The 225218-nt window shown below is 65.7% G+C and carries 212 protein-coding genes, 2 tRNA genes and 2 pseudogenes (2 of these 216 cut by a window edge); 100 read left to right on the top strand and 116 right to left on the bottom strand.

What is annotated here, in order from left to right:
- The 8 genes from AAFM92_03125 to AAFM92_03090 form a co-directional block, all read right to left on the bottom strand.
- Positions 1-232: the 5' portion of a hypothetical protein gene (locus AAFM92_03125; protein ID MEL7299353.1), read on the bottom strand. The gene continues 218 nt to the left of window position 1, outside the view; the window shows 232 of its 450 coding nt (coding positions 1-232); it begins with the start codon at positions 230-232; the stop codon falls past the left edge of the window.
- 43 nt (positions 233-275) lie between these two features.
- Positions 276-1151, bottom strand: coding sequence for a DUF1376 domain-containing protein (locus AAFM92_03120; protein MEL7299352.1), 876 nt, complete (start codon positions 1149-1151; stop codon positions 276-278).
- Positions 1148-1588 carry a RusA family crossover junction endodeoxyribonuclease gene (locus AAFM92_03115; GenBank protein MEL7299351.1) on the bottom strand — a complete coding sequence of 147 codons (441 nt, stop codon included), beginning with the start codon at positions 1586-1588 and terminating at the stop codon, positions 1148-1150. Before AAFM92_03115 ends, AAFM92_03120 begins: the two co-directional genes overlap by 4 nt.
- A gap of 169 nt (positions 1589-1757) precedes the next feature.
- Complete coding sequence (locus tag AAFM92_03110) at positions 1758-2297, bottom strand: hypothetical protein (GenBank protein MEL7299350.1); 540 nt, start codon at positions 2295-2297, stop codon at positions 1758-1760.
- A gap of 3 nt (positions 2298-2300) precedes the next feature.
- Complete coding sequence (locus AAFM92_03105; GenBank protein ID MEL7299349.1) at positions 2301-2591, bottom strand: DUF2312 domain-containing protein; 291 nt, start codon at positions 2589-2591, stop codon at positions 2301-2303.
- A gap of 593 nt (positions 2592-3184) precedes the next feature.
- The gene (locus AAFM92_03100; protein MEL7299348.1) at positions 3185-3715 is read right to left on the bottom strand and encodes a helix-turn-helix domain-containing protein; all 531 of its coding nucleotides are present in this window, start codon (positions 3713-3715) and stop codon (positions 3185-3187) included.
- Between the two features lie 22 nt (positions 3716-3737).
- Positions 3738-4181: a hypothetical protein gene (locus AAFM92_03095; protein ID MEL7299347.1), complete on the bottom strand. Its 444-nt coding sequence runs from the start codon at positions 4179-4181 to the stop codon at positions 3738-3740.
- Positions 4178-4363: a hypothetical protein gene (locus AAFM92_03090; protein ID MEL7299346.1), complete on the bottom strand. Its 186-nt coding sequence runs from the start codon at positions 4361-4363 to the stop codon at positions 4178-4180. Before AAFM92_03090 ends, AAFM92_03095 begins: the two co-directional genes overlap by 4 nt.
- Before the next feature lie 86 nt (positions 4364-4449).
- Between AAFM92_03090 and AAFM92_03085 the strand changes: the two genes are divergently transcribed.
- From AAFM92_03085 to AAFM92_03040, 10 genes are all read left to right on the top strand, one after another.
- Positions 4450-4797, top strand: a complete 348-nt coding sequence (locus AAFM92_03085) for a helix-turn-helix domain-containing protein (protein MEL7299345.1) — start codon at positions 4450-4452, stop codon at positions 4795-4797.
- 212 nt (positions 4798-5009) lie between these two features.
- The gene (locus tag AAFM92_03080) at positions 5010-5240 is read left to right on the top strand and encodes a hypothetical protein (GenBank protein MEL7299344.1); all 231 of its coding nucleotides are present in this window, start codon (positions 5010-5012) and stop codon (positions 5238-5240) included.
- Complete coding sequence (locus AAFM92_03075; protein ID MEL7299343.1) at positions 5240-5587, top strand: hypothetical protein; 348 nt, start codon at positions 5240-5242, stop codon at positions 5585-5587. Before AAFM92_03080 ends, AAFM92_03075 begins: the two co-directional genes overlap by 1 nt.
- Positions 5587-5793, top strand: a complete 207-nt coding sequence (locus AAFM92_03070; GenBank protein ID MEL7299342.1) for a hypothetical protein — start codon at positions 5587-5589, stop codon at positions 5791-5793. Before AAFM92_03075 ends, AAFM92_03070 begins: the two co-directional genes overlap by 1 nt.
- Before the next feature lie 11 nt (positions 5794-5804).
- Positions 5805-6560 carry a YqaJ viral recombinase family protein gene (locus AAFM92_03065; protein ID MEL7299341.1) on the top strand — a complete coding sequence of 252 codons (756 nt, stop codon included), beginning with the start codon at positions 5805-5807 and terminating at the stop codon, positions 6558-6560.
- Entirely contained in the window at positions 6560-7270 is a 711-nt protein-coding gene (locus tag AAFM92_03060; GenBank protein MEL7299340.1) for a hypothetical protein, read from the top strand. The genes AAFM92_03065 and AAFM92_03060 overlap by 1 nt, the downstream gene beginning before the upstream one ends.
- The gene (locus tag AAFM92_03055; protein ID MEL7299339.1) at positions 7270-7512 is read left to right on the top strand and encodes a hypothetical protein; all 243 of its coding nucleotides are present in this window, start codon (positions 7270-7272) and stop codon (positions 7510-7512) included. The genes AAFM92_03060 and AAFM92_03055 overlap by 1 nt, the downstream gene beginning before the upstream one ends.
- Positions 7509-7871 (top strand): hypothetical protein, encoded by a 363-nt coding sequence (locus AAFM92_03050; GenBank protein MEL7299338.1) that lies wholly within the window; start codon positions 7509-7511, stop codon positions 7869-7871. Before AAFM92_03055 ends, AAFM92_03050 begins: the two co-directional genes overlap by 4 nt.
- A 9-nt stretch (positions 7872-7880) precedes the next feature.
- Positions 7881-8429: a DNA N-6-adenine-methyltransferase gene (locus tag AAFM92_03045; GenBank protein MEL7299337.1), complete on the top strand. Its 549-nt coding sequence runs from the start codon at positions 7881-7883 to the stop codon at positions 8427-8429.
- Positions 8416-8667, top strand: a complete 252-nt coding sequence (locus AAFM92_03040) for a hypothetical protein (GenBank protein MEL7299336.1) — start codon at positions 8416-8418, stop codon at positions 8665-8667. Before AAFM92_03045 ends, AAFM92_03040 begins: the two co-directional genes overlap by 14 nt.
- On the opposite strand, the gene AAFM92_03035 is transcribed toward AAFM92_03040, so the two are convergent.
- Positions 8651-9598: a site-specific integrase gene (locus AAFM92_03035; protein MEL7299335.1), complete on the bottom strand. Its 948-nt coding sequence runs from the start codon at positions 9596-9598 to the stop codon at positions 8651-8653. The two genes, AAFM92_03040 and AAFM92_03035, sit on opposite strands and share 17 nt — an antisense overlap.
- 137 nt (positions 9599-9735) lie before the next feature.
- A tRNA-Leu gene (locus AAFM92_03030) sits at positions 9736-9820 on the bottom strand.
- 193 nt (positions 9821-10013) lie between these two features.
- Here AAFM92_03030 and AAFM92_03025 point away from each other — a divergent pair.
- Complete coding sequence (locus AAFM92_03025) at positions 10014-10454, top strand: Hint domain-containing protein (protein MEL7299334.1); 441 nt, start codon at positions 10014-10016, stop codon at positions 10452-10454.
- On the opposite strand, the gene AAFM92_03020 is transcribed toward AAFM92_03025, so the two are convergent.
- Positions 10448-12220, bottom strand: coding sequence for an NAD(P)H-hydrate epimerase (locus AAFM92_03020; GenBank protein MEL7299333.1), 1773 nt, complete (start codon positions 12218-12220; stop codon positions 10448-10450). The two genes, AAFM92_03025 and AAFM92_03020, sit on opposite strands and share 7 nt — an antisense overlap.
- A 172-nt stretch (positions 12221-12392) precedes the next feature.
- On the opposite strand from AAFM92_03020, the gene AAFM92_03015 reads away from it, so the two are divergent.
- From AAFM92_03015 to AAFM92_03000, 4 genes are all read left to right on the top strand, one after another.
- Entirely contained in the window at positions 12393-12731 is a 339-nt protein-coding gene (locus AAFM92_03015; GenBank protein MEL7299332.1) for a P-II family nitrogen regulator, read from the top strand.
- A 111-nt stretch (positions 12732-12842) separates the two neighbouring features.
- Positions 12843-14249: a type I glutamate--ammonia ligase gene (gene glnA / locus AAFM92_03010; protein ID MEL7299331.1), complete on the top strand. Its 1407-nt coding sequence runs from the start codon at positions 12843-12845 to the stop codon at positions 14247-14249.
- Between the two features lie 242 nt (positions 14250-14491).
- Positions 14492-15289: a hypothetical protein gene (locus tag AAFM92_03005; protein MEL7299330.1), complete on the top strand. Its 798-nt coding sequence runs from the start codon at positions 14492-14494 to the stop codon at positions 15287-15289.
- Positions 15290-15354: 65 nt separating this feature from the next.
- Positions 15355-16560, top strand: a complete 1206-nt coding sequence (locus AAFM92_03000) for a lytic murein transglycosylase (protein ID MEL7299329.1) — start codon at positions 15355-15357, stop codon at positions 16558-16560.
- Here AAFM92_03000 and fosX read toward each other — a convergent pair.
- The 6 genes and pseudogenes from fosX to AAFM92_02970 all read right to left on the bottom strand — a co-directional run bounded on the left by fosX (position 16557) and on the right by AAFM92_02970 (position 21447).
- A pseudogene (gene fosX / locus AAFM92_02995) lies at positions 16557-16972 on the bottom strand (FosX/FosE/FosI family fosfomycin resistance hydrolase). The gene AAFM92_03000 and the pseudogene fosX sit on opposite strands and share 4 nt — an antisense overlap.
- Before the next feature lie 86 nt (positions 16973-17058).
- Entirely contained in the window at positions 17059-17475 is a 417-nt protein-coding gene (locus AAFM92_02990; protein MEL7299328.1) for a DUF779 domain-containing protein, read from the bottom strand.
- Between the two features lie 96 nt (positions 17476-17571).
- Entirely contained in the window at positions 17572-17790 is a 219-nt protein-coding gene (locus AAFM92_02985) for a hypothetical protein (GenBank protein MEL7299327.1), read from the bottom strand.
- Between the two features lie 88 nt (positions 17791-17878).
- A complete protein-coding gene (adh, locus tag AAFM92_02980) occupies positions 17879-19393 on the bottom strand; it encodes an aldehyde dehydrogenase (GenBank protein ID MEL7299326.1) in 1515 nt (504 codons plus the stop codon).
- A gap of 160 nt (positions 19394-19553) precedes the next feature.
- Positions 19554-20501, bottom strand: a complete 948-nt coding sequence (locus AAFM92_02975) for a GAF domain-containing protein (protein MEL7299325.1) — start codon at positions 20499-20501, stop codon at positions 19554-19556.
- 109 nt (positions 20502-20610) lie between these two features.
- Positions 20611-21447, bottom strand: a complete 837-nt coding sequence (locus AAFM92_02970; protein ID MEL7299324.1) for an SDR family NAD(P)-dependent oxidoreductase — start codon at positions 21445-21447, stop codon at positions 20611-20613.
- Positions 21448-21617: 170 nt separating this feature from the next.
- On the opposite strand from AAFM92_02970, the gene AAFM92_02965 reads away from it, so the two are divergent.
- Both AAFM92_02965 and AAFM92_02960 read left to right on the top strand, forming a co-directional pair.
- A complete protein-coding gene (locus tag AAFM92_02965; GenBank protein ID MEL7299323.1) occupies positions 21618-22361 on the top strand; it encodes an enoyl-CoA hydratase/isomerase family protein in 744 nt (247 codons plus the stop codon).
- Between the two features lie 77 nt (positions 22362-22438).
- On the top strand, positions 22439-23350 hold the full coding sequence (locus AAFM92_02960) for a calcium/sodium antiporter (protein ID MEL7299322.1): 912 nt from the start codon (positions 22439-22441) through the stop codon (positions 23348-23350).
- A gap of 82 nt (positions 23351-23432) precedes the next feature.
- On the opposite strand, the gene AAFM92_02955 is transcribed toward AAFM92_02960, so the two are convergent.
- A complete protein-coding gene (locus tag AAFM92_02955) occupies positions 23433-24110 on the bottom strand; it encodes a heme-dependent oxidative N-demethylase subunit alpha family protein (protein MEL7299321.1) in 678 nt (225 codons plus the stop codon).
- A 67-nt stretch (positions 24111-24177) separates the two neighbouring features.
- Here AAFM92_02955 and dddP point away from each other — a divergent pair, with 67 nt between their 5' ends.
- The 3 genes from dddP (at position 24178) to AAFM92_02940 (ending at position 27764) form a co-directional block, all read left to right on the top strand.
- The gene (gene dddP / locus AAFM92_02950; protein MEL7299320.1) at positions 24178-25521 is read left to right on the top strand and encodes a dimethylsulfonioproprionate lyase DddP; all 1344 of its coding nucleotides are present in this window, start codon (positions 24178-24180) and stop codon (positions 25519-25521) included.
- A 116-nt stretch (positions 25522-25637) separates the two neighbouring features.
- On the top strand, positions 25638-26873 hold the full coding sequence (locus AAFM92_02945) for an alpha/beta fold hydrolase (protein MEL7299319.1): 1236 nt from the start codon (positions 25638-25640) through the stop codon (positions 26871-26873).
- Between the two features lie 39 nt (positions 26874-26912).
- Positions 26913-27764 (top strand): endonuclease/exonuclease/phosphatase family protein, encoded by an 852-nt coding sequence (locus tag AAFM92_02940; protein MEL7299318.1) that lies wholly within the window; start codon positions 26913-26915, stop codon positions 27762-27764.
- 55 nt (positions 27765-27819) lie between these two features.
- Here AAFM92_02940 and AAFM92_02935 read toward each other — a convergent pair whose 3' ends face one another.
- The 3 genes from AAFM92_02935 to AAFM92_02925 form a co-directional block, all read right to left on the bottom strand.
- Complete coding sequence (locus AAFM92_02935) at positions 27820-28416, bottom strand: biotin transporter BioY (protein ID MEL7299317.1); 597 nt, start codon at positions 28414-28416, stop codon at positions 27820-27822.
- Positions 28417-28480: 64 nt separating this feature from the next.
- The gene (locus tag AAFM92_02930) at positions 28481-28903 is read right to left on the bottom strand and encodes a DUF6314 family protein (GenBank protein ID MEL7299316.1); all 423 of its coding nucleotides are present in this window, start codon (positions 28901-28903) and stop codon (positions 28481-28483) included.
- Complete coding sequence (locus tag AAFM92_02925; protein MEL7299315.1) at positions 28900-29229, bottom strand: hypothetical protein; 330 nt, start codon at positions 29227-29229, stop codon at positions 28900-28902. Before AAFM92_02925 ends, AAFM92_02930 begins: the two co-directional genes overlap by 4 nt.
- Before the next feature lie 70 nt (positions 29230-29299).
- On the opposite strand from AAFM92_02925, the gene purB reads away from it, so the two are divergent.
- The 4 genes from purB (at position 29300) to AAFM92_02905 (ending at position 32702) form a co-directional block, all read left to right on the top strand.
- A complete protein-coding gene (gene purB, locus AAFM92_02920; protein ID MEL7299314.1) occupies positions 29300-30607 on the top strand; it encodes an adenylosuccinate lyase in 1308 nt (435 codons plus the stop codon).
- Between the two features lie 103 nt (positions 30608-30710).
- The gene (locus tag AAFM92_02915) at positions 30711-31046 is read left to right on the top strand and encodes an acyl-CoA thioesterase (GenBank protein MEL7299313.1); all 336 of its coding nucleotides are present in this window, start codon (positions 30711-30713) and stop codon (positions 31044-31046) included.
- 143 nt (positions 31047-31189) lie between these two features.
- Positions 31190-31744, top strand: coding sequence for a hypothetical protein (locus AAFM92_02910; protein MEL7299312.1), 555 nt, complete (start codon positions 31190-31192; stop codon positions 31742-31744).
- A gap of 64 nt (positions 31745-31808) precedes the next feature.
- A complete protein-coding gene (locus tag AAFM92_02905) occupies positions 31809-32702 on the top strand; it encodes a lysophospholipid acyltransferase family protein (protein ID MEL7299311.1) in 894 nt (297 codons plus the stop codon).
- Here the strand turns inward: AAFM92_02905 and AAFM92_02900 are convergent.
- The gene (locus AAFM92_02900; protein ID MEL7299310.1) at positions 32699-33394 is read right to left on the bottom strand and encodes a DUF1223 domain-containing protein; all 696 of its coding nucleotides are present in this window, start codon (positions 33392-33394) and stop codon (positions 32699-32701) included. The genes AAFM92_02905 and AAFM92_02900 overlap by 4 nt on opposite strands.
- A 416-nt stretch (positions 33395-33810) precedes the next feature.
- Here AAFM92_02900 and acnA point away from each other — a divergent pair, with 416 nt between their 5' ends.
- Positions 33811-36573, top strand: coding sequence for an aconitate hydratase AcnA (gene acnA, locus AAFM92_02895; GenBank protein MEL7299309.1), 2763 nt, complete (start codon positions 33811-33813; stop codon positions 36571-36573).
- Positions 36574-36660: 87 nt separating this feature from the next.
- Here the strand turns inward: acnA and AAFM92_02890 are convergent, their stop codons facing one another.
- From AAFM92_02890 to yajC, 8 genes are all read right to left on the bottom strand, one after another.
- Positions 36661-37188: a DsbE family thiol:disulfide interchange protein gene (locus AAFM92_02890; protein ID MEL7299308.1), complete on the bottom strand. Its 528-nt coding sequence runs from the start codon at positions 37186-37188 to the stop codon at positions 36661-36663.
- Positions 37181-37327, bottom strand: coding sequence for a heme exporter protein CcmD (locus AAFM92_02885; GenBank protein MEL7299307.1), 147 nt, complete (start codon positions 37325-37327; stop codon positions 37181-37183). Before AAFM92_02885 ends, AAFM92_02890 begins: the two co-directional genes overlap by 8 nt.
- Positions 37324-38055, bottom strand: coding sequence for a heme ABC transporter permease CcmC (gene ccmC, locus AAFM92_02880; protein ID MEL7299306.1), 732 nt, complete (start codon positions 38053-38055; stop codon positions 37324-37326). The genes AAFM92_02885 and ccmC overlap by 4 nt, the downstream gene beginning before the upstream one ends.
- 39 nt (positions 38056-38094) lie before the next feature.
- Positions 38095-38748 carry a heme exporter protein CcmB gene (gene ccmB, locus AAFM92_02875; protein MEL7299305.1) on the bottom strand — a complete coding sequence of 218 codons (654 nt, stop codon included), beginning with the start codon at positions 38746-38748 and terminating at the stop codon, positions 38095-38097.
- Entirely contained in the window at positions 38745-39398 is a 654-nt protein-coding gene (ccmA, locus tag AAFM92_02870) for a heme ABC exporter ATP-binding protein CcmA (GenBank protein ID MEL7299304.1), read from the bottom strand. The genes ccmB and ccmA overlap by 4 nt, the downstream gene beginning before the upstream one ends.
- Positions 39399-39444: 46 nt before the next feature.
- Positions 39445-40452 (bottom strand): protein translocase subunit SecF, encoded by a 1008-nt coding sequence (gene secF, locus AAFM92_02865; GenBank protein ID MEL7299303.1) that lies wholly within the window; start codon positions 40450-40452, stop codon positions 39445-39447.
- 124 nt (positions 40453-40576) lie between these two features.
- Positions 40577-42238 (bottom strand): protein translocase subunit SecD, encoded by a 1662-nt coding sequence (gene secD, locus AAFM92_02860; GenBank protein MEL7299302.1) that lies wholly within the window; start codon positions 42236-42238, stop codon positions 40577-40579.
- Between the two features lies 1 nt (position 42239).
- Positions 42240-42521, bottom strand: coding sequence for a preprotein translocase subunit YajC (gene yajC, locus AAFM92_02855; GenBank protein MEL7299301.1), 282 nt, complete (start codon positions 42519-42521; stop codon positions 42240-42242).
- 275 nt (positions 42522-42796) lie between these two features.
- Between yajC and AAFM92_02850 the strand changes: the two genes are divergently transcribed.
- Positions 42797-43816, top strand: a complete 1020-nt coding sequence (locus AAFM92_02850) for a D-alanine--D-alanine ligase (protein ID MEL7299300.1) — start codon at positions 42797-42799, stop codon at positions 43814-43816.
- 46 nt (positions 43817-43862) lie between these two features.
- Here the strand turns inward: AAFM92_02850 and AAFM92_02845 are convergent, their stop codons facing one another.
- Together AAFM92_02845 and leuD are read right to left on the bottom strand one after the other, a co-directional pair.
- Positions 43863-44642 (bottom strand): Sua5/YciO/YrdC/YwlC family protein, encoded by a 780-nt coding sequence (locus tag AAFM92_02845; protein ID MEL7299299.1) that lies wholly within the window; start codon positions 44640-44642, stop codon positions 43863-43865.
- Between the two features lie 66 nt (positions 44643-44708).
- Positions 44709-45314, bottom strand: coding sequence for a 3-isopropylmalate dehydratase small subunit (gene leuD, locus AAFM92_02840; protein MEL7299298.1), 606 nt, complete (start codon positions 45312-45314; stop codon positions 44709-44711).
- Positions 45315-45444: 130 nt separating this feature from the next.
- On the opposite strand from leuD, the gene AAFM92_02835 reads away from it, so the two are divergent.
- The 3 genes from AAFM92_02835 to AAFM92_02825 all read left to right on the top strand — a co-directional run bounded on the left by AAFM92_02835 (position 45445) and on the right by AAFM92_02825 (position 48968).
- Positions 45445-46812 (top strand): DUF3179 domain-containing (seleno)protein, encoded by a 1368-nt coding sequence (locus AAFM92_02835; protein ID MEL7299297.1) that lies wholly within the window; start codon positions 45445-45447, stop codon positions 46810-46812.
- A gap of 159 nt (positions 46813-46971) precedes the next feature.
- The gene (serS, locus tag AAFM92_02830; protein MEL7299296.1) at positions 46972-48261 is read left to right on the top strand and encodes a serine--tRNA ligase; all 1290 of its coding nucleotides are present in this window, start codon (positions 46972-46974) and stop codon (positions 48259-48261) included.
- 5 nt (positions 48262-48266) lie between these two features.
- The gene (locus AAFM92_02825; GenBank protein MEL7299295.1) at positions 48267-48968 is read left to right on the top strand and encodes a hypothetical protein; all 702 of its coding nucleotides are present in this window, start codon (positions 48267-48269) and stop codon (positions 48966-48968) included.
- On the opposite strand, the gene AAFM92_02820 is transcribed toward AAFM92_02825, so the two are convergent.
- From AAFM92_02820 to AAFM92_02805, 4 genes are all read right to left on the bottom strand, one after another.
- Positions 48947-50089, bottom strand: a complete 1143-nt coding sequence (locus tag AAFM92_02820; protein ID MEL7299294.1) for a DUF2235 domain-containing protein — start codon at positions 50087-50089, stop codon at positions 48947-48949. The genes AAFM92_02825 and AAFM92_02820 overlap by 22 nt on opposite strands.
- Before the next feature lie 29 nt (positions 50090-50118).
- Positions 50119-51546 (bottom strand): ribosome biogenesis GTPase Der, encoded by a 1428-nt coding sequence (gene der, locus AAFM92_02815; GenBank protein MEL7299293.1) that lies wholly within the window; start codon positions 51544-51546, stop codon positions 50119-50121.
- A gap of 65 nt (positions 51547-51611) precedes the next feature.
- On the bottom strand, positions 51612-52877 hold the full coding sequence (locus AAFM92_02810) for a PQQ-binding-like beta-propeller repeat protein (protein MEL7299292.1): 1266 nt from the start codon (positions 52875-52877) through the stop codon (positions 51612-51614).
- Positions 52878-52990: 113 nt separating this feature from the next.
- Positions 52991-53665 (bottom strand): hypothetical protein, encoded by a 675-nt coding sequence (locus AAFM92_02805; GenBank protein ID MEL7299291.1) that lies wholly within the window; start codon positions 53663-53665, stop codon positions 52991-52993.
- Between the two features lie 234 nt (positions 53666-53899).
- Between AAFM92_02805 and AAFM92_02800 the strand changes: the two genes are divergently transcribed.
- Both AAFM92_02800 and AAFM92_02795 read left to right on the top strand, forming a co-directional pair.
- Positions 53900-55132: an efflux RND transporter periplasmic adaptor subunit gene (locus AAFM92_02800; protein MEL7299290.1), complete on the top strand. Its 1233-nt coding sequence runs from the start codon at positions 53900-53902 to the stop codon at positions 55130-55132.
- Positions 55133-58828, top strand: coding sequence for an efflux RND transporter permease subunit (locus AAFM92_02795; GenBank protein MEL7299289.1), 3696 nt, complete (start codon positions 55133-55135; stop codon positions 58826-58828). It begins immediately after the preceding gene.
- 105 nt (positions 58829-58933) lie between these two features.
- On the opposite strand, the gene AAFM92_02790 is transcribed toward AAFM92_02795, so the two are convergent.
- The gene (locus AAFM92_02790) at positions 58934-60700 is read right to left on the bottom strand and encodes an ABC transporter ATP-binding protein/permease (protein MEL7299288.1); all 1767 of its coding nucleotides are present in this window, start codon (positions 60698-60700) and stop codon (positions 58934-58936) included.
- A 63-nt stretch (positions 60701-60763) separates the two neighbouring features.
- A complete protein-coding gene (locus tag AAFM92_02785) occupies positions 60764-62170 on the bottom strand; it encodes a LysM peptidoglycan-binding domain-containing protein (protein MEL7299287.1) in 1407 nt (468 codons plus the stop codon).
- 125 nt (positions 62171-62295) lie between these two features.
- On the opposite strand from AAFM92_02785, the gene AAFM92_02780 reads away from it, so the two are divergent.
- On the top strand, positions 62296-62853 hold the full coding sequence (locus AAFM92_02780) for a TIGR00730 family Rossman fold protein (protein MEL7299286.1): 558 nt from the start codon (positions 62296-62298) through the stop codon (positions 62851-62853).
- Here the strand turns inward: AAFM92_02780 and AAFM92_02775 are convergent.
- The 7 genes from AAFM92_02775 to AAFM92_02745 all read right to left on the bottom strand — a co-directional run bounded on the left by AAFM92_02775 (position 62850) and on the right by AAFM92_02745 (position 69769).
- A complete protein-coding gene (locus AAFM92_02775; GenBank protein ID MEL7299285.1) occupies positions 62850-63725 on the bottom strand; it encodes a metallophosphoesterase in 876 nt (291 codons plus the stop codon). The genes AAFM92_02780 and AAFM92_02775 overlap by 4 nt on opposite strands.
- An 11-nt stretch (positions 63726-63736) precedes the next feature.
- On the bottom strand, positions 63737-64336 hold the full coding sequence (locus AAFM92_02770; protein ID MEL7299284.1) for a superoxide dismutase: 600 nt from the start codon (positions 64334-64336) through the stop codon (positions 63737-63739).
- A gap of 122 nt (positions 64337-64458) precedes the next feature.
- Positions 64459-64992, bottom strand: a complete 534-nt coding sequence (locus tag AAFM92_02765) for a sarcosine oxidase subunit gamma family protein (GenBank protein MEL7299283.1) — start codon at positions 64990-64992, stop codon at positions 64459-64461.
- Positions 64985-67963, bottom strand: coding sequence for a sarcosine oxidase subunit alpha family protein (locus tag AAFM92_02760; protein MEL7299282.1), 2979 nt, complete (start codon positions 67961-67963; stop codon positions 64985-64987). Before AAFM92_02760 ends, AAFM92_02765 begins: the two co-directional genes overlap by 8 nt.
- Positions 67960-68283, bottom strand: coding sequence for a sarcosine oxidase subunit delta (locus AAFM92_02755; GenBank protein ID MEL7299281.1), 324 nt, complete (start codon positions 68281-68283; stop codon positions 67960-67962). The genes AAFM92_02760 and AAFM92_02755 overlap by 4 nt, the downstream gene beginning before the upstream one ends.
- A 33-nt stretch (positions 68284-68316) precedes the next feature.
- Entirely contained in the window at positions 68317-68472 is a 156-nt protein-coding gene (locus AAFM92_02750; GenBank protein MEL7299280.1) for a hypothetical protein, read from the bottom strand.
- 52 nt (positions 68473-68524) lie between these two features.
- The gene (locus AAFM92_02745) at positions 68525-69769 is read right to left on the bottom strand and encodes a sarcosine oxidase subunit beta family protein (GenBank protein MEL7299279.1); all 1245 of its coding nucleotides are present in this window, start codon (positions 69767-69769) and stop codon (positions 68525-68527) included.
- A 162-nt stretch (positions 69770-69931) separates the two neighbouring features.
- Between AAFM92_02745 and ccmI the strand changes: the two genes are divergently transcribed.
- Genes ccmI through AAFM92_02730 form a run of 3 tightly spaced genes read left to right on the top strand, consistent with a single transcriptional unit; the run spans position 69932 to position 71855 of the window.
- Entirely contained in the window at positions 69932-71134 is a 1203-nt protein-coding gene (gene ccmI / locus AAFM92_02740; GenBank protein ID MEL7299278.1) for a c-type cytochrome biogenesis protein CcmI, read from the top strand.
- Positions 71131-71610 (top strand): Holliday junction resolvase RuvX, encoded by a 480-nt coding sequence (ruvX, locus tag AAFM92_02735; GenBank protein MEL7299277.1) that lies wholly within the window; start codon positions 71131-71133, stop codon positions 71608-71610. Before ccmI ends, ruvX begins: the two co-directional genes overlap by 4 nt.
- The gene (locus tag AAFM92_02730; protein MEL7299276.1) at positions 71607-71855 is read left to right on the top strand and encodes a DUF1289 domain-containing protein; all 249 of its coding nucleotides are present in this window, start codon (positions 71607-71609) and stop codon (positions 71853-71855) included. The genes ruvX and AAFM92_02730 overlap by 4 nt, the downstream gene beginning before the upstream one ends.
- 3 nt (positions 71856-71858) lie before the next feature.
- On the opposite strand, the gene AAFM92_02725 is transcribed toward AAFM92_02730, so the two are convergent.
- Genes AAFM92_02725 through AAFM92_02705 form a run of 5 tightly spaced genes read right to left on the bottom strand, consistent with a single transcriptional unit; the run spans position 71859 to position 76263 of the window.
- Entirely contained in the window at positions 71859-72593 is a 735-nt protein-coding gene (locus AAFM92_02725) for a hypothetical protein (GenBank protein ID MEL7299275.1), read from the bottom strand.
- The gene (locus AAFM92_02720; protein ID MEL7299274.1) at positions 72590-73408 is read right to left on the bottom strand and encodes a sulfite exporter TauE/SafE family protein; all 819 of its coding nucleotides are present in this window, start codon (positions 73406-73408) and stop codon (positions 72590-72592) included. Before AAFM92_02720 ends, AAFM92_02725 begins: the two co-directional genes overlap by 4 nt.
- A 3-nt stretch (positions 73409-73411) precedes the next feature.
- Positions 73412-74431: a tRNA dihydrouridine(20/20a) synthase DusA gene (dusA, locus tag AAFM92_02715; protein MEL7299273.1), complete on the bottom strand. Its 1020-nt coding sequence runs from the start codon at positions 74429-74431 to the stop codon at positions 73412-73414.
- 48 nt (positions 74432-74479) lie between these two features.
- Positions 74480-75595 (bottom strand): Gfo/Idh/MocA family oxidoreductase, encoded by a 1116-nt coding sequence (locus AAFM92_02710; protein MEL7299272.1) that lies wholly within the window; start codon positions 75593-75595, stop codon positions 74480-74482.
- A 5-nt stretch (positions 75596-75600) separates the two neighbouring features.
- A complete protein-coding gene (locus tag AAFM92_02705) occupies positions 75601-76263 on the bottom strand; it encodes a GntR family transcriptional regulator (protein MEL7299271.1) in 663 nt (220 codons plus the stop codon).
- A gap of 121 nt (positions 76264-76384) precedes the next feature.
- Between AAFM92_02705 and AAFM92_02700 the strand changes: the two genes are divergently transcribed.
- From AAFM92_02700 to AAFM92_02670, 7 genes are all read left to right on the top strand, one after another.
- Positions 76385-77539 carry an LLM class flavin-dependent oxidoreductase gene (locus AAFM92_02700; GenBank protein ID MEL7299270.1) on the top strand — a complete coding sequence of 385 codons (1155 nt, stop codon included), beginning with the start codon at positions 76385-76387 and terminating at the stop codon, positions 77537-77539.
- Between the two features lies 1 nt (position 77540).
- Complete coding sequence (locus tag AAFM92_02695) at positions 77541-78440, top strand: aldo/keto reductase (GenBank protein MEL7299269.1); 900 nt, start codon at positions 77541-77543, stop codon at positions 78438-78440.
- A 23-nt stretch (positions 78441-78463) separates the two neighbouring features.
- Positions 78464-78964 (top strand): flavin reductase family protein, encoded by a 501-nt coding sequence (locus AAFM92_02690; protein ID MEL7299268.1) that lies wholly within the window; start codon positions 78464-78466, stop codon positions 78962-78964.
- Positions 78965-79031: 67 nt separating this feature from the next.
- A complete protein-coding gene (locus AAFM92_02685; GenBank protein MEL7299267.1) occupies positions 79032-79613 on the top strand; it encodes a TRAP transporter small permease in 582 nt (193 codons plus the stop codon).
- A 79-nt stretch (positions 79614-79692) separates the two neighbouring features.
- The gene (locus AAFM92_02680; GenBank protein MEL7299266.1) at positions 79693-81246 is read left to right on the top strand and encodes a TRAP transporter large permease; all 1554 of its coding nucleotides are present in this window, start codon (positions 79693-79695) and stop codon (positions 81244-81246) included.
- A 64-nt stretch (positions 81247-81310) separates the two neighbouring features.
- Positions 81311-82381, top strand: coding sequence for a TRAP transporter substrate-binding protein DctP (dctP, locus tag AAFM92_02675; protein ID MEL7299265.1), 1071 nt, complete (start codon positions 81311-81313; stop codon positions 82379-82381).
- A gap of 217 nt (positions 82382-82598) precedes the next feature.
- Positions 82599-83801 (top strand): aminotransferase class I/II-fold pyridoxal phosphate-dependent enzyme, encoded by a 1203-nt coding sequence (locus tag AAFM92_02670; GenBank protein MEL7299264.1) that lies wholly within the window; start codon positions 82599-82601, stop codon positions 83799-83801.
- A 168-nt stretch (positions 83802-83969) separates the two neighbouring features.
- Here AAFM92_02670 and AAFM92_02665 read toward each other — a convergent pair whose 3' ends face one another.
- Entirely contained in the window at positions 83970-84446 is a 477-nt protein-coding gene (locus AAFM92_02665; GenBank protein ID MEL7299263.1) for a tetratricopeptide repeat protein, read from the bottom strand.
- Between the two features lie 33 nt (positions 84447-84479).
- Here AAFM92_02665 and AAFM92_02660 point away from each other — a divergent pair, with 33 nt between their 5' ends.
- On the top strand, positions 84480-85736 hold the full coding sequence (locus AAFM92_02660; protein ID MEL7299262.1) for a cytochrome c peroxidase: 1257 nt from the start codon (positions 84480-84482) through the stop codon (positions 85734-85736).
- 29 nt (positions 85737-85765) lie between these two features.
- Here the strand turns inward: AAFM92_02660 and AAFM92_02655 are convergent, their stop codons facing one another.
- From AAFM92_02655 to AAFM92_02640, 4 genes are read right to left on the bottom strand one after another with little or no spacing between them, the layout of a single operon-like run.
- The gene (locus AAFM92_02655) at positions 85766-86977 is read right to left on the bottom strand and encodes a DUF4147 domain-containing protein (protein ID MEL7299261.1); all 1212 of its coding nucleotides are present in this window, start codon (positions 86975-86977) and stop codon (positions 85766-85768) included.
- Positions 86974-87633, bottom strand: coding sequence for a GntR family transcriptional regulator (locus tag AAFM92_02650; protein ID MEL7299260.1), 660 nt, complete (start codon positions 87631-87633; stop codon positions 86974-86976). Before AAFM92_02650 ends, AAFM92_02655 begins: the two co-directional genes overlap by 4 nt.
- The gene (locus AAFM92_02645; protein ID MEL7299259.1) at positions 87630-88613 is read right to left on the bottom strand and encodes a Gfo/Idh/MocA family oxidoreductase; all 984 of its coding nucleotides are present in this window, start codon (positions 88611-88613) and stop codon (positions 87630-87632) included. Before AAFM92_02645 ends, AAFM92_02650 begins: the two co-directional genes overlap by 4 nt.
- A 2-nt stretch (positions 88614-88615) precedes the next feature.
- A complete protein-coding gene (locus AAFM92_02640) occupies positions 88616-89689 on the bottom strand; it encodes an isocitrate/isopropylmalate family dehydrogenase (GenBank protein MEL7299258.1) in 1074 nt (357 codons plus the stop codon).
- A gap of 75 nt (positions 89690-89764) precedes the next feature.
- Here AAFM92_02640 and AAFM92_02635 point away from each other — a divergent pair, with 75 nt between their 5' ends.
- The 4 genes from AAFM92_02635 (at position 89765) to AAFM92_02620 (ending at position 92069) form a co-directional block, all read left to right on the top strand.
- Positions 89765-90055 carry a putative quinol monooxygenase gene (locus AAFM92_02635; protein MEL7299257.1) on the top strand — a complete coding sequence of 97 codons (291 nt, stop codon included), beginning with the start codon at positions 89765-89767 and terminating at the stop codon, positions 90053-90055.
- Positions 90052-90840, top strand: coding sequence for an N-acyl homoserine lactonase family protein (locus AAFM92_02630; protein MEL7299256.1), 789 nt, complete (start codon positions 90052-90054; stop codon positions 90838-90840). Before AAFM92_02635 ends, AAFM92_02630 begins: the two co-directional genes overlap by 4 nt.
- A 52-nt stretch (positions 90841-90892) precedes the next feature.
- Entirely contained in the window at positions 90893-91564 is a 672-nt protein-coding gene (locus AAFM92_02625; GenBank protein MEL7299255.1) for a DUF1045 domain-containing protein, read from the top strand.
- A 67-nt stretch (positions 91565-91631) separates the two neighbouring features.
- The gene (locus AAFM92_02620; GenBank protein MEL7299254.1) at positions 91632-92069 is read left to right on the top strand and encodes a hypothetical protein; all 438 of its coding nucleotides are present in this window, start codon (positions 91632-91634) and stop codon (positions 92067-92069) included.
- On the opposite strand, the gene AAFM92_02615 is transcribed toward AAFM92_02620, so the two are convergent.
- The 5 genes from AAFM92_02615 to AAFM92_02595 all read right to left on the bottom strand — a co-directional run bounded on the left by AAFM92_02615 (position 92066) and on the right by AAFM92_02595 (position 99164).
- On the bottom strand, positions 92066-93781 hold the full coding sequence (locus AAFM92_02615) for an ABC transporter ATP-binding protein (GenBank protein MEL7299253.1): 1716 nt from the start codon (positions 93779-93781) through the stop codon (positions 92066-92068). The two genes, AAFM92_02620 and AAFM92_02615, sit on opposite strands and share 4 nt — an antisense overlap.
- Before the next feature lie 202 nt (positions 93782-93983).
- On the bottom strand, positions 93984-94889 hold the full coding sequence (locus AAFM92_02610; protein MEL7299252.1) for an ABC transporter permease: 906 nt from the start codon (positions 94887-94889) through the stop codon (positions 93984-93986).
- Entirely contained in the window at positions 94886-95854 is a 969-nt protein-coding gene (locus AAFM92_02605) for an ABC transporter permease (GenBank protein ID MEL7299251.1), read from the bottom strand. The genes AAFM92_02610 and AAFM92_02605 overlap by 4 nt, the downstream gene beginning before the upstream one ends.
- A 115-nt stretch (positions 95855-95969) precedes the next feature.
- Positions 95970-97508, bottom strand: a complete 1539-nt coding sequence (locus AAFM92_02600; protein MEL7299250.1) for an ABC transporter substrate-binding protein — start codon at positions 97506-97508, stop codon at positions 95970-95972.
- A gap of 66 nt (positions 97509-97574) precedes the next feature.
- Positions 97575-99164, bottom strand: coding sequence for an ABC transporter substrate-binding protein (locus tag AAFM92_02595; protein MEL7299249.1), 1590 nt, complete (start codon positions 99162-99164; stop codon positions 97575-97577).
- 270 nt (positions 99165-99434) lie between these two features.
- Between AAFM92_02595 and AAFM92_02590 the strand changes: the two genes are divergently transcribed.
- From AAFM92_02590 to AAFM92_02560, 7 genes are all read left to right on the top strand, one after another.
- The gene (locus AAFM92_02590; protein MEL7299248.1) at positions 99435-100460 is read left to right on the top strand and encodes a LacI family DNA-binding transcriptional regulator; all 1026 of its coding nucleotides are present in this window, start codon (positions 99435-99437) and stop codon (positions 100458-100460) included.
- A 94-nt stretch (positions 100461-100554) separates the two neighbouring features.
- A complete protein-coding gene (locus AAFM92_02585) occupies positions 100555-101868 on the top strand; it encodes a sugar ABC transporter substrate-binding protein (protein ID MEL7299247.1) in 1314 nt (437 codons plus the stop codon).
- A gap of 145 nt (positions 101869-102013) precedes the next feature.
- The gene (locus AAFM92_02580; protein MEL7299246.1) at positions 102014-102892 is read left to right on the top strand and encodes a sugar ABC transporter permease; all 879 of its coding nucleotides are present in this window, start codon (positions 102014-102016) and stop codon (positions 102890-102892) included.
- An 83-nt stretch (positions 102893-102975) separates the two neighbouring features.
- Positions 102976-103806 (top strand): carbohydrate ABC transporter permease, encoded by an 831-nt coding sequence (locus AAFM92_02575; protein ID MEL7299245.1) that lies wholly within the window; start codon positions 102976-102978, stop codon positions 103804-103806.
- Between the two features lie 39 nt (positions 103807-103845).
- The gene (locus AAFM92_02570; GenBank protein MEL7299244.1) at positions 103846-104850 is read left to right on the top strand and encodes an ABC transporter ATP-binding protein; all 1005 of its coding nucleotides are present in this window, start codon (positions 103846-103848) and stop codon (positions 104848-104850) included.
- A gap of 1 nt (position 104851) precedes the next feature.
- Positions 104852-105622 (top strand): L-iditol 2-dehydrogenase, encoded by a 771-nt coding sequence (locus AAFM92_02565; GenBank protein ID MEL7299243.1) that lies wholly within the window; start codon positions 104852-104854, stop codon positions 105620-105622.
- Positions 105622-107109, top strand: a complete 1488-nt coding sequence (locus AAFM92_02560) for a mannitol dehydrogenase family protein (GenBank protein ID MEL7299242.1) — start codon at positions 105622-105624, stop codon at positions 107107-107109. The genes AAFM92_02565 and AAFM92_02560 overlap by 1 nt, the downstream gene beginning before the upstream one ends.
- 20 nt (positions 107110-107129) lie before the next feature.
- Here AAFM92_02560 and AAFM92_02555 read toward each other — a convergent pair.
- Positions 107130-107205 (bottom strand) — tRNA-Thr (locus AAFM92_02555).
- Positions 107206-107347: 142 nt separating this feature from the next.
- Between AAFM92_02555 and AAFM92_02550 the strand changes: the two genes are divergently transcribed.
- The gene (locus tag AAFM92_02550; GenBank protein MEL7299241.1) at positions 107348-108223 is read left to right on the top strand and encodes a hypothetical protein; all 876 of its coding nucleotides are present in this window, start codon (positions 107348-107350) and stop codon (positions 108221-108223) included.
- A gap of 13 nt (positions 108224-108236) precedes the next feature.
- On the opposite strand, the gene AAFM92_02545 is transcribed toward AAFM92_02550, so the two are convergent.
- Positions 108237-108515, bottom strand: a complete 279-nt coding sequence (locus AAFM92_02545; GenBank protein MEL7299240.1) for a DUF2312 domain-containing protein — start codon at positions 108513-108515, stop codon at positions 108237-108239.
- Between the two features lie 128 nt (positions 108516-108643).
- Between AAFM92_02545 and AAFM92_02540 the strand changes: the two genes are divergently transcribed.
- Positions 108644-108865, top strand: coding sequence for a hypothetical protein (locus AAFM92_02540; protein ID MEL7299239.1), 222 nt, complete (start codon positions 108644-108646; stop codon positions 108863-108865).
- A gap of 4 nt (positions 108866-108869) precedes the next feature.
- On the opposite strand, the gene AAFM92_02535 is transcribed toward AAFM92_02540, so the two are convergent.
- Positions 108870-110948, bottom strand: coding sequence for a 3-hydroxyacyl-CoA dehydrogenase NAD-binding domain-containing protein (locus AAFM92_02535; protein MEL7299238.1), 2079 nt, complete (start codon positions 110946-110948; stop codon positions 108870-108872).
- Between the two features lie 129 nt (positions 110949-111077).
- On the opposite strand from AAFM92_02535, the gene AAFM92_02530 reads away from it, so the two are divergent.
- A complete protein-coding gene (locus AAFM92_02530; protein MEL7299237.1) occupies positions 111078-111503 on the top strand; it encodes a TIGR01244 family sulfur transferase in 426 nt (141 codons plus the stop codon).
- 4 nt (positions 111504-111507) lie between these two features.
- Here the strand turns inward: AAFM92_02530 and AAFM92_02525 are convergent, their stop codons facing one another.
- The 4 genes from AAFM92_02525 to AAFM92_02510 all read right to left on the bottom strand — a co-directional run bounded on the left by AAFM92_02525 (position 111508) and on the right by AAFM92_02510 (position 116072).
- Entirely contained in the window at positions 111508-114177 is a 2670-nt protein-coding gene (locus AAFM92_02525; protein MEL7299236.1) for a sensor histidine kinase, read from the bottom strand.
- Positions 114178-114181: 4 nt separating this feature from the next.
- Positions 114182-114430: a hypothetical protein gene (locus tag AAFM92_02520; GenBank protein ID MEL7299235.1), complete on the bottom strand. Its 249-nt coding sequence runs from the start codon at positions 114428-114430 to the stop codon at positions 114182-114184.
- 2 nt (positions 114431-114432) lie between these two features.
- Entirely contained in the window at positions 114433-114807 is a 375-nt protein-coding gene (locus tag AAFM92_02515) for a response regulator (protein ID MEL7299234.1), read from the bottom strand.
- Between the two features lie 80 nt (positions 114808-114887).
- Positions 114888-116072, bottom strand: a complete 1185-nt coding sequence (locus tag AAFM92_02510) for a helix-turn-helix domain-containing protein (protein MEL7299233.1) — start codon at positions 116070-116072, stop codon at positions 114888-114890.
- A 222-nt stretch (positions 116073-116294) separates the two neighbouring features.
- Between AAFM92_02510 and AAFM92_02505 the strand changes: the two genes are divergently transcribed.
- The 9 genes from AAFM92_02505 (at position 116295) to aat (ending at position 126338) form a co-directional block, all read left to right on the top strand.
- Positions 116295-117632 carry a substrate-binding protein gene (locus AAFM92_02505; GenBank protein MEL7299232.1) on the top strand — a complete coding sequence of 446 codons (1338 nt, stop codon included), beginning with the start codon at positions 116295-116297 and terminating at the stop codon, positions 117630-117632.
- A gap of 101 nt (positions 117633-117733) precedes the next feature.
- Positions 117734-118765 carry a branched-chain amino acid ABC transporter permease gene (locus tag AAFM92_02500; GenBank protein ID MEL7299231.1) on the top strand — a complete coding sequence of 344 codons (1032 nt, stop codon included), beginning with the start codon at positions 117734-117736 and terminating at the stop codon, positions 118763-118765.
- Positions 118766-118768: 3 nt separating this feature from the next.
- The gene (locus AAFM92_02495; GenBank protein MEL7299230.1) at positions 118769-119986 is read left to right on the top strand and encodes a branched-chain amino acid ABC transporter permease; all 1218 of its coding nucleotides are present in this window, start codon (positions 118769-118771) and stop codon (positions 119984-119986) included.
- Between the two features lie 11 nt (positions 119987-119997).
- On the top strand, positions 119998-120756 hold the full coding sequence (locus AAFM92_02490; protein ID MEL7299229.1) for an ABC transporter ATP-binding protein: 759 nt from the start codon (positions 119998-120000) through the stop codon (positions 120754-120756).
- An 11-nt stretch (positions 120757-120767) separates the two neighbouring features.
- Positions 120768-121517 (top strand): ABC transporter ATP-binding protein, encoded by a 750-nt coding sequence (locus AAFM92_02485; protein ID MEL7299228.1) that lies wholly within the window; start codon positions 120768-120770, stop codon positions 121515-121517.
- Positions 121518-121570: 53 nt separating this feature from the next.
- Positions 121571-123523: an acetate--CoA ligase gene (gene acs, locus AAFM92_02480; protein MEL7299227.1), complete on the top strand. Its 1953-nt coding sequence runs from the start codon at positions 121571-121573 to the stop codon at positions 123521-123523.
- 208 nt (positions 123524-123731) lie between these two features.
- Entirely contained in the window at positions 123732-124277 is a 546-nt protein-coding gene (gene accB / locus AAFM92_02475; GenBank protein ID MEL7299226.1) for an acetyl-CoA carboxylase biotin carboxyl carrier protein, read from the top strand.
- On the top strand, positions 124277-125620 hold the full coding sequence (gene accC, locus AAFM92_02470; GenBank protein MEL7299225.1) for an acetyl-CoA carboxylase biotin carboxylase subunit: 1344 nt from the start codon (positions 124277-124279) through the stop codon (positions 125618-125620). Before accB ends, accC begins: the two co-directional genes overlap by 1 nt.
- A 70-nt stretch (positions 125621-125690) precedes the next feature.
- Entirely contained in the window at positions 125691-126338 is a 648-nt protein-coding gene (gene aat, locus AAFM92_02465; protein MEL7299224.1) for a leucyl/phenylalanyl-tRNA--protein transferase, read from the top strand.
- Here the strand turns inward: aat and AAFM92_02460 are convergent.
- From AAFM92_02460 to AAFM92_02450, 3 genes are all read right to left on the bottom strand, one after another.
- Positions 126302-126685: a DUF2155 domain-containing protein gene (locus tag AAFM92_02460; GenBank protein MEL7299223.1), complete on the bottom strand. Its 384-nt coding sequence runs from the start codon at positions 126683-126685 to the stop codon at positions 126302-126304. The genes aat and AAFM92_02460 overlap by 37 nt on opposite strands.
- A 40-nt stretch (positions 126686-126725) precedes the next feature.
- Positions 126726-127985, bottom strand: coding sequence for an ATP-dependent Clp protease ATP-binding subunit ClpX (gene clpX / locus AAFM92_02455; GenBank protein ID MEL7299222.1), 1260 nt, complete (start codon positions 127983-127985; stop codon positions 126726-126728).
- 109 nt (positions 127986-128094) lie between these two features.
- Positions 128095-128718: an ATP-dependent Clp protease proteolytic subunit gene (locus AAFM92_02450; GenBank protein MEL7299221.1), complete on the bottom strand. Its 624-nt coding sequence runs from the start codon at positions 128716-128718 to the stop codon at positions 128095-128097.
- A gap of 168 nt (positions 128719-128886) precedes the next feature.
- Here AAFM92_02450 and AAFM92_02445 point away from each other — a divergent pair, with 168 nt between their 5' ends.
- From AAFM92_02445 to AAFM92_02425, 5 genes are read left to right on the top strand one after another with little or no spacing between them, the layout of a single operon-like run.
- Positions 128887-129672, top strand: a complete 786-nt coding sequence (locus AAFM92_02445) for a metalloregulator ArsR/SmtB family transcription factor (protein ID MEL7299220.1) — start codon at positions 128887-128889, stop codon at positions 129670-129672.
- A 48-nt stretch (positions 129673-129720) separates the two neighbouring features.
- Positions 129721-130914: an FAD-binding domain-containing protein gene (locus AAFM92_02440; protein ID MEL7299219.1), complete on the top strand. Its 1194-nt coding sequence runs from the start codon at positions 129721-129723 to the stop codon at positions 130912-130914.
- A 46-nt stretch (positions 130915-130960) separates the two neighbouring features.
- Positions 130961-132076 carry a CaiB/BaiF CoA-transferase family protein gene (locus AAFM92_02435; GenBank protein MEL7299218.1) on the top strand — a complete coding sequence of 372 codons (1116 nt, stop codon included), beginning with the start codon at positions 130961-130963 and terminating at the stop codon, positions 132074-132076.
- Positions 132077-132099: 23 nt separating this feature from the next.
- Positions 132100-132774: an SDR family oxidoreductase gene (locus AAFM92_02430; GenBank protein MEL7299217.1), complete on the top strand. Its 675-nt coding sequence runs from the start codon at positions 132100-132102 to the stop codon at positions 132772-132774.
- Positions 132771-133508 carry an SDR family NAD(P)-dependent oxidoreductase gene (locus tag AAFM92_02425; protein ID MEL7299216.1) on the top strand — a complete coding sequence of 246 codons (738 nt, stop codon included), beginning with the start codon at positions 132771-132773 and terminating at the stop codon, positions 133506-133508. The genes AAFM92_02430 and AAFM92_02425 overlap by 4 nt, the downstream gene beginning before the upstream one ends.
- Positions 133509-133534: 26 nt before the next feature.
- Here the strand turns inward: AAFM92_02425 and AAFM92_02420 are convergent, their stop codons facing one another.
- The 5 genes from AAFM92_02420 to AAFM92_02400 form a co-directional block, all read right to left on the bottom strand.
- Positions 133535-133831 carry a nitrile hydratase accessory protein gene (locus tag AAFM92_02420; GenBank protein MEL7299215.1) on the bottom strand — a complete coding sequence of 99 codons (297 nt, stop codon included), beginning with the start codon at positions 133829-133831 and terminating at the stop codon, positions 133535-133537.
- On the bottom strand, positions 133824-134486 hold the full coding sequence (gene nthB, locus AAFM92_02415) for a nitrile hydratase subunit beta (GenBank protein MEL7299214.1): 663 nt from the start codon (positions 134484-134486) through the stop codon (positions 133824-133826). The genes AAFM92_02420 and nthB overlap by 8 nt, the downstream gene beginning before the upstream one ends.
- Positions 134483-135091, bottom strand: a complete 609-nt coding sequence (gene nthA, locus AAFM92_02410; GenBank protein ID MEL7299213.1) for a nitrile hydratase subunit alpha — start codon at positions 135089-135091, stop codon at positions 134483-134485. Before nthA ends, nthB begins: the two co-directional genes overlap by 4 nt.
- Before the next feature lie 43 nt (positions 135092-135134).
- A complete protein-coding gene (locus tag AAFM92_02405; GenBank protein ID MEL7299212.1) occupies positions 135135-135896 on the bottom strand; it encodes an SDR family oxidoreductase in 762 nt (253 codons plus the stop codon).
- Between the two features lie 91 nt (positions 135897-135987).
- Positions 135988-136647: a Crp/Fnr family transcriptional regulator gene (locus AAFM92_02400; protein MEL7299211.1), complete on the bottom strand. Its 660-nt coding sequence runs from the start codon at positions 136645-136647 to the stop codon at positions 135988-135990.
- 166 nt (positions 136648-136813) lie between these two features.
- On the opposite strand from AAFM92_02400, the gene AAFM92_02395 reads away from it, so the two are divergent.
- Together AAFM92_02395 and AAFM92_02390 are read left to right on the top strand one after the other, a co-directional pair.
- Positions 136814-137212 carry a hypothetical protein gene (locus AAFM92_02395; GenBank protein MEL7299210.1) on the top strand — a complete coding sequence of 133 codons (399 nt, stop codon included), beginning with the start codon at positions 136814-136816 and terminating at the stop codon, positions 137210-137212.
- 367 nt (positions 137213-137579) lie between these two features.
- Positions 137580-138743 carry a GAF domain-containing protein gene (locus tag AAFM92_02390; GenBank protein ID MEL7299209.1) on the top strand — a complete coding sequence of 388 codons (1164 nt, stop codon included), beginning with the start codon at positions 137580-137582 and terminating at the stop codon, positions 138741-138743.
- Here the strand turns inward: AAFM92_02390 and AAFM92_02385 are convergent.
- Positions 138740-139549 carry a response regulator gene (locus tag AAFM92_02385; protein ID MEL7299208.1) on the bottom strand — a complete coding sequence of 270 codons (810 nt, stop codon included), beginning with the start codon at positions 139547-139549 and terminating at the stop codon, positions 138740-138742. The two genes, AAFM92_02390 and AAFM92_02385, sit on opposite strands and share 4 nt — an antisense overlap.
- Positions 139550-139641: 92 nt before the next feature.
- Between AAFM92_02385 and AAFM92_02380 the strand changes: the two genes are divergently transcribed.
- From AAFM92_02380 to AAFM92_02360, 5 genes are all read left to right on the top strand, one after another.
- Complete coding sequence (locus AAFM92_02380) at positions 139642-139863, top strand: NepR family anti-sigma factor (GenBank protein MEL7299207.1); 222 nt, start codon at positions 139642-139644, stop codon at positions 139861-139863.
- Positions 139850-140404 (top strand): RNA polymerase sigma factor, encoded by a 555-nt coding sequence (locus AAFM92_02375; protein ID MEL7299206.1) that lies wholly within the window; start codon positions 139850-139852, stop codon positions 140402-140404. The genes AAFM92_02380 and AAFM92_02375 overlap by 14 nt, the downstream gene beginning before the upstream one ends.
- 18 nt (positions 140405-140422) lie before the next feature.
- Positions 140423-142165, top strand: a complete 1743-nt coding sequence (locus AAFM92_02370; protein ID MEL7299205.1) for a sensor histidine kinase — start codon at positions 140423-140425, stop codon at positions 142163-142165.
- A 212-nt stretch (positions 142166-142377) separates the two neighbouring features.
- Positions 142378-143757, top strand: a complete 1380-nt coding sequence (locus AAFM92_02365; protein MEL7299204.1) for a pyridoxal-dependent decarboxylase — start codon at positions 142378-142380, stop codon at positions 143755-143757.
- Between the two features lie 61 nt (positions 143758-143818).
- Complete coding sequence (locus tag AAFM92_02360; protein ID MEL7299203.1) at positions 143819-144547, top strand: endonuclease/exonuclease/phosphatase family protein; 729 nt, start codon at positions 143819-143821, stop codon at positions 144545-144547.
- On the opposite strand, the gene AAFM92_02355 is transcribed toward AAFM92_02360, so the two are convergent.
- Genes AAFM92_02355 through AAFM92_02345 form a run of 3 tightly spaced genes read right to left on the bottom strand, consistent with a single transcriptional unit; the run spans position 144544 to position 148243 of the window.
- Positions 144544-146058: a glucan biosynthesis protein gene (locus tag AAFM92_02355; GenBank protein MEL7299202.1), complete on the bottom strand. Its 1515-nt coding sequence runs from the start codon at positions 146056-146058 to the stop codon at positions 144544-144546. The genes AAFM92_02360 and AAFM92_02355 overlap by 4 nt on opposite strands.
- Entirely contained in the window at positions 146058-147683 is a 1626-nt protein-coding gene (mdoH, locus tag AAFM92_02350; GenBank protein ID MEL7299201.1) for a glucans biosynthesis glucosyltransferase MdoH, read from the bottom strand. The genes AAFM92_02355 and mdoH overlap by 1 nt, the downstream gene beginning before the upstream one ends.
- On the bottom strand, positions 147680-148243 hold the full coding sequence (locus AAFM92_02345; protein MEL7299200.1) for a cytochrome b: 564 nt from the start codon (positions 148241-148243) through the stop codon (positions 147680-147682). Before AAFM92_02345 ends, mdoH begins: the two co-directional genes overlap by 4 nt.
- 98 nt (positions 148244-148341) lie before the next feature.
- On the opposite strand from AAFM92_02345, the gene AAFM92_02340 reads away from it, so the two are divergent.
- Complete coding sequence (locus AAFM92_02340; protein ID MEL7299199.1) at positions 148342-149100, top strand: CDP-alcohol phosphatidyltransferase family protein; 759 nt, start codon at positions 148342-148344, stop codon at positions 149098-149100.
- Positions 149097-150755 (top strand): sulfatase, encoded by a 1659-nt coding sequence (locus AAFM92_02335; GenBank protein MEL7299198.1) that lies wholly within the window; start codon positions 149097-149099, stop codon positions 150753-150755. Before AAFM92_02340 ends, AAFM92_02335 begins: the two co-directional genes overlap by 4 nt.
- Here the strand turns inward: AAFM92_02335 and AAFM92_02330 are convergent.
- The 4 genes from AAFM92_02330 to ugpC form a co-directional block, all read right to left on the bottom strand.
- A complete protein-coding gene (locus tag AAFM92_02330) occupies positions 150745-151587 on the bottom strand; it encodes a carbohydrate ABC transporter permease (GenBank protein ID MEL7299197.1) in 843 nt (280 codons plus the stop codon). The genes AAFM92_02335 and AAFM92_02330 overlap by 11 nt on opposite strands.
- The gene (locus AAFM92_02325; GenBank protein MEL7299196.1) at positions 151584-152435 is read right to left on the bottom strand and encodes a sugar ABC transporter permease; all 852 of its coding nucleotides are present in this window, start codon (positions 152433-152435) and stop codon (positions 151584-151586) included. The genes AAFM92_02330 and AAFM92_02325 overlap by 4 nt, the downstream gene beginning before the upstream one ends.
- A 71-nt stretch (positions 152436-152506) precedes the next feature.
- Entirely contained in the window at positions 152507-153814 is a 1308-nt protein-coding gene (locus AAFM92_02320; protein MEL7299195.1) for an extracellular solute-binding protein, read from the bottom strand.
- 38 nt (positions 153815-153852) lie between these two features.
- Positions 153853-154932: a sn-glycerol-3-phosphate ABC transporter ATP-binding protein UgpC gene (gene ugpC / locus AAFM92_02315; GenBank protein ID MEL7299194.1), complete on the bottom strand. Its 1080-nt coding sequence runs from the start codon at positions 154930-154932 to the stop codon at positions 153853-153855.
- Positions 154933-155038: 106 nt separating this feature from the next.
- On the opposite strand from ugpC, the gene AAFM92_02310 reads away from it, so the two are divergent.
- The 4 genes from AAFM92_02310 (at position 155039) to gghA (ending at position 161533) form a co-directional block, all read left to right on the top strand.
- Positions 155039-156025: a lysylphosphatidylglycerol synthase transmembrane domain-containing protein gene (locus tag AAFM92_02310; protein MEL7299193.1), complete on the top strand. Its 987-nt coding sequence runs from the start codon at positions 155039-155041 to the stop codon at positions 156023-156025.
- Positions 156022-156816, top strand: a complete 795-nt coding sequence (locus AAFM92_02305) for an FkbM family methyltransferase (protein ID MEL7299192.1) — start codon at positions 156022-156024, stop codon at positions 156814-156816. The genes AAFM92_02310 and AAFM92_02305 overlap by 4 nt, the downstream gene beginning before the upstream one ends.
- Before the next feature lie 66 nt (positions 156817-156882).
- The gene (gene glgB / locus AAFM92_02300; protein MEL7299191.1) at positions 156883-159090 is read left to right on the top strand and encodes a 1,4-alpha-glucan branching protein GlgB; all 2208 of its coding nucleotides are present in this window, start codon (positions 156883-156885) and stop codon (positions 159088-159090) included.
- Positions 159091-159166: 76 nt separating this feature from the next.
- Entirely contained in the window at positions 159167-161533 is a 2367-nt protein-coding gene (gghA, locus tag AAFM92_02295; protein ID MEL7299190.1) for a glucosylglycerol hydrolase, read from the top strand.
- Between the two features lie 10 nt (positions 161534-161543).
- On the opposite strand, the gene AAFM92_02290 is transcribed toward gghA, so the two are convergent.
- Positions 161544-163466: a nucleoside-diphosphate sugar epimerase/dehydratase gene (locus AAFM92_02290; protein MEL7299189.1), complete on the bottom strand. Its 1923-nt coding sequence runs from the start codon at positions 163464-163466 to the stop codon at positions 161544-161546.
- Positions 163467-163993: 527 nt separating this feature from the next.
- Here AAFM92_02290 and AAFM92_02285 point away from each other — a divergent pair.
- Together AAFM92_02285 and AAFM92_02280 are read left to right on the top strand one after the other, a co-directional pair.
- Complete coding sequence (locus AAFM92_02285; protein MEL7299188.1) at positions 163994-165661, top strand: AMP-binding protein; 1668 nt, start codon at positions 163994-163996, stop codon at positions 165659-165661.
- A gap of 21 nt (positions 165662-165682) precedes the next feature.
- Positions 165683-166459: pseudogene (locus AAFM92_02280) on the top strand (crotonase/enoyl-CoA hydratase family protein).
- Between the two features lie 71 nt (positions 166460-166530).
- On the opposite strand, the gene AAFM92_02275 reads toward AAFM92_02280, so the two are convergent.
- Positions 166531-170982 carry an Ig-like domain-containing protein gene (locus tag AAFM92_02275; GenBank protein ID MEL7299187.1) on the bottom strand — a complete coding sequence of 1484 codons (4452 nt, stop codon included), beginning with the start codon at positions 170980-170982 and terminating at the stop codon, positions 166531-166533.
- Positions 170983-171193: 211 nt separating this feature from the next.
- On the opposite strand from AAFM92_02275, the gene AAFM92_02270 reads away from it, so the two are divergent.
- Complete coding sequence (locus tag AAFM92_02270; GenBank protein ID MEL7299186.1) at positions 171194-173425, top strand: adenylate/guanylate cyclase domain-containing protein; 2232 nt, start codon at positions 171194-171196, stop codon at positions 173423-173425.
- A 2-nt stretch (positions 173426-173427) separates the two neighbouring features.
- On the opposite strand, the gene AAFM92_02265 is transcribed toward AAFM92_02270, so the two are convergent.
- Genes AAFM92_02265 through AAFM92_02255 form a run of 3 tightly spaced genes read right to left on the bottom strand, consistent with a single transcriptional unit; the run spans position 173428 to position 178285 of the window.
- Positions 173428-174747, bottom strand: coding sequence for an HlyD family type I secretion periplasmic adaptor subunit (locus AAFM92_02265; GenBank protein ID MEL7299185.1), 1320 nt, complete (start codon positions 174745-174747; stop codon positions 173428-173430).
- The gene (locus AAFM92_02260; GenBank protein MEL7299184.1) at positions 174747-176894 is read right to left on the bottom strand and encodes a type I secretion system permease/ATPase; all 2148 of its coding nucleotides are present in this window, start codon (positions 176892-176894) and stop codon (positions 174747-174749) included. Before AAFM92_02260 ends, AAFM92_02265 begins: the two co-directional genes overlap by 1 nt.
- Entirely contained in the window at positions 176891-178285 is a 1395-nt protein-coding gene (locus tag AAFM92_02255; GenBank protein MEL7299183.1) for a TolC family protein, read from the bottom strand. Before AAFM92_02255 ends, AAFM92_02260 begins: the two co-directional genes overlap by 4 nt.
- Positions 178286-178629: 344 nt before the next feature.
- Between AAFM92_02255 and AAFM92_02250 the strand changes: the two genes are divergently transcribed.
- The 3 genes from AAFM92_02250 (at position 178630) to AAFM92_02240 (ending at position 183077) form a co-directional block, all read left to right on the top strand.
- On the top strand, positions 178630-180801 hold the full coding sequence (locus AAFM92_02250; protein ID MEL7299182.1) for a cyclic nucleotide-binding domain-containing protein: 2172 nt from the start codon (positions 178630-178632) through the stop codon (positions 180799-180801).
- Positions 180801-181181: a DUF3307 domain-containing protein gene (locus tag AAFM92_02245; protein MEL7299181.1), complete on the top strand. Its 381-nt coding sequence runs from the start codon at positions 180801-180803 to the stop codon at positions 181179-181181. Before AAFM92_02250 ends, AAFM92_02245 begins: the two co-directional genes overlap by 1 nt.
- Positions 181182-181280: 99 nt before the next feature.
- The gene (locus tag AAFM92_02240) at positions 181281-183077 is read left to right on the top strand and encodes a patatin-like phospholipase family protein (protein MEL7299180.1); all 1797 of its coding nucleotides are present in this window, start codon (positions 181281-181283) and stop codon (positions 183075-183077) included.
- 19 nt (positions 183078-183096) lie between these two features.
- Here the strand turns inward: AAFM92_02240 and bhcD are convergent, their stop codons facing one another.
- From bhcD to bhcA, 4 genes are read right to left on the bottom strand one after another with little or no spacing between them, the layout of a single operon-like run.
- Positions 183097-184062: an iminosuccinate reductase BhcD gene (bhcD, locus tag AAFM92_02235; GenBank protein ID MEL7299179.1), complete on the bottom strand. Its 966-nt coding sequence runs from the start codon at positions 184060-184062 to the stop codon at positions 183097-183099.
- A gap of 29 nt (positions 184063-184091) precedes the next feature.
- The gene (gene bhcC / locus AAFM92_02230) at positions 184092-185255 is read right to left on the bottom strand and encodes a 3-hydroxy-D-aspartate aldolase BhcC (protein MEL7299178.1); all 1164 of its coding nucleotides are present in this window, start codon (positions 185253-185255) and stop codon (positions 184092-184094) included.
- A 15-nt stretch (positions 185256-185270) separates the two neighbouring features.
- Positions 185271-186236: a beta-hydroxyaspartate dehydratase BhcB gene (bhcB, locus tag AAFM92_02225; protein MEL7299177.1), complete on the bottom strand. Its 966-nt coding sequence runs from the start codon at positions 186234-186236 to the stop codon at positions 185271-185273.
- Entirely contained in the window at positions 186236-187426 is a 1191-nt protein-coding gene (bhcA, locus tag AAFM92_02220) for an L-aspartate--glyoxylate aminotransferase BhcA (protein ID MEL7299176.1), read from the bottom strand. The genes bhcB and bhcA overlap by 1 nt, the downstream gene beginning before the upstream one ends.
- Positions 187427-187596: 170 nt before the next feature.
- Between bhcA and bhcR the strand changes: the two genes are divergently transcribed.
- Entirely contained in the window at positions 187597-188454 is an 858-nt protein-coding gene (gene bhcR, locus AAFM92_02215) for an HTH-type transcriptional regulator BhcR (protein MEL7299175.1), read from the top strand.
- Positions 188455-188476: 22 nt separating this feature from the next.
- Here bhcR and AAFM92_02210 read toward each other — a convergent pair whose 3' ends face one another.
- From AAFM92_02210 to AAFM92_02175, 8 genes are all read right to left on the bottom strand, one after another.
- Positions 188477-189397 carry an intradiol ring-cleavage dioxygenase gene (locus AAFM92_02210; GenBank protein MEL7299174.1) on the bottom strand — a complete coding sequence of 307 codons (921 nt, stop codon included), beginning with the start codon at positions 189395-189397 and terminating at the stop codon, positions 188477-188479.
- Entirely contained in the window at positions 189397-191181 is a 1785-nt protein-coding gene (locus tag AAFM92_02205) for an FAD-dependent monooxygenase (GenBank protein MEL7299173.1), read from the bottom strand. Before AAFM92_02205 ends, AAFM92_02210 begins: the two co-directional genes overlap by 1 nt.
- On the bottom strand, positions 191162-192235 hold the full coding sequence (locus tag AAFM92_02200; GenBank protein MEL7299172.1) for a branched-chain amino acid ABC transporter permease: 1074 nt from the start codon (positions 192233-192235) through the stop codon (positions 191162-191164). Before AAFM92_02200 ends, AAFM92_02205 begins: the two co-directional genes overlap by 20 nt.
- Positions 192235-193098, bottom strand: a complete 864-nt coding sequence (locus AAFM92_02195; protein ID MEL7299171.1) for a branched-chain amino acid ABC transporter permease — start codon at positions 193096-193098, stop codon at positions 192235-192237. The genes AAFM92_02200 and AAFM92_02195 overlap by 1 nt, the downstream gene beginning before the upstream one ends.
- A gap of 88 nt (positions 193099-193186) precedes the next feature.
- Positions 193187-193897: an ABC transporter ATP-binding protein gene (locus AAFM92_02190; protein ID MEL7299170.1), complete on the bottom strand. Its 711-nt coding sequence runs from the start codon at positions 193895-193897 to the stop codon at positions 193187-193189.
- Positions 193894-194613, bottom strand: coding sequence for an ABC transporter ATP-binding protein (locus AAFM92_02185; protein ID MEL7299169.1), 720 nt, complete (start codon positions 194611-194613; stop codon positions 193894-193896). The genes AAFM92_02190 and AAFM92_02185 overlap by 4 nt, the downstream gene beginning before the upstream one ends.
- A gap of 48 nt (positions 194614-194661) precedes the next feature.
- Complete coding sequence (locus AAFM92_02180) at positions 194662-195927, bottom strand: ABC transporter substrate-binding protein (protein MEL7299168.1); 1266 nt, start codon at positions 195925-195927, stop codon at positions 194662-194664.
- Positions 195928-195950: 23 nt separating this feature from the next.
- Positions 195951-197018, bottom strand: coding sequence for a maleylacetate reductase (locus AAFM92_02175; protein MEL7299167.1), 1068 nt, complete (start codon positions 197016-197018; stop codon positions 195951-195953).
- Between the two features lie 98 nt (positions 197019-197116).
- On the opposite strand from AAFM92_02175, the gene AAFM92_02170 reads away from it, so the two are divergent.
- Positions 197117-198067, top strand: coding sequence for a LysR family transcriptional regulator (locus AAFM92_02170; protein ID MEL7299166.1), 951 nt, complete (start codon positions 197117-197119; stop codon positions 198065-198067).
- 31 nt (positions 198068-198098) lie between these two features.
- Here the strand turns inward: AAFM92_02170 and AAFM92_02165 are convergent, their stop codons facing one another.
- From AAFM92_02165 to AAFM92_02145, 5 genes are read right to left on the bottom strand one after another with little or no spacing between them, the layout of a single operon-like run.
- Positions 198099-199436 (bottom strand): FAD-binding oxidoreductase, encoded by a 1338-nt coding sequence (locus tag AAFM92_02165; protein ID MEL7299165.1) that lies wholly within the window; start codon positions 199434-199436, stop codon positions 198099-198101.
- Entirely contained in the window at positions 199436-200986 is a 1551-nt protein-coding gene (locus AAFM92_02160) for a trimethylamine methyltransferase family protein (GenBank protein MEL7299164.1), read from the bottom strand. The genes AAFM92_02165 and AAFM92_02160 overlap by 1 nt, the downstream gene beginning before the upstream one ends.
- Positions 200983-202455 (bottom strand): aldehyde dehydrogenase, encoded by a 1473-nt coding sequence (locus AAFM92_02155; GenBank protein ID MEL7299163.1) that lies wholly within the window; start codon positions 202453-202455, stop codon positions 200983-200985. Before AAFM92_02155 ends, AAFM92_02160 begins: the two co-directional genes overlap by 4 nt.
- The gene (locus tag AAFM92_02150) at positions 202452-203360 is read right to left on the bottom strand and encodes a dihydrodipicolinate synthase family protein (GenBank protein ID MEL7299162.1); all 909 of its coding nucleotides are present in this window, start codon (positions 203358-203360) and stop codon (positions 202452-202454) included. Before AAFM92_02150 ends, AAFM92_02155 begins: the two co-directional genes overlap by 4 nt.
- The gene (locus AAFM92_02145; GenBank protein ID MEL7299161.1) at positions 203350-204054 is read right to left on the bottom strand and encodes a GntR family transcriptional regulator; all 705 of its coding nucleotides are present in this window, start codon (positions 204052-204054) and stop codon (positions 203350-203352) included. Before AAFM92_02145 ends, AAFM92_02150 begins: the two co-directional genes overlap by 11 nt.
- Before the next feature lie 325 nt (positions 204055-204379).
- Here AAFM92_02145 and AAFM92_02140 point away from each other — a divergent pair, with 325 nt between their 5' ends.
- Entirely contained in the window at positions 204380-205735 is a 1356-nt protein-coding gene (locus AAFM92_02140; protein MEL7299160.1) for a hypothetical protein, read from the top strand.
- A 50-nt stretch (positions 205736-205785) separates the two neighbouring features.
- Here the strand turns inward: AAFM92_02140 and AAFM92_02135 are convergent, their stop codons facing one another.
- The 3 genes from AAFM92_02135 to AAFM92_02125 are packed head-to-tail and all read right to left on the bottom strand — an operon-like array spanning position 205786 to position 209272.
- A complete protein-coding gene (locus tag AAFM92_02135) occupies positions 205786-207192 on the bottom strand; it encodes a peptidoglycan-binding protein (GenBank protein MEL7299159.1) in 1407 nt (468 codons plus the stop codon).
- 48 nt (positions 207193-207240) lie between these two features.
- Positions 207241-208464 (bottom strand): hypothetical protein, encoded by a 1224-nt coding sequence (locus AAFM92_02130; GenBank protein ID MEL7299158.1) that lies wholly within the window; start codon positions 208462-208464, stop codon positions 207241-207243.
- Between the two features lie 16 nt (positions 208465-208480).
- Complete coding sequence (locus AAFM92_02125; GenBank protein ID MEL7299157.1) at positions 208481-209272, bottom strand: hypothetical protein; 792 nt, start codon at positions 209270-209272, stop codon at positions 208481-208483.
- 85 nt (positions 209273-209357) lie between these two features.
- Between AAFM92_02125 and AAFM92_02120 the strand changes: the two genes are divergently transcribed.
- Positions 209358-210383: a hypothetical protein gene (locus AAFM92_02120; GenBank protein MEL7299156.1), complete on the top strand. Its 1026-nt coding sequence runs from the start codon at positions 209358-209360 to the stop codon at positions 210381-210383.
- Here AAFM92_02120 and AAFM92_02115 read toward each other — a convergent pair whose 3' ends face one another.
- Positions 210384-210986 carry a hypothetical protein gene (locus tag AAFM92_02115; GenBank protein ID MEL7299155.1) on the bottom strand — a complete coding sequence of 201 codons (603 nt, stop codon included), beginning with the start codon at positions 210984-210986 and terminating at the stop codon, positions 210384-210386.
- Positions 210987-211186: 200 nt separating this feature from the next.
- Positions 211187-212554 (bottom strand): homogentisate 1,2-dioxygenase, encoded by a 1368-nt coding sequence (gene hmgA / locus AAFM92_02110; GenBank protein MEL7299154.1) that lies wholly within the window; start codon positions 212552-212554, stop codon positions 211187-211189.
- A 323-nt stretch (positions 212555-212877) separates the two neighbouring features.
- Between hmgA and AAFM92_02105 the strand changes: the two genes are divergently transcribed.
- Complete coding sequence (locus AAFM92_02105) at positions 212878-213735, top strand: MBL fold metallo-hydrolase (protein MEL7299153.1); 858 nt, start codon at positions 212878-212880, stop codon at positions 213733-213735.
- Here AAFM92_02105 and AAFM92_02100 read toward each other — a convergent pair.
- The gene (locus AAFM92_02100) at positions 213732-214898 is read right to left on the bottom strand and encodes a peptidase S41 (GenBank protein MEL7299152.1); all 1167 of its coding nucleotides are present in this window, start codon (positions 214896-214898) and stop codon (positions 213732-213734) included. The two genes, AAFM92_02105 and AAFM92_02100, sit on opposite strands and share 4 nt — an antisense overlap.
- A gap of 138 nt (positions 214899-215036) precedes the next feature.
- Between AAFM92_02100 and AAFM92_02095 the strand changes: the two genes are divergently transcribed.
- The 5 genes from AAFM92_02095 to AAFM92_02075 all read left to right on the top strand — a co-directional run bounded on the left by AAFM92_02095 (position 215037) and on the right by AAFM92_02075 (position 221200).
- Positions 215037-216380, top strand: coding sequence for an extracellular solute-binding protein (locus tag AAFM92_02095; GenBank protein ID MEL7299151.1), 1344 nt, complete (start codon positions 215037-215039; stop codon positions 216378-216380).
- Positions 216381-216454: 74 nt separating this feature from the next.
- Positions 216455-217696 carry a sugar ABC transporter permease gene (locus AAFM92_02090; protein MEL7299150.1) on the top strand — a complete coding sequence of 414 codons (1242 nt, stop codon included), beginning with the start codon at positions 216455-216457 and terminating at the stop codon, positions 217694-217696.
- Complete coding sequence (locus AAFM92_02085; protein MEL7299149.1) at positions 217693-218901, top strand: carbohydrate ABC transporter permease; 1209 nt, start codon at positions 217693-217695, stop codon at positions 218899-218901. Before AAFM92_02090 ends, AAFM92_02085 begins: the two co-directional genes overlap by 4 nt.
- A 4-nt stretch (positions 218902-218905) precedes the next feature.
- The gene (locus AAFM92_02080) at positions 218906-220150 is read left to right on the top strand and encodes a hypothetical protein (protein ID MEL7299148.1); all 1245 of its coding nucleotides are present in this window, start codon (positions 218906-218908) and stop codon (positions 220148-220150) included.
- 3 nt (positions 220151-220153) lie between these two features.
- Positions 220154-221200: an ABC transporter ATP-binding protein gene (locus AAFM92_02075; GenBank protein ID MEL7299147.1), complete on the top strand. Its 1047-nt coding sequence runs from the start codon at positions 220154-220156 to the stop codon at positions 221198-221200.
- Between the two features lie 45 nt (positions 221201-221245).
- Here AAFM92_02075 and AAFM92_02070 read toward each other — a convergent pair whose 3' ends face one another.
- From AAFM92_02070 to AAFM92_02050, 5 genes are all read right to left on the bottom strand, one after another.
- Positions 221246-221917: a class II aldolase/adducin family protein gene (locus AAFM92_02070; GenBank protein ID MEL7299146.1), complete on the bottom strand. Its 672-nt coding sequence runs from the start codon at positions 221915-221917 to the stop codon at positions 221246-221248.
- Positions 221910-223115 (bottom strand): Tm-1-like ATP-binding domain-containing protein, encoded by a 1206-nt coding sequence (locus AAFM92_02065; GenBank protein MEL7299145.1) that lies wholly within the window; start codon positions 223113-223115, stop codon positions 221910-221912. The genes AAFM92_02070 and AAFM92_02065 overlap by 8 nt, the downstream gene beginning before the upstream one ends.
- Positions 223112-224047, bottom strand: a complete 936-nt coding sequence (locus tag AAFM92_02060) for a carbohydrate ABC transporter permease (GenBank protein ID MEL7299144.1) — start codon at positions 224045-224047, stop codon at positions 223112-223114. The genes AAFM92_02065 and AAFM92_02060 overlap by 4 nt, the downstream gene beginning before the upstream one ends.
- Positions 224047-224922 carry a sugar ABC transporter permease gene (locus AAFM92_02055; protein ID MEL7299143.1) on the bottom strand — a complete coding sequence of 292 codons (876 nt, stop codon included), beginning with the start codon at positions 224920-224922 and terminating at the stop codon, positions 224047-224049. The genes AAFM92_02060 and AAFM92_02055 overlap by 1 nt, the downstream gene beginning before the upstream one ends.
- Positions 224923-225103: 181 nt before the next feature.
- Positions 225104-225218 carry the 3' end of an extracellular solute-binding protein gene (locus AAFM92_02050; GenBank protein MEL7299142.1) on the bottom strand. 1223 nt of this gene lie beyond the right edge of the window, so the window shows 115 of its 1338 coding nt (coding positions 1224-1338); its start codon lies off the right edge, out of view — the gene reads right to left on this strand; the stop codon is at positions 225104-225106.

Genomic DNA, 225218 nt, shown 5'->3' with positions numbered 1-225218 from the left:
GGCGGTCGATCTCCGCGGTAATCGGCTCTCGAATTCGAGAGCACTTGTTGCGGATGTCTGCCGGTGTCGGGCGGCGATTGTGCTGCTGCTCCCACCGGTCGAAGGCACTTGCAACAATCCAAAGCGGGACGTCAGCAAGCGCTCGGATGAACGACTCAAGCACGTCTGCCCGCGCCTCGATATCGTTGTCCTTCCAGTAGTTGTTCAGGCATCGCTGCACGCGCGCTGCCATCTGCTCCACCGCTTCGGGCGTTGGACACAGCGCAGCGCGAAGATCAGCGGCACTGACCCGCTTGATGTCGGAACCTCGCAGCCACGATGGCGCGGACATCTGCGTCGCTGGCGACTGATCTGGATGAGCTAGCTCGTGTTGCATTCGTGCCTCCTTGTGCAGGGATGACGGTGAGTTTTGGTGCTGCCTTTGCGTTGGCGAGATCCTGCATGGCAGGCGTGAAGTATCGGAATGATCGCGGCGGCCCTCGACCCGTCCTAAGGTTGGCGATTTCGGAAATGACCGTCAGGCATTCCACTTCGGTCAGGCCCAGATCGCCGGTCCAACGGCCTGCCTCTGCCATGTCGGTCGTGCGGCCAAGCATAGTTCCCCCGTGACCGGTCATTCCGGAAATCGGGTCGACACCGATGGCTGTGAGAATGCGCTCCCGGAAAGTCAGATCTGGCGGCGGTTTTTCAGTTGAATTTCCCGCGCGCGCTTCTTCAGCATCAGTATACTCTTCTCTTCTCTTCTCTTCTCTAGGGGAAGCAATTGCTTGACCTAAGTCGTTGTTTTGGCTTGATGCTCGCCTCGAAACGGCAGAAGAAACACCACCTTTTTCCCCCAATTTTGCTCTGGTTTCCCTCAGTTTCTCTCTGGTTTTCGCTTCGTTTCGCGCTCGTTTCTGTGTCAGAAGGCCGTTTTCGCGCTCGATTTTACCCATCTGAACGAGGGCTGAAATCGCCGTGCGAACGGCGGCCGAACCCATGTCGCTGATCCACCCGGAGATCCATTTCGGGTCGTCATTGATCGCGCCGCCGTGTTGGTAGATGAGGTCCAGAACCACAGAATAAACTGCGTGCTCTTTCGCACTCAGACCCTGCACTCCACCTAGGTAAGCGACAGGGTCGCGCTTGTACCAATCCGCTCCTGACTTCATAGGCGCACCTGCGGGCGTAGATGCCAGGCATCCGCGTGCAGCGCCGTCACCTCAACAATTGTCTTTGCTTCGCTGCCGTAGATCTTCTGATCGAAGCCGCTGGCTACCTGGCTATCGTCCTCGTAGGCGATGCGATTCATGCCATCGAGAATGGCCTTGCGGATGTTGTCCGCATCTGGCCGCGATGTGTGAAACCCGTCGACTGCAGCGTCGCGGCGTGCCTTTGACCAGCTTTTTGGGATCTCGAACACCGCACACACCGAGACGTGCACAGGGCCTCTTAGCGGCTCCGAGAAGTGCAGGGCCGCCAGCTGTCTGACCACGCTCTCGAACGACACCGTTGCCTTGGGCGTATAAGCCCGGCCCTGCCGCGTCATGCGTGGCCTTTGCTTGGCAAAGGGCTTGCCGGGTATCTCGAAGCGGACCGTGTGCGTCATGTGCCGTCGTCCGCCTGCTCAACAGCGTGACACGCCCGCCACACAGAGTGCGCTGACTTGCTAAATGCGCGCCCGATCTCAGCCCACGTGTGACCAGAATCCCGTCTCTGCAAGTACTCCAGCACCTCCTCGTCGCGCTCGCGCGGCACATCTCTGACTCGCAACTTTCTCATGCCGCCCTCGCCATGAGCCGCGGTTGACCAATGTGCTTGGCGTCGAATAGGCACCAGCAGGCGTTTGCCTTGCCAGCTACGCCATTCCCCTCCCAAGAGACGCGCCCTATCGGCACAACCTTGACGCAGATCGGGTGCACGCGTGCGAAGTAACGATTGAACAGCATGTCACCCGGAAGAATGGTCCACAGAGGCAGGAGCTCGGCCAAGTGCTCGATCATCGGCACAGTCGGGTCGCCACGCGTGTTGCCGGTCGGGAACGAGAGGTTCGTGATGAACATCTGCGCGCCGCAGAGATCGACACCAAAGCGCCGGATCGCACTGACATTCATGCATTGGATGTCACGCCGAAGCGGCTTGGTATCGCTGGCGCGCACGCATCCTGGCAGAACGTCCATAATCGCACCATCGCCGGCGCACGGCTCCCAATATCTCACCCCGCGAGGCAGATGCGGCACCAGCGGCGCAACAGCCTCGGGCGGCGTGCGATAGAAGCCGCGATCATTTTTCAGTGCGAAGTTTGAGCGCTTGCCCATAGGTCACATCCCAAGGGCAGCTTTATACATGTCGAGGACGGCTTCTTCCTCGGCGATATCGTCCCTGTCACGCTTCCGCAGCGCCACGATCTTGCGCATGATCTTCGTGTCGTAGCCCCGTGCCTTGGCCTCCGCCATAACCTCTTTCTGCTGCTCCGCGAGGTCCTTCTTCTGAGCCTCAAGGCTCTCGAAGTGCTCGATGAAGTGGCGGAGCTCACCGGCAGTGACGCGAAACGCCGTCTGCTCTGCGGCTGCAAAGTCGGGATCGTCTTTCATGTGCTGGCGATCAAGCATCATCATCTCCAAAAAATCGCCCGCGCGCGGCGGGCTGTTCAAGTTTGGCAGCGGCTCATCACCGCCAAGCAGCCCAAAGGCGCGTCAGCAGTCCGTGAGTGGGGTTGCTGAGGGAAAGACACCCCGACCGCGTGTCCGCACCGCAGCCGGGGGCCGTCGCACGTCGCCCAGGATCGACAGTGCGAGCGCTCGATTGACGAGGGCCGGAAGAAAAAAGGCGAGCGCGCAAATGGCGCCCGCCAGTTCACCCGCCAAACGGGACGCTTCGAGCACAGGACAGCTCGCGGCGGGGTTGGAATTGCTGCCCTGCGGACATGCCGCTCTGGCGCGGGCCACGCCCTGTTTCAGGTCTTGAGCGGTTATATGAAGTCGCGTCAGCGCGTCTCCCCGGGGCCACTCGTGCAGATCCTGCTTGTTTAAGGCTGTGCCACGATACACAGCCCGGAAGGGCCCCAGGGCCAACTTGAAATACGTGCCGGTCGTTGCGCCCCCGGACCGGCAACAGGGTACAAAATGACGACCTAGCTCGCCACCCGCGCTTCGTGTGCCATCATGCGTGCATGCGGCAGATGGACGTGAGAGGACCGGCAATGTCATGCCTTCTGCTCCTCCCAGCGATATCCGACACCCCAAACAGTCTTGATATTTGCGGCGATTGAGGGACTCTTGTCCTTTATGCGAGCAAGGAAAACGTCGATAATCCGAAAATGCGGAACATTATCCTGATCGACGCGGTCGAAGTAGACCGCATTCATTATGCTCGCGCGATCCACTGCTCCACCTTTGTGGGCCTGCAAAATACGGATAATCCTGCTTTCGTATTTGCTAAGCCCGTCGATCAAATCTTCGGACGCAAACTCGAGGGCAGATTCCAATTGCTCAATCGCGTGCAGCAACACCTCGACCGCTTCAAGCGCAGGCATATCGGCAATTTTGGACCTGAGGCACTGCTCGCTTTCTCTGGTGACATCAACGCCCAGCATTCTTGCTCGGGCTCTAGCAGCCTCCACGGAAATGCCGAACTCATCGGCAATCTGCGAAAGACTGTCACCCGCAGCGGCGCGCTCTGTCAGTAGCTTATCGTCTTCTGGCTTCCACCTCATTGCGTGGTCACCCCGCGACATGCAGCAGATGGGGTGGGAGAGCTCATGCGAGCGACTTTCCGGTGAATGCATGCGGTGAACACTTTACGCCCCGACGGCTGCACTCCATGAGCACGGCTGCAAAATACATCGCTGGAATTTTTCGGCTCTGACGTATGTGGCGGAAATTGCGATCCGTAATACCGAGCACCTCTACGAAAAAGTCTTTTCCAAGAGCGTCGATTAGCTGTCGCCCTTCAAGCCCTTCTTCTTCAGGCTTTGCCGACTGCTGGACGTTGTACTTCGGCTGCTCAAACGTGATGGCGACATTTTCAAGCGCCAGCGCGTGCTCACGTGACAGCGCATATTCGGTCACAGTACGTGCGACCTCCGACGCCCATTCTGACCGGCTTGCATGTTCAGACGTCCGGCACTCAAGATCGCAGGTGATGCCCACGTACAGAAGCGCGCCCTCAGCGTCGTAGTGGCGGTAGAGAGCGTGTTTCATGCGGCCTGCTCCTCGATGATCGCTCGGATCTTCGCGCGTGTCGCACGGCGCAGCTCTCGGCCCCGCTCAAGGTCGAAAATCAGGTTCGGGTCATTGGCCACCAACTCACCGACAGCACTTTTGGCGAGGCCAGTGCGCTCGGCATATTGCTGCAGCTCGGCGAGAATGGGGTCCTTGTCCATGGCGGCACATTAGGAAACTTCCTAGTATCGCGCAACTGGAAACTTCCTATTGGCGCCATTATGTCGGTCTCGGTATTTTCCTAAGTATGGAGCGAGCACCATTGGCTGGCATATTTGTGGCGAACGTGAAGGCGACTATGGATCGCCGGAACATGACGGCTGCTGCGCTTGCGGAAGCCTCGAAGCTCAATCCGACTGGCATCTACGATATACTGAAGGGCAAGTCCCGAAACCCAAGGCTCGATACTATCGAAAAGGTTGCGGCTGGGCTCAAGGTTTCTGTGCCTTACCTGCTTTCCCAGCGACCGAATGCGCTGTCTGATGACGACAAGCGCGCCGAGATCGTTGAGATTTTTGAGCAGATGGATGCAGAGACACAACTTCGGCTGATCCAGGCAGGCTTGGCTTGGCTGCCTCAGCGCGACAGCGCCTAGCTTCTTTCAGCAGGCAGTCTAGCTCACGACCAGAAAGCTGGCTGACCAGTTCCTCGATTCTCATTTAGCGCCCCAAGAAAACACACCCGTACCGCCTTGTTTGTAGCGCACGCGCGCACCGCAACCAAGGCGATATTGGATTTATCCTATTTTTCTTCTTGCGGTTAGGAAATATCCTATGTATATTCCTCCCCAACGAGAGGAGGCACCGCATGCCCGCACAGTTCACCATCATCGGCGGCCAGCGCGTCTGGAACAACACCGCCGAGATTCACATCGACAGCCATGGCCGCGCGATGATCCAGCGCCGCCCGATCCGCATCTACGGTGTCACGCAACCGGTCATTCACCAGAGCCCGCTGCCGTACTTCAAGCGCGACGACGACGGGGGCATGGTGCCGCCTGTCGCGCCGAAGCTGCCTCCGATGCGTGGGGGTGTGTGATGTACCCCGGCCGCGCGGAAAACCTCGCTTTGCATGTCGCCAAGATGGAGGCGCTGCAGGCCGCGTACACGCAGGCCACGGCTTATGCTGGTGAGAACTGCATGGCGCGGCTGCGCAGCAGCATCTCGCGCCCAGGTTGGCTCGGATGGCAGGAGCTCGTCGAGCAGCTTCAGGACCGGCGCATCTTCAAGATCATGGCAGGCGACGCGCTCGTCAGTGCTCGTCAACAGCGCAAGCTCTCGGAGCTACTCGAGGACAAGGGCGGCGCGAAGATGGCGCGGGTCAGCAGCTTTCGCGCGCTGGACCGTGCCGCGTACTACCGCCGCCGGTTTTTGGAGGCCGTGTGATGGCCGCGCCGATCCGCATCATCGAAATCACCACGCTGCCTGGTGGGTCCAAGATGGCCCGCGTCATGATCGGTGGGCGCGAGGAGACGAACGTCATCGCCGGCACATCCCACCGGCTTGAGGTCGCGCTGCGGCAGCTCGAGCTTGCGTACAGCGTCGGTGCCAGAGACGCGACCGAGCGCGCCCGCGACCTCCTGACAAAGTGAAAGAGGCTCAAATGAACGACACCATCGCTAAGCCATTCATCTTCGACGACGAGCCGTTCGCGACGACGACGGACGGTCCGATCACATACCACCACAAGCTCATTCAGGGCTCCGAAGAGTGGCTGCAGGCGCGCTTGGGCGTGCTCACGGCCAGCGAGATGAAGTTGGCCCTGACGCCGACGCTGAAGACCGCGCGCAACGACAAGATCCGCGCTCACGTCTTCCAGCTTGCAGCCGAACGCGTGACTGGATTCACCGAGCCGCACTTCGAGAGCTACGACATGGCGCGCGGGCATATCGACGAGACGTTCGCGCGCGCGGCCTACATCGACGAGTTCGGTCCGATTCGCATGATGGGGTTCATCACGAACACACGCCACGGCCCAAAGATCGGCTACTCACCTGACGGCCTCGTCGGCGACGACGGGCTCTGGGAGTGCAAGTCACGGTCGCCGAAGTACCAGGTGCGCACCGCCGTGCAGGCGAAGGATGGCGACTCTTTCGTGCCGCCGGTCGAATACTTCTTGCAGCTTCAAACGGGCCTTCTGGTGGCTGAGCGCAAGTGGATCGACTTCTCCTCCTATTGCGGCGGCATGCCCATGCTCACCATGCGCGTCTGGCCCGACGAGGCCACGCAGGCCGCGATCATCGAGGCCGCACAGACCATCGAAGCCGACATCGAGAAGGTGCTCGCTGATTACCGTCACGCGCTGCCTCACCTCCGGCCCGTCAAGACTGAGCGCGTAAAGTATGAGGATTACATCTGATGCCAGATATTAGCGCATACCTTGTAGCCAAGTCGGACCAGCTGAACGCGCTGGATCTGGTTGGCAAGTCCATGACAATTCACATAACGGAAGTGCGCGTGCCAGGTGGCGAACAACCTGTCCATGTGTATTTTCAGGGAGATCAGGGCAAGCCGTGGAAGCCAAACAAAGGTATGAAGCGCGTCCTTAGTTTGGGGTGGGGGCGTGAAACCGACAATTGGGTAGGAAAGCAGTGCACGCTGTTTTGCGAACCTACAGTCAAGTGGGGGGGCAAAGAGGTTGGCGGAATTCAGGTGTCACACATGAGCGACATACCGGGTCCCCTACAGACCGTTCTGGCGTTATCGAAGTCCAGCCGCAAGCCCTACGTCGTGCAGCCACTTACAGCAGCGCAGCGGCCTGCTGCGGAGCTGAGTTCTGACGATCAGGCTCGTCTGCTGGCAGACGCCCAGCGGGCCGCCGAGAACGGCGTTGAGGCGTTTCGTGCGTTCTACGTGTTGCCAGAAGTGAAGCCGCATCGGGCGGTGCTCGAGCCCAAGCTAGCCGATTTCCAGAAGACAGCGCAGCAGGCAGACGCGGAGACAGTAGACACCCACCCCACACCCGAACAGCTCGCAGCCGCAGAACGCGCCGAACAGACGACCACTGAGGCCCGCGACGCAGAGGTCATGGACTCCGACAGCACTGCGGCACCGGAGGGTCTTTCGTGATGCCCTTCTACGCTGAAACCAAGACCGGCAGCCGATGGACGCCCTGCGTGTTTCCGTACCGGCCTGAGGAAAAGCGCATCAATGGCGGCACACGCCTTGTGCGCGCCGGAAGCGTCGGACCTCGCGTGCGCGCAGTTCAGGAAATCGCCCACGACCATGAGAACCTGACTCTTAGCCAGTTGCGAGAGGTCTACGGCACGGGCGGCAAATTCAACAACAGGGTATCGGAGGCGATTGCATGACGATCTTTGCAGCGAACGACAAGCGGACGATCACGTTCAATAGCGGCGCTGAAATGAGCGCCTGGGCCAACAACGGATATCGAGCGCCGACACAGAGAGAGCGCGCAGTCGCGTACAAGATCATCGATCAGGATGGCTACGTGCCGCTTCGGGTCGCGCAGGTCGCGGGGCACGTCATCAAGGGCGGCTTCGTGTCGGAGGAGGCACTGAAAGCAATGATGGAGCACCACGAGATGAACACGCACCAAGGGCGCGCACGAGCTGCGTGGAGAGCGCAGGAGCGCCGTCGCAAGATGGTGGTTGTGCTGCAGTGGCTTGCCGTCGTGCTGTCGTTTTTTGCCGGCGGTTGGGTGGTTTGATGAGCAGGATTGACGACCACATGGCGCATAGATCGGAGCATTGACGTGGCGGCTTATGAAGCGGCAGGAGAGACTGATGAGTGGTACACACCCGCCTACATATTTCGGGCCATGGGTGTCCGTTTTGACCTCGACGTGTCTTCTCCGCCTACCGGACCCCTACACGTTCCCGCTGACGATTTTATCGCGCCACCCCGCGACGGCTTGTCTCATCCGTGGCATGGCTTTGTGTGGATGAACCCGCCTTTTGGCCATCAGTCAACAAAGCGCGCATGGCTAGCGCGGTTTTTTGATCACGGAAACGGCGTCGCCCTTGTGCCTGATCGCACTTCCGCACCGTGGTGGCAGGAAGCAGCACCGAGCGCGTCAGCAGTGCTCTTCATCTCGCCCAAGGTCAAGTTTCTACGCCCTGACGGCTCGCGTGGCGAGCAGCCTGGAACTGGAACCACATTGCTGGCCGCGGGCGAGTTGGGAGCCAAGGCACTTATGCGAGCTGGCGACCTTGGGGCGCTGTTCCGCCCCTTCCATACAAAAGAGCACAATCATGACCACGATTGAAGTAAAGCTCCCCGAAGACCTCGAAAAGCAGATCCAGAGCCTGCACGCGAAGCTCGATCAGCTCAATGAGAGACTTGGAAATGACAGCCCGTACCTGACGGCCTCAGAAGTCGCAGCAATCGAGGGCGTGACCGTAGACACGGTGCGCCGACGCGCCAGAGATGGCACATACGCCAGCGAACGCGTCGGCGGAAAGAACCTGCGCTTCCTGCGCCAGCATTTCAGTCCAGTAGAGTAGCAATGTCCTCGGCTTGTGCCTCGTAGTAGGTCATAAGCTGCGAGAGATTGTCGTGTCCGACGATGCGCGCCAAGTCGAGAACAGAGACCTTTCTGGCGAGGTCAGTGATCGCTCTATGCCTGCTGTCGTGAAACGTCAGACCTGTAATCTTGCAAGCGTCTCGCACCTTACGAAAGTTGGCGTCTAGCTGGCGGGGCGTGAGATCAAAGCCGTCCCCTGGCAGCGCGGCCCACAGATCGCGTGCATGCGAGGACAGTGGCACACGGCGGCCCTTGCCCGTCTTGGACGTCTGCAGCGTTGCCACCGAGCCATTCACAGACGACGCGTCCAGTGACAGCAGTTCGCTTGCTCTCATGGCCGTGGCGCAGGCAAATCGAAAGGCATGCACAGAGCGTCCGGCAATGGTGTTCAGATCCGGCGCACGCGCTACGAGCTTTGCAATCTCGGCATCCGTGACCAGCCGAGACCTAGGCTGCGGTTTTGGTGGCTTAGACACGTCACGGGCTGGGTTTCTCGGCAGCGCGCCCCACTCTTTGACAGCTACGTTCAGCACGGCGTTGAGGATCTGCATCTCTCGTCTGACCGAGTTGGGGGCCACCTGCTTAAGCCTGCGGTCGCGCCAAGCGGCGATGTCGGCGGGATCGAGGTCTTTTATCCGCACTGCGCCGAGCTCGTCACGGGCCATGTTGTTGAGTCGAAGAACCTCCCAACGCTCGCCGCGCTTCTTGGGGCTCACGGTGCGCGCATAACGACCGAGCAAGTCGCTCACGGTTCCGCCGTCGTACTTACCTTCACCTGAGAGGATCAGCTGCTCTTCGCGCGCGGCCCAGTCCTGCGCCTGACGCTTGGTGGGAAACGTCTTTGAGGTCCTCACGCCGCGCCGCGCCACCTGCGCCTGCCACCCCGACTTGATTTTACGAATCGACGCCATGCGTGTGCGTAAATCGTTCGTAGTGCGCGCGCCAGTTGTTCGTATGTTCACGCCGCGTTTTCGTGATGTTCAAGGTCTTAGGCCACACGAAAACAGCCTTTACTGGCTGCGTTTTGTCCGCTTTTGACGCTTGTCTATGGTGCGGATGAGAGGACTCGAACCTCCACGCCTCGCGGCGCCAGAACCTAAATCTGGTGCGTCTACCAGTTTCGCCACATCCGCACTGCGCTGGCTCTAGCAAAGCGCGCGGGCGCGCGCGAGCGCAAAGGTGCGCTGGGCCTGTGACGCTCAGATTTTTCGCGACACGGTCACGTTTCGTTAGTACTCTCGCGAAAAAATACCGAGCAGGTAACCAAACATGGCGTCAAACGCTCCTCTCTCTGCCGCGTTCAGCGGCGCGTGTCCCGTTCAGGCGATGGCCGCGGCGGTCACCGGCCTCGTGGCCGGGACAGATATCATCACGGCCGAAGGCATCCGCCCCGTCGAAACGCTCGGCGCGGGAGATCGCATCGTCACGCGTGACGTCGGCATGCGCACCCTCGCCAGCATCGAGGAGCGCGTCGTGACCGTGCCCGCGATCCGCATTTCAGCCGGCGCGCTGGGGCAAGGCCTGCCCGAAGCGGCCATGACCCTGCCCGCCGGGCAATGCGTCCATCTCAGGGATTGGCGGGTGCAGAAGCTTCACGGGGCCAGCGCGATCTCGCTCCCCGCGGCGCAGCTTGTCGACGGGCGGTTCATCGAGGCCATGGGGCCGCGGGAACTGCGCCTCTTCACGCTGCGCTTCGCGCGCGCGCACATCGTCTATGCCGGTGGGCTCGAACTGATGTCGGAGGCGGTGCCCGGCCGCGCTCACTGAGCCTCGGCGTCCCGCAGGACGCGGGGCAGCATTTCAGTCAGGTCTTCGGCGATGAGGCCCGGTCCGAAGGCCAGCGCGCAATCAACATGGAGCGCGGCTGCGAGGATGGCGGCATGGTCCGGGCGATGGCCACGCGCCGCGAGGCCCGAGATGAGCCCCGAGAGCACGTCCCCCGACCCCGCCGTGGCGAGCCAGGGCGCCGCCCGGTCCCGGCTGGCGGCGTGGACCCATGCCTCGCCCGCGGGATTGGCAACGACCGTGTCAGTCCCCTTGAGCAGGACGATCGCACCGGAGGACGCCGCCGCCGCCCGCACGGCATCGACCTTGGAATAGGCGGGCCCTGTCTGGGCCGCTACATGCGCGCGATAGGCCTCGGCTTCCTCGCGCGCAGCGACAAGCGCGGCCATGCTCTGCTCCGCATAGCGCAGGCCCGGTCGCGGCGGGCCGGAGAGACGCGCGGCCTCCTCAGGGAAGAGACGCGCGAATTCCCCCATATGCGGCGTCAGCACGACATGGGGCCCGAGGCCCGCGAACGGCTCCGCACGCGCGGCGAGGAGCGTGAGGGCATCGGCATCGAGCACGAGCTTGCGCCCCTGCCCCACATACGTCCCCGCGCCCGGAGGCGGAGCGGCGGCGAGCGCGGCCTCGAGAAGCGCAGCCTCCCGCTCGCCCAGCCCGAAACCGGGGCCGATGCAGACGGTATTGATGCGGATGTCTTCCAACATCTCGCTGAGGTCGGTCGCCGCACGCAGCGACCGGCACATAACACTAGTGGAATGCGCCGCGATCTCGGTGAGGGCAACTGGCGGGACCGCAAGCGTCACGGCACCCGCCCCCACGCGCAACGCCGCGCGCGCGGCGAGCCGGGAAGCGCCCGTGCGGCCCACGCCGCCAGAAAGAGCGAGGACATGGCCGTGCTCGTATTTGTGGCCTGCATACTTGCGCCGCAGCAAGGGCCGGAAGAGCGCATGGGGCTCCTCGGGGCCGACTTCCAGCGGTGGATGCAGCGTGAGCCGCGGCGGGCGCAGTCCGCGGGCGGGCATCCCGTCGCCCGCGGGGAGCCGCTCGCTGCGCGCACGGGTGAGCCCGATGCTCTTGATCGTGAGTTTCCCACAGAGCTCCGGACCATGCGCCAGGAAGTGTCCGGCCTTCGGCGCCTCGAACGTGACGGTGAGGTGCGCATAGGGCGCGAGGCTGTTGAACGGATCGGGCTCCGGGCAGCCCAGCACGCGACCCGAATCCGCGCAGAGGCCGGACGGCACATCAAGGGCCACCATGCGCGGCTGATAATACCCGTAATCGCCGCCGGAGCCCGCGAGGTAGCGTAGAAATTGCGCCAGCTCGCCAGAGGCCGGGCGCGACAGGCCGATGCCGAAGATCGCGTCGATGTAGAGCGCGGTGCCGGGGGCCGCGCGAAACGCCCCCTCCTCGAGCGGTGCTACGGGTCCCAGCACCTCCCACGCGTCGCGGTTCGCGCGCGCATCGGCGCCGGTCTTCTCGCCATGGTCCATGCCGTAGACGGCCACCTGCCAGCCCAGCCCGTGGAGGAGGCGCGCCACCACGTAGCCGTCGCCTCCATTGTTGCCCGGCCCGCAGAGCACCGAGACGGATTGCGGCGCGTCGCGGGAGGCGGGCCATTCCTCGAAGATCGCCTCGACCACCCCCTGCCCGGCGCGCTCCATGAGCGCGAGGCCCGGGACGTCGTCTTCGGCCATGGCTTTGGCCTCGATGGCGCGCATTTGGGCAGCGGTGAGCAGTTCGGTCATGTCAGTCGCCAAATTCGTTCGCAAAGCGCCCATCTGCGCGCCGTGTTGCCTATTTTTTAATCAGCACGTCCCGTTCGCTCCGACGCCGACAGCACCCTCTGGCGCTTCGAATTGTTCCGTTGGGGGGAACATGGTCTCACCCGGAAAAAAGCCGCCTAGGGAGTCGCGCGCAATGAAAAAAGTGGAAGCGATCATCAAGCCCTTCAAGCTTGATGAGGTCAAAGAAGCGCTCCAGGACGTCGGCATTCAGGGCCTCAGCGTGGTGGAAGTCAAAGGCTTCGGACGCCAGAAGGGCCATACAGAGCTCTACCGCGGCGCCGAATACGTCGTGGACTTCCTGCCCAAGGTCAAAATCGAAGTGGTGCTCTCCGACGATCAGCTCGACGGCGCCATCGAAGCCATCATCACCGCGGCCAAGACGGACAAGATCGGTGACGGCAAGATCTTCGTCTCCGACGTGGCCCAAGCCATCCGCATCCGCACCGGCGAGACCGGCGAGGACGCCATCTAGCCACGAAGGACCACCCGCCCCGGATCTGATCCGGGGCCGCTCCGCCAACACCACGAGGTCCCGGATCAAGCCCGGGACGTGCACACCAAGCTCGAACCACAGGGGTACTTCATGAGCAAAGAAGCTGTTCTCAAACTCATCGCCGATGAAGGGGCCGACTATGTCGATATCCGCTTCACCGATCCGCGCGGCAAGCTGCAGCACGTGACCGTCATGTCCACCGAGGTGGACGAGGATTTCCTCGACGAAGGTTTCATGTTCGACGGCTCCTCCATTGCCGGCTGGAAGTCGATCGACCAGTCCGACATGAAGCTCATGCCCGACACCGAGTCCGCCTACGTGGACCCGTTCTTCGCGGAAAAGACGATCTGTCTGCACTGCTCCGTCGTGGAGCCCGACACCGGCGAACTCTATGACCGTGACCCGCGCGGCACCGCCGAAAAGGCCGAGGCCTACCTGAAGTCTTCGGGCATCGGCGATGTCTGCTATTTCGGGCCGGAGGCGGAATTCTTCCTCTTTGACAACGTCCGCTACTCCAACTCCATCAACAAGGTCTCCTACGAGGTCGACGCGATCGACGCCTCCTGGAACACCGACACCGAATACGAGATGGGCAACATGGGCCACCGCCCGGGCGTCAAGGGCGGCTACTTCCCCGTCCCGCCCGTCGATGACGGCCAGGACATCCGTTCCGAGATGCTCTCCACGATGGCGCGGCTCGGGATGAAGGTCGACAAGCATCACCACGAGGTGGCGTCATGCCAGCATGAGCTCGGCCTCATCTTCGACAGCCTCACGAAGCAGGCTGACGAGCTGCAAAAGTACAAGTACGTCATCCACAACGTGGCGCAGGCCTACGGCAAGTCGGCGACGTTCATGCCGAAGCCCATCGCGGGCGACAACGGCACCGGCATGCACTGCAACATGTCGATCTGGAAAGACGGCAAGCCGCTCTTCGCTGGCGACAAGTACGCCGATCTCAGCCAGGAAGCGCTCTACTTCATCGGCGGCATCCTGAAGCACGCGAAGGCGCTCAATGCCTTTACGAACCCGTCCACGAACTCCTATAAGCGCCTGATCCCCGGCTTTGAGGCCCCGGTTCTGCGCGCCTATTCCGCCCGCAACCGCTCGGGCTGCGTGCGGATCCCGTGGACCGAGAGCCCGAAGGCCAAGCGCGTCGAGGCTCGCTTCCCCGATCCCTCCGCGAACCCGTATCTGTGCTTCGCGGCGCTCCTGATGGCCGGTCTCGACGGCATCAAGAACAAGATCGACCCGGGCGAAGCGTCCGACAAGGACCTTTACGACCTGCCGCCGGAAGAGCTCGCCTCCATCCCGACGGTGTGCGGCTCGCTGCGCGAAGCCATCGAGGAGCTCGAGGCCGACATGGACTTCCTCCTCGCAGGCGATGTCTTCACCCGCGACCAGGTCGAGGGCTACATCGAGCTGAAAATGGAAGAGGTCACCGCCTACGAGCACACGCCGCATCCGGTGGAGTTCGCGCTCTACTACAGCTGCTGAGCACAGTTTCGACACGCATGATCTGGGCGCTCCTTCGCGGGGCGCCCTTTTCTTTTCAGGGCCCGTTCCCGACACACGCAAAAATTGTTCTTAAAAGTGCCGCAATCTCCCCCAAGTTATTGCACCGTTTCGTGCTGATCTCCTCCGACGACACGTAACCTCGTGAAAGGAGGTCCGACATGCGGACGTCTAGGGTAATGTGTTTAACGAGTACGTCTGGTGCATCTCTCGACCTGGCCGTGTTGGCCGAGGAATTTCGCGCAGGCTTCGAAGCCGCGCGGCAGGAGCCTGTTTCCCTCACATGGCTGGACCACGGTGTCTGCGCCGTCGACATCGGCGAGACCCGGCTCGGATTTGCCCATGGAGACGCGGGCGCCAGCGACGCGGACGAATCCTCTCTCCTCGTCTCCATAGGCGATGGGGCCGACGATCCCGCGCCCTGCTCTCTCAACGATGACCGCGACACCTTCCTCGCGGGCGTCGCCGAGCATCTGGGGACGCGCCTCTCGCTCCAGGTGAGCCTGAGCATTTCGGCGGACGAGGGATTTGACCTTCCGCTGGTGGCCAAGGCACGCCTGCGGGAGCGTCGTCGAGGCGGCCGGCCTGTGCAGCCTCTCGAGCCCTCCGTCATCACGCATCCCACGCCGCCGGAACCTGAGCCCACCGATCCGTCGCCCGCGGCACCCGCCGTCAGTCCGCGCCGCGTGGCGCGCCGGAGCGAGGGCGCTTGCGAGATGCAGCGCCTCGTGCGCGTGGGCCGCATCCTGCAGCCCGCCGCGGAGACGAGCGGCCCGCCGCTCACGCTCTACTACGACGGGTCGACCTACCGCCCGCTACCCTCGGTGCGTACTTACCGCGACCCGGAAGCCTCCTTTGCCCGTGCGATCTTTCGCGAGCCCCCGGTGCGGCCGCAGCGCACGTCGCTCGCGCGGCAGGTGGCCCGTGCCACGGCGCTGGGCAGTGCGGCCATCGCGGTGGCACAAGGTGCCGCCGCCGGCGTGCTCACGGAGCTCTCCACGCTGCCGCCCTTGCCCTTTTGACGGGCCCTTCTGACGGGCTCCAATCGCGCCCTTGACGGGGCGCGACACGCGCGCGCCAATGGGCCATGCGCGCGCTCGCCGTCCTCATCCTCACGATTGTCCTCGCAGCCCCGCTCCCGGCCCGGGCCGAGGCAGCGTTCCAGCGCTGGCTCGACGGGACGGGCTGGCCCGCCGCCGCGGAGGCAGGTGTGGACCGCGCGGCCTTCGATCGCCTCACCCGTGGCCTCACCCCTGACTTCACCCTCCCGGGCCTCGCCGACGCAGGAGGCGTGCCCGCCCGCGACAGCCAGGCCGAATTCGCCGCGCCCGATCAATACTTCAACGAGGTCAGCCTGCGGGCGCTCGCGACCCAGGGGCGCGCTCTGGCGGAAAAGCACGGCTCCCTCCTCGCGCGGCTCGAGCGGGAGACGGGCGTGCCCGGCCGCATCGTGCTCGCCATCTGGGGCCGCGAGAGCGCCTATGGCCGCGCCGCGATTCCCCATGACGCCCTCCGTGTCCTCGCCACGCGGGGCTTCGCGGGCACGCGGCGCGCGCTTTTCACCGCCGAATTCGCCAAGGCGCTCGTCATCGCCGAGGAGACGGGCCTCTCCCTGCGTGCGTCCTGGGGCGGCGCCATGGGTCAGCCGCAATTCCTCCCGTCGTCCTACCTCGCCCATGCGCGGGACGGGGATGGTGATGGACGCGCGGATATCTGGGGCTCGGAGGCCGACACGCTTGCCTCCATCGCCGGCTACCTCGCCGACAAGGGCTGGGTGGCCGGGTCGGACTGGGGCTACGAGATCACGCTGCCCGAACGCGTCCCGTGCACCCGGAACGGCCCGAACCAGACCAAGCGGATCTTCAAATGGGAGGAGGACGGGGTCGTCCGCGTGTCGCGCCGCCCCTTCCCGGTCAACGAGCGCCGGGTGGACGGCTTTCTCGTGCTGCCCGCGGGCACGCAAGGGCCGGCCTTCATGGCCACGCCCAATTTCACGGTGCTGAAGGCCTATAACGAGAGCGATCTCTACGCGCTCTTCGTGGGCAACCTCGCCGACCGCATCGCCTTCGGAGCGTCCGCCTTCCAAGGCGCCTGGGCGCCCGGGGAGACCATGACGCGGGGCCGCGTGGCGCGCGCGCAGGAGCGGCTCGTGCGCCTGGGCTACGACGTGGGCGGGGCGGACGGCCTCATCGGCAACAAGACACGCCGCGCCGTGGGTCTCTGGCAGGAAAGCCAGGGCCTTACACCCACGTGCTTTCCCGATCGCGCGCTGCTCGAGGCGTTGCTGCGCTAGCCCCCCGGGGGCGGACCCGCATACCGCCGGAACCGCTCCTCGCGCGTGCCGGTATGGAGCTCGAAGAGGTGATTGTCGGCGTCATAGAAGTAGATGGACCGAGCCTCGCCCTCCACCCGGGGAGGCCGTCCCTCACCTCGAGACCCATCGCCCGCACGAGGTGCAGCTTTTCCTCGTAATCCTCCGGCGCGATCTTGAAGGCCACGTGGTTGTATGTCAGCTCTGCGAGCGGATCGCCTTCCATCACCGCCACCCAGAGGCCCGCCACGTCGTAGAAGCGCTCCCTCGACCCGGAAAAGGGTGCGTCGCCGCTGTCGTAGATCCTTTCCGCCCCGAGGACGGTCGTCAGGATCCGCTCCATGACGTCGAGATCCCGCACGATGAAGGTCAGGTGGCTGAGGCCCTCGATCATGGTGCCCGTAGGGTGCGCCTGGAGCTGGTGGGATTGGTCAAACGCATGGAGATCGTCGTCTCACGCTGCCCAACCGAGAGACCCGGTCACAGGCCGAGTTCGGCCTTCTCCTCGTCGGTGAAGATCCGTGACCGTGTCAGGAAGCGCTTCCCCGTTCCGTTGTCGAGCGAGAACATGCCCCCGCGCCCATCGACGACGTCGAGAATGAGCTGCGTGTGCTTCCAGGCTTCGAATTGAGGGCCCGAGATCCAGACCTCCGCCCCGTCGATCTCGCCCAGCTTCACATCAGACGCGCCGGTGCGGAAATCGCCCACAGGGTAGCACATGGGCGCGGAGCCATCACAGCAGCCGCCGGACTGGTGAAACATCACCGCGCCGTGGTCCCCGCGGATCTCCTCGATGAGCGCGAGGGCGGCCGGGGTCGCCGTGACGCGCGCGGTGGCCGAGGTGCCCTCGACCACGTCCGCGTCCGTGGCGCAGGAGATTGTCACGTGTTCTGTCATTTCGTCCTCCAGAAGACACAAGCCAGTCAGCGGTCACCTCCGCCTGAAAGGTAGCACAACTGGTCCGGTTGTCAGGACACGTCGCCGCGCGTGGCGTCAGCCCAGGCGTGCGAGGAACGCTGCCCCTTCGACGAGGGACGCCAGATGCGTCGGCGCGATGGCCTCCGCGAAATGGCAGGTTCCGGGGCTTTCAGCCTGGAGCGCGTTGACGGCAAAAAGCCCAACCGCCGCAGCGAGGATCAACACCGCGCCGATCCGGGCACGGGGCGCCTTCGGCGCGACAACATCGAAGTTCTGAGGATTTGCGTAAGCCATCCGTGCTCATTGACCGGCAATTGCGCCAAAAGTGAGGCTGCGCGACCCGTTTTCACGGATCGCACAGCCAATTTTCATCAAAGGCCCCTTAAAAGAAGCCCAGCTTGTTGGGCGAGTAGCTCACCAGCATGTTCTTGGTCTGCTGGTAGTGGTCGAGCATCATGCGGTGGTTTTCGCGCCCGATACCGGACTGCTTGTAGCCACCGAAGGCCGCGTGCGCGGGATAGAGGTGGTAGCAGTTCGTCCAGACGCGCCCCGCCTTCACCTCGCGCCCGAAGCGGTAGCACTTGTTGGCATCGCGCGACCACACGCCGGCGCCGAGGCCGTAGAGCGTGTCATTGGCGAGATCGAGCGCCTCGGCATCGTCCTTGAAAGTGGTGACGGAGACGACCGGCCCGAAGATCTCCTCCTGGAAGACGCGCATCTTGTTGTGGCCCTTCAGGATGGTCGGCTCGATGTAGTAGCCGCCCTCGAGGTCCCCGGTCATCTTGCGCTCCGTGCCACCGGTGAGCACTTCCGCGCCCTCCTGCTTGGCGATGTCGAAGTAGCTCAGGATCTTTTCCTTCTGCTCGCTCGAGGCCTGCGCGCCCATCATCGTGTCGCCCTCGCGGGGATCGCCTAGCGCGATGGCCTTTGTCCGCTCCAGGCAGCGCTCCATGAACTTGTCATAGATGCTCTCGTGGATCAGTGCGCGCGACGGGCAGGTGCAGACCTCGCCCTGGTTGAGCGCGAACATCACGAAGCCCTCGACGCACTTGTCGAAATAGGCGTCATCCTCGGCGGCGATGTCGCTGAAGAAGATGTTGGGGGATTTCCCGCCGAGCTCCAGCGTCACCGGGATGATATTCTCGGAGGCGTACTGCATGATGAGGCGGCCGGTCGTTGTCTCGCCGGTGAAGGCGACCTTGGCCACGCGCGTGGATTGCGCGAGCGGCTTGCCCGCTTCGAGGCCGAACCCGTTGACCACGTTGAGCACGCCCGCCGGCAGGATGTCGGCTATGAGCTCGAGAAGCACCATGATCGTGGCCGGCGTCTGTTCGGCGGGCTTGAGCACGATGCAGTTACCCGCCGCCAGCGCCGGGGCAAGCTTCCATGTGGCCATGAGGAGCGGGAAGTTCCACGGGATGATCTGCCCCACGACGCCCAGCGGCTCGTGGAAGTGGTAGGCGACCGTGTCGTGGTCGATCTCGGACATCGTGCCTTCCTGCCCGCGGATGACACCGGCGAAATAGCGGAAGTGGTCGATGGCGAGCGGCAGGTCAGCGGCGCGGGTCTCGCGGATGGCCTTGCCGTTGTCCCAGGTCTCGCAAATGGCGAGGAGCTCGAGATTGTCCTCGAGGACCTGCGCGATCTTGAGGAGCATGTTGGAGCGCTCGGTGACGGAGGTCTTGCCCCAGGCATCGGCGGCCTTGTGCGCGGCATCGAGGGCGGCCTCGATGTCCTCCGCGCCGGAGCGCGCGACCTGGCCCATGCTCAGGCCCGTGAGCGGGCTCACGTTGTCGAAGTAGCGGCCCGATTTGGGGGCCACGAATTTGCCACCGATGAAGTTGTCATAGCTCTTGGCGAAGGGTGCCACATGGGTGCCCCCGTCGATAAGGGTCATGTCGTTCATTGCTATCCTCCCAAAGGATGTTTGCGGTTTTCGTCCTGGTGCCGCTTATGGTGCGGTGTGGCGCCACGTTAGGTCGCCGGTCGGCGCCCTGCGAAGAGGCCGCCCAAGTCACGCGCCGCGGATGTGTCCCGCGGCTGATACACCCTGTCCCTCAGAGCGTTCTTGAAATGCCCAGTCGCTTCATGCGGCGGTAGAGCGTGGCCCGCCCGATGCCGAGCGCCTTGGCGGCCGCCGAGGCATTGCCGCCCGCGCGGGTGAGCGCGCGCACGAGCGCCGCCTTCTCGGAGCGGTCGAGCCCCGTGAGCGCGCCGTCGCGCCCGAAGATGTCGGTGGCCGCCACGGGCTCGAAGGCGCCCTCCGCGCGCCAGCCGTAAAGCTGCCGCGCCGCGCGCGTGGCCCCGATGACGACGTCATCGCCGTTGATCGCGAGAAGCGCGTTGCGATCGGCATCCTCGCCGCCTGCAAAGACGACGCGCGCGCCCTCGAAACTGGCCTTGAGATTGTCCGCCTCGATCTGCCGGGCGGTCTGCGCGACCATGGCCGCCATCATGGAGTTCATCGCCGCGGTCTGGTCGGCCCGGGCGGAGGAGACGTCGAGTGCGCCTAGGATCGCCCCATCCGCGCCGTAGATCGGCGAATCGATGCAGCTCATGGCCACGTTCTTCGAGCAGAAGTGCTCGTCCCGGTGCACGATGAGGCTCCGCTTCTCGGCGAGGCAGGTCCCGATGCCGTTGGTGCCCTCCTGCGCCTCGCTCCAATCCGCGCCCTCGATGAGACCCCAGGAGGCGAAAGCCCCGGCCTCACCATCCGACACGCGGCGGTCGAGGATGACGCCGTCGCCGTCGGTGAGCACGACGGCACAACCTGAAATGGAAACAAGCCCGTAGAGCTGGTCGAGCTTGGACGCCGCCACCCGCGTAAGGCGCTCGCTGGCCTCCAGTCGCGGCCGCATTTCCCACGCGCTCAGCACCGTCGCCTCGCCCTTGCGTGCTGGGTCGAGCCCGTGACGCCGGTGCGACCGCGCCCAGGAGGCGACGATGCGGGAGCGCGCGGCTTGCTCCGATGTGATGGCGGAAAAGACGAGGTCTGCGTGACGCATGCGGAACGCTACCGCAGCGTGTGCGCGGAGTCCCGCCGCGCTGCAGCACCTGCGCGGGGCTTTGCCTCGCCGCGCCGCAGCAATGTGTCTCGCATCCGAGACACCGGCCTCAGCTCTCTTTCACATGGGCCGCGAAGGCCTCGGCATAATCGGGGTGCCAGCGGCTCAGGGCCGGGCGGTTCTCGATGAGGTCGCCCATGGCCCAGGCGATGCGCTTTTCGTCGAGCGCGCGCGGCACGTCGTTATCGGGGCACAGGATGTAGAAATCACCGCGTGCGAGGCTTTTGAGGAAAAACGCCGCCGTTTGTTCCGCCGTCCACGCCGCCGGGGGCTTCTCGGCCCGTCCGGTCATGCCCGTATGGACGAAGCCGGGGACGAGGAGATGCGCCGTCAGCGCCGCGCCCTCGGTGGTCCTGAGTTCGTGGGCCAGCGCTTCGGTATAGGCTTTGAGGCCCGCCTTCGACACATTGTAGGCTGGGTTCCCCGGCGGCGTGGTGATGCCCTGCTTTGAGCCCGTGTTGACGATGAAGCCGGGCCGCCCGCGGGCAATCATCCGAGGCACGAAGGCCTGGCAGCAATGCACTGGCCCCCAGAGATTGACCCCGAGTGTCGCCTCCCAGGCCTCGCGCGTGCCGAGACAGGACGAGCTCACGCCGATCCCGGCATTGGCCATGAGAATGTCGGTGCCGCCGAAGGCCTCCGCCACACGTGCCTCGAGCGCCTCCACGGCGGCGCGGTCGGAGATGTCGGTCTCGGACGTCATTACCTCCGCCGCCCCCGCTGCGCGCAGCCGTTCTCCCGCCGCAGCCAGCCTGTCGGCCGCGAGGTCCACCACCACCACGCGCATCCCAAGCCGGGCGTACTCGCTGGCGATCGCGAGCCCGATCCCGGATGCGCCGCCGGTGACGACGGCCACGGAGGCGGATGTGAGCGCGGGATGGGTCATGGCGGTTCTCCGTCTTGATCAGTCCCGTCAGCCTAGGCGCGCAGGCAGGCGCTGGATAGCCCCTTCCCGTAAGCTGGCCACGCGCCTGCCCCGCGCCCGTGACCTCACGTTTCCCTTGCGCGCGCGCGTCCTGCGCATGACACCTGACGCGCGCGTCAAGGAGCCAGACCATGTCCACCCCCGCCCCCACGATCGCCAACGATGTCCTCACGCTGGAGCGGCGCGGCAAGGTGGCCGTGCTCACGCTCACCAATGGCGAGAACAAGCAAAACCTCGCCTTCGCCGAGGCGATGAAAGCGGCCCTCGCGGAAGTGGAGCGCGACGCTTCCGTCAAATCCCTCGTCATCACCTCGAGCGACGAGAAGAACTGGTCGCAGGGCGTGGATCTCAATTGGCTCATGGCGGCCATGCATGGCGGCAAGCAGGACGACATCCGCGCCTTCATGTACGCGATGAACGACGTCTTCGCCGGGCTCCTGACGCTGCCAGTGCCGGTCATCGGCGCGCTCACCGGCCACGCCTTCGGCAATGGCGCCATGCTCGCCTGCTGCTGCGATTTCCGCGTCATGCGCGCCGATCGCGGCTATTTCTGCTTCCCGGAGGTGGATATCTCGATCCCCTTCCTGCCCTCCATGATCGCCTTCACCCGCAAGGCCATCCCCGAGCCGCGCTTCAACGACCTCATCCTGTCGGGCCGCCGTGCCACGGCAGAGGATCTCCTCGCCGACAAGGTCATCACCGCAGCCTTCCCCGACGCCGAGGCCACCCTCGCAGGCGCCCTCGAGCTGGCCGAGGGCTTCTCGAAGAGCCGCGCCATCTTCGGCGAGCTCAAGCGCCGCATGCACCGGGACATCCTGCGCGTGATGCGCGAGGAGGACCCGGCCTATATCGATCCGCTCAACCTCACGGTCTGAGCTCTTGAAGCCGCCCCGGGCCGAGGCCATTTTCCGGCGATGCGGGCCGGTGTCCCGCGCCATGAAAGTCTACGCCCATGGGCGATATCCTCCTCGTCATCTTCGGTTTGGCCGGGCTCATCCTTGGCGGTGAGCTTCTCGTGCGCGGCGCCGCCACCGCGGCGCGTGCCTTCGGTGTCTCTCCCCTCGTGATCGGGCTCACGCTGGTGGGCTTCGGGACCTCCGCGCCCGAGCTCGCCACGAGCGTGCAAGCGGCGCTGGCGGATGCACCGGGCATCGCGCTGGGCAACGTCGTGGGCTCAAATATCGGTAACATCCTCCTCATCCTTGGCCTAGGCGCGCTGCTTGCCCCCATCGCGGTGGACCGCGCGGCCTTGCGCGGAGACATGATAGCGCTCGCCCTCGCTACCCTCGCGGCCACGGCGCTCATCGCCACGGGCGGCGTTTCCCGCGGGGCGGGCGCGGTGCTCCTCGCGGGCCTCGCCGCCTATCTCTGGCGCACGCTCGCCACCTCGCCCAAGGTGCCCGGCGCGCGGGAAGGCACCGCGTTCGGCCCGCTGCTTCTCGCCCTCGCGGGCCTTGCCATCACCATCGCCGCCGCGCGCGCCCTCGTCCTCGGCGCGTCTAGCCTCGCCGCGGGCCTCGGCGTCCCCGAGGCGGTCATCGGGCTTACACTCGTGGCCATCGGCACCTCGCTCCCGGAGCTCGTCACCACCCTGATTGCTGCCCGCAAGCGCGAGATGGACCTCGCCCTCGGCAATATCGTGGGCTCGAACCTCTTCAACATCCTGGGCATCCTCGGCGTCACGGCCCTCGTCGCCCCCATTCCCGACGTCGCCGCCATCCGCGGCTTCGATGTCTGGGTCATGCTGGCGGCCACCGCCGTCCTGCTCGTGCTCCTCGTCACACGCCCGGTCCTCGCCCGCATCTCGGGTGCGCTCGCGCTCCTCGCCTACGGGGCCTACCTCGCGGCGCTCTTCTCGATGTAAATCGCCCGGGTCGGTGGGCGGGCGCCTTTCGAGCACGCCGTATGGCGCGCGGAGAAACAGAGCCGCACGGCGACGCACCACACTAGAGATCGTCGCGATGCACCACGTAAGTGTGGATCGTGAAGAGAAGCGCGCCCGAGGGCATCCGCACCAGGCACTGGCGCTCCGTGCGCAGGTAATCCCCCGCCTTGTGACCCCGCGGATCGTCTTCGCGCCGCGGCTGGAAAAGTGCGGGATCCCGATACCAGAGCTGGTTGTAGCGCCAGAGCGGACGCGCGGGCGTCACCGCCGCGAAGACCGCCTCGATCATCGCGTCCATGCGCGCGTCGATCGCGGCCACGGGCGCGTGGATGCGCGCCATGGGTCGGCCGATCTTCTCGGCAAGCGTCCAGGACGCCGGGAAGCAGAGCAGCGCCGCCGCCATGACATGGGCCCCGTCCCGCTTCTCGAGGATGATCACATCCTCCTGGATCGCCCCCGCCAGATCCTCGAAGCGCGCGACGCCGGGCCGTCCGTGATCGCGCGCGAGATGCTCCGAGATCACCGCGCAGGCCTCTGACATCAGCGCCTCCGTGCCCCGCATCGCCGCCAGCACCTCCGCGCGCCGCTCGCCCAGGAGCCTCCGCCTCAGCGCGCATTGCGCCGCCTCCGCCTCGTCGAAGACCAGCCAGTCCCGCGGGGCGAGCATCTGCATCCCGGGCAAACGCCGCGCCTCCGTCGCCGGGTATGGCACGTGCCGCTGGAGCACCGAATCCGACATTTCGCTTCGCATTCCTTCCAGACGCCGCGCGCCGCGCCTTCCACGCTGACCCGAAAGGCAGACGCGCATGAACCGGCCCTACCGAGATATCCGCAAGATAGACCCGTTGAAAGCGGGGCTGAAGGGCGACAACACGCCAGACGACAACGACCGGATCGAGATCGGACCCACCGCGCTCGCCTACGCCGAATGGGGGGCGGCCGGCCTCGCCCTTCCGGACCTCCAGGCCATGCGCCGCTACCGCCACGGGCGGCTCGTCGAGGCCATCGCCGCGCGCGATTACGGCGCACTCCTCGTCTTCGACCCGCTCAACATCCGCTACGCCACAGACAGCACCAACATGCAGCTCTGGAACACCCACAATCCATTCCGGGCGCTCATGGTCTGCGCCGATGGCTACATGGTTCTCTGGGATTACAAGATCGCGCCCTTCCTGAGCACCTTCAATCCACTGGTGAATGAGCAGCGTTCCGGCGCGGACTTCTTCTATTTCGACCGGGGAGACCGGATCGAACCCGCCACGGACGCCTTCTCCAGGGAGGTCCGCGATCTGATCAACGAGCACGGCGGGGGCAACATGCGCCTCGGCGTGGACAAGATCATGATCCACGGCCTCCGCGCGCTCGAAGCCCATGGCTTCGAAGTATTTCCGGGCGAGGAGCTCACCGAGAAGGCCCGCGCCGTCAAAGGCCCGGACGAGATAAAGGCCATGCGCTGCGCCTCCCACGCGTGCGAGGCGTCCTGCCGCGCCATGGAAGACTTCGCCCGCGCCCATATGGGCGACGGCACCACCTGCGAGGATGATATCTGGGCCGTGCTCCATGCCGAGAACATCAAGCGCGGCGGCGAATGGATCGAAACCCGGCTATTGGCCACCGGCCCGCGGACGAACCCGTGGTTCCAGGAATGCGGCCCGCGGATCCCAGAACGCAACGAGATCCTCGCCTTCGACACCGATCTCGTTGGCAGCTACGGCATCTGCGTGGATATCTCCCGCACCTGGTGGATCGGCGAGGGAAAGCCCCGCCCCGACATGATCGAAGCCATGAAGTGCGCCTTGGAACATATTGAAACCAATATGGAATTGATCCGTCCGGGCCTCAACATCGAGGACTGGATCGCCCGCTCTCACCGTTTGCCGGAGAAGTACCAGGCGCGCAAATACGGCTGCCTCGCCCATGGCGTTGGGCTCTGTGATGAATGGCCCCTTGTGGCCTATCCGGACAAGATGGTGCCCAGCGCCTTCGACTACGAGCTCGAGCCCGGCATGACGCTCTGCGTGGAGGCGCTCGTCGGCGAGGATGGCGGCGATTTCTGCATCAAGCTGGAAGACCAGGTGCTGGTGACAGAGACCGGCTACGAGAACCTCACCACCTACCCCCACGACCCGGCCCTCCTCGGCACGCTCTAACCCCGCGCCCGCCCGGCGCGGCTGCAACACGCATCACCTCCCCGTGCCTCGGGCGTAACAGGGCTTGGAAGACACGCGCGGTCCTCCCATCCTCGGTGCACCACAAGGAGGCCCCCATGCCCACCGAACGCTTCACCTTCGAAGGCCATGACGGCTCCAAACTCGCCGCCCGCCTCGACATGCCCGACGGGCCGCATCTGGGCACGGCGCTCCTCGCCCATTGTTTCACCTGCGGCAAGGACATCCCCGCCGCGCGGCGCATCGCGTCACGCCTCGCCGCGCTGGGGCTCGCGGTGCTGCGTTTCGATTTCACCGGCCTCGGGCATTCGGAGGGCGAATTCGGCAATACGACCTTCTCCTCCAATGTGGCCGATCTCCGCGCGGCCCATGCCGCGCTCGAGGCGCGGGGCATGCCACCCACGCTTCTCATCGGGCATTCGCTCGGGGGCGCGGCGGTGCTCAAGGCCGCCGCGGACCTCCCCGGTATCCGCGCCGTCGTCACCCTCGGCGCGCCGTTCGAGCCCGCCCACGTGACGCACAACTTCGAAGGCGCGCTCTCCGATATCGCCGCCCACGGCCGGGCCACGGTCAATCTCGGCGGCCGTCCCATCACCATTGGTCAGGCCTTCGTGGATGATGTCGCCTCCGAGACCCTCGCGGACGCCATCGCCGCAACCCGCGCAGCCCATCTCATCCTACATGCCCCGAAGGACACCATCGTGGGCATCGAGAATGCCGAGGCGATCTTCCGCGCCGCCAAGCATCCGAAGAGCTTCGTGACCCTCGACAGCGCCGATCACCTCATCACCGACGCCGACGATGCCGAATACGCCGCCGAGGTCATCGCCGCCTGGGCGACGCGGTACCTCGCGCTGCCCAAGCTCGCAGCCCCCATCGGGGCGCCGGAAGGCGTTGTCCGCGTGGCAGAGGCTGATCCCAAGGGCTTCCTGCAGGACATCACCCACGGCCCCACGCACCACGCGCTCGCCGACGAACCTGTCGCCTATGGCGGCACCAACCGGGGCATGTCGCCCTACGGCTTCCTCTCGGCGGGGCTCGGGGCCTGCACCTCCATGACGATCCGCCTCTATGCGCGTCGCAAAGGCCTCAAGCTGCGCCACGTCTACGTCGACGTCACCCATGACAAGGTCCACGGGCAGGATACCGAGCCCAGCGCCTCGGCCAAGCTCGACCATTTCGTGCGCCACATCCACCTCGACGGGGACCTCACGGAGGCCGAGCGCCAGAAGCTCCTGGAGATCGCCGACAAATGCCCGGTGCACCGCACCCTCGAGGCCACGAGTGTCGTGAAGACCAAGCTCATCGACGGCCCGGTGGACCGCGTGGCCTAAGCGCTCGCGCTCCGGGCGCATTCAGGCTAGCGAAGCGCGATGAAGATCGCCGCCCTCCTTTGTGCCGCCCTGTTTCTTGCCTCCCATGGCGGCGCGCTCCACCCCGCGCTCGACAGTCTCGCCGTGCTACGCGTGCCACTGGGAGTGGGCGTTCTCGGTCTCTGCCTTTGGCCCTCCCTGCGCAGGGCGCGCTGGGCCTGGGCGGCGGCAGCGCTCACGCTCGCGAGCCTCGCCCTCAACCAGCTTCTCTGGGATCGCAGTCCGGACCATCCGGGCGAGATCGTCCTCTACCAGAAGAACCTGGGTTACTGGAACCGCGCCGTGGAGGACCTGGCCGCCGATATCCGCGCCGCGGGGGCAGACATCGTCACGCTCCAGGAGCTCTCTCCGCAGAACGCGCGCCTTCTCGATCTCCTCGCGGAGGATTTCCCCGTCAGGCAGCGCTGCGATTTCGGCGCGCTCTATTCCATGGCGGTGCTCTCCCGGCTTCCTGCTGGGCCCGAAGGCGGGCGCTGTAGCCGCGCGCGCGGGCTTGCCGCGCTGCAGGTGGTGGGTGAAAGCGGGCCCGGCTGGGTCGTCTCCGTGCACCTGCATTGGCCGTGGCCCTTCGCGCAGCCCGGCCAGCTCCCGGAGGTCCACACCGTGCTGGAAAACCTCGAGGGCCCGATGATCATCGGCGGAGATTTCAACCAGATGCCGTGGAGCCATGCTGTCAGGTCCACGGCGCGGGTGGCGGGCGTGTCCTATCGCGGACCCTCCGCCGTGACCTTCGCCCATCGTGGGCTGCGGTTGCCTATCGACCACGTGCTCGCCCCTTCAGGCACGGTGGAGCGGCTGGGCTTCCTCGGCTCCGACCACCGCGGGCTGCGCGCTCGCGTGTCCTTCAAATGAAAACGGGCGCCCAAAGGACGCCCGTCACCGAGATCGCGGTTTGCGCCAGACCTTCTCAGGCGCGCGCGTCGCCGATCAGCTTCCAGAGCCCCGGCACGAGGAGCGCGGCCAGCGCGAGCTTCAGCGCATCTCCGACGAGGAAGGGCGTGAGGCCCCACTGAAGGATCGGCTGATCCCAGCCGTAGAGCTGCCCCAGCCAGAGGAGGCCAGGGATGTAGATGAGCGCATTGCCGACGAGCATGGCGGCCGCCATCTTGAGCATGGAGCGATCCCAGCCGAGGCGCGCGAAGTAGCCCAGTGCCAGCGTCGCCAGCACGTAGCCCACGAGATAGCCGCCCGTGCCGCCCATCATGTAGGTGAGGCCGAAATTCTCGGCCGAGGACGAGGCGAAGACATCAAAGCCCAGCGCGCCGATGACCATGTAGCCGAGGATCGTCGCAAACCCGAGACGCGGCCCGTAGGCGGCGCCAATGGTGAGGACGGCGAAAGTGCCCATCGTCACCGGGACGGGCCACATGGGCACCTTAACCTTGGCGAGGATCGCCAGCGCCGCGATGCCGAGCACCACGAGCACGATCTGCTTGATGAGCTTGGCCGCCCCCTCGCTCGGCCCCACGGCCTCCGTCAGGACTTTGTCATATGTGGTGGCCATGGGCCCCTCCTCTAGAACTTTGAGCGCCAATATCCCCATGGTGCGCGCCGCTGCAAGGGCGCGCTCACATCTTGAGCGAGTTCATCGCCGAGAAGGGCGCATAGGTGGAGGACATCTTGTAGTCCTTGCGAGGGCCGGAGACCTCCCACGTGCAGCGCCAGGTGGGCCATTCGCTGAAGTCGTAGCGCACGAGGTAGGTGTCGGGGTCGCAGTCGTGGCGCGCGGAGGGACGGTCGAAGGTGAACTTGTGGAAGGGCTCGCCATCCTCGAAGCAGACATCGAAACCGCCCTCCATGGGCTTCCACCAATAGCGCCGACCGGCGGTATAATCGCGTCCGCGCACCTCGAGATTGCCCCATTCGAGATAGGTCCAGCGGCGGGTGATCCGCGCGAGCCCCTCAAATCGGTTCGGCGGCTCGGCCTTGTGGACGATCTCCCGTTTCAGGAGCCAGACGCGCTTGAAATCGGCGTGTTCGAGGGCGCTCATCGGGCGATCTCCCCGGCGCTCACATCCCCGCTCTCGCCTATGAAGCGCAGCACCTCGCCCGCGCCATCCATGGCATAGCAGGCCCAGCCGTCGGCGGGCGGCCATTGCGAGCAGTACTCATCGCCCCGCACGGCCCATGTTCCCCAGCTCGGGCGCCCGTTGTCGTAGAGCGTGCGGCCCGAGGCGTAGAAGGTCTGCACCGCGCCGTCTTCGTAGGTGAGCGTGACCCCGGTGAGGGCCGCTGAGATCTCCGCGCCGCTCAGCGTCGAAAACTCCTCGGCGCAGGCCAGCGTGGGCAGAAGGGCCAGGACGGCGATGGGGCGCATGGGCGTTCCTTGTGTCTTCGAGGGCCGTGACCTAAACGACGCGCGCGCATCGTCCAGAAAAGGCTTCTCCATGATCCCACGCTACTCCCGCCCCGACATGGTCGCCATCTGGAGCCCCGAGACAAAGTTTCGCATCTGGTACGAAATCGAGGCCCATGCCTGCGACGCGCAGGCCGCGCTGGGCGTGATCCCCAAGGAGAACGCGGCGGCGGTGTGGAAAGCCAAGGACGCGGAGTTCGACGTAGCGCGGATCGATGAGATCGAGGCCGTCACGAAGCACGATGTCATCGCTTTTCTCACGCATCTGGCCGAGATCATCGGCAATGACGAGGCGCGCTTCGTCCACCAGGGGATGACGAGCTCCGACGTCCTCGACACGACGTTCAACATCCAGCTCGTGCGCGCCGCCGACATCCTGCTTGCCGACATGGACGCGCTCCTCGCCGCGCTGAAGCGCCGCGCGATGGAGCATAAGATGACCGTGCGCATCGGACGCTCCCACGGGATTCACGCCGAACCCGTCACGATGGGCCTCACCTTCGCGCGCTTTTACGCGGAGATGGAGCGCAACCGGAACAGGCTCGAAAAGGCGCGCTTCGAGATCGCAACAGGCGCGATATCGGGCGCGGTGGGCACCTTCGCCAATATCGACCCCGCCGTGGAGGCCCATGTCTGCGAGAAGCTCGGCCTCAGGCCCGAGCCCATCTCGACGCAGGTCATCCCCCGCGACCGGCACGCCATGTTCTTCGCCACGCTGGGCGTCGTGGCCTCCTCGATCGAGAACATCGCCACCGAGATCCGCCACATGCAGCGCACCGAGGTGCTCGAGGCCGAGGAGTTCTTCTCCAAGGGCCAGAAAGGCTCGAGCGCCATGCCGCACAAAAGGAACCCGGTGCTGACCGAAAACCTCACAGGCCTCGCGCGGCTCGTCCGCATGGCCGTGGTGCCCGCGATGGAAAACGTGGCGCTCTGGCACGAGCGCGATATCTCGCACTCCTCGGTGGAGCGCAATATCGGGCCGGACACGACCGTCACCCTCGATTTCGCGCTGGCACGGCTCACAGGCGTCATCGACAAGCTCGTCATCTACCCCGACACCATGCTGGCCAACATGAACAAGTTCCGCGGCCTCGTGCATTCCCAGCGCGTGCTGCTGGCGCTCACGCAGGCGGGCGTGAGCCGGGAGGATGCCTACCGCCTCGTCCAGCGCAACGCGATGAAGGTCTGGGAAGAGGGCGCCGATTTCCTGACCGAGCTGAAGGGCGACACGGAGGTGACGGCAGCCCTGAGCGTGGCAGAGATCGAGGAGAAATTCGACCTCGCCTACCACACCAAGCATGTCGACACGATCTTCGCCCGCGTCTTCGGGGCGGCGTGAGGTGAGCCACCTGACCCCGGAGGAGGCGCTCTCCCGCGGCAAGGCGCTATCCGAGCACGGGCGTCAGCAGGACGACGGCGTCGTCGTGATCCGCACGATCGCCATGCCCGCCGACACCAATCCCTCGGGCGACATCTTCGGCGGCTGGCTCATGTCCCAGATGGACCTCGCCGCGGGCAATATCGCCGCCCGCGTGGCCGGCGGGCGCTGCGCGACCGTGTCGGTGGAGGCGATCCAGTTCCACCACCCGGTCAAGGTCGGCGACGAGGTCACGCTCTACGCCACGCTGCGAAAGGTCGGGCGGACCTCCATGGCGATCCATGTCGATGCCTGGGCGCGGCCGCGATACGCGTCGGCCGGGCGGAAAGTGACGGACGCGGATTTCGTCTTCGTGGCGCTCGACGATGCTGGGACGGCCCGTCCCGTTTTCGGATCCTGAGCGCGGCGGCGATGCGTTAGGACGGCATCGCGCGTGCTGGTGCCGCGGATGCAATCTGTCACGGAGCTTTCATTTTCCTTCCCGCGGCGGGGGCTATTTCCTACGCAAGGCGAGCACAGCCCGCCGTCCTACTAGGAGCCACCATGACCCGACCCCTCGTTCTCACCCTTGCCTTCGCCGCCGCCCTGCCCGGCCTCGCCTTCGCGGCCGGTGGCATGAGCACCACGCCGCCCACTCCCACGGAGACCACGACGCAATGCGCCGAGGGCCAGGTCTATGACGAGGACGCGCAGGCCTGCGTCGCGATCCAGCAGGATTCGAACGCCGCGCCGCAGTTCGACCAGGAGCGCGCCTACGCTCTCGTCCGCGAACTCGCTTACGCGGAGCGTTATGAAGACGCGCAGATGATCCTCGCGACCATGGATCAGGCCGATGACCGGACGCAGACCTACTGGGGCTTCACCCATCGCAAGCTCGGCCAGAGCGACCGCGCCATGGCCGCCTATTACAGCGCGCTCGCGGCAAACCCCGACAACCTCCTCGCCCGCTCCTACATGGGCCAGCACTACGTGGAGATCGGCGCGATGGACATGGCGCGCCTCCAGCTCACAGAGATCCGCGCCCGCCGAGGCCGCGAAAGCTGGCCCGAGAAATCGCTCGCCTGGGCCATCGAAACGGGCCGCGGCGAAAGCTACTGAGCTTTACGGGCGGGCGCCGAGCGCCTATGCAAAGGGCTCCGATCAAGGGGCCTTTTCTACGTCCATGGCCGACCGCCCGCTTCAGCTCAGCCTCTGGCTCGAGAATGCGCTCTTTCGGAGCGTCATCGGCGCGCTGCGTATTCTTCCCTACGACCAGCGCATGGCCACCATGGCCTGGACTTGCCGCAGGCTCATCGGGCCCGCCGTGGGCTACCGCAAGCGCGCCCTCGCCAATCTCGAGTTGATCTATCCTGACCGCACCGCCGCGGAGCGCGCAGCCATCGCCGACGCCGTGCTGGAGGGCTTCGGGCGCACGGTGATGGAGAATTATTCCCACGACGAGTTCCGCGCCCGCATCGCCGAGCACGAGATCACCGGCCCGGGCCTCGCCGCAGCCGAGGCAGCACTGGCCTCCGGGCGGGCGATCATCTTCAGCTCCGGCCACTGGGGCAATCACGAGGCCACGCGCATCGCGCTTGACCAGCGCGGCTTCAAGGTCGGCGGCCTCTACAAGCCCATGGCCAATCCCTACTTCAACGCGCACTACGTGGAGAGCATCGCCCAAGTCTCCGGGCCCGTCTTTCCGAAGGGCAAGGAAGGTACGAAGGACTTCCTCCGCTTCCTCTCGGAGGGTGGCCACGGGTTCTTGCTTCACGACGTGTTCTTCCATCGTGGCGCCTGGATGGATTTCCTGGGCAAGCCGGCGCGGACCGCGCTTTCGGCCGCCGAACTCGCGCTCAAGTTCGACGCGCTCCTCATCCCCTACTTCAACACGCGCCGCAGCGACGATCCCACGCGTTTCGAGATCGAGCTGCTCGAGCCCATCCCCCACGGGCCGCCGCGCGATATGATGCGCGCCCTCGTGGACCTGCTCGAAGACCGGGTCAAAGAGGCACCGGGGCACTGGATGTGGATCCACCGCCGCTGGAAAGGCTGGGAAAAAGCGAAGACCGCCTAGCGCAGACGCGCGGCGCCGATTATTTCGCCGTGATCCGGACGTTGAAAAATGATCACGGCAGGCTCGGAGGCTGGCACGCTCGCGGTGAGCGTGTATTCGCCCCGCCCGCTCCAGGGCCGCGCTTCCTGCCAGGACGTCACGACATTGGCGTAATCTAGCGTGCGGCCCGCATTCTCGCCCCGCTTGATCTCCACCCGGCTCGAGGGGCGGTAGGTTACGACCTGCACGACCACTTCGCCATCAATCCGCGTCACCGGGATTGCCCGCACGCGCACGCGCTGGCCCGTTCGCTCGGTCTCGATCTCCACGAGGGCGGGCTTGGCCATATGATTGACGAGATGCGTGGCAACTTCGTTGGGGCGGGTGCCGATCACGTGATCCTGCCCGCCGATGATCATCTGCGGCGTGTAGACGGAGCGCGCGCCAGCGGCGCGGGCATAGCCTTTCTGCCGCTCGGTGAAGGCCGGCTGGGCGAATTCGTCCTTCCAGCCGATGTAATCCCAGTAATCCACATGCAGCGCGAGGGCGATGATATCGTCCTGCTTGGCCATGTCATGGAGCATGGCGTCAGCCGGCGGGCAGGACGAACAGCCCTGCGAGGTATAAAGCTCGACCACGGTCACGTTCTCAGCCACGGCCCCTTGGGCGGAGGACATGAAGAGCGCAGCGATGATGGCGTAGAGCTTTCGCATGGTCGGATTCCCTTGGTTACCACGATGATCTAGGCGATCCGCTCGACGGAAGCCAATCAACGAAACGAGAGAGATTGTCATGGAAACATGACCACACGGGCCGCGCACCGCCGCGCTACACGCGACGGGATCAGTTTTCTGCGCCGCTTGGATGCCCCTCAATGCGCGCCCGTCCCGGACGCTCACCCACACGCTGGCGTCGTTTCGCGGATGCGCCCGCCGTGCCCCAACGGCGCTCCCGCCAACCGCTGCGATGATCATGCGGTGCGCGCCCATTTTTGCGCCCTCGCCCCTGGCGAACGCCCCATTGGCATCGCGCAAGGTGCGCCATAGCATACCGCGCTCTTGAACCCGCCAACGCACTCCTACACTTTGACTAGCAACTCCCAGCTCCCAGACCACGCAAGGAGGCCACCATGACAGTCCAGGTCGGCACCGATACGGCCAAGACCCGCCGCTCGCTCACGGTGGGCGATGAGACGCTCGCCTATTACTCCATCCCCGCCGCAGAAGAGGCCGGTCTCGGCAGCTTCACGAAGTTGCCCGCGGCGCTCAAGGTCGTGCTGGAGAACATGCTACGGTTTGAGGATGGCGGGCGCACTGTCAGCGTCGATGACATCAAGGCCTTCGCGGAATGGGGCGAGAAAGGCGGCAAAAACCCACGGGAGATCGCCTACCGCCCCGCCCGCGTACTCATGCAGGATTTCACGGGCGTGCCTGCCGTGGTGGACCTCGCCGCCATGCGCGACGGGATCAAGGCGCTGGGCGGCGATCCTCAGAAGATCAATCCGCTCAACCCGGTCGATCTCGTCATCGACCACTCGGTGATGATCGACGAATTCGGCAACCCCCGCGCCTTCCAGATGAACGTGGACCGCGAATACGAGCGCAACATGGAGCGCTACACGTTCCTGAAATGGGGCCAGTCGGCGTTCAACAACTTCCGCGTGGTGCCGCCGGGCACCGGCATCTGCCACCAGGTCAATCTCGAATACCTCGCGCAGACGGTCTGGACCGACACGGACCAGAGCGGCCAGGAAGTGGCCTACCCCGACACGCTCGTGGGCACGGATTCGCACACGACGATGGTCAACGGCGCTGCCGTCCTCGGCTGGGGCGTGGGCGGGATCGAGGCGGAGGCCGCGATGCTGGGCCAGCCCATCTCCATGCTCATCCCGGAGGTCGTGGGCTTCGAACTCACCGGCGAGATGGTCGAGGGCACGACGGGCACGGACCTCGTTCTCAAGGTCGTCGAGATGCTGCGCAAGAAGGGCGTCGTCTCTAAGTTCGTGGAATTCTACGGCGCGGGGCTCGATACCCTGCCGCTCGCGGACCGCGCCACCATCGCCAACATGGCCCCCGAATACGGCGCGACCTGCGGCTTCTTCCCCATCGACGGCGAGACGCTGCGCTACCTGCGTACGACAGGCCGCGACGAGGCGCGCATCGCGCTTGTGGAGGCCTACGCCAAGGAGAACGGTTTCTGGCGCGACGCGGACTACGCGCCGATCTACACCGACACGCTCCATCTCGACATGGGCACGATCGTCCCCGCGATTTCGGGCCCGAAGCGCCCGCAGGATTTCGTGCCCCTCACCGGCGCGGCGGATGCCTTCTACAAGGTCGTGGCCGATCACCGCGGCGTGGATATCTCGCTCGAATCAAAGGACATGGCCGCCGAAGGCCCCGCCCCCACCACGGCCAGCGAGCCGCACAAATCCGTGCCCGTCGAGGGCGAGGAGTTCGCGCTCCGCGACGGCTCCATCGTGATCGCCTCGATCACCTCCTGCACCAACACGTCGAATCCCTATGTGATGATCGGCGCAGGGCTCGTGGCGCGGAAGGCGCGCGAGCTTGGCCTCAACCGCAAACCGTGGGTGAAAACCTCGCTCGCACCGGGCTCGCAGGTCGTCAGCGCTTATCTCGAGGCGGCGGAGTTGCAGGACGACCTCGACGCCATCGGCTTCAACCTCGTGGGCTATGGCTGCACCACCTGCATCGGCAATTCCGGCCCCATCCAGAAGGAATTCTCCGAGGCGATCGCCAAGGGCGACCTCGTGGGCGTCTCCGTCCTGTCCGGCAACCGTAACTTCGAGGGCCGGATTTCGCCCGACGTACGCGCCAACTACCTCGCGTCGCCGCCCCTCGTGGTGGCTTATGCGCTTGCAGGCGACATGAACATCGACATTGCCCGCGATCCCATCGCGCAGACGCCGGACGGCAAGGATGTCTACCTGAAGGATATCTGGCCCTCCCAGCAGGAGATCGCCGAGCTCGTGGAGAAAACCGTCACGCGAGAGGCGTTTCAGGAGAAATACGCCGACGTCTTCAAGGGCGACGAGAAATGGCGCGGCGTGGATGTGCCAGACCAGGAGACCTATGACTGGCCCGCCACCTCCACCTACGTCCAGAACCCGCCCTATTTCCAGGGCATGACGATGGATACGAAAGCCATCGAGAACATCACCGGCGCCCGCGTGATGGCGATCCTGGGCGACATGATCACGACGGACCACATCTCTCCGGCCGGATCTTTCAAAGAGACGACGCCCGCGGGCAAGTACCTCACCGAGCGCCAGGTCGCCCCGCGGGAGTTCAACTCCTACGGCTCGCGGCGCGGCAATCACGAGGTCATGATGCGCGGCACCTTCGCCAATATCCGCATCAAAAACGAGATGCTCGACGGCGTCGAAGGCGGCTATACGCTGGGCCCGGATGGCGAGCAGATGTCGATCTACGACGCCTGCATGGCCTACCAGGACAAGGGCATCCCGCTCGTCGTCTTCGGCGGCGAGCAATACGGCGCGGGATCGAGCCGCGACTGGGCCGCCAAGGGCACCGCGCTGTTGGGCGTGAAGGCCGTGATCGCGGAGAGCTTCGAGCGCATCCACCGCTCTAACCTCGTGGGCATGGGCGTCATCCCCTTCGAGTTCACGAACGGCGTCACCCGCAAGACGCTCGGCCTCAAGGGCGACGAGACGGTGGACATCACCGGCCTCGAAGGCGTCAAACCGCTCCAGATCGTGCCTGCGACGATCACGCGCGCGGATGGCACCACCGAAGAAATCGAGCTCAAGTGCCGGATCGATACCGGGGTTGAGATCGAATATATCGAGAATGGCGGCGTGCTGCATTACGTGCTGCGCAACCTCGCCAAGGAGCCGGTGGCCGCCGAATAGGCCCGGGCTGACACGTCCTACCGGTGGCTCCCTTGGGATGCTTCCGGAAATGACGCGCGATCTGGGGCACAGCCCCGGTCCGCTCTGCTAATTCAGCGCCTCTCGCAGGACGGGAAGGAATTGCTGCTCGTACTGGCTGCCCACGAGGGGGCCGATGTAGCGGTGGAGCACGGTGCCGTCGGGGGCGAGGATGAAGGTCTCCGGCGGAGCCGACACGCCCCAATCGAGCGAGGCGCGGCCCGACGGGTCCACGCTCGTGGCCGCGAAGGGATTGTCATCATCGCGCAGGTACTGCGCTGCGGCTCCGGGATCATCGCGGAAATTCACGCCCACGATGCGCAGCCCTTCGGCCTCCATCGCGAGGAGGTTCGGATGCTCGGCCCGGCAGGGCGGGCACCAGCTCGCCCAGAAGTTCACCAGCGTCACCTCCCCTTCGGTGAGGCTATCGAGCGGCGCCGTACCAGCCACCGCCTCCGGCGGCAGCGTGTCGGGCGCCCCGCGCCCAATGAGCGCGGAGGGCAGCGCGTCCGGGTCCACTCGCTGCATCCCGATGTAGAAGGTCGCTGCCAGCGCCACGAAAAGGATCGGCGGCAGGAAGGCGAGCCATCTACCCATCGCGCGCCTCCGCCTCCCCAAGGAGGCGCTTGACCCGCCGCGCCCGCACGACGGTGATCCCCACGATCGCACCGAGGAGGACGAGCGTGCCTGCGTAGGCGGCGAGCACCTCGCCCGCATATTGCCCGAGCGCCGTCACGCCGAGGCCTGCGCGGTGAGCACCTGGAGCCGGCGCAGCCGCACCTCCGTCCGCGCCCGCACGAGCGTGAGCGCGAGAAAGAGGAAGAAGAAGCCCGCCATGGCGATCGCGAGCGGGACAAAGAACGTATCGTCGATCGTGCGCCCGCCCGTGGCCACCGGCACGCTCGTGCCCTGGTGGAGCCCCTGGTTCCAGAACCGCGCGGCGTAGCGCGAAAGCACGGCGAAGACCGAGCCCACGATGGCCAGCATCGCCGTGAGGTCGGCGGCAAGCTCGGGATCCGAGATCGCCTCCCAGAGCGCGATGTAGCCGAGATAGAAGAGCGCGAGGATGAGAAATGAGGTGAGCCGCGGATCCCAGGCCCACCATGTCCCCCACATGGGCTGGCCCCAGATGGCGCCGGTGAGAAGCCCGATGAGCGTCATCACGAGCCCCACGGGCGCCGCCGCGCGGCCCACGAGCGCGCTCACGGGCTGGCGCCGGATGAGCCAAAGCAGTGCGCAGGCGAACATGAGGAAATAGCCGTTGATCGCCATTAGTGCGGACGGCACGTGGATGTAGAGGATCTTCACCGTCGATCCCATGCGGAAATCGTCGCCGGTGAAGAAGAAGCCCCAGCCCACGCCGAGCAGGGTGAGCCCCACGCCCAGCGCCCAGAGCCACGGCAGCGCGACCCCGGTCCACCCCATGAACTTCCGGGGATTGGCGTATTGCCAGAGATTGACCATCGGAAGGGATTTAGCGTCTCGGCCCATGGTTCAAAAGGCCTAGCGCAGGGAGGCGCGCAATGCCGCAGCGCCCGCGAAAGGCAAAAGCGCCACCGCGCCGAGGCTCGTAGCGCCGAGCAGCGCGAGCGGCGCGTCGTAGGCCAGCGCCTGTGCCCCGCGCCGCGCCACCTCCGCGCCGAAAATGAGGGTCGGCACGTAGAGCGGCAGGACGAGAAGCGATAGAAGAAGCCCGCCGCGCTTGACCGAGACGGTGAGCGCCGCGCCGAAGGCCCCGATGAAGCTGAGGGCCGGTGTGCCAACGGCCAGTGCGAGGAAAAGCGGCACCATGCCCCCCGGTGGCAGCGCCAGGAGGATCCCCAGGGGCGGGCCGAGCACAGCGAGGACAGCGCCCGTCGTGAGCCAATGCGCCAGCGCCTTGGCAAAGAAGATCGCCTCCGCTGGAAGCGCGAGGACAAGCTGCTCGAGACTGCCATCCTCGGCATCGAGCGCGAAGAGCCGGTCGAGCGTCAGCAGCGTGGCCAGAAGCGCCGCGAGCCAGAGGACCCCGGGGGCTATCGTGGCCAGCCCCGTGCGCTCGGGCCCAACGGCGAAGGGCACGAGGACGATCACGATCAGAAAGAACGCGAGCCCGAGACCGAAGCCCCCGCCCGAGCGCAGCGCCAGCGCCAGATCACGCAGGAGCAGCGCGATCATTCGAGCGGCTCCGCGAAGGCGCCCGCGCGCGGGGACCGCGCCGCGAAGGAGCCAAGATCGAGGCGCGGGCAATCGATGGGGGGCGTCCCATGGGTGACGAGGAGCGCGCTTCCGCCCTTTGCAAGATGCGCCTCGAGCGCGTCGGCGAGCTGTCCCTGGCCCTCGGCATCGAGAGCGGCGGTGGGCTCGTCGAGGAGCCAGATCGGCCGCCCGCTCACGACGAGCCGCGCCAGCGCGCAGCGCCGCCGCTGCCCGGCGGAGAGCGCGGCACCGGGCCGGTCGGCCAGCGCCGTGAGCCCGTAAGCCACGAGCGCCTCGGGCACGCGCGCCGTGCCGTTGACCCGGGCCCAGAAGGAGAGCGTTTCAGCGACCGTGAGCGTGGCCTTCAGACCGTCGGCATGGGCGGCATAGGCCACCGTCTCGGGGTCATGGCGGAGCGTGCCGGCGAGCGGCGGACAGAGGCCCGCGAGTGTCCTCAAGAGCGTCGTCTTGCCCAGCCCGTTCGCCCCGTGGAGCGAGAGCGCCGTGCCGGCGGGCACATCAAAAGTGACCCCGCTCAGGAGTGGCTGGCCCGCACGGCCTATGCCGAGCCCCGTGACGGAAAGCGCAGTCGCGGAGAGCCCCGCTGCGGCGCGCCCCCCAGCGCTCAAGCCGCCCCTCCCGCGGGGTGCGCGCGGCGGGGCGATCCGGGCATTGCTAGTCTTCCTTGTTGGCGCCGCCGAACTGCGTGCCGCCCGCTGCCGCGCCGAATTGCGTGCCCGCGCCCGCATCGGGCTTCGACCAGTCGCGCTTCACGCCGAGATAGAGAAGGATCGCGGAGGCCACGAAGATCGAGGAATAGGTGCCCACGATCACGCCCCAGATCATCGCGAAGACGAAGCCGCGGATCACATCGCCCCCCAGCACGTAGAGCGAGAAGAGCGCCAGGAGCGTCGTCACCGAGGTCATGACCGTGCGCGAGAGCGTCTCGTTGATCGAGAGGTTCAGCACCTCTTTCAGCGGGCGCTTCTTGTATTTGCGCAGGTTCTCGCGGACCCGGTCGAAGACGACGACGGTGTCGTTGAGGGAGTATCCCACGATGGTCAGGAGCGCCGCGATGATGGCGAGATCGAAGCGGATCTGAAGCTCGCTGAAGATGCCGATCGTGAGGATCACGTCGTGGACGAGGGCCGCCACGGCGCCCAGGGCGAATTGCCACTCGAAGCGCAGCCAGATGTAGATCAGCACCGCCCCGATCGCGAGGAGCACGGCGATGATCGCCGTCTGGATGAGCTCGCCCGAGACAGTGGGACCCACCGATTCCACGCTTGGAAAGGGAAGCTGCATGCCGGGATCGATGGCCGAGAGCGCCTCGGCCACGGCGTTGATCGTGGCGGCGGTGACGCTCTCCTGCCCCTCCTGCGCCTGGATGGAAATCTGGGCCACGTTCTCGTCGGGCCCGAAGGTCGGATCGAACACCTCCGAGATCGAGACATCCCCGAGCTCGAGGGCCTGAAGCGCGTCGCGGTAGGCGCCCACGTCCACGGGCTGGGTGGATTCGGTGCGGATCGCCGTGCCGCCGCGAAAATCGATCCCGAAATTCAGCCCCTGGATCAGGTAGGAGCCGAAGGCGAGCACCATCAGGAGTGCCGAGATCCCGAACCAGAGCTTCCAGCGCGAGAAGAAATCGATGGAGGTTTCCTTGGGAACCAGTCTCAGGCGCATGGATTGGAGCTCCTTACGTCCCGGACATGATCCGGGACCTCTACCTCGGGATTGACCAGGAGGCCCCGGATCAGGTCCGGGGCAGGATGCGCTGGGGGCTTAAGCGGCACGGAGAGCGGCGACGTCATACCTCGAGCACCTTCGGCCGCTTCCGCTCGAACCACATGATCACCAGCACCCGTGTCACGAAGATCGCAGTAAAGACCGATGTCAGGATGCCGAGGCCCAGCGTGATCGCGAAGCCGCGCACGGGCCCCGAGCCCATCAGGTAGAGGATGAGCGCGGTGATGAAGGTCGTGATATTGGCGTCGATGATGGCCGAAAGTGCCTTTTCGTAGCCCAGTTCGATGGCTCTCGCGGGGCCCTTCGCGGTCTTCAGCTCTTCGCGGATCCGCTCGAAGATCAGCACGTTGGCATCCACCGCCATGCCGATGGTGAGCACGATCCCCGCGATGCCGGGCAGTGTCAGCGTGGCGCCCAGCGTGCTCAGAAGCCCGAAGATGAGGCCGACATTGATCACGAGCGCGACATTGGCGAAGAGCCCGAAGAGGCCGTAGCTCAGCGCCATGAAGACGAGCACGAGCGCGAAGGCGACGATACAGGCGATGGTGCCGGCGTCGATCGAATCCTGCCCAAGCTCCGGGCCCACGGTGCGCTCCTCGAGGAAATCGAGCCCCGCGGGCAGCGAGCCCGCGCGCAGTAGGATCGCGAGATTGGTCGATTCCTCGATCGTGAACGCGCCGGAGATCTGCCCCGCCCCGCCAGTGATCGCGTTGCGGATCGTGGGCGCGCTCACGACCTCCCCGTCGAGCACGATGGCGAAGGGCGAGCCGATATTTGCGCTGGTATACTCGCCGAAGGCCCGCGCGCCGGTGGTGTTGAAGCGGAAATCGACACTCGGATTGCCGTTCTGATCGAAGGAAGGCTGCGCGTTCACGAGCGTTTCGCCGGTCACGACCGCGCCGCGCTCGAGGATGTAGAAGAGCCCTTCGGCCTCCTGAGCGGGCAGGAGTTCGTTGCCCGGGCCGGGATTTGCGTTGGCGTCGGAGGTGGAGCCGACGACAGGCTGGAAGGTGAGGAGCGCCGGCCGCCCGATCAGTTCCTTGACCTCTTGCGCCGAGCCGATGCCCGGCACCTGGATGAGAATGCGGCGCGCGCCCTGGCGCTGGATCGTGGGCTCGCGCGTACCGGCCTCGTCAATCCGGCGGCGGATGATCTCGAGCGATTGCGCCATGGTGCGCTCGTCGGTGGCCTCCTGCTCGGCCGCCGAGAGGCGCACGATGAGGATGTCGCCGTCGCTGGCCACCTCGATATCGGTCTGGAGTGCGCCCGTGAGGGTCTGGAGCGGGTTGGCGAGGCTCCGCGCCACTTCCATGGCCCGCGCCATGCCGGCCTCCTCGCTGATCCGCACGCGCAGCTCGTCGCCGCCGCCGGGCTGAAGCCGGATCGTGCCGATGGTGGCGCGCTCGGGGCGCAGCGCGTCGCGCAGCTCGGGCCAGAAGCCCTCGAGGCGCGTCTCATAGACCTCCTCGAGCCGGACCTCGGCCAGAAGATGCGCGCCGCCGCGCAGATCGAGCCCCAGATTGACGAGGGAGGACGGCATCCAATCGGGCCATTGCCCCGCGGCTTCGGCGTTTTCCTGCGTCTCGAAGCCCGCTTCGATGCGCGCCTCGGCGTCGTTGGATTGCTCCACGCGGTTGTAGAATGCGTTGGGCAGCGCCAGGAGAAGCCCCCCCAGCACCACCGCCCAGATCAGGACCCGTTTCCAGCCCTCGATCTTGAGCATGCTATTTCTCCGCCGGCTCGGTCTTGGACATCACGCGCGCGATCGTGTCCTGCACCACGCGGACCTTCACGCCCTGCGACAGCTCCACCTCGAGCTCGTTGTCTTCCTTCACCTTGGTGACCTTGCCGATGAGGCCGCCCTGCGTGACGACCTGGTCGCCGCGCCGCAGTTCGGAGACCATCTTGGCATGGGCTTTGATCTTCTGTTGCTGGGGCCGGAACACCAGCAGGTAGAAGATGGCGATGATTAGGAGCGGAAAAAGCAGCGATCCAAAGGTTTCCATGGGGCCCTCGAGTAGTGGTTAGGGGGGACGTAACGACGCCCGCAGGTGATGGCAAGAAACCGCGGATCAATTTGCGCGCGTGATCCGCCTCTCCGGGCGCTCTCGCCCCCTTCAGCGGCATCCCCGGGGCACGGTATGGCCCACGGGCAAGCGCCTCGGACGGGCATCTCTCTGAGGGCGTGGCCCGGCCCAGTGCCCCGTTCTCCCCCGATCTTCCCTCGCCGCCGCCCGAAAACGCGCCATTTCCTTCTGGTACAGCTGCACTGGAGGCTCCCATGGACGTGCTTCACCTCTTCGGTTCGACGCATAACAGCTTCTATTACGACCTCTCGAAGATGTACGCCTCAGAGGTGCTGCGCCCGCCTGGCATCTCGCACCGCTTCACCTCGGTCTCCCCGGACGGCAGCTGGCGCTTCGGGCCTGCGCCAGACGATCTGGGCCCGGCCCTTCCGCTCGGAGAGGCGCTCGCACAGGTGGGGCGCCCCGATCTCCTCGTCCCGCACATGTTCTGCAAGAAGGGCATGACGAGCTATCGCGCGCTCTTCGAGGATCTGCTCGGCATCCCAGTGGTGGGCGCGCCCGCCACTGTGGCCGGGCTCGCCACGAGCAAGCTCTGGACGCGCGACGTGGCTGCCTCCGCCGGCGTGGAGGTGGCCACGGCAGAGCGCCTCTTCGGCGCGGCCCGGCCCACGCTCGCGGTGCCCTACGTCGTCAAACCCGATGACGAGGACAATTCCATCGGCATCTCCGTGGTGCGTGACCCCGCGGAGGCCGAGGCGGCGCTTGATCATGCCCGCGCGCAATCCCCGCGCGTCTTCGCGGAAGCCTATATCCCCGGGCGCGAGATCCGCGCGGCGGTGGTGGAGCGCGACGGCGCGCTCCACGTCCCCGCCTTCATCGAATACCCTGTGAGCGAGGCGCGCCCGATCCGGGAGGTCGAGGACAAGCTCGAAGCTCAGGGTGACGGCAAAATGCGCCAGTCAGTGCGCGAAGACGCGCAACCCATCTGCCCGGCCGAGGTCTCGCCCGCCCTCGCCGAGCGGCTCGTCGAAGCCGCTCGCACCGCCCATGTGGCGCTCGGGGCGCGGCACTATTCGCTTTACGATTTCCGCGTTCACGAGGATACGGGCGTGCCCCACATGCTCGAGGCCGGGCTCTTCTGGTCCTTCAGCGCCATCAGCGCGATCTCGAAGATGCTGGCCGCCAGCGGCGCCGACCCCACCGAGATCACGGGCGAGATCTGGCGCGCCGCCGCCGAGGACGGCCGCGCAAGGCTCTCCATGGCCGCTGAGTAGACCGCGGGCCGGGTCCCGGCCCTGCGCGAGCTTGGGGGCTCCGCGCCTAGTAGTAGTGCCCGTGGCGGTAGTCCCAGCTGATGAAATGCTCCGAGAGAAGCGCCATGATCTCGGTGCAGGCGAGGCCCTTGCGGATGAGCACCGGCCCCGGGCTCACGTCCCGGTCGCCCTTCTGGAGGGGCACCAGCGCGCCTGAGGCATCCACCATGGAGACCATCACACCCTGCTCGTAACGCGTCTCAGCGCTGGCGTCGGGCTGGATCGAGGCCACGTAATCATTGGCTTCCACGATGAGGTCGGCTTCGTTCTCGATGCGCTCGCCAATGCCTTCCACGAGGCCACGGTTGCCCTTGCCGGACGGGTTGGCGGAGGAGGCGAAGACGAGCTTGCCGTGCTTCTCCCAGAGCTCGCGGGCGACCATCTCGGAGGGCACACCGAACTTGATGACGAAGCAGGAGGTGCCGCGCTCGTCCATCATCAGCTCTTCCGCGCCGGCGGGGATGTGGGTCTTGGCCTCATCTTTCCAGGGAAGGATGCAGCCCAGCAGGATGTCGCCATCCCAATGCGCTTGGTAGAATGCGTCGATCTCGTCGTTCATCTCGGCCAGTGCGCGCAGCTCTTCCATGGAGCCGCAGAGCACCACGCCTGGCTTGTTACGCTTGCGCACCTTGGCGTCGAACTTCCGCTCGAGGCCACCGGCATCCGAGGTCATGATGATGTAGCCGACCTTCGTGGGGCTCACGATGCATCCGCCCTCGCCGAGCAGGATCTCCATCGATTCCGGCTGCACGCCCCCGTTCCAGCGGATTTTCTTCTCTGCGCCCATCGAGCCCTCCGTTCACTGCGGGGGCGGAGTGGGTCAACGCGCGCGCGGTGTCAAGCGATAGGCCCCTCAAAGCCAGGGCGCGGCGGCCTTGGCCTGCGCTTCGAAGGCATCGATCGCCTCCGCCTTCTCCAGCGAGAGCCCGATATCGTCGAGCCCGTTGAGCAGGCAGTGCTTGCGGAACGGGTCGATCTCGAAGCCGATCACCTGCCCGTCGGACGTCGTGATCTCCTGCGCGGCGAGGTCCACGGTGACGCGGGCATTGGCGCCCTTCTCGGCGTCGGCCATAAGGATATCCACCTCGGCCTGCGGGAGCGTCACCGGCAGGATCCCGTTCTTGAAGCAGTTGTTGTAGAAGATGTCGGCGAAGCTCGTGGAGATCACGCAGCGGATGCCGAAATCGAGCAGCGCCCAGGGGGCATGCTCGCGCGATGAGCCGGTGCCGAAATTGTCGCCCGCCACGATGATCTGCGCCGCGCGATAGGCCGGGCGGTTCAGCACGAAATCGGGCTGCTCGCGCCCCTCCATGTCGTAGCGCATCTCCTCGAAGAGATGGACGCCGAGCCCGGAGCGCTTGATCGTTTTCAGGAATTGCTTGGGCAGGATCATGTCGGTGTCGATGTTGACGAGCGGCATCGGCGCCGCCACGCCCGTAATTTTATCGAATTTTTCCATGGGCCTAGCCTCCTTGCCCGGTCGATACCACGGGCATGGCGGTGCGTCCATCACGGGGCGCTGACCCAATCGTGCATTGAGCGGATGACCGTCCCGGCGGATGCTCCGCGTACGTCACGAGAGGCCGCCCATGACCCTTGCCCGCATTTTCTTCGCCCTCGCCTGCCTGCTGGCCACCCCCGCCCACGCGCAAAGCGCGTCCGGGGACGCACCCGCCCTGCCCGACTACATCGTCGAGCGCTTCGGCACACCGCCGGCCATCCCCACGGGCCCACTCTCCCCCGAGGTTGAGGACGCGATCCGCGTCGTCTTCGTCGACAGCCTCGAGCGCTCGCGGTGGGGTGAGCCGGAGCAGGAAGCGCTCGCCGTCATCGCGGCATCGGGCGACCCGCGCCTCGCCTGGATCATCGCCGACATGATGCGCTTCACCTGGCGGCTCGGCTTTGACAACGCCCTGGCCCAGGCCGCGAGCACCCTCACCGGCCTCGAGTTCAACCGCCCGCGCCGCTGGGGCATTCTCACGGACCACCTCATCGCCTGGGACATCCCCGCCCCGCCCGATTACCTCGACACGAAGCGTGCCATCTTCACGCGCTTTCTCCCCGGCCTCGAAGGCATCTTCGTGGAGGGTGATCTCGACTGGCGCATTGTCTCCTGGGGCGGCGTGCTCATCGATGATCGCGTGTTCGGCGACCCCGAGATCTGCAATTGCATCCCCGCCGCCGACAACCCGGAAGTGAGCAGCGCGGCCGATGCGGACTGGCTGGCCGACGAGGCCATCGTCTTCGGGCTCGTCATCAATGGAGAGGCCCGCGCCTATCCGCGGCGGATCATGGAAGTGCGCGAGATGGTCAACGACACGCTGGGCGGGCGCGACCTCGGCATCCCCTACTGCACGCTCTGCGGCGCCGCGCAGGCCTATTTCACCGACGCGGTGCCCGAAGGCGTGGCGCGCCCCATCCTGCGGACATCGGGGCTGCTCAGCCGGTCGAACAAGGTGATGTACGACCTCAACACGCGCTCCGTCTTCGATACCTTCCTCGGCCATGCCGTCACCGGGCCGCTGGCGGAGGCTGGCGTGGCGCTGCCCCGCGCCGGGCTTGTCACGACGACCTGGGGCGACTGGAAGCGCGCGCATCCCGAGACCACCGTGCTCGTCGAAGCTCTGGCACTGGGCCGCGATTTCAACTTCCGCGAGGGGCGCGACGCCGCCGGCCCAATCTTCCCGGTGGGCGACGTGGACCCGCGCCTCGAGGTCCAGGACGATGTCATCGGCGCGCTGACCGCCTCCGGCACGCCGGTGGCCTTCCCCCATGGCGCGGCGCTCCTCGCGCTGCGCGACGGGCGCGAGGTCCGCTTCGAGGATATCGAGATCGTGCTGACGGCCGGCGGCCTCAAAGCGCAGCGCACCGACGGAAGCGATCCCGGCGGGCATGACGCCTTCTGGTTCGCGTGGTCGCAGTTCCACCCGGACACGGCGGTCTGGCAGCCGCTCTGAGCCTCAGCGGACATCTTCCGCGACCGGAGCGCGCGCGGATCGCGGGCATGGCGCCTCGCATGATCGAAGCGCGTTCGGCACGCGCAGTCCACATCGCCGGTTTCGGCCCCTTTTCCTCCCCTGCGCCCCGCGCTAACAGGCCGCACGGAGGACAGAGCCATGCACGACATCAAGCTCATCAGGCAGGACCCGGCCGCCTTTGACGCGGCCCTCGACCGGCGTGGGGATGCGCCCGTTTCCTCCGAGATCCTCGCGATTGACGAGGCCCGCCGTGCCAAGATCCTCGCCGCCGAAACCGCACAGGCCGAGGCCAACAAGGCCGCAAAGGAGGTGGGCGCCGCCAAGGGCCGGGGCGACGAGGCGGAATTCGAGCGCCTCCGCGCACTTGTCTCTGAAAAGAAAGCGGAAATCGCGAAGCTGAACGACGAGGCCAAGGCCGAGGATGCTCGCCTCACGGACGCCCTCGCCCGCATCGCAAACCTCCCCGCCGATGACGTACCTGACGGCGCGGACGAAGACGCCAATGTCGAGATCCACCGCTGGGGCGAGCCTCGCCGCATCAACGACGCGCGCGAGCATTTCGACATCCCCGCCGTGAAGCCCGGCATGGATTTCGAGACCGCCGCCAAGATGAGCGGGGCGCGCTTCGTGCTGCTGAAGGGCACCATGGCCCGCCTGCACCGTGCGCTCGCGCAATTCATGCTGGACAAGCACACACTCGAGCACGGCATGACGGAGACGAACACGCCCGTCCTCGTGCGCGACGAAGCGATGTACGGCACCGACAAGCTGCCGAAATTCGGGGAAGACAGCTACCAGACGACGAATGGCTGGTGGCTCATCCCCACCTCGGAAGTCTCGCTCACCTATTCCGTGGCGGGCGAGGTCCTCGAGGAGGCAGCGCTGCCCATCCGCCTCACCGCGCACTCGCTCTGCTTCCGGTCCGAGGCGGGCAGCGCGGGCCGCGACACAGCGGGCATGCTCCGCCAGCACCAGTTCGAGAAGGTGGAGATGGTCGCCATCACCCATCCCGAGCAGTCGGAGGCAGAGCAGAAGCGCATGCTGGGCGCCGCGCAAGCCATTCTGGAAGCTCTGGAAATTCCCTATCGCACGGTCGTGCTCTGCACCGGCGACATGGGCTTTGGTGCGCGGCGGACCTACGACATCGAGGCTTGGCTTCCGGGGCAGAACACCTACCGCGAGATCAGCTCGGTGAGCACCACCGGGGATTTCCAGGCGCGGCGCATGAATGCCCGTTTCAAGCCCACCGGCGGAGGCAAGCCCGCCTATGTCCACACGCTCAACGGATCGGGCGTCGCCGTGGGCCGCTGCCTCATCGCCGTGCTCGAGAACGGACAGGAGCCCGACGGCTCGGTCGCTCTTCCCAAGGCTCTCGCCCCCTACCTTGGCGGCGCGACGCGCATCACCGCCGAGGGGTCGCTTGCATGACGCCCATGGCCTGGCTGACATTCCTGCTGTCGGTCACCTTCGCGGTCTCGCCGCTCTTCACGGACCCCTTCACCGGCTTCCGCGCCGATCAGCTTCCCGTCCCGCAGGTGACCCCCCCGATCCAGCCCGCGGGCTATGCGTTCGCCATCTGGGGCGTGATCTACCTCTGGCTCATCGCGTCCGCGGGCTTTGGTGCACTCAAGCGCGCGCAGGACCCGGCCTGGCAAGCCACGCGGCCTTGGCTCATCGTCTCGCTCGGCATCGGCACCTTCTGGATCGCCATCGCCAATGCGAGCGTGCTGTGGGCCACGGTGACGATCTGGATGATGCTCGCCACGGCGCTCATCGCCCTCGTGAAGAGCCCCGTGACAGATAGGCTCTGGCTGCGCGCGCCGCTCGGGCTCTATGCCGGTTGGCTGAGCGCGGCATCCTTCGTCTCGCTCGCCGCGCTATTGGCCGGAAATGATTTGATAACAGATGGTTACGGCTGGGCGCTCATCCTCATTCCCGCCGCCTTCCTGCTGGCGGCCACGGTGCAGTTCAGCCAGGCGCGGGCCTTCGAGTACGGCCTCGCCGTTGCCTGGGCATTCCTCGCGATTGTCGTGGCCAATCAGGGGCTTGTGGAGATCCTTGCAAGCATCGCCGCGGCTTTCATCCTCATCCTAGCCATCCGCTCGGCCCGCGCTCAGACCGGCGAGATCTTGTAGGGCCGCACGCCGCGCAGGGATTGCGGCCTGTAGGCGGGCACGCCGTCGAGCCGCTCGTCCACGCTGGGATGGAGATCGGCGTCATCGCCGGGCCCCTTTCGCCACGCTAGCAGCGACGGGACCACGTCATAGAGCCCCGAGGCCGATCCCGGATTGCCCGGTTCCGCGGCATTGGGCAGCGTGAAGGCGGCGTCGTGGGAAAGCTCGAGACCGCGGTCGAGGGCTCCTTCGAGGATCCAGTCCCGCGAGATCGCGGCCAGACCGCTCATCTTGCTGGTGCCCCCCACCGTCCCGTGATTGCCGATGAACCAGAGCTGCTGATAGGGCCGCTGATCGCCCGTCGTGCCCTGGTTGAGGCCGAGGCTCTCGGAGCCGTCGCTCTTCTTGTGCGGACCAAGATTGCTCCAGAGCGCGGGCTCGAAGAGCTTGCGCTTCTCGTCGATGGCCACCGCGTGCCGCGCCGCCTTCACGAGGCTCGAGAGCTCCGTGTCATGGAAGCGGTGCCGCCAATTGACGATGTTCGCCAGCGCCCCGAAGACGGAGACGGGTATGCCGAGCGCCCCCACCGTGTCCCAAACGCCGAGATAGGAGATCGACACCAGCTGTGCATCGCCATCCCGCGCCGCGAGATCTGCCTCGGAGGTCGCGAAGCGCGGGCTGATCTTGCGGCGCTTTTCCATGATGTGGGGCGCGTCGGGATGGTTCTCGGCGCCTGGCGTGCGGTAGAGCCTGAAGGCGTCCTGCAGCGCGTAGGGCGCGAGCTTCGACCGCTCCATGATCCCGCATTTGCGGATCATGCCCACGAGGGACCGCGCGGTGTATGCGCCCCGGGAGAACCCGAACACCATCAGCCGGTCGCCGGGCTCGTAATTCTCGACGACGAAAGCATAGGCCTCGCGAATACGCTGGTTGAGGCCCCAGCCGAAGATCCCGCCGCCGTATTTCCAGAATTGCGTGCCGGCCCAGGTGGACCGGGTGCGCGCGCCGACGCCGCTGAAATAGGCCGCCACCTGCGTGTCTGTCTGCGCGCAAGCCTGGGCGCATTTGCGGACATGGGTCGGGATATCAATGGATTCGTTGTTCCACGTCCCGTCGCAGAAAACGGCGATGATCTTGGGCATGAATAACCTCAGGTTGAAATGCCCGAAGCTTAACTCCCGTGGGGTTTCTTGCCTAGGTGCTTGCGCAGCCGCGAGGGGGTGGATTTCTTGCGGTTCTTGAAGGGATTGTCGCGCCCCTGTCCGCGCATCGTGAGCCGGATTGGCGTGCCTGGCATGTCAAAATCCTCGCGCAACCCATTGATAAGGTAACGCGAATAGCTGGCGGGGATCTTGTCAGGCGCGGAGCACATGACGACGAAGCCCGGCGGGCGGGTCTTTGCTTGCGTGGCATAGCGCAGCTTGATGCGGCGGCCCGCGGGCGCGGGCGGCGGGTGTGCTTCGACCATGGCCTCGAGCCAGCGATTGAGGGCTGCGGTGGGCACGCGGCGGTTCCAGATCTCGTGAGCCCGGATGACAGCGGCCTGCAGGCGATCGATCCCGCGCCCCGTCTTGGCGGAGACCGTCACGAGCGGCGCGCCCTTGAGCTGCGGCAGCAGACGCTCAAAAGCCTCCTTCAGGCCCGCGAGCTTGGCCTGCTTGTCGCCCTCGAGGTCCCACTTGTTGACCGCCACGACCACAGCGCGCCCCTCCCGCTCGGCAAGGTCCGCGATGCGCAGGTCCTGCTGTTCGAAGGGGATCGCGGCATCGAGGAGAACCACGACGACCTCGGCGAACTTCACGGCGCGCAGGCCGTCGCCGACGGAGAGTTTCTCGAGCTTTTCCTGGACTTTCGCCCGTTTCCTCATGCCCGCGGTATCGAACATGCGCACCGGCGTGCCGGACCAGTCCATGGTCACGGAAATCGCGTCGCGCGTGATCCCCGCCTCGGGGCCGGTGAGCAGGCGGTCCTCGCCCAGCATCTGGTTGATGAGCGTCGATTTGCCCGCGTTGGGGCGGCCCACCACGGCCACCTGCAGCGGACGGTCGGGCCCCTCGGCCTCCACGTCGACATCGGTGACGGCCTCGTCCGCGGCCGCGGCGAACATCTCCTCGAAAGGAAGAAGGGCGGCGGCGAGATCGGCCATGCCCTCCCCGTGCTCGGCGCTGAGCGCCAGGGGCTCGCCCAGGCCCAGCGCGTAGGCTTCCATGAGCCCGTCTTCGGCGGCACGGCCCTCGGCTTTGTTGCAGGCGAGCACGACATGCTTGGCCCGCTTGCGCAGGATCTCGGCAAAGGTCTCGTCGGCGGCCGTCACGCCCGCGCGCGCATCCACGATGAAAAGGCAGACATCGGCCATGTCCACCGCGCGCTCCGTCAGGCGGCGCATCCGCGCCGGGAGGCTCTCGTCGGTCGCCTCCTCGAGGCCCGCCGTATCGATGACCGTGAAATGGAGATCGCCCAGCCGCCCCGCGCCCTCGCGCAGGTCGCGCGTCACGCCGGGCTGATCATCGACAAGGGCGAGCTTCTTGCCCACCAGACGATTGAAAAGCGTGGATTTTCCCACGTTCGGACGGCCCACGAGGGCCAGGGAGAAGGTCATCGGATCACTCGCCGGCAGCGTCAGGCGCGTGCCTTACACCGCCGGGCGCGGGAGGGAAAGCGCCCTCAGCGGTAGGCGAGGAGCGTGCCGCGCTTGGAGACGACATAGAGCGTCCCGCCGGCCACGATGGGCGCCGTTGCCGCGCCGCTCGGGATGGCGGTGCTGAAGGTCTGTGCGCCACTCACCGGGTCGAAGGCGCGAAGCTCGCCATCGGACGACGCGAGCCAGAGCCGCCCGCCCGCGAGCACGGGCCCGAAATGCGCGAATACCGTCTTCTGACGCCGTACGCGGCGCTCCTCGAAGAGCGGCAGCGCCACGCCCCAGATCCGCGCGCCTGTCTGCGCGTCGAGGCGGAGGAGCTCGTTCTGGTCGGACACGAAGAAGACGGAGCCCCCCACCACGACGGGCGTGGTGAGCGCGCCTTCCTGCGCCGTCCAGAGCCGCTCGCCATTGCCGAGGCTGATGGCGGCGAGGCGGCCTGCGGGATTGGCCACGAAGAGGTTGGAGCCGGCCACGACCGGGTCGGCGGAGATGTCGGAGATGCCGGAATAGGCCACGCCCGAGCGCGCACCGAGCACCGTGGCCGTCCAGCGCTGCACCCCGCCGCGGCGGAAGGTGGCGACAAGCTCGCCGGAGATGAAGGGGAAGATCGCCAAGTCGTCGGTGACCGCCGGACCCGCACCGCCGAGATAGCCCGAGGCTGACGGGGTTCCGCTGATCTGCCAGTCGATGCGGCCGGTTTCGGTATCGATGGCCCAGCCGACGCTGTCGCGCGCGGCCACGTAGAGGCGGCCGTCGAAATAGGTGGCAGACGCGCCGGCGAGGGCGTCGATGTCCTGTGTCCAGAGCTCGCCGCCCGTGGCGGGATCGAGGGCGATCACCTCGCCAAAGCCCGAATTGACGTAAAGCGCGCCACCGCCGAAGGCGAGGCCCGCACTGCCGCCCTGTCCCGCGCTCTCACCGGGCGGGATGATCCCGCGGCTCCAGAGCGGCGCCCCGGCGGTGGAGGTTGCGCTCACGCGGCCTTCGCTGTCCACGGTGTAGACACGGCCCTCGGCCACGACGGGCGTCGCGCTGATGCGCTGCCTACGGCCATCTCCCGCGCCGATATTGGCTGTCCATTGCAGCGCGGCGGAGGTGTTGAACTGTGCATGGGGCAGACGGTGAAGCCGGTTGCCGCCGGGATGGGTCCAGCTGGCATTGGCCTCTGGAGCAGGAAGCGAGATGGGCTGCGGCGCGTTCGCGGAGGCGACCGACGCGCGCGCAGCGTCGCGCCCGAAGGTCTCACGATCGCCCAGCAGCACCTCTTCCGGGGCACCGCACGCTGCCATTACGAGAAGAGACAGGGCCGCGCAGGTGCTGCGCACCGCGGAACCGGCCCGCGGACCACCCAACGGACCACCCAACCGACGAAAACGTTCCACCACCCTGCCCGCTCTCTCTTTTATTCTGAAGGCACAAACCCACTAGCACCCGGGAGGGCACTTGCCAACTCGGGCGTACCGCCGAGAGCGATGACCACCTCCGAGAGTCGGCGGCGTTGAACCTGCGAGGCCTCCGCGTCCTGAATGATCGCGTTAAAGGCGTCGATGGCGGCCTCAGTCTCCCCCGCGGCGACGAGATCGAGCGCTGAAAGCTCCAGAGCCACGGTCCGGTAGGGCGCGCCTGGCTCTGACAGCGCCGACAGCGCCAGCGCGCGATCGGCGCCGGAGACGTCGGTGTCGATCGCCAGCCGCTTGATCTGGGCGAGATCGCGGTAGAGCGCGGGCGTCTCGGGGTCGGAGGCCACGCGCCCCAACACCTCGACCGCCTCGGCGGTGTCGCCGGCCGTCTGGAACTCGGATGCCGCGAGGAACGCCTCCACGATGCCGTCACTGGCGGCGAGCGCTGCTCCGCGCGCGGCGGCGTCTGGGAGCGTGAGCGCCGTATTGATAGCGTCGCCGCGCGCCTCCGCTTCGGCCTCGGCCTGCGCCTTGCGGTATTCGTTCCAGGCCGTGCCGCCCACGAGCACGATCACCGCCAGCGCGGCGATCCAGCCATAGCGCCTGAGCAGCGCCGAAAACCTGTCGCGGCGCAGTTCTTCTTCGACCTCGGCGATGAACCCGTCGGTGTTGCTCACGGCGCATATCCCCTGATTGCCTGTTCGGTGGGTCCATATCCCGGCAAGACCGCGTGCCTCAAGGCGAAACGCGCCGCCAGCCCGGTCACGCGCGGCTTTGCGCAAGCAGCGGCGGTTTGGCGCTTTTCCTTGCGCTGACGCACGGAGACGCCTAATTCAAACCAAGGAGTTTAGCCTGTCACATGACACCTTTTGCGGTGCAGCATTGGACAGGTCTTTGAGAAAGTCTAACAAATGCGCCTTTTGCCGATCCTCACAGCGCTCATCGTTGTGGCCGTGCTCTACCTTCTCGTCTTCGAGCGGGACCTGATCACGGGAGCCGGCGAAAGCGCCGAGGCACCCGCCGAGGTCGAGGACGCGGTGGCCGAGGTCGCCGAGGAGCGCGCAGAGGAGGACGCGCGCATCGCGGTCGTGGTGCAGCCTTCCACGGCCCGCACCATCGACAGCGCGGTGGCCGTGCGCGGCCGGACCGAGGCCTCCCGACAGGTGGATGTGAAAGCCGAGACGACCGGGCAGGTCATCAGCCCCCCGCTCCGCCGCGGCGCCTTCGTGGAAGCGGGCCAGATCGTCTGCGAGCTCGACCCCGGCACCCGCAACGCCAGCCTCGCGGAAGCCCGCGCCCGGCTGGCTGAGGCTCGCGCAGGCGTCCCCTCCGCCGAAGCGCGCGTCATCGAAGCCGAGGCCGCGCTCGAAGAGGCGCTCATCAACGACAACGCCGCCTCCCGGCTCAGCGTGGACGGCTTTGCTTCCGAGACCCGCGTGGCACAGACCCGCGCACGGGTGCAGGCGGCGCGCTCGTCCGTGCAATCGGCCGAGAGCGGCCTTTCGGCGGCGCAAGCGGCCATCGAGAGCGCGCAGGCCGCCGTGGCTGCCGCCGAGAAGGAGATCGAACGCCTCAGCATCAAAGCGCCCTTCTCCGGGCTCCTTGAAAGCGACACGGCAGAGCTCGGCTCGCTGCTTCAGCCCGGCCTTTCCTGCGCCACCATCATCCAGCTCGACCCGATCAAGCTCGTTGGCTTCGTGGCCGAGGCAGACGTGGACCGCGTCGAAATCGGCGCCGCTGCCACGGCGATCCTGGTCTCGGGCCGCGAGGTCGCCGGTGCTGTCACCTTCACGTCCCGCCAGGCGGATCCGCTGACACGGACCTTCCGCGTGGAGATCGAGGTCGCCAACACGGACCTCTCGATCCGGGACGGGCAGACCGCTGACATCCTGATCCGCGCGGAGGGTACAGCTGCACATCTTCTGCCGGGCTCCGCGCTGACGCTCAACGCCGCGGGCGATCTTGGCGTGCGCATCGCCGACGCAGAGGACATCACCCGCTTCATCCCCGTCTCGCTCCTGCGCGACACGCCGCAAGGCGTGCTTGTCACAGGGCTCGCCGAGACGGCCCGTGTTATCGTGCTGGGGCAGGAATTCGTGACCGAGGGCGTCCCCGTGGCGCCCACTGTGAGAGAGGCCGAGTAAATGACTGGTATCGTCGATTGGGCCGCGTCGCGCGCGCGGATGATCCTGGCCTTCATCGTGCTTTCGCTCGTGGTGGGGGGCGTGGCCTATGCCTTCCTTCCCAAGGAAGGCGAGCCCGACATCGACATCCCCGCCGTTGTCATCTCCGTCCCGTTCCAGGGCATTTCGGCGGTAGATTCCGAGAAGCTTCTCGTGAAGCCCATGGAAACAGAGCTCTCCGATCTCGACGGGCTCGACACCATGAACTCCGTCGCCGCGGACGGCTACGCCAACATCGTCCTCGAATTCGAATTCGGCTGGGACAAGAGCCAGACGCTCTCGGACGTGCGCGCGGCCATGCAAAGGGCGGAGTCGAACTTCCCCGCGGGCTGGGACGGCTACACGATCGACGAGCTCAATTTCTCGGAATTCCCCATCATGATCGTCTCGCTCTCCGGCCCGGTGCCGGAGCGGACGATGCTGCGCGTGGCCAAAGACCTGCAGGACCGGATCGAGAGCATGGATGCGGTGCTCGAGGCCGCGCTCACAGGCCAGCGCGAGGAGATGCTCGAGGTCATCATCGACCCGCTGAAGCTCGAGTCCTACAACGTTACCGCCAGCGAACTGGTGAACGTGGTCGTCAACAACAACCAGCTCATCCCCGCCGGCGAGGTCGAAAGCGCCAGCTCCGCCTTCGCCGTCAAGATCCCCTCCTCCTTCGACGAGGCCACGGATGTCTTTTCGCTGCCCGTGAAGATCAACGGCGACAGCGTCATCACGCTGGGCGATATCGCCGATATCCGTCCCACCTTCGAGGACGCCACCGGCACGGCCCGCTTCAACGGCGAGACGACCATCGCGCTCCAGGTGGTGAAGAGGAAGGGCTTCAACCTCATCGACACTGCCGACGCCGTGCGCGCCGAGGTCGAGGCCGCCGAGGCGGCGTGGGAGCCCACGCTGCGGGAGGCGATCGACGTCACCGTCTCCAACGACCAATCCCGCGTGGTCAAATCCATGGTGAGCCAGCTCGAGGGCTCGGTGCTGACGGCTGTCGCGCTCGTCATGATCGTGGTGCTCGCCGCGCTCGGGACGCGGCCGGCGCTGCTCGTAGGCTTCGCGATCCCCACCTCGTTCCTGTTGTGCTTCGTCTTCCTCGCCATCATGGGAGTGACCGTGTCCAACATCGTCATGTTCGGCCTCATCCTCGCGGTGGGCATGCTCGTGGACGGGGCCATCGTCGTGGTGGAATACGCCGACAAGCGCATCCGCGATGGCGCGGGCCCCATGGAGGCCTATACCGACGCGGCCAAACGCATGTTCTGGCCCATCGTCTCCTCAACGGCGACGACGCTCTGCGCCTTCCTGCCCATGCTCTTTTGGCCCGGCGTACCGGGGGAGTTCATGGGCATGCTGCCGGTGACGCTGATCTTCGTGCTCTCGGCCTCGCTCATCGTGGCGCTCGTCTACCTGCCGGTCTTGGGGGGCGTGACGGGCCGCTTCTCCCGGGCGATCACCAACATCTCCGAGGGCCTGCGCGGCGGGCTGCCCTGGGTGGTGCGCGCGGCGCTCGTGCCGGTCACGCTCATGATCACCTTCCTCGGGGCGATGCAGCTCCTCAATCCGAGCTACCTGCTGGGCGACGGCGCGCCCGAGGGGATCACCGCAGCAATCCCCGGCGCGCTGATCTTCCTCCTCGGCGCAGTCACCACCTCCATCGCCCTTGGCGCCGCCGAGCTCCGGGGCCGCGAGCGCCGCGTCCGCTCGGGCCACCAGCGCACGCCCTTTGGCCACTTCATCAAGTTCATCGCCGGCAATCCCATCATGCCCATCGTCACCATCGGGACAGTGGGCTTCATCGTCGTCTCCGTCTTCGGCTATTTCGGGCAGAACAATAACGGCGTCGAGTTCTTCGTGGAAAGCGAGCCCGAGCAGGCGATCGTCTATGTCCGGGCCCGCGGGAACCTCTCGCTCGAGGAAAAGGACGCCGTCCTCAAGGACGTCGAAGAGGTGCTGCTGCGCCACGAAGGCGTGGACAGCACCTTCGCCTTCGCCGGCGAGGGCGGGCTCAATTCCAATACCGGCGGCGCTTCGAGCCCGCTCGACACCATAGCCCAGGCCCAGATCGAGCTCATCCCGTGGGAGGACCGCCCCGTCGTCACCGGCCAGACCGAGATCCTCGGCGTGGTGCCGTTCCAGACGAATGCCGTGGATCCGAATTTCGACGGCGACCGGGTCCTCGAGGAGCTCGAGGCCGATCTCGCGCGCATCCCGGGCATCTACACCGAGACGCTGAACCTCGCCCAGGGCCCAGCCTCCGGCAAGCCCGTCCACCTGCGAATCCGGGGCGACAGCTTCGAGGAGCTCACCGCCGCCATCAAGGCCGCGCGCGCGCAGTTCGAGGCCACGCCAGGCCTCATCCTCATCGAAGACAGCCTGCCCCTTCCGGGCATCGACTGGCAGATCAACGTGGACGTGGAAAAGGCCGGCCGCTACGGCGCGGACGTGGCCACCGTGGGCGGGATGGTCCAGCTCGTCACGCGCGGCATCCTCCTCGATGTCTACACGCCCGAGGGCTCGGACGACGAGAACGAGATCCGCGTGCGCCTGCCCGCCGAGGACCGCGTGCTCTCCACCCTCGACACTCTCAAGGTCCGTACCAATCAAGGCCTCGTGCCGCTTTCGAACTTCGTCACGCGGGAGCCGGTCGCCAAGCTCGGCCTCATCAACCGGATCGACCAGAAGCGCTTCTACAACGTCAAGGCCGACGTGGAGCCGGGCCTCGCCAAGATCATGGACGGCGAGGAGACGTTGGGCCTTGTCCCCGCAGAGAGCCCGGAGGCCGAGGAGGCCCGCGCCAACGGCCTTCAGGTGATCCCGGTGACGGCGAACGAGCGGATCGCCGAGCTCACCAAATGGCTCGACACGCGTCCCTTCCCCTCGACCCTGCAATGGGAATGGACCGGCGACCAGGAGGATCAGGAGGAATCCGGCGCCTTCCTCAGCCAGGCCTTCGCTGGCGCGCTCGGCCTGATGTTCATTATCCTGCTCGCGCAGTTCAACAGCTTCTACAACGCCACGCTCGTGCTTCTGGCGGTGATCCTGTCCACGACCGGCGTCCTCATCGGCATGCTCGTGATGAACCAGCCCTTCTCGATCATCATGACCGGCACTGGGATCGTGGCGCTCGCAGGGATCGTGGTGAACAACAACATCGTCCTCATAGACACCTACCAGGAATATTCGCGCTACATGCCCCGGATCGAGGCGATCGTGCGCACGGCAGAGGCGCGCATCCGCCCCGTGCTCCTGACCACGATCACCACCATGGCGGGCCTCGCGCCGATGATGTTCGGCCTCTCGCTCGATTTCATCGGCGGCGGCTACACGATCGAAAGCCCCACCGCGCTCTGGTGGATCCAGCTTGCCACGGCAGTGGTCTGGGGGCTTGGCGTGGCCACTGTTCTCACCCTCGTTTTCACCCCCTCGATGCTGGCGCTCCGGGTCTGGGCCACGACCTATGTCCGCTGGTTCGCGCGCCTCCTCGCGCGGCTCTCCTTCGGCCGCGGCAGCCGCGCGGCGCAGGACTGGGCGCTGAAGCGCGAGGCGCGGCGGATCAAGGCCCCCGAGATCCTCTGGGACGAGACGCCGGACACCCGCCCGGACGGCACGGATGTGCCGGGCGTTCCCGGCCTCACCCCGCTCAAGGCCGCCGAGTAAAGCGCGACGTCGCCTGCCGAGGGCGGCGGGGGGTTCCAGGCGTAGTCTCCGAGGCCAGAGCCGCTGGGGGTGGGCGGGAGCCGTCCGAGGCAGGCGGCACCGGCCTCAGGCCACCTCTTCATTGAGCTGCAGGTGCCAGAGGCTCGCATAGCGCCCCTCCGCGGCGAGAAGCACCTCGTGGCTCCCCTCCTCCACCACGCGGCCCTCTTCCAGCACCACGATCCGGTCGGCATCGATGACCGTGGAGAGCCGGTGCGCGATTGTGATCACGCTCCGCCCCTCGCCCATGGCCTTGAGCGCGCCGAGGATGTCATGCTCCGTCTCGGTATCGAGCGCGGAGGTTGCCTCGTCGAGGAGCAGGATCGGCGGATCCTTCAGGAGCGTGCGCGCGATCCCCACGCGCTGTTTCTCGCCGCCCGAGAGCTTGAGCCCCCGCTCCCCGACGCGCGTCTCGTAGCCCTCCGGCAGGCTCACGATGAAATCGTGGATCTGCGCGGCCCGCGCCGCCGCCTCGATCTCGTCCTGCGTGGCGCCGTCTTTTCCAAAGGCGATGTTGTAGCGGATCGTGTCGTTGAACAGCACCGTGTCCTGCGGCACGACCCCGATGGCGTCATGCAGGCTCTCCTGCGTGACATCGCGGACATCCTGCCCGTCGATGCGGAGCGCGCCGCCGGCCACGTCGTAGAACCGGAAGAGAAGCCGCCCGATCGTGCTCTTGCCCGCTCCCGATGCGCCCACGATGGCGACCTTTTCGCCCGGTGCCACGGTCAGGCTCACGCCCTTCAGGATCGGCCGCGCCGCCTCGTAGCCGAAAGCCACATCATCGAACACGATCTCGCCGCCATTCACGGCGAGAGCAGGCGCGCCCGGCGCATCCTCCACTTCCGGCTTCTCGTCGAGGAGCAGGAACATGTCGCCCATGTCCACAAGGCTCTGACGGATCTCGCGATAGACGAAACCCAGCATGTTGAGTGGGGCCATGATCTGCATCATGTAGCTGTTCACGAGGACGAAATCGCCGACGCTCATGCCCCCCGCGCGCACCTCGAGGAGCGCCATGACAAGGACGGTCAGGAGCGCCACGTTCACGATCAGCGCCTGCCCGAGATTGAGCGCGGCCAGCGAGTAGCTCGTGCGGAGCGCCGCGGCCTCGTAGCCTGCCATGGCTGCGTCGTAGCGCGCGGCCTCGCTCGCCTCTGCGCCGAAATACTTCACCGTCTCGAAGTTCAGGAGGCTGTCGATGGCCTTCTGGTTGGCATCAGTATCCTGAGCATTCATCTCCCGCCGGATCTTCACGCGCCACTCGGTCACGATGGTCGTGAAGAGCACGAACGTCACCACCGCCGCGAGGAGCACGAAGAGGTAGCGCACGTCGAAGAACGCCCAGAGCACCGCGGAAATGAGCACGAGCTCGAGGAGGAGCGGCCCGATGGAAACGAGAAAGAAGCGCAGCAGGAACGACACGCCCTTCACCCCGCGCTCCATGATCCGGGAGAGCCCGCCTGTCTTGCGGCTGATGTGGTAGCGCAGGCTCAGGCGGTGGATGTGGCGGAAGGTGGCGAGCCCGAGCCGCCGGAGCGCCTGCTGCGCCACGGGCGCGAAGAGCACCCCTCGCAGCTCCTGAAAGCCGATATTGAGAAAGCGCAGCGCCACGTAGGCCACCGTGAGCCCGAGCGCCCCCGCCGCGAGAAGGCCCACAGGGTCCGGCCGCTCCCCCGCGAGGCTGTCCACCGCGTTCGCCATGAAGATGGGCGTGGCGACCGAGACGAGCTTCGCGGCCACGAGCGAGACGATCACGAGCACCACGCGCGCCCGCATCACGGGCTCGCCCGCGGGCCAAAGATAGGGCAGCACGCGGCGGATGACCCCGATCTCGGCCCGAGTCTGCTGGCTATGCTGGCTGGCCCCGGCCGGGGCTGACTCGGCCACCGGGCGCTACTCTGGCATGTCGAAGACCTGACCGGGATAGATCAGATCGGGGTCGCGGATGCGGTCCCGGTTGGCCTCGAAGACCTTCACGTAGAGGATCCCCTGCCCGTAGGTCTCGCGCGCCATGGCCCAGAGCGTCGATCCCGGTTGCACGGTCATGACGTCGGGGCGGAGCACGCCCAGCGCGACGGCCCCTGTCTCCAGCGTCTCCGTTGCGACGGTCGCCGTCTCGATGATGCCGGTCTCGGTGGGCGGGTCCTCGGCGGCGAGCTCGGCCACGACCCCGGGATCCTCGCGCTTGAAGGGGGTCTCCACCCGCGAGGTCACCACGCCCTCGGTCGAGACCTCGTCGACCCGCAGCGTGTAGATGCCAGTATCGACATCGGGGAGCGCGGTGCGCCAGCTGCCGTCCGGGGCGATGCGGGAGGTCGTGATGGGCTCGTCATCGAGGTAGATGCGCACGAAACCCGCGCCCTCTCCGCGTCCGCCGAGGCTCACATCGCCCGCGTCGTCATAGGTGATCGTGTCGAGGGCGACGTTGGTCATGGCGTTCGGGCTCTGGACGACGCGGAGCCCCTCTTCATCGGCGAGGAGGACGCGCGGCTCAGCCGTGGCGGGGGCCGCGGAGGTCAGGGGCGCCGCTGCCTGCGAGGCGATCTCCGGGGCGTCGCCCGCCTCGAGGCTGGCCAGCGCGTCCGGCGCGTGGGGCTTTCTCACGCCCGTGGGCGCGGGGCTCGACTCCTCCGGCATCGCCGTGGCCGCGGGGCCGGTGGCCGGGACGGTCGTGGCAATTTCATCTGGCGCGTCCGACTCGATCGTGGGCTCGGCCATGGCGATGGCCTCCGGCGCAGCAGCCACGCGCGGCACGACAGGCTCCACGAAAAGCGCGTTGAGCGAAGCGAGCTCCTGCCCGCCCTTCCGCGCCATGAGCGTGAGCGATTGGGTGGCTTCCGAGGCAGGAACCGTGACGAAGGCCGCGAACCGCCCCCCGCCATCGGCGGTCACAGCGGCCAGAAGCGCGCCATCGAGAAGGATGTCGATATCCGCGCCGGGGGCCGCGCGGCCCGCGAGCAGCGCCGCGCCGTCAGCCTCCACGCGCACCGTGTCAAAGCTCGGGTGCGCCATGTCAGGCTCCAGCTCGGTCCCATCCGTATCCGCGTCTGCGAGCGCGGTCGGCTCCGGCTCCTGCGACGCCGCCGCAGGCGCTTCCGCCATGGTCGCCGCCTCGGAGCCCGCTTCCGGCGTCGCAACGGCAGGAGCGGTCTCTTCGGGCGCCATGGGCACGGCCTCTCCGACCTCGGGCGCATCCCGTTCCGGCTGGAGCAACAGCACTGCAAGGAGAGCCGCCGCACCCACGGCCACGCCGCCGAAAATCAGCACACTGCGCTGTGATGAGCGTCCGCTCGCTGCCATGCTCTGTCTCCCCCCGACGCGCGGGGTTGCCCTCCAGAGCCCCCGCCGTCATGTTGCTGCGAAGCCTAGACTTTCTGCCTTGCAGGGTCAAAGCCCCCACACCTTGATTTGAGGACGACTGCGCCATGGCTGCCACTCCCGTCTCGCTCTGTGTCTTTTGCGGCTCCCGGCCTGGCGCGGACCCGGCCTATGTCGCTGCCGCACAGGCTTTGGGCGCGGGGCTCGGCGCACGCGGCTGGCGGCTCGTCTACGGTGCGGGAGATGTCGGCCTCATGGGCGAGGTCGCGCGCGCGAGCATCGAGGCCGGGGCCGATACGTTCGGCGTCATCCCCGAACACCTCGTGCGCATGGAAGTCGGCAAGGTCGACCTCGGCAAGTACATCGTCACCGAGACGATGCACGAGCGCAAAAAGGTCATGTTCATGAATGCCAACGCCATCGCGATCCTGCCCGGCGGGGCCGGCTCGCTCGACGAGTTCTTCGAGGTGCTCACCTGGGCGCAGCTCGGCCTTCACGGCAAGCCCATCGTGCTCATCGACATCGCGGGCTACTGGCAGCCCCTCGTGACGCTGATCGACCACGTGATCGAGCAGGGCTTCGCGGCGGCGAGCCTGCGCGATCTCTTCGATGTCACGCCCGACGTCGACAGCGCGCTCGCGCACGTGGAAAAAACGCTGGCCTAGCCATCCTCCCCACGCACGGTCACCACCGTGATCTCGGGGGGCATGTTGAAGCGCACGGGGTATTCGGAACAGCCGATCCCGCCCGAGACGACCATGCGCTGCGCACCGTGGGCGTAGACGCCGTAGGCATACTTCTCGCAGCCCACCCACCAGATGACCGGTGACCTTCCGAAGAGCCGGATCTGTCCACCATGGGTATGGCCCGACAGCGTGAGCGCGACCTGCTCGGGAATGTCGGGGAAGATGTCGGGCTCGTGGGCCAAGAGAATGGCGGGCGCATCATCGCTCACCTGCTCCAGCGCGGCGTCGAGATCGTCGAACCCGTCAACCTTGGGGTCCGGCGAGAGCGGGCGCTGATCGGCGAGGCCCAGAAGCCAGAACGCGTCGTCGCCTTCGCGGAGCCGCACCGCTTCGTTGTCGAGATGGGGGATCGCGTGATCGCTCAGCGCCTGCGCCGTCACGGTGGGCCGCCCTTCCGGGTAGGCCTGCCTGTCCTGCCACCAATCGTGGTTCCCGAGGACACTGTAGGTGCCAAGCGGGGCCGTGAAGGCCCTGAGCGCGCCGATGATGTCTGGCACGGGCAAATGCCCGACCGTGTAGCGGTGCGCGGCCGCGTAGTCGCCGAGGAGCACGGCCACATCCCCCGCCTCCGCCTGTGCGCGCCGCACGATGCGGTGCACGCGGCGCAGCGGCAGGTGCGGCGCCCCGGCATGAAGATCGGAGATGATGACGATCCGGAGCGGACGACGCTTGCCCCACCCCTTTAGCGGCAGGTCGTAGCGCACCACCCGGAGCCGCCATGCCGGCTCGATCCAGGCCGCGTAAATGAAAAGGGCCAGCAGCAGAACCGCCAGCCCAATCAGGATGCTCACGGAACACGACCTTACATGCGGGAGGCGACGTTTTCCCAATTCACGAGGTTGTCGAGGAAATTGGCGAGGTATTTCGGACGCGCATTGCGGAAGTCGATGTAGTAGGAATGCTCCCAAACGTCGCAGCCGAGGAGCGCCGTCTGCCCGAAGCAGACAGGGTTCACGCCGTTCTCCGTCTTCGTGACCTTGAGCGCGCCGTCCTTGTCCTTGACAAGCCACGCCCAGCCGGAGCCGAACTGCCCTGCGCCCGCAGCGGAAAACTCCTGCTTGAACTGGTCGACGGAGCCGAACGTGTCCTTCAGGGCGGCTTCAAGCTCGCCGGGCATCTTCGAGTCGCCCGGGCCCATCATCTCCCAGAACTGGTTGTGGTTCCAAAGCTGGGACATGTTGTTGAAAATGCCGTTCTGCGCCACGGCGGTCGCGTCGTAGGTGCCGACGATGATCTCCTCGAGGGTCTTGCCCTCCCACTCGGTGCCCGCGATCGCCTTGTTGCCGTTGTCGACATAGGCCTTGTGGTGCAGGTCGTGGTGATACTCCAGCGTCTCCTTCGACATGCCCTTGTCGGCAAGCGCGTCGTGGGCATAGGGAAGATCGGGAAGCTCGAACGCCATGGGAGGCTCCTTGAATGCTTTGATAGTCGTGCGCTTCTATGTCGCCGCGATTTGCATAAGGTCAAGGGCAGCGGCAGGCCTCCGCCCCTGCACTCCCTTCGCCCTTCGGCGCGCGCGTGTGGTCAGAAGTGCCCCACCGGGGCCGCGGCGTCATTGGCGTTTTCAAGCACCGCCCAGACGTAATCTGTCACCGAGCGGAAGGCGATGAGCTCTGCGCGGTCCGCCGCGACCATGCCGACGGCGCAGGGCACCTGCGCAAGGCGCGTGCGCCGGAAGCGGCCCACGTCGAAATCGCGGAAATCCACAGGAGAGAGCTTGGCCAGCACCTCCCGGATGTTGGCGCCAGTGAGTTCCATGACACAGCGCGCGTCGGAGACGTCCGCCACGAGGTGATGGGTGCCCGCGAGCGCGGCCTTGAGCGCGGCGATGTCCTCCGTCACAGCCCCATGCGGCGCCATGAGGAGGAGTTCATCGGGGGACATCCACGCCGCCATGCGCGCGCCTGCCACCGTGAGGCGCCCGCGCTCTGGCATGGGCACGCCCGCCTCCACCGCTTTGCGGAGCGAAGCGTCGTCCAGATCGCCGCGGAGGGTGATCATCCCGCGTGTCGGCATCTCGCGCAGTCGCACGAGCCCCGCGTGGATCCGTTCAGACATTCTGCTTCTCCCCGTCCGGGTCGTAGAAGACTGGGCTCACGATCCGGGCCGTGACCTCCGTGCCGTCGACCTTTGGGAAGGTCAGCGTCTCGCCCATGCGGTCTGGCCCCTTGTGCACGAGCCCCATGGCGATCCCGCGCCCAAGCGTGGGGGAATGGTAGGTGGAGGTGACACGCCCCTGCATGTTGCGCTGCCCGTTCTCGTTTGTGCCGTCGGCCACGGCATAGGCGCCATCGGGCAGGACCGAGCCATCGAGGGTCTCGAGCCCGACAAGCTGCCAGCGGTCGGGATTGTCCATGTGCGTCCGCGCCTGTGCGCGTTTGCCGAGATAATCGTCCTTCTTCTTCGAGAGCGCCCAGTGGAGGCCGAGATCCTGCGGGATCACCGTCCCGTCGGTCTCATCTCCGATCATGATGAAGCCCTTCTCGGCGCGCATGATGTGGAGCGCCTCTGTCCCGTAGGGCATGACGCCGAAGGCCTCGCCCGCCTTGAGAAGCGCGTCCCAGAGCGCGCGGCCCTGCCCGGCGGGCACGGCGATCTCGTAGCTGAGTTCCCCGCTGAAGCTGATGCGGTAGGCACGCACGTCGAAGCCGCCGATCGTGCCGTCTGCCCAGGCCATGAAGGGCAGCGCCTCCGCGCTCACATCCATGCCGCCCAGAGCCTCGAGCACCTTGCGCGCGTTCGGGCCGACCACGGCAATCTGCGCGTATTGCTCGGTGACGTTGGCGGTGTAGACCTTCCAGTCCCACCACTCCGTCTGAAGCCACTCTTCCATGTGCCCGTGGATGCGGTCCGCGCCGCCCGTGGTGGTGTGGCAAAGCCACGTGTCCTCGTCCACGCGCGCCACGACGCCGTCGTCGATGAGAAAGCCGTTTTCCGAGCACATGAGCCCGTAGCGGCAGCGCCCGGGCTTCAGGGTCGACATCATGTTGGTGTACATCATATCGAGGAACTTGCCCGCATCCGGGCCGGTCACGATGATCTTGCCCAGCGTGGATGCATCAAGCAACCCAAGGGCTTGCCGGGTGTTCTTCACCTCTCGCGCCACGGCCTCTTCGACGCTCTCACCCGCGCGGAGGAAGGTGTAAGGCCGCCGCCAATGCCCCACCGGCTCCCAATGGGCACCGTTCGCCTCGTGCCAGTCGTGCAGCGGCGTCTTCCGCAAAGGCTGGAAGATCTCGCCCCGCGCCTCGCCCGCGATGGAGCCCATGGAGATGGGCGTATAGGGCGGGCGGAATGTCGTGGTGCCCACGGCGGGAATGTCGGTGCCGAGCTCATTCGCCAGGACCGCCAGCCCGTTGATATTACTGAGCTTCCCCTGATCGGTGGCCATGCCGAGCGTGGTGTAGCGCTTGGCGTGTTCCACGCTCTCGAAGCCCTCCCGCGCCGCGAGCTGCACGTCCGAGACCTTCACATCGTTCTGAAAATCGAGCCACGCCTTGGAGCGGAGCTTGTAGCTCGCCCCCTGCGGCATCATCCAGACGGGCTCCAGCGGTGCCGCTGCGGGCTCCTCGGCGAAGGGCACGTCGCCGCCGCCCGCCGCCTCCGTGGCATCCGCAAGCACGCCGGCGGTGGTCAAAGGCCCCGACGCCGCGCCCGCCGTCGTCACGAAGGGCATGCCATCCGCGCCCGTGGGCCCCCGCGCGGGATCTGGGCGAAACATCGCGCCCTCCTCGTCCCACAGGAGCTTGCCGCCGCAATGGCTCCATAGATGCACGACCGGGGACCAGCCTCCCGACATCGCCACGCAATCGCAGGCGATCTCCTCGAGCGCCGCGCCCTCGCCCGCCTGCGCGCAAAGCGACACGCCCGTGACGCGCTTGCCACCGTGGACAAGGGCGATGCCCTTTCCTGTCTCGATGCGGATACCACGCTTGCGCGCCTCATCGGCCAAGGCACCCCCGCCGCCCGCACGCGCATCGATGATGGCGGGCACGTCGAGGCCCGCCTCCTTGAGCGCAAGCGCGGTGCGGTAGGCATCATCGTTGTTCGTCACGATCACGGCGCGGTCGCCTAGCGAGACGCCCCAGTTCACCACGTAGTCGCGCAACGCCGAGGCCAGCACTACGCCGGGCAAGTCATTGCCGGCAAAGCTCAGGGGCCGTTCGATGGCGCCCGTGGCCGCGATGATGTGGCCCGCGCGGATGCGCCAGAGCCTGTGCCGCGGGCCCGCCGCCCCTGGCGCGTGATCCGAAAGCCGCTCATAGCCCAGCGCGTAGCCATGATCGTAGACCCCAGCACCCATCGTGCGCGCACGGCGCTTGACGTGAGGCATGGCGTCGAGCTCTGCGAGCGCCGCGCTCACCCAGGCGTCCGCAGGCTGGCCGTCGATGACCGCGCCGTCGACCACGGCACGCCCGCCCCAATGGGCGGTCTGCTCGAAGAGCAGCACCTCGCGCCCCGCACGCCCCGCCGTCAGGGCGGCCTGCAGCCCCGCGATCCCGCCGCCCACGATGAGCAGGTCGCAATGGACGTGGAAATGCTCGTAGGTGCTTGCGTCCCGCGCCTTCGGCGCTTTCCCGAGACCGGCGGACTGGCGAATAAAGGGCTCGTAGATGTGCTTCCAGAAGGGTCGCGGATGGATGAACATCTTGTAGTAGAAGCCCGCCGGCAGGAACCGCGCGAGGCGCGCATTGATGGCGCCCACATCGAATTCGAGCGACGGGAAGTGGTTCTGCGAGGCGGCCTCGAGCCCGTCGAAAAGCTCGGTCATCGTGCCCCGCGCGTTGGGCTCGAACTGGCCCTCCCGCCCCAAGTTGAAGAGTGCATTGGGCTCGGAGGCGTCCGAGGTCACCACGCTGCGCGGGCGGTGATACTTGAAGGACCGCCCCATGAGCATCTGGTCATTGGCGAGCAGCGCGGAGGCGAGGGTATCGCCCGCGAGCCCCTTCAGCCGTTTGCCATTGAATGTGAATTCCACCGGCTTGGCACGGTCGACGAGGCGCCCGCCGGTCTTGAGCCGCGTGCTCATGAGGGCACCTCCCAGTCCGGGCGGCGCGCCGCGATGGCCTCGTGGATCTCCCTGGGGGGCGCCGTGACTTGCGCGGAATAGGTCCCGAAGACCTCGTTCGTCGCCGTGCAGCGCGCGGCGTGAAACCACTTTCCGCAGCCTGACGCGCAGCGCCAGCGCTCGAAATGGACGCCCTTGGGGTTCTGCCGGTGGAAGAGGTAGGCCTCGAACTCGCTCTCGGAGCTTCCCGGGCCGAAGCGGGTCAGATGCGCCTCGCCTCCGGGCGCGAGTTCGGTTTCGTCTTTGGCTTCACCGCAGGACGGGCATGTGAGGATCAGCATGTCGCACCCCCGTGAGGCGCGCGCGGGCCCGCCTCAGAAGTTGGTGTAGACCTGCACGGGCGGTTCGCCGTCGCTGCCGAGGCCTTCGCCCGTGAAGATGACGACGCCCAGCATGATGGCCACGAGGCCGCCGAAGATGCCTGCGCCGAGCCCGGCGAAGGCAGGTGCGTTTCGCGTGATGAAACCCATGGAATCCTTCCTCGTTTCCCTGACGAGAGAGATAGGCGCGCGAGACAAGACATCAATGTGCCACCCCCGCCGCCACGGATTCATCGATGAAGCGCCCTTCGCGGAAGCGGTCGAGGCCGAATTCGGCGGTGAGTGGCGAATGCCCCTTGGCCATGAGCTCTGCCATGCCCCAGCCGGAGCCCGGGATCGCCTTGAAGCCGCCCGTGCCCCAGCCGCAATTGATGAAGCAATTCTCGAGCGGTGTTTTCGACAGAATCGGCGAGCGGTCTCCGGTCATGTCCACGATCCCGCCCCACCAGCGCAGCATCTTGAGCCGCGAGATGATGGGGAAGGTTTCGATGAGCGCGCGCACGGTCTCCTCCACGTGGTGGAAGGAGCCGCGCTGGGTGTAATTGTTGAAGCCATCCGCGCCGCCCCCGATCACCATCTCGCCCTTGTCTGACTGGCTCATGTAGCCGTGCACGGTGTTGGCCATGACAACGACATCCATGCAGGGCTTGATGGGCTCGGAGACGAGCGCCTGCAGCGCGACACTCTCGATGGGCAGCCGGAAGCCCGCCATCTCCGCCAGAACGCCCGAATGCCCGGCGACGACGATGCCCAATTTCGAACATTTGATGGCGCCTTTGGTGGTCTCAACGCCCGACACCTTTCCATTTTCCGACATCACGCCCGTGACTTCGCATTTCTGGATGATGTCCATGCCCATGTCCGAGCAGGCGCGCGCGTAGCCCCAGGCGACCGCGTCGTGGCGGGCCGTGCCGCCCCGCGGCTGCCAGAGCGCGCCGAGCACGGGATAGCGCGGCCCGTCGATGGAGATGATCGGGCAAAGCTCCTTCACCCGCTCGGGCCCGATATATTCAGTGGCCACGCCCTGCAGGGCATTGGCATGGGCGGTGCGCTTGTAGCCGCGGATCTCGTGCTCCGTCTGGGCGAGCATCATGACGCCTCGCGGGGAGAACATGACGTTGTAGTTGAGGTCCTGGCTCAGGTCCTCGTAGAGCGACCGCGCCTTCTCGTAGATCGCCGCCGATGCATCCTGAAGGTAGTTCGAGCGGATGATGGTCGTGTTGCGCCCGGTATTGCCGCCGCCGAGCCATCCCTTCTCGATGACCGCGACGTTGGTGATGCCGAAATTCTTGCCGAGGTAGTAGGCCGTGGCGAGGCCGTGCCCGCCGGCGCCCACGATGACGACATCATAGGCGGATTTTGGCTCCGGCGACCGCCAGGCCCGCTCCCAGCCGCTGTGAAAGCGCAACGCCTCCCGCGCGATGGCAAAGGCTGAGTAGCGTTTCATCCATGTCCCTCCTCAAGGCTCACCCGTTGTAGCCGCGCGTGCCCCTGCCCCATGACTATGAGCGTCAGGCCATCGCGTGGATGCGACATAGGCGCGTCGGGCGCTGCTCTTTCGGTTCGCGGATGCGTGGCTTACATGGGCGGCAACGGGAGAAAGCCACGCGTGTTTGCATTCTGGACCATCGTCGGAGCCCTCACCGCTGCGGTCGTCGTGATCGTGGCGCTCACGGGCCTGCGCGCGCGCCCCGCCGACGTGGCCGAGAGCCAAGACGTGGAGATCTACAAGGCGCAGCTCGAGGAAGTGGCCCGCGATCTGGAGCGCGGCACCATCACCGAGGCCGATGCCGAGGCGCTGCGGAGCGAGATCGCCCGCCGCCTCCTCGCGGCCGATGCCGAAGCGAGCGGTGCGCCCGGTGCACGCCAGGGCGGCGGGGCGCTCCTCCTGGGGGCGGGTCTCCTCACCGGGGCGCTGGCCATCGGCGTCTATCTCCTGATCGGCGTGCCGGGCTACGGGGACATGCCTCTCGAGGCGCGCATGGCCGCGATGGATGCTCGCGCCGCCGAGCGCCCGAGCCAATCGGCTGCCGAGGCGCAATTCCGTAGCGTGGTGCCGCGGCCCGAAATTGACCCGGCCGATGCCGAGATCATGGAGCGGCTGCGCGGCGCCGTAGCCGCCAACCCCGAGGATCAGCGCGGCCTCGCCCTTCTCGCGCAGAACGAAGCGCAGCTTGGGAATTTCGAGGCCGCCATCGCAGCACAGCGCCGCCTCATGGCGGTAAAGGGCGAGGACGTCACCGGGGCCGATATCCGGGATCTCGCGGAGCTGATGATCGTGGCCGCGGGGGGCTTTGTCTCTCCCCAGGCGGAGGAAGTGCTGCGCCGCGCCGCCGCGGCTGCGCCCGAGGACGCACCTACGCGGTACTATCTCGGCCTCATGTACAACCAGACCGGACGCGCCGACGCGGCCTTCGCCCTTTGGCGGCCGCTTCTCGAGGAGAGCGCGCCGACCGACCGATGGTATGCCGCGATCCGCGAGCAAATCCCCGAAACGGCCGCCGCCGCCGGGATCCGCTACGTTCTGCCCGAGGGGCGCGGCCCCTCGCAGGAGGACATCGCCGCCGCAGCAGAGCTCGACGCCGCCGACCGCGCGGAGATGATCGCGGGCATGGTCGAGGGTCTCGCCGACCGTCTCGCCACGCAAGGCGGCCCGCCCGCCGACTGGGCGCGCCTCATCCGGGCGCAGGCGGTGCTGGGCGATCGGGCGCGCGCGCAGGCGATCCTTGATGAAGCCCGCGAGGTCTTTGCCGACCGCGCCGATGCGATGCGGCTCTTCGCCACCACCGCCGTGGAGACGGGCCTCGAATGATCCTCGACGACATCGCCGATTTCCGCGCGGCGCTGCCCCCGGGCGCGCCCATCGCGGGCCTCGACCTCGGCACACACACCATCGGCATCGCGCTTTCAGACAGGCGGCTCAGCGTGGCCACCCCGCTCGACACCGTGCGGCGCAAGAAATTCTCTCAGGATGCGGCCCGTCTCCTGGCGACGCTCGCCGCGCGCGAGGCCGCGGGCATCGTCCTGGGTCTGCCGCGCAACATGGATGGCAGTGAAGGCCCGCGCTGCCAGGCCACCCGCGCCTTCGCACGCAACCTGACTGCGCTCACCGATCTCCCGATCACCTTCTGGGACGAGCGGCTGAGCACCGTGGCCGCGGAACGGGCCCTCCTTGAGGCAGATACGACACGCAAACGTCGCGCGGAGATCATCGATCAGGTCGCCGCCGCGTATATCCTGCAAGGAGCGCTGGACAGGCTACAACATATGGGCAAAGAAGGGGCATGAGCGACGATATCTTGAATCAGACTGACGCTGTCTGGACCCGCGACACGGTGGAGAGCCCCTGCGTGAAGCTCTGCTCCATCCATCCCACGGAGCGGATCTGCGTGGGATGCCTGCGCTCGCTCGACGAGATCGGGTCCTGGGGCACGCTGACGCCCGAGACGCGCCGCGCGATCATGGCCGAGCTTCCCTCCCGCGCACCTCGCCTCAAGGTCCGCCGCGGGGGCCGGGCCCAGCGCGCGCGCTGAGGCTTACGGCGGAGAGAGCCAGTCCTCTCCCGCGAAGTCCGGCCTGAAATAGACGATCATTCTGCCCTCTGACGGGCCCGCCTCCCACGGCGCGACGCCGTGGAGCGTGAGCCTGTGGAGCCACGTCGCCTCCCCGGGCGCGGCGGGAAGCGTGACGCGCTTGCACGTCTCGAAGCAATAGCGCCGCGCCGCGTGGTAGGTCTCTGTCAGGTCCACCGTGCTCCAGCGCTCGGGCGGCACGCCCTCCAGCGCCGCAGTGAAGGCCGCGCGCATGATCTCGTGGCTCCCCTCCCAGACGACGAGCGGGCTCGCCCCCGCCGGGCAAGTGTTGAGCGGCAGCCCGAGCACGAAGGCGTGAGGTTCCTGCATGAAGCGCCGCCGCTCCGGGCCCACGGGCAGGAGCCCGTCCACATGGGCCGCGTCCCTGAGGCGGCGAAAGCGGTGCGCGGCCTCGCTCTCGTCCGCGTCGCGCTGCGGATAGCCTGGATAAACGATGGAGAGCTGCCCCGCATCCCAGTCGTGATCGCCTAGACTGTCCGGCAAGGGCGGCCCGCCCGGAACGGCCCCGCGCGCATCGTTGCGCAGCACGTTGACCCCGGCAAACCATGTCTCGCCGTGCCGGAGCCAGGCTGCGCGCGCGTCAGGGTCCTCGGCGATGGCCTCGGCCACGGGGCGCACGGCGTCGAGCCAGGGGGCGAGACCCGGGATGGTGAACCGCTCCCAGCCCGGCCCGCTCACGGCGCGAGCACTTCGAAGACCATGTTGCCCGCGACGAGAAGCAGAAAGGCGCCGAAGACGCGCTTGAGCTGCCCGGCGGGGAGGGCATGGGCGATGCGCGCGCCGTAGGGCGCGGTGAGGACCGTCATGGGCACGATGATGGCAAAGCCCACAAGGTTGATCGCGCCCACGGTGAATGGCGGCACGGGGCCCGAGACCTCGATGAAGAGGAAGCCAAGCACAGCCGGCGCCGCGATGGCCACGCCAAATCCCGCGGCCGTGGCCACGGCGCGGTGAATCGGCACACCGAAGAGCGTCATCGTGGGCACACCGAAGGAGCCGCCGCCGATCCCCATGAGCACCGACAGGAGCCCCATCACCCCGGCGGCCGCGCGCCCGCCCCAGCCCAAGGGGAGCACGGGGCCGAGCCGCCAACTGCTCTGCCCAAGCGCCATGTAGAGGCCCACGAAGGCCGCGAGCCCGCCGAAGATGAGCTGCAGCGCCCCGGAGCCGAGCTGCGCCGCCGTCAGGACGCCAAGCGCCGCGCCCACCACGAGCCCCGGCGCCCAGGCGCGCAGGATCTCCCAATCCACGGCGCCCTTCTTGTTGTGGGAGGCCGCCGAGCGCCAGGACGTCACCACGACGGTCGCCAGAGAGGTCGCCACGCAAAGCTGCATCACGTCAGGCCCGTCGAAGCCCAGCGCGCGGAAGCTGTAGAGAAAGGCGGGCACGAGGACGATCCCGCCCCCCACGCCCAGAAGGCCTGCGAGGATACCCGCGAAGGCACCGATCGCCAGAAGCGCGCCCGCGATGGGCAAAAGGCTCGTCCAGTCCATGGATCAGGCGGCCGCGTCAGCCTGCGCGCCGGTGACAGCGTCCCGCGCCTGGGCCAGGAGCGCGAACCCCGCCCCCTCCCGCGTGGCGCCCTCTGACAGGATCCGCCGCCAGGCCCGCGCGCCGGGCTGGCCCGCATAGAGCCCGAGCATGTGCCGCGTCACCTGATGGAGGCTGCCGCCGCCCTCGAGGTGCCGCGCGATATAGGGCTCCATGGCGTCGAGCACCTCCTCGCGGCTGCGCTGGAGCCCCGCGCCGAAGAGGCGCGTATCGGCGTCCATGAGGAGATCGGCAGGCCTGTGATAGGCTGCGCGGCCCACCATGACGCCCGCCATATGCGCGAGATGGGCCTCGGCCGCGTCTAGGCTCTCGATGCCGCCGTTGATCGCGAGCGAAAGGCCCGGGAAGGCGCGGGCCATCGCGTAGACCAGATCGTAGTCGAGGGGCGGGATGTCCCGGTTTTCCTTGGGGCTTACCCCTTTAAGCCACGCCTTGCGCGCATGGATCGTCACCTGCCGCAGCCCCGCCGCCTGCAGCGTTTCGAGGAAGGCCGGCAGCACGTCCGCGGGGTCTTGATCATCCACGCCAATCCGGCATTTCACCGTCACCGGGATCGTCACGGCGGCGGCCATGGCAGCGACGCAGGCGGCCACGCGCGCGGGTTCTTTCATCAGCACCGCGCCGAAAGTGCCCGATTGCACGCGGTCGGACGGGCAGCCGACATTGAGGTTCACCTCCGCGTAGCCCGCCTCCTCGGCCATGCGTGCGGCCTGGGCCAGCTCGCCGGGCTCGGAGCCGCCGAGTTGTAGCGCCAGCGGATGCTCCGCGGGGTCATGGTCAAGGAGCTTGAGCGCCCCGCCCCGCACGAGGGCGGCCGATGTCACCATCTCGGTGTAGAGCCGTGTGTGAGCCGTGAACTGCCGGTGAAACATCCGGCAATGCCGGTCCGTCCACGCCATCATGGGCGCGACGGAGAGGCGAGCGACGGTCTCCTCGGGTGGATCTACAGGCACAGTGCGGGTCATGACGCGGCGGGGTAGCGGATCGCGGCTCTGAAGGGAAGTCCGCCGCGCTCAGGCCACCGCTGCGGCGTCGCCGAAATCGAGGGCGATCGCGCGGCCCTCGAGCGCCGATTGCTGCGCGGCAAGCCCCATCTCCACGGCGCGCGCGCCGTCGGTGAGCGTCACCTCCACCTGGCCCTCCCCGCGCACCACGGCATTGAAGCGGGCATGCTGGTAGTAGGTGGAGCCGTTGTGATCGCCGGCCTCGAGCAGCGTCGGATCCACCGGGATGTCCCGCTCGGTGGGGCCCTTGGGCGAGCGTGGCGAGACGACCACACGGGGCACCGGCGCGGGCCCCAGATGCGCGGCCCAGAAGCGGCCCGGCCCCGGCACCTGGCATTCGATCTTGCCGTCACGCCCCACGGCGGCGATCTCCTCCTGGTAGCGGGAGCCTTCGGCGAACATGCAAAGCTCGAGCATCGCGCGCTTGCCGTTGGCGAAATCCACGATGACGTAGCCGTTGTCCCAGACATCGGGGACCTCACCGCCATAGCTCTCGCCCGTATGGTTCACCGCCTGCCCGGCGGAGGCCATGACGCGCACGGGCTCGGATTTCATCGCGAGCCGCATGAGATCGAAGAAATGGCAGCACTTTTCGACGAGCGTGCCGCCGGTGTTGCGATTGAAGCGGTTCCAGTTGCCGATCTTGGGCAGGAACGGGAAGCGGTGCTCGCGGATCGTGAGCATCTCGATCCCGCCGGTGGCCGCGTTTACCTCGTTCAGAAGCGCGGCGATGGGCGGCATGTAGCGGTATTCCATCGCCACCCACACGGGCGCCTGGTAGCGCTCCTCGAAGACCTTGAGCCGCCCGGCCTGGTCCGCGTGGGTGTAGAGCGGCTTTTCGCAGAGGATCGGCAGGTGCCGGATGCGGGAGATCTCGAAGAGCTGATCGACGTGCAGATGGTTCGGAGAGACAATGACGAGCGCGTCGACGTTCTCGTCCCGGACCATGTCCTCCATCGTGGTCGCGATGCGCGCGCCGCCCGCCATGGCGGAGGCATGCTCGGCGATCTCCGGCACGAGATCGAGCACCGCGCTCACCTCGCCTTGCGGCAGGAGCCCGATATTCTGGATGTGTTCCTGCCCCATCATGCCGCAGCCGATGATGCCGTAGCGGACCTTCTTCATCGCTCTCACCTCGTGCGCGAGACGAACTGCGCCGCCTCGCTGTCAAACCATGTCTCGGACGCCTCCACCACGCGCCCCCCGGCCCAGCCGCGCCGCGCGACATGGCCCACGATACTGCCGGGCGCGGGGCCAAGCGCACCCCAATCCGGCAGCGTGCCCGTGCCCACGCGATCTTCTGTGCGTGCAATCGCGATCCCGAGACGCTCTTGATAAGTGAGGTAGAGGCTTTCGGAAAGCTCTTGGCGGGCCAAATCGGCGGCGCCGGGCGCGTCGAGCCAGATTTCCTCCAGCGCCGCAGCCACGCCGTCGAGCCGCCGCAGCCGCCGGACCCGCAGCACGCGCGCTTCCCGGCCATCTGTGGGCAAGTATTCAGGGCGCGACACGGCCTCGGCCGAGATCACCTCCGCCGTGGGAAGCCCGCCCCCCTCAGGCCGCTCGAGCCGGAAGAACGCGTAAACCGATCGCGCATCCGCGCGCTGGCGCACGTAGTTGCCGGAGCCCTGCACGCGCTCCAGCAATCCCTGCGCCGTCAGGTCATCGAGCGCGCGGCGCAGCGTGCCCACGGCCACGCCGAGCCCCTGCGCCATCTCTCGCTCGCCGGGCAGGCGCGCCCCGTCGGCGAGCCGCCCCGCCGCGATCTCGCGCACGAGCAATTCGCTGATCTGCATGTGTTTTGGCAGGCTCCCGCGGGCATCCATGGAGGAAGACTCGATTATTGATACACTATTGATGCACCCCGTCCCGGCTGTTACGCAAGCGTCAAATGAATAGCTCCACGCGGAAGAATCGATGAGCGTCGTCCCCATCACCTCCCCAGACCTGACCGGTGCCGAAGTGAGCTGGTTCTCGGCGCTCTGCTCGGACGATTACCAGTTTCTCGGTGTGCCCGATGGCGCCCTCCGCTCGAGCTGGGCCCATTGCCGGGACATCGTGCTCGAGGCCGAGCGGCAGGGATTTCGCAATATCCTGTGCCCCTCCTCCTACCAGGTCGGGCAGGATACGCTGAGCTTCGTGGCCGGCTGCGCGCCGCTCACCGAGAAGATCAACATGCTCGCCGCCGTCCGCTGCGGTGAGATGCAGCCCATCATGCTCGCTCGCACCATCGCCACGCTCGATCACATGATGGAGGGGCGGCTCACGGTGAATATCATCTCCTCGGACTTCCCCGGGGAGAAAGCCGAGAGCGGCTATCGCTACCAACGCTCCCGCGAGGTGGTGGAGATCCTGAAGCAGGCCTGGACGCGGGACGAGATCACCCACCACGGCGAGGTCTACCAGTTCGACGGCGTCACGACCGACCCCGCACGCCCCTACCAGACGGGCGGGCCGCTCCTTTATTTCGGTGGCTACTCTCCCGCCGCGCTCGATCTCTGCGGGCAGCATTGCGACGTCTATCTCATGTGGCCCGAGCCCAAGGAAAACCTCGAAGGCCGCATGAAGGACGTCCACCAAGTCGCTGAAAAGTATGACCGGACGCTGGATTACGGTCTCCGCGTGCACATGATCGTGCGCGACACCGAAGCCGAGGCCCGCGAATACGCAGACTACATTGTCTCGAAGCTCGACGACGAGTACGGCACGCTCATCCGCGACCGCGCGCTGGACAGCACCTCGCTCGGCGTCTCCCACCAGGCCAAGGCCCGCGAGCTCGCCGACAAGTATGGCTACGTCGAGCCCCACCTCTGGACGGGTGTGGGCCGAGCCCGCTCCGGCTGCGGCGCGGCACTTGTGGGCTCCGCCGACCAGATCCTCACGCAGATCGAAGAATACAAGAAGATGGGCATCCGCGCCTTCATCTTCTCGGGCTACCCCCATATCGACGAGGCCAAGCATTTCGGCCGCCTCGTGATGCCCGAGCTTGAGACGCTCAGCCTGCCCCACGCCTATGGGCGCGTGCCCGCCACGACGCCCGCCACCCCCCTCGGAACCGGAGACCGTCGCTGACATGGACCGCATCACGCTAGCCAAGGGCGAAGACGCCCCGCTCGAGCTCAGCCGCATCGTCTACGGCATGTGGCGGCTGGGCGACGACGACGATACCTCGCCGTCGCACATCGAGGCCAAGATCGAAGCCTGCCTCGCCCAAGGCATTACCACCATGGACCAGGCCGACATCTACGGCGGCTACGAGGCCGAGGAGCTACTGGGCGCGGCGTTCAAGGCTGCGCCTGCGCTGAAGGACAAGGTCGAGATCGTCACGAAATGCGATATCGTGGCGCCCGCGGGCCGCTACGCCGGTGCGCGCGTGAAGTATTACGACACGTCCGGCGCCCATATCACGGCTTCCGTCGACCACTCGCTGCGGCTCATGGGCGTGGACAAGATCGACCTCCTCCTCATCCACCGCCCGGACCCGATGATGGACGCAGCGGAAACGGGCGCCGCCCTCGACGCCGTCGTGGCGGCGGGCAAGGTCGCCCATGTGGGCGTGTCGAACTTCAAGCTCCATGACTGGAACCTCCTGCAATCGGCCATGGACACGCCCCTCGTCACGAACCAGATCGAGATCAGCCTCCTCCACCACGCCCCCTTCACCAACGGGGACATCGCCTACCTACAGGAGCGCGGCGTGCCGCCCATGGCGTGGTCGCCGCTCGCGGGCGGTGAGCTCTTCCGCAACGCGGCCGTCATGACGGCGCTGGGCAAGGTGGCCGAGGCGCAGGGCGTCGACGAGACCGCCGTCGCCGTGGCATGGCTCCTCGCGCATCCCGCACGGATCATGCCCGTCATGGGGACCAACAATCTCAAGCGCATCGCGGGCTTCTCCGACGCGCTCAAGGTCGAGATGGACCGCCAGACGTGGTTTGAGCTTTACACCGCCGCCCTCGGGCACGAAGTCCCCTAGACGCAAGCACCAGAGGGCAAGGCATGGGTCAGATGGAGACATTCGCACCGACGAAGGACAACAGCCGCAAGCTGCGCGATGCGCTCGGCCGTTTCGCCACCGGCGTCACCGTCGTCACCGTGGCGAGCCCCGACGGCCCTATGGGCTTCACGGCCAACAGCTTTGCTAGCGTTTCCCTCGATCCGCCCCTTGTCATGTGGTGCCCGGCCAAGAGTTCCAACCGCTTCGAGGCCTACACTTCTGGCAAGCCCTTCGCGATCCACGTCCTGAGCGCCGCGCAAGAGGAGATCGGCAATGCCTTCGCCAAGGAGCCCCACGCCTTCGACGGGCTCGACTGGGAGGCCCATCCCGATGGCACGCCGCTCCTGAAGGCGCCCCTCGCCCGCTTCCACTGCGCCGAGCACGCCATCTACGACGGCGGCGACCACGTCATCACGGTGGGGCGGGTGCTCTCGGTGACGACGCAGCCCGGCGAGCCGCTTCTTTTCGCGTCCGGCACCTATGGACGCTTTACGCAGGGCTGAGCCCTGCACATAGTGACGACAGAGGCCGGCCAACGGTCCACGTCAATGACACGGGGAGGGTAGCGCGATGCCGCTACTGCTGGGGCTCTTGCGGCCCCTGGAGAAGCTGAACGATGTGCTTCTGGCCATCGGTCGCGCCTTGGCCATCGCGGCGCTGGCGCTGATGGTCTTTTTCATCCTCTACCAGATTTTCATGCGGCTCTTCTTCGACGCGCCGAACTGGACAGAGGAAGCCGCGCGCTTCCTGATGCTCTGGATGACCGGCCTCATCGGGCCGCTGGCCTACCGCCAGGGCGGCTTCGTGGCCATCGACATGCTCGAACGCGCGCTCAGCCGGGTCCTCTCCTCGCTCCTGTCGCTTCTCTTGCTCGGCTGCGCCATGGCCGTCATCTGGACCTGCGCGCAGCTCGGTTGGGAGAATGTGAACAGCTTTACCGCGCGGGGCAATTCCGCCTCGCTCCGCCTCCCGCTCGACTGGTTCGGGGGCGAGCGCATCCGCTTCAAGAACGCCTGGGCCTTCGCCTCGCTTTTCGTGGGCTTCTCGCTCCTCGTCCTCGTGAACCTGGAGCTCATCCTCCGCCAGCTCATCACGCTGCTGGGTGGGCAAGAGCGCCTGAAACCCCTCGCCGAAGCGGCCCCGATCGACTGATGACGGGCGCGCGCATCCATATCCACAGGCGCATGAATTTTTGCAAAAATTCGTGGCCCGGTTCGAGAGGCACGCGGAGATGTTGATCTGGTTCCTGCCCGTCTTCCTCTTCCTGCTGATGATCGGGCTGCCCGTGGTGTTCGGGCTTCTGCTGGCTCCGGGCGCGCTCCTTGCGCTCGAAGGGCAGACCCGCGATCTCGCGGTGCTCTACCGCAACCTCTATAACGGTATCGACAGCTTCCCGCTGATGGCGCTGCCCTTCTTCATGCTGGCGGGCGAGATCATGAACCGGGGCGGGATCACGATCCGCCTCGTGGAGTTCTCCCAGGCCATCATGGGCCATCTCCGCGGCGGGCTTGCGCAGGTCAACATCCTGAGCTCCATCCTCTTCGCGGGCCTCTCGGGCTCCGCCGTCGCGGATACCTCCGCGCTGGGCTCCACGCTCATCCCCGCCATGGAGAAGAACGGCTATACCCGTCGCTTCGCGGCCGCCGTTACAGCGGCAAGCTCCGTCATCGGGCCCATCATCCCGCCCTCGGGCATCATGATCATCTACGCCTACGTCATGGGCGAAAGCGTGGCCGCGCTCTTTCTCGCGGGCATCGTGCCGGGCATCCTCGTGGGCGTGGGGCTCATGATCATGGTCCGCGTCACCGCGGACCGCTACGACCTGCCGCCCGCCCAGCGCGTGGTGCATGAGAACCAGACGATCAGCCCGGTGGAATTCTGGACGTCGCTCATCCTTCTCCGGGTGACCTTCGGCTTCCTGCTCTTCCGGATCATCGGCGGGGCGGCGGGCTTCTTCGGCGACGACGCGCCCGCGAGCCAGGCCTGGATCAATCTCGCGCTCTTCGTCGCTTGCTGCGTGACGATGCATCTTCTGCTCGTGCAGTACAGGGGCCGCGTGAGCCACGATTTCCGCCTTGTCTGCAAGAAGGCCGTGGCGCCGCTGCTCACGCCCGTCATTATCCTTGGCGGCATCCTCGGGGGCTTCATGACGCCGACGGAGGCTTCCGCCATCGCCGTGGCCTACGCGCTTTTCGTCTCGGTGGTCGTCCTGCGCTCCATGAAGGTGAGCGATTTCTCCGGCGTCCTCGCCCGCTCGGCGCTCGCCTCCTCGGCGGTCCTCCTGCTCGTGGGCGCGGCGGTGAGCTTCAAGACGGTGGTGGCCCTGTCCGGTGCGCCGCAGATCCTGGCGGAATTCATCCTGAGCCTCTCGGAGAACCCGCTCGTCCTGCTGCTCCTCATCAATCTCCTGCTCTTTATCGTGGGCATGTTCCTCGATGCGGGCCCCGCCATCATCATCCTGGGCCCGATCCTCGGGCCCATCTTCGTCGATCTCGGCGTCCACCCGGTGCATTTCGCCATCATCATGAGCGTGAACCTCACTGTAGGCCTCGCCACGCCGCCCATGGGTCTCGTCCTCTTCGTGGCAAGCTCGGTCTCGCGCGAGAAGGTGGAAACGATCGCCAAGGCGATCCTGCCCTTCCTCGCCGTGGAGGTCGCGGTGATCTTCCTGATCACCTACGTGCCCGCGATCTCCATGTCGGTGCCCTATCTCACCGGCTTCATCGCCTGTCCGCCCGAGGCGGGCTTCTTCGAATGCATCAGCCCGCCGCCACCAGCCAACTAGCGCGCGGGCACCACCGAATTCCGGGGAAAACCCGGAGAAGACCTCAACAACATGGGAGGAACACATGCTCAAAGGTCTCACCAAGGCGGCACTGGCCGCCGCACTCCTCGCCTCTTCGGCGATGGGCGCCTACGCGGCGGGCCACGCGGAGTTCACGCTCCGCGCCACCGCGAATTCCAACGAGAACGACGAGGATTATGACGGCCTCATCGTCTTCAAGGACTATGTCGAAGCGGCCTCCAACGGCGCTATCGCCGTAGAGCTCTTCATCGGCACGCAGCTCTGCTCGGGCGGCACGGAATGCCTTCAGGGCGTCTCCGACGGCTCCATCGACATCTTCGTGACCACCTCGGGCGGTGCCTCGGGCGTCTTCCCCTACGTGCAGGTCTTCGATCTGCCCTACGTGATGGCCGATGACCGCGTGGCCGAATACGTGCTCACGCAGACCGACTTCACCCGCCAGATGCGCGCGCGGATGCTTGAGGATTCAGGCGACACGATCCGCCTCATGACCATCGGCAATACGGGCGGCTGGAGGAACTTCGCCAACACCCAGCGCCGCCTTGCGGCACCGGCTGATTTCGACGGGCTCAAGCTCCGCACCGTCGTGGCCGACCTGCCCCAGGAACTCGTGAAGGCCCTCGGCGCCTCGCCCACCCCGATCCCGTGGCCCGAGCTCTTCACCTCGTTCCAGACCGGCGTCGTCGACGGCTCCAAGAACGGCATCACCGACATCATGAACATGAAGTTCCCCGATGCCGGCCTCCAGTACGTCACGCTCGACGGGCACGCCTACATGGGCGCGCTCTGGGTAATGAACAACGAGACGTTCATGTCCATGGACGGAAGCCTGCGCCGCGTGGTGGTGGATGGCTTCTACGCGCTCCAGCAGGCCACCTTCGCCTCGCCCAAGCGCAAGTCGATCCAGGCCTATGCCGATTTCGTGGCGGGCGGCGGTGACCTCTACGTGCCCACGCCGGCCGAGAAAGCCGCCTTCGCGGAGGCCGCCGAGCCGGTGCTCGGCTGGTTCAACGACAACATCGACGGTGGCCCCGAAACGCTGGAAAACCTCCAGGCCGCCGTGGCCGAGGCCGAGGACTTCCTCGCAGAGGGTCGCGCCGCAGATCTCAACTGATCCCGGCGCATCGTCACCATCATCTGGAGGGGCGTGCCTGCGGGCGCGCCCCTTTTCTCTGGCCGAGCGTGCCGGTGCGGTCACTGGCCGATCGTGCCATGGGGGACACGCCCCGCCCTTCCCTAATCCGCCCATCGCGCCAGATCACAACACGTCATTGGACATTCACAATTCCCTGTGATTTTCCGTCCCAAACGACATTGAGAGAGCGAGCCCCATGACGAACTTTCCTGACGTCCACCAGGCAGAACCCATCCCCGAGGCCGCCCGCGAAGAGCTGGCAGCGCTCATGCAGAGCGCGGATCTCTTCCGCTACACCTCCGAAAACAGCCCCGTATCGCGCCTCGAGGCCCGCTTTGCCGAGCGCATGGGCGTCAAATACGCCGTCGCCGTGGCCTCCTGCTCCGCCGCGCTCTTCCTGTCGCTCAAGGCGCTTGGACTTAAGCCCGGCGCGCGCGTGCTGATCCCAGCCTTCACCTTCGCCGCCGTCCCCTCCTCCGTGGTCCACGCCGAATGCGTGCCGGTCCTCGTGGAATGCGGCGAGAATTACCGCATCGACTTCGCGGATTTCGAAGCCAAGCTCCCCAGCGCCGATGCCGTGCTCATCTCGCACATGCGCGGCCACACCTCCGACATGGACGCCATCATGGCGCTCGCGGATGCCGCGGGCATTCCCGTCGTCGAGGATGCGGCCCATTCCCTCGGCACGCTCTGGAACGGCAAGCGCATCGGCACCATCGGCCGCGTGGGCTGCTTCTCCTTCCAGTCCTACAAGATGCTCAATTCCGGCGAGGGCGGCATGCTCATCACCGATGACGCGGACCTCGCCGCCCGCGCGGTGATCATGTCCGGCGCCTACGAGCACAATTGGAAGAAGCACCCCGTCCTGCAGGAGCCCTTCAAGCGCTGGCAGAACAAGCTCCCGCTCTACAACACGCGGCTGAGCAACCTGTCGGCCGTCGTTGTAGACGCGCAGCTCGCCGAGCTCGACCGCCGCTGCGCGCAAGGCAAGCGCAATCACGATCACATGGCCGCCATCCTCAACGAGACCGAGTTCTTCGACGTGCCGGCGCCGCTGCCGGGCGAGCACCGCGCACCGGACTCCATCCAGTTCAATCTCACCGGCTTCACCGATGACGAGGCACGCGCCCTGGTGGCAGAGCTCAAGGCCCGCCACCTCGGCGCGCAGGTCTTCGGCCTCTCCACCGACAATGCCCGCGCCTTCTGGAATTGGGCGTTCCTGCCGGAGGCGTCGATCCCCGGCGGCGACCTGCCCAAGACGCGCGCCATGCTCGAACGCGCCTGCGACGTGCGCCTGCCCGCGCGCCTTTCGCTCGAGGAGGTGGAGATGATCGCGGAGGCCGTCATCGCGGCCGCCTACTCTGCGAAGGGCACCGGTCGACAGGTGGCAGCCGAGTAACGGCACGCCCCATTTGACCCACAGTGAAGACTAAGAGTGAGGCCAAGTCTCACCCAAGTTCGCGCGCGGCCGGATTTCACCAACCAAACTCCCGGCCCTCTTCGCGGCCGGGTACACGCTGTGCTAACGTATTGTACCCGCTTGTTTTGACCGCCCGGCCCGGTAAGCTCACCGAAACGGGTACATCCAGACCCGGTAATCATCCACGAGGGCTTCGGCATGGGCGATCTCTTCGGGGGTCATCTTCTTGACCACCTCCTCCTTCGAAATCGCCGCGTCCGGATCGCCTCCGATGGCCGAAAGCACGTACCACATGTAGGCCCGCGTGAGATCGGGGGCCGGCATACCGAGGCCGACCTCGTAGTACCAGCCCACACCAGATTGCGCGCCGGGATGTCCCTTCATCGCCGATCGCAGGTACCACTCGAAGGCCCGCACGTAGTCCTGCTCGACCCCGAGCCCCAGCGCGTACATGACCCCGATGAGCTCCTCGGCATCGGCATTGCCGGACCGCGCCGCAGGCCAGAACGCGGCATAGGCTTCCTCGAAGCGCCCGGCCTCCATCAGATCGCGCGCCTCTTCGATCTCGGCCGCAGCGGGCACCGCAAGGCAGGCAAGCGCAAGCCCAAGCGCAAGCTTCTTCATGGTCTCGTCCTTTCGCTCCTCGCGGGTCCCGCGCTGGCAAGCGAGCCCATCACCTCGGATGATTTTCTGCCCTTCGACGAAGATCAAGCCAAGATCGGGCAGCTGCTCTTCTACGACAAGGTTCTCTCCGGCAACCTCAACATTTCCTGCGGCACCTGCCACCATCACACGCTCCATGGCGGCGATGGCCTGAGCCTCGGGATCGGCGAAGGCGGCGTGGGGATCGGCCCGGAGCGGGTCTCGCTCGGCGGGGCCGACCGCATCCGAAAGCGGATCCCGCGCTCGGCGCCGACGCTGTGGAACCTCGGCCACCGCTCGGTGCGCGTGCTCTTCCATGATGGTCGGCTGAGCATCGATGATCTTTACGGCAACGGCTTCAATTCCCCGGCCGAGGAATGGCTTCCGCAGGGCCTCGACAACATCATCGCCGCGCAGGCCGTGCTGCCGCTCACGGCGCAGTTCGAGATGGCGGGGAACCCGGCGGAAAACGAGGTGGCGGGGGCGGTGCATGACCGGATCGACGCCGCCTGGCCGATCCTCGCCAAGCGCGTCCGGGTGATCCCGGAATACGGCGAGATGTTCGTGGCCGCCTTCCCCGATGTTGGGTCTCCCGAGGAGGTGACGATCGTGGAGATCGCCAACGCGCTCGGGGCCTTCATCGGCTCGGAATGGCAAAGCTACGACAGCCCCTATGACGACTGGCTCCGGGACGGGACGCCCCTGCCCGCCGCCGCCGAACGGGGCCGAAAGCTCTTCTTCGGCAAAGCAAGCTGTCATACCTGCCACTCGGGGCCGCTCTTCACCGATCAGGACTTCCACGCCCTCGCGCTCCCCGCTTTCGGCCCGGGCCGCACGCGGCGCTTCGATCCCATGCCGCGCGACGTGGGACGGATGGGAGAGACGGACCTCCTCGAGGATGCTTACCGCTTTCGGACGCCCTCGCTCCGCAACGTGGCGCTCACCGCGCCCTACGGCCATAACGGGGCCTATCCCACGCTGCGCGGGATCCTCGAGCATCACCGCGATCCCCGCGCGGCCCGTGCCGCGTGGCGTCCGACGATGGCAGAGTTGCCCGACGCAGCATGGCTGGAAGCCATTGATTTCGTGATACAATCCGATGCAAGGGAAATGGCTCGGCAAGAGGCCGCGCTCGATCTCGACGGCATCCCCCTCAGCGACGCGGAGCTCAGTGATATCGAGGCCTTCCTTCACGCGCTAACCGGGAAAACGGCGCACACGCGCCCCCTCGGGCGGCCCGACGCCGTGCCCTCGGGCCTCCCCGTCGACTGAGCCAATGGCCGGGCTCCGGCCCCGCGCCTCTAGCGGATCAGGACCCCGAGATCGGCGACATTCGTCCCCGTGGCACCGGTCACGAGAAGCGCACCGGCCGGCTTGAGCGCATGGTAGGCATCGTTGTTTTCGAGCTGCGCGAGGAGGTCTCCGCCCTGCTGCATCGCCGCGAGCCGTTCCGCGTCCACGATCGCGCCAGCGGCATCCGTGGGCCCATCGCGCCCGTCTGTCCCCGCTTGCAGATAGACCCAGTCCCCGCGCCTGAGATGGAGCGCCGCGCGCAGCGCAAGCTCCTGATTGCGCCCGCCTTTTCCGCTGCCGCGCAGGGTCACGGTCGTCTCCCCGCCAAAGAGGTGGATGCCGGGATCGGTCGTTCCCGCCACGCGGCGCGCGGCCTCTTCCACGTCGCCCGTGAGCGCCGGCGCGTGGACATGGACGGGCAGCCCGTAAGCCCGCGCGGCCCCTGCCATGGCCATGACCGACGCGGTGTTCGAGCCCACTAGCTCATTCTCCGCCGCGGGCCCGTCCCAGGCCTCCTCCGGCGCGGCGAGGACCCGGCGCACGGCCTCCGGCACCCGGTTGATGAGCCCTAGCGCCTCGAGCACTTGGGCTGCGTCTGCCCGCGTCCCGAGGGGGGGCGCCGTGGGCCCCGAGGCGATGGTGGAGAGGTCATCACCCACGACGTCCGACAGGATGAGCGCCCGCACCGGCGCGGGCGCCGCCGCCCGAAGGAACCCGCCGCCTTTGAGCCGCGAGAGCGACTGGCGCACCAGGTTCATCTGCGTGATGTCCGCGCCCGAGGCGAGGAGAAGCTCGTTCACCCTGATTTTGTCATCCAATGTCAGGCCCTTGACCGGCGCGGGCAACAGCGCCGAGCCCCCGCCCGACAGGAGCGCGAGCACGTGATCAGCGCGTCCCAGCGCCGCCTCCACCGCCTCCGCGGCCCGGAGGCCTTGCGCGTCCGGGACGGGGTGAGACGCGGCGAAGACCTCCGCCGCTGCCATGTCGCGTGCATTCTCGGGATTGGTGACGATGAGGATCTCGCGCGGGTTCTCGACCTCTGCCCGCACCGCCTCTGCCATGCGGAGCGCCGCCTTGCCCACGGCGATGATCGTCGCACCCGAGGCGACGGGCCGCGCCTTGAGCGCGCGCGCCACCGCATCGCCGGGATCGGCGGCGGCCACGCCAGCCATGAAGATCTCTTGCACCGCGGCCCGTTTTTCTTGCAAGTTCAGTGTCATACGCGATTGAGCTGATGTCGTTTCAGGATGTCGACGAGGAGCGCTCGCGCGCGGCTCCTGTGCCGCCGGTGGAGCCGCTCGGCCTCCGCCGCCTCTCCCCGACGGATCGCGGTGAGGACGGCGCGGTGGTCGGCATTCGAGCCGTGGGGCGGCGGGCGCAGGCGCAGCGTTACGGACCGCGCCCGCCGTACTTGATCGGTGTGCAACGCCACCGTCTCGGCCAGCCGCGCATTGCCCGATGCCGCCACGAGGGCGGTGTGGAAGGCATCGTCCGCATCCGCCCAGGCCTCGAGGTCGCGCCGCGCGAGCGCATCCTCCATGGCATCAATGGCCGTCTCCATGGGCGCGAGTTCCGAGCTCGAGAGCCGCCGCGCCGCGGCCCGCCCCGCTGCCGCAGCCTCTAGCACCGTGAGGACATCGTAGATCTCGTCCATGTCCTCCGGCGAGAGCCCCACCACGCGTGCGCCCCGACGCGGACGTATCGTCACGAGCCCCTGCGCCTCGAGCTTGGTCAACGCTTCGCGTACGGGCGTGCGCGACATGCCGAGCTGGTCCGCGAGCTCCGCCTCGAGATGATCGGATCCCGGCGCGAGTTCCCCCCGAAAGATCAGCTGTCGCAGAGCCTCGGCGGCGCGGGTGGCGGCGGTCTCGCTCATGTGGCCACCCAGCGTTTTTCTTCGTGGGAGAGGTAGATAGCCTCCTCCACTTCGCGAACGGTCACGTAGTCCTGCGCCTCGTTCTCGAAGTGCCCATGGCCCAGAAGCGCGGAGACGACATGGGCCTGCAACGCGTAGACACAATCACCCGCGAAGCCCGGCCAGCTGTTGGGCGGAAAAATGATCCGGGCCTCCCGCGTGCCGAAGTCCCGCTGGGATAGCGCACCGTCCCCCGTGAGCGTGATCGTCCCTTGCGTGCCCTCCAGCAGCGCTTCGCCGAAGGTCAGGCGAGGATCGGGCGTATCGTGGTCAAGGTGGCGGTCGCCATCGAAGACCCCGCGCACGCCGCCGTCGAAGCTGAAGAGCACGTGACCGGCATCCTCGCCCGTCACGGCGGGGTTGAGGTGCCGCAGGTCAGCATAAACCCCCTCGATCGGACCGAGCAGGAAACGAAACGTGTCGATCCAATGCACGGCGGTCTCCTGAATGAGCAGGCGTGGCATCGTCTGGAAATAGGGCTGACGGTCGAGATAGGCGCGCGGCCCCTGCCCGTCGCCGGTGCGAAACCGGAAACTGAGCTGGTGAATGTCGCCGAGCTCGCCCATGGCCTCCTTCATCCGGCGATACCACGGCTGGAAGCGGATATTTTCGTGCACGATCAGGGGGATCCCGGCAGCGTCGGCCTCCCGCGCGAGCGCTGCGGCCTCGGATGCGGAGGTTGTGAAGGGTTTCTGACAGATGATCGCCCGGGGCCCGGCTGCGATGGCCTCGCGCACGAGCGCGGCGTGCGACGGTGGCGGCGACGCGATGTCGATGATGTCGGGCTTGGTGTCGAGGGCCGCGCCGAGGCTCGTGAAGTCGGCCTTTTTTGCCGGGTCCGCATCGACCACGCCCACGAGCTCCGTCTGCGGGTGCCGCCGCCACGCCTCGTGATGGAAGGCGGCGAAGTACCCCGCCCCCACGGTCACGACGCGCAGCATCGTCACAGCGCGGCCTCGACCGCGGCGAAGACATCGGCCGTACCTGCCGTGCCACCAAGGTCACCGGTGAGGACACGGCCCTCTGCAATGACTTTGTCCACCGCGCGCTCGAGACGCTCCGCATCGGCAAGGGGGGCTGTTGCGCCATGGGTCTCGCCGAGCCAACGGAGCATCATGGCCGCCGAGAGGATCATCGCCATGGGATTGGCGAGGCCCTTGCCCACGATGTCGGGCGCGGTGCCGTGGCAGGGCTGGAAGACGGCGTGCGTGTCTCCGATATCGGCGGAGGGGGCGAGGCCCAGCCCGCCCATGAGGCCCGCGCCGAGATCGCTCAGAATATCGCCGAACATGTTTTCGGTCACCATGACGTCGAACCGGTGCGGCTGGTCCACCATCCAGAGCGCCACGGCATCGACATAGCCGTGATCGGCCCCAACATCGGGGTAGCCCTCGGCCACGCCGTCAAAGATCTCCCGAAACCAGGCGAAGGCGCGGAAAACATTGGCCTTGTCCACGCACATCACCCGCCCGGGCCCTTTCCCGGCGGCCTTTCGCGCGCGCGCGAGCTCGAAGGCGAATCGGGACACCCGCTCGCTCGTCCGGCGCGTGAGGCGGAGGGTTTCCTCGGCGTAGTCGTCCGTGACGCGGCCCGTGCCCTTGGTGTGAAAGAGCCCCTCCGTGCTCTCGCGGACAAGGACAAAATCCAGCGCCTCGGTGGCGGCGACCTTCAGGGGGCTCGGCTGCCCCGGGACGATGCGGACCGGGCGCACCCCGGCATAGAGATCGAGCGCGATGCGGAGATCGATCTGGGGGACGATCTCCGTCCCGTCCGGGTAGCGGATGTGGGGAAGCCCCATGGCGGAGAGTAGGATCGCGTCAGCGTCCCGCGCCTGGGCGAGCGAAGCTTCGGGCAGCGCTTTCCCGGTATCTGCATAGCATTGCGCCCCGGCCGGCAGCGTGACGGTGTCGAGGGCATAGTCGGACGCGAGGCGGTCGAGGAGGGCCAGCGTGGGCGCTGTGATCTCCGGCCCGATGCCGTCACCCTCGAAGACGGCGATCCTGAAAGTCTGCGCCACTGGCCTGCCCTCGTTGACGGTTAAATTACGTATACGTTATGAGATACCAGAAAACGGGACAAGGCGGAGCGCGATATGTTTGCAGTGGTGGTCACCTTGGAAATCGCGCCTGGCAAGATGCCGGATTTCCTCACATCCATCCGCCCGAACGCAGCCGCCTCCCTGCGCGATGAACCGGGCTGTCATCGCTTTGACGTGTGCCATGATGATGCCCGGCCCAATGAAGTGTTTCTCTACGAACTCTATGATGATGCCGCGGCTTTCGACGCGCATCTCGCGACCGAGCATTTCAAGATTTTCGACGCCGAGACGGCGCCGATTATCGTCGGCAAGGACGTTCGCACCTATGCGCAGGTCTTCCCGTGAGCTGGCATGTCCACGCGGTCAAATACGCAGAACGCAACGCGCGCACGCGCGCCGACAGCTTCCTCTTCGATGACAATCACGACGCGCCCCATGCCATGGATTATTTCCTCTGGGTGCTTGAGAAGGATGGTCGCCACATCCTTGTGGATACAGGCTATGACGCCGCCGAAGGGGCGGCACGGGGGCGGCCGATCTCGACCGATCCGAGGGAGGCCCTGAAACCGCTGGGCCTCGCGGCAGAGGCCGTGGACGAAGTCATCGTCACGCATCTCCACTACGATCATGCCGGCGGCCTCCACCTTTTTCCGAATGCCACCCTTCACCTCCAGACCGCGGAGATGGCCTTCGCCACCGGGCCCTGCATGTGCCACGACACGCTGCGGGCGCCCTTCACGGCCGATCACGTCTGCGAGGCGGTGAAGCGGGTCTATTCCGGGCGGGTCATTTTTCACGACGGAGACGCCGAGATCGCCGAGGGCGTCACTGTCCATCGGATCGGAGGGCATTCGCGGGGCCTTCAGGCGGTGCGCGTGTTGACCGAAGCCGGATGGCTTTGCCTCGCCTCCGATGCCGCGCACTACTACGAGAATGCGTTTGATCGCAGGCCCTTCCCCATCGTCATTGATGTCGAAGACATGCTCAAGGGCTTCGAGACGCTGCACCGCCTCGCCTCCAGGCCGGGCCTGATCGTGCCGGGCCATGACCCGCTCGTTCGCGCGAATTTCCCGGAGGTCGCGCCCGGGGTCCATCGCCTCGATCGCGGGCCCGATACCGAGCCGGGATGAACCGCCGCGCCAAGCGCTTCCCTTTCGTTTTCGAAAACGGCAACCTCCGCGCATGACCCACCGGCGCTACGCCCTCTACTACACCTGCCCCGAGGGGCTTCTCGCGGACATGGCGGCGGCGTGGCTTGGCTGGGACGCCGCAAACCGTGAAGAGAGACCGCACCCGGAGCTCGGTCTCAACGCGGCCGAGATCACCGAGCGCCCGCGCAAGTACGGCTTCCACGCCACGCTGAAAGCGCCGTTTCGGCTGGCTGTTGGGGCGTCCGCCGCGTCGCTCTCGGAGGCGCTCATTGCGTTTGCGCAAACGCAGGAACCCGTTACGCTCGAAGGGCTGCGGGTTGCCACGCTCGGCAGTTTTGTCGCGCTTGTCCCTGAGATGCGTTCAGACGCATTGGACGATCTCGCCGCGTCCTGCGTCACGCAGTTCGACAGCTTTCGCGCACCCCTCACAGCCGATGAACTCGAGCGACGGAAGCGTACGCGCCTAACGGCATCGCAAGAGGCGCTTCTCGGCAGATGGGGCTACCCCTACGTGCTCGAAGAATTCCGCTTTCACATGACGCTGACCGGCCCGTTGCCAGGGCCCGAGCCGGTGGCCGCGATCCTCAGGGCCCATTTCGCAGCGGCTCTCCCCAGCCCCTTTGTCATCGATGCCGTGAGCTTGTGCGGCGAGCGCGAAGACGGCCGTTTCGAAGTCATCGAACGGGTGCCGCTGAAGGGCTAGACCGCCCAGATTTGGCCACAATTCTGCGCGAGCGTGCCGCCAATCAAGAAAGAAGGCACGCGCAGTCATGAAAGCCACCTTTGCCCTGCTTGCCGCCCTGGCGGCGAGCCCCGCCGCGGCGGATCCCGATGCTGTCTCCGTGCTTCTCGGGGCGCATCACCTCGGTGCGGACGGATTTGAGGAGTTTGTTCCCGGCGTCTTCCTGACATGGCGCGGGACGGTGGATGTCAGCGTCGGCGCCTATCGAAATTCCTACGCCGAACCGTCGGTGTCATTGACCGGCGCGGTCGATCTCTACGAGTGGCAGAACGGCGCGGCACAGGTCTTTGGCGGTCTCGCTTATTATGAGAATGCCGACATCATCACGGATTTCCGCGCGGGCGATTTCGTCCCGCTCCTCGGATTGCAACTCAGGCAGGGACCGGTCTTCTCGCAGATCATTCCGCTCGACGGCAGCCCCGTGGACGGGATCATCACGGTGGGCCTGACCTTCCCGCTCGACTAGGCGCGAAGTCCGGCGATCTCCTCTTCCGAGAGCTGATCGAGCCGCGGCATGAGCTCGAGCAGCTCCCTAGTATAGTCGGATTTCGGGCTCTCGAAGAGCGCGCTCGTTTCCTGAAGCTCCACCAGCTTGCCCTGCCGCATGACGCCCACACGGTCGCACATCTGGCGCACCACCGGCAGATCATGGGAGATGAAGAGCATCGATAGGCCAAGATGCTCCTGCAAATCCTTGAGGATATTGAGAATCTGAGCCTGGATGGAGACGTCGAGCGCAGACGTGGGCTCGTCACAGATGAGAAAGCGCGGCTGCGTGGCCAATGCCCGCGCGATGGAAATGCGCTGCCTTTGACCGCCAGAGAACTCGTGCGGATATTTGCGATGGGCATCCGAGGCGAGGCCCACGCGGTCCAGCAGCTCGCGCACGCGCGGGCCGACCTCCCCGCTCGCCAGGAGCTTGTGGTGAATGAGCGGCTCGGCCACGATGTCACCCACCGACATGCGCGGATTGAGCGACGAAAACGGGTCTTGGAAGATCATCTGGATCTGGCGCCGGTAGCGCGCGATGCCCGCGGCATCGAGGCCCGTCATCTCCTCCCCGTCGAAGATCACCTTGCCATCGTCCACCGGGTAGAGCGTGGCGATCATCCGCGCGACGGTCGACTTGCCGGAGCCGGACTCGCCCACGAGGCCGAAAACCTCGCCGTCCTTGATGTCGAAACTCACCGCGTCCACCGCCGTGAAATACGCGCGCCGGGACGGGATGAGGGAGCCCTTGGACAGGAACCGTTTGGTGAGGCCCTCGACCTCGAGCAGGGTGCCTGATTTCGAGGCCGTTGAGCGGCCCCAGTTGCGCGCGAGGTCCTCGATCTTGAAGGTCGTCTCGCGCCCGCCATAGCTCACCTGTGGGAAGCGGTGGAGCTTGACCTGCGGTCGCGGCACGGCGGCGATGAGGCTCTTTGTGTAATCATGGCTTGGCGCGCCGAGGATCTGGGCCGTGGTGCCCTGCTCCACCACCTTGCCCGCATACATCACCGTGACCTCGTCGGTCGTGTCGGCGATGACGCCCATGTCATGGGTGACGAGGATCACCCCCACCTGCCGCTCGCGCGCTAGCACCTTGATGAGGTCGAGCACCTGCGCCTGAATGCTGACATCGAGCGCGGTGGTGGGCTCGTCGGCCACGATTACGGAGGGCTCCGAGCAGAGCGCGAGCGCGATCACCACGCGCTGCCGCATGCCGCCGGAGAACTGGTGCGGGTACTGATCGAAACGCTCGGCAGGGTTCGGGATGCGTACGCGATCCAGTAGCTCGATCGCGCGCGTCTTCGCGTCAGCCGCCGAGAGCCCGAGATGGAGCTGGATCGTCTCCACGAGCTGCTGACCCACCGTGAAGAGCGGATTGAGGGAGGTGAGCGGGTCCTGGAAGATCATCGCGATCTCCTTGCCCCGGATGCGCCGCTTCTCTTCGGCGTCGAGCCCGTCGATCCGCCGCCCGTTGAGCCAGACCTCGCCCTCGGCGATGCGCGCGGGCGGGTCGAGCAGGCCTATGACGGCGTTGCCGGTCATGGATTTGCCCGCACCGGACTCGCCCACCACACCCCGGATCTCGCCGGGGCGGATGTCGTAGGAGACGTTCTGGACCGGCTGAAACAGGCCGTGCCGCGTCGGGATGTCGACGGTGACGTTGCGGATGGAGAGGACGGGCTCGGTCATGTTTCGCTCCTTCAAAGCGCGGAGGTATCAGCGCTCCGGCGCGCAGGCGCCATGCCCGACCTCCCCCCCGGGAGGGCATACGCCGATGTCGCACCACGAACGGTTGCCCGACTGGCGGCAAGAAGTGCGCATCCATCGTCCGAAGCGATGCCCACCCGAGGTCGGGCATGGCGCCTGCGCGCTTGCGAGTGCAGTGCTTGGGTCATCTGAGCCTCGGGTTGAGCGCGTCGCGGAGCCAATCGCCCAGGAGGTTCACGGCGAGCGCGAGCATGAGGAGCGTCATGGCGGGAAAAAAGAGGATCCACCATTCGCCCGAAAAGAGGAAGCCCTGCCCGATGCGGATGAGCGTGCCGAGCGACGGCTGCGTGGGCGGTGCGCCGACGCCCAGGAAGCTCAGCGTCGCCTCCGCGATGATCGCGAGCGCGAGCGAGATCGTGGCGATGACGAGCACGGGCGACAGCACGTTGGGCATGATATGGCGGACCATGATCGTCATAGGCCCGCGCCCGATCAGTTGGGCCGCGGCCACGTAATCCTTGGACTTCTCCACCAGCGTCGCACCCCGCACCACGCGCGCGAACTGCACCCAGTCGGAGAGGCCGATGGCGAGGATGAGCACCCAGATCGCCATCTGGTCCCGGTATTCCACGGGCGTAATGCCCTTGGCGATGCCGAAGATCAGCATGGCCACGAGGATCGACGGAAAGGTCAGCTGCACGTCCGCCGTGCGCATGATGATCGTCTCGGTCCAGCCGCCGACATAGCCGGAGAGGAGACCGAGGAAGATGCCGAGCGTCATCGCGAAGAGCACCGCGGCCACCCCCACGAAGAGCGAAATGCGCATGCCGTAGAGGATCGTGGAGAAGACGTCGCGGCCCTGGTCATCGGTGCCCATGAGAAAGCTGTCGCCGGTGAACGCATTGGGCGCCATGGGCGCGGTGAAGCCGTTCATGAGATCTAGGCTCGCCGGATCGAACGGGTTCGTGGGCGCGATGAGCGGCGCGAGCACCGCCGACAGGACAAGAAGCACGGTCACGATGAACGACACCACGGCCACGGGCGAGGTGCGAAACGCGTAAAAGAGATCGGACTCGAGGAACCGCGTCATGCCGACACCCTCAGGCGCGGGTCAATGAAGGCATAGAGGATGTCCACGAGAAGATTGATCCCGACGAACATCACCGAGATCAGCATGAGGTAGGCGGCCATGACGGGAATATCGACGAACTGGATCGCATTGATGAAGAGGAGGCCCACGCCGGGCCATTGAAAGACCGTCTCAGTGATGATGGCGAAAGCGATGATCGAGCCGAGCTGGAGGCCGATGACAGTGATGACCGGGACCATCGTGTTCTTCAGCGCGTGGCGGAAATTGATGACGCGGTCCGAGAGGCCTCGGGCTTTCGCGAAGCGGATGTAATCCTGCCTCAGAACCTCGAGCATCTCGGATCGCACCAGGCGCATGATGAGGGTCATTTGATAGAGGCCCAGCGTGATCGACGGCAGGATCAGCGCGCGGAGGCCGGACTCCGTGAGAAAGCCCGTCGACCATCCTCCCACATCGACCGTTTCTCCACGGCCGAAGGACGGCAGCCAGCCGAGCTCCACCGAGAAAAGGTAGATCAGGAGGATGCCGATGAGAAACGTCGGCAGCGACACACCGATGAGCGAGGCGGACATGATGAAATTGGCCGTGAAGCCGTTGCGGCGGATCGCCGTGAAGACGCCGAGCGCGATGCCGAGGACGATGGCGAAGAGGCCAGAGACGGCCGCAAGCTCCAGTGTCGCCGGCGCACGCTCGAGGAGGATCTCGGCCACCGGGCGGCCCTGCCGGAAGGAGACACCGAAGTTCCCCTGCAAGGCCTGTTCGAGGAAGCGGTAATACTGGACAACGAAGGGCTGATCGAGGCCGAGCTGCGCGCGCAGGCGCTCGACATCTTCCATCGTGCGCTCCTGGCCGAGCATATTGTCGATCGGATCGCCGACGAAGCGGAACATCGAGAAGGCAACGAGCCCCGTGATGAGCAGCACGAGGATGGACTGGCCGACGCGTCTGATGATGTAGGAGAGCATAGGCCCGACCTTTTGCGCTTCACGTCCCGGGCCTGACCCGGGACCTCCACCTCAGCGCTCGCAGGGGCAGAGGCCCCGGCTCGAAGGCCGGGGCGCGTATTTCCCTTGAGCAGCCTTAGTTCACCGTCACCCAGCGAAGGATGAAGAAGTTGTCCGGGCGCTGCGTGAGCTCGATCCCCGCGCCGGCACCCCAGACAAGCGGCTGCACATAAAGCGGCACGTAAGCCACCTCGTCCTGCATGATGCCCGCCACCTCATCGAGCATGGCCTGGCGGGCCTCCTCATCGATCTCGGACTGGATCATGGGCAAGAGCTCGTCGATGCGGGCGTTGGAATAGGCGCCGAAGTTCCAGCTGCCGAGGCGCTTTTCCTCGTTGGGCGTGGACGCGAGGAAGCGGATCGGATGCTCGGCATCGAAGGTCCCGGGCGACCAGCCGAGGAGGTACATGTCGAAGTTGTCCGCGCGCAGCTCGGGCCAGTAGTTGGACACGGGCATCGCATCGAGGGTCACGTCCATGCCCGCCTGCGCGAGCATGCCTGTGATGGCCTGGCACACGGCCTCGTCATTCAGATAGCGGTCGTTCGGGCATTTGAACTCGATGGTCTGCCCTGCGAGGCCCGCCTCTTCAACGAGGGCGCGCGCGGCATCCTGGTCAAAGCCGTAAGGCGCGGCCTCGGCATCGGAGTAGCCGCGCATGGCGGGGCTCACGAGCTGGCTGGCCACCTCGGCATTGCCGCGCATGATCGTCTGCAGGATCGCAGGCACGTTCACCGCGCGGGCCACGGCCTCGCGCGCGGCGGGGTCGAGGAACATGTCGTTGGTGGACGGGCCGCCCTCCTGCTGGTCGAAGCCCAGCATGATCACGCGGGCCTCGATGCCCTGGATCACCTGCACATCGGGGTTGCCAGCGAGCCGCGCGACATCCTGGATCGGGACAGGATTGATGAAGTCCACGTCGCCGGACAAAAGCGCGGCCAGCGCGGTGGCCGGGTTCTGGATCGGCGTCATCTCCACGCGCGTCAGGTTATGCTCCACATCCCCCCACCAGCCGGCATGGGGCTCGAGCACTGTCGACAGGTCGGGCTGACGCGAAACGATCTGGAAGGGCCCCGTGCCATTGGCGTTGAGCGTGGCGAAGTTGCCCTGATCCTTGTCGGGGCGCACGGCATCATTGGCCTCGGCCCAGCCGCTGTCCATCATCATCCAGTTGGCGATGCTGTCGGGAAAAATCGGGTTTGGCGCGGTGGTCATGATGTCGACCGTGAAGTCATCGACCCGGATCACCTCGCTCACCGGCGCGAACCAGCTCGAGGTATCAGCCTGCTCCGAGGACGCGCGCTCGTAAGAGAAAATGACGTCATCGGCGTTGAATGCCGAGCCGTCCTGGAAAGTGACGCCCTCGCGGAGGTTGAAGCGCCAGCCCTCTCCGTCTCCGATGGGTTCCCAGCTCACGGCCAGCGAAGGCTCGATGGACATGTCCTTGCCGCGCCGGACGAGGCCTTCGTAGACATTATTCAAGAAGCCGAGCACCGGCGCGGAGTTGACCGCGTGGGGATCCATGGTCTGCGGATCGGTCGTGACGGCGAAGTTGAATTCCTCGGCGCTGGCCGGAAGGGCCAGAACGAGGGCGAGCGCTGTGGAGAAGCGAAGCATGGGACGTTCCTTGGTTGTTGCGGACCAAAGGGAAGGGCCGCCCGGAAACCAGGCGGCCCTCGGGACTTAGTTCATGGTGCTCATGGTGAAATACTTCACCTTGGGCTGATCCTCGGGATCGACCTCGATCCCCACGCCCTCGGCCATGCCCCAGTTCAGCACCTGGTGGTGAATGGGGATGTAAAGCGCTTCGTCCTGCACAACGCGCCAGATATCGGCGATGTCGGCATTGCGCGCCTCGAGGTCGGTGTTCGATGCCAGCGACCTGATCTTGGCGTCGATCTCGTCGTTGTCGAAGCCCGTGCCGTTCCACGTGCCGATGTCGCTCTCGCGGCCATGGACGAGGAAGTTGAAGACGTACTCGCTGTCATAGGTCGGCACGCCCCAGCCCAGCATGTAGAAGTCGGTCTGCCCGTCAGTGATGAGCGGGAAGTGCTGTGCCTTGGGCTTGGCGTCGAGGTTCACCGTGACGCCGATCTGGCCCAGCATGCCCACGGCCGCCTGGCAGATCGCCTCGTCGTTGATGTAGCGGTCGTTGGGGCAATCGAGCCGGATGGAGAAGCCATCGCCATAGCCTGCCTCGGCCATGAGCTCTTGCGCCATGGCGATGTCGGTGGAGGACTCGGCGTCCATCTCCGCGGTCCAGCCATTCACGAAGGGAGGCGCGATCATGCCCGCGGGCTCGGACTGGCCGCGCATGACGACCTGCTGGATGGCATCGCGATTGATGGCCATGGACATGGCCTTGCGCACGCGCACATCGGCGAGCGGGTTGGCCCCGTCGACGTTGTCTGCCTCGATATCGGCCGCGCCCTGGTTCATCCCGAAGAAGATCACCCGGTTCTGCGGCGCCTGCTTGACGACGAGGCCCTCGGCGTCATCGACCCGGGCGAGGTCTTGCACCGGCATGTCCTGAAGGAAATTGACCTCGCCTGACAGGAGCGCCGCCACGCGGGTCGCGGCGTTCTGGATCGGCGTGTAGACGATCTCCGTCACTTCCATGGGGAACTCGTCGATGCCCCAGTAGTCGTCGTTGCGGACCATGACCGTGCGCACGTCGGGCTCACGGGATTGGAGCATGTAGGGCCCGGTGCCGTTGGCGTTCGTGGTGGCAAAGGTGATCTCGCCGCCCTCGAAATCCTGCACGTTCACGGTGTTGTTCGCCTCGGACCAGCCCTTGTCCATGATGAAGAGGTTGGTGAGGTTCGAAGGAAGGATCGGGTTCGGCCCGTCGGTGACCATCTCGATGGTGAAATCGTCGACTGCGCGCACCTCGGTGATCGAGCCGATCAGTTCTTTCATGTCGGAGTTCGGCTGCTTCGCGCGCTCGTAGGAAAACACGACGTCCTCGGCGGTGAACTCTTCGCCCCCGTGGAAGGTCACACCCTCACGAAGTTCGAATATCCAGACGTTTGGATCTTCCTCGCTGGGGGACCACGACGTGGCAAGGGCGGGCTCGAAGGCTCCGGTCGTGTCGCGGATGATGAGCGGCTCGTACATCTGGTGCCGGATCGTGTGCGTCGGCCCCTCGTTCTGCGCGTGGGGATCGAGCGTCAGCGCGTCGCCCGCGCGCGCCCAGCGCAGTGTCTCGGCCGTTGCCAGTGTCGTCGTCGACAAAAGCGTGGCCATGGCCATGAAGCCTGTGAGCTTGGTCATGGTGTTCTCCCTGATCGTGTGTCGTGCCGCCTTGGGACGCGGCCTATCACGATACCTCATCATGCCGCGCGTCGGAGGGAAAGGCCAATCCGATGAAAAACCGGGCACACGCTCGCGCGCTCTTGCATCGATGATCTATTGGCGGGCAGAGCGCCCGCAGGGTGCCGAATTGTCATGCGACATGAGGAGCTTGCCGATTGTTTCTTCCAGAACATTGATTTTTGCCGCGCGATAAATTGTAATCTGGTCCCATTCAAGCGGGTGCCGGAGATGACAAAGACGAGAATTCGGAACATGGAAGAGTTCGCCGCCGTCAGCGGCATCTCACGCCCGACCGTCTCAAAATTCTTCAACGATCCCTCGAGTGTTCGTCCAAAAATTCGCGAGCGCATCGAGGCTGCCCTGCGGGAGCATGAGTATCGGCCCAACATCTACGCGGTGAACCAGAACCGGAAGCTGACGAAGACGATCGGCATTGTCGTGCCTCTTCTCGTCGACCCCTATTTTGCCGAGATCGCGCGCACGCTCGAGGAGCGGTGTATCCACGCGGGCTACCGCCCGACGCTCTTCAGCGCCCATGGCAGCGCGTCTCACGAGGAGGAACTGCTCGACAATCTTCGCGCCCTCAAGCCTGCGGGCGTGCTGCTTGCGCCGCTTGGCCGAACGTCGAACAAGGAGGCCCTCCGCCGCTTCTGCGAAGACGTGCCGACGCTGATCTTCGACAGCTCCGTGGACGAGCTCGGCCTCGCATTCGTGGGCTCCGACAACGCCCAGTTCACCACGCATATCGCCGACTACCTCTGCCGCACGGGGGAGCCCCCTTGCTTCTTCGAGATGAAGACCCCCGCCAACCCCAACGCCCACCGCCGTCGCCAGGCCTACATCAACGCCATGGAGAGCTTCGGCCACGACCCGCAGGTCGTATCGATCGACGGAGAAGGCTGGGGCTTCGAGGAGATCGGGCGCGTGGGCGGCCATGAGGCCCTGGCGAAGGGCCTTTTCAGGACCAACACGGTGCTTTGCAGCAACGACCGCCTCGCCATCGGATTGCTCACAGCCTGCTATGAACGGGGGCTGAAGATCGGGCGCGATCCGGACTGCGCGATTCGTGTGGCAGGCCAGGATGGGCACCCGCATTCGCGCTATACGTGCCCACCGCTGACAACCATTTCCCACGACTATGACACCGTCTCCAAGACCGCGGTCGACACGCTCTTCCGTGCGATCGAGGGCAACGTAGATGCTTGGAAAAGCACGCGAATAGAGGGCAAGCTTCTCATGCGCGACAGCGCCTAGGACCGTGTATTTTTAACGCGCGTAAATAATTCATTGACGCCGCGGCAGTTCCTCCACTAGCGTTGAGAGATCATCCAGTTAGGGAGGAAAACGGATGCGTAAGATGACTGCACTCTGTGCGGCCAGTTCGCTTGCAATCATTGCCAGCTCGGCTGCCTTCGCAGATGGCCACAGCGCGACGATCACGATCGCCACCGTCAATAACGGCGACATGATCCGCATGCAGCGATACACCGACCAATTTACGGAAGAGAGCGGGATCGCGGTCGAGTGGGTGACCCTCGAGGAGAACGTCCTTCGCCAGCGTGTCACCACTGACATCACCACGAATGGCGGTGCTTTCGACATCATGACGATCGGGATGTACGAAGCCCCGATCTGGGGCTCCAATGAGTGGCTCGTGCCGCTCGATGATCTTTCCGCCGAGTACGACGTCGACGACATCCTGCCCGCCATGCGTGGGGGTCTGAGCCACGACGGCACGCTCTTTGCGGCACCGTTTTACGGCGAAAGCTCCATGGTCATGTTCCGCACCGACCTGATGGAGGCAGCCGGTCTGGAGATGCCTGACGCGCCGAGCTGGGAATTCATCCGTGAGGCAGCGGCGGCAATGACCGACCGCGACAACGACATCAACGGCATCTGCCTGCGTGGCAAGGCTGGCTGGGGTGAAGGCGGCGCCTTCATCAATGCCATGGCCAACTCGTTCGGCGCACGCGTGTTCGATGAAAACTGGAACGCGCAGCTCGACAGCGAAGAGTGGAACAACACCCTCACCTTCTTCGTCGACATGATGAACGAGAGCGGCCCGACGGGCTACGCCACGAACGGCTTCAACGAGAACCTGTCGCTCTTCAATCAGGGCAAGTGCGGCATGTGGATCGACGCCACCGTGGCCGCGTCCTTCGTGACCGGCGATGACAGCACCGTGGCCGACAGCGTGGGTTTCGCGCTGGCACCCGACAACGGTCTGGGCAAGCGCTCCAACTGGCTCTGGGCCTGGGCTCTCGCAATTCCTGCGGGCACCCAGCAGGAGGCCGAGGCCAAGCAGTTCATCGAATGGGCGACCTCCAAGGACTACATTGAACTCGTCGCGGAGAACGAAGGCTGGGCCAATGTCCCTCCGGGCGCGCGGCAGTCGCTCTATGAGACGCCGGAGTATCAGGAGGTGGCCTTCGCCCAAAAGACGCTCGACTCCATCCTGTCCGCTGACCCGAACAATCCGACCGTGGACCCTGTCCCCTACGTCGGCATCCAGTTCGCAGCCATCCCGGAATGGGCCGGCTTCTGGACCGAGGTGAGCCAGGAGTTCTCGGCGGTCTATGCCGGGCAGCAGTCGGTCGACGAGGCACTCGGCAAGGCGCAGGCCATCGTGAACGACGCGATGGAAGCGGCGGGCTACCGCTAGAAACGGGTCCTCCCAGTCCGGGGGCGGCGCAAGTTGCCCTCGGATTTCCCTTTCGAGCCAACACGGCCACCGCCACGAGCGCTGGTCTGCATGTTGGACGCTTCCCATGAAGCCGATCGAAACGCCTGATCCAGAAAGCTGACCGATGGCAACCAAAGCCTCCCGATCTGCAGCCCGCGTGATGATGGCCCCGGCGGTCATCCTGCTTCTCGGCTGGATGCTCGTGCCGCTCACGATGACGCTCTTCTTTTCGTTCAAGCGCTACCTGCCCCTGCGCGGGGACAGCCTGGAGCGCGGCTTGGACTGGGTCGGCTTCGAGAATTACGCCCGCTTCCTGTCTTCGAGCTCTTTCTGGCCCAGTGTGCAAACGACGCTTGTCATGGTCGGCGGCGTGCTCCTGATCACGGTGGTTCTTGGCGTGCTGCTCGCGATGCTCCTTGATCAGCCGATGTGGGGTCAGGGAGCCGTGCGGATCCTCGTCATCGCACCGTTTTTCGTGATGCCGACCGTCTCCGCGCTGGTCTGGAAGAACATGCTCATGGACCCGGTGAACGGCATCTTCGCGCATCTTTGGCGCTTCTTCGGGGCTGACCCGATCTCCTGGCTCTCGGACGTGCCGCTCGGCTCCATCGTCCTCATCGTGTCCTGGCAATGGCTGCCGTTCGCGACGCTGATCCTGCTCACGGCGATCCAGTCGCTCGACAGCGAACAGCTCGAAGCCGCCGAGATGGACGGGGCACCGCCGCTCAAGCGCTTCTGGCACATCGTGCTGCCGCATCTGAGCCGCGCGATCACGATCGTGATCCTGATCCAGACCATTTTCCTCCTGTCGATTTTCGCGGAGATCTTCGTGACGACGGGCGGCGCCTTCGGGACCCGGACGCTCACCTACCTCATTTTCCAGCGCGTCATCGACAGCCAGAACATCGGACTAGGGTCCGCGGGCGGCGTTTACGCAATCATCCTTGCCAACATCGTGGCGATCTTCCTCATGCGCATTGTCGGGAAGAACCTCGATGCCTGATCGTTGCCCCTCCCCTGCCCCGCGCACCGCCGCGCGTCCCCCTCTGCACATGAGGGCCACGCGCCCAACGGGAAGGACCTGACATGGCCCGCGCCATCACGCCCCGCCGCAAGATCCTCACCACGGCCGCCGCCTGGACGATCGCGCTCATCATCTTCTTTCCGATCTACTGGACGATTTTGACCAGCTTCAAAACCGAGGCGCAGGCGATCAACGACCCGCCGCTCTTCTTCAACTTCGATTGGACGTTGGAGAACTACGCGGTGGTGCAGGACCGCTCCGACTACATGCGCTTCCTTTGGAACTCCGTCTTCATCGCCGGGGGCTCCACGCTCCTTGGCATCCTCATCGCGGTGCCGGCCGCGTGGTCCATGGCGTTCGTGCCCTCGCGGCGCACGAAGGACATCCTGCTCTGGATGCTCTCCACGAAGATGCTGCCTGCGGTCGGGGTTCTTTATCCGATCTCGCTTATCTTCGTGGAGTTCAATCTTCTGGACACGCGGGGCGGGCTCATTCTCGTGCTGATGCTGATCAACCTGCCGATCATCGTTTGGATGCTCTACACCTACTTCAAGGAAATCCCCGGCGAGATCCTCGAGGCCGCGCGCATGGACGGCGCGCGTCTGCGCGAAGAAATCCTCTACGTGCTGACCCCCATGGCCGTGCCGGGGATCGCCTCCACCGTTCTCCTGAACTTCATTCTCGCCTGGAACGAGGCGTTCTGGACGTTGAACCTGACAGCCGCGAGCGCCGCGCCGCTCACCGCCTTCATCGCGAGCTATTCGAGCCCCGAGGGCCTCTTCTTCGCCAAGCTCAGCGCGGCCTCCACCATGGCCATCGCGCCGATCCTCATCCTCGGCTGGTTCAGCCAAAAGCAACTCGTCCGCGGCCTCACCTTCGGTGCCGTGAAATAAAGCTCTGCCGAAGCCAGGCCGACGCGCAAAGGAAAACGCATGGGACAGATCCAACTCAATCAGGTCACCAAAAGCTTCGGGGATGTGGAAGTCATCCCGCCTCTCGATCTCACCATTGAGGACGGGGAGTTCACGGTGTTCGTGGGCCCGTCCGGATGCGGCAAGTCCACGCTTCTCAGGCTCATCGCGGGCCTCGAGGACATCACCACCGGCGCCATCGAGATCGACGGCAAAGACGCCACATCCGTCGTCCCGGCACGGCGGGGGCTCGCCATGGTCTTCCAGTCCTATGCGCTCTACCCGCATATGAGTGTCCGCAAGAACATCGCCTTTCCGCTGCGCATGGCCAAGCTCGACCCCTCCGAAATCACGAGGCGGGTGGAGGGTGCCGCAGCCGTCCTCAATCTCACCGACTACCTCGACCGGCGCCCGGGCCAGCTCTCGGGCGGCCAGAGGCAGCGCGTGGCGATCGGGCGCGCCATCGTGCGAGAGCCCGCGGCCTTCCTCTTCGACGAGCCCCTCTCCAATCTCGACGCGGCCCTGCGCGTGGGCATGCGGCTCGAGATCAGCGAGCTTCACGAGCGCCTCAAGACGACGATGATCTACGTGACCCACGACCAGGTGGAAGCCATGACGATGGCCGACAAGATCGTCGTGCTGCAGGCCGGGGTCATCGAACAGGTCGGCAGCCCGCTGGAGCTATACCGGACGCCCCGCAATCTCTTCGTCGCCGGGTTCATCGGGTCGCCCAAGATGAACCTCATCACCGGGGAGGCGGCAAAAAGCCATGGCGCTCAAACCATCGGCATCCGCCCGGAGCATATCGACGTCGTGCAAGATGGCGGGGAATGGTCGGGCACCGTGGGCGTGGCCGAGCATCTCGGGTCGGACACGTTCTTTCACATCCACAACACTGGCCTCGCCGAGACACTCACCGTGCGCGCCATCGGGGATGTGAGCCTCCGCCATGGGGACACGATCCACCTCTCACCGCGCCACGACGAGATCCACCGCTTTGGTCCTGACGGGCTGCGGCTCGCCTGATATGCGGCTCGCTGGAAAGACAGCGCTCATCACGGGCGCCGCCCGCGGCATCGGTCGAAGCTTTGCGGAAGCCTATGTGAGGGAAGGCGCGCGCGTCGTGATCGGGGATATCGACGTGCTCCGGGCAGAGGCAACGGCCGCGGAGATCGGCGAGGCCGCCCACGCGGTGGAGATGGACGTCACGGATCCTCGGAGCATCGAGGCCGCGATCGCGCAGAGCGAGGCAACGTTCGGGCCCGTGGACATTCTGGTCAACAATGCAGCGCTCTTCACGGCGGCGCCGATCGTGGACATCGAGCGCGCCGATTATGCCCGCGTCTTCGACATCAATGTCGCCGGGACGCTTTTCACCCTTCAGGCCGTCGCGCGGCACATGATCAAGCACGGGACCAAGGGCACGATCATCAACATGGCGAGCCAGGCAGGCCGAAGGGGAGAGCCCCTCGTCGCCGTCTATTGCGCCTCCAAGGCCGCCGTGATCTCGCTCACGCAATCCGCCGGGCTCGACCTCATTCGCCACGGCATCAACGTCAACGCCATTGCGCCCGGCGTCGTGGATGGCGAGCATTGGGACGGGGTCGATGCCTTCTTTGCCAAATACGAAGGCAAGGCGCCCGGTCAGAAGAAAAAAGAGGTCGGCGCGGCCGTGCCCTTCGGGCGCATGGGTACCGCGCAGGACCTGGCAGGCATGGCAGTCTTCCTCGCGACCCCGGAGGCCGACTATATCGTCGCCCAGACCTTCGGTGTGGATGGCGGTAATTGGATGAGCTGATGGCAGAGGGCCCGGTCAAACTCAGCGACGCGAACCTCGGCAATCTGCCCGCGGAGGTCCTCGTACCGCGCTACGATCGCTCGCGCCTCACACCGGGCATTGTGCATATCGGCCTCGGCAATTTTCACCGGGCGCATCAGGCGTGGTACCTCCACCGACTCATGCAGGAGGGCAAGGCGCTCGACTGGGCGATCATCGGCGCCGGTGTGAGACCCGCTGACGCTGCCATGCGCGAGCGCCTCACATCTCAGGATTGCCTGACCACGCTCATCGAGCTCGACCCGTCGAGCACGTCGACGGAAGTGACGGGCGCGATGATCGACTTTCTTCCGATCGAGGAAGGGCATGGCGCCCTGATCGACATGATGGCACGCTCCGAGATCCGCATCGTGGCGCTGACGGTGACGGAAGGCGGATACTACCGCGATGGGCATGGCGCCCTCGACACCACGCATCCCGACATCATGCACGACGCGGAGCACCCGCGGTCACCGCGCACCGCGTTTGGCGCCATGGTGGAGGCCCTCAGACGCAGGCGGGACGCGGGGGAGAGCGCCTTCACCGGACAGTGCTGTGACAATCTTCAGCACAATGGCGACGTGCTGAAACAGACGGTCGTCGGGCTTGCCCGGATGGCCGATCCGGATCTTGCGGGCTGGATCGAGGCCAACGCATCCTTCCCCAATGCCATGGTGGACTGCATCGTGCCCGCCACCGGTCCCAGTGAGCTCGCTCTCGCGCGGGACCTCGGGATCGAGGACGCAGCCCCGGTCACGCACGAGAACTTCCGGCAATGGGTCATCGAAGATCGCTTTTGCGCGGGTCGCCCCCCTTGGGAAGACGCGGGCGCGACACTCACGAATGATGTGCATCTCTACGAGACGATGAAAATCCGGATGCTCAATGCCGGGCACCAGATGCTGGCCAATGTGGGAGAGCTCCTCGGCGCGCCCACCATCGCCGCCTGCATGGCCGACGACGACATCGCCGCCTTTTTCCGCAAGGCACAGTCAGAAGAAGTCGCGCCCTATGTGGCCGCCGTCCCGGGGATGACACCCCTCGAGTACCTCAAGCTGATCGAGCGCCGCTTCGCAAACGACAAGATCCATGACACCACGCGGCGTGTGGCCTTCGATGGCTCCTCGCGGCATCCCGGCTTCGTCCTTCCGATCCTGCGCGACGCCATCGCAGCCGGGGGCTCTGTCGAAGGTCTCGCGCTCACCGAGGCCCTCTGGGCGCGCATGTGCGCGGGCACCAGCGAAGATGGCCGCGTGATCGAGCCCAATGACCCGCATTGGGATGCCCTGCAAAAGGCCGCCGAGCGTGCGCGTGGCGCTCCTAGAGCTTGGATCGAGCAACGGCATGTCTACGATGAGCTGGCAAAAAACCGAGGCTTCGCCGACCACTTCTGCGACTGGCTGGAGATGATTTGGAACGACGGCAGTCGCGCGGCCATCACGCGGTATGCGCAGGCGGGCTCGGCCTGACATCGCCCAAAGAGCCGCAATGGTGCCCCCAGAGAGACTCGAACTCCCGACCCACTGATTACAAATCAGTTGCTCTACCAGCTGAGCTATAGGGGCACGGCAGGGCAGATACGCGGTGCCGTGAGAGCACGCAAGCCCTTCGCGCGGCTTCGGCTGTGGTTGCGCGCCATCCGAAATCCGGAAATAACATCGATGCCGTCACCACGAGCCAAGAAAGCCTCCCTAGGCCCGAGCAAGCATGGAAATCGTTTACCATATCGGCGCGCACGAGACCGATGAAGACCGGCTCCTGAGGTGTCTCCTCAAAAACCGAGAGAGCCTTGCCGAGCGCGGGATCGCGGTCCCCAATCCGGGGCGCTACAGGAAACTCGTCCGGGAAACGCTTCAGGCCATGGCCGGCGGCACGCAGCCCGCGGTGAGCCGCGACGAGATGCTCGACGCCATCCTCGGAGATGACGAGGCCGACCGCGTGGTCATGAGCAATCCGAACTTCTGCTGCATCTCGGCACGTGTGTTCGAGAACAGGGAATTCTACAGCCTCGGCCCGTCGCGCGTGGAGGCCTTTGGCCGGCTCTTCGAGCGCGACAAGATCGAGCTGCACATGGGCATCAGGAACCCGGCGACCTTCGTGCCCGCGGTGCTCAAGAGCCTGCCAGAGAACGTGCGGGACCAGATCCGGGCAGAGATGGATCCGTTGGCACTGCGGTGGTCTGACGTGATCCTGCGCCTGCGCGAAGCGCTGCCGGCGGCGGAGCTCACGGTCTGGTGCAACGAGGATACGCCACTGATCTGGTCACAGGTCGTGCAAGAGGTCTCCGGGATCGAACACGGGGTGCCGATCGTCGGCGGCTTCGACCTCTTGAGCGAGATCATGACGCAAGAAGGCTTCCAGCGCTTCTTGAGTTACCTAAAGAGCCATCCACCCCAGACGGAGATACAGAAGCGCCGCATCATCGCGGCCTTTCTCGACAAGTTCGCGCTCGAGGAAGAACTTGAGGAAGAGCTCGACATGCCTGGCTGGACGCACGAGGTCGTCGACGCCATGACGCAGGCCTACGAGGAAGACGTCTACGCCATCGAACGCATCCACGGGGTGACGCTGATCACCCCCTGATGCGGGGGTCGGCTCACATGCCGAGCGCGGCCTTGTACATGTCGAGGACGGCTTCTTCCTCGGCGATATCGTCCTTGTCACGCTTCCGCAGTGCCACGATCTTGCGCATGACCTTCGTGTCGTAGCCCCGTGCCTTGGCCTCCGCCATGACCTCTTTCTGCTGCTCCGCGAGGTCCTTCTTCTCTGCCTCGAGGCGCTCGAAGCGCTCGATGAATTGGCGCAGCTCACCGGCAGTGACGCGATAGGAGTCTGATGCGCCGTCGCTGGAGGGATCGGTGGAGAGGTCTGACATCGATGGCTCCTGACTGATGCGTGAGCCGCTCGGATAGTGCGCTGCCGCGCGCGCCGCAAGCGGATTAGAAGGGGTTGGCGCGGACGCCTCGCTCGGTTATCGGGCGCAGGACTACTCAGGAGGTCGCCATGATCATCTCGGCCCTTGCTCCCATTGGTGTGGTGATCACGCTTGTCGGTCTCTCGGGCCTTGGATACTGCATCGCGTCCGCTGCCCGCGCGAAGGCGGCAAAGCTCGACGACGAGGCCATGCGCGCGCGCCTCGCGCAACTGATCCCCTGGAACCTCGGGTCCCTCGCCGTCTCCGCGCTCGGCATCGCGATGCTCGTGATCGGGCTTGCGCTACGCTGAACGCTCAGAGGACGGCGGAGAACCTGTTGCCGTTCTTCACGGCCTCCCGCAGCGTTTCCGACGGTGTCCAGAAGGGATCTCGTCGGGCCAGGTCTTCGAGGCGGCGCAGGTGCCTGAGGAGGCCTGACAGCTCCGCCGCCTTCATCGGACCGCCCCGGTGACGCGGGAACCCGAAGCCGAAGATCATCACCACGTCGATATCCCCTGCCCGTTCCGCAATGCCTTCGTCCAGAAGCCGCCCGCCCTCGTTCATCATCGCCAGAAGGCAGGCCTCCTGAATCGCGTAAGGTTTGAGGCTTTGAGCCTCGTATCCTCGGCGCTCTCGCTCGGCGTCGATCATGGCAAGGAGAGCATCGTCTTCCCTACCCCGGCGGGGATCTTTGGCATCGTCGTAAATGTAGAAGCCGCGTCCGGTCTTTTGGCCGAGCCGGCCCTCCTGGCAGAGCAAGTCGGCGATGTCGAAACGGCGGCCACCGCGAAGCTCCGCGTAGCTCGCGCGAAATGCGGCCGAGATGTCGAGCCCCGAGAGGTCGAAACTCTCGTAGGGGCCAATGCCAAAGCCGTAGGCGCGCATGGCTTCATCGACCTCGTAGGGCGTCGCGCCCCGCGCGAGACAACCGTCCGCGGCGAGCCGGTATGCCGCGAGGAGGCGATTGGCGAGGAGGCCCTCGGTGGCGGTCACGCGGATCGGTTTCTTGCCCAGCGCGGTCGCAAAGGCCATGGCGGTCGCTTCGACCTCGGGCGCGGTATCCGAGCCGACGCCGACTTCCACGAGCGCCTGCACATGGGCGGGCGCGAAAAAGTGCAGGCCCACGAAACGGTCCGGGCGACCGCTCGCCTTCGCCAGCATGTCGATGTCCGAGTAGGAGGTGTTGGAGGCAAGGATGGCGTCCGAGGCCATGACCGCACCGGCGTCGCTCAGCAGGCGCGTCTTGAGCGCGGCGTCTTCGTCCACGCATTCCAGGACCAGCTCGCACCGTGCGATATCCGGGAGGTTCGCAGTGCAGTTCAGGCGCGCCAGTCGCGCATTTCGCGCGGCCTCGGTCAGCCTGCCACGGGCGATGGCGCGATCATAAATGCCCTCGACGCGGGTCCGCGCCGTGACGGCGGCATCAGCGCTCTTCTCGAGGAGCTGGACGGAGCAGCCTGCGTCGAGACAGGTGACGGCGATGCCTGCGCCCATGAGACCGCCTCCGATGAGCCCCACCTTCTGGATCGCCCGGCCGGCCGGCAGCCCCTCGCGGGGCTTCACGGCTTCTCGCACGGCCAGGAAGGCATGACGCAAAGCTGCTGCCTCATTGGTCTCCCGGAGCTCCAAGAAGAGGTCGCGCTCGAGCGCGAGCCCTGCGCGAAACGGCAGCAGGGATGCCGCTTCCAGGCAATCGACAATGGCCGCGGCGGCGCGGGTGGGATGCGAGCTCACGCTCGAGCGGGCCCGGGCAATCGCGGCCTGATACGCCATGCCGTCGGCGAAAGCCTCCCTGCGGTCCTTCGTGGGCTTCAAAGGGTCTTCCCTGAGGGCATGGGCCAGCGCGATACCGGCGGAGAGCAAGTCTCCCTCGACCAAACCGTCGACGAAGGAATGCTCCATCGGCTCTTTCAGCGTCACGGGCTTGCCGCTCAACATCAGCTCAACCGCCGCGTCGATCCCGGCCACGCGCGGGAAGCGCTGCGTGCCGCCCGCGCCGGGGAGAAGTCCGAGGTTGATCTCCGGAAAGCCGATACGCGTGCCTGCGAGCGCCAAGCGGCCATGCGCGGCCAAGGCCAGTTCGTAGCCGCCCCCGAGAGCGGCGCCATGAAGACAGGCCACGACGGGCTTCGTACTCGCTTCCAGCGCGTCGCACAGTTCCGGCAGGGACGGCTCGGCGCTCGGCTGGTCGAATTCGCGGATATCGGCCCCCGCGGAAAAAGCGCGGCCCGTCCCGATGAGCACGATCGCATGGACCGACGTGTCGTCGGACGCCCGCTCGAAAGCCCGAAGCAGCGCCTGGCGCACGGCCTGTGAGAGTGCGTTCACCGGTGGATTGTCGATTTCCAGCACCGCCACGCCGTCTCGCGCACGGTAGCCTACATACTCTGCCATGACGTGCCCCATTTTCCTGGCGGCATCCTTGCCTGCTTGTGGATAACTCTGCGGAAAAGCCCGCCGCGCCGCAAGCCTCGCCGCGCCTATTCAACTTTACGCGCAGAGGCGCGCGCAGTAGGCAACAGCATGGATATTCGTACCATCACCCCCGACTACGCCGTCACCCCGCAAATCGAGCCGGAAGACATACCGGAAATAAAAGAAGCTGGTTTCACGACGGTGATCTGTAATCGGCCGGATGGCGAAGTGCCGATGGAGTTGCACGGCGAGGTTCTAAAAGCCGCCGTGGAGGCCGCCGGGCTGACCTTTGTGGACAACCCGCTCGTCCATGCAGAGCTTTCGATGGGTCACGTCGAGAGACAGGCCGCCGCGCAGAAGGAGGCGACGGGGCCGGTTCTCGCCTATTGTGCCTCGGGCACCCGGTCCTCAATCCTCTGGTCGCTGTCGCAGGCTGGGCATAGGACGACGGAGGAGATCCTCTCCGCCACCGGGAAAGCCGGCTACGAGCTCTCACATCTCGCGCCTCAACTGGACGCGCTCGCAAAAAAGTAGCCGCCTATTCTGCCGCCAGTGCGATGCTGCGCGGGAGCGTCACGCGGAACGCGGCCCCGCCCTGCCCCGGCAAGTAGCTGATGGTGCCCTTGAGCGCGGTCATGATTTCCCGGCAGATGGCCAGGCCGAGACCGGCGCCGCCCGCGCGCTGGGTGTCCGAAAGACGCGCGAACTTCTCGAAGATGACATCGCGCTCGGATGCGGGAATGCCCTTTCCATTGTCGATGAAATCGATGGCCACTTCACCGTCGAGCTGACGCACGCGGATAGAGAGCTGCGGGGCCTCGGCATCGCAGTACTTCTCGGCATTGCGGATCAAGTTGATGAAGACCTGGGACAGGCGGCCCACATCCGTTTCGATCACGATATCCGCACCTTGCCGCGGCCGCACCTTGAGCCGGGTGCCGAGGGTTGCCGCCGCGAGCGATCTGTCGATCACGGCCCCGAGGGACGCGGTCTGTGTCTCGAGGCTGACCTGCCCGTTTTCCAAGACGCTGAGGTCCAAGAGATCATCGAGGAGCCGCGTCAATCGGGTGGTCTCGTCGTAGATCACCCGGGCAAATTTCTGGCGCTCTTCGACTTCGAGGCCTTCGTCACGCAAGATCTCGGAGAAGGCCCGGATGGAGGTCATCGGGGTCCGGAGCTCATGGCTGATCTGGCTGAGGAACGCGTCCTTCTGCTGAGAGAGCGCGGTGAGCTTATCGTTTGCGCGGCGAAGCTGCCGGGCGGTGCGCGCCTGCTCGTCAGACTTGGCCTCGAGCTGGCTCGAATACTCCATGATCTGCGCGGTCTCATCGGCCACGGCGAGGAGCTCTTCCACTGTCACGGCGCTGCCGCCGGTGATCTGGTTGACCATGGCATGGGCGGTCGCGGCGCCCACGGAGCCCGCCAGCTCTCGCTCCAGACGCGCGAGAAACTCAGGTGTCGGATCGGGCAGGAAGCCGAGCTTGCCCTGCCGCATCGCCTCTCGCTGAAAGAGCTTCTGCGCATCGGAGGAGCCTACGATCCGCTGGGCCATGATGAGGAGATCCTCACTCTCGACCGTGTGTGATTGCGCGCGACCGGTACCGCCAGCGAGATCGAACACGTCGACGATCTGCGCCCCTTGGAGGCGCTCGAGCGGCGTCGGGAACGTCAGGAGCGAGACGAGGACAAACGCCCCGGTGTTGAGAAGCATCGACCAGAAGACCGCGTGAACCACGGGATCGAGGCCGCCGATGCCGAAAAGCGCCTGGGGCCTGAGCCACGACACGCCCCATGGCCCATTGGCCAGCATGGTCTCTGAGAAGACAGCGCCCGCCCCGAAGGACGGCAGGAAGAGCGCGTAGACCCAGATGGCACTTCCGAGAATGAGGCCAGCGCCTGCCCCAAATCGCGTGGCACCCCGCCAGAAAATTCCGCCGAGCATCGCCGGCAGCGCTTGGGCGACGCCGACAAACGAGATCAGGCCGATGGCCGCGAGCGCCTCTGAGCCACCCGACAAGGAATAGTAAAGATACCCCAGAAAGAGGATCGCCACGATCGAGATCCGCCGGGACAGGATGAGCACGTAGCGCACATCGCCGGTGACACTTGCCTGCTCTCCCTGAACGCGCAGCCAGATGGGCATCACGATGTGGTTCGACACCATCGTTGCGAGCGCGATGGCGGCCACGATGACCATGCTGGTGGCCGAGGAAAACCCGCCCAGGAAAGCAAAAAGGGCAAGGCCGCCCTGCCCTTCGCTGAGCGGCAACGTAAGCACGAAGAGATCGGGGTTCGTGCCTTCGGGCATCCGCTCAAGTCCCATGACCGCGATGGGCACCACGAAGAGCGACATGAGCAGAAGGTAGCCCGGGAAAGCCCAGCTGGCCGTGGCCATGTGATGCTCGTCGGCGTTTTCGACGACCAGCACCTGGAACATGCGCGGAAGGCAGATGAAGGCCGCGGCAGACAGGAACGTGAGCCCGATCCAGCGGCTCTGGCTCGTCTCCCATTGAGAGATCGCAGAGGCATCGATCCGGGCGGCCATGTCCGCGATGCCGCCCCCGAGGCCCCAGACGACGAAGACACCTACGGCAAGCAGGGCCAGAAGCTTGACCACGGCCTCCACCGCGATGGCCATGACCACGCCATGGTGGCGTTCATTGGCGTCGAGGTTGCGAGTTCCGAAGAGAATGGTGAAAACCGCAAGGCCTGCTGCCACCCAAAGCGCAGTCTGCGCCGCGCTCTGGCCGGCGAAGCCGCCCTCGGCGAACACGGATATTCCAAGCACCACTGATTGAAGCTGCAGGGCGATGTAGGGCGTCGTTCCGATGACCGCCAGAAGGGTGACGAGGACGCCCAGCGACGTCGATTTGCCGAAGCGGGAGGAGATCAGGTCCGCCACGGATGTGATCTTTTGCGCCTTCCCGATCCGCACCAGCTTTCGCAGAACGAGCCACCACCCGATGAGGACCCCCGTCGGGCCGAGATAGATGGTGAGGAATTCCAAGCCGGACCGCGCGGCGAACCCCACGGCACCGTAAAACGTCCAGGCCGTGCAGTAGACCGACAGTGAAAGCGTGTAGATCCACGGAGAGTGCAGCCAGGCCACCTGGCCGCGGGCGGCGCGGCGCTCGGCGAGTGCGGCCACGGCAAAAAGCAAGGCGACATAGCCGAGGCAGACGGTGACGAGGAGGTTGAAGCTCGCCAAAGCCCTAGCCCCGGCTGATGCGCTTGAGCAAAGGCGACATGAACGCTGCGAGCCCCACCATGATGGCCCAAATGCCGAAGATGTAGAGGAACGCCTGCACGGTCGTGATGCCGCCCTCGGGTCCTTTGACCCAGATGAGCGGGACCATGATGAGGATGCCACCGAAGACGGGCACGATCCGCGCGGCGTCTGCAATCCGCCGGCGCCTGTAGCCGTCGCGCTCGAGGAATATGGGTGGCTTTTCAGACGCCATGGCTAGCGGCTCGACAGCGTGCGCACCCGCTCCAGCATCTCTGCATTGGAAAAGGGCTTGGTCATGTAATCGCTGACGCCCGCCTCCTCGGCGCGCTCGCGATCCTTGGCCTGCCCGCGCGCCGTGAGCATCAGAACGGGGAGATCGGCTGTCTCCGGCTGGTCCCGCAGATCGCGCAGGATTTCGAAACCGGACCTGTTGGGAAGCATGGCATCGAGGATGACAACATCGGGCATCCGCCGCTCCAAGGCCGCCAGAGCCGTCGCCCCATCCGAATGCGTGTCAACGGCCCAGCCGTCCCGGCTGAGGATGAAGCGCACGGCTTCGATGATGTTCGGCTCGTCCTCGATCAAGAGAACGCGCTTGCCCGTGCTCATCGCAAAGGCCCTCCCAAAACGCCGGTTTCCGGCTGTTCTTATATGCGCAGCATTCCGCGCTGCGGCGCAGTTGTCAAAGCCTAGCTTGGCAACAGGAGGAGCGTGCCACGCAGGAGCGGTTCGGCACCATAGGACACAGGGTCTCTGGTGGCCGCATAGGCGAAGGCGAGCATCCGCGCGCCCTGACCGTCCACCACCTGCAGTTCCGCGCGGATCGGAACGTGCGGCCGCGCCAGTGCAGAGAAGAGCGGCCAGAGCGCCCGGCCAACACCGGTGCGCGGGATGGGAAATCCCTCCGGCGCGCGCCGGGTAATCAGAGTGCCATCACTGTCGCATTCCGCGAGCCCCACCCCCTCGCCGACGCAAGGACACTGGCCCATGCGGCGAAGCAAGACGTCGAGCGGCAAGCCCATGTCATGGGCGAGCGCGAGGGGATCTGAGCCGATCTCGGCCATCCGCGCGGCGAGGCGCGCCTCGGGCAGCATCCCCGCCTCGTCGGTGTAGCGCGCGATGTACTCCCGCGCGAGCTGCGTCGCCGGAGTGGAGAAATCCGGGAGAGCGACGTCCCGCCCCTCCTCGATCTCAGGCAGGTAATGTCGGCGATGCTCAAGCCAGGCATCGAGCTCGTCCTGAGGGCTTTGCTTTGGGTCCGCGCCATCGGTCTGGGTGTCGAGATACGTCACCAGCGCTTCGGTTGCGGAGGTCAGGCGCAAGGCGTCCTCGCGCAGGTTGCCGTGAAAACGATTGCGCCATGTGGGCTCGATATCGGGATCGTCCGCGAGAATGGCGGCTGTGGATCGGATCGCCGTGATTGTCGACAGCATCTCGTGGACCTGCGCCGACAGGAACGGATCGTGGCTCAGCCGGTCATTGAGCTCCTCGAGCGTCTCCTCCAGCCGTTCGATGCGCGCGGCCTGCTGTGCGATGAGCGAGGCCCAGCCGGGAAACCGGCCCGCCAGCTCCTCCACCCGGTCGATTTCCGCCGGGCGCGCCGTCCCCGCCATCGTGTTGGCTGCCTCCGCCAGCGTCTGCAGCAGAGACGCCTCCGCGCCTTCCGAGAGCGCGGCAGGCTCCACATCGAGGGCCGTCGCGATCGACAGAAGGACCTTGCCTCCGATTCTGCGGCGATTGTGCTCGATGAGGTTGAGATAGCTTGCCGATATCCCGACTTCCCGCGCCAGATCCGCTTGCCGCATCTCGATGGAAAGCCGGCGCTCCCGAATTCTGGAGCCGGTCAAGGCGGATGGCTGCGGGTTAGACGACATGGAAATTTCTTTTTCGATTCAGCGTCTTTCTGCACTGCGCAGATAAGAAGTTTACAGCACCACAGGAGCAGATGTGGATTTATTTACAAAAAAGTTCAGCGTTTCAAGTGGGTTGTTGCTTTGTTTTCGATCGAGCGGCGATAACAGCAATACACTCGCGAGAGAGTGTGTCCGGGCGCGCCGCGCAAACGATGCGTGCCTCAATCCAATTGGGAGGATTACATGTCCAAACTCAACCTCACCCGCCGTGGTGCCCTGAAAGCAGGTGCCGCCGCTGGTGGTGCGCTTGCTCTGCCAACCTATCTGCGCGCCGATGGCCACGCCGGCTTCACCAACGCGCCGGGCGACAGCTCCGTCACCCTTGGCTTCAACGTGCCGCAAACCGGCCCCTACGCTGACGAAGGCGCGGACGAGCTCCGTGCATTCGAGCTCGCAGTCGAGCACCTCAATGGCGAGGGCGACGGCGGCATGCTCAACACCTTCTCTTCGAAGGCGCTGGACGGCACCGGGATCCTGGGCCGGAAGGTCGAGTACGTCACCGGCGACACCCAGACGAAGCCCGACGCGGCGCGCGCCTCCGCACGCGGCATGATCGAGCGCGATGGCGCGATCATGATCTCCGGCGGCTCGTCCTCCGGTGTGGCCGTGGCCGTGCAGGCCCTCTGCCAGGAAGCCGGCGTCATCTTCATGGCCGGCCTCACGCACTCCAACGACACGACGGGTAAGGACAAGAAGGCCAATGGCTTCCGCCACTTCTTCAACTCCTACATGTCCGGCGCTGCTCTCGCACCGATCCTCGCCGCGAACTACGGCACGGACCGCAAGGCCTATCACCTGACGGCGGACTACAACTGGGGCTACACGACCGAGGAAGCCGTCCGGACCTCCACCGAGGCCATGGGCTGGGAGACGGTCGCGACCGTGCTCACCCCGCTCGCACAGACGGACTTCTCGTCCTATGTCGCGCCGGTCCTGAACTCGGGCGCCGACGTGCTCGTGCTCAACCACTACGGCGGCAACATGGTGAACTCCCTCACCTCCGCCGTGCAGTTCGGCCTCCGCGCCGCGGAAGCCAACGGCAAGAACTTCGAGATCGTGGTTCCGCTCTACTCCCGCCTCATGGCGGCGGGCGCCGGCGAGAACGTGAAGGGCATCTTCGGCTCCACGAACTGGCACTGGTCGCTGCCCGATGAGGGCTCGCAGGCCTTCACGCGCTCCTTCGGCACCAAGTACGGCTTCCCGCCGTCGCAGGCGGCGCACACCTGCTACGTGCAGACGCTGCTCTATGCAGACGCCGTGACCCGCGGTGGCTCGTTCAACCCGTGCTCGGTTGACGAAGCGCTTGCCGACTTCGAGTTCGACGGCCTTGGCAACGGTCCGACGCTCTACCGCGCCGAAGACCACCAGTGCTTCAAGGACGTGCTCGTCGTGAAGGGCAAGGAGAACCCGGACAACGAGTTCGACCTGCTCGAGATCGTGGAGGTCACCCCGGCCGCACAGGTCACCTACGACGCCTCCATCTTCGGCGGTGATCTGGGGACCTGCAACCCGGGCGCATAAGCTCAAAGCTGGGGCGCGACGTGTCGCGCCCCACGCTTTCCTAGCCGCTCCATTCGATCAGTGCGCCCGGCGCACCACCCGCATGCTCCAAGGGGAGAGCCATGGACCAGATCATTCTTCAAATCCTGAACGGGCTCGACAAGGGCAGCGCCTACGCGCTGATCGCCCTTGGTCTCACGCTCATTTTCGGAACGCTCGGGGTCGTGAACTTCGCCCACGGCGCGCTCTTCATGCTGGGTGCCTTCTGCACGGTCACGCTGAGCCGCTTGCTCAGCCTGTCCCATGAAGTGGTCGACGAGACACGGACCGACTTCCTCGGAAACCCGCTCAAGGTGGATGTTCCCTACATATACGATTGGTTCGGAGAGGCCGCGGGAGCCGCGATCATCGATTGGTCGGTGCCGCTCTCGATCCTCTTTTCGATCCCGATCATGATCGCCATCGGCGTGGCCATGGAGCGTGGCCTCATCAAGCACTTCTACAAGCGCCCTCACGCGGACCAGATCCTGGTGACCTTCGGCCTCGCCATCGTGCTGCAGGAGATCATCAAGTACTATTTCGGTGCCAACCAGATCCCCGCACCCGCGCCCGACGCCTTCATCGGCTCGTTCGACTTCGGCGCCGCCATCGGCATGGATCCCGGCGCGATCATCTATCCCTACTGGCGGATCGTCTACTTCCTCTTCTCGATGATCATCATCGCAGCGGTCTTCGCATTCCTGCAGTTCACGACCTTCGGCATGGTCGTCCGCGCGGGCATGGCTGACCGCGAGACGGTGGGCCTCCTCGGCATCAATATCGACCGCCGCTTCACCATCATGTTCGGTATTGCCGCCGCCGTGGCAGGACTCGCTGGCGTGATGTACACGCCCATCGTTTCGCCAAATTACCACATGGGCATGGATTTCCTCGTGATCTCCTTCGTCGTGGTCGTGGTGGGCGGCATGGGCTCGCTTCCGGGCGCTGTCCTTGCCGGATTCGTGCTGGGCATTCTCGAGAGCTTCGCCTCCATGCGCGAAGTGATCAGCATCCTGCCGGGCATCAACCAGGTCGTCATCTACCTGGCCGCAATTCTCATTCTACTGACGCGTCCCCGTGGCCTGATGGGCCGCAAGGGCGTGATGGAGGACTAATCCATGCTTGGTCTCGACAAGAAAGACTTCCGTCTCCTCCTGATCGTCACGGTGCTGGTGATCGCGGCCCCGCTCCTGCTGAACCCCTTCCCCGAGGGCTCTGCGATGGCGCAATTCAACGCGGGCTACCCGGACCTGATGCAGCGTTTCGTGATCTTCGGGATCTTCGCGATCGGCTTCAACATCCTCTTCGGCCTCACGGGCTACCTCTCCTTCGGCCACGCGGCCTTCCTCGGAGCAGGCTCCTACGCGGGCATGTGGATGCTGAAGCTGCTTTCGATGAACGTGATCCCCGCGATCATTTTCTCGACGCTGATCGCCGGGGTGATCTCGCTTGCGATCGGATACATCTCGCTGCGGCGCTCGGGCATCTACTTCTCGATCCTGACGCTGGCCTTCGCGCAGATGGCCTTTGTGCTCGCAGCCTCGGTGCTCACCCCGATCACAGGTGGTGAAACCGGCCTCCAGCCTGCCCTCGGCGATCCGCGCATCCTACCGGAAATCCTCGGTGGCGGGTCCGTGACGGCAGAGGGCAACATCCCGAAGCCCAGCCTCTTTGGCATGGAAATGACGGCGAGCACCGAGGTCGCCGTGGGGAACTGGCTCTGGACGTTCAACTGGGGCTACTACCTGAGCGGCCTCGTGATGTTGATCTCGTTCTATATCGCGATCCGCATCTTCCGCTCGCCCTTCGGCCTCATGCTCCGCGCGATCAAGTCGAACCAGAACCGCCTGAGCTACACGGGCCTCAACACGCGGCCATACATGCTCGCCTGCTTCGTGATCTCGGGCATGTATGCGGGCCTCGCCGGTGGCCTCATGGCCGCCATGGACCCCCAGGTCGGCGCGGAACGCATGCAGTGGACAGCGTCAGGCGAGGTGGTGCTCATGACCATCCTCGGCGGGGTTGGCACGCTCATCGGGCCGGTCCTCGGCGCGGGCCTCATCAAGTACTTCGAGAACATCTTCTCGAAGATCAACAAGGCCACGCTGGAAGGCTGGTTCGCCTTTGCACCTGACTGGCTCGAGGGGGTCATGGTCTCCATGGTCTACCCCTTCATCGGCAAGGGCTGGCACCTCACGCTTGGCCTCATGTTCATGGCCGTGATCATCTTCCTGCCCGGCGGTCTCGTCGAAGGCGGCAAGCGGATCGGCGACTGGGTTCGCGGCAAGCGCGGCAAGGAAGAGGCCGAGGGCGGCCAAGTGAAACCGGCAGAGTAAGGAGCTGACAGATGGGAATTCTCGAAGTCAAAAATGTCGGCAAGCGCTTTGGCGGCCTGCAGGCGCTGAGCGAAGTGAACCTCAGCGTCGCCGAAAACAGCGTGCATGCCATCATCGGGCCGAATGGCGCTGGCAAGTCCACCCTGCTCAACTGCCTCGTGGGCAAGCTGATCCCCGACACGGGCTCTGTCATGTTCGACGGAAACTCCGTGCTCGGCCGCTCGCCTCACGAGATCAACCAGATGGGCATCTCACGCGTCTTCCAGACGCCGGAGATCTTCGGCGATCTCACAGTGCTCGAAAACGTCATGATCGCCTGCTTTGCCAAGCGTGACGGCTCCTACAAGCTCTCCGCCTTCGGTGCGGTGCGCAAGGAGAACGACATCCACGAAATGGCGCAGCACATCCTCGACGACGTCAACATGCTCGAGAAATCGGGCATGCACGCGGCCTCCCTCTCGCGCGGTGACAAGCGGCGCCTCGAGATGGCCATGTGTCTGAGCCAAGAGCCCCGCCTGCTCCTCCTCGACGAGCCCACCGCGGGCATGGCGCGCGCCGATACGAACAACACCATCGACCTGCTGAAGACGATCCGGGATCGCCGCAACATCACGATGTGCATCATCGAGCATGACATGCACGTCGTCTTCAGCCTCGCCGAGCGGATCACCGTCCTCGCCCAGGGCACGCCGCTCGTGGAAGAGACCCCCGACAACATCAAAGGCCATCCCAAGGTGCGCGAAGCGTATCTGGGTGAGGCGCAAGTCTGAGGACCGGCACGATGAACCAACCGTTCAACCCCAATGCCAACCACGCGGCGACGGCCCCGGCCTTCTTCAGCGTCTATGACATGCACGCCTATTACGGCGAGAGCTACATCGTGCAGGGCATCAGCTTTAACATCCACGAAGGCGAGATCCTCGCGCTTCTGGGCCGCAACGGCGCGGGCAAGACGTCCACGCTCCGCGCCATCGCGCGCACCGGCTCGCCGATGGTCACGCAAGGCGAGATCTGGCTCGATCACCAGCCACTCCACGAGATGGCCTCGCATGAGGCCTCTCAGGCGGGGCTCGGCCTCGTGCCCGAGGATCGCCGGATCATTCCGGGCCTCACGGTGGAGGAAAACCTGCAACTCGCGCAGATCGCCCCGCCCAAGGGCTGGGGGCTCGACCGGGTCTATGACCTCTTCCCGCGCCTCGGTGAACGCCGCAAACAGGAGGGCGTGACGCTTTCGGGCGGCGAGCAGCAGATGCTCTCCATCGCCCGCGCGCTCTGCCGTGACATCAAGGTGCTCCTCCTCGACGAGCCCTATGAAGGCCTCGCGCCCGTCATCGTGCAGGAGATCGCCAAGACGCTGAACCACATCCGCGACCAGGGCATCACGACCGTCATCGTGGAGCAGAACGCCGTGGCGGCCCTCAAGCTCGCTGACCGCGCCGTGATCCTCGATACGGGCACGGTCGTCTATGACGGGTCTGCGCAGGAGGTGCTCGACGACGAGAAGCTGCGCGCCGAATACCTGGCCATCTGACTTTCTAAGGGGGCCTCCACGGCCCCCTTTTTACGACATCAAGGAGCGCCGCCATGCTGGATGAGAGCCAAAAGACCTACGCCCCCTCCCCCGATTTCGTCGCAAAGGCCCACGCGGACGAGGCGACCTACGAGGAAATGTATGCCGCCTCCATGGCCGATCCCGATGCCTTCTGGGCCGAGCACGGCAAGCGCGTGGAGTGGATCAAGCCCTTCACGAAGGTGAAGAACTCGACGTTCGCGCATCCGAATGTTTCCATCAAATGGTTCGAAGACGGCACGCTCAACGTCGCGGCCAACTGCATCGACCGGCATCTGGAAAAAAGGGGCGACCAGACGGCGATCATCTGGGAGGCGGACGACCCGAACCTCTCAAAGCAGATCACCTACCGCGAGCTGCACGAGCAGGTCTGCAAGCTCTCGAACGTTTATAAATCGCTCGGCGTGCGCCGTGGTGATCGCGTCGTGCTCTACATGCCCATGATCCCCGAAGCGGCCTATGCCATGCTGGCCTGCGCGCGGATCGGTGCGATCCATTCCATCGTCTTCGGGGGCTTCTCCCCTGATGCCCTGGCGGCACGCATCTCCGGCTGCGAAGCCTCCCTCGTCGTGACCGCCGATCAGGCCCCGCGCGGGGGGCGGAACACGCCGCTCAAAGCGAACGCCGACAAGGCCATGGAAAGCTGCGGTGACGTGCCGATGCTCGTCGTCGCGCGCACCGGCGAAGGCCCGGGCATGAAAGAGGGCCGCGATCATTCATACGAGGCGCTCATGGCGGACGCCTCCGCCGAGTGCCCGCCCGAGGAGATGAACGCCGAAGACCCTCTCTTCATTCTCTACACCTCCGGCTCAACGGGCCAGCCCAAGGGCGTGCAACACTGCACGGGGGGCTACCTCGTCTACGCGTCGATGACGCATCAATACACGTTCGACTACCACGATGGGGACATCTTCTGGTGCACCGCTGATGTGGGCTGGGTGACCGGCCACAGCTACATCGTCTATGGCCCGCTCGCCAACGGCGCCACCACGCTCATGTTCGAAGGCGTGCCCACCTATCCCGATGCGGGCCGTTTCTGGGCCGTCTGTGAAAAGCACAAGGTCAACCAGTTCTACACCGCGCCCACCGCCATCCGCGCGCTCATGGGGCAAGGCAACAGCTTCGTGGAGAAATACGACCTCAGCGATCTCAAGATCCTGGGAACGGTGGGGGAGCCCATCAACCCGGAAGCGTGGAACTGGTACAACGACATTGTGGGCAAGGGAAAATGCCCCATCGTCGACACGTGGTGGCAGACAGAGACAGGCGGGCACATGATGACCCCCCTGCCCGGCGCCCACGCGACGAAGCCCGGCAGCGCCATGAAGCCCTTCTTCGGCGTCAAGCCCGTCGTGCTCGAGCCCACCACGGGCGAGGTCATCGAAGGCAACGGCGTGGAGGGCGTGCTTTGCATCGCCGATAGCTGGCCCGGGCAGATGCGCACCGTCTATGGCGACCACGAGCGCTTCGTGAAGACCTACTTCTCGGACTACAAAGGCTACTACTTCGCCGGTGACGGGTGCCGCCGGGACGAGGATGGCGACTACTGGATCACGGGCCGGGTGGATGACGTCATCAACGTCTCGGGCCATCGCATGGGCACCGCGGAAGTGGAATCCGCACTCGTGGCGCACAAGAAGGTCTCCGAGGCCGCCGTGGTCGGCTACCCGCACGATATCAAGGGACAGGGCATTTACTGCTACGTGACGCTGATGTCAGGCGAAGAGCCTTCGGACGAGCTTCGCGCGGAACTCCAGACCTGGGTTCGCAAGGAAATCGGGCCCATCGCCAAGCCGGACCTGATCCAATGGGCGCCCGGCCTGCCGAAGACACGTTCGGGCAAGATCATGCGACGTATCCTGCGCAAGATCGCGGAGAACGATTTCGGAGCGCTCGGAGATACCTCCACCCTCGCGGATCCTGCCGTGGTCGACGACCTGATCGAGAACCGCCAAAACCGCAGCTGAACTCCCGAAGCTGCGGCGACCACATCCTGTGGTCTCAAGAAGCCCCTTCCCGTCCCCTGGGAAGGGGCCTTTTCTTTTCCGCAGACGTGCTTGCCCGGGGGTGCGAGGGCTTTGGGACCACGATGCGCTCCGGCCCTTCCCCTCAAGTGCACCTTGTTCTATAGCGCGAAAAACGCCACGTAAGGCCAAGAAGAACGCGTGAGGGGCAATGACCAAGGACAATCTCGACGGCGATGTCGCCTTCATCAAGGCGCTGGCAGAGCTCCTGAAGGCCAACGAGCTCACGGAGCTCGAAGTGACCCGCGCCTATGGCCAGGATGACAGTCTCAATGTGCGTGTAAGCCGCGCTGGCCTCGATGTCGGTCGCGCGGGCGGGGGCGAGAACGTGGGCGCCCTTTTGGCCGCGCTGAATGCTGCGCAATCGTCCGCGCCAGCGCCGGCCGCAGCTGCCGCGCAAGTCCAGCAGGCACCAGCGCCGGCTTCAACCGCATCGGGCGGAAACGAGGACCCGGCCAGCCATCCCGGCGCCGTCACCTCCCCCATGGTCGGGACCGCCTATCTGCAGTCCGAGCCTGGCGCACCGGCATTCGTGGCGCAGGGTCAGACGGTGAAAGAAGGCGACACGATCCTCATCATCGAGGCCATGAAAACGATGAACCAGATCCCGGCACCGCGTTCCGGGAAGGTCACCCGCATTCTCGTGGATGATGGCGCCCCCGTGGAGTACGGCGCGCCCCTGATGATCATCGAGTGATGTTTCAGAAAGTCCTGATCGCTAACCGAGGCGAGATCGCCCTTCGCGTCATCCGCGCTTGCCGGGAGATGGGCATCGCCTCGGTCGCAGTCCATTCCACGGCCGATGCGGACGCCATGCATGTGCGCATGGCCGACGAGGCGATTTGCATCGGGCCCGCGCCATCGCCCAAAAGCTACCTGAACATCGCGGCCATCATCTCGGCAGCCGAGATCACCGGCGCGGATGCGATCCATCCCGGGTACGGCTTCCTGAGCGAGAACGAGGCGTTTGCACAGGCGCTCGAGGATCACGGCATCACCTTCATCGGTCCCAAGGCCGAACATATCCGCGTCATGGGTGACAAGATCACCGCAAAAGACACGATGAAAGCTCTCGGTGTCCCGTGCGTGCCGGGCTCGGACGGCGGCGTGGCCGATGTCGAAGCGGCGCTGAAGATCGGCGCGGAGGCGGGGTATCCTGTCATCGTGAAGGCCACCGCCGGCGGTGGTGGGCGCGGCATGAAGGTGGCGCGCTCCGAAAGCGAGCTCGAGACGGCATTCCGCACCGCACGCTCGGAGGCAAAGGCCGCCTTCGGCAACGACGAAGTCTACATCGAGAAATACCTGACCACGCCACGCCACATCGAGATCCAGGTGTTCGGCGACGGAAATGGCGGCGCCGTGCATCTCGGAGAGCGTGACTGCTCGCTGCAACGGCGGCACCAGAAGGTCTTCGAGGAGGCTCCCGGCCCCGCCATCAGCGCCGACGAGCGGGCGCGCATCGGTAAGATCTGCGCCGATGCCGTGGCCAAAATCAACTACACCGGCGCGGGCACCATCGAATTCCTCTACGAGAATGGCGAGTTCTACTTCATCGAGATGAACACGCGCCTGCAGGTCGAGCATCCCGTGACGGAGGCCATTTTCGGCGTGGACCTCGTGCGCGAGCAGATCCGCGTGGCCGAGGGCCTGCCGCTTTCGTTCACGCAGGACGACCTGACAATCAATGGCCACGCCATCGAGGTGAGGATCAACGCAGAGACGTTCCCCGCCTTCGCGCCGCGACCGGGCCGCATCACGCAGTACCACGCGCCGGGCGGGCTGGGCGTGCGCATGGATAGCGCGCTCTACGACGGCTACATGATCCCCCCGCATTACGACTCGCTCATCGGAAAGCTCATCGTTCACGGGCGCGACCGGCCCGAGGCCCTTGCCCGTCTCAATCGCGCACTTGGTGAGCTGATCGTCGATGGGGTGGAGACGACGGTGCCGCTCTTTCACGCCCTCCTCGCGGAGGACGATATCCATGCCGGTGACTACACGATCCACTGGCTGGAGAAGTGGTTGGAGAAGGTCGGTTAGGCTTTAGTCGCTTTTCAAAATAATCTGAGCTACGCTTTCCGAGTGCCAATTGTCCGCTCGGCCCACAGACATGCGTGATGACGTGCTCCTGACGCCCGACCTCTTGTTGCGGGCCTATCAAGTTGGGATTTTTCCCATGTCGGAAGCGCGCCATTCCGCCACCCTCTTCTGGGTGGATCCGGAGCGCCGCGGCGTGATGCCCCTCGACAAGCTGCACATTTCCCGGAGCCTGAAGCGCACTTTGCGTCGGGGCGGGTACGACATTCGTGTGAACACGGATTTCTCCGGGGTCGTGGAAGGCTGCGCCGACAGGCCGGAAACATGGATCAACGAGGAGCTGCGCCTTCTCTACCTCGATCTCTTCCTGAGCGGGCATGCCCATTCCATGGAAGTCTGGGATGATGAAGGGCTGCGCGGGGGCATCTTCGGCGTGGCCATTGGCGGTGCGTTTTTCGGAGAGAGCATGTTCTCCGCGCGTACGAATGGATCCAAGATCGCGATGGTGTACCTCGTGGACCGGCTCGTGCGCGCGGGCTTCACCCTCTTTGACACGCAGTTCATTACCGATCACCTCGCCTCGCTCGGCGCGATCGAAATCAAGCGGAGTGCCTACCGGCGCGCCCTGACCAGGGCCTTGTCAACGAACGCGGATTTCATGGCCGTGCCGGGGCCTACAAGCGCTCAGGACGTCCTGCAGCGGATGACCCAGACGTCGTAGCGGCCGTGATCCATGGCGTTGAGGGCCGGCGAGGAGGCGATCATCCACCCGGCAAAGATCTCCTGCGCCGCGGCTTGGTCTTTTACGCGCAGGAACGCATAGGCATCACCGGCGGGGTTGCCGGTGGGATACCGGCACTCTTCCAGCAGAATGTCTATCTGTCCGAGCCGTGCCGATTGCCCGATGCCGAGATCCACGTCGGAGAGCTCGCCCGTCACCCGGTCAAGGAGCCGGATGGTGGCGCCCTGCCCCAGGCTCGCCTCTTGCCCGGCAGCGCCGCTGGCGAACCACAGGGCCGCCACGCCCACGAGACGCGACCATGATTTGGCTTGGGGCGGTTTCGTCATTCCCGACACCTGACCTCGAACGCGGAACGGCCGCAGCGGATTAGCCCGCCGTTGCGGGCTCCTTGGCGTCCGCGTAGATCATCAGGGGCGCGGCCTCTGCCGTGACCGCTTCCTCGTTCACCACGACCTCGGTCACGCTCTCCATGCCGGGGAGATCAAACATCGTGTCGAGGAGGATACCTTCGAGAATGGACCGCAGGCCACGGGCGCCGGTCTTCCGCTCGATCGCTTTCTTGGCAATGGCACGCAGCGCATCCTCGGTGAAGGTCAGTTGCGTATCCTCGAGATCGAAGAGGCGCTGGTACTGCTTCACAAGCGCGTTCTTCGGCTCGGTGAGGATGGTGACAAGCGCATCTTCATCGAGGTCTTCCAGCGTCGCGATGACGGGCAGGCGGCCGACGAATTCCGGGATGAGGCCGAACTTCAGGAGGTCCTCGGGCTCGAGGTCCTTGAAGAGGTCTCCGGTGCCGCGGTCGTCATTGTCCTTCACGTCCGCGCCGAAGCCGATGGACGTGCCCTTGCCGCGCTGTGCGATGATCTTGTCGAGGCCCGCAAAGGCACCGCCGACGATGAAGAGGATGTTGGTCGTGTCGACCTGCAGGAACTCCTGTTGGGGATGCTTGCGCCCCCCCTGCGGCGGCACGCTCGCAACGGTGCCTTCCATGATCTTGAGCAAAGCCTGCTGCACGCCCTCGCCGGACACATCCCGCGTGATCGACGGGTTGTCGGACTTCCGCGTGATCTTGTCGACCTCGTCGATGTAGACGATGCCGCGCTGCGCGCGTTCGACGTTGTACTCCGACGCCTGCAGAAGCTTCAGAATGATATTCTCCACGTCCTCGCCCACATAACCCGCCTCGGTGAGCGTCGTGGCGTCGGCCATGGTGAATGGCACGTCAAGGATGCGCGCGAGCGTCTGAGCGAGCAGCGTCTTGCCGCAGCCCGTGGGGCCCACGAGCATGATGTTGGACTTCGCGAGCTCGATGTCCGTGCTTTTCTGCGCGTGGTTGAGGCGCTTGTAGTGATTGTGCACGGCCACGGAGAGGACCCGCTTCGCGACCGGCTGCCCGATGACGTAATCATCGAGCACTTCGCAGATCTCCTTCGGCGTTGGCACACCATCCGCGGATTTCAGGCCGGAGGACTTTGTCTCCTCGCGGATGATGTCCATGCACAGCTCAACGCATTCATCGCAGATGAACACCGTCGGCCCGGCGATGAGCTTGCGCACCTCGTGCTGTGACTTCCCGCAGAAGCTACAATACAGGGTGTTTTTGCTGTCGCCCGAATTGCTTGCCATCGCTCTTGTCCTTCCGGGGAATGCCCGCTCCCCAATGCGTGTGAACCGCGTAATTCTGAAGAGGAAGCCTATGAGCATCCCGCCGGAGCCACAATGGCAAAAAGCGGGATCAATCCTCGCTCAGGGCCTCTGCTTTTTCGACAATTTCATCAATGTGGCCCCACTCTTTCGCTTCCTCCGGGGTCATCCACTTGTCGCGGTCCAGAGCGTCACGGACCGTCTCATAATCCTGCCCGGAATGCTTCATGTAGAGTTGGTAGAAGCGCTCGCGCGTTTTCTCGATGTGGCGTGCGGAAATCAGGATGTCCTCGGCCACGCCCTGCATCCCGCCCGAGGGCTGATGGACCATGATCTCCGCGTTGGGGAGTGCAAAGCGCATGCCCGGCTCCCCGCCGATGGCGATCATGGATCCCATGGACGCGGCCAGACCGCAGACCAACGTCGACACCTTCGGGCGGATGTACTGCATCGTGTCGTAGATGCTCATGCCCGCCGTCACCTCGCCGCCCGGCGAGTTGATGTACATCGAGATCTCTTTTTTCGGGTTCTCCGCCTCGAGGTGAAGAAGCTGCGCCACCACCAAGTGGGTCATGCCCGAGTGGATCGGTCCGTTGATGAAGACGATGCGCTCCTTCAGGAGCCGCGAAAAGATGTCATAGGCCCGCTCGCCGCGGCTGGTCTGTTCGACCACCATGGGCACGAGGTTCATGTAGGTTTCACGTGGGTCGATCATGCGCTTGCCTGTCTGTGCTGAATTGGGCCTTAGCCGAAGCGGCCTAACGGAGTCTTAGTTCCGCGCCCTAGGGGCTACAAGGGCGACCGCTCCGCGCTCTGGGATGAATATGTAAGTCAGCACTTACGCAATGATGACTTATTGTCAAGATTGGCTTATAGTGCCGCCATGTCTGACTGCACGGTCTTCGCGGCTCTCGCCGACACTAACAGGGCAGCCCTCGTCGAGCGGCTGCGCCACGGCCCCGCGCCGGTCGCGCAACTCGCCGAACCGTTGCCCATTTCGCGGCCTGCCGTCTCGCAGCACCTCAAGGTGCTTGCGGAGGCGGGCCTCGTCACCTGCGTGCGCCAGGGGAACCGCCGCATCTATCGACTGTCTGCAGGCAGCCTCGCGGCACTCAAAGCCTATGCCGACGCCCTGTGGGAGGATGCCCTCGCCTCCTACGCCCATGAAGCGCAAAACCGCGCGAAGGAGCTTGCCATGTCACTGGATCCTGTCGTGAAGATCATCACTGTCCCTTTGCCTCCCGAGGAGGCGTTCGACCTCTTCACGAATGGCCTCCCCACATGGTGGCCCGTCGAAAGCCATTCCCTGTCCGCCGAGGATGACGCAACCCCCACACGCGTCACGATCGAAGACAGGGAGGGCGGCCTCATCGAGGAAACCAAGCGCGACGGAACGCGACACCCTTGGGGCAAATTCACCGCCTGGGAACCGGGACGCCGCGTGGCGATCCGGTGGCATGTCGGGCGGCCCGAAGACGAGGCGACCTTCATCGATGTCCGTTTCGAAGCGCAGCCCAACGGCACGCGCGTCACGCTCATCCATGATGGATGGGCAGCCCTCGGCGAGACCGCCGAGAAGATCCGCGGCGGCTACTATGTGGGCTGGGACATGGTGCTCGGCCAGCGCTACATGCGCGCCTGCCAGGGCGCCCTGGCATCGGCCGACTAGGCGGAGGTCGTGGCTTGACTGGGTAAGGCGGGGCCTACCTCCCTTGCCATGACACAATTTGCACCGACCCGCACCGCCGCGCTCGAGCGATTGAACGGCTTCATCCCTAAGGCCGGGCGCGATTACGCCGCCAAGCGCAACTACGACCTGCCGGGGCACCCGCATGTCTCACAGCTGTCGCCCTATATCCGCCATCGCGCGATCACCGAGGGCGAAGTGATCGACGCCACGCTGTCGAAATACGCCCCGTCGACCGCCGAGAAATTCATTCAGGAAGTCTACTGGCGCACCTACTGGAAAGGCTGGATGGAACGCCGCCCGGAGGCATGGGATCGCTACCAACGCGACCTCGATGACGCCGTAACAGCTCTCGAAAAGGACCGCCGCCTCCGAAAGGACTGGGAGACGGCGTGCAACGGCGAAACCGGCATCGACTGTTTCGATTACTGGGCCAACCAGCTCACCGACACCGGCTATCTGCACAACCACGCGCGCATGTGGTTTGCGTCGATCTGGATCTTCACCTTGGAATTGCCGTGGGAGCTCGGCGCTGATTTCTTCCTGCGCAACCTGCTCGACGGAGACCCGGCCTCCAACACGCTGGGCTGGCGATGGGTTGCCGGTATCCAGACACGGGGACGCGTCTATGCCGCCAAGGCCGACAACATCCACAGGTACACCGAACGCCGCTTCAAGCCCGACGGCCTCAACAAGGACCCCCAACCGCTCGAGGATGCACCTTTCGACGCGGCAGGCCCCGTGCCGGTGACAGAGCCCACGACACCGGGGAAGGCAACGGCGGTATTGCTGCACTGGGAGGATCTGAGCCCGACCGACATCATGCGCATGGACCACAAGGAAGCCCTCGTCCTGAAGCCGCACAACCACGGCACCCCGCTCGACCCGGCAGAGCGCGTCGTCGCGTTTCGGGAGGGGCTGACCGATGATGCGGCCGCGCGATACGGGATCGCCGATGCGCCGCAGATCCTGTCCACCGATCTGGCGGCTTGGGCAGAACGGCACGGGATCGAGCAGATCGTGACGGCCCATGCACCGGCAGGGCCCATCGCGGACGAGCTCAAGCTCTCCGAGCGGCAGCTTGCGCAGAAGGGCGTCGATCTTTGCCGCCAAGTCCGCGCCTATGACGCGGCAGCGTGGCCTTTCGCCGACAAGGGCTTCTTCAAGTTCAAGGAGAAAATCCCTAGGCTTCTGAAGGAACGGCAAAGCGCCCAAGCTGCCTGACGGAAGGGAGACGGGGGCCACGGCCACGCATGGCAAGGAGGCCCCCATGACCGCACCCCTCGAGGGATTGAAAGTGATCGAGCTTGCCCGGGTCTTGGCAGGCCCGATGATGGGCCAAACGCTTGCCGATCTCGGGGCCGAGGTGATCAAGGTCGAAAGCCCACAGGGAGACGAAACCCGATCTTGGGGGCCGCATTACATCGACCGCGACGGAGATAGATCCGCCACCTACTTCTTTTGCTGCAACCGGGGAAAGCGGAGCCTTGTCGCAGACTTATCGGACGAAGCTGACCTAGCCCGGGTCAAGGCGCTCATCGCCGATGCCGACGTCGTCATAGAAAACTTCAAGGTGGGCGGTCTCGCAAAATTCGGCCTCGATTACGCCTCGCTCGAAGCCGACCACCCCGCGCTCATCTACGCGTCGGTGACGGGTTTCGGGCAGGACGGCCCCTATGCGCAGCATGCAGGCTACGATGCCCTCATCCAGGGCTTTTCGGGCATCATGGACGTCACCGGCGAGGCCCATGGGCCGCCGCAGAAGGTAGGCGTCGCCTTGGCCGATCTCTTCACAGCGCTTTACGGGGTCATCGGGATCCAAGCAGCCCTCGCGGACCGCGCGCGCACCGGGAGAGGCCAGCATATCGACCTTGCCCTCATGGACTCGATGGTCGCGATGATGGCCAACCAGGCGTCCTCGTGCCTCGCCACGGGACAAAGCCCGAAGCGCATGGGAAATGCGCATCCGTCCATCGTACCCTACCAGACCTTCGACGCCGCTGACGGCCCCATCATCATCGCCTGCGGGAACTCGAACCTCTTCACGAAGCTCTGCACGGTGATCGAGCGCCCCGATTGGGCCGCCGACCCGAGGTTCAAGACGAACCAGGACAGGATCGAGCATCGCGACACGCTTGTGCCGATGCTCGCCGATGTCATCGCGAGATGGCCGCGCGACGATCTCATCGCAGCCCTCGTCGCCGTCGCGGTGCCAGCCGCGCCGATCAACACCGTGGCCCAGGCCCTCGCGGATCCCCAGATCGACGCGCGCGGGCTCAAGATCGCGCCGGGCGGCATCCCTGCCTTGCGCACGCCTCTCAAGTTCTCCCGCTCCACGCTCGCGCTCGATCTGCCAGCGCCGAAGCTTGGCGATTACGACGCCTAGCGCGCCAGACGGAAAGGAATACCGTGCCCAAGGTTCTCATCACCGGCGGATCGGATGGCATCGGCCGCGCGCTCTGCGCCCATTACGCTGCCCAAGGCTGGCAGGTATTCGCAACCGGCCGCCGCGCGGAAGGAGATATCGAGCCTCCCTTGCCATCGGGATGCGAGTATATCCGCCACGATGCGACGGGGGATCCTTCAGAGCTGCTCAATGCCCTACCGGAGACACTCGATGCCGCGATTCTCAATGCCGGCGCAGGCAAAGTGGGGCGCCCGGAAGAGCACACGGGAGAGGAGATCGCGCAGATGATCGCGCTCAACACGCTCGCACCGCTCCTCTTGGGGCAGGCTCTCCTCCCGCGGCTGAGGGGCGGCACCCTGGCGTTCATCGGATCGACCGCTGCGCGCGGGGCCCATGGTGACTTCAGCGTATACGCCGCGACGAAGGCGGCGCTCGACGGTGCCGCCCGGGCGCTGGCCCTTGAATGGGAGGGGCGCGTGACCGTGCTCATGATACATCCCGGCCCTACCGCCACGGGCATGCATGACAAGGCGGGGCTCGGTGACATCGCGGCACGGCGGTTTTTCACGTCGCCCGCGATCGTGGCTCGCAGCATCGCCGCGAGCGTGGCCCGTGGGCGCAACGCGCGCATGGGGCCCCTTTTTACGCTGCGGCACGCTTTCGGTGGCAAGCCATGAGAACGGTGATCACCGGTGGGGCCAACGGCCTCGGGCGCGCGCTCGCCCTCGCGGCCATGGAAGATGGCCGAGATGTCGTCGCCGTCGATCTGTCGGAGGCGGACCTGGCCCTGCTGCCCATGGAGACACTGTCGCTCGATCTGACGGATGCCGAGGCTCCGGCGCAGATCGCAGCGCTCGGGCCCATAGAGCTCATCATTCACTCGGCTGGCATTTCGGGCACCGGCCCCTTCGAGGACATCCCCGCCGAGCACCACAAGCGCATCCTTGACCTGAACTTTCGTGCACCGGTCGCCATCACGGCGCATCTCCTCGCCACAGGCGCCATGGCAGCCAACTCCAAGCACGCCTTCATAGGTTCGCTGTCGACCTTCACAGGCTACCCCGGCGCCGTGTCCTATGCCGCCTCGAAGGACGGTATCGCCAGCTTTGCGCGATCCCTCGACAAGGCGCTTCCACCGGGCCAATCCGCGGCGATCGTCTTTCCGGGGCCGCTCGCCACGGATCACGCGGCCCGATACGCGCCGGAAAACGATGCGAAGACGGTTGCCGCACGGCTTGCGCCGGAAGACGCCGCGCGCATCATCCTGGCTGGCCTCGCTGCGGGAAAGAGGTCCATCATACCGGGTGGGAAGGCGAAGCTCATGGCTGCTGCGGGCCGCATCGCGCCGGGCCCCGTGGGGCGGCTGCTCCGCAAGGGCCTCTACGAAAAACTGACGCGCCCGAAGCTCTAGTCTGGTAGGCGTCCGTCAAACCCGCGTCACAGCTCAATCGGCTGGCCGTGGGGCGTGGCCCGAGCCGCGGCCTGCCAGGCGCGCGTGAGATCCGCGATCTCCGTGGCGTTGGCGAGCTTGGCTTTGGCGAGGATCGCCTCGAAGGCTCGGAGCCACGCCTTCCAATACGCGTCATTGCCAGAGCGCGTTTCCCCTGCCAGCTCTGCGCCCAAGGCGTCGGCCCATTGCGCCGCTGAGAACGCGCCTTTTTCCTGCAAGGCCACGGTGATCCCGAAGAGTTGCGCCTGCCATGGCGTATCAAAGGGGGGCGCGGGATCAGTCATGGCAGAGGTAAGGCTCGAACGCATCGATCATCACGTCATCCTGCGCATTCTCCGCGCCCGCACCCCAGAGTTCGCTGGCGGTGAAGGCGACGGCATAGAGCCATTCCGGCTCGTCCCCCCGGCCATGCGCATGAGCGTCCGGGAAGACGTGACATCCTCGGATGGCGACGATCTCGCCCGTCTTCCCCATGGCGTATCCCGGCAAGCGCGTGTGCCCGGGCGTTCGATCGTGCCGAGTGATCACCTTGTCCCCAACCTGGAAGCGCGCGGCATGACGCGGCTCTCGATCCACCGGCCCGCCCCGACGAAGGACCGCTGCGACGTCCGACGCTTTCAGGCGCCGCTCCGGCCGCAGCCCGGGGCGATGGCATTCCCCGCGCGCGCGTTCCTCGGCGCTCACCTCGCCGTGGCGTTCAAGGAGCGCTTCGAGAGCCGTGAGCCAGATGTCGTAGTAGGAGGCGTCGAGGTAGAATGCGGGTGGCAGGCACTCTCGGGCATGGCGGCTTTCATCGAGCGTCCAGTGACCCAGTGCACCAGCGGTGAGCGTGAGGCCCAGCGCCCGCCCCTCCCACGGAGCATGAAAGACCGGTTCGTTTTCCTCGGGCCGCACAGGGCCGAAGCCGCCGCGCCCGCCGAGGTCCTGGGGGCCGATCACGCGCCCGGGGCGAGGGCAAGCCCCGTCCCGATCATGGCATCGCGCGTGACGAGCGTCGCCAGTTTCTCCGAGGGCCAGCCGTCTGTCCCGTCCGGACGTTCCGGAATGACGAGATACCGCACTTCCGCGGTCGAATCCCACACGCGTATCCGCGTGCCCTCGGGCAGCGTGACGCCGAATTCGGAAAGGACAGCGCGCGGCTCTGCCACGGCGCGGGACCGGTATGGGGGAGACTTGTACCAGACCGGCGGCAGCCCCAGCACAGCCCACGGGTAGCACGAGCACAAGGTGCAGACGACCATGTTGTGAACGCCGGGCGCGTTCCAGAGCACCTCCATGTGCTCGGCTTGCCGGCCTTCGAAGCCCATGCTCGCAATGGCTGTCGTCGCGTCTTCGCGCAGTGCTGCCGCGAAATCCGGATCTGTCCAGGCGCGGGCGACGACCTGCGCGCCGTTCTTGGGCCCGACCCGCTCCGCATAGGTCTCGATGATCTCGTCAATGGCCGCCGGATCAACGAGGCCTTTGTCCACCAAGATGGTTTCGAGCGCCTTGACCCGCGCCTCGATGTCGCTCAGCGCATTGTCGTGGGGATGGTCGTCATGCATGCCTCACTCTGCTCAGATGCCCGCTCCCGCGCAAGCCGTGAGGTCACGGAGCGGGCAGCCCGAGCGCGGCGCGCCCCTCGGCTGTCTTCATGGAGAAATCGCCCCCGGCATGCGCGGCACCGTCCGGCCCGGCCAGATAGGCAATGGCCTGCGCCACCCATTCTGGGGGAATGTGGTCTTCGGGGTCGAGCTGGCTCACCGGATTGATGCCCGAGGCTTTGATCTGCACCTGCATCTCCGTCGCAACCGTCCCCGGAGAGAGGCCGACGACCGTGATGCCACTGTCTCCATGCTCCTTGTGCCCGCACTTTGTCAGGGAAAGGACCGCCGCCTTCGTGGCGCAGTAGTGGGACCATCCCTCCAGCGCCCCCGTCGCAGCGCCCGAGGAGATATTGATGATCGTCCCGGATCCGGCCATCGCGGGGATCGCGAAGCGCATCCCGTAATAGACGCCCTTGAGATTGACATCGACGATCATCGACCACGCGTCCGGGTCGCTGTCTTCGAGACGGGCGATCGGATCGATGAGCCCTGCGTTGTTGACGAGCAGATCGAGGCCGCCATGGGCGGCTGACGCTGTCTCGATGAGGGTTTTCACGTCATCGGGATCGGCGATGTTGCAGGGATGGGCCAACGCGGTGCCCCCCTCCTCCCGGATGTCCTCCGCGATCTGGCCTAGGGCATCAGCGGATCGCGCTGCGAGCGTGACCAAAGCACCTTCCTTGGCCAGATGGCGTGCGGCGGCCGCTCCAATGCCGCGGCTTGCTCCGGTGATGATGACGCTCTTTCCTGACAGATGGCTCATGAAACGGTCTCCTTCGCCGCACATGGCTAAAGGCAGGATCGTTGCATGAAAAGGCAGAAGACGCCGGGCTCAGCCCGAGGCGTCAAATGTGTCAGCCCACGTTGATGTCGGCCCCATCGAGAAGCTGCTGCAAGCGATTGAAGTCGTGGATGTGAAGCGTCTTGCCCGTCCAGCTCGCGATATCGTCTCGCTTCAGCTTGGCCAGCGTCTTGTTGGTGTGCACCAGGGAAAGGCCCAGCGCGTCTGCCACATCCTGCTGCCGATAGGGCAGCGGAAGACCGACGTCCTCGTCCATGCCGATGCTCGTGAGACGGTCGTGGATCTTGCAGAAGAGCCACGCCAAACGGGCAATGGCCTCGCGCTGTCCCACGGTCGCCAGAGCCTCTCCGAGAGCACTCTCTTCCTCCACCGCAAAGCGCGTGATGGCCAGGGCGCGCTCCGGATCGTCTTCGAACGTGCGCTCGAGATCCTGCGTCTTCAGCGTGCGCAATCGCATCTGGGTGGTCGCCTCGAGAGCGTGGCCCATTTTGTCCGAGAAGCCCGCTTGAAGCCCGACCATATCGCCCGGAAACATGAAGCCCACGACCTGCCTGCTGCCGTCGGGCAGGGTCTTGTAGCGCAGCCCCATCCCTTCGAGCACGATGTACATCAGCGACGAGGTGTCATGCTCACGCAGCACCACCTCTCCGGGCCGCGCGATCCGCTCCTCCCCGGGCATTTCCTTGATGCGAGAAAACTCTTCACGCGTCATCACTGGTCTCCTTCCGCCGGTTTTCCGGCATCGCGCCGCGCTGGGGCGGGCAAGTCGCGCACATCGACGATGGCGCTAAAAAACTCCCAATCGCTATGTCGCAGTTAAATGCGATCAGGAAAGTAAACGCGCACACCCGACGCTACTTCATGGCGGGACACGCTCGGTGAACAGCGACCTCACGATGCGTCCAGGTGCGACGCTGATCCTTACAAACAACATGGTCGAAGCCTCGGACCTCAGCGAAACGCTCGAGGGCTGCGGCTTGGGCCCGATACACATCTCCCGGGTGCCGCCCTTGGAGGAAGGCGCTTGCGAGGACGTACAAGAAGAGGATGCTCTTCTGGTTGGCTACAGGCTTGTTGTTTTCGGGCTGGATGCGAGCACCGCTATCGCCCGTTTATTCTTGTCGACCCTGAGTGCGCATCAAACCCATCTGATCCTGATAGACGGCTCTCCGGATGTCGATCTTGGCACTCCGCGCGCGGTGCTCACGCGCCCGTTTAGCTCCTTGGATGTCGAACATGCGCTTCGGTTGATCGGCCTTCTGAAGAAAGACGCGTAGCGCGTGCCGTGAATGCCGCACGGTCTTCGGCCGGGTCTAAAGGTCCTGCGCTTTCTCAAATGCCCGGTGACACAATGCGTACTGCGACATAACGCGCAGGGGCCCATTGCGTTCCATCCAACTGGACTGCGCGGTGAGGTCCTGCATGAGCGCCTTCTGCAATCGATGCGCCCGCAAGCAAGCTGCTGAATTGTCAACGGAACTTGACAAGCTAAGCGTAAAACTCTTTCTGAGCTTGGGGAGCACGCTTTCAACACTGGCGACGCGCGCTATTATGTTGTATACGCATCAAATGTTCCGCAAAAACACGACGCGACTCTCGGGAAAGCCGGTAGGGTTTCCCTAACCTTTAATGTGTGAGGCCTCCATGAAGGACGGCGCCGGAACAACGCATCAGGACACCTACGGCTCCGCGGAGCGCAAGGGGGTGACGAACCCCGCGCGCCTGGCGTCTCTGCACCGCAGCGGAATGATGGATTCTCCGGCATCGGCGGATTTCGACAGGACAGCACGCCTCGCGGCACGTATCTTGGACGCGCCTGTCGCGCTGGTCTCATTCGTCGATGACGTCCGGCAATTCTTCAAAGCCCAGCATGGTCTTTCCGGTCAGGCCGCGGAAGACCGTGGCACGCCACTCGATCAATCGATGTGCCGTTACGTGGTGGATACGGGCGAGCCCTTCATCGTCAGCGACACGGCGAACTTCGCCGGGCTGGAAGGCCATCCCGCCATCACCGAGCTCGACGTCGCAGCCTATGCCGGCGTCCCGATCTGCGCCCCGGATGGAAGCGTCCTGGGATCCTTTTGTGCCATCGACGACAAGCCCCACGACTGGACAGACGAAGACCTCGCGACCCTGAAGGACCTGGCGAAAGTGGTGGAGGCCGAGCTCGCGCTCCGGGCGACCGTTGCGCAGCGCGAGCTTGTGCTCGATGAGATGACGCACCGGATCAAGAACCTCTTTTCCATGATCAACGGCATGGTGCGCATCGACAGCCGCCACGCCAAGACACCTGCGGAGATGGCAGAGAGCCTCGGCCAGCGCATCAGCGCGCTGAACGACGCTCACCAGCTCATCGTGCCCGTCGTCGCGGCCGATAATGTCAGCATCCCCAGCACGGATTTGGCCGCCCTCATGCGGCGACTTCTCGCCGCGCATCTCGCAGGGCCCTCGGCCCAGCTCAGCCTTGAAGGCCCCCATGTAAACGTCGGCGAGAAGGCGGTGATCTACGTGGCGCTCGCCCTCCACGAGATCGCCACAAATGCCAGCAAGTACGGCGCGCTTGGCGCCGTCGATGGCCGTGTCACCGTTGCCTGGGACATCGAAGGGGAAGAGCTCGTGATCCGCTGGCTGGAAGAAGCGGAGCCTGAAAGCGAGAAGGATCGCCCAGCGCCGAAAGGTGAAGGCTTCGGGTCACGCCTCATGGAAATGGCGGTCACCTACCAACTGGGCGGGCGGGTCGAGACGGAGCGCCGAGGCAATATCTTCAGCCTCCACCTCGTGATCCCGCTCAACACCCTCGTTCACTAGGCTTTCAACGTCTCCGTGGACGAGAAGAACATCGCCTGGCTGATCGCCGAGCGGACTTGCTCTTCCGTGTAGGGCTTCGTGATGAGGAAGGCCGGCTCCGGCCCCTCCCCGGTCAGAAGCCGCTCCGGATAGGCGGTGATGAAGATCACCGGGATGTCACCCGCTTCCGCCAGGATCTGACGCACGGCATCGATGCCCGAGGACCCGTCCGCGAGGTGAATGTCCGACAGGATCAGGCTGGGCCTCTCCCGGCGGAAAAGATCGATGGCGCCCGTCTCGGTGCGTGCGATGCCGGTAGCCTTGTGCCCCATCTCGGTGATGATCGCCTCTAGATCGAGCGCGATGATCGCCTCATCCTCGATGATCATGATGGCGCCTGTCAGCGCCTTCGACATCTCCGAATAGGCAATGTCGATCAACTGCTGCGCCTCCGCGGGGGACACATCGAGCACAACCGCAACATCCTCGAAAGCCATCTCCTCGATTGTGTGGAGAAGCAGCGCCTCGCGGGTGTCTGCCGTCAGGCGGGACAGATGCTCCTGCGCCTTCGCCTGCAAGCCAGATTCCTCAGCCTCGAAGGTGGCACCCGTGCTTTGCCAGATCGAATTAAACACACGGAAAAGCGCAACCTTGCTGTCGAGCGATTGATCAAAGATCGAAGGACGCTCGAGGACAGCTTCCAACGCAGCGATCGCATAAGTGTCCCCGCGGGGCTGGGAGCCCGTAAGAGCGCGCGCATATCTCCGGAGATAGGGAAGGTTTTGCGCAATAATCGCCGAGAGATCATCGGCGTGAGAAGTCGTCATGATGGGGCTTTCTTAATATGTATCCTGCTACGGAACTTAACGCCGCCACGCGAGTTCTGTTCCAGTGGGCGTGCAGCGACGCGGTATAAAGAATGTTTGATGATCACATGACGGAAGAAGATCCCTCCAAGGCGAACGCAGAGATCGACGCGAATTTGCGTCGAGCGTACGATGAGATCACACAGCAAGACATTCCCGACCGCTTCAAACAACTCCTCGCTGACCTACGCGCCGGTAATGATAGCGTCGTCTCCAACGATAACGAGGGTCCTGCAGGCCGAAAGACGAGCGAGGACGCGGATGGCGAAAAGTGATGTACGCGACCAGCTCGTAGAGCATCTGGGCCCCATGCGCGCCTTCGCATTGAACCTCACTCGAAACTCTGCCCTCGCCGATGACATGGTGCAGGATGCGCTCGTCAAGGCCTGGACCAAGATCGAGACGTTCGAAGAAGGCACCAACATGCGTGCCTGGCTCTTCACCATTCTTCGCAACACGTATTACTCGCACCACCGCAAGGCGCGGCGCGAAGTGGCAGATGTGGATGGCACATATGCTGCAAGCCTTGCCACGAAGCCAGACCATGATGGCCGCTTGCAGATGATGGACTTTCAGGACGCCTTCGAACTTCTCAACGATGAACAACGCGAAGCGCTCACGCTCGTTGGTGCAGAAGGCTTCTCCTATGAAGATGCTGCGCAGACCTGCAACGTCGCCGTCGGCACGATCAAGAGCCGCGTGAACCGGGGCAGAGCCCGCCTCGCCGAGCTCATGGGCCTCGAGGACGACGAGGCCCTGGAAATGACAGACGCTGTCACGAGTGGCATCGTGGGATCGCAGAAACACGTGGCCTGATCTACTGGCCCGGAATGAATGGGCAGCGCCGACGTGCTTTCAATCGACCGCCTGAGACAATCGCTGCAAAGCCTGTCTGCGCGCATCATTCTGCTCATGACGCTCGCGCTTTTTCCGCTCGGGCTCATCTCCATCTATCAGACCCGGGCCGTCATCGGGGAAGCGCAAGAGCTCACGAATGCCGCCCTGACTTCGCAAACCATCGCCGCCGCCGCAGCGGAGCGCGAGCTCATTCAGGAAGCCGTTGGCGCCGCCGCCGGATTGGCCGCGTCAATTGCGGGCGGCGTCAGCGATTGCCCTGCGCTCCTCCGGGAATTCGTCTCGGGCAGCAACCCCTACATCTTCGCCGGTTACACGGAGCGGGACGGCATCATGCGATGCTCCTCGACCGGCGACATCGTGGACTTTTCCGACGAACCAGGGCTCGCGGACGCATTGGCTCTCGATGGTCCGACCATCTCCATGAACACCGAGGGCCGCGTTTCGCGTCAGTCCGTCGTCCTCGTCTCCCACGCGGCGCGCTCCGGCGGCGAAGCCTTGGGGCTCGTGACGCTCTCCATCCCGCATTGGATCGCCAATCCCCTGCTCGAAGATGCCGAGGCAGGCCGCGATGGTCTGCGCCTCGCATCGGTGAATCCCGCCGGGACGATCATCTCGTCGAGCGGCCCCCTCGAAGGGGCGAGCGACTTCCTTCCCGCGGACATACCCCTCGAAGAGGTTTTCGCGCGTAAGGGCAGCACGTTTTCGGCGCGCGCGGCGGACGGGTCCTTCCGGTTCTATACGGTGAGCCGCATGATCGAGGATCAGCTGGCCCTCGTCGGATCCTGGCCCGCGGCGGCCAGCAGCCTCGGCGCGATCAGCGGAGCGCAGGCCTGGGCCATCGGATTCCCGGTCCTGATGTGGTTTGCGGGTGTGGGTGTCGCCTATTTCGGCCTCCAGCGCCTGGTGGTCCGCCACATCAAGCGCCTGCGCTCATCCATGCGCCGGTTCGCGCTCGGTGACCGGGAGGACGCCTTTCTCGAGCTCGTGGACGCGCCCGAGGAGCTTGAGGAAGCTGAACGCGCGTTCAATCGCATGGCCGTCATCATCACGGAAGCGGAGAACCGGCAGCTCAAGGACCTCCGCGACAAGGAGGTGCTGCTCAAGGAAGTCCACCACCGGGTCAAGAACAACCTTCAGCTCATCGCCTCGATCATCAACATGCAGGCCCGCGAGGCAAAGCAGGGCGAAACGCGGCGCATGCTGTCGAATTTGCAGCGCCGGGTGCGCGGCCTCGCGATGCTGCACCGCTCGCTTTACACCACACCGGACGAAACACAGGTCAATTCCGCCGATCTGGTCGAAATGGTCGTGGCAGATACCTCCGCGCTCGCCCGGGAGCAGGAGATCGAGGTCAGTTCGCAGCTCTCTGCCGCGCCTCTCTTCCCGGACCAGGCCGTGCCTTTCTCGATGCTGGTATCCGAGGCGATGACAAACGCCTTCAAGCACCATGGGAAGTCCTCAGACGGTAAGGCCTTTATCGATGTCAGGCTGACCACGAGCGGCAAGGATCTGCGGCTCACGGTGGCCAACAGCGTCGCGCCCCCGGGCCAGAAGAGCGAGTTGCCGGAAGACGGTGTGCTGAGTTCGGACGGGCTCGGGCGACGGCTGATGACGGCATTCGTCAGCCAGCTGGAAGGCGAACAGAGCGTGGAAGAGACGCCCGACAGCTACGCGCTGAATATCACAATCCCCCTGCGGAATTTCGAGGCTGCGGAGTAAGCGGTGGACCTTGGCATCGGTCGGCCTCGCTATCGGGACGGGTGCCATCAAAGAGCGTGCTGACGCCTAGGGTACCGCGCCCGACCGCGCGTATTGCAGCCCCGAATCCCCCTGCCAGCCCGTCACGCCCGTCGGGCATAATGCACTGAAGTTCAATGCTCTTCTCGCGGGCGGCACTTGTGTGCGGCAGGCGGCCCTCCTAGACCGAAGCCATGGATTGGGACGAATTCGAAACCTATGCGCGCGATATCGCATCGTGGTCCGCAAACTATCACCGCATGTTATCTGATCGCCCGGTTCGCGCGCAGACCGCGCCCGGAGACATCGCAGGCAAGATCCCCGATCATCCGCCGGAAACAGGGCAGGACATGGCGCAGATCCTCGCGGATTTCGAAGAGATCGTGATGCCCGGCATGACCCATTGGCAGCATCCCCGCTTCTTCGCCTATTTCCCGGCCAACGCCGCGCCCCCTTCAATCCTTGCCGAGCTCCTGGTCACGGCCATGGCGGCGCAGTGCATGCTCTGGCAAACCTCGCCCGCGGCCACGGAGCTCGAGGGGCGGATGGTCGACTGGATGGCACAGGCGCTGGGGCTCGACGGCATGACGGGCGTGATCCAGGACAGCGCGTCCTCCGCGACGCTCTCCGCGGTCCTCACCATGCGGGAACGCGCGACCGGCTATACGGGCAATCGCGATGGACTGAGCCAGAAAGGCGCTCTCCGCATCTACTGCTCGGAGGAATGCCACAGCTCCATCGATCGCGCGGTGTGGGTCGCCGGCATCGGGCAGGCCAACCTCGTCAAGATCCCGACCAAAGGCCCCACTTACGCGATGGATACCGAGGCGCTCGCCGCTGCGATTTCCGCCGATCGCGACCAGGGCCATATCCCCGCGGGCATCATCGCCATCACCGGCGGCACCGGCATCGGGGCCTGCGATGACCTTCCCGCCATCGCCACCCTGGCCGCGAAGGAAGACCTCTACACCCATCTGGACGCCGCATGGGCCGGCTCCGCGATGATCGCGGACGACCTGAGAGAGCCAATCTGGCGCGGCGCGGAGCGCTTCGACAGCGTGGTGATGAACCCCCATAAATGGCTCGGCGCACAGTTTGACTGCTCCTTGCAATTCCTGCGCGATCCGGTGCCTCAATTGAACACGCTCAAGATCGAGCCCGAATACCTCAAGACGTCGGCGTCGGTGACGAATTACAGCGAATGGACGATCCCGCTCGGGCGTCGCTTCCGCGCGCTCAAGCTGTGGTTCCTGCTTCGCTCCTACGGCCTCGAGGACCTGCGGCAGCGGATGCGCAACCACTGCCTCTGGGCGCGTATGGCGTGCGACGCGCTCCGGCGTGGCGGGTTCGAGATCATCACCGAGCCTCAGCTCTCGATCTTCACCTTCCGCCGAGACGGCGACGACGACGCCCAGCAGGAGTTGGTGGACCGGATCAACAATGACGGTCGCATCTACCTCACGCAGGGCGCGTTTCGCGGCCGCAAGGTTATCCGTTTCCAGGTGGGGCAATTCCACACGACGGAAGAAGACGTGAGCCTGGCCGTACGTGTCATCGAGGAGCTGGCGACCTGACGCCCGATCCACGCGCGCCCCAACTGGTGCGGCCGCGAGGAATGTGATCTGTGCTCGCCCCATGCTGCATCTCAATTGCCTGACCTGGAACGTGCACCGATGCCGCGGGCGAGACGGTACAGTCAATGCGGACCGGACCCAGACCGCGCTCACGGGCCTCCTCCGGACGCGCGACATCGATCTCCTCGTCCTGACGGAAGCAGATGGCGAGCAGCGCCCGTACCGCTCGCTCATGGATATCGAGCGACTGGAGAAAGACACGGGGCTTCTCTCCGCGCACCATTCTCCAACCCTGCGCTGGGGCGCAGAAAGTGACGGCTTTCTCGGGACGATCGTCCTCCATTCCGAGCGGGTGAGGCTCATCGACGGCGCGCTGTTGGACCTACCCGGTCACTACCCGCGCGGCGCGGTGGTCCTGACATGCGAGGGGGCTGATCGCGGCTTCCGGGTCGTGGCGACCCATCTCTCGCTGGCCCAGGTGCTGCGGGTGGCGCAGATGCGCGCCATTGGTCAGCACCTCGATCGACGCGAAGGGCTCCCCACTCTCCTGATCGGTGACCTCAATGAATGGCGGCCGTGGCGCGGTCTGGCGTTCTCGGGTCGCGTGGCGGGGCGCGCATTCGCTGGCCCGCCACGGCGGAGCTTCCCCGCGGCCTTCCCCCTTTTGCCGCTCGATGGGGCGCTTACCGCGGACGGGGCCCGGGTACTGGAGGCCGCGGTGATCCGGCAGGACGACATGAGGGTTGCCTCGGACCACCTGCCGCTCTTCGCCCGCATCGAGATCGCCTAGGGCCCCCCATCCCGGCCCGGTGTCCACCGATGCAGCCAAACCGGCGATTTCGGGCTTTGCCCCTGATCGCGCAGGACGAGCCGAAGCTCCGCGACCGGTGCCAGGCCCGGCTCGAATTGGAACCCCACGCGCAGGTGGCCCCGATCCGGGATCTGGTAGGCCGACACGCCGTGAACATCACCGGCAGAGGCCTGTAGAAATGGGGTGAGCGTCTCCGCGCCCGGGCCTTCGAAATCCACGACGTATTGCAGCCGACCAGGGCGGTCATGGACCAGCCCGGAACGGCTTTGCACGATGCGGATTCCCCCTTCCGCGCGCGGCATGGGCTGCGCTCCGATGTGAACGCGGTAGGAGAAGCGATAGGTCTCGCCCGCCGCGAGCGGTGCATCAGGCCGCCAGAAGGCAACGATATTGTCGAAGAACTCGTCGTCCGTGGGGATCTCCACCAGCATCACTTGGCCCGCGCCCCAGTCGCCCCGTGGCTCAACCCAGGCAGAGGGCCGGCGATGGTAGGCGGCTTCTGGGTCCTCGAACGCGGCAAAACTCCGGGGGGATTGCACGAGGCCAAATCCCGACGGCCCGTCGTCGACAAAGCTCGACGTCTGAAGCGCTGCCGGATTGGACAGGGGCCGCCAAAGGCGTTCCCCCGCTCCGTTAACGATCTCCAGCGCGTCGCTGTCATGGACACGCGGACGGAAATCATCCGAGACCGCGGCCCGGAGCGGGCCCTTCAGGTACATCGAGGTCAGTGGTGCAAGACCGACGTCTAGGATCGTCACGCGCGGAAACAACACCAGATCGACATCCACGATGGTTGGCTCTCCCGGTGCGATCCTGAGCTCCGCGGCCCCGGTGACCGAGGGGCTTTCAATCAGCGCATCGAGCCGCGCGGCTCCGCCCGAGGCTTCGCCGAGCCGCAGCCGGGTGAACAGCGGGAATTCCTCTGGACCGTTTCCTCCTGTCCCGATCGCCAAGGCCCGGCAGGACAGACCGTAAAGCGTGTCTCGGGACACAGCGCGAAAGTAGCTGGCGCCTTGCGTGACGAAGAACTCATCGGAAATACCCGGTGTGCGATAGGGCGCGCGCAGCCTCAGCCCCGAAAAGCCCATTTCGCCGCGCTCTTCGTCAGAAAGCGCTGGGGTTCCGTCGAAGTAGCGGGCCCCGTAGGAGAAAAGGCCCGGGTCAAACCCGACAGCCTGAAGCCCGCCGCCCTGCGCGATCTCGATGTCCACCTTGTCCCTGAAATAGAAGCCCGGCGGCAGGAGGTCGGCGCTGTAGCCGCTTCCGAGGGGGATGCCTGCGGCACCGCCCTCTCGTGGTCGGATGGCCCGAAAGCTGTCGTATGTAAGGGCGTCAAAGGGCGGCGCGAGACGCATGGAGGGGTCGCGATGCGGGGCCCTCGACATCCGTTCGGCGATGATTGCAAGGCTCTCTGGGGCCTCAGACGCCCACCCGCCGATGGGCAACGCCCCCGAGGCCAATGCTCCTGCAAGAAACGTGCGGCGGCGCATCAGCGAGCAGGATCCCGGTCCAGCCACGGATAAAGCCACGGCGCACCGATCAGCGGACCGCAGATGAGGGTTAGCCACAAGGCCTGGTAGGCCGTTTCACCACCAAGAGCGGCCAAAGCCACTAGGGCCAGCCCCGCGGCACATTCGACCGACCCGTCCGGAAATGCCGGGCGCGCAACACGCCGTGGGCCCTTCCAACCGCAATCCCGGCCAAGGATGACTGCACAGACGGCAAGGCTTTGCCTGACCATGACAAGTGGCGACACGAGCGTGCTCAATAGAAGCTCGGCCATGCTCGCACGGAGAAAGACGCGGCGCCGGCTCCTGCGGCGCGTCCTGCGCAGGAAGCCGATCATCGCGGTGATCTTCGGCACGAGGAGCAGGGCCAGAGCACCCGACAGGATCGGCACGGCCCCCGGGGCCATACCCGCAAGCAAGAAGAGCAGAATGACGATGAGCCAAATCGGGGATGAGAGGTAGCTTTGGATGCCGAAAGCAAGGTGGAGGCGGCTCAAGGGATGGAGGCCACGGGTCAGCAACGCCCGGATGTGCTGCAGATTGCCCTGACACCAGCGCCGGTCTCTCCGGTGGAATGTTTCGAGGCGGTCGGAGCCGTCTTCGAAGCTGCCGCGCATGTCCGGCGAAATCTCGACCTTCCAGCCCGCCCGCACGAGCCAGGCCGCCTCGATGAAATCGTGGCTCAGAAAATCCCCGCCATAGGGCGCGGGGCCGTTGAGTGCTGGCAGATCCATGGCCGTCCGGAAGGCGGCGACACGGATGAGCGCATTGTGCCCCCAGTAATTCCCGGCCTGCCCTGCCCAGGCGCCGAGCCCACGGATAAAGGCGGGCCCGGCGAGCCGCGTGGAGAGGCGCTGGAGGCGCGTGAAGCGCGACCCGCCCGGGCGCAGGCTGATCCCGCTCTGGACGAGGCCCAGGCGGGGATCGGCCTCCATAGCCAGTCGAAGGTCTTTCAGTCGCGCCGCCGTCATGCCGCTGTCCGCGTCCATGACCAACATGCTTTGATAGGCATGGCTGTGCTCTTGCACCCAATCGGCGAGGTTCCCCGGCTTGCGCCTCAGGTTCTGCACGCGGCGGCGGTACCTGAGCAGGCCCGCGGCGAGCAGCGGTTCAATGGCCTGCTCTTCGCGCTTCGCGGCCGCAGGCCCCGTATCGGACAACAGCCAGAGATCGGTGTCCCCTGAGGTCTCGTCTCGCGCAAGATCGGCGGTGAGCGCCTCGATGCTGCGGGCGACGGCCGCAGGGTCCTCGCCGCAGATGAGGAAGAGGACAGCCGTCCGTTCACGCGGCCCCGCGCTTGTGGGGCGTGGCGCGATCTTCTCTTGTTCTATCACCATCGTGCCGAGGATCGCCGTGGCAGCAGCTGCCGAGACCCAGAGCGTATTGAGCGCAAAGAGAGACACCAAAAGGACATCAATCGCTTCGAGCGGCGCGAGCACGGCAGCGAGCCCGATCACGAGGGGAACCGAAAACGCCAAGGTTATCGCCGCAAAGACCCAAAACCGCGCGGGCACCGGAATGCGACGGCGTGCCGTTCGCAGAACAGGCCTGACCGTGCGGACCGGGCTGAGGTCACCTTCAGGGAGCGAGGCGTCCGGTGCGCTCATGGGCGGGGCGCGTTCAGTGGCCACATCCGCGTGAAAACGCCGTCGCGCTTGATCAGGCCGTGCTGCAGGGCCGCACCGATGTGAAGAAAGATGAACGCCGCCAGGATGAAGCGCGCCGAGGAGTGGATCCATTGCGCCGTATCAGCCAGCGGATCAGAGCGCGGGACGAGCTTCGGGATGCCCAGCGCATCGAGGGACTCGATCGGAAAGCCGCCCGCGGCCACGCGGACATAGCCTGAGATCGCCATGACAAGGAGCAGGACATAGAGCGCCGCGTGGCTCACCGAGGCCGCGGTCTTCTGCCAGGCCGGTGTCTCCGCGGGCAGCGGTTCTGTGCGCGTCGCGCTTCGAATGAGGAGGCGCGCCGCCACGAGGAGAAAAATGATGACCCCCACGTTCTTGTGGAAAATGAAGAGGGTGTTCTGCACGGTGCGGGGCAGCCCTTCCGTCGTCATGATCACGCCGACGGGGATCGTCGCGAGGACAACGAGCGCGGTCAGCCAATGGAGCCAACGAGAGGCCGTGGGATAGCCGTATCTTTGCGTTGATGTTTGAGCCATGAATGAAAGCTCCTGCTTTGGAATTTGAATTAGAATGAGGGCCGCGTGGTTCAATCGATCTGCTTGACGGCGCAGGGGCCTCGCTTAGCTGCGAAATGATGAGAAGCTTCCTGAGCCAAGTCTATCAGCCTTTCGCCCGCGATACAGCGCTCTCGCCGTTGCATCCGGTGTTGCGCGATTTTCTCATCGCGAGCCTTGTCTGCGCCGTGTTCGTGGCGGCGATGGGTCTGCGGCTGAGCAGCGAGACGGGCGCCCTTGTGGCCACCCTGCTGTTCACGGTGGGCGCCGGGGTGGCTGGCATCGTGATGCTCCGCACGTATCCCCATAGATCGCTCGGTCTGTGCAATGTGATTACCGTCTTTCGGTTGGCCCTGACCGCCGTCCTCGCCTCCCTGCTCTTCTCGGGATCCGCCGTGTCTCAGCCTGTCCTCTGGGCCGCGTTTGCCATGGCCGCATTCGCCCTCATTCTCGACGGGGTGGACGGAGCCGCGGCGCGTCATGCGCGGCTCACTTCTGGCTTCGGGGCGCGGTTCGACATGGAGGTGGATACGCTCTTTGCGCTCGTTCTTGCGCTCCTAGCCTGGAATACGGGGCAAGCAGGGCTCTGGGTCCTGGCGCTCGGCCTGCCCCGCTACCTCTTCGTTTTGGCCGGCACCATCTGGCCGCGGCTTACGGGCGACCTGCCCGAGCGCATGAGCCGGAAGGTCGTGTGCGTTATCCAGGTCGGGACGCTCGTGGCGTTGCTCATTCCGGTCCTGCCGCTGTGGCTCAAGACAGGCGCCGCGGGCATTGCCGCCGTGGCCTTGGCGTGGTCGTTCATGCAGGACATTCGCCACCTGCTCTCACGCCCCGAATGACCACGGCCCTCCACGGCAGCGGCACGCAGTCTTACCCCAGCTTGATGTCATTGGCGGCCAGCGCGCTGCTCTTCTATCTCGTTCTGGCGGCACCGAACCATCCCGAAGCGCTCGCATGGGATATCCTGCTGGTCTTCCCGCTCGAGCTTCCGGTGATCCTCGGCGCGCTCGCCGTCGTGGGTGTGACGGGGCGCGGAGCAGTTCTGATCCGCGGTGTCATCGTCATCTCCCTCACGCTTCTGACCCTGACCAAGCTCGCCGATTTCGCGGTGTTCTCCGCCTACAATCGCGGGTTCAATCCGCTCGTTGACCTGCATCTCATCCCGGCAGCGTGGAATCTGGGATCCGGTGCAATCGGCACGGCACGCGCGCTCGGTGCCGTCATCGGGGCGCTAGCGCTCTTGTCGGCGCTTGCGCTCGCCCTGTGGTGGGCGGCGACGCGATGGTCGAAGGTCGAGCTTCCTCAAGCCCCCAGACGACTGACGGCGATTGCCCTCTTTCCTGCTCTCCTTCTCGCCGTCGCCGAGATCGGCGATGCCATGCGGAAGTGGCAACTGCCATTTGAAGCGCCCGGGGCGGCCTTCACGGCGCGCGTGGCCGTCGAACGGGCGGAGATGCTCGGCCAGACGGCGCGCCGGCTCAGTGACTTCAAAGAAGCCGCTTCGACGGACCCCTTTGCAGACGCGACCCCGCTCCTGGACGAGATCGGCGCGAGAGACGTCCTCTTTCTCTACGTGGAAAGCTACGGTGCATCGAGCCTCACGAACCCCCGCTACGCCCCCCTCCATCTCGACACGCTCGATGCCATCGAGGCCGAGTTGGCCGCGCGCGGCCTCTCCATGCGCTCGGGGTGGCTCGAGGCGCCTATGATCGGTGGTCAAAGCTGGCTCACGCACACAACGCTCGCCACGGGCCTCTGGTCACCGGACCAGCGGACCTACGGCGCGGCGTTGGTGAGCGGGCGAAAATCGCTTTTCCACCTCGCATCCGAGAACGCCTTCGAGACGGTCGCCGTGATGCCTGCCATCACGATGGATTGGCCGGAGGCAGGCTTCATGGGGTTTGATCGGGTCCTTGCCGCGGCAGATCTCGGCTATGAAGGGCGCCCTTTCAACTGGGTGACCATGCCCGACCAGTTCACCCTTGCCGCGTTAGACAGGCTGGTGCTGCCCGGCGCGCCGGGCGTGGACAGATCGCCCGTCTTCGCGCAGGTGGCCCTCATCTCATCCCATGCACCCTGGACGCCGGTGCCACGCCTCATCGCGTGGGAGGACGTCGGAGACGGGCTCGCGTTCAACGCCATGGCCGCTGAGGGCGATGCGCCCGACGTGGTCTGGCGGGACAGAGATCGCGTCAGGGCGCAGTTTCGAAAGGCCGTGGATTACAGCCTCAGGACGGCCGGAAGCTACGTGGCACGTCTGGCCGACGCCGAGCCGCTCATCGTCCTCTTGGGCGATCACCAGCCCGCAGCCTTCGTGTCAGAGGATGATAGTTTCAACGTGCCCGTCCATGTTATCGGGCCGGCGCACCTCGTCGAGCGCTTCGCATCGTGGGGCTGGGTGGACGGTATGCGCCCTTCTCAAGCGACCCAAGCGGTCAGGATGGACGCCTTCAGAAACCGGTTTCTCCAGGCTTTCAGCTCCCTCAGCCCTTGACCGCCCCGGCCATGATCGCGCCGACGATGAGGCGCTGAAGCGCAAGGAATGCCGCTATGGCGGGCAGCACCGTGATGACGCAGGCGGCGGCGAGAAGCTGCGTCGTAGAGGCGCTCGTCGATCCCGCGAAGTTGAAGATGGCGACGGAGATGGGTTGCAGCCGATCCTGCGAGAGCAGGATGAATGGCACGAGAAACTGCGACCAGCCCATGAGCATGTTGAGAATGAAGGCCGAGGCCATGCCCGGCGCGGCCAAAGGCATCGTCACGAAGAAGAGAACTGCCGGTGCCGAGCATCCATCGATCGCTGCCGCGTCCTCAAGGGAGCGTGGAATGGCATCAAAGCTTGCCTTCAGCATCCACACCGAGAGCGGCACGCCCAGCGCCATGTAGACCCCGGCTGCGGCGGCGTGCGTCTCGAGAAGGCCCAGTCTCTCCATGTACCGATAAAGCGGGATGAGGAGGACGAGCGGTGAGACCATCTGCACCGTGAGGATCCCGAGCATCAGGATGGACGCGCCCCGAAACTGCCGCCGCGAGAAGACGTAAGCGGCTGGAATGGCCGTGATGAGCGCGCCCAGCGCCCCGAGGGCGCAGAGCTTGATCCCGTTCCAAAGGTAAAGACCAAAGGTCCGGTCCGTGAGGATCTGTTCGAAGTTGGCGAGCGTCGGGTCCTCCGGAATGAAGCGCGACGCGCCGAGGAAGATCTCTGCCGGGGTTCGAATGGCCAGCGACAAGAGCCAGAGTAGCGGCGCCGCGAAGAGCACAAAGAGAAGCAGCGCGACGACATAGGTCGCGATGTCTCCGATCCGCTCTGAGGACCACCGGGTCATGAGCTTCGGTCCTCCCGGTCGACGAGAAGCCGGATGTAGAGAACCGTGAGCAGAAGCGCGATCAGAACGAGGATGACCGCCAGAACGGACCCGCCAGAGAGATCGAAGTTGAAAAAGACGGTGTTGAACGTGAAGAGCGATAGCACCTCCGTGGACCGCCCCGGGCCGCCACCCGTCAGCGCGAGGATGACATCGAAGGTGTTGAGCGTCTGGATCGTCACGAGGACCGTCGAGACAAGGATCGCGGGCCGCATCTGGGGCAGCGTGATAAAGACGAAGCGTGCGGTGGGGCCCGCGCCGTCAATGGCCGCCGCGGAATAGAGGTCCGGCGAGAGGCCTTTCCGCGCCGCGTAGAAGACGATCATGGCGAAGGCCGTCCCTTGCCACACATTGGCGATGACGGCGGAGATCATGGCGTTCGTGGGATCCGAAAGCCACCGGACCGGCGAAATCCCGACGAGCGCGATGGTGGAGTTGAGCGCGCCAAAAGGCGCCTCGGAAAAGAGCATCTGCCAGATGAGCCCGTTGGCGATGCCCGGCACCACCCAGGCGGTGAGCACCACCGTCCGAAGAAGCCCCATGCCGGGGAGCCGCCGTCTTTCGCCTCTCACGACGAGGAGCGCGATCAGGAGACCGAGCCCGAGGATGCCCAGCACACTCGCGGCGGTGAAGAGCGCCGTCACCCAGAGAACGCCCGGCAGAGCAGGCTGCGTGAGAACCTCCGAGACGCCCTCCATGCCATACCGCGTCGCCGGGCGCAGGAGCGTGGCATCGCCGAAAGCGAGCCGGAGGACATCGAGGATCGGGACGAGATAGAACGCGCCGAGCAAAAGAAGGGCGGGCGCCAACCATGGCCAGACGGAGCGGCGGGCCCTCGCATGGGCCCGCCCGGCGCTTTCTTGGTGCGGCACGCTTGGGCCTAGAGGCGCTCGAAGGCCGCCTGCACGGCCTCATCGGCGGCGTCGAGCGCTTCCTCGGGCGTGGCCGCGCCCGAGAGGACATCCCCCATCAGGATCTGGATGGCGTTCGACAGCTCGGGATAGATCGGCACGCCGGGCCGCGCCTGCCCATCGACGAGCGCCTCCGAGAACACGTCGTATTCGGGCCCTTCAAAGACATCGAACGCGTCGTATTGCGCGGCTGACGTGGGCAGGAGGCCCTGGATCGCGTTGCTTTGGCCGGAATAGATCTCGCGGACCATTTCTGCGCAGATCCGCACGGCCTCGGCATCGTCGGAGAGCGCGGCGATCGTCCAGCCTCCCGTGCCGGTGGCGCGCTGATCCGCCGTCGGCCCGGGAATGGCCGACACGGCCCAGGCTGCGAAATCCGCCTCCGGAAGGGTGCCGCGCAATTGCCCGTACTGCCAATTGCCCCCAATGAAGAGACCGGCTGTCCCCGCGGCGGCGGCGGCGTTGAACTCATCGTAGTTGACGATGGAGGTGACCCGCGGCGGCGCCGCACTGGCATCCACGAGCCCCTTGTAGAAGCCTATGGCCGCGAGGAACTTTTCGCGGTTCTCCCCCTCGGCAAAGACGGGACGGCCCGCGTCATCGACGAGACGCCCGCCCTGCGCCCAAAAATGCGCGAGCCAGTCAAAGGTCGTGCCTTCCCAACGGCCACCATTGAAGAGCAGCCCTTCCCTTCCGGCCTCGACGGTGGCAAGCGCGGCGCTCTCCAGGTCTTCCCATGTCTCGGGAGCATCGGGGACGAGGCGCGTGTCACGGTAGAGCACGCGCAGATCGGTGAACCACCACCACGCCAGAAGATCCCCCGCCTCGTTGGTCACAGCCTCTCGGACAAAGGGAAAGAGGTCGTCGATCTCCGCGCTGCTCCAATGTGAATTCATGGGCTTGAGCACGTCAGCGCTCTTGAAGAGCGCGAGTTGGGAGCTGTCCACCATCGCGCAATCGGGCCCCCGCCCGGCCCGGGTCTGCTCGAGCAGGCGCGCTTGCTCCTGTCCGATGTTGTCGGTGACGATCTGCGTCTCGATTTTCCAGTCCGGTCGCGCCTCGATGAAGTCGGTAAAGAGCGCCTCGAAGGCCTCCCGCGTGGCAGGATCCGAGGAATAGAGATCGAAGGCCGTCAATCGGAAGGTCATCGTGTTGGGCGCATCGGGCAGGCCGACCCGGTCCCGGGTGATTAAATCCTGCGCCGCGAGGCTCGTGGGAAGCCCGAGGGCACAGGCGGCGCCGACAGCGCCGAGGATGCGGAGGAAACGATAGGTCATGGGACACCTTTCTAAATGGTGGGGATGAAACTGCGGGATCAGCACGCCGTGGCGAGAGCCTCGCCGGTCGTCTGGTCAAAGACATGGGCCTGTCGGGCATCGAAGGTGACGTTCGCCTGCGATCCGACGCGAAGCTCGGTCTCCGGGGGAAGTCGGCTCCAGAGCCGCCCTGCCCCGGGCAGCGAAAGCTCGACGATGATCTCCTGCCCGATGGGCTCAACCGCTTCAACGCGCGCCGAATAGCCGTCATCACCCGTCGAAAGGCTCACGGCTTCGGGCCGAAGCCCGAGGAGGACGGGCTGCCCGGGCCTGCCGCCTCGCAGGCCGTCCCTGAGGGCAAGCGTTGCGCCGGCATCGAAGGTCACGCCGTCCTCGCTCAGGCGCGCTGCGATCAGGTTCATCGCGGGCGAGCCAATGAAGCGGGCCACGAAGGTATTCGCCGGGAACCGGTATATCTCCATGGGCGGGCCCGTCTGCTCCACGCGCCCCTCGTTCATGACCACGACGCGGTCCGCCATGGTCATCGCCTCGGTTTGGTCATGGGTGACGTAGACCGTTGTGGTGGGCAGCTGGGATTGAAGCCGCCGCATTTCCGCACGCATGGATACTCTCAGCCGGGCGTCGAGATTGGAGAGCGGCTCGTCGAAGAGAAAGACCTTCGGCCTGCGGACCATCGCGCGGCCCATGGCGACGCGTTGCCGTTGTCCGCCCGAGAGCTTGGCAGGACGCCGCTTGAGGAGTGACCCGATCTCGAGCATGTCGGCCACGTCTCGAACCCGCCGCGCCACCTCGTGCTTGGGCAGCCCCCGACGCCGGAGGCCGAAGCCGATATTCCGCGCCACGTCCATGTGTGGGTAGAGCGCGTAGTCCTGAAAGACCATCGCGACGTCGCGCGCGCCCGGGGCCAGATGGTTGACCCGCTCTCCGCCGATGAGGATGTCGCCGCCCGTCTCTTCCTCGATCCCGGCGATGAGCCGGAGCGTGGTCGATTTCCCGCAGCCCGAGGGACCGACGATGACGACGAACTCGCGGTCGGCTATATCGAGGGACACGTTGTGCAGCGCGACGTTGCCGTCTGCGTAAGACTTGTGCAAATCAACGAGTGAGAGTTCAGCCATACGCGCTTCCTCGCGCACCGATCCGGCAGCCTCGTGCTGCGCTTCGGGCGCGTTGGTGACATGCACAATGACTTGAAAGACCTATAGGAAGACCGATTTCCAATCGATGCGCTTCTCTAACATCAAAGGCCAAAGCCCGCGTGGTGTCAAAGCTTTCGCCTACCGCGCTTTGCACGTCGTCGTGCCGGTGGTGCTCATCGCCTTCGTCGTGTGGAGCGTCGGCGCCGGTGACGTACTGGCCCGCCTCGCTGGCGCGCATCCCGGGTGGGTTCTGGCGTCCCTCGTGGCATGCTCGGCGCAGATGGTCCTCTGCTCCTATCGCTGGCGTCTGACAGCGGCTCGGCTCGGCACCGATATCAGGCCCGGGGCCGCGATTTCGGAATATTACCTCTCCAGCCTCGTGAACAGCACGGTTCCGGGCGGCGTGCTCGGTGACGCTCTTCGCGCTGTGAGGACAAAGGGCGCAGCGGGGCTCGAGCGCGCGGCGCAATCCGTCATCATCGAACGGTTGGCAGGTCAGATCGCCCTGGGCGCCGCGCTTCTCCTCGGTCTCTTCCTTTCGGGACAGCCGGCGCTCCAGAACATCGCACTGATCGCCTCCATCGCGCTCGTCGTCACCCTGCTCCTTCTAAGGCTAGCACGCGGGCCTTTGCGCGCGCGCTTGCTACCAGGGATCGTGCGCCGCTTTCTCTCGGCCATGCGGGTGAGCTGGCTCCATCGCTCCGCCGCCGCCCCGCAGGTCATTCTCAGCGTCCTCATCGTGGCGGCCAACCTCGCAGCCTTTGCATTTGCCGCCCGCGCGACCGGGGCGGTCATGGGCTTCCCGGACGTGCTCTACGCGGTCCCGCTGATTCTGGCCGCCATGCTGATCCCGTTCTCCGTCGCGGGCTGGGGATACCGGGAGGGGGCCGCGGCCGCGGTCTTCCCCCTCATCGGCGCGAGCGCGGCGGCGGGTGTGAGTGCAAGCGTCGTCTTCGGCGCGGTCATTCTCGTGGCGAGCCTGCCGGGATTGATCGTCGTCTTCTCTCGAAGCGCCGAGATCAACGATGCGTACGATGATGCTCCCGAGGCGCACTATGACGCGGCCGAGTGAGGCAGATCCTCACGCGCATCTGCGCACCTGACGTGAGGCAGCAGCTAATCTCGGCCCAGGGTCTTCTCCGATCCCTTGTGATCTATCACAATCCGGCCGCCATACGCCGTTGGGCGCGCTTCTACAGAGGATTGCTCCGTCCCGGAGACCTCGCCTTCGATGTTGGGGCCCATGTGGGTACGCGGGCGCGCGCCATGCGGGCTGCGGGGGCAAAGGTGGTGGCGCTGGAGCCGCAGCGCCCGTTCTCGACCTTTCTCGCGCGGACCATGCCGAGAGACGTCACCGTGCTCGACATGGCCGTGGGCCGCGCAGCCGGAGAGGCCGACATGGCCGTCTCATCCCGGCACCCGACGGTTTCCTCCCTCGCCTCCGACTTCGTAGAGGAGGCACCGCAGGCAACCGGCTTCGAGCACGTGCGCTGGGATAGACGGCAGGCCGTGCGCGTCACGACCCTCGACGCGCTCATCGCGCGATACGGATCGCCCCGCTACATCAAGATCGACGTCGAAGGACATGAGGAAGAGGTGCTCGGCGGCCTCTCGGCGCCCGTGGATATTATCTCGGTCGAATATCTTCCGGCCTATCCAGCCCTCGCTCTCGGCCTGGTCGAGAGGCTCAGAGCCATGGGCAACGACGCCTTCAACGTGGTGAGCGGGGAAACCGGCAGGTTCCTCTGGGAGGGCTGGCGAGATGCAGAGGCCGCGCGGGACTGGCTCTCCCGGCAGGAGAGCTCGGCACCTTCCGGTGACCTTTTCGCCCGCCGCGGCGCACCGGAGGCGCCCCTGCGCTGAACGCCTCGCTCCGTCGCATCGGCCCTCGTCGGTTGCAGCGGTGGCGGGAGGCGCTACCGTCCGGGGATGACTAAACGATCGATCCTGCGCCTCCCCGACATAGACCAACACGATCTCGAGCGCTTGCTCACCGGAGAGCTGGACGACCCCTTCTCAGTGCTTGGTCCCCACCGTCTGCCAGATGGCGGGTACCATCTCGTGGTGTACCTGCCCGACGCCGCAGCCGTCAGCGCCATCACCACCCGGACAGGCGAGGTGAAGCTTCAGCCCGTGCCAGATGCCCCCGGGGTCTTTACCGGAGAAATACCAAGCGCTGAGGATTACAGGCTCAAAGCCACGTCGGAGGACGGGCATTCCTGGGAATACGATGACCCCTACCGGTTTGGCGCGGTCCTCGGCGCGGCGGCCGCAGACGTCTCCTCGCGCGACGGTAAAGATCCCCTCTGGCGCCGATTGGGCGCTCATCCCATGCAGCGGGAAGGCGCGGGCGGCGTCCATTTCGCGGTCTGGGCGCCCAATGCACGCCGCGTCTCGGCAGTCGGCGGGTTCAACGGTTGGGACGGTCGGCGGCACATGATGCGCCGCTGCGGGGGTACGGGCCTCTGGGAGATCTTCATTCCCGGTCTCAGGGAAGGCGAGGCTTACAAGTACGAGATCCTCGGCAAGGACGGTGTGCTTCAGCCTCTGAAGGCCGACCCCGTGGGTTTCGGCTCCGAGCACCCGCCCGAGAACGCGTCCATCGTCCGCGATCTCTCCGGGTATGGATGGCGCGACGAGGAGTGGATGTCGCGACGCCACACACGCAATGACGCGACGCAGCCCATCTCCATCTACGAGGTTCACCTCGCCTCCTGGCAGCGCGCGTCAGACGGGCGCCCCATCTCGTACCGCGAGGCGGCTGAAGATCTCGTCGCCTATGCCGCGGATATGGGCTTCACCCATATCGAGCTCATGCCCATGAGCGAGCACCCGTTCGATGGGTCATGGGGCTACCAGCCCGTCGGCCTCTTCGCCCCGACCGTGCGCCACGGACCGCCACATGAGTTCCGGGATCTCATCGACGCCGCGCATCGGAAGGAGATCGGGGTCATCCTCGACTGGGTCCCCGGTCACTTTCCGACGGACGACCATGGCCTCGGCCAGTTCGACGGGAGCGCGCTCTACGAATACGCCGACCCGCGCGAGGGCTTTCACCAGGACTGGAACACCTTCATCTACGATTACGGTCGGCCCGAGGTCGCGAATTTCCTGATTGAGAACGCGCATTACTGGCTTCAGGAGTTTCATGTCGACGGGCTCCGCGTGGATGCCGTGGCCTCCATGCTCTACCGGGACTATTCCCGCGCGCCGGATGCGTGGATCCCCAACACGGACGGCGGGCGCGAGAACTACGAGGCGATCGCCATGCTCCGCGAGATGAACGCCAGCACCTACCACAGCCATCCCGGCATCATGACAATGGCGGAGGAAAGCACGTCCTTTCCGGGCACCACGACGCCCGTCAGCGGGGGAGGGCTCGGCTTCGGCTTCAAATGGAATATGGGGTGGATGCACGACACCCTCGAATACATCAAGGTGGACCCGCGCGAGAGAGCGTCCCACCACCACCAGATGACCTTCGGATTGACCTACGCCTTCTCGGAGAGGTTTGTCCTGCCCATCAGTCATGACGAGGTGGTCCATGGCAAAGGCTCGCTTCTCGGCCGGATGCCGGGCGCGGGCGAGGAGCGCTTTGCCAACCTACGCGCCTATCTCGGCTTCATGTGGGGGCACCCCGGCAAGAAGCTTCTCTTCATGGGGCAGGAATTCGGTCAGGTGAGCGAATGGGATCACGCCGGCACGCTCGATTGGGCAGCGCTCGAGACGCAGGCCCATGCCGGTGTCCAACGGTTGGTGCGCGATCTCAATACGCTCTACCGCGGTGAGCCCGCGCTCTATGCCAAGGATGCCGATCCGTCCGGCTTCCAGTGGATCAACGCCGATGACACGCAAAACTGCGTCTATTCGTGGCTCCGGCGTTCGGGCGACGGCGGGGGCGATGTGGCCGTCCTTTGCAACTTCCACGCGAAGGAGCATTCCAGCTACAAAGTCGGTCTTTCTGCGGAGGGTACCTGGCGCGAGGCATTGAACACCGATGCCGACATCTATGGCGGGCACGGGCGCGGCAACATGGGCGCGGTCACGGCGCACGGGCATGGCATGCACGGCCAACCCGCCTCGGCGGAGGTCTACCTCCCGCCCCTTTCGGCGATTTTTCTGGTCCATTCCGGTTGACGCTCGCCGCGTGCCTCGCGAGGAAAGGCGCAATTTCGCCCGGCACGACACAGCAGGACACCGAAAGGAAGACCCGATGAGCTTTGAGGACACGATCAGCTTCGTCGAAGATGCAGCCCTGGCGGAGGCCTCCGCTGCACGCGACGCCCTCACCACCTCCGAGACGAGCTTTGAGGCAGGGCGCACGATCGCGAGGCGGCTTGGGGCACGCATTGAAGGCGACACCGCCGTCTTCGGCTTCTGGACACCGGAACTTCTCGACCTGCGCGTGCCGTCCGGGGACATCTTCCTTGAAGTCCTGAGACCGAGCGCACCGCTCGACCTGACCCGCGCGCATCAAGAGGTGAGCTTCGAGCGGACCTTCGTTCCTGTCATCCGCGATGAGGCGTTCTGCTTTTCGGCGGCAAAGGGGCTCCGCGCAGGCACGCGCGAGGAGATCGGTGATTTCTACGCGCTCACATGGCGGGATGCCGAGGACACCTGGCATCGCATCCTCGATCCTCTCGCCATGTCTCTGCCCTTTGGTGCCATGGCCCCGGCGGAGCTCTATGACGTGGCCGCCATGCAGGCCGCGCGGGGCGATGCCGAGTACTGGGCGGCGCTCAAGGGCGAAGGAACGCACAAGTTCGGCCCGCCGACGAACATCCTGCAGGTCCACGTTCCCACAGCCACGGCAGGCGGCACGCTTGCCGCGCTCAATCGGCACTACGAGCGCCTCGCCGAGCGCGTCGCGCGCGATCTCCCGCTCGAGCCCGCCGATCAGCTTTTCCTAGGATACGATGCAGTGCAGCTCCTGCCCGTGGAGCCCACGACCGTCTATGAGACCGGCCCTGACTTCTGGCAGGAGGATCACGCGGAGGACACGAAGGTCACCGTCTCGCTCCTGCGTCCGAACACGACGAACTGGGGATATGACGTCGTCATTTCCGGCATGGCCACCGTGAACCCGGTGCTTCTCGAGTCCGGTCGGCCAGACGAGCTCGTGGACCTCGCGGCGACGCTCCACACCTTTCCGTCAAAGCCCAAGACGCTGATCTTCGACGTAGTGTTCGGCCATTCGGACAACCAGGGCCTGAGGGCGCTCAATGGGCACTACTTCGCAGGGCCCAACATGTATGGGCAAAACCTCGACTACCAGAACCCCACCGTGCGCGCGATCCTGCTCGAGATGCAGCGGCGCAAGGTCGATTTCGGAGCGGACGGTGTCCGCGTGGACGGGGCGCAGGACTTCAAGTGGTGGGACGCGGCCGCGCAGGTTCTGCGGCACGACGACGACTACCTCCAGGCCATGGCGGACCTCGAGCAGGAGGTGGCGGGGGCACGATACCGGCCCTGGTTCATCTTCGAGGATGGCCGGCCGTGGCCGGAAGAGGATTGGGAGCTCAGCTCCACCTACCGGTCCGTCATCGAGATGCAGCGCGACGATGACGTCTTCCAATGGGGCCCCCTGACTTTCGCCCACAACACCCCGTTTCTCTATACGTTCTGGCTGTCGAAATACTGGCGGATCCGCGAAATGGTCGATGTGGGCGCCAACTGGATCTCGGGCACCTCGAACCACGACACGCTCAGACGCGGCACGCAGGTATCGCCCAAGCTCAACATCAACACCCGCCTCGGCCGGACGCGGATGGAGATCCTCGACAAGGCCTATGACAATCCCGCCGTGCACGTGTTGACCTATGTCGCGATGCCAGGCGTCCCGATGGATTTTCTCAATGCCATGGCGCGCTCATCCTGGGGGTTCATCCGCAATCAAGATGACCGCTACGGCGTGAAGGTCGTCTCCGAGGAGGCGATCAGCCTCAAGTGGCAGGTGGATGAGTACAGCTACCTCGTCTCGGGTAATTTCCGCCGTCTCAAGGAGATGGGCTTCGAGACGCGGGAGGAACTCGCGCGCTTCTTCGAGTTCCTGCCGGCGCTCGTGGAGGTGACGGAATACGATCTGGAAGAGATCGCGCGCCTGCTCAATGCCTCCGAACCAGAGCTCGCCGGAGGCCCCTTCTCGGTGGCGAGCCTGAAGCAGATCGCGCGCGCCTGGATGGACGACATGCATGATTACTGCAATCTGTCGAATTCCCTGTCGTCTCTCGACCCGGAGCAGGCAGGCTTCAGCCTGCAGGTCCGCAATTTCCGCCGCGCGCGGCCCTGGCTCCGCGAGAACTACGGCGACAAGGACGTCTTCGAGTATCTGCAGCCCATAGAGGGCCGAACTCTCTTTACCTCCCTCCGCCACGGGCCGGATGGAGAGCAGGTGTTCATGCTGGCCCACATGGAAGGCAAACCCACGGAAGAGATCGATCCATTGACGCTTCCGATCGCGGGCCTTGAAGGCAACGGCTGGGAGCTGGCGCTGAGAACGCCATCAATCGGCGCGGAATACACCGGCGGCCCCATCACGATGAAAGACGCCATGGCGCTGGTCTTCGTCAGAAAGCCTTGAGCGGTTCGGCCTAAGCCCCGGTTTCGCGCCGCGCGGCTTCTTCCAACGGCAGCACCGGCACGTGCGGCTCGACGCATTGCGCCACGATGGATCGCGCCGCTTCCGCATCGTTTTCCGCGATCGCTTCGCGGAGCTTGCGCAGCGCATGGGCCATTTCGATCTCGGAGAGCTTGCTCTCGTGGGCGCAGAAGATCTTCGGGTGCCGGGTGCGCACGTGATCGTCCGTAATGGTCAGCTCTTCAGCGAGTTTCTCGCCGGGCCGCAGACCGATGATTTCGATCTCGATGTCCCCGTCCGGGCTGTCCTCATCGCGCACGGTGTACCCGGAGCTCTCGATGACGTCCTTCGCAAGATCCATGATCTTTACGGGCTTGCCCATTTCGAGGACGAAGACCTCTGAACCTTCGGCCATGGCCCCTGCAGTGATCACGAGGCGTACGGCCTCCTGCACGGTCATGAAGTACCGCGTGACCTCCGGATCGGTCACGGTGACCGGGCCACCCCGACGGATCTGATCCTTGAAGAGCGGGATGACGGAGCCCGAAGACCCCAGCACATTTCCGAAGCGCACCATGGAGTAGATGGGGCCCGATCCGGCGGGCACCCGGCTCGCGATATCCTGAATGATCAGCTCCGACAGCCGCTTGGACCCGCCCATGACGTTGCACGGGCGGACCGCCTTGTCCGACGAGATCAGGATGAAGCGCTCCACCCCTGCGGTATGTGCTGCTCGCGCGAGGATCTGAGTCCCCATGACGTTGTTGGCCAGGCCCGCAATCGGGTTGGCCTCGACGAGCGGCACATGCTTGTAGGCCGCTGCGTGGAAGACGATCTCCACGTCGAAGTCTTCGAAAACCCGGGCCACCTGCGTCTCATCCGAAACCGACCCCAGCACGGGCACAAGGTCGACGCCGAGCTTCGCCGCGATGCCGCTGAGATCCATGTGCAGAGTGTAAAGGGCGTATTCGGACAGTTCGTAGAGAACGATCCGCGAGGGGCGGCAGGCCAGCACCTGCTGGCTCAACTCGGCCCCGATCGTGCCGCCTGCCCCGGTGATCAGGACGCATTTGCCAGCGTAGCTGTTGCTGGTTTCGTCCCAGGACCCAAGCACTTCTTCGCGGCCGAGAAACTGGGAGGCCGGGAGGGCTGTCAGAGTATCGAGAATATCCTCCGTCCCCACGAGCTGTGCGAAGGAGGGCAGCGTCTGCACTTCCAGCCCGAGGTCTTGCACGCGTTGCGCGATCTGCATCTGCTTTGGCAGCGAGAGCGAAGGCGTCGCGATGAGCACGCGATCGATCTTCTTCTCGGTGACGATGTCCTGGATATGCGCGGGCGAGAAGACTCGCGCTCCGGCCACGTCGATGCCGTGGAGGCTCGGGTTATCGTCCACGAAGGCCGCCGGTACGATGCCGCCGTCACTGCGGAGCGCGTGCGCAAGTTGGCTGCCGGTTTTTCCGGCTCCGTAGATGAGCACGCGGCAGCGTGGCGCCGCGCTTTCATAGAGCGAGATGATGGCCTGACGCGCCAGGAGACGCAGACCCACCGAAGCGATGAAGTATGTGGTGCCGAAGATCACGACCGTTCCCAGCGAGATCGACCGAGCCAGAACCTCGTCGATGCCCCAAAGCAGGACGCAGAGCCCGACCGCGTATCGGGCCGTGCGGCCTACCGCGCGATGCTCGAAGTCCTGTAGCCTCACCTTGCCGATGCCCATCCAGAGGGCCAGCGCCAACGCCCCGATGAGCAGGTAGGCAAGCATGGGGACAAGGACGTCACGGCTCCACGCCGCGATATCGCTCACATGGCCTTGAGTGATCACTGTGAACACCAGCGCAACCGGCACGAGAGCCAAGTCAATCGCGAGGAAAATGCGTTGCTTTTGCTTGTGCGTCAGCGACTTCACCCAGTCGAGAAGCAGGTCTCTCGGGCGCATGTCACGTAGTGCAATCAATTTTCCCAAAGCAGCGGGATCTTTAGGTTTCATAGTACACACTCGATCACTGTGCGCGCAGGAATCGGTTTAATCCCCCCGCCACCGGGGAAGCCTATCCCCAAAATATCCATGCTGCACCTGCGAAATTTCGACCGGTCACGCAACAGGCCAAATTTTGCCGGTCATTTCAGAGATTTAGTTTCCGAATGCGTCAAGGGAGTGAGCCTGTGCTTGGAGACGTGCAAGCTAGAAACGTGTGAAGTGGCCGAATTTTACTCGCTTTTTACGAGAGTCAAGCCAGCCCGACTCTCCTTCTTCAGCCCATATAGCTCAGTGGCCACCGCACAGGATTCCATTGCTCGATGGGACAATGCAGCCCGCCTTGGCCACAAAATCACATCAAGCGCGATGCGCTTTTGGGCCTGCATTCGAGCGCCTGACATCGCCGCACGCACCGGGCGTGCCCGCGTAGGCTTGGCCCCATCCCCATTCGGCCCCATAACGACCTCACCCGAGGAGGGCGCTGCATGCTGGTGAACAAGGGATCGTTCGATGCGATTTCCGACGATTTCGAATGGACCATTCCCGAGCGCTACAACATCGGGGTCGACATCTGCGATAAATGGGCCGCGGTGGAGCCGGACCGCCTGGCGCTGATCGACGTATCTGCGTCGGGTGACGCCACGCAACATGCATTCGGGGACCTGCGCCGCGCGTCCAACCAGCTTGCCCATGCCCTCGCGCAGGACGGTGTTTCACGGGGCGCGGGCAACGTCGGCGACCGGGTCGGCGTGCTACTGCCGCAATGCGTGGAAACGGCCCTCGCCCACATCGCCGTCACGAAGATGGGCTGCATCTCGATCCCGCTTTTCACGCTCTTCGCACGCGACGCTCTCCTTCACAGATTGCGCGACTCCGGTGCGAAGGTCGTCGTGACGAACCGCGAAGGCGCGGCGAAGCTCGCGGAGATCCGGTCCGAACTGCCCGACCTCGAGGTCATCTACTCGATCGACGGCGCGGCTGCGGGCGCAGTCGACTTTCACGCCCGCTGCGCCGCCCAATCGAAAGAGTTCGCGCCGGTCGATACATCCAGCGAAGACCCGGCTCTCCTCATTTACACCTCCGGCACCACCGGCAATCCGAAGGGCGCGCTTCACGCTCACCGAGTCCTTTTGGGCCACCTGCCCGGGGTGGAGCTGAGCCACGATTTCCTGCCGCAGAGTGACGACCTTTTCTGGACCCCGGCGGATTGGGCCTGGATCGGCGGGCTTCTCGATGTGCTGATGCCTGCACTGCACCATGGCATCCCGGTCGTCGGCTGCCGCTTCGAGAAGTTCAGCGCTGAAGCGGCCTTTGACCTCATGCGCAGTCAGTCCGTACGCAATGCTTTTCTCCCACCCACCGCGCTCAAGCTCATGAAGCTCGCCCCCAACGACGCCGGCGCGGGTATCGCTCTCCGATCCGTTGGCAGCGGCGGCGAGTCCCTTGGCACGGAGCTCATCGACTGGGGAGAAATGATCCTCGGCGCCACGATCAACGAGTTCTACGGCCAGACCGAATGCAACATGTTCATCTCCTCCTGCGCCGCGCTCGAGCCGCCGGTGCCGGGCGCCATGGGCCGCGCCGTTCCCGGCCACGAGGTCGAGATCATCGACGGCGACACCGGCGACGTGCTCCCGGCTGGTTCCGAAGGCGCGATTGCCGTGCGTGGCCCGGACCCGGTCATGTTCCTCCGCTATTGGAACGACCCCGAAGCGACCGAGGAGAAGTTCGTGTCCGGCCCGAAAGGCACATGGCTCCTGACCGGAGACCGAGGCACGAAGGATGCGGAAGGACGCTTTTACTTTCTGGGCCGCGACGATGACGTCATCTCCTCCGCCGGCTATCGGATCGGCCCGGGAGAAATCGAAGACTGCCTTCTCAAGCATCCAGCGGTCAGCCTCGCCGGGGTGGTGGGCCAGCCCGACGCCATAAGGGGAAGCGTCGTGGCCGCCTACCTGGTGCTCCGAGACGGGTTTGAACCGACGGCTGCGCTGGCCAAGGAGATCGCGGAATTCGTCAAGGCGCGGCTCGCCGCCCACGAATACCCGCGCGTGGTGCGCTTCATCGACGACATGCCCATGACCACGACGGGAAAGATCATCCGACGACACCTTCGCACCTGGGCTGCCGAGGCGGCCGAAGCCGTGCAGTAGACAGCCCAGGGGAGACTTTTCATGGCGTCTTCGACCTCAGTGCTTTTCGAGCACGACGGCCCCATCGCCACGATCACGCTCAATCGACCGTCCCGACGCAACGCGATCGACGCGGAGATGGGCGCGGCCCTGCGCGCCGCGATCTCCGAGTTGGAAGGGGATGGCGGTCTGCGCATCGGCATATTGCGCGGCGCGGGCCCCGCCTTTTCCGCCGGCATGGATCTCGCGGCCTTCGAACGCGGGGAGGCAGAGGACATCCTGTTTGGGCCCGGTCACCTCGGCGGCTTCGTGAGCCGCCCCCGCCGCAAGCCCTTAATCGCCTCCGTCCATGGTCCCGCGCTTGCCGGCGGGTTCGAGCTTGTCCTCGCCTGCGATCTCGTCGTCGCCGCCCAAGAGGCGGTGTTCGGACTGCCCGAGGCCAAGATCGGGCTTGTGGCAGGCGCGGGCGGTGCTCTTCGCCTCGGACAGCGCTTACCGCACGCGATCGCCAACGAACTGCTCCTGACCTGAGGCACCATCGACGCGCATCGCGCCGCCTGGCTCGGGCTCGTCAATCGCGTGGTGCCCGCAGGCGAGTTGGAAGACACCGCCCGGGGCCTGGCGAGGGAGGTCGCGTCAAATGCCCCGCTGGCCCTCGAAGCCAGTCTTGCGCTCGCCGCGGCGTCCAGAAACATCGGCAGCGATGCACTTTGGCAAGAGAACGACAGGCACCTCCGTGCCCTTCTCTCAACCGATGACGCGACAGAAGGCGCCCGTGCCTTCGCCGAGAAGCGTGCGCCGGTGTGGCGGGGCCGCTGAGGATCACGCCGCGCCTGTCGTGAAGGACGCAGTGGCGAGGCAAGTATCAAGCCCAGCTCTGCCCTGCTTTGTCAGGCACCGCCTGTCGTGGCGCCGTTAACCACGATGTCCTGATCGATGGCGAGGACCGCCAGCACTTCGCTGTTGGCGCCGGTGAACTCGTAGACATCGTAGGACGTGCCATCGTGGGCCACGGTTCCGGTGCGGGTGATGCTCTCGGCGTCTCCGCTGGCTGCCGCGCCGTCGAGATTGACCGTGTCGCCCGCATCCCCGTCGATCATGATCCCGGCATCGAGCACCTGTCCCAAGAGCTGCTCGAGCGTGGGATCAGCCTCCCCTTGCATCTCGAGGACATCGCCGAGGCTGATCTCGAGCACATCGGCATCCGCGTTCGTGAGGCTGATCGCCTCGATGGATTTCGCGTCGATGAGCGGGAGGAGATCCTCGGCGCCTTCTGGCGCAATCAGGGCGAGCGTATCGCGGCCCGCCCCACCATCGTACACATCTCCGGCCTCTGGCACCCCACCGGCGACAAGGACGTCATCCCCTGCCCCGCCGAGCAGGCTGTCGGCCCCGCTGCCACCGGTCAGTGTATCGTCACCGGCGCCACCGATGAGAATGTCGGCCCCGTCACCGCTGGAGAGGGCGTCATCGAGGACGCTGCCAAAGAGCAGGTCCGCCTGGTTCGTGCCCGCCTTTGCGACAGCCTCGTCCCCGATCCCCAGCGTGCCGCCCGTGCGCAACGTCTCGCGATCCTCCACCGTGGTGACGTCCCCGTCGAGGTCGAAGACCGCCTCTGCGAAAAGGAGGTTCTGATCGCCCAGGATATCCACGAGCCCGGAGACTTCCGCGAGCGCTACGCTGTAGTTTAGCCCGGACACGGTGAATGCCGGCTGCGTGTCCTGCGTTACGATCACGCCCCGGTCCTCTCCATCGGCCACGAGCTGCAGCGAGAAGGCCACGAGCTCTGCGCTGAAAAGCGGGGTGTTGATGAAGGCATCCGCCAGCGCGGCCGAGCCGTTGACCGTCACGGCGTCGTTGCTGTCGATGGCGTTCAGCTGGTCGACATCGACATCCCCGCCGATCCCGAATGCCTCGACGGTGACCTCGTAATCCCCGGTGCCCTGCGGGCTGCGCCCGCCGAATGGGCTGTTGATGAGGTTCGCGAAGGCCTGCTCCCAGTTGTCGTCGCTCGGGCGGCCATCGGTGGCGAAATAGACGAAGCTGTTCCCCGCGCCATCTGCGTTGGCCGCGTCCAGCAAGAGCTCCGCGGCCGAGAAGGCCTCGCCGAAGTTCGTAATGCCACCCGTGAATGGCGCAGTCGAGAGCGCGTTGAAGAGCGCTTCCCGATCAGAGAGCAGATCAAACGTCGTCTGCCCGCCCGGCCCCTCGAGCACGGTGGCCTCACCGGCATAGGTCACGACGCTCACCTGAACCGAACTCTGAGACCCTTCGAACCGCTCGAAGAGGGACGTCAAACCGGGGTCTGTGGTATCCGTGAGCGCGTTCGCGAGGTCGAGCCGGAGCGTTTCCCAGTTACTCTCGCCGACGCTGCCGGACCGGTCGAGAATGATCACGAGGTTGTCTGTGGTCTGCTCCGGCGCGGAGGTCAGGATCTGGACGCTCCCGGCGCCGGCATCCGTGGCCGCGTCTTCCTCGATGGAAATCGAGAGGTCCTGCCCGTTCTCGATCGAGACCGCGTCGTTTCCGACGGCAATCCCGATGGTGGCGGTGGTGACCGCACCGCCTGCATCGCGGACGCTGACCTCGAACCGATCGAAACCCTCGAAGCCTGCATCGGCGGTGTAAGTGAAAGCGCCCGTGGCTGCGTCGATCTCGACGCTTCCGTTGGACGGTCCCGCTCCGGAAACGGCGAACGAAAAGCCCGAGGCATCATCGACATCCGCAACCGAAAGCTGGCCCGAAGCTGCGCCCGCCTCGGCGACGAGGCCGAGGGCCGTGGCCTCCGGCGCATCATTGACCGGCGCGACCTCGATCGTGGCCGTTTCAGCGGCGGTGAAGACGCCGTCGGAGACGAGGTAGGTGAAGCTGTCGGTTCCCGAGAAATCAGCGTCGGGCGTGTATGCGAAGCTGCCATCGGCGGACACGATCACCGTGCCGGAGGCCGGGCCATTGACCAAGGCGAAGCTGAGCGCATCACCATCCACGTCCGTGGCCTCGAGCTGCCCCCGGATCACCGTGTCTTCCGCCCCGGCGACCTCCGCCGCCTCCGGGACCGGGCTGTCATTGACTGGGGCAATCGTCAGATTGGCGGCGGCCGGAACACTCGCCCCGTTCCCGTCGCTGATCGCGAAGGAAATGCGCACCGGCCCGGTGATATCCGCATCCGGTTGGAAGGTGAACGTGCCATCCTCGTTGGCGACAACCGTGCCGGTGTCAGCCACGGGGACACCCGTGACGCTCAGCACGTCACTCTCGTCCACATCGGTCGCCGCCGCGAGGAGCTGCGCCTCGGTGATGAGGAGTTCGAGGTCCTCGGTGCCCCCCGGAAGCACCACCGCACCGGAGACCTCGGGCGCGTCGTTTGCGCCATTCACCGTGATCTCGACGACCTGCTCGGTCCCGTCGACCGTCGCGACGGCAAAGCTGTCGGTCAGCTGATCTCCGATGCCGAGGGCCTGCACCGCCGCGTCCGAGGCAAAGAGCGCGTAGGACCACACGCCTGCCGCGCTGATCTCGAATGTCCCGTAGGATCCGCGCACGTTCGATTGCGGCGTGATCGCGTCCTCTCCGGCATCGGCATCCGAGACGATCAGCACCCCCGTCGCGATCACCGCGATGTCCTCGGTGACGGTGCCGCTGATCTGCCCGGAGATGACGGCGGCGTCAGGCTCTCCCGTGACGGAGAGTGAAACCGTCCCCTCCGTGCTGAGATCGCCGTCCGAGACGAGATAGGCAAAGCTATCGTCGCCCACGAAATCGGCAGCGGGCGTGTAGGTGTATGATCCGTCCGCCGCAAGCGCGACAGTGCCGTTCGCGGCCTGCTCTGTGAGCGTGAATGTCAGCGGGTCGTTCTCGATATCAGTGGCTTCGAGCGTCCCGGCAAGGACGCTGTCCTCGGCCACTTCGCCCACGGCGGCGGTCACCTCCGGCGCGTCATTCACCGGGCGCACGACAAGCGTCACGGTGTTGACGGTCTCTCCCTGTGGTGTCTCCGCCGAGACGACGAAACCGTCGGTGCCCGCAAAGTTCGGATCGGGGATGTAAGAGAATGTCCCGTCATCCGTGAGCGCGAGAGACCCATTCTCGGGGCCGGTGATCACGGTCAGATCCGATGCATCGCCCAGATCGGCGAGGGACAGCGTCCCGTTGACCGGCGCGTCCTCGTCGGTGTCAAAGCGAATGGGCTCCGGCTCGGGCCCGATGAGCGGGTTCGAGCGCTGCTGATCGGGTGCGTCCGCGTCATCCGATTGGCTGTCATCCGCTTCGGTGCCGTCCTCGAGCGTGTCCAGCGTGTCCCCGAGCTCTCCGGGATCCGTGGCAAAGCCTTCGCCGCCATCGCCTCCCTCCCCGGCGCCGCCGATGAAGCTGCGCGATCCCCCCAACGGGACCAGCGCCTCACCCTGCTCCTGCGCCCGCAGTGCCGCGCCGAAGGCGGCCGCGGCCTCCACGAGGAGCGCTTCCACGGCGTTCGGTGCGTCCGGCGAGCGCGCGATATCGGTCGTCACGCCGTCGATGGTGACTTCCCAAACGGACTCGCCCGTCTCGATCAGCGCGAGTTGCTCTCCAGTGATCCGAGAAAAAATGCCGATCTTGCCAAAGCCGCCCCCGGGCACCGGGTCTTCTTCGAGCGTGACCTGAAGCAGCAACTGCCCGCCATCGTCCTCGGTCACGCGGACGGTGCCGGTGGTCCCCCGAATCCCGAGGGTTGCCGCGGGCGTCTCGATGTCCATGCCACCCGTGCCCGCGACCTTTCCGGCAATGAAGACGAACCCGCCCTTCACGAGGCCGAAGGAGGCGCTGTTGCCGTCTTCCGCACCCGCCGTGTAGACGAGCTCATCCAGCGTCATGCGCGCGTCTTCGTTGAGGGTGAACACGGTGCCATCGACGAAGAGCAACGTCAGAACAGACCCCTCACCGGTGCTGACGACATCGCCAAGCTGCACACGCATGCCCTCGGTGAGCTCTTCGAAGGAGCCATCCGTGCGCTCGACGGTCGCGGAGCCTTCGATCCCTTCCACTTGGCCTATGGGCGCGCCGGAGACCGTCGCGAGGACGAGGTCGTCCTCCTGCCCGGCCTTGGCGAGGGTGGTGACGGTGCGCGCGCTCAGTGAATTTCCGTTGGGCGCGACCAATGCAGCCGGCCCTTCGGAGAAATAGCCCGCGATGACGGTCAGGCTTCCATCAGGGCCCGTGATGAGAAGATTGTCCGCATCCCTGGCGAAATCGCCAGAGAAAATGATGTCTCCGTCCGGGAGATCGATCTTCCCGTCCGATATCGCCCTATGGGCATCCACAAACCGATCGACATGCCGTCCCACCACGGTGGGACCGCTATCCATCAAATAAAAACGCATCGGACTACCCCTGATCCGAAGCCGAAGAAAATACCTTTGACGCCTCTAATTAGACGTGGGCTACAACGACCTGCCGAGTACCGTAGCGTAAAGATATGATTCGAAGCAAAGACGAAGGTTTTAAGGCGCGGAAATGAATACTCTTTCGGTGAAGTCCTAGCGCCTTGCCCGTCCTCCGCGGCACCCGTCGACATCGATGCACCCACAGGGCAGGCCCGTGCGCGGGGTGATGGCGTGGCTGCGGCGCGGTCGCGCGGCGGGGCTTGTCGTCATCGCGCTGCTCGTGACCTTGCGCATTCTGGACCCGACGGTCGTCTCCTCGCTGCGCTTTTCCGCGTTCGATCTCTTCCAGCAGATGAGCCCGCGGGAATATGCCCCGGCCCCTGTCGCGATCATCGATATCGACGACCCGTCCATCGAAGAGCTGGGGCAATGGCCGTGGCCGCGTACCCTCGTGGCGGAGATGGTGACAAGGGCCGCCGAGGCCGGGGCCGTGGCCATCGGCTTCGACGTCATCTTTGCAGAACCCGACAGGCTCTCCCCTGACCTTTTGGCCGCCGACAATGCCGCGATCCCCGATGACATCCGGAGCGTGCTGAGCGCCTTGCCCAGCAATGACACCACACTTGCCGCGGCCATGGCCCGCACCCGCGTCGTGGTGGGTCAGACCAGCGTGCGCAGCGCCCGAACCGGCATCGCGCGCCTGCGCCCTCCTGCGCCGGTGCCCCATGCCATCATCGGCGAGGATCCCACGCCCTTCCTGATGTCGTTCCCGGACTTGCTCGAGAACCTCGATGAACTCGAGGCGGCTGCGCTGGGCCGCGGTGTGTTCACCACGCGGCCGGACCCGGACGGCACCTATCGCCGTGTCCCGCTCGTGATGTCCGTCGATGGTGCGATCCGTCTGGGGCTGGCGCCGGAGCTCCTCCGCGTGGCCACCGGGCAGGACGCGTTCGCGATCCGCACGAACGAGGCGGGGATCGATGCCGTGATCGTGGCGGGGCAAGCCATCGAGACCGGCCCCGACGGCACGGTCTGGCCGCATTTCACGCCCCATGTGCCAGCGCGCTACATCTCCGCCGCCGACCTCATCAAGGGCCGCATGGATGCCGGGCGTCTGCAGGGGCAGATCGCATTCGTCGGCACGTCCGCGATCGGGCTGGAGGATTTCCGGCCCATTCCCCTGGGCTTTTCCCTGGCCGGCGTAGAAATCCACGCGCAGGTGCTGGAGGGCATCCTCCTCGACGCCATGCTCAACCGGCCCAATTACGCCATTGCCATAGAGCTCGTGGTCCTCGCCTGTCTCGGTGTGCTCGTCGTGACGCTGGTCCCGATCCTCGCCGGTCGTTGGGTTATCATCGGCGGTCTGTTGGTACTCTCCGCCTATGGCGCTTTCACGTGGTGGCTCTTCGAGGCGCGGGCGACGCTCCTCGATCCGACATGGCCCATCCTCTGCACGCTCGCGATGCTCATGCTCATGTCCACCGCAAACTACCTCCGCGAGGAGCAGGAACGCGCCCGCATCCGCAGCGCCTTCGGGCAATACGTCTCGCCGGATCTCGTGGCGCAGCTACAGGACGAGCCGGAGATGCTGACGCTGGGCGGTGAGCGGCGCGAGCTCACCATCCTCTTCTCCGACGTACGCGGGTTCACAACGCTAGCAGAGAGTTTTAAGGACGACCCCGCCGGGCTGACCCAGCTGATCAACCGCTTTCTCAGCGTCCTGTCCGATGCGATCCTCGATGAAGGCGGCACCATCGACAAGTTCATGGGCGACGCGGTCATGGCCTTCTGGAACGCGCCGCTCGATCACGAGGGCCATGCGAGAGCAGCCTGCCACGCGGCGCTCCGCATGCAGGCCGACATCGCCACGCTCAACAAGATCCGCGCGGAAGAGGGTGGCGGAGACATCGAACCTATTGATGTCGGGATCGGGCTGAATACGGGCGAGTGCACCGTGGGCAACATGGGCAGCGACACGCGCTTCGACTACACCGCCCTCGGCGACGCGGTGAACCTCGCCTCGCGGCTCGAAGGTCAGTCAAAGGCCTTCGGCTTTCCGATCATCGTGGGGCCGTCCACGGCAGAGGCCGTGCAGGATGCCTTTGCGCTCCTGCGGATAGACCGCATCAGGGTGAAGGGGAAGCTCGAACCCGTTGAAGTCTCTGCGCTTATTGGCGGTGAGGATATGCGCATGAGCCCGGAATTCGAAGCGCTTCGGCAAGCCAATGACGCGCTGCGCTCCGCCTACCTCACGCGGGACTGGTCCGCGGCCAGGGATGCCCTTCAGCATCTGGAAGTGGCCGCCGCCTCGGCGGGCGTCGATGCGACAGCGTATGTCGCGCTCTACCGCGGCAGGGTCGAGAGCTTCATGGCCCATCCACCGGGCGTGGACTGGGACGGGGTGACCGTCGCGGAGACGAAGTGAGCCTAGCGCTCGCGCAGCGCCTCGGCGCGCGCGCGGTCGATCGGACGCAAGAGGTATGACATCACCGTCCGGGAGCCTGTCTGGATGTCGACCTGCGCGACCATGCCGGGGCTGATGGGAAGCGCCTCGCCGCCCGGTCCCGTGAGCGCGGTGCGCTCTGTCTCGATCTCGACCTGAAAGAAGGCACGCCCGTCACGGTCCGTGACCGTGTCGGCCCCGACGCGCAGCACCTCTCCCGCGAGGGAGCCGTAGACGAGGAAATCGTAAGCCGTGATCTTCACGGATGCCGGATCGCCCGGCCGCAGGAAGGACACATCCTCGGGCCTGATCTCCGCTTCGATGAGGAGCCGGTCATCGGACGGTACGATCTCCATGACCGGCGCGCCCGGCTGGACGACCGCGCCCACCGTCGTGACGTTGACGCGGTTGACCGTCCCCGCCACCGGTGCGCGCAGGCTGGTCCGCGTGACACGGTCTTCCGCGGCGCGCAGTTCCTCGCGCACAACCGCCAGCTCCACCTGGATCCGTGCCGCGCGCTCCTGCGCTTCGAGCGAGTAGGCCGATTGGGCCGCGGCGATCCGGCTCTCCGTTTCGCGGATCGCGGCATCCTGCGCGGGGAGCCGCGCCGCCATGACCTGCGCCTCCCCGTCGATCTCGGAGACGCGCCCGCGCAATCGCAGCAACTCTATGCGCGGCAAGGCGCCGGTCTCCGCCAGCCGCTCGGAGAGCTCCAGTTCCTCCCGGAGTGGTACCAACTGCCCCTCGAGCTTGGCCTCGGTCGCCGCGAGTTCCTCGCGGGCGGCCATCCGGCCGGCGAGCTGATCCTCGAGGATCGCCAGCTCGGCAGAGAGCTGCGACCGGCGAGACAGGAACACCGCGCGCTCGGCCGCCACCGGGCCCGGCACCCGCGCCTCGAGCCCCGCGGGAAACGTGAGGGCGTCAGCACGTTCCGCCTCGGCCACCACGCGGGCCTGTTCTGCCAGGAGCGCGGCCTCGCGCTCCAGGAGCTCTCCGCGCCGGGCATCGGCGCCCACATCATCTATGCGCATGAGCACGTCCCCGGCCTCGACAACGTCGCCGGAGCGCACATCGAGGCCCGCGACGATGCCGCCCTCGAGGCTCTGGATGACCTGCAGCTCGCTCGAGGGCACGACCCGTCCCGTGCCGCGTGTCACCTCCTCGATCTCGTACTGGGAGGCCCAGAGGCCAAAGCCAGCCAGCCCCCCGAGGATAACCGCGACAACCCAGAAAAGCCCCAAGCCGCCCGTACGCACACCGACCGGGTCGTTGATGAAATCCTCTTCGATCGGCGGGCCAAACATCAGGTCACCGCCTTGATGCCCGGCGTCTCGCCCGCGGCCTTTCGCAGCTTGGCATAGACCGCCTCGCGCGGCCCATCGAGGATCTTTTGGCCCTGCTCAAGGACCACGACACGGGGCGCGACGTCGGCGAGCGACGGGCGGTGGGTGCAGAGGATCAGCCCCGTTCCTTCGCGCACCAGCTCCCCGAGGTTGCGCGCGAGGCTCGCCTCCATGTCCCGGTCCATGGCGCTCGTGGGCTCGTCGAGGAAAAGGAGGCGGGGACGGCGGAGAAGAAGCCGCGCCAAGGCAAGCCCCTGACGCTGTCCGCCAGAAAGGCGTGCGCCGCGTTCGCCGAGGAAGAGATTGAGCCCCTCCGGCGCTTTCGCGACAAACTCGTCCATGGCTGCGAGGCGCAGCGCCCGCGCGATCTCCGCCTCTGTTGCACGCGGGCGCCCGATCACGAGGTTCTCCCGGAAAGTACCGGTGAAGAGTTCAGGCTCCTGCGGAAGATAGCCCACCGCCGCGCGCAGCTCCGCCGGATCGTAATGCGAGATCCCCCGCCCATCCAGAAGCACGGTCCCCGCATCCGGCGCCGTCAGCCCGCTCAGCACCTTCCCGAGCGTGGATTTGCCGGACCCCACGCGGCCAAGCAGGGCGAGGGTTTCGCCCGGTGCGACCTCGAGCGAGATCTCCTTGAGTGCCTCCGAGGAGGCCCCGGGATAGCGCACCGTCACACCCTCCAAGGACAGCGCTCCCGCTTCCGCCCGCAGGGAAGACTGGGCATCAGAGCTGCGCTCCACGGGCTGATCCATGAACTCCGAAAGCGCGGCAAGCGCGCGCATGGCGTATTGCGCGCGGAACACGGTCTGCGCGATGGTGGCAAGCGGTGCGAGCGCCCGGCCCGCCAGGATGTTGGCCGCGATGAGCGCCCCGATAGTGATGGCGCCCTGGGCGATGAGATAGATGCCCCAGACGATGATCGACACCGAGACGGTCTGCAGGATGACCTGCGTGGCGTTCGTCGCGAATTGCGCCCAGAACCGGGCGCGCCCCGCGACCCGCGCCGCCGCCGCGCTCGCCGCATCCCACTCGCGCTGGAGGACAGGCTCCGCCCCCACGCTCTTGACCGTCGGCAGTGCCGAGAGCGCCTCTACGAGGACGCTTTGGCGGCGCCCGGCGAGCGCTTGCGTCCGCTCGAGGGAAGGCCCCACAGTGATGCGCGAAATGAGCGCGATCAGAAGCACGACGGGAACGGCCACGAGCGGCACGAGGGCCAGCGGCCCCACGATCCACCAGAGCACGCCCAGAAAAATGCCGATGAAGGCGAGATCCACCACGGCCACGAAGGTCGCCGACGCGAAGAATTCCCGCACCTGCTCGAAATCGCGGATGTGGCTCACGATCATCGCGGAGCCCTGCGCGCGGTCGACCGAAGGCAGGGCCATCGCCTGCGCGAAGAGCGTGGACGAGATCGAGGTATCGAGACGGCGGCCCACGCGTTCGAGGATGATCGCCCGCACGCTCCTGAGCGCGAGATCGAGGCCGATGGCGATCGCTACGCCCAGCGCGAGGGTCCAGAGCGTGACGTAAGCGAGGTTGGGGATCACGCGGTCATAGACGTTCATGACGAAGAGTGGCAGCGCGAGGCCCAGTGCGTTGACGCCGAGTGCTGCGACAACGACGAGCCCGAGGCTGCCCGCGTGGCCGCGAACCGGCCGCCAGAACCAGTGCCCGCGCCTGCCTGCCCGCGGCTCCGCTAGGCGCCGCTCCGCGAGATCATCTTTCACCGTGGCCAGGAGCACGTCGCGCGACGTGCGCCGCGCGAGGGTCCGAAGCGGCTCCTCCCGCTCGATCCCTGTCGCGGGGTCATGAATGCGCGCATTGCGACCGTCGTCCGACAGGCCCGCGAGGATCAGGGGCTGACCGCCACGCTCGAACAGGACGGCCGGCAAGACGGCCGGATCAAGCCGGCCCGGACGGCGCAGTACGAGACGGCTGCGAAGGCCGACGGCCGCGAGACCCTGCGCCAGATATTCAGGTTTCGAGAGATCTACCGCGTCGGGGAGCCGCGAGAGAACCGAAAGCTCGGTAAAGGGGCGCGCGTGATGCGCCGCCAGCCACGCGATGATGGCCAGCCCTGCGCCCTTCTCTTGCGTCGCCCCGGTCATTCAAGGGCCTTGATCTCGGTGCGGAAGATCGCGGCCGGTCCCCTACTGCGCGCGCGGGCCTCAAAGGCGGGGTCGAGCGCGATATCGGACGGGCTCACACCGAACTGCGCGGCGAGGCGGCTGCTCGCCGCAAGCAGCCGGTAGCCGGAAAAGGTCAGGGCTGCGCGGGCCGAAATCACCTCGAACTCGACGTTGAAGAGGCTGCGTTCGGCATCCAGCAGATCGATGAGGTTGCGATTGCCGGTGCGGAACTCATCGGTGTATTGCGTCACGATCCGCCGCGCCGCGTTTCGCTGCACATCGAGCAGCACGAGCTGCGCCAGCGCGTTCTCGCGACCGTTCCAGGCCAGGGCCGCGAATTCCTCCACCTCCCGCTGTGCGAGCTGACGCCGGGCCATGGCTTCGCGCACGCGCGCCTGCTCCGCCGCGCCCTGGGCCTTTCGACCGCCCGCGAAGAGCTCCCAGGTCATCGTCACGCCGACAAAGCCGCTCCCGCGGTCGCCATCGAGCTCAAAGTCATCCCATTCCCGGCGTGCGCCAGCGCTGGCGGAGATCGTCGGCAGACGCGCGCCGAGGGTCTCGGCGAGCTGGTATTCCTGGGCCCGGATGTCAGTCTCGGCGGAGCGCAGGCGGAAACTGTTCTCGACGGCCAGTTGCCGCGCCCTGGCCTGAGAGCCAGGTAGCCCGCTGGCATCGGGCGCGCGGAAGCCGCCATGGGCTTCGATCCCGGTGATGATCTCGAAGCGGGCATTCGCATCCGACAGCGCCCGACGCACCTCGAGCCGTGCGAGCCGGGCCGCAAGCAGCCGTTGCTCAACCTCGAACGAGGCCGAGGCCGGGAGCCGCCCACCATCTACGAGCTCGTCGACTTGGCCCTTGATCTCTTCGTGCCGTGCCACATTGGCGTCAGAGGCAGAAAGGAGCTGCTGGTGGCGCGCCACGTCCACGTAGGCCTGCACGACCGACAGGGTCAGCGTCTCGGAGGCATCGAGCAAACGAAAGAGAGAGCCGTCGAGCCGCGCCGCCCCCCGGTAGACGCGGTTGGCCCGCTGGTATCCGTCGAAAAAGACGTATCGCGCGGCAAGCTCCACGCGGGCCGTCGTCCCATAGCTTCTCGCTTCCGATGCGGAGACCGTGATGTCGTCGGAATAGGACTGGGCCTCGCCATCGACGGTGAGATCGAGGCGCGGAAGAAACTCCCGCTCGAGCGACAGAAGGTCAAACGCCGCGGCCCGCACGATCTCGGACGCGGCCTTGGCTGCCGGATCTTCGGCAAGCGCCGCGCGCACCACTTCGGAGAGCGTGTGGCTCGACGCGGAGACGGGCACAAAAAGGAGCCCCGAGACGAGGGCAAACACGCTCCAGCGGGCGTTTGCTCGCGCAGCCGTCATACTCGCCCCTTCCTCTCTACCCAACGACAACACCATGCGCGGAACGCGCTTTTCGCGCAACCTTCGGTGAAGAGGCGGTTTTTTGGCCCTTTTCGCGAGGGTCATCCATCGGCCCCATCAGCAGGTACTCCAGCCGACCCTCGCCCGTTCACCGCGCTGCGGCGCCCTGCAGCTCCGCACCCGGCGGCAGCGCGTGGGCCTCACCGCGGTGATCACGCGGCTTGACCTGTGATGCACACCCATGCTGCATCGCGGGAGACAATATGTGGCGTACAAATGAAAAACTGGACCCCGGGGAGCGAACCAGCTCGCGTGCCGGGCATGGGGCGGGGGCGGTGGGACCGATGAACTCGCCTGCAAACAAGAGCCCCGATCCGGTGCACTCAAAAGCTGTGACCCTCGTGAAAGGAGCAAGCACGGGTGGCGTCGTCGGTCTCGTGCAGATCGCCCAGGCCGCGGCTCTCGCCTCGCTGATCTTCGCGGGTCCCTTGGCTCCGGGCCTCGCCACCGGGACGTTTCTCGTCCTTCTGTCCAGCGTCATTCCCAGCCTGCTCTGGATCGCCATGCGCGAGGTCCCCGAGCCGATATTCCTGACGCTCCAGAATGCGCCGCTCGCTGTGCTCATTCCCGCTTTGATTGCCGTTGGCGCGGCGGCTGCCGATGGCGCGGCGGTCCCGACGGTCTTCGCTATCTTTGGCATCACGGCCCTTGGGACGGGCCTGTCGTTTCTGGCCATCCGTGTCTTTCACCTCGGGCGGTACCTGAGGATCCTGCCCTATTCGGTCGCGACCGGCTTTCTGGCGAGTTGCGGTGCGCTGTTGGTCGTGGCCTCGCTGCAGGCCAGCTTGCCGAGTGCCCCCGGCGCGATCGGGCTGACAGCCTACGTGCCAGCGGGCCTGGCCGTGGTCTTTGCCGCCCTCCTCGCCGTGGCGCGCCGAATCGACTCCAGCCTCGGCATCGCCATGGGGCTCATCCTCGGTATTCTCCTCACGCACGCCGTCATATGGGCTGCGGGGATCGACATCGCGACCGCGCGTGAGCTGGGCATCCTCCGACCCGAACCACTGACGCAAAGCCCGCTGAGCCTGTCCGACCTGGCCCGCGTGGACGTGGCCCTAGTGCTCGATGCGGCGCCGGTCATCGCGGCAGCCGTGATCATCGGGCTGGTGGGCGCCATGCTCAACCTGTCGGGATCGGAGCTCGTGCTGGGCCGGGATCTCCCCGACCGACGGATTTTCGGGCGCATGGGCTTGGCCAATCTGACGCTGGGCGCGATCGGCGCGCCGCCGGGCTACATCAGCGCCACCGCCACCAGTATCGGCAAGGAGATCGGTGGCGAGGGCCGTTTTCCAATCCTCGCGTGCTGCGTCGTGATCGGTATCGCTGGGCTCTTCCTCACCCTGCTGCTGGATGTTCTGCCGCCTTTCGTGCGGTTCGGGCTCCTCGTCTTCGTGGGGGCTGCCCTGATCGAACGCTGGTTCCTACGAGAGCGGCGCAGCATGACGGGCCTCGATTGGATGATCAGCGGCAGCTTCATCGCGATCACGCTCGCCTTCGGCATCGTTGTCGCGATCCAGGTGGGCTTCGTGGTGGCATCCGTGACTTTTGCCGTCAGCTATGCCCGTCTCAAGGCTGTGCGATCCCAGTTCGACCTCTCCACCCGGCGCAGCCGCGTGGATCGTGGCCCGCGCCAGAGCGCGTGGCTCGACAGTCATGGCGGCGAAGCCGTGGTCCTCACCCTTCAGGGCTTCCTCTTCTTCGGCTCGGTGGAGCAGGTGGTGGACCACGTGCGCCAGCTCCTCGGCAGCGCACCTTGCAAGCGTCATATCCTCCTCGACTTCGCCCGCGTGCGCAATGTCGACGCCGCGGCCAGTGCGGCGATGATGAAACTCAGCCTCATGGCGCGACAGCACGGGGTGCGCGTCGTCTTTTGCGAGCTCTTGCCCGAGGTCTTCGAGACATTCGACCGCGCGGGGGTCTTCAAGGCCGCGTCCGGCTTGCAGCATGTCGACACGCTCGACGCGGCGCTTGAAGATGCCGAGGAGGCCATCCTCGCGGGCCTCTCGGCGCAGCCCCCACGCGAAAACGCGCCCGCCGCACTGCGGGAGCTCCTCGGGTCCCCTGCCCTCGCCGAAAAGCTCCTCGCCGCCATGTCGCGCGTGGATCTCCGTCGGGGCGAGTACCTCATCAGGCAAGGCGAGGACGGGTCCGAGATCTACATCGTCGATACCGGCCAACTGGCCATTCAGGTGCCGGGGTCAGACGGCGCGCCGCTGCGCCTGCGCTCCGTCCGGTCCGGCGCATTCGTGGGTGAAATGGCCGGCTATATCGGTGGTCCGAGGGGCGCGGACGTGGTCGCCGAAACCGATGCAGTCGTTTTTGGGATTGACGAAGACAGCCTCGAGCGACTTCGTGCGGACGACCCAGCGCTCGTCGCGGAGTTTCATCGGACGATGGCCGCGGCGCTCGCCGAAAAGCTGCTCAGGACGAACAGATTGCTGCAGGACTTGAACTGATGGAAATCTGGGACCTCGGGCTTCTGCTCGGCCTCCTGCAGACCAAGCACCTGCTTGCCGACTATGTCTGGCAGACGGCGGCGATGGTGCGCACCAAGGGCATCTATGGGCACCCCGTCGGGGCGAGCCACTCGGCGCTCCATGCCGTCCTGTCGGGCCTGATCCTCCTCATTGTACCGGGGGCCGGGATCGGACTGGCCGGCGCCATCGTGATCGCCGAGTTCATCGTGCATTACCACACCGACTGGGCGAAGGATCAACTCTCGAGCAGGCTCAACCAGAACCCCAGGCAGAAGGGCTACTGGGTTCTCGTGGGGCTCGATCAGTACCTTCACCAGCTCACCTACCTCGCCATCGTCGTCGTCGCGTTCCCGGCCTAGGCCGCTGACCCGCGTCAGAGGGTCCAGACGCCCAAATTGTTGCGCTGAAAGGCCTTTCGCGCAAAGGTCGCTCCAGCGGCTAAGCCGCGAGGAGGATTAATGATTGAAGATGTTGCCTTTGCCCGGCGCGCGCTGGGGGATGTATTTGGTATCCCCGCCGACGCCGACACACTGCTTGATGACCTGTCTAAAGAGCTCGAGATCCTGCACCTGAACGTGGAGGACACGCTGGTGACGGAGGGCGAGGCCTCCGACGCCATCTATGTGCTCCTGCGCGGACGGCTCACCGCGCACGCAGCCACACGAGAGGGCGGCGAGAGCTTCCTCGGCGAGATCCGGCGCGGCGAGACCATCGGCGAGATCGGCGTCATCCAGGGCACGCCCCGGGGCGCGACAGTCCGGGTCTCGCGCACCTCCACGGTGGCGCGGATCAGCGCCGACGCCTTCCAGCGGATGCTCACGGCCCATTCCGGCCTCGGGCTCGCCATCGCGCGCACGCTCATCAGCAGATCAGAGCGCGCCGCGGGGCCTAGGCATCCGGGCTTTGTCCCTGAAACGCTCTGCCTGATGGCGGTCACCGGGGGGATCGACCTCGCCGCGGTGGCCCAACGCCTTGCCGACACGCTCCCGGGCGCCGTCACGGTGATCGCGGAGGGCACGGACCTCGCGCGAGCGCAGCACGAGATCCACGAGGCCGAGCAGGAGGGGCATCACGTCTTCATCCTGTCCGAGGGCGGCAATGCCGCGTGGCAGTCGATGGCTGTCGCCGAAGCGGACGAGGTCGTCCGCATCGCGGATGCCACGCACGACCCCGCACCGGGACAGTCGGAGACGTCAGCGGAGCGACCGGCAAACGCGGTTCTGCCCCGCCACACCCTGCTCCTCATTCATCCAGATAGCACCCAGAGCCCCCGCGGCACGGTGCGGTGGCTCGCGTCACGCAAGATCGACCGGCATCTTCACATGCGTCTCGAGCGTGACGATGACGTGGGCCGTGTGGGGCGTCTCCTGACGGGCCGCGCGGTGGGTCTCGCGCTCGCGGGCGGGGGTGCCCGTGGCGCGGCGCATATCGGTGCGATCCGCGCCCTCGAAGAAGCCGGCATCGTGCCCGACATCGTGGGCGGCACCTCCATCGGCGCGGCCATGGCCGCCTGGTACGCGATGGGCCTCCGCTCCACGGATCTCGAAGCGGCCGCGCGCACCGTCTTCGTCGACAGCGGCGGGCCGACCCGCGACTGGAACCTCCTGCCCCTCATCTCGCTCGTCAAAGGGCGCCAGACCCGTGACCTCGGGATCGAGGCCATCCGCCGCGCCACCGGCACCGATATCGACATCGAGGATACCTGGACGCCGTTCTTCTGCCTGACGGCCAACTACACCGCGCAGCGGCAGGTCGTACATCAATCCGGCCCGCTCTGGCGCGCCCTCACGGCGACCTATGCCATCCCCGGCGTGCTTCCCCCCGTGCTGATCGACGGGGAGCTGCACGTGGATGGCGGCGTGGTCAACAACTTGCCCGTGGACGTGCTCGAAGAGGTGGGCGCGGCGCGCACGATCGCGGTGGACCTGCTCGGCGAGGCGCGCAAGCCCCTCGCGATCACCGAGATCCCGAGCAACGGCGCCCTTCTCATGGACAAGCTCCGCCCGAGGCGGAAGCGCCGCTACAAGCTGCCGGGGCTCATGTCGACGCTTCTGAACTCCACGGTCCTGAGCTCGCTCAACCGACAGCGGGACATGTCCGAGCGCGCCGATCTCTGCCTGAGGCCGGAGCTGCCCCGGGTGGGTCTCCTCGACTGGAAGAAGTTCCCCGACACGATCGAATACGGCTACCAATCGGCCACCGAGCAGTTGGCAGCCCTGCCCGCCGAGATCCGTGACACCATGCGCGCGGCCTGACCGCGCCTCGGCCCGCGGCCTAGATCGGGACCACGGTCGCCTGTCCGGAAGCCACCGACACCTCAACGAGGGATGCGGCGACCGCGAGGTCCTGAAGGCCGACGCCCGTGCCGTCGAAGATCGTGATCTCGTCGTCGGCGGTGCGTCCGGGGTGGTCTCCGTTGATGACGCTCCCGAGCTGGGAGATGTCCGCCTCCGCGATCAGGCCCTCCTTGATGGCGTGCTGTGCCTCGCCCAACGTGACCGACTGCGCGATCTCGTCGGCAAAGACGGTGGCCTTGGCGAGGAGGTCGGCGGCGATCTCCTGCTTGCCGACCGTGTCGGTGCCCATGCAGGCGATATGGGTCCCCGGGCTCACATGCTCGGCGAGGAGCGACGGGGCGAAGGAGGACGTGATCGTGATGATGGTGTCCGCTTCCACCATGCCCGGCAGGTCCACGGCCTCGAAGGGCACACCCATCTCGTCGGCGACTTTGGCGAGGTTGGGCAGCATCTCCGGGTGGTAGTTCCAACCGATCACCCGCTCGAAGGCGTGGGTCTCGAGGGCGGCGCGCAGTTGGAAGGTCGCCTGGTGCCCGGCGCCGATCATCCCGAGGACCTTGGCATCCTTCCGCGCGAGGTGGCGAATGGAGACGGAGGAGGCCGCGGCGGTGCGGAGCGCCGTGAGGAGGTTCCCGCCCACCATGGCCACGACCCGGCCCGTTTCCGGATCGAAGAGGAAGACCGTGGACTGGTGATTGATCACCCCGCGCCGTTCGAGATTGTGCGGCCAGTACCCGCCCGCTTTCAGCCCTAGGACACCGCCCGCGCGGTCGAAGCCACCCTTGAAGCCGTAAAGCGCATCCTCATGCCCGATGGCCTCCCGCACCACTGGAAAGTTGTAGGCGTCGCCCGCCGCCATGGCGGCGAAGACCTTTTCCACGGCCGCGAAAGACGCCTCGCGCGTGATGAGGTCGGCCACCATGCCCTCCGGCACGATGACCAGCTCTTGCTTGCTCGATTGCGCGCCGTCCATCAGTAGGCTTTGCCCCGGGCAGAGACGGGCCACAGCGTCTCGACCTTGCCGTCACGCAGCCCGACATACCAGTCGTGGACGTTGCAGGTCGGGTCGCAATGCCCCGGCACGAGCTTGAGCTTTTCGTTGATCGCAAGGACCTTGTCGGGATCGGCCACAACGCCGTGCTCATCGGAGCATTTGACGTATTCCACGTCGGTCCGACCATAGATCACCGGCAGACCGCTATCGACGGACTGCGCCTTCAGACCAGCATCCACGATGGCCTTTTCCGGCTTCGCGTGGCTCATGACGCTCGTCAGGATGAAGAGCGCGTTTTCCCATTCGCCCTGGTCGATGCGCTTGCCGTCCTTGTCGAGGATGCGGCCGTAATCGGCGTCCATGAAGGCGTAGGAGCCGCATTGCAGCTCGTTGTACACGCCCGAGGTGGACTCGAAGTAATAGGAGCCGGTGCCGCCCCCGCCCACGATATCGCAGGCGAGCCCCTCGGCTGCGAGCGCGTCAACGGCGTCCTTCACCATAGCGACGGCCACCGCGATCTTCGCCTTGCGGTCCTCGTAGCTGTCCATGTGCTGCATGGCGCCTTGGTAGGCCTGGAGGCCGGCGAATTTCAGGCCCGGCGCCGCGTCGATGGCCTTGGCGATGGCCACGACCTCCGGCGTCGTGGTGACCCCGCAACGCCCCGCGCCGCAATCGATCTCCACGAGGCACTCGATCTCGGTGCCGTGCTTCTGCGCACCGGCGGAGAGATCGGCAATGTTCGACACGTCATCGACGCAGCAGATCGTGCGCGCGCCAAGCTTCGGCATCCGGGCGAGACGGTCGATCTTGGCGGGTTCGCGCACCTGATTGGAGACGAGCACGTCCTTGATGCCGCCGCGGGCGAAGACTTCCGCCTCCGAGACCTTCTGACAGCACACGCCGCAGGCGCCGCCAAGCTCGACCTGCAGCTTCGCCACGTCGACGGATTTGTGCATCTTGCCGTGCACGCGGTGCCGCATGCCGTGGGCCTTGGCGTAGTCGCCCATCTTCTTGATGTTGCGCTCGAGCGCGTCGAGGTCGAGCACGAGGCAGGGGGTCTGCACATCCGCCTCGTCCATGCCCGGCAACGCCGGGACATCGAAGCCCACTTCCAGATCGCCAAAATCGGTCACGTCTTTCATGTCGCTTGTCCTCGTTCAGGTGGTCCAGGGCAGCCGGTCGAAATCGACGTTGCCGCCCGTGATGATGACGCCGACGCGCTTGTCGGCGAAAAAATCGGGGTTCTTGAGAATGCACGCCAGCGGGACGGCGCAGGAGGCCTCCATGACGATGCGCAAGTGCTTCCAAGTGAGTTTCATCGCGTCGATGATCTCCTGCTCAGAGGCCGTGAAGATCTCCGTCACGTGGTTTGATACGAAATGCCAGGTGCGCTCTTTCAACGGCACAAGGAGCCCGTCGGCGATGGTCTTCGGGGCATCGTCGGCGATGATGTGGCCTGCCTTGAAGCTGCGATAGGCGTCGTCGGCCTGCTCGGGCTCGGCGGCGATGACCTGGGTCTCCGGCGCGAGGGTGGAGAGCGTCAGGCAGGTCCCCGACACCATGCCCCCGCCCCCGATGGGCGCGATGACCATCTCGAGGCCGTCGGTCTGCTCCATGAACTCCTTGGAGCACGTGCCCTGCCCGGCAATGACGCGCGGGTCATTATAGGGGTGCACGAAGTCTCCGCCCGTGGCCGCCTGCACCTCCGCAAAGGTCGCCTCGCGGCTCGTCGTCGAGGGCTCGCATTCCGTGATCACGCCACCGTAGCGGCGCACCGTGTCCTTCTTGGCCTGCGGCGCCGTCCTCGGCATCACCACGTTGCAGGGGATGCCCCGGCGCATGGCGGCATAGCTCAGGCAGGACGCGTGGTTGCCCGAGGAATGGGTCGCCACGCCGAGCTTGGCCTGCGCCTCATCAAGCCCGAAGACGGCGTTCGCCGCGCCGCGCACCTTGAAGGCGCCGGGCTCCTGAAAGTTCTCGCACTTGAAGAAGAGGTCCGCGCCGGAAAGCTCGTTGAGATAGTCTGACGTCCGGACCGGCGTGCGGCGGATATGCGGCTTGATCCGTTCGTGGGCCGCGAGCATGTCCTCGTAGGTGGGAATATCGGGTATGATGTCCTTCATCAGGCAGCCTCCGACAGGGTCTTTGCGTTTTCTCTGCGATACACACATTGCGCGGCCGCGACGCCCGAGCCGAGCGTGATGTCGAGCCCGAGATCGACCATGGTCATTTCCGCCGTGGCGATCCCGCTCAGCGTCATCACGTCCGTCAGGCTACCCAGGTGGCCGATGCGAAACACCGCGCCCGCGACCTCCCCCAAGCCCGCGCCGAACGAGACGCCATAGGCCGCCTCGGCATGCGAAACGATGCGGTTGGCGTCAAAGCCCGCGGGCGTCTTGATCGCCGTGACGGTATCAGAAAAGAGCTCCGGGCGGGAGGCACAAATCTCGAGGTCCCAGGCCCGCACGGCCGCGCGCACGCCCTCCGCGATCCTGCGGTGCCGGGCAAAGACCGCCTCGAGCCCCTCCGCCAGAAGCATGTCGCTGGCTTCCTTGAGTCCGTTGAGCATGCCCACCGGGGGTGTGTAGGGATAGCCGCCCTGCGCGTAAGAGGCCGCCATGTCCTGGATGTTGAAGTAGCCGCGCGGCAGCGTCCCCTCTGCGGTGGCCCGCATGGCTTTCGGGGAGAACGCCGCGATGCCGAGACCTGCCGGAAGCATGAAGCCCTTCTGCGACCCCGTGACGGCGATATCGACGCCCCAGGCATCGAAGCGGAAATCCATGGAGCCGATGGAGCTCACCCCGTCGACGAAGAGCAGCGCGGGATGACCGGTGCTGTCGAGGGCGCTGCGCAGGGCGGCCACGTCCGAAAGCACGCCCGTGGCGGTCTCGTTGTGCGTGATCAGCACGGCCTTGATGCGGTGGTCCGTGTCCTGCGCGAGCTGCTCTTCGGCCCAGTCGGCCGGGAACCCCTCGCCCCAAGGCACGTCCTTCGACACCACGCGAAGGCCGAAATCCCGGCACATCTTGATCCACTTCTGGCTGAACATACCGTTGCGCACCGCGAGCACGGTATCACCGGCTTGAAGCGTGTTGGCGATGGCCGTCTCCCAGCCGCCGGTGCCCGACGACGGAAAGATGAAGACCTCCGCCACACGCGACTTCATGACCGCCTGCACCCCCGCGCGGGCCGCGTTCAAAAGGCCGGGGAACGCCGCCGAACGATGATCGATCGTCGGCAGGTCACAGGCGCGACGCAGGGCTTCCGGCATGTTGGTGGGGCCGGGAATGAACACGGGATTCTGCAGGCTCATGGTCTTTCCTCCCAAAGGATGCCGCACCCTATGAGGCGTGACGCGTGGGAGCAATTTTTTTGAAAGCGTTTTTCAAAACCGTCCAACGACCGAAAAGTCACTTATTTACAGCGGTCTATATTTTTTCATATGATGAAAAAGCATTTCACAACTTAGGATGAGGCCCCTGCATGGAGCAGTCTTCCCCCCGCCGAAGCCGTGGCCGCCCCAAGGCCTGGGTCGACAAGACGGAGCAGAACACCATCAAGTCCCTCGATCGTGCAGTGGACGTTCTGGAGCACCTCTCGACGCTCTCCGGCGCGACCCTGTCGGACCTCGCCAGCGATCTCGGCCAGTCCCCTGCCACGGTCTACCGCATCCTCGTGACGCTGGAAGGGCGGGGCCTCGTGGAGTTCGACGCCGACGGACAATTCTGGCACGTGGGCGCGCAGGCTTTCGTCATCGGAGCACGCTACCTGCGGCGGACATCGCTGGTGGATCGCGCGGCCCCCATCCTGCGGCAGCTGATGGCCACCACCGGCGAGACCGCCAACCTCGCGGTGCCGCGCGACGGCACGGTCGTCTTCCTGAGCCAGGCCGAATGCCACCATTCGATCCGCGCGTTCTTTCCCCCGGGCTCGGCTTCGCCCATGCATGCCTCCGGCATTGGAAAAGCGCTGCTCGCGGAGATGAGCCCCCAGCGGCTCGAACACTTCCTCGGAAGCGGGCGCCTCGAGCGCTTCACCCCTCACACCATCGCAGACCCCGACGCCCTCGTTGCAGAGCTCGCCCGCATCCGTCAGCGCGGCTTCGCGGTGGACGACCAGGAGAAGAACCTCGGCATGCGCTGCATCGCCGTCCCCGTCCTCAATTGGACCGGCGAAGCCGTTGCCGGCCTCTCGATTTCAGGACCCGTGGCGCGCATCGGCGATGATGACATCCCGGCCCTCGCCCAGGCTGTCCTGCAAGCAGCGACGGCCCTGTCAGCCGCTCTCGGCGCACAGACCGTGGGAGGCGAAACGCCAGCGCCCGATCAGCCACGGCCCTGAGACGCGCCCATCGATCCACGGATCACTGGCCGAGCGGCGCCATCACGAAGTCGAACTCGACGTCCCAGAAATGCGCGCCATCGAAACCGGCCGCCGCGATGCGCTCGGGATCGGTCACCTTCTCGAACTCCGCGATCAGGCTCTCCTTCACGCCGAAGACGGCATCACTGTCGATGTAGGGATCGTCCGGATCGAAGATATGGGTGGTGACTTCGTCATACCCGTCCTTCGAGACGATGTAGTGAAGATGCGCCGGTCGGAACGGGTGCCTTCCCATATCGGTGAGAAGCTTGCCGACCGGTCCATCCGTCGGGATCGGATAGTATTTCGGCTTCACCGCGCGAAACCAGTAGGAGCCGTCCTCACCGGTGCGAAAGACGCCGCGCAGATTGAAATCGGGCTGATGGCCCTTCTGTTGCACGTCGTAGAAGCCTTCGTCATTGGCTTGCCAGACGTCGATCTTCACGCCCGCGAGGGGGGTGCCCGACACGTCGTAGACATGCCCTCGCACGACCATGTCCTCGCCCTTGGCATCGAGGCAGATATTGGTGCCCATCGGGTATTCCGGCGCATCTGCCACGTGGAACGGCCCCAGCACGGTATTCTCGGACGCGCCCTCGGGCCGCCGGGAATTGATGGCGTCCACGAGCATCGAGACACCGAGCACGTCCGAGAGCAGGATGAATTCCTGCCGCCAGTCATCGCACATGTGGCCCGTGGCGGTCAGAAACTTGATCGCCTCCATCCATTCGGCCTGCGTGGGCTCCACCTCTTTGACCACTTCGTGGAGATGGCGCACGACGCTCTCCATCACCTGTGCGAGCCTGGGGTCAGTGTCTGGGCCCATCTGGGAAGACACGATCCTGTCGCTGCCCTCCTCCGCGAAGTGGGCGGCGCGGCCCTGCGCGGCAGCGCTTTCCTCGAGTGTCACGGTATCGCCCATCATTCTGCCGCCATGGCTTGGGCTTCGCCCCGTGCGAGGATCTGGCTCAGCACGCGGCGCAAGTCGCCCGTGGGATCGCCGGTCATCGCCTCGGTGCGCCAGGCGACGTGGTGATCTGGGCGCACGAGCACGGCGCCCGTGTCCGAGATTTCCGACGCCCGCGCCCAATCGCCGGTGTGGTCAACATGGCTGCGCCGCGGGCCGATGATGTGAACAGCAACCTCGACGCCGAGCTCCGCCGAGAGCGCCTCCGCGGCGCCGACCCAGGCCTCGCCGCCGATGCCGGTGAGGATCGTGAACTTGCCACCCCCGCAAAGATCGAGCGTGGAGACCTTTGCGCCCGTGTCGTGATCGTAGACCCAGACATGGGGCAGCCGCGCCCCCGGCCAGGTGGTGGGCTGGTAGTGAAGCTCCGCGTCCAGATCGAAGGCGGGCTCGACCTGCCCGTCGGTCACCACCGCCGTGGAGCTGTAGCGCTGGTTCATCTCCACGCCATGGGCATCGAACTCGTACTTCTTGAAAGCGATGGCCTGCCGGAGCGCCTCGCGCTGTTCGGCGGCCTCGGGCGTCGCGTCGCAGCGGGCATCCATGTTGGCCTTGATGGTCTCGATATCATCGCCGCCAGTCATGCCCAGCGCCTCGAAGATCGGGCCGAACTCCCCGATCGACTGGTTCGCGCGGGTCACGATCTGCTTCGCGACCGGCGCCCGCTCTTCGGAATAGGTCTCGAGCAGCCCGGCGCCCGCCTGCCCTTTCAGCACGGCCGCGAGCTTCCATGCGAGGTTATAGGCATCCTGGATCGAGGTGTTGGACCCGAGCCCGTTCGAGGGCGGGTGCCGGTGCGCGGCATCGCCCATGATGAACACGCGATCCTTCTGCATGTGCGTGGCATAGGCGTCATTGACGGTCCAGACGCTGGCACTGATGAGCTCGATATCGAGCTCGGGATCGCCCACGAGCTGCCGGGCCACCTGCGTGGCAAACGCCTCGTCCACTTCGGGCGCCGGCTCGTTGATGTCGTAGCCCCAGACGATGAGCCATTCGTTCCAAGGGCGGATCATCCGCACGAGGCCCATCCCGATCCCTCCCACATCCGCACCGGGCTGCATGACCCAGTAGAGGACGCTCGGGCGGTGCGCGACGTAGCGGCTCAGATCCGCCTTGAAGAGGATATTCATGGAGCCGCCGACCCCCATCTTGCCCTCGATGGGGACCCCGATGTGGTCAGCCACCATGGAATTTCCACCGTCAGCGCCCACGAGATACTTGGAGCGCACCTCGAAAACCCGCCCCGAGAGCCGGTCCTTCAGCGTGGTCGTTACCCCCTCGGCATCCTGTACGTGGCTGAGATACTCGGTGCTCATGCGGCTCTGGGTGCCTCGCTTGCAGGCGGTCGTGAAGAGGAGCGGCTCCATGTAGGTCTGCGGCAGGTCGTTCATGTGGGCGGGCGAGCTGAGCTGGTGCTCCGCGCGGCTCAAGGGGTGCGTCCCCCAGGACTTCATGCGCCCGATCTCTTCGCCCGTCAGGCTCTCGCAAAAGACGTTCTCGCCCATCAGATCCTGTTCGGTGGCCTGCATGTAGGCCTCCGCCTCCACGTCCTGGCCGAGATCGCGCAGCACCTCCATGGTGCGCTGGTTGGTGATGTGGGCGCGCGGCGTGTTGGCCAGCCAGCGGTAGCGGTTCACCACCATGTTCTCGATGCCGTAGGTCGAAAGCAGCGCCGCCGTCGCGGAGCCCGCTGGCCCGGTGCCGATGATGAGGACGTCAGTCGTGATTTCTGCCATGGGAGGTCTCCTTTCTGGATGGGAGGAGCACGAGACGCCGCCGCGTCGGAAATAGCTCTATCCCTGTCTTGTCGTGGAAAAGGCCCCAGAGCCCGCGCGGTGCAAAAAGCATCACGGTAATCCCGATGAGGCCGAGAGTGATGAGGTACCAGCTGCCGAAATCCGCCAGCAGCGCCTGGAGGGCGAAAAAGATGAGCACCCCGAGTATGGGGCCCTCGATGGTGCCGATCCCGCCGATGACGACGATGAAGATGACATAGGCGGTCCAGTCGAGCACCGAGAAGCCGGCATCGGGCGAGATGCGCGCCTTCTGCAGGTAGATGAGCCCCCCGGCGAGCCCGGTGCCGAAGGCTGCTGACAGGTAGACCAGCCACTGCGAGGCGGCGGCGTTGACGCCCACCGAGCGTGCCGCCTGAGGATTGTCGCGTGTGGCCGAGAGCGCGAGGCCCCGCCGGGTGCGGAGGAGCCAGTAGATCGCGCCCACCGTGGCCACCGCGAGGATGAGGGCCAGCCAGTAGGCGAGGATGTCGCGCGCAGCCGCCGAGCGCACCCCGAAGAGATCTTCGATGGTACCGGTGAACATCATCTCGCGCGTGGCCGACCTAGGCAGCGAGGTGCCCGTGCCGCCGCCCACGGCCTTCCACTGCGCCACCGAGAGGCGCACGACCTCGGCGATCACCCAGGTCCCGATGGCGAAATACGCGCCTTGCAGGCGAAACGCGAAGAAGGCCGTGGGGACGGCGAGGATCAGCGCCGCAACGCCCGCCACGAGGATCGAGGGCACAGGGTCCATCCCGAGCAGGATGACGACACCGAAGAGCGCGTAGGCCCCTGCCCCAACGAAGGCCTGCTGCCCCACGGAGACGAGGCCGCCGAAGCCCGCGAGCAGGTTCCACCACTGCGCGAGCACGAGCATGGTCAGGATGAAGAAGAGATCCTGGATGAGCGAGCGTCCCGCGAAGGCTGGCAACAGAACGCCGAGGAGGAGGAGCACGGCCATCACGAGCGCTGCGGCGCGCGATGCGCGGGTGCGGGTTTCGACACGGAACTCCATCAGTCGAACGCCCGCGGCAGAAGGCCCCGTGGCCGCACGAGAAGCACGAGGAGAAAGGCGACGTGACCTGCGAGGATCTGCCATTCGGGATTGATCGCGGCACCCACGGTCTGAGCCACCCCGATGATGATCCCGCCGAGGAGCGTGCCCCAGAGCGAGCCGAGGCCTCCGATGATGACCGCCTCGAAGGCATAGATCAGGCGCGCGGGCCCGATGGACGGGTCGAAATTCGCCCGCATGCCCAGATAGAGCGCGGCGATCGTCACCACGACCATGGCGAGCCCTGTGGCCGCCGCAAAGACACCTGCGGGCTTGATGCCCATGAGGCTGGCCGTGGTGGGATCGTCTGAGGTGGCCCGGAAGGCGCGGCCCAGAGCCGTGCGGTAGAAGATCTGGTTGAGCGCCACGATCACGGCCACCGCCGACAGGAACGTCAGGAGCGGCAGGACACCCACGGTCACCGGGCCCAGGGGGAGCGACGCCGTCTCGAGCGCGCCCCCGCTGATCCGCTGGCTGTCAGCGGAAAAGCCCTCGAGCAGCGCGTTCTGAAGCACGATGGAGAGCCCGAACGTCACCAAGAGCGGCGGCAGGATATCGTCGCCCAGCGTGCGGTTGAGGATAAAGCGCTGCAACACCCAGCCCGCGCCGAACATGACCGGCGCGGCGATGGCGGCGGCCAGAAAAGGGTTCAGCCCCGTGAGCGAGACGAGAAAGAGGATCAGGAACGCCGCGAAGACGATGAGGTCGCCATGGGCGAGGTTCACGAGCCGCATGATCCCGAAGACGAGCGACAGCCCCGCGGCAAAAAGGGCGTAGAGCCCGCCCAGAAGCACGCCTTGGACGATCGTGTCGAGCCAGATCATGCTGAAGCCCCCAACTCGCGGGGTGCAGGATCGTGCATAAGCGGCACCGGCAACGTTTCGGCGCGCAGGCCCCTAATGGAATGATTGCTCACGCCGCGGCTCCTCCGAAATAGGCCTCGTGGATGGCCTCTCTGGAGAGATCGCCAGGCGCCCCCGAGAGCGTCACGCGGCCCTCCATCATGCAATAGACCCGGTCGGCCACCTTCATGGCCTGCCCGATATCCTGTTCCACCACGATCACGCTGGCGCCCGCATCCTTGATGCGCGGCAGCGCGGCGTAGATGTCCCGGATCACCACGGGCGCGAGACCAAGGCTCAGCTCGTCGCAGAGCAGCACCCGCGGGTTTGACATCAGCGCGCGCCCGATGGCCACCATCTGCTGCTGCCCGCCGGAGAGCGCGGTGCCCGGGTTCAGACGTTTCTCCCTGAGGATGGGGAAGAGGTCGTAGATGGTCTCAAGCGACCAATGCCCGCCGGTCTTGCGGCTATGGGCCCCGATGAGAAGGTTCTCCTCCACGCTCAGTGACGGAAAGAGCTTGCGCCCCTCGGGCACCATCGCGACGCCGAGCCCGAGCACTTCATCGGCGCTGGCCGCCCCCACATGCCGGCGGTCGAAGCTGACGGCCTCGGCGGTGTTGCGCAGCACGCCTGATATGGAGCGCATGAGCGTCGTCTTGCCCGCGCCATTGGCGCCGATGATGGCGACTGTCTCGCCTTCATGAAGCTCCAGATCCACGCCGAAGAGCGCCTGGAAATCTCCGTAATGCGCCGTGAGGGACTGGGTTCTGAGCAGGCTCATGCTTCGATCCCGAGATAGATTTCCTTAACCTCCTTGGAGGCCATGATCTCCGCCGGGTCCCCGATGCCGATGACCTTGCCGAAATCAAGCACGAGCAACCGCTCCACAACCGAGGTCAGCGCATGGAGGACATGCTCGATCCAGACGATGGTCACACCCCGTGCATGGATCGCCTTGATCGTGGCAATGAGGGATTGGCACTCGCCCTCCGTCAGCCCGCCCGCGATCTCGTCGAGCAGGAGGAGCTTGGGATCGGTGGCCAGCGCCCGGGAGAGCTCGAGCCGCTTGCGCTCGAGAAGCGAGAGGGACTTGGCGGGCGTGTTCGCGCGGTGCAGCAGCTCCGTCTGCTCGAGGATCTCGACGCAGGCCTGCGTCACCTGCGCCTCGGCCATGTCGCGCCCGAAGGCACCGGCCACGACGAGATTCTCGAAGACGGTCATGTTCTCGAAGGGCTGCGGGATCTGGAAGCTGCGCCCGATGCCCGCGAGTGTGCGTGCCATGGGCGGCGTGCGGGTCACGTCCCTGCCGAGGAATTCCACGCGGCCGCCATCCGACATCAGGTTGCCCGTGATGAGATTGAAGAGCGTGGATTTCCCGGCGCCATTGGGCCCGATGATGCCCAGCGCCTGCCCCTCCGGCACGTCGAAGGTGACGTCATCGGCCACCGTGAGCGCGCCGAAGGACTTCTGTATGTTCTGGAGGGTGAGAATGGCCATGACGGAACCCGTGCGCGCTCCGGAGCATGGCCCCGGAGCGCTTTGCGATCAGGTGATCGGTTCCATCACGCCGCCCGTGGGGATGTTCGGGGCGGTGGAATTGTCCACGATCACGAGGTCATAGCTTCCGTCGCCTTGGAGCCGCCACTGCCCGCCCACGAGGGGGGTCTTGGCCACGTTCTTGGCGGCAAAGGGCGGCAGGCCCGCGCCGTTCCAGGCGAGCGGCCCGACGATGGTGTTCATGTCCGTGGCGCCGATCGCCTCTGCTACGGCGAAGCCGTCCCGCGTGTCGCTGACCCGGCCCATGACATTGACCGCGACCTCGAAGAGCGCATGCACGAAGCCGATGGGCTGCGTCCATTGCCGGCCGGTGGCCACCGTGTAGGCCGCGGCCACCTCGCCCGCGCTCTGCCCGGTGAGCGAGGAGGAGAACGGATGGGACGGCGACCACCAGACCTCGGAGCTTAGATTGTGACCGGCCTCGCCCAGCGCCTCGACGGCCACCGGGAAGAGGATCGCCTTGCCGATGGAGGCCGCCTTGGGCGTAAAGCCCTGCTGCTTCATCTGCGTCCAGAATGTCGTGAAATCGGGCGGGATCGGGACCCCGGTGACGATATCCACGTTGGCCTGTTTGAAGGCGTTGATCTGGGCTGTGAAATCGTCCGTGAGGTTCTGATAGCGCCCGGTATCCGTGATCGTGTAACCCCCCGCCTCGAGGACCGGCGGGAAGCCCACCTTGGGATCACCCCAGGCATTGCCGTCACCGTCATTGGGCCAGAGCGCCCCCACCTGCTGGTTGGTGTCGAGCTGCCCCCACATGGCATTGAAGACGGCGATGATATCCTCGAGCCCCCAGAAGAAGTGATAGGAAAAGTCGAACGGCTCCCACGAGGCCGGATCGCCGGGATTGCCCTGCTGGCCGATGAACCACGGCTGCCATGGCGCGACGGTGGAGAGGCAGGGAATTTCCTCGGATTCGCAGGTCGTGGCCACCGGGTTCGTCGTTTCGGGAGTGGAGGCGACGAGCATCATGTCGATCTCGTCATCGATAATGAGTTCGCGGGCCACATCGGCGGCGCGGTTCGGGTTGGACTGGCTGTCCTTCACGATCACTTCGAAATCGCTCGAGGCCCCGGCGAAGCCATCGAGGATGAACTGGTCGGCCTCCGAGAACGCGGCCAAGGGGCCCGATTGCGGGCTCACATAGCCGAGCTTGATCTTGGCGCCTTGGGCCAAGGCCGGGGCGGCGAGGCCGCTCGCTGCCATGAGGCTCGAGGCCGCGCTGGTCTTCAGCAGGGTACGACGAGTGATCATTTAGGTGGTCCTCCCATTCTTCGTCATGTGTGTGTTCCGGGGGCCGCGCCGCTCCATGCGTCCTGCAGAAGCGCCCGCAAGGCGGCGCGATCTATATCGCGGGGGTTCCAGTAGGGATTGGCGACGGCGAGATCGGCGGCGCGGTCGAGATCAGCCTCCGCCACGCCAAGCGCCCGGAGCGTGGTCGGCGCGCCGAGCGCCTGCGCGAAGTTCCAGAGCGCCTGCCCGGGCGTGTCCCCGCCGAGAAGCTCGGCCACCGGCGCGAGGAGCTCCGGCACCGCGGCGGCATTGAAATGCACAGCATGGGGCAGGATGATCGCGTGCGTGTCAGCGTGGGGCAGATCGAAGGACCCGCCAAGCGTGTGACAGAGCTTGTGATGGAGCGCCATGCCCACGCGGCCGAGCACTGCCCCGCAGGCCCATGCTCCGCGCAAGGTCTCTTCTCGCGCTTCGAGATCGTCTGGCGCCTCGAGCACGCGTGGCAGTGCTTCGATGAACGCGGCGAGGCCGTCGAGGGCCAGCTCGGTCGTCTCTGGCGTGCGGTCCTTGGCGTAAAGCGCTTCGGCGGCGTGGGCCATGGCGTTGAGCGCCGATGTCACTGTCATGGCGCGTGGCAGGCTCACCACCAGCTCGGGGTCGTACAGGACCGTCTCAGGCAGGACGCGTGGATCGGTGAGCGTCTTCTTAACGCCGTCCATGGTCTGGCCGAGGATCGGCGTCGCCTCGGACCCGGCATAGGTCGTGGGCACGGCCAGCTGGCGCAGCGCGCTGCGGTAGGCCATGGCCTTGCCGAGCCCGATGGTGGAGCCCCCACCGATGGCCACCGTGCAATCGGCGCCGACCTCCCCGGCATGGGCCAGCGCGTCCTCGGTCACGGTGACAGGCGTGTGCATGGCGGCCTTCGTATAGACACCGGCGGCATGGGAGCCGAGCGCGCCCGCAAGATCCATGGCCATCGATGATTGCGCTGGCGTCGAGAGCACGAGGGCGCGTTTTACGTCCAGATGCTCGAGCTCCGCGCGCACCGTGTGGCGCAACCCTGCCCCGAAAAGGACCCGCTGCGCTTCGAACTGACCTGCGTGTAGATTCATGCCGCTCCCGAGAGTTACCGCGACGCTACGCGATCCTGGGCGCCTCAAAATCGAATTATCTTGAATCAATATAACGCGGGGGTATGTTTTCCCTGCCCATGAAGATCGATCCCCGACATCTCGAAATCCTGGCCGCGATCGTGGATTGCGGCGGGCTGTCCGAAGGCGCCGCCTCCATCGGCAAGTCGCAGCCCAGCGTCTCCCGGTCGCTCGGCATCCTCGAGGAGCGCCTGGGAACGAAGCTTTTCGCGGCGGGCAAGCGCCCGTTGCAACCCACCGAGCTCTGCCTCGCGCTGGCCCAGCACGGGCGCGCGGTGCGCACGGCCAATCGGGCCGCGGGCGAGACTGTGGCGCAGTTCAAGACGGGCCGCAGCGGGGCGGTCCGCGTCGCGGGCACGCCGATCTTCATGGACGGTGTCGTCTCTCCCATGCTCGCGGGCTTCCAGGCGAAGTTCCCCGCCATCCGCATCGACACGAGCTACGGCTACGTGGATGACATCCTCGCGCAGCTCGAACAGGGCGCGCAGGACCTCGGGATCGTCCCGATCACGGAGGCACGGCTGCCCCCCGGCATGATGGTGCAGCGCATTCTACCCGGGCGGAACGTCATCGCCTGCCGTGTCGGGCATCCGCTCACGCGCGGCACATCTCTCAGGGTCGCCGATATCGCCAAGTTCCCCTGGGTCGCGCCCCCGCCCACGAGCCCGCTCTACCAGGATCTCCGCGATGCGCTGCAGCGGATCGGCATGTCCGACTTCAAGGTAAGCTTCTCAGGCGGCACGCTGTCCTCGGTGGCCAATGTGATCCAGGAATCCGACGCGCTGACGGTCCTCCCCTACTCGGTCGTCTTCAACATGCGGCGGCGACGGCAGCTCGAAGCGCTCTCCATCCGCATCGGGGATCCGGACAGGCACCTCTATCTCATCGGGCCGCTGAAGGGGCAGGCCCCGCCCCCGGTCGAGCGCCTCTTCAAGTTCGTAAAACGCGAATTCGATGTCTTCTCGGATCTCGTGGTGCGCAAGGAGCGCGGACTGCTCTGGCAAGGCTGAGCGTGGTTTCCGGGACCTTATGCCCGCAGGATCAAAGCTCTCTCCCCGCCCGGCGCTCGGACCAGCGCAGATAGGCAGCAGCGCCCAGCTCAGCGACCGGGGCCGGCGGCAGCTTGCTGGGAGGAGGCGCGGCGCGCGCACGTGCCAGGGGCGCAGATGCGATGCCGAGGGCGAGATCGGCCGCGAGCCCGCCCGCCAGGGTGCCCTTGGCGGTCCCGAGGCCATTCTGGCAGCAGGCGGCAAAAAGCCCCTCCTCCAGCTCCGACACCACCTGCACGTTGTTCCGGCTCAGGCAGAGCCGCCCGCCCCAGCGATACACCATCCCCACGCCCGCCAGCATCGGGAACCGGGCGCGGAAGGATCTGTCGTGATCCCGCGCCATGCGCGCGACGCGGGCCTCGCTGACCTCCATCGCGGGGTCGAAGGTGAAGCGATTGCGCACGACGATGCGCTCCCCGCCCGTGCCGGATATCCGGCGCACCGTGGTCCCCATGGGATCGGCGGAGGTGACGCCCCAGCGCGCGGCGCCGCCAAGCGCCGCGACCTCCTCTCCCGTCAACGCGCGCGTCATCGACGCGTAGGTGAAGACATGCATCAGACGGCCCTCGTGAAAGCCGAAGCTGTTGAGATGCCCGTTCACGGCGAGGATGACCTTGGGCGCGTGCACCTCGCCCTTCGGGCTCGTCGCGGCCCAGGCCCCCGACCGGCGCGACAGCCCGGTCACCGGGCTCTCCTCGTAGATCGAGAGCCTGTTGGAGCGCAGCCCCGTCGCGAGCCCTCGCACGAACATCGCGGGCTGGATCATGGCCGTCCCGGGCGTGAAAAGGCCGCTCTGGTAGTAGCCGAGCCCGGTCAAATCGCGCATCTGCGCGGCGTCGAGCATCTCGTGAGGTTCGTCGAGCGCCGCAAGATGCCGCGCGAACCGCAGATTGTGGTCGTGCCCTTTCTCCGTGGCGGCCGCGTTGATCTTGCCCGAGAGCGTGAAAGCTTCCTCCGTCAGGCCGAACTCCTCGGACATGGCGCGGGCATGGGCGATGCCTGTCCTGTTATCCTCGATCTGCGCGCGATCTTCCTCCACCGCGCCACTGTAATCATCCGACGTCAGGTCATGGGGCAGATCGATCATGAAACCCGTGTTGCGCCCGGCGGGCCCCTCCCCCACGCGCACGGCATCGAGCACGACGATCCTGTCGCCCGGCGCGCGCTTGGAGAGCCTGTGCGCCGCTGCGAGCCCGGCGAAGCCCGCGCCGATGACGAGCCAGTCGGCGGTCAGGGTGCCCTCAAGGCGTTCGGCCGCGGCGGGCTCCGGAAGGAGCCTGTTCCACCCGGCCGGGCCCGGGTCGACAGGGAGCCGGCGCACGCGGACCATCAATAGTCCTGGTTCAGCGCGTCGGCGGCAGGGATCTCCCGCTCCCTGCGCGCGATAAAGTCGCGCAGCGCCTCATCGGTCGCCACGTCGAGCTTGGGCTCTTCGTACTCGTCAAGGAGCGCCTTTGCCCGCCTCAGCGCGCGCGCTGTGATCTCGACGGCGCCTTCCGCCTGCCACTGCTCGATGGAATTGTTGTCGAACATCTCCGGCATGAAGAATGCCTTCTGGAAATGATCCAGCGGGTGAGGATGCCCGAGAAAGTGCCCGCCGGGCCCGACATCGCCAACCGCCGCGAGCGCGGCCTCGAAATCCGTCCAATCGACGCCCTCGGCCATCCGGTAACCCATGGCGCACATCTCCGCATCCACGACGAACTTCGCCATCGAGCAATGCATGCCGGCCTCGTTCCAACCGGCCGAATGCCAGATGTAATTCGCCCCGGCCATCAGGACGGCGTTCAGCGTCATCGCGCTCTCATAGCCTGCCTGCGCGTCGAAGGTCTTTGCGCCGCCGAGCGTGTTGGAGGTGCGCCAGGGCACGCCATAGTGCCGCGCCATCTGCCCGATCATGAAATTCATCAAGCTGATCTCCGGCGTCCCGGCCATGGGCGCGCCGGATTTCATGCTGACGGTGGAGAGGTAATGGCCGTAGATCGCCGGCGCGCCCTTGCGGATCACCTGCGTGTAGGCCAGCGCGCTGAGCGCTTCGGCGTTGAGCTGTGCCACGGTGGCCGGCACGCTCGCTGGCGTGTTGGCCCCGCCGAGCACGAAGGGCGAGCAGAGCACGGGCTGGTTGCGCCGACTGAAGGCACGCAGGGCCCCGAGCATCGTCTCATCCCAGACGAGCGGCGAGTTGCCATTGCAGTTGCCGGTGACGACGGGGTGACTGTCGATGACGTCGTCACCGAAGAGGATGGCAGCCATGGCGATGACGTCTTCCGCGTTCTTCGGGCTCGTCGTCATGCCCATGAAGGTCTTGTCGGAGTACTTCATCGACGAATACGTGATGCGCAGATGCCGCTGGCTGATCGGGTGATCGAACGGCTCGACGATGTGATGCGCGCTGGAATGGATCGCGGGCAGCATGTGGCTGAGCTTGTGGAAATTCGCGAGATCATCAAGCGTAGGATTCCGGCGGACATCCTCGAGATCGCGCAGGTAGGGCGCGCCCGTCATCGGCACGAAGATCGCGTGATCGCCGCCGAAGGGCAGCGCATTGGCTGGGTTGCGTGCGTGGATGGTAAAGCGCTCTGGAATGGTCGCGATGAGCTCGCGCACGAGGCCCCGGTCGAGATAGACCCGCTCCCCCGAAACCTTGGCCCCGGCCCGCCGCCAGTCGTCGAGCGCGACCGGATCCCGGAACTGGACCCCGACGGTCTCCAGGATATCCATGGAGGCGGCGTCGATCCTTTCTACCTGCTCGGGGCTGAGCGGCTCAGTGAGCGGCAGCTTGCGCTTGAGCGCGGGCAGCATCGTGATGTCCCGCGTCTGCCGCGCCGCGCGCCGCGCGCCCCGCCCGCGCCGGGCCGTTCCCACCGCATCGACACTCATGAAAGGACGTCCCCGTCGGCGGGATCGGTCAGGTCGATCCAGATCGTTTTGACTTCGGTGTACTGGTCATGGGCGTGAAGGCCGTTGTCGCGCCCGCCGAAGCCCGATTGCTTGTAGCCGCCGAAAGGCGTCGCGATGCTGCCCTCTCCGTAACAGTTCACGGTGACGGTCCCGGCGCGAAGATCGCGGGCCGCGCGGAGCGCGTTACGCCCGCCCCCCGAAAAAACGGACGCCGCCAGTCCGTAGGACGTATCGTTGGCGACCTGCACCGCCTCGTCGTTGCTGGCCACCTCGATGACACTCAGGACCGGGCCGAAGATTTCCTCACGCGCCACGGCATCCGATGGCGTGGCCTCGAGGATCACGGGCGCCACGAAAGGCCCGTCCCCGTCTCCGCCCAGATAGCCGCGGACCTTCGCACAGTGGCTGGCATCGATGAGGGCGCCGATATGGGTTGCCGGATCGAGCGGATCTCCCACCCGCCAGTCCCGCAGCCACGCCTCGATGCGCGCCATGAGCGCTGGTTTCACGTCTCGGTGGACGATGAGGCGTGAGGTCGCCGAGCAGTTCTGCCCCGCGTTCCAGAAGGCTGCGTTCACGATGTGCCCGGCGACATGGTCGAGGTTCTCGGCGTCGTCGAAAACGACCGCCGGGTTCTTGCCACCGCATTCGAGGACGACCTTCTTCAGGTTGCTCTCGGCGGCATGCTTGAGAAAGAGCCGCCCCGTATCCGTCGAGCCCGTGAAGCTCACCATGTCGACATGCCCATGGCGCCCCAGCGGCTCGCCCACGGTGGGACCATCGCCCGGGAGCACCTGTAGGACGCCGCGCGGCACGCCGGCCTCATGGGCAAGTTCGGCCACGCGAAGCGCCGTGAGGCTCGTCTGCTCGGCGGGTTTCACGATCACGGAGCATCCCGCTGCCAGGGCCGGCCCGATCTTCCAGGCGAGCATCATCAGCGGGAAATTCCATGGCAGGATGGCCGCGACGACGCCGATGGGCTCACGCACGATGATCCCGAGCGCCCCGTCGCCAGTGGGCGCGGTCTGGTCGTAGAGCTTGTCGATGGCCTCCGCGTGCCACTTCAGGCAATGGATTGTCTCGGGTAGGTCGATGGTCTCGCAATCGAGGATCGGCTTCCCGGACTCCACGCTTTCCATCACCGCCAACGCACGACGCTCGCGCGTCAGGAGCTTGCAGAGGCGGATGAGCACGTCCTTGCGCGCCTCGGGATCGCGCTTTGACCATAGCCCCTGGTCGAAGGCCTCCCGCGCCTTGGCGACGGCGAGGTCCACGTCCGCCGCGCTCGCGGTCGCGATCGTCGTGATCTCCTCGCCCGTCGCCGGGTTGAGCGTCGCCATCATGGGCCCGCGTCCCCGCTGGAACTTGCCGTCGATGAACGGGCTCCGCGGCAGGTCGAGGCTCTGCGCTAGGGCCCGGTATTCCCCGTGGGTCAAGAGATCGGTCATTGGGCGCTCCCCATGATATGTGCGATGGCGGTGTCCATGGTGCGGATCACCTCGGCGAGTTCGCGTTTGTCGTCCTTGTTGAGCGGCTGAAGCGGCCGGCGCGGCGGCCCGGCCTCGATGCCACGCATCGTGAGCCCGTACTTGATGCATTGCACGAACTTGCCGCCCTGCTCGAGCACGCGCATGAGCGGCAGCATGGCCGACATGATGGCACGGCCCTTGGCGAAATCGCCTTCCACCGCGCAGGCTTCGTAGAGCGCGATATGCGCCTCGGGCGCGAAGTTTGACCCGGCGCAGACCCAACTGCGCGCGCCCCAGGCAAAGAACTCGAGCGCCTGGTCGTCCATCCCGCAGGACAGCGCGATCTGCGGATAGTCGCGCGCGAGCATGTGCAGACGGTTCGGGTCGCCCGAGCTTTCCTTGATCGCGCGGAAATTCGGCGACCGTCCGAGCCGGTCGAGGCAGGCCTCATCCATGTTCACGCTCATGCGCCCGGGATAATTGTAGAGCATGACGGGGAGGTTTGCTGCCCGGTCCACGGCCAGAGCATGGAGCGCGATTTCCCGGCCCGTCGGATAGGCATAGGGCGGCGTGGCGACGAGGAGCGCGTCCGCGCCGATCTCGCGGGCGGCGCGGGCGTAGGCGATGCTGTCTTCCGTCCGGATCGCGCCCGTGCCCACGATCATCGGGACGCGCCCTGCGATGAGCGCCCTGCAGCGGGCCATCATGTCGATGCGTTCCTCGCTGGACTGCGCGTAGTATTCGCCTGTCGTCCCGGCCACGATGATCCCATGCACCCCCGCGCCGACGAGGTGCTCCACAATCCGCGCCAGCGCCGCCTCGTCGAGAGAGAAATCCGCGCGATAAGGCGTCACCAGCGGGGTGTAGATGCCTTCAAACTGCATGGCCGTCATCCTTGGGTGCGGGCAGGTCCACGGGTAGCGGGTCCGGCCGGACGAACTCTTCCATGCGATCCCGGCTCAGATCCCAGTGCTGGAGCGTGAGATCGACCACCATCTCCGAGTCCTGCGCTGCGATAGCCGCGATCATCGCAGCGTGCTGCGCGACCGCCCGGCGCACCATGCGCGCCTCCGACGGGGCGGCGGGCCGGTAGAACGTCTGGCTCATCCGGGTGTGATCGATCTGGAGGCGGGCGAGCGCCGCCGAGAGGTAGGGATTGTGGGCCATGTTGCCGATCAATGCGTGGAAATCGTGATTGGCAATGGCGGCCTCGGCCGGATCCTCCTCCAGCGTCGCCGCGGTGAAGCGGGCCTGCGTGGCCTTCAGCGCCTCGAGCTGGCGCGTCGTACGGTTCTCGGCAGCCAGCCGCGCGATGTTGGCATAGACCATCGGGGCGGTCTGGAAGAACGTCCGCAAGACAGCGAGATCCATGGAGGCCACTTTCGCGCCCCGGTTCTCGCTTATGACGACGTACCCCTCCCCCTGTAATCGTTGAAGGACCTCCCGCAGGGGCGTCCGCGACATGCCATACCGCGCGGAAAGCGCGACCTCGTCGAGGTCGAGCCCCGGCGCGAGATCGGTGGACAAAACGCGCAGGCGCAGATCTTTCAGGCAGTCGGCTTTGTTGGTCTTGGGCATGGGTGCACTAAATTGTATGCAAGTTGTATACATATTCCTCGCCGTCACACCAAGCCTTCATTCGGGCCGTCGTCGGCAATGACGAGTTGCGGGACAAAGGGCAGTCGGCACTCGGCCGCAGAACGGCTGCCCGCGTCCATCGATGAGCTCTCCATGATCCCGGCTCAGTCGTGCTCCAGCCGATCACGCCATCCCCGTTTTCGACGCCTCGGATCCCACTGCGAGGCTCAAATTCGTTGCGCCGCGGCGACGCCCCTGTCTAAGCTTATCCAAGCGATTTTTAAGACACGTTTAGCAGCCCAGGCTGCGGGGTGATGCTTCGATGATGAGATTTGTTTTCGGATTGATTTGCGCGGCGTTCATGGCCGTGGGAGGTGCCTCGACACCCTCCAGCGCACAACAGGCCCCGACCGGGAGCGGGTTCGCGACAAAGCTCGATATCCTCGGGCTCGCGCGCTCGCAAAACCTGCAGGCGCCCTATCCCCGTGCGCTCTATGCCTGGATCCAGGCCAATCCCCAGCGCTTTCAGGATCCCAATTTCTACGTCAATTTCATCGCCTACCTCCTGTCCACCGCCGATGGCATCAGGTGCGACCGGGCGTTTGCCAATGAATTCGAGCGCAATGACTTCTTCAACGGGGTCTTCCAGTACCAGCAGGCGCTTGCGGGGATCATCTCCTCGGCCCGCCTATCGCAGCGCTACGACCGGCATTTCGGGATCGATACCGGGCAGTACGTCTTCGAAACCCAGACGCTCCCGATCCAGCGCGTGCGTGGGCTCGACGCAGGCCTTGGCAGCAACATTTCCGCCACGAACGGGAGAACGACGCCCAGCAACTGCGCGCGCCAGATCTTCCAAGGGACGCCTGTGGACGCCGAGGCCTTCCCCTGGCGCTTCACGGTCGTCGATGAGAATATCCGACCCAACGCGCCCAGCTTTCCGTTCCCCGACAAATTACAACTGCCCGCCAGCGACGCGCGGACGATATTCGAGACCTTCGGGCGCGATCTGTTTGCGATCGTCAGCTACCAATTCGTGGCGGCCAACAACGGCGAGTACAAGATCCAGGCCTTCCCAACAGACGCGACGCTCTTCGGCCTGTCGGCCTCCTCGGTGGTGCGGATCCTCGAGTTCCGCCATCCGCAGGTCGGCGGTGCGCCGCGCCTCGACATCACAACGCCCATGAAGCTGCGAGCCTCCTCGATATCCCTCGCGGCCACCATCAACTTCGAGCAGCAGGATTTTCGCGCCGTGGGGACGGGAACCCGCACGCAGGCGGCCACAGGCTTCGCGCCCGTGTCCAGCGTTCCGCTATCCGGCACGGCCGCGGTGGGACACTCGTCCTTCATCCTGCGGCTTGAGTTGCCGGGGTATAACGCTGAATTGCCCGGCCTTCTTCCTTACTGGGGAGATGAAACGCCCACGACGCGCTACGCGACCGTGTTCGGAAAGGTGGATTTGGGCGTGGAAGGCGTGGGGCAGCAGCGCTTCCGTGGCACACTCAAGATTCTAGAGAACGTGCCCCAGCGTGGATGGACGACCTCCCCCGCTGTCCCCTTCAGGGGTAGCTTCGAGCCAGAACCAGTGGCCTCCAACGAACCCGCGGCACCTGCAGCTCCAGCAGCGCCCCTCGTTGAAGACGCGGCGCCGGCCCCGGCCGCCGCAGGCCAAGACGGCTGAAAGGAAAAAGCGCCGCTCGGTGGCGGCGCTTTTCAAGCTTTAAGGAAAGATCAATTGCTCGGCGGCGCGAAGAGCATTTGCCCCGTGGGCTGCTCGGGGACACCCCCCGTCGCCGGCGCTCCAAAGACCGGCTGCTGCACACCCGCCCCGGCCTGACCGCCCACGAGGATCTGGGGCGCGGTCGATTGCGGGACAGCAGGTGCCGGCGCTGCGGGCGCGGGCTGTTGCCCCGCGCCACCACCGCTGAAGATATCGAGGGTCGATGCCGGAGCTTGCTGCTGCATCGGAGGCTGCGCGTTCAGTTGGCCGCCTTGCGGGGCAAACTGATTACCCTGTGCCTGCGGCGCCACGCCGAAGGTCTGCTGCACAGGAGCCTGGCCGGTGCCAAACGTCCCGGCCTGCTGCCCCTGAGGAACACCGAATGTGCCCTGCTGCATTTGAGCGGGCGGTGCTGCGCCGAAGACCGGCTGCTGCCCGCCTTGTTGCGTTGCGCCGAAGCCGCCCTGCTGGGGCACTGTGCCGAAGGCCGCCTGCTGCCCCTGTTGTGGAGTCCCGAAGCCGCCTTGCTGAGGCACCGCGCCGAACACGGCCTGCTGCCCTTGCTGTGGTACTACGGCGCCGAATGTGCCCTGCTGCTGTTGAGGCGCGCCGAAGAGGGCCTGCTGGCCTCCCTGTGGCGCCCCGAACCCTTGCTGAGGCGTTCCAAACCCCGCTTGCGGCGCGGCTCCGAAAGTCGCTTGCTGCGTGGGCGCTGAACCGAATGGCGATTGCTGCTGCGGCGCGCCGAAGGGAGAGGCGGCCATCTGCCCCGAGGCCTCGGTCTGCAAGTAGGTCGGAGACCCGAGCCCCGCCGCCTGCCGTGCAAGCACGAGCGTCTGGACCGGGGTCAGCTGCCCTTGGGCGAAGCCTTGGGACGCCAGAAAGGCCGTCGTGCCGCCCCGTGTGCCGGGGCCCTGCTGGCCGTCGATGCCACCGCGATAGTAGCCGAGGCGCTGGAGCCCTTCCTGCAGCAGCACGACCTCGTTGCGGTTGAGCGGGCGCGCCGCGAAGGTCACGGGTGCCCCGGCGGCACCACTCACGAGTGCCACGTATTGCGCTCGGGTCAACTGCCCGGTCTGCGCCTCACCCCGGCTCGCCTGCCACTGACCGATCACGCGCCGGCTGTTCTGGCCGAGAATGCCGTCGATGGTGCCGATCGCATAGCCCTGGTTGGCAAGGGCGGATTGGATCTCGACACGCTCGGCCCGCGAAAACTGGCTGTTGAGGCTGGGGGCCTGCTGCCGCACGACGCGCCGGGTGGTCTGCTGGTTGGATTGTCGATTGCTGCGGACCGCCTCGCTGGCAATGGCGCCGAGAACCGCGCCGAGGAATACGTCCTTGCCATCCGCATGGGCCGGCGCGCCGTCGAGCCCTGACACAAGGGCGGCAAAAGCCGCGACGCTCAGATATTTCTTCATGAGAACCTCCGAAACTCAAATAACTTGCCCTTGGTTACCATCCCGCCCTCACTCTGGTCCAAGACTTTCATCGACGTCGGGGGCATCCAATGCGTCCCTCTTGGTCCTGCCGCTTTGCTGGGCGCGCGCCTGCTGCCCCTTGTCCGGCAGATACGTCCTGAGGATCGCAAGGATCGTAGCCACGAGGCCGAGCACTGTCGCCACCGCCACGGGCACCGCATCCGCCGCAAGGCGCGCGGTCCAGGGTGGGATGATGTCGGTGGGCTGTCCCCCCACCCGCGTGAAGACGACCGCGCCGAAGAAGGGCTCCGTCGTGACGACGACGTCGAAGGCTCGGTTGCGGAGATCGAGATCGGTCAGGAAGGCACGGGAGACCGGCGCGTCGCTGTCATCCTGGGCTGAGGTCACACCGGCGATCCGCGCCCAGAGCGGCGGCGCATGGCGCTCGAAGCTCACCCGGTCTCCCGGCAGAAAGGTGGCGTTGGCCACCACCGGGGGAGACTGACCCGGCCGCAGTGTCTGACGGCTTTCGTAGCTGCCCGCGCGCAAGAGATGCGTGTTCGCCGTCGTGGAGGGCCCGCCCACGATCACGTAGCCTCGCAGGGCCAGAACCGTGCGCTCGCCCTCCGTGAAGTAGGGTATGCGCAGAATGCTCCCGGAGAGAACGAGCGCCTGCTTTGCACGGCCACCATCCTCGAAATCAATTGCAACTTGCGGTGTTTGTTCCGTCCCCTGCCCGTCCTCCGATGGTACGGTGGGAGGAAAAGTCACCCCGACTTCCACGTAGTCGTCGTCAAAGGCCCGAAACTCCAGGCGATAGCCCTCGGGCCAGGCCACCGTCGCGGCGCGCAGCTTTTTTATCCCCTCGCTGGCGTCTTGCTCGTCCGCTTCCGTAGATGCACCGCCTGCGGGCGCATCATCGCATTGGGGAACAACGGAGCGGGATTCTATGGAGTCGTCGTTCGACGTTCCTGCGTCCGCCTCGGACGCTTCCTGCTGGGTAGGCGCATTCGCCAAGAGACCTCCGGAGGACACGGCCGCCGCTTCGGGCGGATGACAGATCAGGATTTCCGGCAGATCCCAGACGAGCTGGTTGGAGGTCACCTCCACCACGAGCCGCTCGGTCGATGCGGACACGGAGATCGCCTGCTCACGCTCCGGCACGTAGTAGAGAAGGATACCGAAGAAGGCGAAAAGCGTGATCAAACGCGCCGCGCCGCCGGTGATCGGCCACCGCAGGAGATCGAGGAGAAGCCTCCGCCCGTCCCCCACCAGTTTGGCGACGGGATTAGCGATCGGGTCGGCCCAAATGGAGGTTGGCCCGCCGCACGGCGGAGGGCTCTCCCCGGTAGATGCGGGTATAGGAGAACTCGATGAGGTTGCCGTGCATGCCTCTGATCACGTCCGGGGACATGATCAGGCGACATTCGAAGTTGTAAGCCAGCGCCTCCGGAGCGTTGATCTTGCTGCAGGGCACCGCCGCGCTGACAGGCGCGCCTCCCGGAGCACTTGGCAGCAGCACTGCCTGGGCCTGCAAGCTGTCCGCACGGGACACATTGATCAAAAGGACGAGTGTCGCGTTTTGATCTGCGTCCAGTTTCGGCTCGCCCGCCTGGTTCCAGAAATTCACGTAAAAATCGCGGGGCTTTCCCGCCAACTGGGGAACGTCGCCCTCGCAGGGGCCGCGCTCAACGACCACGCCGCCAGTCTCAGGCGTGTTGGCAAGGGCGAGATCGCTCTGCTGATCGTACGTGAGCATGCGCTGCGTCCCGGCGTTCGCGTTCGCCTCAATGTCGAACTCGACCATCGCCGAATAGTCCCCGGCCATCGAGGTGATCCGGGCGCAAACCAATGGCACCTCGGCGCCCGCGGGCAAGAACGCGTGGATTTGTGGCTTCTCGAGCGTCTGCAGGGTTGTTCCGAGCACGTGGAGCCCGCGCAACCATCCCGCTTTCGAAATGAGCGTGCGGTCCTGCTCCGCCTCAGCCACTACTTTTCCAGAGATCGCTTCCACCTGCTGGGCCTGCGACACAGCGGAGCCGGCAAGGACGCAAAGAAATGTTGCAATCAAGGCGCGCATTTGCGGACATCCTCAAAATACTGAATGGAATATGCGCATTAAGGCCGAAGCCATGGGATTACGGAAGCATTTTCTTGCGATAGCCGTGGCTACTGCCATGGCCGTGCCCGGCGCGCGGGCGGCGGATGTGGCACTGGTGGATGACGGCCTCGGTCAGGCGCTTCTCTTTGTTCATAATGGCCTCTGTTACGCGGCCTTGCCCAATCATGTCTCTGTCCAGCGGGACCGAGTGGCACTTGCCGTGCCCAATCCGCGCCAGGCCGGTGCGGCAGAGATCTTTTGGCGCGACCCCGAGACCGATCTTGCCCTCGCCTTTGTTGAGGGCGATCTCGCCGGGCGATGCACGATCGAGCTCAGCGCGCTGGGCCGCGATATCTCAGGCATCCTGCAATCCAACGAGACCGGGCTGGTGAAGAGTGTCCATAGCGGCGGCGGCTTCTTCGACCGCATGGGCGTGTCGCTGGTGGATGTGCGGGCCAACGCCTTCTACACCGTGATGAACGATGCAGGCGTCGAGGGAGAGCTCACTCAGGGTTTTTCCGGGTCTGTCGTCAGCGTCGGCGGCGTCCTCGCGGGGATCGCCCTTTCCAATGATCCCGACACGCAACAGGCGAGGTTCTTGCGCATGGACAGGGTCTCGGCGCTCGCCCGCGCCAACCTCTCCGGAAATCACCCCGCCACACGCGCCATACCGGATAGCGGGACGGGCGGCGCGGGCTTCAGGGTCACGGCCTTCGAGGGGGGCGGTCAAACCGGCGCGACCGCGCTCGAGCCCGGGTCCCTGACCTCACCTTGGATCGCGGACTGGCCCGGACGCCCCATTTCATTCGAGATCACGCTGTCGCAAAGCGCGCTCGTGCCGGTCAACCTCATCGCGCTGCGGACCCAGCCCGCGGAGGCCACGACACCGCCGCGCCGCATCGTCATCGAGGTGGACCGTGGCCTGCCCGGCGCCGCCTTCTGGACGCCGCTCGCCGCGCCTGACATGTCGCCCACCGGCACATTTGATCTTCGCACCGGCGGCACGGTCGCCCGCCGCGTGCGGGTCTCGATCATGGACGTGTGGTTCGCGGACCGCCCGCTCAGGCTCGATACGCTCTGGGTCGAGTGATCACTGCTTGAGGTCGATCTGAATTTGGACCGTCTCGTTTTGCTCGTGGGTCATGGTTCCACGGAGCACGCCGTCATTTCCGAGAGTGGAGGTCGCGTTTATGCTATTGTACGACCCGCCAGACAGTTCGATCTGAACGGTATTACCCACTTGGCGAAACGCGCATGCACGCTCAGTTCCCCAACATGAGTCATTGACTGCTGCTGGGACGGGGATCAGGAACTCACCAACTCTCCCGGTGAATACGCCGCCGTATTCCTCCACGAACTTTGTCATTTGTTCATAGGTTTCGCCGGTCCCTGCCATTTGCACCCGCAGCGTGGTCCCGGCATCGAAAATCGCCTTGATCGCTGCCTCACGCATGACGGGGTTGGTTGAAAAGAGCGCGTGCTCCTTCGCGATCCTCTGGAGCGCCGGATCGGGGTTCTTCAGCATTTGCTGGATCATCGCGTATTGGAACCGGGGGTCCGGGTTCTGGAGCGCCTCCTGGTAGCGCGCGATGTCGCCCACCGCTGCCTGGGCCGCTGCCACCGTCTCCTCGAAGGTCTGGGACGACGCGCTCCCGCATGCGAGGATCGCGATCACCAAGAAAAGTTGACGCATCTTTTTAATCATCCTTTCGCTTCAATGGACTGTGCCGGGGCGAATGACGCCCATGCGAGCAATGGCCTCACTCTGCCGACGTCTCGCGAGAAATCCTACCCCGTTTTCTTAGTCCGGGCCTGCCCTTGATCCTTGCGCCTGCCGGGCCAAGCCCGCCGCCCGAAAACATCTTTGGCGAAGAGGGCGCGATGGGGCGGGCGCTAGGGCTTGCGGAAGGTCCGCTCGAGGCCATCCCACACGTCGGGATAGGCGGTGTCGATCAGGTCGAGGTCCGAGGCGTAGGCCGTCGGATTCTGGACGTAGCGGGTCTCGAACATGAAGGCCATCGTGCCCGAGAGCTTCTCAGGCGCCAGCTCCTTCGTGCTGGCGGCCTCGAAGGCATCGGCATCCGGGCCATGGGCCACCAGCGCGTTGTGCAGCGACATGCCCCCGGGTTGGAAGCCTTCAGGCTTGGCGTCGTAGACGCCGTAGATCAGCCCCATGAACTCCGACATGACGTTCATGTGGTACCAGGGCGGGCGGAAGCTGTCCTCCATCACGAGCCACCGGTCCGGGAAGATCACGAAATCGCAATTGGCGGTGCCGAGGGTCTCGGACGGCGAGGTCAGCACCGTGAAGATCGACGGGTCCGGATGATCGAAGAGCGTCGCTCCCATGGGCGCAAAGCGGCGCAGATCGTACTTGTAGGGCGCGTAGTTCCCATGCCAGGCCACCACGTCGAACGGGGATTGCTGCAGCACCGTCCGGAAGAGCCGCCCGCCGGTCTTGCAGAAGAGATGGTGCTCGGTCTCGAGATCCTCGTAGGCGGCCACGGGAGAGAGAAAATCGCGCGCATTCGCGAGGCAGTTCGCGCCGATGGGGCCGCGCTCGGGCAGCACGAAGGCCTGCCCGTAATTCTCGCAGATATAGCCCCGGATCGGCCCCGCCACGAGCTCTACGCGAAAGCGGACCCCCTTCGGGATCACCACGATCTCGCCCGGCTCCGCGACGAGGATGCCGAACTCGGTGACAAAGCGCGCCGGGTTCTCCTGCGGGACGATCAGCATCTCGCCGTCCGCGTTCATGAAGGCGCGGTGACCCATGTCCTTGTTGGCGACATAGACGTGGCTCGCGATCCCGGCCTGCATGGCGGCATCACCGCTGGTGGTGATCGTGGCGAGCCCATCGAGGAAGTCGGTCGGCGCCTCGGGGATGGGGAGCGGCTGCCAGCGCAGCTGCATCGACGGCAGATCGCTTTCCCGCGCCGGGGCGGTGCGCAGGTTGCCCATGGGCACTTCCTCGAAGCCCCGGCCATGCTTGACCGAGGGCAGGATGCGGTAGAGCCAAGAGCGCTTGTTCTCGGCGCGGGGGGCGGTGAAGGCAGTGCCGGAGAGCTGCTCGGCATAGAGCCCGAGCGCGGGGCGCTGGGGCGAGTTCCGGCCGATGGGCAGCGCGCCCTCCTCGGCCTGGGTGGAGTGCGTATTGCCGAACCCGCTGAGGTAGCCGTAATCCGGCGCGGCGTCCTTGATCTCGCCACCCTTCAGGATGTGTTCCTCGATCTTGTGGTCAAAGCGTGACGTGTCGCTCATGGCAGCCTCCCGTGGCTGAAGGTTGGGCTCAATGATAGAGACAGGCTGTCTCTTTAGCCGGCCATTTGTCAAAGGCGGCGCGGGTCACGCTGCTGCGCGGTCTCGCTACTCGCTCGCTGAAGACGAGCACCGCACCAGAATGCCTAAGCGCGTGATTGACCTCTCCGGCAGCACAGGCGAGCGTCGCCCCATGAAGAAAGTCCCCTGCCCCTCCCCGCACGCACTCCTCAAATGCGCGCCGTGGTCGCTGCGCCCCGTTCGTTTCGCCCCCTGCAGAGGCGGCGCCGGCCGCGGGCCGCTGCATGCCGGGCGGGTCTAGCGCCATGAAGGCCTCCGTCGCCATCCTCGGTGTGAAGGGCGGCCCGGCCATCCGCCCGGGCTCCAACATGCCGACATCGATCCTGCTCCAGGTGGCGGGCCAGACGATCCTCGTCGATGCAGGCCTCGGGGCCGCGCGGGCGGTCTGCGATCAAGGCGTCTCCCTCGTGGACCTCGACGCGATCTTCATCACCCACCTGCATTCGGACCACTACCTCGAACTCGGCCCGCTGATTCACACGGCCTGGACGGCCGGTCGCCGCACGCCACTCGTGGTCTTCGGCCCCTCACGCCTCCCGCAGTACTGGGAGGGGTTTCTTGCCTCCATGCACGATGACATCGCCCTCAGGATCGAGGACGAAGGGCGCGTGGACCTCGCGGGGCTCATCAGCTTTCGCACCCTGCGGGACGGCGAGACCGTCCCGCTCGAGGGCCTCTTGGTGGACGTCATGCGCAATGTGCATCCCCCCATCGTCGAGAGTTTCGCCCTGCGCGTCTCGTGGGGCGCGCACGCGGTGGTCCTTTCCGGCGACACGGCTTTCATGCCGGAGATGGTGGACTTCGCCCGCGACGCCGACCTCCTCGTGCACGAGGCCATGCTGACCGAGGGCGTGGACCTCCTGATGGCGCGCATGACCAACGGCGACGACCGGCTGAAGGCGCACATCCTGCGAAGCCACACCGCCGCCGAGGATGTCGGACGCATCGCCAGCGCAGCCGGGGTCAAGGCGCTCGTACTCAACCACTTCGTGCCGGACGGATTTGCGGAGTTCACGGACGAGGCATGGGAAAAAGCCGTGAGGACAACGTGGGCGGGGCCACTGACGCTCGCCAAGGACGGCACGAGGCTCGTGATCGGCTAGCCCGGGGGCACGACCCCGGCCCGGCTCTCCCGGTCGAAAGCAAGGTGTTTCCAGCGGTCGCTCTCGAGGCTGGCGATCTCCAGCCGGCCCACCGGCACGATGACGCGCGCTATGTCGGCTGGCGTGGTCTCGTCCACCGTGCCCGTTTCCCAATCGTGGAGCGCGGATGAATAGCGCACGGCCGCGCCGCTCGCGGGCAAATCGAGCGTATCGCCTTCGGCGTAGAACCTTAGCCCGTCGCCCATCTCCTCCCCTACGATCGTGAGCTTCTTCCCGAGCCGATGCTTGAGGATCGCGACAAAGACGATGGCCGCGGAGAACGTGAACTTGTCCACGAGCACGGCGACGCCAGCGGGCCCCGCGCTTTCGACCACGGCCTCGATGAGCGGCATCGTCAGGAGGAAGTCGCCCCCGGTGTTGCCGCGCACATCGAGCACGACGCGCCTGTCGCGGTGGGCGCGGATCCAGGCGGCGGCTTTCCCGATGGCATCCGGGAGCGCGCGACGCCCCGGATCGAAGAAGCTCGGCAACTCAAGGATCACGCCAGCCTCTCCGCGCTCGTGGATCTCCGCGAACGCGCGCGGGCTCCAGCCGGGATCAGAGCGGCCGTGCTCGTTCCTCGGGTAGAGCTCGGAGGCCGGAACGGTCTCACCATGGCGCAGTTCGAGGGTGGTCTCCGCGCCGCCCGCGTCTTTTAGCCGGTACTGCGTGACATCGCCCGTCGATACTGCGCCCAGATGGGCCAAGGCAGCGGGCCAGGCCAGGAGAATGGGCCCGATCACGCGCTGTCTCTGTGGCGTTCCCGCAAGGAGCGGTGCCGCCGCGCGCTCGAACTCGGCCACGTCCATGCCGTTAACGGCGATGAGTGTCGACGGCACGGCATGCGCGCGCTGCCCCGCGGTCCGTGTCAGGACAACCGATGCGCCGATGGCCACGAAGCGGACCGGCAGCACCGAGATCGCGTCATTCGGAATGAGGCGCGTGTGGCCGTTGCCCGCGAGGGCCAGGAGTTGCATGGCAGACAGAAGAAACGGCTCCGTCGCCCCCTCTGCGGCCCGGGCCCGCACGTCCTCCATACTCGCGTCTAGCGTCGCCCGATCGACGCCGGCAAAGCTCGGATCGGTCTGTGTGACGACGTCCCGGACGCGTTCGAAGTCTTGCATGAGCGACACCTGTCGATCCTTGCGCGCGGGCCGCCCCCGAGTCCACCGCGTCGGTGCCACGCGCGAGATCGAGGACAGCGAATCTTGCGCGCGCGGCCCCAAGGCGCTTTGATGGCGGGATAAACTGGGAGGAAAACAATGATCCGTCGCTTTTTAGAAGCGGGCGCAGCGCTTGCCTTGGCCCTGCCGGCATTCGCTGCAAACGCAGACACGATCCGCTTTTGGACCACCGAAGAACAGCCTGAACGCCTGGCACGGCAAGAGGCCCTCGCTGCTCAGTTCGAGGCGGCCACGGGCACGTCCGTCGAGGTCATTCCGGTGACCGAAAGCGATCTCGGCACGCGTGCCACGGCAGCCTTCGCGGCAGGTGACCTGCCGGATGTCATCTACCACACGCTGCAATACGCGCTGCCCTGGGCAGAGGCGGGCATCCTCGACACCGACGCCGCCTCGGATGTCGTCGAAGCCCTGGGAAGCGGCACCTTCGCGCCCGGCGCGCTCGAGATGGCCGCCTACGAGGGCGGATACGCGTCCGTTCCGGTGGACGGCTGGACGCAAATGCTCGTCTACCGAGCGGACCTCTTCGAGGAAGCGGGCCTCGAGCCCCCCACCAGCTATGCCAACGTGCTTGCGGCCGTGGACGCACTCCACAATCCGCCGGAGATGTACGGCTTCGTGGCCGCGACGAAGGTCGACGAGAACTTCATGAGCCAGGTCCTCGAGCACGTGTTCCTGGCCAATGGCGTGTCACCGGTCGGGCCCGACGGGTTCCAGGCGCTCGATGAAGCCGCCACGACGGAGGTACTCGAGTTCTACAAGGCCATCGCCGAGGCATCGCCCCCGGGCGAGCTCTACTGGGATCAGTCGCGCTCGCTTTACTTTGCGGGCGACGCGGCGATGATCATCTGGTCGCCCTTCATCCTGGACGAGCTTGCGGGCCTGCGCGACAGCGCGCCGCCGACGATCAACGATGATCCGACGTCCTCCGAGCTGGCCAGCCGGACGGGGATCGTCACGAACTTCTCGGGCCCCTCGAACCCGGACGGCGCGGCATGGGCCGATATCCGGTATTTCGGCATCACCGCTGACGCGGACACCGATCTGGCCATGCAGTTCGTCGAGTTCTCGATGTCCGACGGCTACACGGAGACGCTCGCCATCGCGCCGGAAGGCAAGTTCCCCGTGCGGAACGGCACCGCCGACAATCCCACGGCCTTCGCCGATGCCTGGGCGCAGCTCGACGTGGGCATCGATCGCCGGGCCCCCCTCGGGGATCTCTATGAGGCCTCCATGATCGAAGAGATCGTGGGCGGCCTCGACGTGGCGCAGCGCTGGGGCGTGGCCGACGGGCAGCTCGCGCTGGCCAGCCGCATGATCAACAGCCAGGCCGTTAACCGCATCGTGCGCCAGTTCATCGACGGCGACATCGATGCCTCGGCGGCCGTGGCCGCCATGAACGAGGAACTGGGCGCGATCGAATAGCCCCTTCCCGGAATGGCCCGGGCGCTCGATGGGCGCCCGGGTACCATCCTTCGCTGTGAAAAGGGCGGCACCCCATGAAAGCCGCAACATCACCCGCACCGCCGAAAGGGCGCACACAGCTTGCCAAGCGCGAGGCGCGCCTTGCTTATGGGCTCCTCGCGCCCACGCTGATCAGCGTTTCACTCGTCGTGATCCTTCCGCTCCTCGCGATCTTCTGGATCAGCGTGAAGCCGGTGGGCCTCTCCGATCTCAGACCAACCGCGCCGGTGGTGCGCGAGGCGCTCCGCGGGAACGGCGCGGACATGCGGATCGAATACCGGCTGCGCAACTCGAGCCAGGACGACGTCATCACCGACGTGGTGCTCACGGACACCCTGCCCGAGGGCATCGAGATCGCCGGGGACCTGCCGCCCGAATGCGCGATCGCCGAGCGCGTCATCACCTGCCGCCTCGAGACCATGGAGGGCGGCTATAACGAGCGGCTCATCATCCCGGTCTCGGCCCCCGACGCCGACGCTGCCGAGGACGCCGCCGAGGGCAGCGAGCCGGAGGTCTCCGGGACCGCCGACAACATCCTCTTCAACACGACCTTCACGACCGAGAACTTCACCGATGTCTTCGACGGGGATGAATTCTGGGGCGTGCTGGGGGTCACGCTCTTCTACACCCTCTTCGGGACCATCGGCGCGATCGTCCTCGGGCTCTTAGCGGCGCTGCTCCTCGACCGGCAGTTCAAAGGACAGGGCATCCTCCGGGGGCTCTTCCTCTTTCCCTACGTGGCACCGATCATCGCGGTCGCATTCACGTGGATCATCCTCTTCGATCCCTTCTCGGGCAGCGTGAACGCGCTCCTGATCCAGATGGGGGTCACCGAAAGCAGCATCAATTTCTTCGGCCAGCGCCCCTTCGCGCTGATCATGGTGACGGTCTTTGCCATGTGGGGCTACTTCCCGCTCTGCTTCCTCTTCATCCTCGCGCGGATGCAGTCGATCCCGGAAGACATGTACGAGGCGGCCCAGATGGATGGCGCGAGCCCGTTCCAGCAGTTCTGGTTTCTCTCGATCCCGCAATTGATGGGCATCCTGTCGGTCCTGTTCCTGCTGCGCTTCATCTGGACCTTCAACAAGTTCGACGACATCTTCCTTTTGACCGGCGGCAACGCCGGCACCCGGACGCTCACCGTGAACGTCTACGAGCAGGCCTTCGCGATTTCGAATATCGGTGCGGGCGCGGCGGTGGCCGTGGTCATCTTCGGCTGCCTCATCATCTTCAGCTTCGTCTTCTTTCGGTTCCTGAGCCGGGAGGAAGGGCTGTGAGGGCGTTCCATCACGGCCTCGTCTCTGCGCCGATCCTGGGCGCGCTCTGGATGGTCATCCTGTCGACGACGGTGGCGGTGGCGATGTCATTCACCACCGGAGAGGCTTTCCGCCCGTCGATCCTCCTGTCGCTCGTCTGGGGCGCGGTGCTCGGCCTCGGTGTGCTGCAGGGGCTTCTCCGGGGGCCGGGATCCTGGATCGGCGCCGCTGCGGTCGTGGCGGCCATCCTCGGGGGGCTCGGGCCCATGGTCGCCGAGGCCCCGTTCGTGCCCGCGCTCATGGGCGGCGCTCTTCTGGGCATCGTCTTCGCGCGCACCATGGTGAGCATCATCGGGGACATGCCCCGCGGCGCGCTCACACGGCACGAATTCGAGGCCGCGGTGCTGCGGTTCCTCACCGGCTCGGGCTACATCTTCTTTGTCGCGATCGTGCTGATCCCCTTCTACGTAATGGTCATGACGAGCTTGAAGAACCAGTCGGAACTCATTCAAAACCCTCTTGATTTCTCAATCGACCTCAGCCTCGGCTGGGAGCTCTTCCGGAGCTACCGCGAGCTGCTCACCCAGTTCAACTTTGGCAGCTACCTCTGGACCTCGTTCTATGTCTCGGTGCTGACGGTGCTGATCACGCTGCTCTTCTCGATCCCCGGCGCCTATGCCATCGCGCGGCTGCGCTTCAATGGGCAGGCGATCATGTCCCGGTCGATCCTGCTGATCTACATGGTGCCGATGATCGTGCTCGCCTTACCGATCTACATCGCCTTTTCCATGACCGGGCTGCGCAACACGATCATCGGCATCGTCCTCATCTACCCGGTCACGACGATCCCCGTGGCCCTCTACATGCTGCAGGGCTATTTCCGCGACCTGCCCCACGAGATCGAGGAAGCCGGGCTCATGGACGGGCTCAACCGCCTGCAGGTGATCTGGAAGATCACGCTGCCGCTCTCGCTCCCCGCGCTGGCCTCGGTGGCGCTCTATGTCTTTATGATCGCGTGGAACGAGTTCCTGCTGGCCTTCATGCTGCTCGACGACCCGTCCAAGTTCACGCTCACGCGCGGCATCGCGAGCCTCAATTCCTCGGAAATTCCGCGCCAGCACCTGATGGCGGGCTCGGTCATCGCCACCGTCCCGATCATGGCGATCTTCCTGGGACTCGAGCGGTTCCTCACCAAGGGCATGACCGCCGGCGGCGTGAAAGGATAAAGCCATGGATCTCGACGAACAGGCCCGCACCATACTCAGGGAAAACGACCGCGGCGGCTACACGATCCCGACGCGGGGCCTTTACCCCTACCAATGGAACTGGGACAGCGCCTTCGCTGCCTGGGGCTTTGCGACCTTCGATATCGAGCGGGCATGGACCGAGCTCGAAAAGCTTTTCTCGGCGCAATGGGAGACCGGCATGGTGCCCCATATCGTCTTCTGGAAGCCCGATCCGGGATACTTCCCCGGCCCGGATGTCTGGGGCACCCACCGGGAGCCCGCCACTTCCGGCATCAGCCAGCCGCCAGTGGCGGCGATCCTCGCGCGCAAGATCTACGAAGCCGATCCCGGCGCGGGGGAGGCGCGGCTGCGGGCCCTCTGGCCCAAGCTCTTGGCCTCCCATCGCTGGTGGCGCGCCCACCGCTGCCCGTCGGGCGTGGCCGCGGTGACGCATCCTTGGGAATCCGGCCGCGACAACTGCGCCGACTGGGATCCGGGCATGGCCAACGTCGACGGCTCGGGCGTGGGCGACTACAGACGCCGCGATACCGGCCATGTCGATGCCTCCATGCGGCCTTCGAAGGAGGATTACGACCGCTACCTCGCGATCCTGCAATTCGGGCGCGCCTGCGACTGGGACCAGGGGGAGATCGTGAAGAACGGCCCGTTCCTCATGGCCGACCCCGCCATGACCTTCATCCTCATCCGCGCGCATCGCGACCTGGCGGAGATCGCGCGCATCCTGAGCGAGGATCCCGGCGAACTCGACGCCTGGGCCGATGAGATGGTGGCGGCCCTCCCCACCATCTGGAACTCGGAGATCGAGGCCTATGACGCGCGCGACCTCCGCACCGGCGCGTTTGCCGGATGCCTCGGCTCCGGCGCATTCCTGGCCTGGCTCGCCGGCGTCGAGCGCCCCGAGATGGAGGTGCGGCTCAAGGCGGTGTGGGATGGCGTGCGCTTCGGCATCCCCTCGAACGATCCCGCGGCGGGGAACTTCAACCCGCGCCGCTACTGGCGGGGGCCGACATGGCCTGTCGTCAATTCCCTCATCGCGATGGGCTTTGCCGATATGGGCCGGCACGCGGAGGAGGAGCGCCTGCGCCAGGAGACGGTGGATCTCATCACAGCGGGGGGCTTTTTCGAGTATTTCGACCCCATGGATGCCACCCCCTGCGGCGGCGATCATTTTACATGGACGGCTGCGATCTGGCTGGCGTGGGCCAGCCCGACGGCCAAACGGAGCTAGGTCATGGGCGCGATTTCACTCGAGACGGTCGAGAAATGGTTCGGTGAGGCCCAGGTCATCAAGGGCGTGGATCTCACCATCCGCGACGGCGAATTCGTGGTGTTCGTGGGTCCCTCGGGATGCGGGAAGTCCACTCTCCTGCGCATGATCGGGGGCCTCGAGGATATCAGCCGCGGCACGCTCACCGTCGATGGCCGCAACGCGACGGCGGAGCCGCCCTCGAAGCGGGGGCTCGCCATGGTCTTCCAGTCCTACGCCCTCTACCCGCACATGACGGTCCGCGAGAACATGGGATTTCCGCTCAGGACCGCGGGCGCGCCCAAGGAAGAGATCGCCCGCAAAGTTGGCGAGGCCGCCGACGTCCTCAAGCTCAACGATTACCTCGACCGGCGCCCGAAGGATCTCTCGGGCGGGCAGCGGCAACGCGTGGCCATCGGGCGCTGCATCGTGCGGGCGCCCACGGCGTTTCTCTTCGATGAGCCGCTCTCCAATCTCGATGCCGCGCTGCGCGTGGAGATGCGCTACGAGATCGCCAAGCTGCACCAGCGGCTCGGGGCGACGATGATCTACGTGACGCATGACCAGGTCGAGGCGATGACGCTGGCGGATCGGATCGTGGTGCTCGAATTCGGCAAGATCGCGCAGGTCGGCACTCCGCGCGAGCTCTACGAGCGTCCGGCGAACCTCTTCGTGGCCCAGTTCATCGGCAGCCCCAAGATGAACATCCTTCCTTGCGAGACGGGCTCCGGCAGCTACCGCCTCGCAGGGGCGCGGGGCGGCGCGTATCCGGGGGATCGCGCCGCCGCGCAGCTGGGGATCCGGCCGGAACACATCCGCCTCGGCGCGGCGGGCGAGGGCCAATGCGATGGGACGATCGAACTCGTGGAATATCTCGGCGCGGACAGCTTCCTCGTCGTCGATTGCGGTGAACTCGGCCAGATCACAGTGCGAACGACAGGGGATACCGGGCTCTCCGCGGGAGAGACGGTGGGCCTCGTCTTCGATGAAGAGCGGCTGACCTTCTTCGACGAAAACGGACAGAGCATCTAGCGCTTGCGTCCCCTGCCGCGGCCCGGGCGAAGCCGCGAGACGATGTCAGGCAGAATTCGCCAGGGCCGAGCGCGCCTCCGCGGCGGTGCCATAACTCGGCAGGTCCGCCGTCGTCTTCCCATGGCTCGCCAGGAGCGTGTCGCGGACATAGGCGATCTGCGCGGTCTCCTCGATGATCTCGGCAAGGTATTGCGCGGCCATGAGGGTCTTGCCGACGCCGATGGTGCCGTGATTGGCGAGGACGGCGGCGCGGATGCTCGGATCCTTGAAGACCGGGCTGATCTCCACCTCGGTCTGCGGCCCGCCATTGGGCGACAGCGGGATGAGCGGCATGCGCCCGATCTTCTCGATGGTCTGGACCGTGAGGCAAGGGATCTCGATCCCCGCGCTGGCATAGCCTGTGGCCCAGGGGCTGTGGCAATGGACGATGGCGTTGATGTCGTCGCGGATGCGGTAGAGGTCGAGGTGAAAATCGAGGTCCTTCGACGGCTTGAGATCCGAAGGCTCAATGGTGCCGTCGAGATGCACGACCTGAAGGTTGTCGCGCGTGCACTCGGCAAAACCCACGCCCGAGGGCTTGATGACGATGGAGTCGCGCGAGGCCAGCCGGATCGAGAGATTGCCGCCCGCATTGGTCTGCAATCCGAGGTCGAAGCATCGCCGCGCAGAGGCGATGAGCGCGTCTTTCTTTTCGGTGAGATCGGCGGCGTCAAACATGGGTCGGGTCCTTGGCGAAGGTCTGGGGAAGGGCGGCGCAGATAGCGTCCGTCACCGCGGGCGCAAAGATGTGCTCTTTCATGACTTTGAGCGTGACCTGCGGCGAAAGCTTGGCCTTCACCGCGCTGAGGAAGGTCTCGCGAAGCTCGGCGTCTTCGATGGCCCCGCCCGGGCGATCATGGTGCGAAAAGCCACCCATGGGCACGATGAGCGTCTGCGGCGCGGAAAGCGCGCTCAGCGATTTCGCGAGCGCGGTGGCCACTTCGTACATCTCGCCATGGGTGAGCTGGGCATGGGTGAACATGCCCGAATGCTCGTAATGCGGCCGCTCGAGATAGCGCGGCGGCACAAGGCGCTTTTCCCCGAGGCCCACGAAATTGAGCGCGCCCGGCAGCGTCACGCGCGGGACATCGCCCCCCGCACTGAACCGCTTGGGCATGTCCACATGGGCGCCGTTCACCTTGATCCGGGTGAGTTCATGGGGGGTGAGATCGATAATGGTGTGAAACGCGCCCCGCTCGGCAAACCGCGCAAACGCCGCGCCGCCATAGCCGTTGGCGTGAAAGACGGTGGCCTCGTGACGGTGGGCGCGGATGCGCGCGACGAGGGGCGCCACGGCCCCGTCTGTGGCACCGAGCCCGGTCACGGCGACCGAGGGCTTGGCGACGCAGGCCGCCGCGCGGCGGCGGGTGGCGCAGAGCCCCGCCGTCATGGCCGCGGCGTTTTCGAGCACCTCGCGGAGCGTCGCGTTAAGCCCGCACATGTCGACGAGCGTGGGCACGAGGACGATGGAATTGTCAGCGATGGCCACGCGCGGGTCGAAGGGCAGCGTGGTCACGAGCAGCTTTGGAAAGGTGATGGGGAGCGCGCGCATGGCGCGCAGGATGATCTCGCCGCCCGTGCCGCCGCCGAGGCCCACGACCGCGTGGGCAGGCTCCTCCAGCGCGCGGGTCAACCCCGCGATGGCCTTTTCCACGGCGCGGTCCATCGCCTCGAGCTTTCCCGGGCCGCTGAGGACAGTGCCCTCGGTAAAAAGCGAGATGTCGAAGACCGACCACGTCACCCCGTGAAAATCGAGCCGCTCCTGGAAGTAACGCAGCTCCTCCTCCTTCGTCGCGAAAGTGGCGAGGAGGAGGACCTGGGCCTTGCTCGTCTCCGGGCGCGGCGCCTCACCGGGTATGAGGCGCGGCGGCTTCATCCCTTCACGGCACCCGCTGTCATGCCGGTGATGATCTGGCGCGAGGCGAAAAGCGTGAAGAGGATGGGCGGGATCGCGAGCAGCATGCCCGTGGCAAAGATCGTGCCCAGCCCGTCGAACTCGCTCGCGTTGTTCACGATGAGGATCGGCACGGTCATCGTGTCCCGATCCGCAAGCGCGGAGGCGAGGAGGTATTCGTTCCACGCGATGCGGAAGGTGAAGATCGAGGCCGCCGCGAGGCCCGGCTTGATGAGCGGGAGCACTACGATGAAGAAGGTCTGGAAGGGCCCTGCCCCGTCGACCCGCGCGGCCTCCTCAAGGGAGCGTGGGACCTGCACGATGAAGCTCTGCAGTATCCAGATCACGAAGGGCAGGTTCATCGCGACGTAGATCAGGATTATGCCCGAATGCGTGCCCGCGAGGCACACATCGCCGCGCCCGCCGAACGTATCGCGGATCCACATGCCGAGGCCATAATCATTGTCGAGGCAGAACGCGTTGTTCCATAGCCCGAAGACCGGGACGAGAAGCACGGCGGGCGGGATCATCCGCACGGCGAGCGTCGAGAGCGAGAGCGTGTCGCGGCCCATGAACTTGAACCGCACCAGCGCGTAGGCGGCCATGCAACCGAAGACGAGCGTGAGAACCGTGGAGACGAGCCCGATGATGAGCGAGTTGATGAACGCCCCGCCGAAGCGGATCTGGCAGAAGCGCAGGTGATCGGGCTCGTACCAGAGGATATCGCAGAGCGCGGTCTCGTAATTCTGGATGGTGGGCATGAAAAGGAGGCCGCCTGCCCCGCTGGTGATATCGACATCGAGCTTGAGGGAGTTCGTGAGGAGCAGCACCACCGGCCCCACCGACATGAAGATCAAAACGAAGATCAGCGCGTAATAGGCCGGGTTCTGGCGGTCGTAGGTGTTGTCGGCCATCAGCCCTCCTCCTCGGCGGCAAAGCGCAGGCGGCGGGCGCGCGCCTCCTGCCAGCGGGTGAAGGCGAACATGCCGAGCGTGAGCACCATGAGGAGCATGAGGAGGTAGTTCGACATGGCTGCGGCCTCCCCCAGCTCGCGGAACTCGCGGGCGGTGCGGGCGATGCGCAATGCGAGGATCTCCGTCGAGAGGCCAGGGCCACCCCCGGTAAGGACGAGGATCACCTCGAGCACCTTGAAGGCATCGATGAGGCGCAAGAGCATCGTCACGATCAGCACCGGCATCATGAGCGGCAGCTTGATGTGGATGACCTGCTGCCAGCCCGTGGCGCCGTCGATGCGCGCGGCCTCGAGCGCCGAACGCGGCAGCGATTGCAGCGCCGCGAGGGACAGGATGAAGATGAAGGGCGTCCACTGCCAAATATCGGCGATGATGACGCTCAGAAGCGGGTTCTGCCCCAGCCAATTGACCGCGGGCAGCCCCACTGCCTCGAGCGCGCGGTTGAAGGTGCCATAGGTCTGGTGAAACATGTAGCGCCAGACGAGGCCCACCACGACGGGCGCGATCATCATCGGCAGGATGAACATCGTGCGCAGCACCGACATGCCGCGGATGTTGCGATCAAGAAGAAGCGCGAGGCCGACGCCGAGCACCATCTCCACCGCCACGACCGTGAAGGCAAAGACGAGCGTCACCCAGAAGCTCGTGTGAAAGGCCGGGTCCACGAGGAGCTTGGCGTAGTTGGCGAGTCCCACGAACTCCGTCTCGGAGATGTTCTGGCTCGGGTCCCAGTCTCGGAAGCTGCCCCAGACCATAAAGAGGATCGGGTAGAAAAGCGCGATGATCATGACAAGTGCGGCGGGCGCGATGAACATGTAAGGCGTCGCGCTGCCCATCCGCTCGGCGAGCCTGTCGCGGAAGGAGGGTCTCAGGACGGGGGCGGTGGGACGAGCCATGCGTCAGCGCCTTTCGCGGAGATCATGGATGCAGAGAAAGAGGGTGACCCGCGCCCTGAGAGGAACGGCGCGGGTCCTTGGCAGGAAGGTCACACAGGGCCTACTGCCAGATGTAGTAGCCTTCCTCTTCCATGAGGGCGCGGGTGCGCTCGGCCACGCCATCCAGCGCTTCCTGGATGTCGAGATCGTCGGTGAGCACCTGGCTCATCGTCGTG

It is taken from the genome of Pseudomonadota bacterium (genome assembly GCA_038533575.1).
GTDB lineage: Bacteria > Pseudomonadota > Alphaproteobacteria > Rhodobacterales > Rhodobacteraceae > Shimia_B.
The sequence above is the reverse complement of the archived record's forward strand: the minus strand, read 5'-3'. Positions and strand labels throughout refer to the sequence as shown.

Bases quoted from the DNA above. Each gene is read 5' to 3' on its own strand.
- AAFM92_03120 (MEL7299352.1), bottom strand. From the start codon at position 1,151: ATGAAGTCAGGAGCGGATTGGTACAAGCGCGACCCTGTCGCTTACCTA.
- AAFM92_03115 (MEL7299351.1), bottom strand. From the start codon at position 1,588: ATGACGCACACGGTCCGCTTCGAGATACCCGGCAAGCCCTTTGCCAAG.
- AAFM92_03110 (MEL7299350.1), bottom strand. From the start codon at position 2,297: ATGGGCAAGCGCTCAAACTTCGCACTGAAAAATGATCGCGGCTTCTAT.
- AAFM92_03105 (MEL7299349.1), bottom strand. From the start codon at position 2,591: ATGCTTGATCGCCAGCACATGAAAGACGATCCCGACTTTGCAGCCGCA.
- AAFM92_03100 (MEL7299348.1), bottom strand. From the start codon at position 3,715: ATGTCGCGGGGTGACCACGCAATGAGGTGGAAGCCAGAAGACGATAAG.
- AAFM92_03095 (MEL7299347.1), bottom strand. From the start codon at position 4,181: ATGAAACACGCTCTCTACCGCCACTACGACGCTGAGGGCGCGCTTCTG.
- AAFM92_03090 (MEL7299346.1), bottom strand. From the start codon at position 4,363: ATGGACAAGGACCCCATTCTCGCCGAGCTGCAGCAATATGCCGAGCGC.
- AAFM92_03085 (MEL7299345.1), top strand. From the start codon at position 4,450: ATGGAGCGAGCACCATTGGCTGGCATATTTGTGGCGAACGTGAAGGCG.
- AAFM92_03080 (MEL7299344.1), top strand. From the start codon at position 5,010: ATGCCCGCACAGTTCACCATCATCGGCGGCCAGCGCGTCTGGAACAAC.
- AAFM92_03075 (MEL7299343.1), top strand. From the start codon at position 5,240: ATGTACCCCGGCCGCGCGGAAAACCTCGCTTTGCATGTCGCCAAGATG.
- AAFM92_03070 (MEL7299342.1), top strand. From the start codon at position 5,587: ATGGCCGCGCCGATCCGCATCATCGAAATCACCACGCTGCCTGGTGGG.
- AAFM92_03065 (MEL7299341.1), top strand. From the start codon at position 5,805: ATGAACGACACCATCGCTAAGCCATTCATCTTCGACGACGAGCCGTTC.
- AAFM92_03060 (MEL7299340.1), top strand. From the start codon at position 6,560: ATGCCAGATATTAGCGCATACCTTGTAGCCAAGTCGGACCAGCTGAAC.
- AAFM92_03055 (MEL7299339.1), top strand. From the start codon at position 7,270: ATGCCCTTCTACGCTGAAACCAAGACCGGCAGCCGATGGACGCCCTGC.
- AAFM92_03050 (MEL7299338.1), top strand. From the start codon at position 7,509: ATGACGATCTTTGCAGCGAACGACAAGCGGACGATCACGTTCAATAGC.
- AAFM92_03040 (MEL7299336.1), top strand. From the start codon at position 8,416: ATGACCACGATTGAAGTAAAGCTCCCCGAAGACCTCGAAAAGCAGATC.
- AAFM92_03035 (MEL7299335.1), bottom strand. From the start codon at position 9,598: ATGGCGTCGATTCGTAAAATCAAGTCGGGGTGGCAGGCGCAGGTGGCG.
- AAFM92_03025 (MEL7299334.1), top strand. From the start codon at position 10,014: ATGGCCGCGGCGGTCACCGGCCTCGTGGCCGGGACAGATATCATCACG.
- AAFM92_03020 (MEL7299333.1), bottom strand. From the start codon at position 12,220: ATGACCGAACTGCTCACCGCTGCCCAAATGCGCGCCATCGAGGCCAAA.
- AAFM92_03015 (MEL7299332.1), top strand. From the start codon at position 12,393: ATGAAAAAAGTGGAAGCGATCATCAAGCCCTTCAAGCTTGATGAGGTC.
- glnA (MEL7299331.1), top strand. From the start codon at position 12,843: ATGAGCAAAGAAGCTGTTCTCAAACTCATCGCCGATGAAGGGGCCGAC.
- AAFM92_03000 (MEL7299329.1), top strand. From the start codon at position 15,355: ATGCGCGCGCTCGCCGTCCTCATCCTCACGATTGTCCTCGCAGCCCCG.
- AAFM92_02990 (MEL7299328.1), bottom strand. From the start codon at position 17,475: ATGACAGAACACGTGACAATCTCCTGCGCCACGGACGCGGACGTGGTC.
- AAFM92_02985 (MEL7299327.1), bottom strand. From the start codon at position 17,790: ATGGCTTACGCAAATCCTCAGAACTTCGATGTTGTCGCGCCGAAGGCG.
- adh (MEL7299326.1), bottom strand. From the start codon at position 19,393: ATGACCCTTATCGACGGGGGCACCCATGTGGCACCCTTCGCCAAGAGC.
- AAFM92_02975 (MEL7299325.1), bottom strand. From the start codon at position 20,501: ATGCGTCACGCAGACCTCGTCTTTTCCGCCATCACATCGGAGCAAGCC.
- AAFM92_02970 (MEL7299324.1), bottom strand. From the start codon at position 21,447: ATGACCCATCCCGCGCTCACATCCGCCTCCGTGGCCGTCGTCACCGGC.
- AAFM92_02965 (MEL7299323.1), top strand. From the start codon at position 21,618: ATGTCCACCCCCGCCCCCACGATCGCCAACGATGTCCTCACGCTGGAG.
- AAFM92_02960 (MEL7299322.1), top strand. From the start codon at position 22,439: ATGGGCGATATCCTCCTCGTCATCTTCGGTTTGGCCGGGCTCATCCTT.
- AAFM92_02955 (MEL7299321.1), bottom strand. From the start codon at position 24,110: ATGTCGGATTCGGTGCTCCAGCGGCACGTGCCATACCCGGCGACGGAG.
- dddP (MEL7299320.1), top strand. From the start codon at position 24,178: ATGAACCGGCCCTACCGAGATATCCGCAAGATAGACCCGTTGAAAGCG.
- AAFM92_02945 (MEL7299319.1), top strand. From the start codon at position 25,638: ATGCCCACCGAACGCTTCACCTTCGAAGGCCATGACGGCTCCAAACTC.
- AAFM92_02940 (MEL7299318.1), top strand. From the start codon at position 26,913: ATGAAGATCGCCGCCCTCCTTTGTGCCGCCCTGTTTCTTGCCTCCCAT.
- AAFM92_02935 (MEL7299317.1), bottom strand. From the start codon at position 28,416: ATGGCCACCACATATGACAAAGTCCTGACGGAGGCCGTGGGGCCGAGC.
- AAFM92_02930 (MEL7299316.1), bottom strand. From the start codon at position 28,903: ATGAGCGCCCTCGAACACGCCGATTTCAAGCGCGTCTGGCTCCTGAAA.
- AAFM92_02925 (MEL7299315.1), bottom strand. From the start codon at position 29,229: ATGCGCCCCATCGCCGTCCTGGCCCTTCTGCCCACGCTGGCCTGCGCC.
- purB (MEL7299314.1), top strand. From the start codon at position 29,300: ATGATCCCACGCTACTCCCGCCCCGACATGGTCGCCATCTGGAGCCCC.
- AAFM92_02915 (MEL7299313.1), top strand. From the start codon at position 30,711: ATGCCCGCCGACACCAATCCCTCGGGCGACATCTTCGGCGGCTGGCTC.
- AAFM92_02910 (MEL7299312.1), top strand. From the start codon at position 31,190: ATGACCCGACCCCTCGTTCTCACCCTTGCCTTCGCCGCCGCCCTGCCC.
- AAFM92_02905 (MEL7299311.1), top strand. From the start codon at position 31,809: ATGGCCGACCGCCCGCTTCAGCTCAGCCTCTGGCTCGAGAATGCGCTC.
- AAFM92_02900 (MEL7299310.1), bottom strand. From the start codon at position 33,394: ATGCGAAAGCTCTACGCCATCATCGCTGCGCTCTTCATGTCCTCCGCC.
- acnA (MEL7299309.1), top strand. From the start codon at position 33,811: ATGACAGTCCAGGTCGGCACCGATACGGCCAAGACCCGCCGCTCGCTC.
- AAFM92_02890 (MEL7299308.1), bottom strand. From the start codon at position 37,188: ATGGGTAGATGGCTCGCCTTCCTGCCGCCGATCCTTTTCGTGGCGCTG.
- ccmC (MEL7299306.1), bottom strand. From the start codon at position 38,055: ATGGTCAATCTCTGGCAATACGCCAATCCCCGGAAGTTCATGGGGTGG.
- ccmB (MEL7299305.1), bottom strand. From the start codon at position 38,748: ATGATCGCGCTGCTCCTGCGTGATCTGGCGCTGGCGCTGCGCTCGGGC.
- secF (MEL7299303.1), bottom strand. From the start codon at position 40,452: ATGCGCCTGAGACTGGTTCCCAAGGAAACCTCCATCGATTTCTTCTCG.
- secD (MEL7299302.1), bottom strand. From the start codon at position 42,238: ATGCTCAAGATCGAGGGCTGGAAACGGGTCCTGATCTGGGCGGTGGTG.
- yajC (MEL7299301.1), bottom strand. From the start codon at position 42,521: ATGGAAACCTTTGGATCGCTGCTTTTTCCGCTCCTAATCATCGCCATC.
- AAFM92_02850 (MEL7299300.1), top strand. From the start codon at position 42,797: ATGGACGTGCTTCACCTCTTCGGTTCGACGCATAACAGCTTCTATTAC.
- AAFM92_02845 (MEL7299299.1), bottom strand. From the start codon at position 44,642: ATGGGCGCAGAGAAGAAAATCCGCTGGAACGGGGGCGTGCAGCCGGAA.
- leuD (MEL7299298.1), bottom strand. From the start codon at position 45,314: ATGGAAAAATTCGATAAAATTACGGGCGTGGCGGCGCCGATGCCGCTC.
- AAFM92_02835 (MEL7299297.1), top strand. From the start codon at position 45,445: ATGACCCTTGCCCGCATTTTCTTCGCCCTCGCCTGCCTGCTGGCCACC.
- serS (MEL7299296.1), top strand. From the start codon at position 46,972: ATGCACGACATCAAGCTCATCAGGCAGGACCCGGCCGCCTTTGACGCG.
- AAFM92_02825 (MEL7299295.1), top strand. From the start codon at position 48,267: ATGGCCTGGCTGACATTCCTGCTGTCGGTCACCTTCGCGGTCTCGCCG.
- AAFM92_02820 (MEL7299294.1), bottom strand. From the start codon at position 50,089: ATGCCCAAGATCATCGCCGTTTTCTGCGACGGGACGTGGAACAACGAA.
- der (MEL7299293.1), bottom strand. From the start codon at position 51,546: ATGACCTTCTCCCTGGCCCTCGTGGGCCGTCCGAACGTGGGAAAATCC.
- AAFM92_02810 (MEL7299292.1), bottom strand. From the start codon at position 52,877: ATGGCAGCGTGCGGTGCCCCGGAAGAGGTGCTGCTGGGCGATCGTGAG.
- AAFM92_02800 (MEL7299290.1), top strand. From the start codon at position 53,900: ATGCGCCTTTTGCCGATCCTCACAGCGCTCATCGTTGTGGCCGTGCTC.
- AAFM92_02795 (MEL7299289.1), top strand. From the start codon at position 55,133: ATGACTGGTATCGTCGATTGGGCCGCGTCGCGCGCGCGGATGATCCTG.
- AAFM92_02785 (MEL7299287.1), bottom strand. From the start codon at position 62,170: ATGGCAGCGAGCGGACGCTCATCACAGCGCAGTGTGCTGATTTTCGGC.
- AAFM92_02780 (MEL7299286.1), top strand. From the start codon at position 62,296: ATGGCTGCCACTCCCGTCTCGCTCTGTGTCTTTTGCGGCTCCCGGCCT.
- AAFM92_02770 (MEL7299284.1), bottom strand. From the start codon at position 64,336: ATGGCGTTCGAGCTTCCCGATCTTCCCTATGCCCACGACGCGCTTGCC.
- AAFM92_02765 (MEL7299283.1), bottom strand. From the start codon at position 64,992: ATGTCTGAACGGATCCACGCGGGGCTCGTGCGACTGCGCGAGATGCCG.
- AAFM92_02760 (MEL7299282.1), bottom strand. From the start codon at position 67,963: ATGAGCACGCGGCTCAAGACCGGCGGGCGCCTCGTCGACCGTGCCAAG.
- AAFM92_02755 (MEL7299281.1), bottom strand. From the start codon at position 68,283: ATGCTGATCCTCACATGCCCGTCCTGCGGTGAAGCCAAAGACGAAACC.
- AAFM92_02750 (MEL7299280.1), bottom strand. From the start codon at position 68,472: ATGGGTTTCATCACGCGAAACGCACCTGCCTTCGCCGGGCTCGGCGCA.
- AAFM92_02745 (MEL7299279.1), bottom strand. From the start codon at position 69,769: ATGAAACGCTACTCAGCCTTTGCCATCGCGCGGGAGGCGTTGCGCTTT.
- ruvX (MEL7299277.1), top strand. From the start codon at position 71,131: ATGATCCTCGACGACATCGCCGATTTCCGCGCGGCGCTGCCCCCGGGC.
- AAFM92_02730 (MEL7299276.1), top strand. From the start codon at position 71,607: ATGAGCGACGATATCTTGAATCAGACTGACGCTGTCTGGACCCGCGAC.
- AAFM92_02720 (MEL7299274.1), bottom strand. From the start codon at position 73,408: ATGGACTGGACGAGCCTTTTGCCCATCGCGGGCGCGCTTCTGGCGATC.
- dusA (MEL7299273.1), bottom strand. From the start codon at position 74,431: ATGACCCGCACTGTGCCTGTAGATCCACCCGAGGAGACCGTCGCTCGC.
- AAFM92_02710 (MEL7299272.1), bottom strand. From the start codon at position 75,595: ATGAAGAAGGTCCGCTACGGCATCATCGGCTGCGGCATGATGGGGCAG.
- AAFM92_02705 (MEL7299271.1), bottom strand. From the start codon at position 76,263: ATGCAGATCAGCGAATTGCTCGTGCGCGAGATCGCGGCGGGGCGGCTC.
- AAFM92_02700 (MEL7299270.1), top strand. From the start codon at position 76,385: ATGAGCGTCGTCCCCATCACCTCCCCAGACCTGACCGGTGCCGAAGTG.
- AAFM92_02695 (MEL7299269.1), top strand. From the start codon at position 77,541: ATGGACCGCATCACGCTAGCCAAGGGCGAAGACGCCCCGCTCGAGCTC.
- AAFM92_02690 (MEL7299268.1), top strand. From the start codon at position 78,464: ATGGGTCAGATGGAGACATTCGCACCGACGAAGGACAACAGCCGCAAG.
- AAFM92_02685 (MEL7299267.1), top strand. From the start codon at position 79,032: ATGCCGCTACTGCTGGGGCTCTTGCGGCCCCTGGAGAAGCTGAACGAT.
- AAFM92_02680 (MEL7299266.1), top strand. From the start codon at position 79,693: ATGTTGATCTGGTTCCTGCCCGTCTTCCTCTTCCTGCTGATGATCGGG.
- dctP (MEL7299265.1), top strand. From the start codon at position 81,311: ATGCTCAAAGGTCTCACCAAGGCGGCACTGGCCGCCGCACTCCTCGCC.
- AAFM92_02670 (MEL7299264.1), top strand. From the start codon at position 82,599: ATGACGAACTTTCCTGACGTCCACCAGGCAGAACCCATCCCCGAGGCC.
- AAFM92_02665 (MEL7299263.1), bottom strand. From the start codon at position 84,446: ATGAAGAAGCTTGCGCTTGGGCTTGCGCTTGCCTGCCTTGCGGTGCCC.
- AAFM92_02655 (MEL7299261.1), bottom strand. From the start codon at position 86,977: ATGACACTGAACTTGCAAGAAAAACGGGCCGCGGTGCAAGAGATCTTC.
- AAFM92_02650 (MEL7299260.1), bottom strand. From the start codon at position 87,633: ATGAGCGAGACCGCCGCCACCCGCGCCGCCGAGGCTCTGCGACAGCTG.
- AAFM92_02645 (MEL7299259.1), bottom strand. From the start codon at position 88,613: ATGCTGCGCGTCGTGACCGTGGGGGCGGGGTACTTCGCCGCCTTCCAT.
- AAFM92_02635 (MEL7299257.1), top strand. From the start codon at position 89,765: ATGTTTGCAGTGGTGGTCACCTTGGAAATCGCGCCTGGCAAGATGCCG.
- AAFM92_02625 (MEL7299255.1), top strand. From the start codon at position 90,893: ATGACCCACCGGCGCTACGCCCTCTACTACACCTGCCCCGAGGGGCTT.
- AAFM92_02620 (MEL7299254.1), top strand. From the start codon at position 91,632: ATGAAAGCCACCTTTGCCCTGCTTGCCGCCCTGGCGGCGAGCCCCGCC.
- AAFM92_02615 (MEL7299253.1), bottom strand. From the start codon at position 93,781: ATGACCGAGCCCGTCCTCTCCATCCGCAACGTCACCGTCGACATCCCG.
- AAFM92_02610 (MEL7299252.1), bottom strand. From the start codon at position 94,889: ATGACGCGGTTCCTCGAGTCCGATCTCTTTTACGCGTTTCGCACCTCG.
- AAFM92_02605 (MEL7299251.1), bottom strand. From the start codon at position 95,854: ATGCTCTCCTACATCATCAGACGCGTCGGCCAGTCCATCCTCGTGCTG.
- AAFM92_02600 (MEL7299250.1), bottom strand. From the start codon at position 97,508: ATGCTTCGCTTCTCCACAGCGCTCGCCCTCGTTCTGGCCCTTCCGGCC.
- AAFM92_02595 (MEL7299249.1), bottom strand. From the start codon at position 99,164: ATGACCAAGCTCACAGGCTTCATGGCCATGGCCACGCTTTTGTCGACG.
- AAFM92_02590 (MEL7299248.1), top strand. From the start codon at position 99,435: ATGACAAAGACGAGAATTCGGAACATGGAAGAGTTCGCCGCCGTCAGC.
- AAFM92_02585 (MEL7299247.1), top strand. From the start codon at position 100,555: ATGCGTAAGATGACTGCACTCTGTGCGGCCAGTTCGCTTGCAATCATT.
- AAFM92_02580 (MEL7299246.1), top strand. From the start codon at position 102,014: ATGGCAACCAAAGCCTCCCGATCTGCAGCCCGCGTGATGATGGCCCCG.
- AAFM92_02575 (MEL7299245.1), top strand. From the start codon at position 102,976: ATGGCCCGCGCCATCACGCCCCGCCGCAAGATCCTCACCACGGCCGCC.
- AAFM92_02570 (MEL7299244.1), top strand. From the start codon at position 103,846: ATGGGACAGATCCAACTCAATCAGGTCACCAAAAGCTTCGGGGATGTG.
- AAFM92_02565 (MEL7299243.1), top strand. From the start codon at position 104,852: ATGCGGCTCGCTGGAAAGACAGCGCTCATCACGGGCGCCGCCCGCGGC.
- AAFM92_02560 (MEL7299242.1), top strand. From the start codon at position 105,622: ATGGCAGAGGGCCCGGTCAAACTCAGCGACGCGAACCTCGGCAATCTG.
- AAFM92_02550 (MEL7299241.1), top strand. From the start codon at position 107,348: ATGGAAATCGTTTACCATATCGGCGCGCACGAGACCGATGAAGACCGG.
- AAFM92_02545 (MEL7299240.1), bottom strand. From the start codon at position 108,515: ATGTCAGACCTCTCCACCGATCCCTCCAGCGACGGCGCATCAGACTCC.
- AAFM92_02540 (MEL7299239.1), top strand. From the start codon at position 108,644: ATGATCATCTCGGCCCTTGCTCCCATTGGTGTGGTGATCACGCTTGTC.
- AAFM92_02535 (MEL7299238.1), bottom strand. From the start codon at position 110,948: ATGGCAGAGTATGTAGGCTACCGTGCGCGAGACGGCGTGGCGGTGCTG.
- AAFM92_02530 (MEL7299237.1), top strand. From the start codon at position 111,078: ATGGATATTCGTACCATCACCCCCGACTACGCCGTCACCCCGCAAATC.
- AAFM92_02520 (MEL7299235.1), bottom strand. From the start codon at position 114,430: ATGGCGTCTGAAAAGCCACCCATATTCCTCGAGCGCGACGGCTACAGG.
- AAFM92_02515 (MEL7299234.1), bottom strand. From the start codon at position 114,807: ATGAGCACGGGCAAGCGCGTTCTCTTGATCGAGGACGAGCCGAACATC.
- AAFM92_02510 (MEL7299233.1), bottom strand. From the start codon at position 116,072: ATGTCGTCTAACCCGCAGCCATCCGCCTTGACCGGCTCCAGAATTCGG.
- AAFM92_02505 (MEL7299232.1), top strand. From the start codon at position 116,295: ATGTCCAAACTCAACCTCACCCGCCGTGGTGCCCTGAAAGCAGGTGCC.
- AAFM92_02500 (MEL7299231.1), top strand. From the start codon at position 117,734: ATGGACCAGATCATTCTTCAAATCCTGAACGGGCTCGACAAGGGCAGC.
- AAFM92_02495 (MEL7299230.1), top strand. From the start codon at position 118,769: ATGCTTGGTCTCGACAAGAAAGACTTCCGTCTCCTCCTGATCGTCACG.
- AAFM92_02490 (MEL7299229.1), top strand. From the start codon at position 119,998: ATGGGAATTCTCGAAGTCAAAAATGTCGGCAAGCGCTTTGGCGGCCTG.
- AAFM92_02485 (MEL7299228.1), top strand. From the start codon at position 120,768: ATGAACCAACCGTTCAACCCCAATGCCAACCACGCGGCGACGGCCCCG.
- acs (MEL7299227.1), top strand. From the start codon at position 121,571: ATGCTGGATGAGAGCCAAAAGACCTACGCCCCCTCCCCCGATTTCGTC.
- accB (MEL7299226.1), top strand. From the start codon at position 123,732: ATGACCAAGGACAATCTCGACGGCGATGTCGCCTTCATCAAGGCGCTG.
- accC (MEL7299225.1), top strand. From the start codon at position 124,277: ATGTTTCAGAAAGTCCTGATCGCTAACCGAGGCGAGATCGCCCTTCGC.
- aat (MEL7299224.1), top strand. From the start codon at position 125,691: ATGCGTGATGACGTGCTCCTGACGCCCGACCTCTTGTTGCGGGCCTAT.
- AAFM92_02460 (MEL7299223.1), bottom strand. From the start codon at position 126,685: ATGACGAAACCGCCCCAAGCCAAATCATGGTCGCGTCTCGTGGGCGTG.
- clpX (MEL7299222.1), bottom strand. From the start codon at position 127,985: ATGGCAAGCAATTCGGGCGACAGCAAAAACACCCTGTATTGTAGCTTC.
- AAFM92_02450 (MEL7299221.1), bottom strand. From the start codon at position 128,718: ATGATCGACCCACGTGAAACCTACATGAACCTCGTGCCCATGGTGGTC.
- AAFM92_02445 (MEL7299220.1), top strand. From the start codon at position 128,887: ATGTCTGACTGCACGGTCTTCGCGGCTCTCGCCGACACTAACAGGGCA.
- AAFM92_02440 (MEL7299219.1), top strand. From the start codon at position 129,721: ATGACACAATTTGCACCGACCCGCACCGCCGCGCTCGAGCGATTGAAC.
- AAFM92_02435 (MEL7299218.1), top strand. From the start codon at position 130,961: ATGACCGCACCCCTCGAGGGATTGAAAGTGATCGAGCTTGCCCGGGTC.
- AAFM92_02425 (MEL7299216.1), top strand. From the start codon at position 132,771: ATGAGAACGGTGATCACCGGTGGGGCCAACGGCCTCGGGCGCGCGCTC.
- AAFM92_02420 (MEL7299215.1), bottom strand. From the start codon at position 133,831: ATGACTGATCCCGCGCCCCCCTTTGATACGCCATGGCAGGCGCAACTC.
- nthA (MEL7299213.1), bottom strand. From the start codon at position 135,091: ATGCATGACGACCATCCCCACGACAATGCGCTGAGCGACATCGAGGCG.
- AAFM92_02405 (MEL7299212.1), bottom strand. From the start codon at position 135,896: ATGAGCCATCTGTCAGGAAAGAGCGTCATCATCACCGGAGCAAGCCGC.
- AAFM92_02400 (MEL7299211.1), bottom strand. From the start codon at position 136,647: ATGACGCGTGAAGAGTTTTCTCGCATCAAGGAAATGCCCGGGGAGGAG.
- AAFM92_02390 (MEL7299209.1), top strand. From the start codon at position 137,580: ATGAAGGACGGCGCCGGAACAACGCATCAGGACACCTACGGCTCCGCG.
- AAFM92_02385 (MEL7299208.1), bottom strand. From the start codon at position 139,549: ATGACGACTTCTCACGCCGATGATCTCTCGGCGATTATTGCGCAAAAC.
- AAFM92_02380 (MEL7299207.1), top strand. From the start codon at position 139,642: ATGTTTGATGATCACATGACGGAAGAAGATCCCTCCAAGGCGAACGCA.
- AAFM92_02375 (MEL7299206.1), top strand. From the start codon at position 139,850: ATGGCGAAAAGTGATGTACGCGACCAGCTCGTAGAGCATCTGGGCCCC.
- AAFM92_02370 (MEL7299205.1), top strand. From the start codon at position 140,423: ATGGGCAGCGCCGACGTGCTTTCAATCGACCGCCTGAGACAATCGCTG.
- AAFM92_02365 (MEL7299204.1), top strand. From the start codon at position 142,378: ATGGATTGGGACGAATTCGAAACCTATGCGCGCGATATCGCATCGTGG.
- AAFM92_02360 (MEL7299203.1), top strand. From the start codon at position 143,819: ATGCTGCATCTCAATTGCCTGACCTGGAACGTGCACCGATGCCGCGGG.
- AAFM92_02355 (MEL7299202.1), bottom strand. From the start codon at position 146,058: ATGCGCCGCCGCACGTTTCTTGCAGGAGCATTGGCCTCGGGGGCGTTG.
- mdoH (MEL7299201.1), bottom strand. From the start codon at position 147,683: ATGAGCGCACCGGACGCCTCGCTCCCTGAAGGTGACCTCAGCCCGGTC.
- AAFM92_02345 (MEL7299200.1), bottom strand. From the start codon at position 148,243: ATGGCTCAAACATCAACGCAAAGATACGGCTATCCCACGGCCTCTCGT.
- AAFM92_02340 (MEL7299199.1), top strand. From the start codon at position 148,342: ATGAGAAGCTTCCTGAGCCAAGTCTATCAGCCTTTCGCCCGCGATACA.
- AAFM92_02335 (MEL7299198.1), top strand. From the start codon at position 149,097: ATGACCACGGCCCTCCACGGCAGCGGCACGCAGTCTTACCCCAGCTTG.
- AAFM92_02330 (MEL7299197.1), bottom strand. From the start codon at position 151,587: ATGACCCGGTGGTCCTCAGAGCGGATCGGAGACATCGCGACCTATGTC.
- AAFM92_02320 (MEL7299195.1), bottom strand. From the start codon at position 153,814: ATGACCTATCGTTTCCTCCGCATCCTCGGCGCTGTCGGCGCCGCCTGT.
- ugpC (MEL7299194.1), bottom strand. From the start codon at position 154,932: ATGGCTGAACTCTCACTCGTTGATTTGCACAAGTCTTACGCAGACGGC.
- AAFM92_02310 (MEL7299193.1), top strand. From the start codon at position 155,039: ATGCGCTTCTCTAACATCAAAGGCCAAAGCCCGCGTGGTGTCAAAGCT.
- glgB (MEL7299191.1), top strand. From the start codon at position 156,883: ATGACTAAACGATCGATCCTGCGCCTCCCCGACATAGACCAACACGAT.
- gghA (MEL7299190.1), top strand. From the start codon at position 159,167: ATGAGCTTTGAGGACACGATCAGCTTCGTCGAAGATGCAGCCCTGGCG.
- AAFM92_02290 (MEL7299189.1), bottom strand. From the start codon at position 163,466: ATGCGCCCGAGAGACCTGCTTCTCGACTGGGTGAAGTCGCTGACGCAC.
- AAFM92_02285 (MEL7299188.1), top strand. From the start codon at position 163,994: ATGCTGGTGAACAAGGGATCGTTCGATGCGATTTCCGACGATTTCGAA.
- AAFM92_02275 (MEL7299187.1), bottom strand. From the start codon at position 170,982: ATGGATAGCGGTCCCACCGTGGTGGGACGGCATGTCGATCGGTTTGTG.
- AAFM92_02270 (MEL7299186.1), top strand. From the start codon at position 171,194: ATGCACCCACAGGGCAGGCCCGTGCGCGGGGTGATGGCGTGGCTGCGG.
- AAFM92_02265 (MEL7299185.1), bottom strand. From the start codon at position 174,747: ATGTTTGGCCCGCCGATCGAAGAGGATTTCATCAACGACCCGGTCGGT.
- AAFM92_02260 (MEL7299184.1), bottom strand. From the start codon at position 176,894: ATGACCGGGGCGACGCAAGAGAAGGGCGCAGGGCTGGCCATCATCGCG.
- AAFM92_02255 (MEL7299183.1), bottom strand. From the start codon at position 178,285: ATGACGGCTGCGCGAGCAAACGCCCGCTGGAGCGTGTTTGCCCTCGTC.
- AAFM92_02250 (MEL7299182.1), top strand. From the start codon at position 178,630: ATGAACTCGCCTGCAAACAAGAGCCCCGATCCGGTGCACTCAAAAGCT.
- AAFM92_02245 (MEL7299181.1), top strand. From the start codon at position 180,801: ATGGAAATCTGGGACCTCGGGCTTCTGCTCGGCCTCCTGCAGACCAAG.
- AAFM92_02240 (MEL7299180.1), top strand. From the start codon at position 181,281: ATGATTGAAGATGTTGCCTTTGCCCGGCGCGCGCTGGGGGATGTATTT.
- bhcC (MEL7299178.1), bottom strand. From the start codon at position 185,255: ATGAAAGACGTGACCGATTTTGGCGATCTGGAAGTGGGCTTCGATGTC.
- bhcB (MEL7299177.1), bottom strand. From the start codon at position 186,236: ATGAAGGACATCATACCCGATATTCCCACCTACGAGGACATGCTCGCG.
- bhcA (MEL7299176.1), bottom strand. From the start codon at position 187,426: ATGAGCCTGCAGAATCCCGTGTTCATTCCCGGCCCCACCAACATGCCG.
- bhcR (MEL7299175.1), top strand. From the start codon at position 187,597: ATGGAGCAGTCTTCCCCCCGCCGAAGCCGTGGCCGCCCCAAGGCCTGG.
- AAFM92_02210 (MEL7299174.1), bottom strand. From the start codon at position 189,397: ATGGGCGATACCGTGACACTCGAGGAAAGCGCTGCCGCGCAGGGCCGC.
- AAFM92_02205 (MEL7299173.1), bottom strand. From the start codon at position 191,181: ATGGCAGAAATCACGACTGACGTCCTCATCATCGGCACCGGGCCAGCG.
- AAFM92_02200 (MEL7299172.1), bottom strand. From the start codon at position 192,235: ATGGAGTTCCGTGTCGAAACCCGCACCCGCGCATCGCGCGCCGCAGCG.
- AAFM92_02195 (MEL7299171.1), bottom strand. From the start codon at position 193,098: ATGATCTGGCTCGACACGATCGTCCAAGGCGTGCTTCTGGGCGGGCTC.
- AAFM92_02190 (MEL7299170.1), bottom strand. From the start codon at position 193,897: ATGAGCCTGCTCAGAACCCAGTCCCTCACGGCGCATTACGGAGATTTC.
- AAFM92_02185 (MEL7299169.1), bottom strand. From the start codon at position 194,613: ATGGCCATTCTCACCCTCCAGAACATACAGAAGTCCTTCGGCGCGCTC.
- AAFM92_02180 (MEL7299168.1), bottom strand. From the start codon at position 195,927: ATGATCACTCGTCGTACCCTGCTGAAGACCAGCGCGGCCTCGAGCCTC.
- AAFM92_02175 (MEL7299167.1), bottom strand. From the start codon at position 197,018: ATGAATCTACACGCAGGTCAGTTCGAAGCGCAGCGGGTCCTTTTCGGG.
- AAFM92_02170 (MEL7299166.1), top strand. From the start codon at position 197,117: ATGAAGATCGATCCCCGACATCTCGAAATCCTGGCCGCGATCGTGGAT.
- AAFM92_02165 (MEL7299165.1), bottom strand. From the start codon at position 199,436: ATGGTCCGCGTGCGCCGGCTCCCTGTCGACCCGGGCCCGGCCGGGTGG.
- AAFM92_02160 (MEL7299164.1), bottom strand. From the start codon at position 200,986: ATGAGTGTCGATGCGGTGGGAACGGCCCGGCGCGGGCGGGGCGCGCGG.
- AAFM92_02155 (MEL7299163.1), bottom strand. From the start codon at position 202,455: ATGACCGATCTCTTGACCCACGGGGAATACCGGGCCCTAGCGCAGAGC.
- AAFM92_02150 (MEL7299162.1), bottom strand. From the start codon at position 203,360: ATGCAGTTTGAAGGCATCTACACCCCGCTGGTGACGCCTTATCGCGCG.
- AAFM92_02145 (MEL7299161.1), bottom strand. From the start codon at position 204,054: ATGCCCAAGACCAACAAAGCCGACTGCCTGAAAGATCTGCGCCTGCGC.
- AAFM92_02140 (MEL7299160.1), top strand. From the start codon at position 204,380: ATGAGATTTGTTTTCGGATTGATTTGCGCGGCGTTCATGGCCGTGGGA.
- AAFM92_02135 (MEL7299159.1), bottom strand. From the start codon at position 207,192: ATGAAGAAATATCTGAGCGTCGCGGCTTTTGCCGCCCTTGTGTCAGGG.
- AAFM92_02125 (MEL7299157.1), bottom strand. From the start codon at position 209,272: ATGCGCGCCTTGATTGCAACATTTCTTTGCGTCCTTGCCGGCTCCGCT.
- AAFM92_02115 (MEL7299155.1), bottom strand. From the start codon at position 210,986: ATGCGTCAACTTTTCTTGGTGATCGCGATCCTCGCATGCGGGAGCGCG.
- hmgA (MEL7299154.1), bottom strand. From the start codon at position 212,554: ATGAGCGACACGTCACGCTTTGACCACAAGATCGAGGAACACATCCTG.
- AAFM92_02105 (MEL7299153.1), top strand. From the start codon at position 212,878: ATGAAGGCCTCCGTCGCCATCCTCGGTGTGAAGGGCGGCCCGGCCATC.
- AAFM92_02100 (MEL7299152.1), bottom strand. From the start codon at position 214,898: ATGCAAGACTTCGAACGCGTCCGGGACGTCGTCACACAGACCGATCCG.
- AAFM92_02095 (MEL7299151.1), top strand. From the start codon at position 215,037: ATGATCCGTCGCTTTTTAGAAGCGGGCGCAGCGCTTGCCTTGGCCCTG.
- AAFM92_02090 (MEL7299150.1), top strand. From the start codon at position 216,455: ATGAAAGCCGCAACATCACCCGCACCGCCGAAAGGGCGCACACAGCTT.
- AAFM92_02080 (MEL7299148.1), top strand. From the start codon at position 218,906: ATGGATCTCGACGAACAGGCCCGCACCATACTCAGGGAAAACGACCGC.
- AAFM92_02075 (MEL7299147.1), top strand. From the start codon at position 220,154: ATGGGCGCGATTTCACTCGAGACGGTCGAGAAATGGTTCGGTGAGGCC.
- AAFM92_02070 (MEL7299146.1), bottom strand. From the start codon at position 221,917: ATGTTTGACGCCGCCGATCTCACCGAAAAGAAAGACGCGCTCATCGCC.
- AAFM92_02065 (MEL7299145.1), bottom strand. From the start codon at position 223,115: ATGAAGCCGCCGCGCCTCATACCCGGTGAGGCGCCGCGCCCGGAGACG.
- AAFM92_02060 (MEL7299144.1), bottom strand. From the start codon at position 224,047: ATGGCCGACAACACCTACGACCGCCAGAACCCGGCCTATTACGCGCTG.
- AAFM92_02055 (MEL7299143.1), bottom strand. From the start codon at position 224,922: ATGTTCATCGCGCCCGCCGCACTTGTCATGATCATCGCGCTTTTCTAC.